This is a genomic window from Streptomyces sp. NBC_00316, assembly GCF_036158715.1.
Taxonomy (GTDB): Bacteria; Actinomycetota; Actinomycetes; order Streptomycetales; family Streptomycetaceae; genus Streptomyces.
In genome coordinates, this window is the sequence record NZ_CP108023.1 from 6,425,762 (window position 1) to 6,656,447 (window position 230,686).

210 protein-coding genes, 1 tRNA gene, 1 pseudogene and 1 riboswitch (2 of these 213 cut by a window edge) are annotated in these 230,686 nt (G+C 70.8%); of the genes and pseudogenes, 130 read left to right on the top strand and 82 right to left on the bottom strand.

The window, feature by feature from the left end; all coding sequences use genetic code 11:
* A protein-coding gene (locus OG878_RS28555; RefSeq protein ID WP_328889428.1) for a glycosyltransferase family 87 protein crosses the window boundary here: on the bottom strand, positions 1–1,232 show its 5' portion. The gene continues 67 nt to the left of window position 1, outside the view; the window shows 1,232 of its 1,299 coding nt (coding positions 1–1,232); it begins with the start codon at positions 1,230–1,232; the stop codon falls past the left edge of the window.
* Between the two features lie 100 nt (positions 1,233–1,332).
* Between OG878_RS28555 and OG878_RS28560 the strand changes: the two genes are divergently transcribed.
* Positions 1,333–2,475 carry a glycosyltransferase family 4 protein gene (locus tag OG878_RS28560; RefSeq protein WP_328889429.1) on the top strand — a complete coding sequence of 381 codons (1,143 nt, stop codon included), beginning with the start codon at positions 1,333–1,335 and terminating at the stop codon, positions 2,473–2,475.
* A gap of 81 nt (positions 2,476–2,556) precedes the next feature.
* Here the strand turns inward: OG878_RS28560 and OG878_RS28565 are convergent, their stop codons facing one another.
* Complete coding sequence (locus OG878_RS28565; protein WP_328889430.1) at positions 2,557–4,353, bottom strand: AMP-dependent synthetase/ligase; 1,797 nt, start codon at positions 4,351–4,353, stop codon at positions 2,557–2,559.
* A 279-nt stretch (positions 4,354–4,632) separates the two neighbouring features.
* Here OG878_RS28565 and OG878_RS28570 point away from each other — a divergent pair, with 279 nt between their 5' ends.
* The 6 genes from OG878_RS28570 (at position 4,633) to OG878_RS28595 (ending at position 9,649) form a co-directional block, all read left to right on the top strand.
* On the top strand, positions 4,633–5,439 hold the full coding sequence (locus OG878_RS28570) for a metallophosphoesterase family protein (RefSeq protein WP_328889431.1): 807 nt from the start codon (positions 4,633–4,635) through the stop codon (positions 5,437–5,439).
* Between the two features lie 118 nt (positions 5,440–5,557).
* Positions 5,558–6,007 carry an SRPBCC family protein gene (locus tag OG878_RS28575; RefSeq protein WP_328889432.1) on the top strand — a complete coding sequence of 150 codons (450 nt, stop codon included), beginning with the start codon at positions 5,558–5,560 and terminating at the stop codon, positions 6,005–6,007.
* Positions 6,008–6,011: 4 nt separating this feature from the next.
* Positions 6,012–7,226: an ArsA family ATPase gene (locus OG878_RS28580; RefSeq protein WP_328889433.1), complete on the top strand. Its 1,215-nt coding sequence runs from the start codon at positions 6,012–6,014 to the stop codon at positions 7,224–7,226.
* 92 nt (positions 7,227–7,318) lie between these two features.
* Positions 7,319–7,777 (top strand): DUF5304 domain-containing protein, encoded by a 459-nt coding sequence (locus OG878_RS28585; protein ID WP_328889434.1) that lies wholly within the window; start codon positions 7,319–7,321, stop codon positions 7,775–7,777.
* Positions 7,778–7,852: 75 nt separating this feature from the next.
* Positions 7,853–8,794: an ROK family glucokinase gene (locus tag OG878_RS28590; protein WP_328889435.1), complete on the top strand. Its 942-nt coding sequence runs from the start codon at positions 7,853–7,855 to the stop codon at positions 8,792–8,794.
* An 81-nt stretch (positions 8,795–8,875) separates the two neighbouring features.
* Positions 8,876–9,649 (top strand): endonuclease/exonuclease/phosphatase family protein, encoded by a 774-nt coding sequence (locus OG878_RS28595; protein WP_328889436.1) that lies wholly within the window; start codon positions 8,876–8,878, stop codon positions 9,647–9,649.
* A gap of 38 nt (positions 9,650–9,687) precedes the next feature.
* Here OG878_RS28595 and OG878_RS28600 read toward each other — a convergent pair whose 3' ends face one another.
* Both OG878_RS28600 and OG878_RS28605 read right to left on the bottom strand, forming a co-directional pair.
* A complete protein-coding gene (locus OG878_RS28600; RefSeq protein WP_328889437.1) occupies positions 9,688–10,356 on the bottom strand; it encodes a hypothetical protein in 669 nt (222 codons plus the stop codon).
* Positions 10,349–11,128 (bottom strand): alpha/beta hydrolase, encoded by a 780-nt coding sequence (locus OG878_RS28605; protein ID WP_277325755.1) that lies wholly within the window; start codon positions 11,126–11,128, stop codon positions 10,349–10,351. The genes OG878_RS28600 and OG878_RS28605 overlap by 8 nt, the downstream gene beginning before the upstream one ends.
* A gap of 194 nt (positions 11,129–11,322) precedes the next feature.
* On the opposite strand from OG878_RS28605, the gene OG878_RS28610 reads away from it, so the two are divergent.
* The 5 genes from OG878_RS28610 (at position 11,323) to OG878_RS28630 (ending at position 16,348) form a co-directional block, all read left to right on the top strand.
* Positions 11,323–12,066: a lysophospholipid acyltransferase family protein gene (locus OG878_RS28610; protein WP_328889438.1), complete on the top strand. Its 744-nt coding sequence runs from the start codon at positions 11,323–11,325 to the stop codon at positions 12,064–12,066.
* Between the two features lie 54 nt (positions 12,067–12,120).
* On the top strand, positions 12,121–13,368 hold the full coding sequence (gene macS, locus OG878_RS28615; protein WP_328889439.1) for a MacS family sensor histidine kinase: 1,248 nt from the start codon (positions 12,121–12,123) through the stop codon (positions 13,366–13,368).
* 80 nt (positions 13,369–13,448) lie between these two features.
* Positions 13,449–14,093, top strand: coding sequence for a response regulator (locus tag OG878_RS28620; protein ID WP_443049276.1), 645 nt, complete (start codon positions 13,449–13,451; stop codon positions 14,091–14,093).
* A gap of 157 nt (positions 14,094–14,250) precedes the next feature.
* Positions 14,251–15,279, top strand: coding sequence for a 6-phosphofructokinase (locus OG878_RS28625; RefSeq protein ID WP_328889440.1), 1,029 nt, complete (start codon positions 14,251–14,253; stop codon positions 15,277–15,279).
* Positions 15,280–15,346: 67 nt separating this feature from the next.
* On the top strand, positions 15,347–16,348 hold the full coding sequence (locus OG878_RS28630; RefSeq protein ID WP_328889441.1) for a 2-hydroxyacid dehydrogenase: 1,002 nt from the start codon (positions 15,347–15,349) through the stop codon (positions 16,346–16,348).
* A 37-nt stretch (positions 16,349–16,385) separates the two neighbouring features.
* Here the strand turns inward: OG878_RS28630 and OG878_RS28635 are convergent, their stop codons facing one another.
* From OG878_RS28635 to OG878_RS28640, 3 genes are all read right to left on the bottom strand, one after another.
* Positions 16,386–18,254 carry an anthranilate synthase family protein gene (locus tag OG878_RS28635; RefSeq protein WP_328889442.1) on the bottom strand — a complete coding sequence of 623 codons (1,869 nt, stop codon included), beginning with the start codon at positions 18,252–18,254 and terminating at the stop codon, positions 16,386–16,388.
* Between the two features lie 99 nt (positions 18,255–18,353).
* On the bottom strand, positions 18,354–18,410 hold the full coding sequence (locus OG878_RS42355) for a trp operon leader peptide (protein ID WP_356123226.1): 57 nt from the start codon (positions 18,408–18,410) through the stop codon (positions 18,354–18,356).
* Positions 18,411–18,499: 89 nt separating this feature from the next.
* A complete protein-coding gene (locus OG878_RS28640) occupies positions 18,500–21,286 on the bottom strand; it encodes an N-acetylmuramoyl-L-alanine amidase (protein ID WP_328889443.1) in 2,787 nt (928 codons plus the stop codon).
* Between the two features lie 198 nt (positions 21,287–21,484).
* Between OG878_RS28640 and OG878_RS28645 the strand changes: the two genes are divergently transcribed.
* Both OG878_RS28645 and OG878_RS28650 read left to right on the top strand, forming a co-directional pair.
* The gene (locus OG878_RS28645) at positions 21,485–22,831 is read left to right on the top strand and encodes a class II 3-deoxy-7-phosphoheptulonate synthase (protein ID WP_328889444.1); all 1,347 of its coding nucleotides are present in this window, start codon (positions 21,485–21,487) and stop codon (positions 22,829–22,831) included.
* Positions 22,832–23,001: 170 nt separating this feature from the next.
* The gene (locus tag OG878_RS28650) at positions 23,002–23,328 is read left to right on the top strand and encodes a (2Fe-2S)-binding protein (RefSeq protein WP_328889445.1); all 327 of its coding nucleotides are present in this window, start codon (positions 23,002–23,004) and stop codon (positions 23,326–23,328) included.
* Between the two features lie 36 nt (positions 23,329–23,364).
* Here the strand turns inward: OG878_RS28650 and bfr are convergent, their stop codons facing one another.
* Positions 23,365–23,844: a bacterioferritin gene (gene bfr, locus OG878_RS28655; protein WP_328889446.1), complete on the bottom strand. Its 480-nt coding sequence runs from the start codon at positions 23,842–23,844 to the stop codon at positions 23,365–23,367.
* Positions 23,845–23,998: 154 nt separating this feature from the next.
* Here bfr and OG878_RS28660 point away from each other — a divergent pair, with 154 nt between their 5' ends.
* Positions 23,999–24,631, top strand: coding sequence for a sulfite oxidase-like oxidoreductase (locus tag OG878_RS28660; protein WP_328889447.1), 633 nt, complete (start codon positions 23,999–24,001; stop codon positions 24,629–24,631).
* 41 nt (positions 24,632–24,672) lie between these two features.
* Here the strand turns inward: OG878_RS28660 and OG878_RS28665 are convergent, their stop codons facing one another.
* The 6 genes from OG878_RS28665 to thiO all read right to left on the bottom strand — a co-directional run bounded on the left by OG878_RS28665 (position 24,673) and on the right by thiO (position 30,436).
* On the bottom strand, positions 24,673–25,227 hold the full coding sequence (locus OG878_RS28665) for a DUF4396 domain-containing protein (RefSeq protein WP_328891413.1): 555 nt from the start codon (positions 25,225–25,227) through the stop codon (positions 24,673–24,675).
* A gap of 84 nt (positions 25,228–25,311) precedes the next feature.
* Positions 25,312–26,169, bottom strand: coding sequence for a deoxyribonuclease IV (locus tag OG878_RS28670; RefSeq protein ID WP_328889448.1), 858 nt, complete (start codon positions 26,167–26,169; stop codon positions 25,312–25,314).
* 7 nt (positions 26,170–26,176) lie between these two features.
* The gene (gene pknB, locus OG878_RS28675; RefSeq protein ID WP_328889449.1) at positions 26,177–28,093 is read right to left on the bottom strand and encodes a Stk1 family PASTA domain-containing Ser/Thr kinase; all 1,917 of its coding nucleotides are present in this window, start codon (positions 28,091–28,093) and stop codon (positions 26,177–26,179) included.
* A 110-nt stretch (positions 28,094–28,203) separates the two neighbouring features.
* Positions 28,204–28,998, bottom strand: a complete 795-nt coding sequence (locus tag OG878_RS28680) for a thiazole synthase (RefSeq protein ID WP_328889450.1) — start codon at positions 28,996–28,998, stop codon at positions 28,204–28,206.
* Positions 28,999–29,000: 2 nt separating this feature from the next.
* The gene (thiS, locus tag OG878_RS28685) at positions 29,001–29,219 is read right to left on the bottom strand and encodes a sulfur carrier protein ThiS (protein WP_328889451.1); all 219 of its coding nucleotides are present in this window, start codon (positions 29,217–29,219) and stop codon (positions 29,001–29,003) included.
* Positions 29,216–30,436, bottom strand: coding sequence for a glycine oxidase ThiO (gene thiO, locus OG878_RS28690; protein WP_328889452.1), 1,221 nt, complete (start codon positions 30,434–30,436; stop codon positions 29,216–29,218). Before thiO ends, thiS begins: the two co-directional genes overlap by 4 nt.
* Positions 30,434–30,546: riboswitch (TPP riboswitch) on the bottom strand. Its footprint overlaps the gene before it by 3 nt.
* 51 nt (positions 30,547–30,597) lie before the next feature.
* Here thiO and OG878_RS28695 point away from each other — a divergent pair.
* The 6 genes from OG878_RS28695 (at position 30,598) to OG878_RS28720 (ending at position 35,580) form a co-directional block, all read left to right on the top strand.
* Positions 30,598–30,939 carry a hypothetical protein gene (locus tag OG878_RS28695; RefSeq protein WP_328889453.1) on the top strand — a complete coding sequence of 114 codons (342 nt, stop codon included), beginning with the start codon at positions 30,598–30,600 and terminating at the stop codon, positions 30,937–30,939.
* A 97-nt stretch (positions 30,940–31,036) separates the two neighbouring features.
* Positions 31,037–32,224, top strand: a complete 1,188-nt coding sequence (locus OG878_RS28700; protein WP_443049277.1) for an NAD(P)/FAD-dependent oxidoreductase — start codon at positions 31,037–31,039, stop codon at positions 32,222–32,224.
* 104 nt (positions 32,225–32,328) lie between these two features.
* The gene (locus OG878_RS28705) at positions 32,329–32,694 is read left to right on the top strand and encodes an Rv2175c family DNA-binding protein (protein WP_093893586.1); all 366 of its coding nucleotides are present in this window, start codon (positions 32,329–32,331) and stop codon (positions 32,692–32,694) included.
* A gap of 158 nt (positions 32,695–32,852) precedes the next feature.
* Positions 32,853–33,506 carry a thiamine phosphate synthase gene (thiE, locus tag OG878_RS28710; protein ID WP_328889455.1) on the top strand — a complete coding sequence of 218 codons (654 nt, stop codon included), beginning with the start codon at positions 32,853–32,855 and terminating at the stop codon, positions 33,504–33,506.
* Positions 33,507–33,641: 135 nt separating this feature from the next.
* Positions 33,642–34,559, top strand: coding sequence for a methylenetetrahydrofolate reductase [NAD(P)H] (metF, locus tag OG878_RS28715; protein WP_328891414.1), 918 nt, complete (start codon positions 33,642–33,644; stop codon positions 34,557–34,559).
* A gap of 52 nt (positions 34,560–34,611) precedes the next feature.
* Positions 34,612–35,580: a hypothetical protein gene (locus tag OG878_RS28720; protein ID WP_328891415.1), complete on the top strand. Its 969-nt coding sequence runs from the start codon at positions 34,612–34,614 to the stop codon at positions 35,578–35,580.
* 105 nt (positions 35,581–35,685) lie between these two features.
* Here OG878_RS28720 and OG878_RS28725 read toward each other — a convergent pair whose 3' ends face one another.
* The 5 genes from OG878_RS28725 to OG878_RS28745 form a co-directional block, all read right to left on the bottom strand.
* Positions 35,686–37,206, bottom strand: coding sequence for a phytoene desaturase family protein (locus tag OG878_RS28725; protein WP_328889456.1), 1,521 nt, complete (start codon positions 37,204–37,206; stop codon positions 35,686–35,688).
* Between the two features lie 31 nt (positions 37,207–37,237).
* A complete protein-coding gene (locus OG878_RS28730; protein ID WP_328889457.1) occupies positions 37,238–37,855 on the bottom strand; it encodes a DUF4126 domain-containing protein in 618 nt (205 codons plus the stop codon).
* Between the two features lie 363 nt (positions 37,856–38,218).
* Entirely contained in the window at positions 38,219–38,830 is a 612-nt protein-coding gene (locus tag OG878_RS28735) for a TetR/AcrR family transcriptional regulator (RefSeq protein WP_277325733.1), read from the bottom strand.
* 29 nt (positions 38,831–38,859) lie between these two features.
* Complete coding sequence (locus OG878_RS28740; protein WP_328889458.1) at positions 38,860–40,947, bottom strand: YhgE/Pip domain-containing protein; 2,088 nt, start codon at positions 40,945–40,947, stop codon at positions 38,860–38,862.
* Complete coding sequence (locus tag OG878_RS28745) at positions 40,919–41,791, bottom strand: ATP-binding cassette domain-containing protein (RefSeq protein WP_328889459.1); 873 nt, start codon at positions 41,789–41,791, stop codon at positions 40,919–40,921. The genes OG878_RS28740 and OG878_RS28745 overlap by 29 nt, the downstream gene beginning before the upstream one ends.
* A gap of 163 nt (positions 41,792–41,954) precedes the next feature.
* Between OG878_RS28745 and OG878_RS28750 the strand changes: the two genes are divergently transcribed.
* The 3 genes from OG878_RS28750 to OG878_RS28760 all read left to right on the top strand — a co-directional run bounded on the left by OG878_RS28750 (position 41,955) and on the right by OG878_RS28760 (position 44,085).
* Positions 41,955–42,503, top strand: a complete 549-nt coding sequence (locus OG878_RS28750) for an SAV_6107 family HEPN domain-containing protein (RefSeq protein ID WP_328889460.1) — start codon at positions 41,955–41,957, stop codon at positions 42,501–42,503.
* 102 nt (positions 42,504–42,605) lie between these two features.
* The gene (locus tag OG878_RS28755) at positions 42,606–43,364 is read left to right on the top strand and encodes a class I SAM-dependent methyltransferase (protein ID WP_328889461.1); all 759 of its coding nucleotides are present in this window, start codon (positions 42,606–42,608) and stop codon (positions 43,362–43,364) included.
* A 328-nt stretch (positions 43,365–43,692) separates the two neighbouring features.
* The gene (locus OG878_RS28760) at positions 43,693–44,085 is read left to right on the top strand and encodes a DUF3040 domain-containing protein (protein ID WP_328889462.1); all 393 of its coding nucleotides are present in this window, start codon (positions 43,693–43,695) and stop codon (positions 44,083–44,085) included.
* A 222-nt stretch (positions 44,086–44,307) separates the two neighbouring features.
* On the opposite strand, the gene OG878_RS28765 is transcribed toward OG878_RS28760, so the two are convergent.
* The 4 genes from OG878_RS28765 to OG878_RS28780 form a co-directional block, all read right to left on the bottom strand.
* A complete protein-coding gene (locus OG878_RS28765; RefSeq protein WP_328889463.1) occupies positions 44,308–46,707 on the bottom strand; it encodes a transglutaminase TgpA family protein in 2,400 nt (799 codons plus the stop codon).
* Between the two features lie 34 nt (positions 46,708–46,741).
* Positions 46,742–48,130, bottom strand: a complete 1,389-nt coding sequence (locus OG878_RS28770; RefSeq protein WP_328889464.1) for a DUF58 domain-containing protein — start codon at positions 48,128–48,130, stop codon at positions 46,742–46,744.
* Entirely contained in the window at positions 48,130–49,185 is a 1,056-nt protein-coding gene (locus tag OG878_RS28775) for an AAA family ATPase (protein ID WP_328889465.1), read from the bottom strand. The genes OG878_RS28770 and OG878_RS28775 overlap by 1 nt, the downstream gene beginning before the upstream one ends.
* Before the next feature lie 241 nt (positions 49,186–49,426).
* Positions 49,427–49,990: a beta-class carbonic anhydrase gene (locus OG878_RS28780; RefSeq protein ID WP_328889466.1), complete on the bottom strand. Its 564-nt coding sequence runs from the start codon at positions 49,988–49,990 to the stop codon at positions 49,427–49,429.
* 381 nt (positions 49,991–50,371) lie between these two features.
* Here OG878_RS28780 and rsmH point away from each other — a divergent pair, with 381 nt between their 5' ends.
* From rsmH to OG878_RS28860, 16 genes are all read left to right on the top strand, one after another.
* A complete protein-coding gene (gene rsmH, locus OG878_RS28785; protein WP_328889467.1) occupies positions 50,372–51,337 on the top strand; it encodes a 16S rRNA (cytosine(1402)-N(4))-methyltransferase RsmH in 966 nt (321 codons plus the stop codon).
* Positions 51,338–51,386: 49 nt separating this feature from the next.
* Positions 51,387–51,929, top strand: coding sequence for an FtsB family cell division protein (locus tag OG878_RS28790; protein WP_328889468.1), 543 nt, complete (start codon positions 51,387–51,389; stop codon positions 51,927–51,929).
* Positions 51,930–51,933: 4 nt separating this feature from the next.
* A complete protein-coding gene (locus OG878_RS28795; protein ID WP_328889469.1) occupies positions 51,934–53,904 on the top strand; it encodes a peptidoglycan D,D-transpeptidase FtsI family protein in 1,971 nt (656 codons plus the stop codon).
* An 18-nt stretch (positions 53,905–53,922) separates the two neighbouring features.
* Positions 53,923–55,662, top strand: a complete 1,740-nt coding sequence (locus OG878_RS28800; RefSeq protein WP_328889470.1) for a UDP-N-acetylmuramoyl-L-alanyl-D-glutamate--2,6-diaminopimelate ligase — start codon at positions 53,923–53,925, stop codon at positions 55,660–55,662.
* 4 nt (positions 55,663–55,666) lie between these two features.
* Positions 55,667–57,073 carry a UDP-N-acetylmuramoyl-tripeptide--D-alanyl-D-alanine ligase gene (locus OG878_RS28805; protein ID WP_328889471.1) on the top strand — a complete coding sequence of 469 codons (1,407 nt, stop codon included), beginning with the start codon at positions 55,667–55,669 and terminating at the stop codon, positions 57,071–57,073.
* A complete protein-coding gene (gene mraY, locus OG878_RS28810) occupies positions 57,070–58,140 on the top strand; it encodes a phospho-N-acetylmuramoyl-pentapeptide-transferase (protein WP_328889472.1) in 1,071 nt (356 codons plus the stop codon). The genes OG878_RS28805 and mraY overlap by 4 nt, the downstream gene beginning before the upstream one ends.
* Entirely contained in the window at positions 58,137–59,564 is a 1,428-nt protein-coding gene (gene murD, locus OG878_RS28815; RefSeq protein WP_328889473.1) for a UDP-N-acetylmuramoyl-L-alanine--D-glutamate ligase, read from the top strand. Before mraY ends, murD begins: the two co-directional genes overlap by 4 nt.
* A 116-nt stretch (positions 59,565–59,680) precedes the next feature.
* Positions 59,681–61,126 (top strand): putative lipid II flippase FtsW, encoded by a 1,446-nt coding sequence (gene ftsW / locus OG878_RS28820; RefSeq protein ID WP_328889474.1) that lies wholly within the window; start codon positions 59,681–59,683, stop codon positions 61,124–61,126.
* Between the two features lie 6 nt (positions 61,127–61,132).
* A complete protein-coding gene (gene murG, locus OG878_RS28825; RefSeq protein WP_277325715.1) occupies positions 61,133–62,227 on the top strand; it encodes an undecaprenyldiphospho-muramoylpentapeptide beta-N-acetylglucosaminyltransferase in 1,095 nt (364 codons plus the stop codon).
* 49 nt (positions 62,228–62,276) lie between these two features.
* Positions 62,277–63,065 (top strand): cell division protein FtsQ/DivIB, encoded by a 789-nt coding sequence (locus OG878_RS28830; RefSeq protein ID WP_328889475.1) that lies wholly within the window; start codon positions 62,277–62,279, stop codon positions 63,063–63,065.
* Between the two features lie 276 nt (positions 63,066–63,341).
* The gene (gene ftsZ, locus OG878_RS28835) at positions 63,342–64,556 is read left to right on the top strand and encodes a cell division protein FtsZ (protein WP_328889476.1); all 1,215 of its coding nucleotides are present in this window, start codon (positions 63,342–63,344) and stop codon (positions 64,554–64,556) included.
* Positions 64,553–65,302: a peptidoglycan editing factor PgeF gene (gene pgeF, locus OG878_RS28840; RefSeq protein WP_328889477.1), complete on the top strand. Its 750-nt coding sequence runs from the start codon at positions 64,553–64,555 to the stop codon at positions 65,300–65,302. Before ftsZ ends, pgeF begins: the two co-directional genes overlap by 4 nt.
* 6 nt (positions 65,303–65,308) lie before the next feature.
* Positions 65,309–66,028 (top strand): YggS family pyridoxal phosphate-dependent enzyme, encoded by a 720-nt coding sequence (locus OG878_RS28845; RefSeq protein ID WP_328889478.1) that lies wholly within the window; start codon positions 65,309–65,311, stop codon positions 66,026–66,028.
* 126 nt (positions 66,029–66,154) lie between these two features.
* Entirely contained in the window at positions 66,155–66,772 is a 618-nt protein-coding gene (locus OG878_RS28850) for a cell division protein SepF (protein ID WP_277325710.1), read from the top strand.
* A 71-nt stretch (positions 66,773–66,843) separates the two neighbouring features.
* Positions 66,844–67,128 carry a YggT family protein gene (locus OG878_RS28855; protein ID WP_037697102.1) on the top strand — a complete coding sequence of 95 codons (285 nt, stop codon included), beginning with the start codon at positions 66,844–66,846 and terminating at the stop codon, positions 67,126–67,128.
* A 49-nt stretch (positions 67,129–67,177) separates the two neighbouring features.
* A complete protein-coding gene (locus OG878_RS28860; RefSeq protein WP_328889479.1) occupies positions 67,178–68,317 on the top strand; it encodes a DivIVA domain-containing protein in 1,140 nt (379 codons plus the stop codon).
* A gap of 426 nt (positions 68,318–68,743) precedes the next feature.
* On the opposite strand, the gene ileS is transcribed toward OG878_RS28860, so the two are convergent.
* On the bottom strand, positions 68,744–71,893 hold the full coding sequence (ileS, locus tag OG878_RS28865; RefSeq protein WP_328889480.1) for an isoleucine--tRNA ligase: 3,150 nt from the start codon (positions 71,891–71,893) through the stop codon (positions 68,744–68,746).
* Positions 71,894–72,431: 538 nt separating this feature from the next.
* Here ileS and OG878_RS28870 point away from each other — a divergent pair.
* From OG878_RS28870 to OG878_RS28890, 5 genes are all read left to right on the top strand, one after another.
* A complete protein-coding gene (locus tag OG878_RS28870) occupies positions 72,432–73,226 on the top strand; it encodes a TraR/DksA family transcriptional regulator (RefSeq protein WP_328889481.1) in 795 nt (264 codons plus the stop codon).
* 58 nt (positions 73,227–73,284) lie between these two features.
* Positions 73,285–73,872, top strand: a complete 588-nt coding sequence (gene lspA, locus OG878_RS28875) for a signal peptidase II (protein WP_328889482.1) — start codon at positions 73,285–73,287, stop codon at positions 73,870–73,872.
* Between the two features lie 23 nt (positions 73,873–73,895).
* Positions 73,896–74,837, top strand: a complete 942-nt coding sequence (locus OG878_RS28880) for an RluA family pseudouridine synthase (protein WP_328889483.1) — start codon at positions 73,896–73,898, stop codon at positions 74,835–74,837.
* Positions 74,834–75,313 carry a GNAT family N-acetyltransferase gene (locus OG878_RS28885; RefSeq protein ID WP_328889484.1) on the top strand — a complete coding sequence of 160 codons (480 nt, stop codon included), beginning with the start codon at positions 74,834–74,836 and terminating at the stop codon, positions 75,311–75,313. The genes OG878_RS28880 and OG878_RS28885 overlap by 4 nt, the downstream gene beginning before the upstream one ends.
* Before the next feature lie 129 nt (positions 75,314–75,442).
* Positions 75,443–76,021, top strand: coding sequence for a dienelactone hydrolase family protein (locus OG878_RS28890; protein ID WP_328889485.1), 579 nt, complete (start codon positions 75,443–75,445; stop codon positions 76,019–76,021).
* A 60-nt stretch (positions 76,022–76,081) separates the two neighbouring features.
* Here the strand turns inward: OG878_RS28890 and OG878_RS28895 are convergent, their stop codons facing one another.
* The 5 genes from OG878_RS28895 to OG878_RS28915 all read right to left on the bottom strand — a co-directional run bounded on the left by OG878_RS28895 (position 76,082) and on the right by OG878_RS28915 (position 82,083).
* Positions 76,082–77,062 (bottom strand): zinc metalloprotease, encoded by a 981-nt coding sequence (locus OG878_RS28895; RefSeq protein ID WP_328889486.1) that lies wholly within the window; start codon positions 77,060–77,062, stop codon positions 76,082–76,084.
* Positions 77,063–77,349: 287 nt separating this feature from the next.
* Positions 77,350–79,011: an alkaline phosphatase D family protein gene (locus OG878_RS28900; RefSeq protein WP_328889487.1), complete on the bottom strand. Its 1,662-nt coding sequence runs from the start codon at positions 79,009–79,011 to the stop codon at positions 77,350–77,352.
* Between the two features lie 85 nt (positions 79,012–79,096).
* Positions 79,097–79,912 (bottom strand): DsbA family protein, encoded by an 816-nt coding sequence (locus OG878_RS28905; protein ID WP_328889488.1) that lies wholly within the window; start codon positions 79,910–79,912, stop codon positions 79,097–79,099.
* A 50-nt stretch (positions 79,913–79,962) separates the two neighbouring features.
* Entirely contained in the window at positions 79,963–80,691 is a 729-nt protein-coding gene (locus OG878_RS28910; protein WP_328889489.1) for a hypothetical protein, read from the bottom strand.
* Between the two features lie 66 nt (positions 80,692–80,757).
* Positions 80,758–82,083: a DUF2252 domain-containing protein gene (locus OG878_RS28915; RefSeq protein WP_328889490.1), complete on the bottom strand. Its 1,326-nt coding sequence runs from the start codon at positions 82,081–82,083 to the stop codon at positions 80,758–80,760.
* Positions 82,084–82,252: 169 nt separating this feature from the next.
* On the opposite strand from OG878_RS28915, the gene dnaE reads away from it, so the two are divergent.
* Positions 82,253–85,789, top strand: a complete 3,537-nt coding sequence (dnaE, locus tag OG878_RS28920) for a DNA polymerase III subunit alpha (RefSeq protein ID WP_328889491.1) — start codon at positions 82,253–82,255, stop codon at positions 85,787–85,789.
* Positions 85,790–85,872: 83 nt separating this feature from the next.
* On the opposite strand, the gene OG878_RS28925 is transcribed toward dnaE, so the two are convergent.
* Positions 85,873–86,052 carry a hypothetical protein gene (locus OG878_RS28925; protein WP_277325695.1) on the bottom strand — a complete coding sequence of 60 codons (180 nt, stop codon included), beginning with the start codon at positions 86,050–86,052 and terminating at the stop codon, positions 85,873–85,875.
* Between the two features lie 223 nt (positions 86,053–86,275).
* Here OG878_RS28925 and OG878_RS28930 point away from each other — a divergent pair, with 223 nt between their 5' ends.
* The 4 genes from OG878_RS28930 (at position 86,276) to OG878_RS28945 (ending at position 90,308) form a co-directional block, all read left to right on the top strand.
* Positions 86,276–87,532, top strand: a complete 1,257-nt coding sequence (locus OG878_RS28930) for an NYN domain-containing protein (protein WP_328889492.1) — start codon at positions 86,276–86,278, stop codon at positions 87,530–87,532.
* 95 nt (positions 87,533–87,627) lie between these two features.
* Positions 87,628–88,602 carry an ABC transporter ATP-binding protein gene (locus tag OG878_RS28935; protein WP_328891416.1) on the top strand — a complete coding sequence of 325 codons (975 nt, stop codon included), beginning with the start codon at positions 87,628–87,630 and terminating at the stop codon, positions 88,600–88,602.
* A gap of 103 nt (positions 88,603–88,705) precedes the next feature.
* Complete coding sequence (locus tag OG878_RS28940) at positions 88,706–89,536, top strand: ABC transporter permease (RefSeq protein ID WP_443049278.1); 831 nt, start codon at positions 88,706–88,708, stop codon at positions 89,534–89,536.
* Positions 89,537–89,570: 34 nt separating this feature from the next.
* Positions 89,571–90,308, top strand: coding sequence for an ABC transporter permease (locus OG878_RS28945; RefSeq protein ID WP_328889494.1), 738 nt, complete (start codon positions 89,571–89,573; stop codon positions 90,306–90,308).
* Between the two features lie 163 nt (positions 90,309–90,471).
* On the opposite strand, the gene ybaK is transcribed toward OG878_RS28945, so the two are convergent.
* The 4 genes from ybaK to OG878_RS28965 form a co-directional block, all read right to left on the bottom strand.
* The gene (gene ybaK / locus OG878_RS28950; RefSeq protein WP_328889495.1) at positions 90,472–90,981 is read right to left on the bottom strand and encodes a Cys-tRNA(Pro) deacylase; all 510 of its coding nucleotides are present in this window, start codon (positions 90,979–90,981) and stop codon (positions 90,472–90,474) included.
* 26 nt (positions 90,982–91,007) lie between these two features.
* A complete protein-coding gene (locus OG878_RS28955) occupies positions 91,008–91,757 on the bottom strand; it encodes an LON peptidase substrate-binding domain-containing protein (RefSeq protein WP_328889496.1) in 750 nt (249 codons plus the stop codon).
* A 5-nt stretch (positions 91,758–91,762) separates the two neighbouring features.
* Positions 91,763–92,800: a hypothetical protein gene (locus tag OG878_RS28960; protein WP_328889497.1), complete on the bottom strand. Its 1,038-nt coding sequence runs from the start codon at positions 92,798–92,800 to the stop codon at positions 91,763–91,765.
* Between the two features lie 195 nt (positions 92,801–92,995).
* A complete protein-coding gene (locus tag OG878_RS28965; protein WP_328889498.1) occupies positions 92,996–94,597 on the bottom strand; it encodes an oxidoreductase in 1,602 nt (533 codons plus the stop codon).
* 167 nt (positions 94,598–94,764) lie between these two features.
* Here OG878_RS28965 and hisD point away from each other — a divergent pair, with 167 nt between their 5' ends.
* From hisD to hisF, 8 genes are read left to right on the top strand one after another with little or no spacing between them, the layout of a single operon-like run.
* Positions 94,765–96,114 (top strand): histidinol dehydrogenase, encoded by a 1,350-nt coding sequence (gene hisD, locus OG878_RS28970; protein WP_328889499.1) that lies wholly within the window; start codon positions 94,765–94,767, stop codon positions 96,112–96,114.
* Complete coding sequence (locus tag OG878_RS28975; protein ID WP_328889500.1) at positions 96,111–97,232, top strand: histidinol-phosphate transaminase; 1,122 nt, start codon at positions 96,111–96,113, stop codon at positions 97,230–97,232. Before hisD ends, OG878_RS28975 begins: the two co-directional genes overlap by 4 nt.
* Positions 97,229–97,825, top strand: coding sequence for an imidazoleglycerol-phosphate dehydratase HisB (gene hisB, locus OG878_RS28980; protein ID WP_277325685.1), 597 nt, complete (start codon positions 97,229–97,231; stop codon positions 97,823–97,825). The genes OG878_RS28975 and hisB overlap by 4 nt, the downstream gene beginning before the upstream one ends.
* A complete protein-coding gene (locus tag OG878_RS28985; protein ID WP_277325684.1) occupies positions 97,822–97,989 on the top strand; it encodes a hypothetical protein in 168 nt (55 codons plus the stop codon). The genes hisB and OG878_RS28985 overlap by 4 nt, the downstream gene beginning before the upstream one ends.
* Before the next feature lie 11 nt (positions 97,990–98,000).
* Entirely contained in the window at positions 98,001–98,642 is a 642-nt protein-coding gene (gene hisH / locus OG878_RS28990) for an imidazole glycerol phosphate synthase subunit HisH (RefSeq protein WP_328889501.1), read from the top strand.
* A complete protein-coding gene (gene priA, locus OG878_RS28995) occupies positions 98,642–99,370 on the top strand; it encodes a bifunctional 1-(5-phosphoribosyl)-5-((5-phosphoribosylamino)methylideneamino)imidazole-4-carboxamide isomerase/phosphoribosylanthranilate isomerase PriA (RefSeq protein ID WP_328889502.1) in 729 nt (242 codons plus the stop codon). The genes hisH and priA overlap by 1 nt, the downstream gene beginning before the upstream one ends.
* Positions 99,367–99,765, top strand: coding sequence for a RidA family protein (locus OG878_RS29000; protein ID WP_277325681.1), 399 nt, complete (start codon positions 99,367–99,369; stop codon positions 99,763–99,765). Before priA ends, OG878_RS29000 begins: the two co-directional genes overlap by 4 nt.
* Positions 99,762–100,517, top strand: a complete 756-nt coding sequence (hisF, locus tag OG878_RS29005) for an imidazole glycerol phosphate synthase subunit HisF (protein WP_328889503.1) — start codon at positions 99,762–99,764, stop codon at positions 100,515–100,517. Before OG878_RS29000 ends, hisF begins: the two co-directional genes overlap by 4 nt.
* A gap of 229 nt (positions 100,518–100,746) precedes the next feature.
* On the opposite strand, the gene OG878_RS29010 is transcribed toward hisF, so the two are convergent.
* Positions 100,747–101,379, bottom strand: a complete 633-nt coding sequence (locus tag OG878_RS29010) for a TIGR03085 family metal-binding protein (RefSeq protein ID WP_328889504.1) — start codon at positions 101,377–101,379, stop codon at positions 100,747–100,749.
* A gap of 85 nt (positions 101,380–101,464) precedes the next feature.
* Between OG878_RS29010 and hisI the strand changes: the two genes are divergently transcribed.
* The 11 genes from hisI (at position 101,465) to lgt (ending at position 110,412) form a co-directional block, all read left to right on the top strand.
* A complete protein-coding gene (gene hisI / locus OG878_RS29015; protein ID WP_328889505.1) occupies positions 101,465–101,845 on the top strand; it encodes a phosphoribosyl-AMP cyclohydrolase in 381 nt (126 codons plus the stop codon).
* 11 nt (positions 101,846–101,856) lie between these two features.
* The gene (locus OG878_RS29020) at positions 101,857–103,344 is read left to right on the top strand and encodes an anthranilate synthase component I (RefSeq protein WP_328889506.1); all 1,488 of its coding nucleotides are present in this window, start codon (positions 101,857–101,859) and stop codon (positions 103,342–103,344) included.
* A 14-nt stretch (positions 103,345–103,358) separates the two neighbouring features.
* Entirely contained in the window at positions 103,359–104,018 is a 660-nt protein-coding gene (locus OG878_RS29025; RefSeq protein WP_328889507.1) for a TIGR02234 family membrane protein, read from the top strand.
* Positions 104,019–104,164: 146 nt separating this feature from the next.
* Entirely contained in the window at positions 104,165–104,416 is a 252-nt protein-coding gene (locus OG878_RS29030; RefSeq protein ID WP_328891417.1) for an HGxxPAAW family protein, read from the top strand.
* A 76-nt stretch (positions 104,417–104,492) separates the two neighbouring features.
* Positions 104,493–104,999, top strand: coding sequence for a DUF2752 domain-containing protein (locus OG878_RS29035; protein ID WP_443049176.1), 507 nt, complete (start codon positions 104,493–104,495; stop codon positions 104,997–104,999).
* Between the two features lie 115 nt (positions 105,000–105,114).
* Positions 105,115–105,924 (top strand): indole-3-glycerol phosphate synthase TrpC, encoded by an 810-nt coding sequence (trpC, locus tag OG878_RS29040; RefSeq protein WP_030972813.1) that lies wholly within the window; start codon positions 105,115–105,117, stop codon positions 105,922–105,924.
* 62 nt (positions 105,925–105,986) lie between these two features.
* Positions 105,987–106,151: a tryptophan biosynthesis modulator TrpM gene (gene trpM, locus OG878_RS29045; protein WP_277329650.1), complete on the top strand. Its 165-nt coding sequence runs from the start codon at positions 105,987–105,989 to the stop codon at positions 106,149–106,151.
* Positions 106,152–106,288: 137 nt separating this feature from the next.
* Entirely contained in the window at positions 106,289–107,575 is a 1,287-nt protein-coding gene (trpB, locus tag OG878_RS29050) for a tryptophan synthase subunit beta (protein ID WP_328889509.1), read from the top strand.
* The gene (gene trpA, locus OG878_RS29055) at positions 107,572–108,384 is read left to right on the top strand and encodes a tryptophan synthase subunit alpha (RefSeq protein ID WP_328889510.1); all 813 of its coding nucleotides are present in this window, start codon (positions 107,572–107,574) and stop codon (positions 108,382–108,384) included. Before trpB ends, trpA begins: the two co-directional genes overlap by 4 nt.
* A 76-nt stretch (positions 108,385–108,460) precedes the next feature.
* Positions 108,461–109,288 (top strand): DsbA family protein, encoded by an 828-nt coding sequence (locus OG878_RS29060; RefSeq protein WP_328889511.1) that lies wholly within the window; start codon positions 108,461–108,463, stop codon positions 109,286–109,288.
* A gap of 107 nt (positions 109,289–109,395) precedes the next feature.
* Positions 109,396–110,412: a prolipoprotein diacylglyceryl transferase gene (lgt, locus tag OG878_RS29065; protein ID WP_328889512.1), complete on the top strand. Its 1,017-nt coding sequence runs from the start codon at positions 109,396–109,398 to the stop codon at positions 110,410–110,412.
* Positions 110,413–110,591: 179 nt separating this feature from the next.
* On the opposite strand, the gene OG878_RS29070 is transcribed toward lgt, so the two are convergent.
* Genes OG878_RS29070 through OG878_RS29100 form a run of 7 tightly spaced genes read right to left on the bottom strand, consistent with a single transcriptional unit; the run spans position 110,592 to position 118,510 of the window.
* Positions 110,592–111,410, bottom strand: coding sequence for an HpcH/HpaI aldolase/citrate lyase family protein (locus OG878_RS29070; RefSeq protein ID WP_328889513.1), 819 nt, complete (start codon positions 111,408–111,410; stop codon positions 110,592–110,594).
* A complete protein-coding gene (locus OG878_RS29075) occupies positions 111,407–112,606 on the bottom strand; it encodes a CaiB/BaiF CoA transferase family protein (RefSeq protein ID WP_328889514.1) in 1,200 nt (399 codons plus the stop codon). Before OG878_RS29075 ends, OG878_RS29070 begins: the two co-directional genes overlap by 4 nt.
* Complete coding sequence (gene rbsK, locus OG878_RS29080; protein WP_328889515.1) at positions 112,603–113,487, bottom strand: ribokinase; 885 nt, start codon at positions 113,485–113,487, stop codon at positions 112,603–112,605. Before rbsK ends, OG878_RS29075 begins: the two co-directional genes overlap by 4 nt.
* Entirely contained in the window at positions 113,484–114,848 is a 1,365-nt protein-coding gene (locus tag OG878_RS29085; protein WP_328889516.1) for an ADP-ribosylglycohydrolase family protein, read from the bottom strand. Before OG878_RS29085 ends, rbsK begins: the two co-directional genes overlap by 4 nt.
* Entirely contained in the window at positions 114,845–116,038 is a 1,194-nt protein-coding gene (locus OG878_RS29090) for an ADP-ribosylglycohydrolase family protein (RefSeq protein WP_328891419.1), read from the bottom strand. The genes OG878_RS29085 and OG878_RS29090 overlap by 4 nt, the downstream gene beginning before the upstream one ends.
* The gene (locus OG878_RS29095; RefSeq protein WP_277325666.1) at positions 115,974–117,254 is read right to left on the bottom strand and encodes an ADP-ribosylglycohydrolase family protein; all 1,281 of its coding nucleotides are present in this window, start codon (positions 117,252–117,254) and stop codon (positions 115,974–115,976) included. The genes OG878_RS29090 and OG878_RS29095 overlap by 65 nt, the downstream gene beginning before the upstream one ends.
* A complete protein-coding gene (locus OG878_RS29100; protein ID WP_328889517.1) occupies positions 117,251–118,510 on the bottom strand; it encodes an ADP-ribosylglycohydrolase family protein in 1,260 nt (419 codons plus the stop codon). Before OG878_RS29100 ends, OG878_RS29095 begins: the two co-directional genes overlap by 4 nt.
* 265 nt (positions 118,511–118,775) lie before the next feature.
* Between OG878_RS29100 and OG878_RS29105 the strand changes: the two genes are divergently transcribed.
* The 3 genes from OG878_RS29105 (at position 118,776) to OG878_RS29115 (ending at position 125,909) form a co-directional block, all read left to right on the top strand.
* Positions 118,776–119,510 carry a VIT1/CCC1 transporter family protein gene (locus tag OG878_RS29105; RefSeq protein WP_328889518.1) on the top strand — a complete coding sequence of 245 codons (735 nt, stop codon included), beginning with the start codon at positions 118,776–118,778 and terminating at the stop codon, positions 119,508–119,510.
* A gap of 386 nt (positions 119,511–119,896) precedes the next feature.
* Positions 119,897–124,456 carry a glutamate synthase large subunit gene (gltB, locus tag OG878_RS29110; protein ID WP_328889519.1) on the top strand — a complete coding sequence of 1,520 codons (4,560 nt, stop codon included), beginning with the start codon at positions 119,897–119,899 and terminating at the stop codon, positions 124,454–124,456.
* Entirely contained in the window at positions 124,449–125,909 is a 1,461-nt protein-coding gene (locus OG878_RS29115; protein ID WP_328889520.1) for a glutamate synthase subunit beta, read from the top strand. Before gltB ends, OG878_RS29115 begins: the two co-directional genes overlap by 8 nt.
* 155 nt (positions 125,910–126,064) lie before the next feature.
* Here the strand turns inward: OG878_RS29115 and OG878_RS29120 are convergent, their stop codons facing one another.
* Positions 126,065–127,000, bottom strand: a complete 936-nt coding sequence (locus OG878_RS29120; protein WP_328889521.1) for a rhomboid family intramembrane serine protease — start codon at positions 126,998–127,000, stop codon at positions 126,065–126,067.
* 164 nt (positions 127,001–127,164) lie between these two features.
* Between OG878_RS29120 and OG878_RS29125 the strand changes: the two genes are divergently transcribed.
* Positions 127,165–127,884 (top strand): VWA domain-containing protein, encoded by a 720-nt coding sequence (locus OG878_RS29125; RefSeq protein WP_328889522.1) that lies wholly within the window; start codon positions 127,165–127,167, stop codon positions 127,882–127,884.
* A complete protein-coding gene (locus OG878_RS29130) occupies positions 127,881–128,498 on the top strand; it encodes a HutD/Ves family protein (protein WP_328889523.1) in 618 nt (205 codons plus the stop codon). Before OG878_RS29125 ends, OG878_RS29130 begins: the two co-directional genes overlap by 4 nt.
* Here the strand turns inward: OG878_RS29130 and OG878_RS29135 are convergent.
* A complete protein-coding gene (locus tag OG878_RS29135; protein ID WP_328889524.1) occupies positions 128,477–128,764 on the bottom strand; it encodes a hypothetical protein in 288 nt (95 codons plus the stop codon). The genes OG878_RS29130 and OG878_RS29135 overlap by 22 nt on opposite strands.
* Before the next feature lie 164 nt (positions 128,765–128,928).
* On the opposite strand from OG878_RS29135, the gene OG878_RS29140 reads away from it, so the two are divergent.
* Positions 128,929–129,432: a pyridoxamine 5'-phosphate oxidase family protein gene (locus OG878_RS29140; RefSeq protein ID WP_328889525.1), complete on the top strand. Its 504-nt coding sequence runs from the start codon at positions 128,929–128,931 to the stop codon at positions 129,430–129,432.
* 56 nt (positions 129,433–129,488) lie between these two features.
* Here OG878_RS29140 and OG878_RS29145 read toward each other — a convergent pair whose 3' ends face one another.
* Entirely contained in the window at positions 129,489–129,863 is a 375-nt protein-coding gene (locus tag OG878_RS29145) for a DoxX family protein (RefSeq protein WP_328889526.1), read from the bottom strand.
* Positions 129,864–130,014: 151 nt separating this feature from the next.
* On the opposite strand from OG878_RS29145, the gene OG878_RS29150 reads away from it, so the two are divergent.
* Positions 130,015–130,500 (top strand): MarR family winged helix-turn-helix transcriptional regulator, encoded by a 486-nt coding sequence (locus OG878_RS29150; protein WP_328889527.1) that lies wholly within the window; start codon positions 130,015–130,017, stop codon positions 130,498–130,500.
* 37 nt (positions 130,501–130,537) lie between these two features.
* Here OG878_RS29150 and OG878_RS29155 read toward each other — a convergent pair whose 3' ends face one another.
* Together OG878_RS29155 and OG878_RS29160 are read right to left on the bottom strand one after the other, a co-directional pair.
* Positions 130,538–131,566: an acyl-CoA dehydrogenase family protein gene (locus OG878_RS29155; protein ID WP_328889528.1), complete on the bottom strand. Its 1,029-nt coding sequence runs from the start codon at positions 131,564–131,566 to the stop codon at positions 130,538–130,540.
* Positions 131,566–132,711, bottom strand: a complete 1,146-nt coding sequence (locus OG878_RS29160; RefSeq protein WP_328889529.1) for an acyl-CoA dehydrogenase family protein — start codon at positions 132,709–132,711, stop codon at positions 131,566–131,568. The genes OG878_RS29155 and OG878_RS29160 overlap by 1 nt, the downstream gene beginning before the upstream one ends.
* A gap of 109 nt (positions 132,712–132,820) precedes the next feature.
* Between OG878_RS29160 and OG878_RS29165 the strand changes: the two genes are divergently transcribed.
* The 5 genes from OG878_RS29165 (at position 132,821) to OG878_RS29185 (ending at position 137,728) form a co-directional block, all read left to right on the top strand.
* Positions 132,821–133,603 (top strand): SDR family oxidoreductase, encoded by a 783-nt coding sequence (locus OG878_RS29165; RefSeq protein WP_328889530.1) that lies wholly within the window; start codon positions 132,821–132,823, stop codon positions 133,601–133,603.
* Between the two features lie 66 nt (positions 133,604–133,669).
* Positions 133,670–134,281 carry a TetR/AcrR family transcriptional regulator gene (locus tag OG878_RS29170; RefSeq protein WP_328889531.1) on the top strand — a complete coding sequence of 204 codons (612 nt, stop codon included), beginning with the start codon at positions 133,670–133,672 and terminating at the stop codon, positions 134,279–134,281.
* Between the two features lie 31 nt (positions 134,282–134,312).
* Positions 134,313–135,470 carry an acetyl-CoA C-acetyltransferase gene (locus tag OG878_RS29175; RefSeq protein WP_328889532.1) on the top strand — a complete coding sequence of 386 codons (1,158 nt, stop codon included), beginning with the start codon at positions 134,313–134,315 and terminating at the stop codon, positions 135,468–135,470.
* Between the two features lie 248 nt (positions 135,471–135,718).
* Positions 135,719–135,922: a cold-shock protein gene (locus OG878_RS29180; RefSeq protein WP_003969786.1), complete on the top strand. Its 204-nt coding sequence runs from the start codon at positions 135,719–135,721 to the stop codon at positions 135,920–135,922.
* Between the two features lie 138 nt (positions 135,923–136,060).
* Positions 136,061–137,728, top strand: a complete 1,668-nt coding sequence (locus OG878_RS29185) for a DEAD/DEAH box helicase (protein WP_328889533.1) — start codon at positions 136,061–136,063, stop codon at positions 137,726–137,728.
* A gap of 69 nt (positions 137,729–137,797) precedes the next feature.
* Here OG878_RS29185 and OG878_RS29190 read toward each other — a convergent pair whose 3' ends face one another.
* From OG878_RS29190 to OG878_RS29205, 4 genes are read right to left on the bottom strand one after another with little or no spacing between them, the layout of a single operon-like run.
* On the bottom strand, positions 137,798–138,880 hold the full coding sequence (locus tag OG878_RS29190; protein ID WP_328891420.1) for an NAD(P)H-dependent flavin oxidoreductase: 1,083 nt from the start codon (positions 138,878–138,880) through the stop codon (positions 137,798–137,800).
* An 8-nt stretch (positions 138,881–138,888) separates the two neighbouring features.
* Positions 138,889–139,653, bottom strand: a complete 765-nt coding sequence (locus OG878_RS29195) for a CoA-transferase subunit beta (protein ID WP_328889534.1) — start codon at positions 139,651–139,653, stop codon at positions 138,889–138,891.
* Positions 139,650–140,504: a CoA transferase subunit A gene (locus OG878_RS29200; RefSeq protein ID WP_443049279.1), complete on the bottom strand. Its 855-nt coding sequence runs from the start codon at positions 140,502–140,504 to the stop codon at positions 139,650–139,652. The genes OG878_RS29195 and OG878_RS29200 overlap by 4 nt, the downstream gene beginning before the upstream one ends.
* Positions 140,505–140,521: 17 nt before the next feature.
* Positions 140,522–141,265, bottom strand: a complete 744-nt coding sequence (locus OG878_RS29205) for an enoyl-CoA hydratase family protein (protein ID WP_328889536.1) — start codon at positions 141,263–141,265, stop codon at positions 140,522–140,524.
* Between the two features lie 86 nt (positions 141,266–141,351).
* Here OG878_RS29205 and OG878_RS29210 point away from each other — a divergent pair, with 86 nt between their 5' ends.
* The gene (locus OG878_RS29210; protein ID WP_328889537.1) at positions 141,352–142,290 is read left to right on the top strand and encodes an SDR family oxidoreductase; all 939 of its coding nucleotides are present in this window, start codon (positions 141,352–141,354) and stop codon (positions 142,288–142,290) included.
* A gap of 148 nt (positions 142,291–142,438) precedes the next feature.
* Here OG878_RS29210 and OG878_RS29215 read toward each other — a convergent pair whose 3' ends face one another.
* Together OG878_RS29215 and OG878_RS29220 are read right to left on the bottom strand one after the other, a co-directional pair.
* Complete coding sequence (locus tag OG878_RS29215) at positions 142,439–143,332, bottom strand: hypothetical protein (protein WP_328891421.1); 894 nt, start codon at positions 143,330–143,332, stop codon at positions 142,439–142,441.
* Positions 143,333–143,355: 23 nt separating this feature from the next.
* A complete protein-coding gene (locus OG878_RS29220; protein ID WP_328889538.1) occupies positions 143,356–145,194 on the bottom strand; it encodes a glycoside hydrolase family 35 protein in 1,839 nt (612 codons plus the stop codon).
* Positions 145,195–145,389: 195 nt separating this feature from the next.
* On the opposite strand from OG878_RS29220, the gene OG878_RS29225 reads away from it, so the two are divergent.
* The 3 genes from OG878_RS29225 to OG878_RS29235 all read left to right on the top strand — a co-directional run bounded on the left by OG878_RS29225 (position 145,390) and on the right by OG878_RS29235 (position 147,301).
* Positions 145,390–146,274 (top strand): AraC family transcriptional regulator, encoded by an 885-nt coding sequence (locus OG878_RS29225; RefSeq protein WP_328889539.1) that lies wholly within the window; start codon positions 145,390–145,392, stop codon positions 146,272–146,274.
* 36 nt (positions 146,275–146,310) lie between these two features.
* A complete protein-coding gene (locus tag OG878_RS29230) occupies positions 146,311–146,619 on the top strand; it encodes a chorismate mutase (RefSeq protein WP_328889540.1) in 309 nt (102 codons plus the stop codon).
* A 97-nt stretch (positions 146,620–146,716) separates the two neighbouring features.
* Positions 146,717–147,301, top strand: coding sequence for a dihydrofolate reductase family protein (locus OG878_RS29235; RefSeq protein WP_328889541.1), 585 nt, complete (start codon positions 146,717–146,719; stop codon positions 147,299–147,301).
* 67 nt (positions 147,302–147,368) lie between these two features.
* On the opposite strand, the gene OG878_RS29240 is transcribed toward OG878_RS29235, so the two are convergent.
* A complete protein-coding gene (locus OG878_RS29240) occupies positions 147,369–148,796 on the bottom strand; it encodes an MFS transporter (RefSeq protein ID WP_328889542.1) in 1,428 nt (475 codons plus the stop codon).
* A 322-nt stretch (positions 148,797–149,118) separates the two neighbouring features.
* Between OG878_RS29240 and OG878_RS29245 the strand changes: the two genes are divergently transcribed.
* The 11 genes from OG878_RS29245 to OG878_RS29295 all read left to right on the top strand — a co-directional run bounded on the left by OG878_RS29245 (position 149,119) and on the right by OG878_RS29295 (position 159,444).
* On the top strand, positions 149,119–150,600 hold the full coding sequence (locus OG878_RS29245; RefSeq protein WP_328889543.1) for an aldehyde dehydrogenase: 1,482 nt from the start codon (positions 149,119–149,121) through the stop codon (positions 150,598–150,600).
* Between the two features lie 29 nt (positions 150,601–150,629).
* Positions 150,630–151,592, top strand: coding sequence for a VOC family protein (locus OG878_RS29250; protein WP_328889544.1), 963 nt, complete (start codon positions 150,630–150,632; stop codon positions 151,590–151,592).
* Positions 151,589–152,434, top strand: a complete 846-nt coding sequence (locus OG878_RS29255; protein ID WP_328889545.1) for an aspartate dehydrogenase domain-containing protein — start codon at positions 151,589–151,591, stop codon at positions 152,432–152,434. Before OG878_RS29250 ends, OG878_RS29255 begins: the two co-directional genes overlap by 4 nt.
* Positions 152,431–153,231 carry an alpha/beta fold hydrolase gene (locus OG878_RS29260; RefSeq protein ID WP_328889546.1) on the top strand — a complete coding sequence of 267 codons (801 nt, stop codon included), beginning with the start codon at positions 152,431–152,433 and terminating at the stop codon, positions 153,229–153,231. Before OG878_RS29255 ends, OG878_RS29260 begins: the two co-directional genes overlap by 4 nt.
* 38 nt (positions 153,232–153,269) lie before the next feature.
* Entirely contained in the window at positions 153,270–153,791 is a 522-nt protein-coding gene (locus tag OG878_RS29265) for a cupin domain-containing protein (protein WP_093771735.1), read from the top strand.
* Positions 153,791–154,567, top strand: coding sequence for an SDR family oxidoreductase (locus OG878_RS29270; RefSeq protein ID WP_328889547.1), 777 nt, complete (start codon positions 153,791–153,793; stop codon positions 154,565–154,567). Before OG878_RS29265 ends, OG878_RS29270 begins: the two co-directional genes overlap by 1 nt.
* Positions 154,568–154,664: 97 nt before the next feature.
* Positions 154,665–155,450 (top strand): SDR family oxidoreductase, encoded by a 786-nt coding sequence (locus OG878_RS29275; RefSeq protein WP_328889548.1) that lies wholly within the window; start codon positions 154,665–154,667, stop codon positions 155,448–155,450.
* Between the two features lie 45 nt (positions 155,451–155,495).
* Entirely contained in the window at positions 155,496–157,157 is a 1,662-nt protein-coding gene (locus OG878_RS29280; RefSeq protein WP_328889549.1) for a thiamine pyrophosphate-binding protein, read from the top strand.
* Positions 157,154–158,119 (top strand): PDR/VanB family oxidoreductase, encoded by a 966-nt coding sequence (locus OG878_RS29285; RefSeq protein WP_328889550.1) that lies wholly within the window; start codon positions 157,154–157,156, stop codon positions 158,117–158,119. The genes OG878_RS29280 and OG878_RS29285 overlap by 4 nt, the downstream gene beginning before the upstream one ends.
* A gap of 22 nt (positions 158,120–158,141) precedes the next feature.
* On the top strand, positions 158,142–158,363 hold the full coding sequence (locus tag OG878_RS29290) for a recombinase-like helix-turn-helix domain-containing protein (RefSeq protein WP_030919589.1): 222 nt from the start codon (positions 158,142–158,144) through the stop codon (positions 158,361–158,363).
* 7 nt (positions 158,364–158,370) lie between these two features.
* Positions 158,371–159,444, top strand: coding sequence for an aromatic ring-hydroxylating dioxygenase subunit alpha (locus OG878_RS29295; RefSeq protein ID WP_328889551.1), 1,074 nt, complete (start codon positions 158,371–158,373; stop codon positions 159,442–159,444).
* 196 nt (positions 159,445–159,640) lie between these two features.
* Here the strand turns inward: OG878_RS29295 and OG878_RS29300 are convergent, their stop codons facing one another.
* Positions 159,641–160,168, bottom strand: a complete 528-nt coding sequence (locus OG878_RS29300) for a MarR family winged helix-turn-helix transcriptional regulator (RefSeq protein WP_277325628.1) — start codon at positions 160,166–160,168, stop codon at positions 159,641–159,643.
* Between the two features lie 144 nt (positions 160,169–160,312).
* On the opposite strand from OG878_RS29300, the gene pepN reads away from it, so the two are divergent.
* The 3 genes from pepN to OG878_RS29315 all read left to right on the top strand — a co-directional run bounded on the left by pepN (position 160,313) and on the right by OG878_RS29315 (position 165,862).
* Entirely contained in the window at positions 160,313–162,817 is a 2,505-nt protein-coding gene (pepN, locus tag OG878_RS29305; RefSeq protein ID WP_328889552.1) for an aminopeptidase N, read from the top strand.
* A 226-nt stretch (positions 162,818–163,043) separates the two neighbouring features.
* Positions 163,044–164,444: a pyridoxal phosphate-dependent decarboxylase family protein gene (locus tag OG878_RS29310; protein ID WP_328889553.1), complete on the top strand. Its 1,401-nt coding sequence runs from the start codon at positions 163,044–163,046 to the stop codon at positions 164,442–164,444.
* Positions 164,441–165,862 (top strand): lysine N(6)-hydroxylase/L-ornithine N(5)-oxygenase family protein, encoded by a 1,422-nt coding sequence (locus tag OG878_RS29315; protein WP_328889554.1) that lies wholly within the window; start codon positions 164,441–164,443, stop codon positions 165,860–165,862. Before OG878_RS29310 ends, OG878_RS29315 begins: the two co-directional genes overlap by 4 nt.
* A 67-nt stretch (positions 165,863–165,929) precedes the next feature.
* On the opposite strand, the gene OG878_RS29320 is transcribed toward OG878_RS29315, so the two are convergent.
* The gene (locus OG878_RS29320; RefSeq protein ID WP_328889555.1) at positions 165,930–167,729 is read right to left on the bottom strand and encodes a bifunctional metallophosphatase/5'-nucleotidase; all 1,800 of its coding nucleotides are present in this window, start codon (positions 167,727–167,729) and stop codon (positions 165,930–165,932) included.
* A gap of 135 nt (positions 167,730–167,864) precedes the next feature.
* Here OG878_RS29320 and OG878_RS29325 point away from each other — a divergent pair, with 135 nt between their 5' ends.
* From OG878_RS29325 to OG878_RS29335, 3 genes are all read left to right on the top strand, one after another.
* The gene (locus OG878_RS29325) at positions 167,865–168,569 is read left to right on the top strand and encodes an SIMPL domain-containing protein (protein ID WP_328889556.1); all 705 of its coding nucleotides are present in this window, start codon (positions 167,865–167,867) and stop codon (positions 168,567–168,569) included.
* 125 nt (positions 168,570–168,694) lie between these two features.
* Positions 168,695–170,128: a pyruvate kinase gene (gene pyk / locus OG878_RS29330; protein ID WP_328889557.1), complete on the top strand. Its 1,434-nt coding sequence runs from the start codon at positions 168,695–168,697 to the stop codon at positions 170,126–170,128.
* Between the two features lie 1,267 nt (positions 170,129–171,395).
* Positions 171,396–171,815 (top strand): hypothetical protein, encoded by a 420-nt coding sequence (locus tag OG878_RS29335; protein ID WP_328889558.1) that lies wholly within the window; start codon positions 171,396–171,398, stop codon positions 171,813–171,815.
* Positions 171,816–172,113: 298 nt separating this feature from the next.
* Here OG878_RS29335 and OG878_RS29340 read toward each other — a convergent pair whose 3' ends face one another.
* Positions 172,114–172,902, bottom strand: a complete 789-nt coding sequence (locus OG878_RS29340; protein WP_328889559.1) for a helix-turn-helix domain-containing protein — start codon at positions 172,900–172,902, stop codon at positions 172,114–172,116.
* An 85-nt stretch (positions 172,903–172,987) separates the two neighbouring features.
* Positions 172,988–173,071: transfer RNA gene (locus OG878_RS29345), tRNA-Leu, on the bottom strand.
* 94 nt (positions 173,072–173,165) lie between these two features.
* Here OG878_RS29345 and OG878_RS29350 point away from each other — a divergent pair.
* A complete protein-coding gene (locus tag OG878_RS29350) occupies positions 173,166–173,825 on the top strand; it encodes an ANTAR domain-containing response regulator (protein ID WP_328889560.1) in 660 nt (219 codons plus the stop codon).
* Positions 173,826–173,900: 75 nt separating this feature from the next.
* On the opposite strand, the gene OG878_RS29355 is transcribed toward OG878_RS29350, so the two are convergent.
* From OG878_RS29355 to OG878_RS29390, 8 genes are all read right to left on the bottom strand, one after another.
* Positions 173,901–174,617: an ABC transporter ATP-binding protein gene (locus OG878_RS29355; protein ID WP_328889561.1), complete on the bottom strand. Its 717-nt coding sequence runs from the start codon at positions 174,615–174,617 to the stop codon at positions 173,901–173,903.
* Positions 174,614–175,507, bottom strand: coding sequence for an ABC transporter ATP-binding protein (locus OG878_RS29360; RefSeq protein ID WP_328891422.1), 894 nt, complete (start codon positions 175,505–175,507; stop codon positions 174,614–174,616). The genes OG878_RS29355 and OG878_RS29360 overlap by 4 nt, the downstream gene beginning before the upstream one ends.
* 8 nt (positions 175,508–175,515) lie before the next feature.
* A complete protein-coding gene (locus OG878_RS29365) occupies positions 175,516–177,300 on the bottom strand; it encodes a branched-chain amino acid ABC transporter permease (protein ID WP_328889562.1) in 1,785 nt (594 codons plus the stop codon).
* Positions 177,301–177,305: 5 nt separating this feature from the next.
* Positions 177,306–178,238: a branched-chain amino acid ABC transporter permease gene (locus tag OG878_RS29370; protein WP_328889563.1), complete on the bottom strand. Its 933-nt coding sequence runs from the start codon at positions 178,236–178,238 to the stop codon at positions 177,306–177,308.
* A 107-nt stretch (positions 178,239–178,345) separates the two neighbouring features.
* Positions 178,346–179,572, bottom strand: a complete 1,227-nt coding sequence (locus OG878_RS29375) for a branched-chain amino acid ABC transporter substrate-binding protein (protein ID WP_328889564.1) — start codon at positions 179,570–179,572, stop codon at positions 178,346–178,348.
* Between the two features lie 450 nt (positions 179,573–180,022).
* Complete coding sequence (locus tag OG878_RS29380; protein WP_328889565.1) at positions 180,023–180,457, bottom strand: hypothetical protein; 435 nt, start codon at positions 180,455–180,457, stop codon at positions 180,023–180,025.
* Between the two features lie 173 nt (positions 180,458–180,630).
* Positions 180,631–181,101, bottom strand: a complete 471-nt coding sequence (locus tag OG878_RS29385; RefSeq protein ID WP_277325612.1) for a PaaI family thioesterase — start codon at positions 181,099–181,101, stop codon at positions 180,631–180,633.
* An 81-nt stretch (positions 181,102–181,182) separates the two neighbouring features.
* Positions 181,183–183,510 carry an FdhF/YdeP family oxidoreductase gene (locus OG878_RS29390; RefSeq protein ID WP_328889566.1) on the bottom strand — a complete coding sequence of 776 codons (2,328 nt, stop codon included), beginning with the start codon at positions 183,508–183,510 and terminating at the stop codon, positions 181,183–181,185.
* 156 nt (positions 183,511–183,666) lie between these two features.
* Between OG878_RS29390 and polA the strand changes: the two genes are divergently transcribed.
* Positions 183,667–186,378 carry a DNA polymerase I gene (polA, locus tag OG878_RS29395; protein ID WP_328889567.1) on the top strand — a complete coding sequence of 904 codons (2,712 nt, stop codon included), beginning with the start codon at positions 183,667–183,669 and terminating at the stop codon, positions 186,376–186,378.
* 34 nt (positions 186,379–186,412) lie between these two features.
* Here polA and OG878_RS29400 read toward each other — a convergent pair whose 3' ends face one another.
* Positions 186,413–187,285 (bottom strand): DUF4184 family protein, encoded by an 873-nt coding sequence (locus tag OG878_RS29400; RefSeq protein WP_328889568.1) that lies wholly within the window; start codon positions 187,283–187,285, stop codon positions 186,413–186,415.
* Between the two features lie 197 nt (positions 187,286–187,482).
* Here OG878_RS29400 and OG878_RS29405 point away from each other — a divergent pair, with 197 nt between their 5' ends.
* The 3 genes from OG878_RS29405 to OG878_RS29415 all read left to right on the top strand — a co-directional run bounded on the left by OG878_RS29405 (position 187,483) and on the right by OG878_RS29415 (position 190,482).
* Positions 187,483–189,150 (top strand): lytic transglycosylase domain-containing protein, encoded by a 1,668-nt coding sequence (locus OG878_RS29405; RefSeq protein ID WP_328889569.1) that lies wholly within the window; start codon positions 187,483–187,485, stop codon positions 189,148–189,150.
* A gap of 171 nt (positions 189,151–189,321) precedes the next feature.
* A complete protein-coding gene (locus tag OG878_RS29410; protein ID WP_328889570.1) occupies positions 189,322–189,459 on the top strand; it encodes an SPW_0924 family protein in 138 nt (45 codons plus the stop codon).
* A gap of 12 nt (positions 189,460–189,471) precedes the next feature.
* A complete protein-coding gene (locus OG878_RS29415; protein ID WP_328889571.1) occupies positions 189,472–190,482 on the top strand; it encodes a DUF3068 domain-containing protein in 1,011 nt (336 codons plus the stop codon).
* Here OG878_RS29415 and hrpB read toward each other — a convergent pair.
* Positions 190,469–192,967, bottom strand: a complete 2,499-nt coding sequence (gene hrpB / locus OG878_RS29420) for an ATP-dependent helicase HrpB (RefSeq protein WP_328889572.1) — start codon at positions 192,965–192,967, stop codon at positions 190,469–190,471. The two genes, OG878_RS29415 and hrpB, sit on opposite strands and share 14 nt — an antisense overlap.
* An 88-nt stretch (positions 192,968–193,055) precedes the next feature.
* Positions 193,056–193,868, bottom strand: a complete 813-nt coding sequence (locus OG878_RS29425; protein ID WP_328889573.1) for a class I SAM-dependent methyltransferase — start codon at positions 193,866–193,868, stop codon at positions 193,056–193,058.
* Between the two features lie 398 nt (positions 193,869–194,266).
* Between OG878_RS29425 and rpsA the strand changes: the two genes are divergently transcribed.
* Entirely contained in the window at positions 194,267–195,775 is a 1,509-nt protein-coding gene (gene rpsA / locus OG878_RS29430; protein WP_328889574.1) for a 30S ribosomal protein S1, read from the top strand.
* 94 nt (positions 195,776–195,869) lie between these two features.
* Here rpsA and OG878_RS29435 read toward each other — a convergent pair whose 3' ends face one another.
* The gene (locus OG878_RS29435; protein WP_328889575.1) at positions 195,870–196,832 is read right to left on the bottom strand and encodes a right-handed parallel beta-helix repeat-containing protein; all 963 of its coding nucleotides are present in this window, start codon (positions 196,830–196,832) and stop codon (positions 195,870–195,872) included.
* 338 nt (positions 196,833–197,170) lie between these two features.
* Between OG878_RS29435 and OG878_RS29440 the strand changes: the two genes are divergently transcribed.
* The 4 genes from OG878_RS29440 to OG878_RS29455 all read left to right on the top strand — a co-directional run bounded on the left by OG878_RS29440 (position 197,171) and on the right by OG878_RS29455 (position 200,901).
* The gene (locus tag OG878_RS29440) at positions 197,171–198,694 is read left to right on the top strand and encodes a flavin monoamine oxidase family protein (RefSeq protein WP_328891423.1); all 1,524 of its coding nucleotides are present in this window, start codon (positions 197,171–197,173) and stop codon (positions 198,692–198,694) included.
* An 84-nt stretch (positions 198,695–198,778) separates the two neighbouring features.
* Positions 198,779–199,717 carry a PAC2 family protein gene (locus OG878_RS29445; RefSeq protein ID WP_328889576.1) on the top strand — a complete coding sequence of 313 codons (939 nt, stop codon included), beginning with the start codon at positions 198,779–198,781 and terminating at the stop codon, positions 199,715–199,717.
* A 62-nt stretch (positions 199,718–199,779) separates the two neighbouring features.
* On the top strand, positions 199,780–200,385 hold the full coding sequence (gene coaE, locus OG878_RS29450; RefSeq protein WP_328889577.1) for a dephospho-CoA kinase: 606 nt from the start codon (positions 199,780–199,782) through the stop codon (positions 200,383–200,385).
* 147 nt (positions 200,386–200,532) lie between these two features.
* Positions 200,533–200,901: a tetratricopeptide repeat protein gene (locus tag OG878_RS29455; protein ID WP_328889578.1), complete on the top strand. Its 369-nt coding sequence runs from the start codon at positions 200,533–200,535 to the stop codon at positions 200,899–200,901.
* A 26-nt stretch (positions 200,902–200,927) separates the two neighbouring features.
* On the opposite strand, the gene OG878_RS29460 is transcribed toward OG878_RS29455, so the two are convergent.
* Positions 200,928–201,206 (bottom strand): DUF6343 family protein, encoded by a 279-nt coding sequence (locus OG878_RS29460; RefSeq protein ID WP_328889579.1) that lies wholly within the window; start codon positions 201,204–201,206, stop codon positions 200,928–200,930.
* A gap of 79 nt (positions 201,207–201,285) precedes the next feature.
* Between OG878_RS29460 and OG878_RS29465 the strand changes: the two genes are divergently transcribed.
* From OG878_RS29465 to OG878_RS29475, 3 genes are all read left to right on the top strand, one after another.
* Positions 201,286–202,404 carry an ADP-ribosylglycohydrolase family protein gene (locus OG878_RS29465; RefSeq protein ID WP_328889580.1) on the top strand — a complete coding sequence of 373 codons (1,119 nt, stop codon included), beginning with the start codon at positions 201,286–201,288 and terminating at the stop codon, positions 202,402–202,404.
* A gap of 37 nt (positions 202,405–202,441) precedes the next feature.
* Positions 202,442–203,137, top strand: a complete 696-nt coding sequence (locus tag OG878_RS29470; RefSeq protein ID WP_328889581.1) for a class I SAM-dependent methyltransferase — start codon at positions 202,442–202,444, stop codon at positions 203,135–203,137.
* 111 nt (positions 203,138–203,248) lie between these two features.
* Positions 203,249–203,689 (top strand): DoxX family protein, encoded by a 441-nt coding sequence (locus tag OG878_RS29475; protein WP_328889582.1) that lies wholly within the window; start codon positions 203,249–203,251, stop codon positions 203,687–203,689.
* Between the two features lie 26 nt (positions 203,690–203,715).
* On the opposite strand, the gene OG878_RS29480 is transcribed toward OG878_RS29475, so the two are convergent.
* On the bottom strand, positions 203,716–204,063 hold the full coding sequence (locus OG878_RS29480; RefSeq protein ID WP_328889583.1) for a hypothetical protein: 348 nt from the start codon (positions 204,061–204,063) through the stop codon (positions 203,716–203,718).
* A 193-nt stretch (positions 204,064–204,256) separates the two neighbouring features.
* On the opposite strand from OG878_RS29480, the gene OG878_RS29485 reads away from it, so the two are divergent.
* From OG878_RS29485 to OG878_RS29495, 3 genes are all read left to right on the top strand, one after another.
* Positions 204,257–205,177 carry a slipin family protein gene (locus OG878_RS29485; RefSeq protein ID WP_328889584.1) on the top strand — a complete coding sequence of 307 codons (921 nt, stop codon included), beginning with the start codon at positions 204,257–204,259 and terminating at the stop codon, positions 205,175–205,177.
* A 108-nt stretch (positions 205,178–205,285) separates the two neighbouring features.
* The gene (locus tag OG878_RS29490) at positions 205,286–208,252 is read left to right on the top strand and encodes a DEAD/DEAH box helicase (protein WP_328889585.1); all 2,967 of its coding nucleotides are present in this window, start codon (positions 205,286–205,288) and stop codon (positions 208,250–208,252) included.
* Positions 208,249–209,547 carry an SWIM zinc finger family protein gene (locus OG878_RS29495; protein ID WP_328889586.1) on the top strand — a complete coding sequence of 433 codons (1,299 nt, stop codon included), beginning with the start codon at positions 208,249–208,251 and terminating at the stop codon, positions 209,545–209,547. The genes OG878_RS29490 and OG878_RS29495 overlap by 4 nt, the downstream gene beginning before the upstream one ends.
* A 122-nt stretch (positions 209,548–209,669) precedes the next feature.
* Here the strand turns inward: OG878_RS29495 and OG878_RS29500 are convergent, their stop codons facing one another.
* Entirely contained in the window at positions 209,670–210,080 is a 411-nt protein-coding gene (locus OG878_RS29500; protein ID WP_328891424.1) for a DUF3574 domain-containing protein, read from the bottom strand.
* 362 nt (positions 210,081–210,442) lie between these two features.
* Between OG878_RS29500 and OG878_RS29505 the strand changes: the two genes are divergently transcribed.
* Together OG878_RS29505 and OG878_RS29510 are read left to right on the top strand one after the other, a co-directional pair.
* Positions 210,443–211,174: a DUF7873 family protein gene (locus OG878_RS29505; protein WP_328889587.1), complete on the top strand. Its 732-nt coding sequence runs from the start codon at positions 210,443–210,445 to the stop codon at positions 211,172–211,174.
* 32 nt (positions 211,175–211,206) lie between these two features.
* Positions 211,207–211,292 (top strand): annotated as a pseudogene (locus OG878_RS29510).
* A 281-nt stretch (positions 211,293–211,573) separates the two neighbouring features.
* Here the strand turns inward: OG878_RS29510 and OG878_RS29515 are convergent.
* Entirely contained in the window at positions 211,574–212,227 is a 654-nt protein-coding gene (locus OG878_RS29515; RefSeq protein ID WP_328889588.1) for a C39 family peptidase, read from the bottom strand.
* A complete protein-coding gene (locus OG878_RS29520; RefSeq protein WP_328889589.1) occupies positions 212,224–213,435 on the bottom strand; it encodes a pyridoxal phosphate-dependent aminotransferase in 1,212 nt (403 codons plus the stop codon). The genes OG878_RS29515 and OG878_RS29520 overlap by 4 nt, the downstream gene beginning before the upstream one ends.
* Before the next feature lie 86 nt (positions 213,436–213,521).
* Here OG878_RS29520 and OG878_RS29525 point away from each other — a divergent pair, with 86 nt between their 5' ends.
* The 4 genes from OG878_RS29525 to OG878_RS29540 all read left to right on the top strand — a co-directional run bounded on the left by OG878_RS29525 (position 213,522) and on the right by OG878_RS29540 (position 216,226).
* Positions 213,522–214,190 carry a winged helix-turn-helix transcriptional regulator gene (locus OG878_RS29525; protein ID WP_328889590.1) on the top strand — a complete coding sequence of 223 codons (669 nt, stop codon included), beginning with the start codon at positions 213,522–213,524 and terminating at the stop codon, positions 214,188–214,190.
* Positions 214,191–214,383: 193 nt separating this feature from the next.
* A complete protein-coding gene (locus OG878_RS29530; protein ID WP_443049280.1) occupies positions 214,384–214,824 on the top strand; it encodes a cupin domain-containing protein in 441 nt (146 codons plus the stop codon).
* A gap of 206 nt (positions 214,825–215,030) precedes the next feature.
* A complete protein-coding gene (locus OG878_RS29535) occupies positions 215,031–215,654 on the top strand; it encodes a hypothetical protein (protein WP_328889591.1) in 624 nt (207 codons plus the stop codon).
* Positions 215,588–216,226, top strand: a complete 639-nt coding sequence (locus OG878_RS29540; protein ID WP_328889592.1) for a uridine kinase — start codon at positions 215,588–215,590, stop codon at positions 216,224–216,226. The genes OG878_RS29535 and OG878_RS29540 overlap by 67 nt, the downstream gene beginning before the upstream one ends.
* Here the strand turns inward: OG878_RS29540 and OG878_RS29545 are convergent.
* From OG878_RS29545 to OG878_RS29565, 5 genes are all read right to left on the bottom strand, one after another.
* The gene (locus tag OG878_RS29545) at positions 216,223–217,152 is read right to left on the bottom strand and encodes a carbohydrate kinase family protein (RefSeq protein ID WP_328889593.1); all 930 of its coding nucleotides are present in this window, start codon (positions 217,150–217,152) and stop codon (positions 216,223–216,225) included. The genes OG878_RS29540 and OG878_RS29545 overlap by 4 nt on opposite strands.
* Positions 217,149–218,129 (bottom strand): pseudouridine-5'-phosphate glycosidase, encoded by a 981-nt coding sequence (locus OG878_RS29550; RefSeq protein WP_328889594.1) that lies wholly within the window; start codon positions 218,127–218,129, stop codon positions 217,149–217,151. Before OG878_RS29550 ends, OG878_RS29545 begins: the two co-directional genes overlap by 4 nt.
* A 144-nt stretch (positions 218,130–218,273) precedes the next feature.
* Complete coding sequence (locus tag OG878_RS29555) at positions 218,274–219,569, bottom strand: MFS transporter (protein ID WP_328889595.1); 1,296 nt, start codon at positions 219,567–219,569, stop codon at positions 218,274–218,276.
* Positions 219,570–219,656: 87 nt separating this feature from the next.
* The gene (locus tag OG878_RS29560; RefSeq protein ID WP_328889596.1) at positions 219,657–220,223 is read right to left on the bottom strand and encodes a methylated-DNA--[protein]-cysteine S-methyltransferase; all 567 of its coding nucleotides are present in this window, start codon (positions 220,221–220,223) and stop codon (positions 219,657–219,659) included.
* Positions 220,224–220,280: 57 nt separating this feature from the next.
* Positions 220,281–221,240 (bottom strand): glycerophosphodiester phosphodiesterase, encoded by a 960-nt coding sequence (locus OG878_RS29565; protein WP_328889597.1) that lies wholly within the window; start codon positions 221,238–221,240, stop codon positions 220,281–220,283.
* 214 nt (positions 221,241–221,454) lie between these two features.
* Between OG878_RS29565 and OG878_RS29570 the strand changes: the two genes are divergently transcribed.
* The 5 genes from OG878_RS29570 (at position 221,455) to OG878_RS29590 (ending at position 228,543) form a co-directional block, all read left to right on the top strand.
* Positions 221,455–222,345 (top strand): MHYT domain-containing protein, encoded by an 891-nt coding sequence (locus OG878_RS29570; RefSeq protein ID WP_328889598.1) that lies wholly within the window; start codon positions 221,455–221,457, stop codon positions 222,343–222,345.
* Positions 222,346–222,385: 40 nt separating this feature from the next.
* A complete protein-coding gene (gene uvrB / locus OG878_RS29575) occupies positions 222,386–224,524 on the top strand; it encodes an excinuclease ABC subunit UvrB (protein ID WP_328889599.1) in 2,139 nt (712 codons plus the stop codon).
* 130 nt (positions 224,525–224,654) lie between these two features.
* The gene (locus OG878_RS29580) at positions 224,655–225,233 is read left to right on the top strand and encodes a TerD family protein (protein ID WP_328889600.1); all 579 of its coding nucleotides are present in this window, start codon (positions 224,655–224,657) and stop codon (positions 225,231–225,233) included.
* 109 nt (positions 225,234–225,342) lie between these two features.
* Entirely contained in the window at positions 225,343–227,292 is a 1,950-nt protein-coding gene (locus OG878_RS29585) for a TerD family protein (protein ID WP_328889601.1), read from the top strand.
* 249 nt (positions 227,293–227,541) lie between these two features.
* Positions 227,542–228,543, top strand: a complete 1,002-nt coding sequence (locus tag OG878_RS29590; protein WP_328889602.1) for a TerC family protein — start codon at positions 227,542–227,544, stop codon at positions 228,541–228,543.
* Between the two features lie 48 nt (positions 228,544–228,591).
* Here OG878_RS29590 and OG878_RS29595 read toward each other — a convergent pair whose 3' ends face one another.
* Positions 228,592–229,248 (bottom strand): MBL fold metallo-hydrolase, encoded by a 657-nt coding sequence (locus tag OG878_RS29595; protein ID WP_328889603.1) that lies wholly within the window; start codon positions 229,246–229,248, stop codon positions 228,592–228,594.
* A 10-nt stretch (positions 229,249–229,258) separates the two neighbouring features.
* The gene (locus OG878_RS29600) at positions 229,259–229,948 is read right to left on the bottom strand and encodes a maleylpyruvate isomerase family mycothiol-dependent enzyme (protein ID WP_328889604.1); all 690 of its coding nucleotides are present in this window, start codon (positions 229,946–229,948) and stop codon (positions 229,259–229,261) included.
* 175 nt (positions 229,949–230,123) lie between these two features.
* Here OG878_RS29600 and uvrA point away from each other — a divergent pair, with 175 nt between their 5' ends.
* Positions 230,124–230,686, top strand: partial view of an excinuclease ABC subunit UvrA gene (gene uvrA, locus OG878_RS29605; RefSeq protein ID WP_328889605.1) — the 5' end (the start) only. Its footprint extends 2,455 nt past the window's final position; 563 of the gene's 3,018 nt are visible here — the first part of the coding sequence; its start codon is at positions 230,124–230,126; its stop codon lies off the right edge, out of view.

Consider the following 230,686-nt stretch of genomic DNA (forward strand, 5'->3'; position numbering starts at 1 on the left):
GGGGCCGCGGCCGGGAGGACCGGCGTCCGCCGCTCGCGGCCACGGGGCTCGGTCACCGTCTGCCGCCACAGCCGCCCGGCCGCGACGAGGGTCGCCGCGACCAGCAGGCCATTGCGTACGAACATCAGCGTCACGCCCGTCGCGTCGCTGGTCACCACATGGACGAACCCGAGCGGGAACTCCAGCTGAGTGACCCCCGTCGCGACCAGCACCAGCCCGGCCGGCAACCCCATCCGGCCGGACCGGAAGACCAGACAGACCGCCGCCAGGCCGACCAGCCACAGCATGTACTGGGGGCTGATCACCCGGCTGGTGGTCGTGAACAGCAGCACCGCGGTGAACGCCGCGTCGGCCGTGGTGCCCGGCCCGAACGTGCGGGCCCGCAGCCGCCACACCAGCAGCCAGCCGAAGGCCACCAGACTCAGGCCGAGCGCCAGCGTGCTCACCAGCGGCACGTGCGGACCGAGGAACTCCAGCGACCCGTAGTGCAGCTCCACCCGGCCCTGCCAGCCGAACTGCCGCGCCACATGGAAGACCAGCGCACCCAGCGACTCGACCTCGGTGCCCCGGTCGCGCTGGAAGCCGAGGAAGGCCAGCGCACCCGGCATCGCCGCCGCGCACCCCACCAGCAGCCCGGCCGCCGTCACCGCGGCCGTCGTCCACGAACGGCGGGTGCGGGCGCCGGGCGCGGTGCCGGCGAGCAGCAGTACCGGCCACACCTTCAGCAGCGCACCGAACGCGGCCAGAGCCCCCAGGACCCGCGGATGTCGTACCCCCGCGAGCAGCGCCGCCACCGCCACCGCCGTCACCATCACGTCGTACCGGGCGTACGCCGTTGTGCCGAGCAGCGGCACCCCCGCCACCCACACCCAGGCGCCCGCGGTCCGCCGGCCGGTACGGCTTCCCGCGTACAGCAGCAGACCCAGCACCAGTGCGTCGCAGAGGCACACGAGAACGAAGAAGGCCGCGGTGTAGTCCAGGAACGGCAGCAGGGCGGGGGAGAGGATGGCGAGCGCCGCGACGGGCGGGTACTGCCAGGTGACGTCGGACTGCGGGTACGTGCCGCTCTTCAGCACCTCGGACCAGCCGTGGTAGATCACCGAGACGTCGCTCGTCACGTCCGGGCCCGGCACGGTGACGACCTTGAAGACGCAGAGCAGCAACACGGCCCTGGTCAGGGCCCACATCGCCATGGGTGCGAGAATTCTGCCGGTGCCGCCTGCTGCCGTCATGGCCGCGCTCATCCCCTTTGCCGGTGGCTCGAAGAGTCATGATGCACGGAGTGCCTGTGGGGGAACCATGCGGGCGGGCGGTTCGGTACTGTCGGCGGCGATGGACAAGACCCTGATCGTGACCAACGACTTTCCGCCCCGACCCGGCGGTATCCAGGCATTCCTGCACAATATGGCGCTGCGCCTGGACCCCGGACAACTCGTCGTCTACGCCTCCACCTGGAAGCGGAGCCCCGAGGGCGTGGCGGTCACCGCCGCGTTCGACGCCGAGCAGCCGTTCACCGTCGTCCGTGACCGCGCGACCATGCTGCTGCCGACGCCGCGGGTGACCCGGCGCGCGGTCGAGCTGCTGCGCGCGCACGACTGCACGTCCGTCTGGTTCGGTGCCGCCGCCCCGCTCGGGCTGATGGCTCCGGCGCTGCGGCGGGCCGGAGCCCGCCGGCTGGTCGCCACCACCCATGGGCACGAGGCGGGCTGGGCCCAACTGCCCGCTTCACGCCAGCTGTTGCGCCGGATCGGCGAGGGCACGGACACCCTCACCCACCTCGGCGAGTACACCCGTACCCGGATCGCGGCCGCGCTCACCCCGGAGGCCGCGGCCCGCATGGTCCAACTGCCGCCCGGTGTCGACGAGAAGACCTTCCACCCGGACTCGGGCGGGGACCGGATCCGGGCCCGGCTCGGGCTCACGGACCGGCCCGTCGTCGTCTGTGTGTCGCGGCTGGTGCCCCGCAAGGGCCAGGACACCCTGATCCTCGCGATGCCCGCGATCCTCGCGCGGGAACCGGACGCCGTACTGCTGATCGTCGGCGGCGGACCGTACGCCAAGGAACTGAAGAAGCTGGCCGAACAGACCGGCGTCACCGACTCCGTACGGTTCACCGGACCGGTGTCGTGGGAAGAGCTGCCCGCCCACTACGGCGCGGGCGACGTCTTCGCGATGCCGTGCCGCACCCGCCGCAACGGCCTGGACGTCGAGGGCCTCGGCATCGTCTATCTGGAAGCGTCCGCGACCGGACTGCCGGTGGTGGCGGGCGACTCGGGCGGCGCCCCCGACGCCGTACTGGACGGCGAGACCGGCTGGGTGGTGCGGGGCGGCTCCGTGGAGGAGACCGCCGACCGGATCGTCACCCTGCTCGGTGACCCGGAGCTGCGGCAGCGGATGGGGGAGCGGGGCCGGGCCTGGGTCGAGGAGACGTGGCGCTGGGACCTGCTGGCGGAGCGGCTCAGAGCCCTGCTGTGAGACGCGCCGGCACGGCATACGGGGAGGGGCCCGCACGATCCAGTCGTGCGGGCCCCTCCCCGTATCCGTACGGCCGTGGGATCAGCGCTGGTAGAGCGACTCGATCTCGTCCGCGAAGTCCTTCGCCACCACGTTCCGCTTCAACTTCAGCGACGGCGTTATGTGGCCCGCCTCCTCGGTGAACTGCGAGGCCAGGATGCGGAACTTCCGTACGGACTCCGCCTTGGACACCGCCGCGTTGCCCTCGTCCACGGCCCGCTGCACCTCGGCCAGCAGCTCCGGGTCCTCCCGCAGCGACTGCGCCGTCGAGCCTGCCGGTTTGCCGTGGTCCCCGGCCCAGTGCGCCAGGAACTCCTCGTCCAGGGTGACCAGCGCACCCACGAACGGCCGTCCGTCGCCGACCACCATGCACTCGGCGACCAGGGCGTGGCCGCGGATCCGGTCCTCGATCACCGCGGGAGCGACGTTCTTGCCGCCCGCGGTGACGATGATCTCCTTCTTGCGGCCGGTGATCGCGAGATAGCCGTCCTCGTCGAGGGTGCCGATGTCGCCCGTGTGGAACCAGCCGTCGGCCAGCGCCTCGGTCGTCGCCGCCTCATTGTTCCAGTAGCCCCGGAACAGGTGCTCGCCGTGCAGCAGCACCTCGCCGTCGTCGGCGATCCGCACGACCGAACCGGGCAGCGGCTGGCCGACCGTACCGATCTTCTGCCGGTCCCACGGGTTGAACGCCGTGGCCGCACACGTCTCCGTGAGGCCGTAGCCCTCCAGCACCGTGAAGCCGATGCCGCGGTAGAAGTGCCCGAGGCGCTCGCCCAGCGGTGCGCCGCCGGAGATCGCGTACTCGCCGCGGCCGCCGAGCACCGCCCGCAGCTTGCTGAACACCAGCCGGTCGAACACCTTGTGCTTGAACTTCAGGCCGATGGACGGGCCCTCGGCGGTGCCCAGCGCACGGCTGTACGCGATCGCCGTGTTCGCGGCCTTGTCGAAGATCTTTCCCTTGCCGTCCGCCTGGGCCTTGGCGCGTGCCGAGTTGTAGACCTTCTCGAAGACCCGCGGCACACCGAGGATCAGCGTCGGCCGGAACGCGGCCAGTTCGTCGGTGAGGTTCTTGATGTCCGGTACGCAGCCGAGTTTGATCGGCGCCATCACCGAAGCCACCTCGACCAGCCGTCCGAAGACATGGGCCGCGGGCAGGAAGAGCAGCACGGAGCACTCACCGGTACGGAAGAGGGGCCTCAGCCGCTCGACCACGTTGCCGCACTCCGCGAAGAAGCTGCGGTGCGTGAGCACACAGCCCTTGGGGCGGCCGGTGGTGCCCGAGGTGTAGACGATGGTCGCCGGGTCGTCGGCCCGGGCGCTCGCGCTGCGCAGGTCGACGGTCTCCTCCGAGACGTCCGAGCCCGCCGCGGTCAGCTCGCAGACCGCGCCCTTGTCGATCTGCCAGACGTTGCGCAGCCCGGGCAGCCGGTCGCGCACGGAGGCGACGGCCTCGGCGTGCGCATCGCTCTCGACGAGGGCCGCGACCGCGCCCGAGTCGCCGAGGATCCACTGGACCTGCTCGGCGGAACTGGTCTCGTACACCGGGACGGTGACCGCTCCGGCGCTCCAGATCGCGAAGTCGAGGAGTACCCATTCGAAACGGGTACGGGACATCAGCGCGACGCGGTCGCCGGGCTCGATGCCCGCCGCGATCAGGCCCTTGGCGGCGGCTCTGACCTCGGCAAGGAACTGGGTGGCCGTCACATCGGTCCAGACGCCTGCCACTTTGCGGCTCATCACCGCGACGTCGGGATGCTGTGCGGCGTTGCGGCGGATGAGATCGGTCAGGTTGCCGTCCGAGGGGACCTCGTACAGGGCCGGAAGGCTGAACTCGCGCAAAACAGCTGCTCCTCATCGGGCTCCGGTGCCACGGCTCTGTGTGACGCACCGGCTGCGGTCCAAGGTGGGAGGGTGCTCCGTGGGGTGAGCACGACTGGACTGCCCGGACGTTACCCACCGGTACGGGGTTCCCGATAGGGGTTTCCGGCCAGATGTTTTATGCGTCACACATATCGGTGGCCCTTGCGCGCACAGTAGTGCACGTGGCCGAGGACCAGGAAGTAACCGCAGGTCCGGCGGCTCTACCCACACCGCCGGCAGCGTCCTAGGGTGATCGTCATGCGAGCCGGACCGAACAGCCGAGAGGGCGCAACCGCCCGCCGCACCCGTATCCATGTGGTCAGTGACGTGCACGGGAACACCGAGGCGCTGGCCCGCGCGGGGGACGGGGCGGACGCGCTCATCTGCCTGGGTGACCTGGTGCTCTTCCTCGACTACGCCGACCACTCGCGCGGCATCTTCCCCGACCTCTTCGGCGTCGAGAACGCCGACCGGATCGTCGCGCTGCGCACGGCCCGCCGCTTCGAGGAGGCCCGCGCATTCGGCCGCGGACTCTGGGTGGGCATGGACCGCAACGCCGCCATCGTCGGTGCGGTGCGGAAGCAGTACGCCGAGATGTTCGCAGCCTTCCCCACCCCTACGTACGCGACCTACGGCAATGTCGACATACCCGGTCTCTGGCCCGAGTACGCCCGCCCCGGGACCACCGTCCTGGACGGTGAACGCGCCGAGATCGGCGGCCGTGTCTTCGGGTTCGTCGGCGGCGGACTGCAGACCCCGATGCGCACGCCGTACGAGATCGGCGACGAGGAGTACGCCGCCAAGGTCGAGGCGATCGGTGACGTGGACGTCCTGTGCACGCACATCCCGCCCGACGTCCCGGAACTGACGTACGACACGGTCGCGCGGCGCTTCGAACGCGGCAGCCGGGCCCTCCTCGACGCCATCCGCCGGACCCGCCCCCGGTACGCCGTATTCGGCCATGTCCACCAGCCGCTCGTCAGCCGGATGCGGATCGGCGCCACCGAATGCGTGAACGTCGGGCACTTCGCGTCGACCGGCCGGCCATGGGCGCTCGAGTGGTGACCGGCCCGGCCGCCACGGTCCGCGGGGGCCTGGGACGATGCGCTCCGCGCACGCGATAGCCTTCTGGCGGCAGGCCTCTGCCGACCGACCGGTACCCCGCACTGGAGGAGCCACAGCGATGGCTGAACACACCAGCTCGAGCATCACGATCGAGGCGGCACCGGCCGACGTCATGGGCGTGATCGCCGACTTCGACCGCTACCCGGAGTGGACCGGCGAGGTCAAGGAGGCCGAGATCCTCGCCAAGGACGACCAGGGCCGCGCCGAGAAGGTCCGCCTGGTCCTCGACGCCGGCGCGATCAAGGACGATCACACCCTCGCGTACACCTGGACCGGCGACCACGAGGTCAGCTGGACCCTGGTCAAGTCCCAGATGCTGCGCGCCATCGACGGCTCCTACGCGCTGGCCCCGCTCGGCGACGGAAGCCGCACCGAGGTCACCTACCGGCTGACCGTCGACGTCAAGATTCCGATGCTCGGCATGATCAAGCGCAAGGCCGAGAAGGTCATCATCGACCGCGCCCTGGCCGGCCTGAAGAAGCGCGTCGAGTCCGTCCCGCAGGGCTGACCCGGTGCGTACGGTCCTCGTCACCGGACCCGGCGGGGCCGGCCGTACCACCGTCGCGGCGGCGACCGCCCTGGCCGCCGCCCGGCGCGGCTGCCGCACGCTGCTGCTCTCCGCCGACGCCATACCCGGATTCCCCGACGCCACGGAGCCCACCGAGGTCGCCGAGGGGCTCCGGTTCGCCCGCATCGACTCCGGCGAGCACTTCCGCAGCGAACTCCTCGCCCTCCAGGACCGGGCGTCCACCGTGCTCGACCTGCTCGGCGGGAACCGGCTCGACAGCGACGAGCTGACCGAACTCCCCGGCAGCGACCGGCTCGCCCTGCTGCACGCCCTGCGTCGTGCGGCCGAGGGCGACTGGTCGCAGGACGGCCACGACCTCCTCGTCGTCGACCTGCCGCCGCTGCGTGACGCCCTCGCCGTCCTGGCCCTGCCCGAACAGCTGCGCCGCTACCTGCGCCGCCTGCTGCCCCCGGAACGCCAGGCCGCCCGGGCCCTGCGCCCGATGCTCGCCCAGCTGGCCGGCGTCCCGATGCCCGCCCAGTGGCTGTACGACGCCGCAGCCCGCCGGGACGCCGAGCTCGCCGCCGTCCAGGCCCTGATCGAGGACCGCACCACCACGGTCCGGCTCGTCGTCGAACCCGGACCCGCCGCCGAGGACGCGCTGCGCACCGCCCGCACCGGACTCGCCCTGTACGGGCTGCGCGTCGGCACCCTCGCCGTCAACCGGGTGCTGCCCCGCCACTCGCCGGACCCCTGGTTCGCGGCGCTCGCCGCTCAGCAGGAGAAGTGCATCGACCGCTGGTACGAGGAGTGGGCGCCGGCCGTGCCCCTGTGCGAGGTGCCCCACCTCGGCCGGGGGCCGCAGGGGCTCGACGACCTCGACGACATCAGCGGCCTCGACGGCCTCCTGGCGGACGGCGGACCGGACGGCGCACCGGCCGGGCGGGCCGAGGACCCCTGGTGGATCGAGAAACCCGGCCCCACGGACAGCCCCGACGGGGTCCTCGTCTGGTGCCTGCCGCTGCCCGGAGCCGTCAAGGAGAACCTCCAGCTGGTGCGGCGCGGGGACGAACTGTTCCTGACCGTCGGCCCGTTCCGCAGGATCGTGCAGCTGGAGTCCGGGCTGCGCCGCTGCACCGTCTCCGGCGCGGCACTCACCGACGGTGTGCTGCGGGTCCGGTTCACCCCGGACCCCGGGCTGTGGCCGCGGACCTCCTGAACGGCGTACCACCGTTCGGGTAACGTCGGTAGTACATGTCCCGTATGCGCCGCCGTACGTGACCGTCCGCAACCACGTCGCAGGAGTCCGCCATGAGCGAAGCCACCGATCGTCCCGCCGACGACGACGCGTGGGCGAAGGCCTGCGCCGAGGATCTCGAGGAGGAGAAGGCCCGCCGCCGCGCCCAGTACGGTCCGCAGCCCGGCTCCGCCGCCGAGGAACTGCGCAAACTGGTCGACGCCGTGGCCGACAAGGTCGCCTCCCTCCAGTCGCCGCTGTTCGGTGTGGCCGCCCAGGGCGCCGTGCAGCAGGTGATCAAGCAGGCGAAGTCCGTCGTCGAGCCCGTCATCGAACGCAATCCCGACGTCTTCGACCACATCGCCGCCGCAGGAAACGAGCTCCTCGCCGCGTACCGCTCCGCCGTGGAGGGGCAGGAGCGCCGCTGGACCCAGGGCGCCACCGACCCCGGCGGCGCCTCGAAGAAGGCCGGTGACCCCACCGACCCGCGCGACGGCGGCACCGGCGCGGGCGAACAGATCGACCTGGACTGACCGGCACCGATAGGGCCGGGACCGGCGCTCGGGTACGGTTGGCCCTAGCGGGGCTCGACCGAAACTGAGGGATTCATGGGACTCACCATCGGCGTCGATATCGGCGGCACGAAGATCGCGGCTGGAGTGGTCGACGAAGAGGGCCGGATCCTCTCGATGTTCAAGGTGCCCACCCCGCCGACGGCTGAAGGCATCGTGGACGCGATCGCGGCGGCGGTGGCCGGCGCGAGCGAGGGACACGAGGTCGAAGCGGTCGGCATCGGCGCTGCCGGATACGTCGACGACAAGCGCGCGACGGTGCTGTTCGCGCCGAACATCAACTGGCGGCACGAGCCGCTCAAGGACAAGGTCGAGCAGCGCGTCGGCCTCCCGGTCGTCGTCGAGAACGACGCAAACGCCGCGGCCTGGGGCGAATACCGCTTCGGCGCCGGACAGGGCCACGACGACGTCATCTGCATCACGCTCGGCACCGGTCTGGGCGGCGGCATCATCATCGGCAACAAGCTGCGCCGCGGACGCTTCGGGGTCGCGGCCGAATTCGGCCACATCCGGGTCGTCCCGGACGGGCTGCTCTGCGGCTGCGGCAGCCAGGGCTGCTGGGAGCAGTACGCATCCGGCCGGGCGCTCGTCCGGTACGCGAAGCAGCGTGCCAACGCCACCCCGGAGCACGCCGCGGTCCTCCTCGGCCTCGGCGACGGCACGGTGGACGGCATCGAGGGCAAGCACATCAGCGCGGCCGCCCGGCAGGGCGACCCGGTGGCGGTCGACTCGTTCCGCGAGCTGGCCCGCTGGGCCGGCGCCGGACTCGCCGACCTCGCCTCGCTCTTCGACCCGTCCGCGTTCATCGTCGGCGGCGGCGTCTCGGACGAGGGTGAGCTCGTGCTCGACCCGATCCGCAAGTCGTTCCGGCGCTGGCTGATCGGCGGCGAGTGGCGTCCGCACGCACAGGTGCTCGCGGCCCAACTGGGCGGCAAGGCCGGTCTGGTGGGCGCGGCGGACCTGGCCCGGCAGGGCTGAGCCACCGTCCGGTCACGGACATCGACGGACGCCCGTCGCGCCCCTGCGGGAGCGGCGGGCGTCCGTCGTATCGTGACCCGTATGGTTCTGACGCCGCTGCCCGACTCCCGTACCGAGCCGGATGGTTCGGCCGTCATCAGAGTGCTCAGCTACAACATCAGGTCGATGCGCGACGACCGCGAGGCACTGGCCCGCGTCATCCGGGCCTGCGCACCCGATCTGGTCTTCATCCAGGAGGCCCCGCGCTTCTTCCGCTGGCGCAAGCGCGCCGCCTGGCTGGCGGCCCACACCGACCTGGTGATCCTCTGCGGCGGCGCCACCGCGGCCGGACCCCTGCTGCTGTGCTCGCTGCGCGCCACCATGGAACGCACGGAGGATGTGCTGCTGCCACGCACCCCCGGACTGCACCGCAGAGGGTTCGCCACGGCGGTGGTACGGATCGCGGGCACCCGGATCGGTCTGCTGAGCTGCCATCTGAGCCTGCGTCACGACGAGCGGCTGGCCCAGGCGGACCTGCTGCTCGACCGACTGGACGCCATGCAGGTAGAGCACGCCATCGCGGCCGGCGACCTCAACGACGGGCCGGAGGGGAAGGCCTTCCGCCTGCTGTCCGGGCGGCTCCAGGACTGCCGGTCGGTCCGGCCGTGGGGCGGAGAGCAGACCTTCCCGGCGCACGATCCGCGCCTGCGCATCGACGCGATTTTCGCGACCAGCGGGATCGAGGTCCTCGGCTGCGGGGTCCCGTCGGGGCTCGACGGCATCACCGAGCCGGACCTGCGCGCGGCCACGGACCATCTGCCGGTGCTGGCCGCACTCCGGGTCCCCGCCCTGGCCTCCCGCGCCGAACGGGCCTGACCCGGGGAGCGGCGCGGGCCACTGCCCCGGGATCCGTCTCAGACGACCGCGCCGCGCCCCGGATCGTCCTCGTCCTCGTCGTCGTCATGCATCCGCGCGACCAGGGTGACGAAGCCGCCCAGGAAACCGCCGATGCAGACCGTGGTGAGCCACCACGTCATCTCCCACTGCAGCAGCACCGCGATCAGCAGCAGCACCGGCCCGCCGACGACCGCGAGCCAGGCGAACTTCGCCGTGACATCGGCCTCCGGCAGCGGCGGCGGCTCCGGCGGGACGAAATGCCCCTCCCCGCCGTCGTCCGCGTCGTCCTCGCCGGCCGCCGGCTCGGTCACCTCGTAGTCGCGCGGACCGGTGACACCGGGCGCGAAGACGACCGAGCTGCCGAGCGGCTTCTCCGGCGGCTTCGGGGGCCCCTGCTTGCCCGCACCCTTGTCCGGATCCAGGACGTTGCGCTGACCGTCGTCCAGCCGCGCAAGATCGTCGATCGACTTGAACGGCTTCGCACCCGGCGGGTCCGGCGGCTCGTCGCCGTAGCCGGCGACGATCGCCTCCCAGGCGGCCTCCTCGTCGAGCGGGACGCCCTCGCCGGCGGGCCGGGCGGGGACATCCTGCGTACCCGCGCCCCCGTCGGGCACGGCCGCTCCCTCGGTGGGGCGCGGTTCGCGCTCCTCCTCGCTGCCCGCGCGCTCCGCGTCGTGCTCAGCCACCGGATGTGCTCCCCTTCTTCCCGACGCTCGGAGCGAGGCGGCCGATGAACGAGAGGCTCTCGTCGAAGATCCGCTCCGCATCATGGTCCAACGTCGCCACGTGGTAGCTCTGTTCCAGCAGGATCTCCTCGACGTCCGTCGACGACACCCGGCTGAGGATCCGCGCCGAGTCGGCCGGCGGCACCACATGGTCCTGCGGGCTGTGCAGCAGCAGGATCGGCTGGGTGACCTGGGGCAGGTCGGCGTCGACCAGCCGGAAGAAGTTCCGCAGGGCATGCGCCGCGTGCAACGGCACCCGGTCGTAGCCGATCTCCTCGGAGCCCTCGAGCGCGATGTCGTTCGCCACACCCTTCGTGGACGGCAGCAGATGCCGGACGACCGGCAGCGCGTACGCCGCGAGGCCGTGCACCTTGTTCCCGGGATTGACGAGCACCAGACCGGTGATTGCGTCCCCGTGCTTCGCCGCCAGCCGCAGCGCCAGTGCGCCGCCCATGGACAGCCCGAAGACGAAGACCTGACGGCATCGCTCCGACAGGGCCCGCAGCTCCCTGTCCACCTCCGCATACCAGTCCTGCCAGCCGGTGACCTGCATGTCCTGCCAGCGGGTGCCGTGCCCGGGGAGCAGCGGCAGCGAGACCGTGAGCCCGTGCTCCGCCAGATGTTCGGCCCAGGGGCGCAGCGACTGCGGGGAACCGGTGAATCCGTGACAGAGGAGGACGCCGACCTCTCCGCCCTCGTGGCGGAACGGCTCGGCTCCGGGGAGGACCGGCACCTGGGTCTCCTGTTCGTGAGGCTCGAAGGGGAGCGTAAGGGGGAGTGCAAGAAGGATTACTTCACCGTACGCGACCGGACTGACACCGACCAGGGTCGTCACCTGTCCCAACCGTCTTCGTCCTTGTGCCAGGCAGGAGCGGCGGCGGTGCCACGGGTTAAGGTCTGTCCGACAGCACACAGGAGGCACCAGAGTTGATCTACGGCGCAATGAAGTTCTCCATCGGCGGGTCTCTGAAGCTCGCCTTCAGGCCGTGGGTGGAGGGCCTGGAGAACATCCCCGCGCAGGGGCCGGCGATCCTCGCGAGCAACCATCTGTCGTTCTCCGACTCGTTCTTCCTGCCGGCCGTCCTGGACCGCAAGGTCACCTTCATCGCCAAGTCCGAGTACTTCACCGCGCCCGGCGTGAAGGGCAGGCTCACCGCAGCCTTCTTCAAGGGCGTCGGGCAGGTTCCGGTGGACCGCTCCGGTGCCCGGGGCGCCGGTGAGGCGGCCATCAAGGCGGGTATCGAGGTCATCGAGAGCGGCGGGCTCTTCGGCATCTACCCGGAGGGCACCCGGTCGCCCGACGGCCGGCTCTACCGCGGCAAGCCCGGCGGGCTGGCACGGGTGGCCCTCGCCACCGGAGCGCCCGTGATCCCCGTCGCGATGATCGACACCGAGAAGATCCAGCCGCCCGGTCAGGTGATCCCCAGGCTGATGCGCCCGGGCATCAGGATCGGCAAGCCGCTCGACTTCAGCCGCTACCACGGCATGGAGGGCGATCGGTTCATCCTGCGTTCGGTCACCGACGAGGTGATGTACGAGATCATGAAGCTCTCGGGGCAGGAGTACGTCGACATCTACGCGACCGCCGCCAAGCGGCAGATCGCGGACGAGGCGAAGCGACGTGCCGAGGAAGCGAAGCACCAGGGCGGAAAGCCCGGCACGCAGGGATGACGGAACGGCGGCGCGCGACCGTGCCGCCGTTCCGTCCGGGGGGATGGGGGGGACATGGCCAAGCGTGAGCGGGTCGTGCGGATGTCGGTCGAGCAGCCGCTGTGGCGTGCGCTGACCGCGTACCGGATTCTGACGATGGTGTACGCGAGCCTGCTCGCCGTCATCGGCCGGGACGCCTACGAGCGTCCCTGGGTGGCGTTCGCCTTCCTGGTCGTCATGGCCGCCTGGACCCTCGCCACGCTCCCGAAGGTCGCGGGAGCCGCGAGCTGCACCAAACGCTTCCTCGGCGCCGACCTCACGCTCGCGCTCGCCGGCATTCTGCTGACCCCGCTCGCCGACTTCGACGCCCAGCACATCGACGGCACGACCCTGCCGTCCATCTGGACCGCGGGCTCCGTCCTGGCGTTCGCGATCAAGGGCGGCTGGCGCTGGGCGGCCTTCGCCTCCTCGTTCGTCGCCGCCGCCAACATCGTCGAGCGCGGCGAGCCCAACCGGGACACCCTCCACAACGTCCTGCTGGTCTGGGTCGCCTCCATCGCCATCGGTTACGTCGTCGAGGTCGCCCGGGCCAGTGAGCGCACCCTCGCCCGCGCCCTGGAGATCGAGGCGGCCACCCGGGAGCGGGAGCGGCTGGCCCGCGACATCCACGACAGCGTGCTGCAGGTGCTCGCGATGGTGCAGCGCCGTGGCACGCAGCTCGGCGGCGAGGCGGCGGAGCTGGGCCGGATGGCGGGGGAACAGGAGATCGCCCTGCGCACCCTGGTCTCCAGCGGGCTGGTGCCCACCACCCGGGTCTCCGAGGACGCGGCCGAGGGCGCGGTGGTCCGCACCGTCGAGGTCGACGACGAGGACGGACCGTCCGGCGCGGCCGACTGCGATCTGCGCTCGCTGCTCGCCCCGCATGCCGGTTCCCGGGTCAGCTTCGCGGAGCCGGGTGCTCCGGTACTGCTCGCGCCGGCGGCGGCGAAGGAACTCGCGGCCGCCGTTCGTGCCGCCCTGGACAATGTGCGGGTGCACGCGGGTCAGGACGCCCAGGCGTGGATCCTCGTCGAGGACTGGCCGGACGAGGTGATCGTGACGGTCCGGGACGAGGGCCCGGGCATCCCGGAGGGGCGGCTCGCGCAGGCGGAGGGGGAGGGCCGGATGGGGGTGGCCCTGTCGATCCGGGGGCGGCTGCGCGATCTGGGCGGCACGGCAGAGCTGATCTCGGTACCCGGCCAGGGCACCGAGGTCGAGCTGAAGGTTCCCAAGGTTTTCAGGAATCCGGACGATTCACGGGGGAAGGCAGGTTCCGGCCGATGAGCGAAGAGAGCACGGCGGGCATGGCGAACACGGCGGGCACGTCAGAGGCGCAGGGCGCCGGGCAGCGGGCGATCAGGGTGATGGTGGTCGACGACCACCCGATGTGGCGTGACGCCGTCGCCCGCGATCTCGCCGAGTCGGGGTTCGACGTGGTGGCGACCGCCGGTGACGGCCCGCAGGCCGTGCGCCGGGCGAGGGCCGCGACCCCCGACGTCCTGGTGCTCGACCTCAATCTGCCGGGGATGCCGGGCGTCCAGGTCTGCAAGGAACTCGTCGGCTCCCACCCCGGCCTGCGGGTCCTGGTGCTCTCCGCGAGCGGCGAGCACGCCGATGTTCTCGAGGCGGTGAAGTCCGGCGCCACCGGCTATCTGCTCAAGTCGGCCAGTACGCAGGAGCTGACCGAGGCCGTGCGGTCCACCGCGGTCGGGGACCCCGTCTTCACCCCCGGGCTCGCCGGGCTGGTGCTCGGCGAATACCGCAGGCTGGCCTCCGAGCCGGTCCCCGTGGCGTCCGACGAGCCCAAGGCGCCGCAGCTGACCGACCGGGAGACCGAGGTGCTGCGGCTGGTCGCCAAGGGACTCTCGTACAAGCAGATCGCCGAGCGGCTCGTCATTTCGCACCGCACCGTGCAGAACCACGTCCAGAACACCCTGGGCAAGCTCCAGCTGCACAACCGGGTGGAGCTCGTGCGGTACGCGATCGAACGCGGCCTCGACGACGCCTGAGATCCCTGAGGCCTGCGCCGACGACACTCGGGACCCCCGCGACCGAGATCAACAACGCCTTGTTTCAGGGGAATTGACCTTCCGACCCATCCCCGAGTGACCTGGATCACCATTAGCGTGGTCGTCAGCGAGCTCACTTCGGCGAAGGGATGCTTCCATGCGGGTCGGAGTACTGACCGGGGGCGGCGACTGCCCCGGGCTCAATGCGGTCATCCGCGCCATCGTCCGCAAGGGCGTGCAGGAGTACGGCTACGACTTCATCGGCTTCCGGGACGGCTGGCGCGGCCCACTGGAGGGGGAGCCCGTTCCGCTCTCCATCCCGGCGGTGCGCGGCATCCTGCCGCGCGGCGGCACCATCCTCGGTTCCTCGCGCACCAACCCCCTCAACGCCGAGCACGGCGTCCGCCGGATCAGGGACAACCTCGCCAAGTACGAGGTCGACGCACTCGTCACCATCGGCGGCGAGGACACACTCGGCGTGGCCGCGACCCTGTCCGACGAGTACGGCATCCCGTGCGTCGGCGTTCCCAAGACCATCGACAACGACCTCTCCGCCACCGACTACACCTTCGGTTTCGACACGGCGGTCGGCATCGCCACCGAGGCCATCGACCGTCTGCACACCACGGCCGAGTCCCATATGCGGGTCCTCGTGGTCGAGGTGATGGGCCGGCACGCGGGCTGGATCGCGCTCCACTCCGGGCTGGCGGGCGGCGCGAACGTCATCCTCATCCCCGAGCAGCGCTTCGACATCGACCAGGTCTGCGCGTGGGTGACCTCCCGCTTCCGGGCGAGCTACGCCCCGATCGTCGTCGTCGCCGAAGGCGCCATGCCTGCCGAGGGGGAGATGATCCTCAAAGACGAATCCCACGACTCCTTCGGCCATGTCCGGCTCTCCGGCGTCGGTGAATGGCTGGCCAAGCAGATCGAGCGGCGCACCGGCAAGGAGGCCAGGACCACGGTCCTCGGCCATGTCCAGCGGGGCGGCACCCCCAGCGCCTTCGACCGCTGGCTGGCCACCCGGTTCGGACTGCATGCCATCGAGGCCGTCCGCGACGGCGACTTCGGTGTGATGGTCGCCCTGCGCGGCACGGACATCGTGCGGGTGCCGATCGCCGAGGCGACCGCCCGGCTCAAGACGGTCGACCCGGCGCTCTATGCGGAGGTCGGCGTCTTCTTCGGCTGAGCACGTCAGGGATGCGGGCCGTATATTCGCCGCTATCCGGCCCGTAACCTGCCTCTCGGGAGAAAACGTGGAAATCCTGGCATTCGGCGTGCAGCCCGACGAGAAGCCGCTGATCGAGAAGGCCTTCGCCGGACAGCACGACGTCCGGTGCCTGGACGTCTTCCTCAACACGGACACCGCACCCATCGCGGCCGGCTACGAGATCGTCTCCACCAGTGTCAACGCCGATCTGGGCAGCGGCGTGCTGCAGACCCTCGCCGCGGGCGGCACGCAGATGATCGCCCAGCGCTCCACCGGCTTCAACAACATCGACCTGGACGTCGCCGAACGCCTCGCCCTGCGGGTGGCCCGGGTCTCCTCCTACTCCCCGTACTCGGTCGCGGAGTTCGCCTGGACGCTCGCCATGGCGGTCAACCGCCGGATCATCCGCGCCGCGAGCCGCACCCGTGACTTCGACTTCCGCCTCGACGGTCTCCTCGGCCGGGACATGCACGGCCGGACGGCCGGAGTGCTCGGCACGGGAAAGATCGGCGAGGCCTTCACCCGTATCGCCCACGGCTACGGGATGAAGCTGCTCGGCTGGGACGTGGCCGAGAACCCGGCCTGCACCGGCCTCGGCATGACATACGTCGAGAAGGAGCAGCTCTTCGCCGAGGCCGACCTGATCAGCCTCCATGTCCCGCTGCTGCCCGCGACCCACCACATCATCGGCAAGGCCGCCCTCTCCCTGATGAAGGACGACGCGATCCTGGTCAACTCCAGCCGCGGCGGCCTCATCGACACCACCGCCCTGGTCGCCGAGCTGCGGGCGGGCCGCTTCACCGGCGTCGGACTCGATGTGTACGAGGCGGAGGCCGGGCTCTTCTTCCTCGACAAGTCTCTCGAGGGCATCGACGACGACACCCTGGCCCGCCTCGTCACCTTCCCCAACGTCGTCGTCACCTCGCACCAGGCGTACTACACCGAGGACGCCGTGGCACAGATCATCGACGCCACCGTGCAGAACGTCAGCGACTATCTGGCCCGCCGCCACAGCGAGAACGTCCTCGTCCCCGTGCTCGGGGACTGAGCCCCGGATCTCCTCCGGGGCCCCGCCGCGTCCGCCGTCAACTGTGCACGGGCAGCCCCGTCAGCAGTTCGGCGACGATCGACGCGCCGTGCAGCGTCAGCACCGACTCGGGGTGGAACTGCACCGATGCGAACCCGTCCCCGCGCAGCGCGTGCAGCTCCCCGGTGGCCGCGTCCCGGCTGACCTCGATGGAGTGTGCCGCCAGCTCACCGACCGCCTCGTCGTCGCAGCGGGCGGTGAAGCTGTTGTAGAAGCCGACCGTCTCCGGACGCCCGAACAGGTCGATCCGGGTCTGCGCGCCCTGGTACGGCACGGTCTTGCGGACGATCTCCAGACCCAGCTCCGCCGCGATCAGCTCATGGCCGAGGCAGACACCCAGCAGCCCGTGCCGGTGGCCCCGGACCAGCTCGGCGGCCATCCCGCGCAGCAACCGCATCTTCGGATCGGCGACGTCGGCCGGATTCCCGGGTCCCGGGCCCAGCACGACCGGCCCCGGGTGCGCCCGTACCACCTCGCGCAGCCCCGGCTCGTCGTAGCGGCGCACCGACACCTCCAGGCCCGAGGCGCGCAACAGATGCGCCAGCATCGCGGTGAAGGTGTCCTCGCCGTCGATCACCAGCGCATGGCCGGACAGCTCCTGCGTGCGCTCCTGCATCCGCAGCCAGAACGGCGCGAGCCCGTCCCGCCGGGCGTCCAGTGCGGCCCGCACCCGCGGATCGTCGGCCAGCCGCGGACGCGTCCTCCCGGCGTTCGGGCGCCCCGGCCGTACCCCCAGCGCGGCCAGCACGCCGGCCGCCTTCGCATGCGTCTCGGCGACCTCGCCCGCCGGATCGGAGTGGCGTACGAGCGTCGCGCCGACCGGCACCCGCAGCCGCCCGCCGGCCGCGATGTCGGCGGTGCGGATCAGGATCGGCGAGTCGAGGGTCTGCGCCCCGTCCGGCTCCTGCCGCAGCAGGGCCAGCGCGCCCCCGTAGTAGCCGCGGCCGCCGGGTTCGTACCGCTCGATGACCCGGCAGGCGTTCTGCACGGGCGAGCCGGTGACGGTCGCCGCGAACATGGTCTCCTTCAGCACCTCGCGTACGTCCAGCGAGGAGCGCCCGCGCAGCTCGTACTCGGTGTGCGCGAGATGGGCCATCTCCTTGAGCCGCGGCCCGATCACCACCCCGCCCATGTCGCCGACGGTGCACATCATCTTCAGTTCCTCGTCGACGACCATGGAGAGCTCCTCGGTCTCCTTGCGGTCGCCGAGGAAGGCCAGCAGGCTCTCGGCGGACGGCCCCGCGTCGGGGTAACGGTACGTCCCGCTGATCGGATTCATCACGACCGTTCCGCCGGACATCCGCACATGCACCTCCGGGCTGGCGCCGACCAGCGTCCTCTCGCCGGTGTGGACGACGAACGTCCAGTACGCGCCCCGCTCACCGGCCAGCAGCCGCCGGAAGAGCGCCAGCGCGTCGGCCCGTCCGAACCCGGGGATCTCCCCCTGGAACGTCCGCCGGATGACGAAGTTCGCCCCTTCGCCCTGCCCGATCTCGTCCTCGATGACCCGCCGGACGATCCCGGCGTACTTCTCGTCGCCGACATCGAAGGCACCGGCCTCGACCCGTACGTCATGGGTGGGCAGTTGCGCGAGGGCCTCGGTGAGCGGCAGTTCGTACGTCTCCTGCGCGACCAGCACCGACAGTGGCGTCCCGTCGTCGCGGACGTCGAAGCCGCGTTCGGAGATCTGCCGGAACGGCACCAGCGCCAGCGTGGGCATCTCGCCCACCGGGAGGTCCGCGAGCCGCTCCGCCTCGTGCACCGCGCCGATCAGGACCTCGACGGTGTCGTGGTCCCGGCCCGGTGTCCGGCGGCGGAGGAGAGCGAAGGGCGGGCAGTCGTCGGCGAGGAGCTTCTCGATGAGCATGGGTGGTGTTCCTTCCCCTGGGTTCAGCTGGGAGGAACGGCCCCGGACACGAAAAAAGGCCGCCCCTCGGGCGGCCTCTGCGATGGTGCGTACGCGCAGTCAGTGGGCCGCCGGATGAGCGGTCCACCACCAGTTCTGGATCGAATGCGCGAGCATGCTCCGAACCCTAACCCACGACGGGACGGAAACGGGGCCCGTTCCACCCGGCAGGTGGAACGGGCCCCGGCAGATCCTTGACGAACGGGTCAGACCAGCAGGTTGTAGATGCTCCAGCCGCTGCCGACCTTCACGCGGGCGCCGAACGGAGCGGTGGCGCTGCCGGTGCCCTTGTAGAACCACAGGACCCCGGTGGTGTCCCGGGCGACCAGGTCCCCGATGCCGTCGCGGTCGAGGTCGCTCGGGCCGAGGAGGTTGTTGTAGACCCCCCAGCCCTTGCCGACCTGGGTGCGCGCGGCGTACGGGGCGGTGGCGCTGCCGGTGCCCTTGTACAGCCACAGCACACCCCCGGTGTCCCGGGCGACCAGGTCCGGCTTGCCGTCACCGCTCAGATCGCCGGTGGAGACCAGCGAGTTGTAGATCGACCATCCGCCGCCGACGCGTGCCTTCGTCGCGAACGGCGTCGCCGGGGTACCGGTGCCCTTGTAGAACCAGAGGACGCCGGAGGAGTCCCGGGCGATCAGGTCCGCCTTGCCGTCCGCGTCGAGGTCGCGGGCGCCCCAGAGGCCGTTGTAGACCCCCCAGCCGCCGCCCACCTTGAGCCGGCTCAGGAAGGGCTTGCTCGGGTTGGAGCCGCCCCGGTAGTACCAGAGCGTGCCGCTCTTGTCCCGGGCCACCATGTCGCCCGTGCCGTCGGCGCGCAGCGCGGTCATCGCGATGACCGCGTTGTAGTCCTGCCAGCCCGGCCCGACGCGGTAGCGGCCGTAGAAGGGTGCGGTGGCGCTGCCGGTGCCCTGGTACTGCCAGAGCACACCGGCGGAGTCACGGCCGAGGATGTTGTAGCGGTTGGTGCCCGCGTCCGGAACCGTGCTGCTCGCCTGCTGGACGTCGCTCGCCTTCACCCACGCCATGCGGTGGTTGTAGCGGATCGGGTAGAAGAGGTTGGTGCTCCCCCTCACCAGGGTGCGGTCGCCCGCGGCCGTCCCTGCGAACGTCCCCGCGAACCAGTAGTCGCCGACCTGCGCCGGACCGGCCTGAGGATAGGCCTGGCCGGCCGGAATGCTGTACTTCGTCAGCGAGGCGTTGTTGTTCGCCTGGATGGCCACACCGGTGCCCGCGTACGCCGCGTCCTCCGGGTAGGCGCGCCCGTACACCGGGATGGACGTCGCGCCCGCCTTGGCCTTCAGTACCGGCTGGGCGGTCTTGCCGACCGGGGCGGTGAACTGGCCGCTCGGGTTCTGGAACCAGGCCTTCTTGCCGCCGTACCAGATGGCGGTCCAGTTGGTCTGGGCCTCGGCGACGACATAGGTGCCGCCGGCCACGACCTTGTTGCCCCAGTTCGGGCCGTCCGTGGACGTCACATTGGGGATGTACGGGTCGGTGATCTTCGCCGCGGTCGTCGAGGGCGACGTGTACAGGTAGCCGAAGTTGGCCGGCTGCTTGGCGACCGCGGAGCCGCCGTACGTCAGCGCCGGCTCGTTGGCCGTGGTGAACGGAGGAACCACCCGGACGACCTGACCGGCCTTGAGCGGCCCGCCGGCCCCGTCGGCACCGGTGGGGGCGCCGATCAGGGACATGTAGTGGTTCCAGTCCCAGAACGGGCCCGGGTCCCAGTGCTGGGACGCCACATTGCCGTCGAGCACGCCCGGAACCTCGTCGTGCCCGATGATGTGCTCACGGTCGAGCGGGATACCGAACCGGTTCGCCAGATACTTCACGAGCGTCGCCGAGGACTCGTACTGCGGCTCGGTGTACCAGCTGCCCGACTTGATGGCGTAGCCCTCGTGCTCGATCCCGATCGAGTGCATGTTCGCGGTCTTGTTGGCCGCGTGCCATGCCTCGTTCTTGGTCTCGACCATCTGGGTGACCAGACCGTCGCTCGCCCGGATCATGTAGTGCGCACTGGCGTAGGACGCCGGGTTCTGGAACGTGGCCAGGGAGCCGGCGTAGCCGCCCTCGGTGTCATGGATGACGATCGAGCGGATGTCCTCGCCGCTGGCCGGACGGTTGGCGACGTTGTAGTTGCCGAAGTCGTCCGCGGTGGTGCTGTTCTGCTTGTACCCGGCCGGCTTGAAGTCGCAGTTCAGACCGGCGGGGCACTCCGGCGCGGGAGTCGCGGTGGTGGCGATGGTGGTCGCCGCCAGCGGCATCTTCGCCGGCTTGACCGGGGCCACCGACGGATCGGCGGGCAGCGACAGCTGCTGGCCGTCCGCCGTCAGCCGGGATTCGCCGCTGCGGACCGACTCGAAGACACGGTTCGCGAACAGTGTGGCGCCCTTGGTGTCCGGCGCCTGGCTGTAGCGGGCGACGGCCGGGTACCACTGACCGGCGTCGTCCGGCAGCGAGTCCGTGGCCTCGCGCTGGTACTGCGCGAGCAGGGCCGCGCCCGCGCGGATGCTCTGTGCGGTGTCGTCCTGCACCGCGTCGACCGGCTTGTCGATGAGCTTCGCGGCCTCGTCGAGCGTGTGCAGCTCGGGGACGCTGGTGTCCACACCGTCCGGCATGCCCTTCAGCGCCCGCGCGGCGTCGAAGTGCTTCATCACGGCGGGGTCGCCGCTCATGTTCAGATGTGCGAGCTGCTCCGCCTTCGTGGGCTTCTCGACATCGTCCTCGGTGACGCGGGTGAGCCCCATGACGTTGTACGCGCCGCTGGTGCTGGGCTCGCCGTCGTGGCTCTCCCACAGCGTCTGCCGGTACGAGACCGCCATGAGGACGCTCTGCGGGACATCGAACTCACGCGCCGCGTCCTCGAACTGCCCCTGCAGCACCGCGGTGGGTGACGCCGGCTTGCTGTCCGTGGTCACCGCGTCCTGGGAGGCCATGGCGATCGTGCCGACCGTCGCCGTCACGAGGACTGCCGCGCCGACGCCGTACATCACTCGTCTTTTATTGAGATCCCTGCGGTGATTCCGCTTCAACGCCCCACCCCTGCGGTCCCTTTGTTCGAATCGGAAAAACGTGAGGCTAGCAGGGCGCGACGTGGCGTCCGTCACCGCCCGCCACGAAACGCCGTCTCAGCCACTGAGCACGGGGAATAACACGGGACACGACCCCGTAATGTTGTGGTTGTGACCGTGAACGCCAATACCTCCGTCGCCGGTGGCCACACCTGGCGAGACCTTCCCGCGGCGCAGCAGCCCGAGTACCCCGATGCCGAGGCTCTGCGCGATGTACTCGCGGACCTCGCGTCGTATCCGCCGCTCGTCTTTGCGGGCGAGTGCGACCAGCTGCGTGCCCGTATGGGAGCCGTCGCCAAGGGCGAGGCGTTCCTGCTGCAGGGCGGCGACTGCGCCGAGGCCTTCGACGCCGTGTCCGCCGACCACATCCGGGCCAAGCTGAAGACGCTGCTCCAGATGAGCGCCGTCCTGACCTACGCGGCCTCCGTGCCCGTCGTCAAGGTGGGCCGGATCGCCGGCCAGTACTCCAAGCCGCGCTCCAAGTCGACCGAGACCCGCGACGGCGTCACTCTGCCGACGTACCGCGGCGACTCCGTCAACGGCTTCGCCTTCACCGAGGAGGCCCGGGTCCCGGACCCGGAGCGGCTGAAGCAGATGTACCACGCATCCGCTTCTACGCTGAACCTCGTCCGGGCCTTCACCACCGGCGGTTACGCCGACCTGCGCCAGGTCCACGCCTGGAACCAGGACTTCGTGAAGTCGTCCCCGTCCGGTCAGCGTTACGAGGCGCTGGCCCGGGAGATCGACAATGCGCTGAACTTCATGAAGGCGTGCGGTACGGACCCGGCCGAGTTCAAGGCGGTCGAGTTCTACTCCTCGCACGAGGGGCTCCTGCTGGACTACGAGTCGGCGCTGACCCGTACCGACTCGCGCACCGGCGAGCTGTACGACACCTCCGGCCACATGGTCTGGATCGGCGAGCGCACCCGTCAGATGGACGGCGCGCACATCGAGTTCGCCTCGAAGATCCGCAACCCCATCGGCATCAAGCTCGGCCCGACGACCACCGTCGACGAGGCGCTCGGCTACGTCGACCGCCTCGACCCGGACCGCGAGCCCGGCCGGCTGACCTTCATCGTCCGGATGGGCGCCGACAAGGTCCGCGAGAAGCTCCCCGCGCTGGTCGAGAAGGTCACCGCCTCCGGTGCGGTCGTCGCCTGGGTCACCGACCCGATGCACGGCAACACCTTCGAGGCGGCCTCCGGCCACAAGACCCGTCGCTTCGACGACGTCCTGGACGAGGTCAAGGGCTTCTTCGAGGTGCACAAGGGCCTCGGTACGCACCCGGGCGGCATCCACGTCGAGCTCACCGGTGACGATGTCACCGAGTGCGTCGGCGGCGGCCACGAGATCTTCGTGGACGACCTGCACCAGCGCTACGAGACGGCCTGCGACCCGCGCCTCAACCGCAGCCAGTCCCTCGACCTGGCGTTCCTGGTCGCCGAGATGTACCGGGACCAGTAGGGCCGTCACCGCCGGTGGCGTACGTACGACTGTGGGGCACGGATCGATGTGATCCGTGCCCCACAGTCGTACCGGGGCTTTACGGGAGTGGAGCGCCGGGTAAGGTTAGGTTAGCCTCACCGATTAATCGGGACGGCGCCAACGATCAATCCCGCCGGGAGGTGAACCGCATGTACGTCTGCTCGTGCTTCGGCATTACGGAGCAGCAGGTCAAGGAACATGCGGCAGCCGGGGCGTGCACTCCCCGTCAGATAGCCTCCGCCTGCAAGGCGGGCACGGACTGCGGCGGCTGCGTCCGCAGGATCCAGGCCATGCTCGGCCGCGGCGCGTGCGCGCCTCGCGAGCTGCTCGCCCAGCGGCTGGCGGAGCCCGGCGCTCCCGAGCAGCCCCTCTCGCCCGGCGCGGCCCCCGAGGCCGACCCGGGCATCGCCCCCGGCAGGGCTCCGGGCATCGCCCCCGGCAGGGTCCCGGGCATCCGGCTTCCCGACGCGGCCTGAACCGAGGGGCCGACCGCTTACCGGTCTCCGGGAGACTCAGCTCTCCGGCTGCTCGATCTGCTGCGAGATGTAGAGCGGTTCACCGAGCTTCTCGATCAGCTCCAGCTGGGTGTCGAGGTAGTCGATGTGATGCTCCTCGTCCTCGAGGATCGACTCAAAGATATTTGCGGATGTGATGTCGCCCTTGGCGCGCATCAACTCGACACCGCGCTTCAGCCGGTCGATCGCCTCCACCTCGACCTGGCGGTCGGCCTGGAACATCTCGGTGACGGTCTGGCCTACCCGTACATGGAACAGTCGCTGGTAGTTGGGGAGTCCGTCGAGAAAGAGAATGCGGTCCGTCAGGATCTCGGCGTGCTTCATCTCGTCGAACGACTCGGAGCGCGTGTACTTCGCCAGCTTCGTCCAGCCGAAGTTCTCCTGCATCTTTGCATGCAGGAAATACTGGTTGATGGCAGTCAATTCGGCGGTCAGCTGTTCGTTCAGGAACTCGAGGACCTCGGGGTCGCCCTGCATCGCAGAGGCTCCTTCCAACCGGTGAACTGGTCAAGTTGGCCGCATCCTCGCACCGCACCCCCTGGCCGTCCAGTAAGTACACGCTTAGTAGGTACTGTCCGAATTGCCTCTGCCCTGGTCATGACCACCCCTGCCTGTCTGTCACCATGGAGTCATGGGTCAGCCGGAAAGCCGGGAATACCGCGAATCAGAGCAGTCCGAGCTTCCGCCGGGACAGCGACTGCAGCGCGGTTGGCCAGTCACCCACTACGGGCCCGTTCCCAAGTTCAAGCCCGACCGCTGGGAGTTCCGGGTCTTCGGGGCCACCGCGGACGGCGAGAAGCACTGCTGGAACCATCAGGAGTTCTCGGCCCTGCCGTTCTCCTCGGTCGTCGCCGACCTGCACTGCGTCACCAAATTCAGCATGATCGGCGCCGAATGGGGCGGGGTCCTCGCCCGTACGATCGTCGAACTCGCGCCTCCCTCGCCCCAGGCCACCCATGTCATGGTCTGGGCCGAGTACGGATTCAGCGCCAACCTGCGGCTTGCCGACTTCACCTCGGACCGGACACTTTTCGCCACCCATCAGGGTGGTGAGCTGCTCACCGCCGAGCACGGCTTTCCGCTGCGCCTCGTCGTGCCGCATCTGTACGCCTGGAAGGGGCCCAAGTGGGTCCGGGGCGTCGAGTACATGACGGCCGACCGCCGGGGCTTCTGGGAGGAGCGGGGGTATCACAACATCGGTGACCCGTGGCGCGAGCAGCGTTACTCGTACCAGGAGGAGCCCGGGGAGGGCCCCGAGCTCTGACCTGCCGGCCGGTCCCGCCCCGTGGTGCGGCGGGCCTGCCCTCAGTGGTGGTACCGGTGCGCCACCGCGTGGCCCCTGCCGCGGCCGATCATCCACTTGTTGACCGGTGTGGTGACGACGAAGGCGATGGCCAGCGACACCGCGAGGGCTCCCCAGAACAGTGCGTCGGCGAGCTGGGCGTCCATGGCGCCCGGCCAGAGGGCGATCACGCCGTTGTCGATCAGCTCCATCACGGCGATGGAGAGGGTGTCGGCGGCGAGGGCGACCCGGAACGCCGTGCGGAAGTCCATGCCGGCTGTGAGGACGGAGCGCAGGGTCAGCGCGTAGCCGAAGGCGAAGGCCAGGGCGATCGCGAGGACCATCGTCTCCGCGTTGCCCCAGCCGAGCGCCGTTCCGACGACCATGCCGAGGATCTCGCCGATGGCGCATCCGGTGAGGCAGTGCAGTGTGGCGCGTGCGGCCGTGGGCCAGTCGGCCCGGCCGGTGTGAGTCGAGTGGCCGGCATGGCTCGCGTGGTCCGCGTGCCGGCCGTCGTGGCTCCGGTGCTCGTGCCGGCCCTGCTGCTCGTGCTGTTCGTCGCGCGCGTCGTACTGCATGGCGATCCCCCAACTGCGGTAGCGGTTCCCGTCGAGAACAGGAACCACATACCCCCCGGGGGTATTCCCCATGCCTGTGCGGACTCAGCTCCGGTCGCGGAGCTCCTTCAGCCGCGCCACGTCCGCCGCATGGCCTTCCTTGCCGCCCGGTGTCTCGATGACCAGCGGTACCCCGGCCGTCGCCGGATGGGCGAACAGCTCCCGGAACGGCTCCTCGCCGATGTGACCGGCGCCGATGTTCTCGTGCCGGTCCTTATGGGCTCCCGCCACGTCCTTGGAGTCATTGGCGTGGATCAGTTTCAGCCGGCCCTCGCCGACCGTGTCCACCAGCAGATCCAGCGTCTGCTTCATGCCCCCGGGGCCCGCCAGATCGTGGCCCGCCGCGTAGATGTGGCAGGTGTCGAGACAGACACCGAGCCTGGGGTGGGCGTCCAGCGCCTCGAAGTACGGGCCGAAGTCCCAGGTCCGCGAGCAGAGCGAGAACCCCTGTCCGGCCGTCGACTCCAGCAGCAGATACGGGTCGTCGTCGTGCGTCAGCTCGTCCAGGAGCGGCCGCATGTGGGTGCGTACCTGGGCCAGTGCCTCCGCGCGGGGCCGGCCACCGGTCGCGGAGCCGGTGTGCACCACGACGCCCAGGGCGCCGATCTCACGGGCCCGGCGCAGGGAGTGGCGCAGCGAGTCCACGGACCTCTCGACGGTGGCCTCGGTGTGCGAGCCGAAGTTGATCAGATACGGGGCGTGGACGTACGCCGGTATCGACTCGGCGGCGCACTCGGCGCGGAACCGTTCGTCCTGTGCCGGGTTCCCGTCGGGCGTGGCCCAGCCGCGCGGGTTGGCGACGAAGACCTGGACGGCCTCGGCCCCCATCTCGCGGGCGTAGGGCAGGCCGACCTTGGCGAGGCCGCCGGCCACGGGGACATGGCCGCCGACAGGGTTGCGCATACGGATCTCAGAGTCCCTTGGTCTTGATGGTGATGGTGCTGCCCTCGGGGGCCCGGTCGCCTCCGTCGACGGACTGGCTCGCGATCGTGTCGCTGAAGGAGAGGAACGGGCGGTCGACCTTGACCTCGAAGCCCGCGGCCTTCAGCAGGCTCGTGGCCTCGTCGACGTCCTTGCCGGTGACGTCCGGGACATCGAGCATCCGCGGGCCCTTGGAGACGGTGAGCGTGATGGTGTCGCCCTCGGCGGCCTGGGCGCCCCCGCCCGGCGACTGGCGGGCGATGTCGCCCCCGGCCTCGGACGAATTGACCCGGTCCGGCAGCACCTCGGCCTTCAGGCCCTCCTCCTCCAGCGCCGCGGTGGCCTCCTCGACCGACATCCCCGTCACATGGGGGACGTCGACCGGGCTGCCCTTGCTGACGACCAGGGCGACCGCGGAGTCCGGGTGGCGCTCGGTGCCCGCCGTGGGATCCGTGCGGATCACCTCGCCCTGTCCGACCTCCTCGCTGAACTCCTTGGTGACCATGCCGGGCACCAGGCCCGCGTCCTTCAGGGCGCGCCTGGCCTCGGCCGGCGAGGCGCCCGCGACGTCGGGGACCTTCACGATCTCCGGGCCGCGCGAGACGATGATCTTCACCGCGCCGTTGCCCCGGATACGGGCGCCCGACTTCGGGTCGCTGCTGATGACCTTGCCGCGGTCGACGTCGTCGCTGTAGGCCCGCTCGACGCTCTTCAGCTCGAGACCGGCGTCCGAGAGCCGCTCCCGCGCGGCCTTCTCGGTCTGGCCGAGCAGTGAGGGGACCCGGGTGAACTGTCCCGAGTTGATGTACCAGACACCGGCGCCGACCCCCAGCACCAGCAGCACGGCGACGATCGTGGCGAGCAGTCCGCGCCGCGGCCCGCCGCGCTGCCGCCCGGGACGGGCCGGCCCGGGCGGCAGCAGAGGGGGCATCTCCAGCCGGCTGGTGTGGTGAGCCGTGCCCTGGCCGACCGGGAGCACCCGGGGGATCACGCTCGTACGGTCCTCGGTGCCGTCGTGCGCCTCGGCGAGGGCCTGTGGGGGTACGGCGTCCAGCTGGGCGTCGGTGAGCCCGGCGCGCGCGGTACGCGACTCGGCGAGCAGGGCCACCGCGTCGAACGGACGGACCTCGGGGTCGCGCGCGGTGGCGCTCGCGACCAGCTCGTCCAGCTCTCCCGCGAGTCCCGGGACGACGGCCGACGGGGCCGGCACGTCCTCGTTGAGGTGCTGGTAGATCACCTGGGCGGGGGAGTCGCCGGTGTGCGGCTTGGTGCCCGTCAGCATCTCGTACAGCACGACGCCGCAGGCGTACACATCGGTGCGGGTGTCCGCCGTGCCGTGCTCGATCTGCTCGGGGGCGAGATACGAGACGGTGCCCAGGACGGTCCCGGTGGTGTTCGTGACGGCGCCCACGGCGCGCACCAGACCGAAGTCCGCGACCTTCACCCGGCCGTCGTCCCCTATGAGGACGTTCTCCGGCTTCATGTCGCGGTGCACGAACCCCGCCCGGTGCGCGGCGCCCAGTGCGGCGAGGACCGGCTCCAGGATGTCCAGCGCCGCCCGCGGCTGCAGGGCGCCACGGTCGCGCAGGACGTCGCGCAGCGTGCAGCCCGCGACGTACTCCATCGCCAGGTAGACGTACGCCCCCTGGGCGCCCTGGTCGAAGACCGCGACCACATTGGGGTGCGCCAGCCTGGCCACGGACTTGGCCTCGCGGATGAAACGCTCGACGAACGAGGCGTCGGCCGCGAGCGCCGGGTGCATCACCTTGAGGGCGAGCACCCGGTCCAGACGGGTGTCCAGGGCCCGGTAGACCGTGGCCATCCCGCCCACGGCGATGCGGGCATCGACGCGATAGCGGCCGTCGAGCAGTTGCCCGACAAGCGGGTCCTGAAGGGTCGTATCCACGCAAGCGAGTCTACGAGCCATCGCGGACATGGCCGACGGGCCGGAGCGATCCCGCGGCCGTACTGCAGCCGAGCCGTGACAGGGACATGCACGTGCGTCCCGCACGGGGGTCAGAACGCGGGCCGCTCCGGATCCAGCACCGCCCGCCCCTCCACCGGCGACGACGCCTCGGCGAAGTGGCGCCGGGGGATCCGGCCCGCGCGGTACGCCAGCCGCCCGCCGTCCACCGCATGCCGCATCGCCGCCGCCATCAGCTCGGGCTCCTGCGCCCGGGTCACCGCGGAGGCCAGCATCACGGCCGCGCACCCCAGCTCCATCGCGAGCGCCGCGTCGGAAGCCGTCCCGGCGCCGGCGTCGAGGATCACCGGCACCCGGGCGTGGTCGACGATCAGCTGGAAGTTGTGCGGGTTGCGGATGCCGAGGCCGGAGCCGATGGGGGAGCCGAGCGGCATGATCGCCGCGCACCCCACATCCTCCAGCTTCCGGGCCAGCACCGGGTCGTCGTTGGTGTAGGGAAGGACGGTGAAGCCGTCGTCGACCAGGGTCTCCGCCGCGTCCAGCAGCTCGATCGGGTCGGGCAGCAGGGTCCGCTCGTCGGCTACGACCTCCAGCTTGATCCAGTCGGTGCCCAGCGCCTCGCGGGCCAGCCGCGCGGTCAGCACGGCCTCGCCCGCGGTGAAGCAGCCCGCCGTGTTCGGCAGGACGCGGATCGAGAGCCGTTCCAGCACGGAGAGCACCGAACCCTGCACGGTCGGATCGAGGCGGCGCATCGCGACGGTGGTCAGCTCGGTGCCGGAGGCGGTGAGCGAGCGCTCCAGCACGTCGAGGCTGGGCGCCCCGCCCGTCCCCATGATCAGCCGGGAGGTGAACGCGGTGCCCCCGAGGGTGAAGAGATCGTCGGACATGGTCAGCCTCCCTGGACCGCGGTGAGGACTTCGATCCGGTCGCCGTCGGCGAGCGCGGCGGTGGCCCACCGGCTGCGCGGAACCACGGCCTCGTTGACGGCGGCCGCGATGCCGGAGTGCGCCGTGGTGAGGGTCGAGACGAGGGTTTCCAGCGTGGTGCCCGCGGCGATCGAGCGGGGATCGCCGTTGACGGACACGCAGAGCGCTACGGACTCGGTCATGCGGGCTGCTCCTGACGTGCGGAGGCGGAGGCGGACGGCGCGGCGGGCGACGGTACGGGGGCGGGCGCGAACCGCCCGGGAGCGAAGGGGCGGGCCACGCGGGGCAGCTCGCCGGTGGTCAGCAGCTCGGCCATGGCGTCGCCGGTGACGGGGGTGAGCAGCACCCCGTTGCGGTGGTGGCCGGTGGCGAGATGCAGACCGGGCAGGGCGGTGGGGCCGAGCAGCGGAGCATTGTCGGGGGAGGCGGGGCGCAGGCCGGCCCGGGTCTCGGTGAGCGGCAGTTCGGTGATCCCGGGCACCAGCTCATGGGCGTCGCGAAGCAGCTCGTACACACCGCCCGCCGTGACGGTGGTGTCCCAGCCCATCTCCTCACTGGTGGCGCCGACCACCAGCTCGCCGTTCTCGCGCGGTACGAGATAGACGTGGCTGCCGCGGACCACGGCCCGCACGGTCCGGGTGAGGAACGGTGCGTACGCGGCGGGCACGGTCAGCCGCAGCACCTGCCCCTTCACCGGCCGGACGGGCGGCGTGACCTCGTCCGGCAGCCCCGCCAGCCGCCCGCTGAGGCTGCCCGCGGCGAGCACGACCTGGTCGGCGGTGAGCTCCGTACCGCCTGCCAGCACGGCCCCGGTTGCCCGGTCCCGTTCCACCGTGAGGCGTTCCGCCCGGTCGCGGTGGACGACGACCCCGGCCCGCTCACAGGCCGTCAGCAGGGCGGCGGCCAGCCGGCGGGGGTCGACCTGGTGGTCGCCGTCGACCCGCAGACCGCCGCGTACCCCCGGCGCCAGCATCGGTTCCAGGCGGCGGCACTCACGGCCGGTGAGCCACTGCGACTCCAGCCCCGAACGGAGGTGCAGCGCATGCAGTTCCCGCAGATGGGCGCGGTCGTCGGAGTCCAGGGCGACCGCGAGGGTGCCGCAGGCCCGGAAGCCGATGTCCTGGCCGCTCGCCGCCTCCAGCTCGGCGGCGAAGGCCGGATAGCGTGCGGCGGAGGCGACATTGAGGCCGAGCAGCATCTGCTCGCCGTAGTGGAGTTCGGTGACGGCGGCGAGCATTCCGGCCGCCACCCGGGCGGCCCCGCCACCCGGGTCGGGGTCGGCGACCGTGGTGCGCAGGCCGCGCTGCGCCGCCCGCCAGGCGGTCACCAGACCGATGATCCCGCCCCCGATGACGAGGACGTCGGATCCTGGTGCTGGGGTGTTCCCGGGGGAATGCATGGGCGTCCAGCCCCTCCCTTCGCCGGCATGACCCGGATCAGGTTCGTACGGTCGGAGGCCGCCCAGCCTCCCTCTCAGCCCGGTGCGTCCGGACTCCCGCGAGTGTCTTACGGTGGCCACCCTAGACCCCGTTCCCCACGCCCGGTAAGGGAGCAGTCACCGTGGCCCGTTCGCTCGACGGACTCGTCCTCTCACCCGTCGCCGACCAGGCGCCGGGTCAGGTCGGCACCCGTACCCGCTTCACGTACCACGAGGAGGACGGCCGGATCTGGGCCGAGTACGCGGGCGGCGACGTGGTCCGGGGACATCTCGTCGGCACGCGCTCCGGCGACCGGCTCGACTTCCGGTACGTCCAGTTGAAGCAGGACGGAACGACCTCCTCCGGACACTGCGTCTCCACCGTCGTCGATCTGGCGGACGGCCGGGTGCGGCTGGACGAGCGCTGGGAATGGGAGTCGCAGGAGGGCTGCGGTGCGAGCGTGGTCGAGGAGCTGTCTGTCTGACAAACCGTCAGGTGCATAAGCTGGGCAGGTGAGCGAGCAGCAGACAGAGCAGCCGGGCCGGCGGACAGAGCGCCGCGTCGTCATCGTCGGCGCGGGCATGGCCGGCGTGCAGACCGCGGTCGCCCTGCGGGAACAGGGCTTCACCGGCCCGGTCACCCTCATCGGCGCCGAACCCCACCAGCCGTACGACCGGCCACCGCTGTCCAAGGCCGTACTGCTCGGCAACGCCGAGGGCTCCGCCTTCGACATCGACTTCGAAGCGCTGGACATCGACCTGCAACTGGGCCGCGACGTGACCGGTCTGCGGCCCGGCGCGCACGAACTGGACACCTTGGCCGGACCCGTTCCGTACGACGTCCTGGTCGTCGCCTCCGGCGCCGAGCCGGTGGTACTGCCCGGCTCCGAGGGCGTGCCCGGCGTCCATCTGCTGCGCACCCTCGACGACGCCGCACGGCTGCGGCCGGTACTCGACGAGCAGCACACCGTCGTGGTCGTCGGCGCGGGCTGGATCGGCGCGGAGTTCGCCACCGCGGCGCGCGCCGCGGGCTGCGAGGTCACCGTCGTCGAGGCCGCCGACCGGCCGCTGGCAGGCGTTCTGCCCGCCGAGGTCGCCGCCCCGATGGCCCGCTGGTACGCGCAGAGCGGTGCCGAACTCCTCACGGGCACGCCGGTGGCGCGGATCGAGCACGGCAGCGTGGTCCTCGCCGACGGGCGCACGCTCGCCGCCGGAGCGGTGGTCGTCGGGATCGGTGCCCGGCCCGCCACCGGCTGGCTGGCCGGCTCCGGCATCGCGCTCGGCCCGGACGGGTCGGTGACCGCCGACGACGCGCTGCGCACCTCGCTGCCGGATGTGTACGCGGTCGGCGACTGCGCGTCCTTCCCCTCCGCGCGGTACGGCACACGGCTTCTCGTCCACCACTGGGACAACGCCCTCCAGGGGCCGCGGACCGCCGCCGCCAACATCATCGGCGCCGGCACGGACGGGGCGCAGCCCCTGACGTACGACCCCGTGCCGTACTTCTGGTCCGAGCAGTTCGACCGGTTCGTGCAGTACGCGGGGCATCACGGGGACGCGGACACCCTGCTGTGGCGCGGCGACCCGGCGGACGCGGCCTGGACCGTGTGCTGGCTGCGGGACGGCGCGCTGGTCGCCGTCCTCGCCGTCGGGCGGCCGCGCGACCTGGCCCAGGGGCGCAGACTCATCGAGGCGGGGGCGCGGCTGGATCAGGTGCGGGCGGCCGACCCCGCCGTACCCCTGAAGTCGGCCAGGGCGGACGCCGCGTGACGGCGCTTCCCCAGGGGCTCCGGGGGCCTTGAGGGCGCTGGGGTGACCCCCGTCCGGTCGGGTCCGGGTACCGACTGTCGGTCCGGGATGGCACGCTTGTCCCCGTGACCGAGATTGACGCAAAGATCGATGCTCTCGTCCCCGCCTGGCTCCACCTCCCCGACATCGCGGAAATGCTCGATGTCGAGGTGACGCGCGTACGGCAGCTGGTCAAGGAGGGCCAGCTCATCGCCGTACGCCGTGGTGAGAACCGGGCACTCCAGGTGCCTGCTGCCTTCATCGACGGCAACAAGGTGGTCAAGGGCCTCTCCGGCACCCTGACGCTCCTGAGGGACGACGGCTACACCGACGAAGAGATGCTTGAGTGGCTCTTCACCCCCGACCCCACCCTCCCCGGTACCCCCGCGCAGGCGCTGAGCGAGAATCGCGGCACGGAGGTGAAGCGCCGCGCCCAGGCGCTCGCCGTCTGACCGGGACAACCGCACGCGGGGTACGGGCCCGGGCCGTTCCGAGCGGCCCGGCCCGTACCGCCGCATGACGACGTGGCGCTGCACCCGTGGCGGGGCTCCGGGGGCGTCGAGCCGCACCGCCGTATCCCGTATCGCCGCACCCAAGGGGGAACCTCACCATGTCCACGCCTCGCGCGCTGCTGTCCGACGCCCGGCTCTATCTGTGCACGGACGCCCGCAGGCGCCAGGGCGACCTCCCCGCGTTCCTCGACGCCGTGCTCTCCTCCGGGGTGGACGTCGTCCAACTGCGCGACAAGGGCATGGAAGCGGCCGAGGAACTCGAGCACCTGGCGGTCCTCGCCGACGCCTGCCGGCGCCACGGCAAGCTCCTCGCGGTGAACGACCGGGCCGATGTCGCCCATGCCATCGGTTCCGATGTGCTCCACCTCGGCCAGGGTGACCTGCCGGTGCCGGCCGCCCGCGCCATCCTCGGCGAGGACGTGGTGATCGGCCGCTCCACGCACGCCGAGTCCGAGGTCGACGCGGCCGTCGCCGAGCCCGGCGTGGACTACTTCTGCACCGGGCCCTGCTGGCCCACCCCGACCAAGCCCGGCCGGCACGCCCCCGGCCTCGGCCTCGTGCGGTACGCGGCCTCGCTCGCGCAGCCGCGCCCGTGGTTCGCCATCGGAGGGATCGACGCGGGCAACCTCGACGAGGTGCTGGACGCGGGAGCGCGCCGGGTCGTCGTCGTACGTGCGATCACCGAGGCCGACGATCCGGCGGCGGCCACCGCCGAGCTCGCGAAGCGGATCAGGGCGCGCGCCGACGTCTGACGGACACGTCGGGAAAATTGCAGTTCATCCGACGAACATCGGAAGACTGTCCGAGGGATGGACACCCGACCAGTCAATTCGGGCAATTGCCGCTGCTCTGGTTGGGGGAGCGGCGAGCCCTGGTTAACCTGCAGTATGGCTCTTGGCACTCCCTCTACCAGGACGGATCACGCACGCACGGTGCGTGAGCTGCTCGCGACCGGCAAAACTTCGTATTCGTTCGAGTTCTGGGCTCCCAAGACCGAGAAGGGCGAGCGCAATCTCTGGAATGCGCTGCGCCGTGTCGAGGCGGTGCGTCCGAGCTTCGTCTCCGTGACGTACGGGGCCGGTGGCTCGACGCGGGCGGGAACGGTGCGGGCCACCGAGCAGATCGCCGCCGATTCCACCCTCACCCCGGTCGCGCACCTCACGGCCGTCAATCACTCCGTCGCCGAGCTGCGCAACATGATCGGGCAGTACGCCGACGCCGGAATCAGGAACATCCTCGCCGTGCGCGGCGACCCGCCGGGCGACCCGATGGGCGAGTGGGTCAAGCACCCGCAGGGCGTGCGGTACGCCGCCGATCTCGTCCGGCTCATCAAGGAATCCGGCGATTTCTGTGTCGGCGTCGCGGCATTTCCCGAGATGCATCCGCGCTCGACCGACTGGGACGCCGACATCCGGCATTTCGTGGACAAGTGCCGCGCCGGTGCCGACTATGCGATCACGCAGATGTTCTTCGATCCTGAGGACTATTTGCGTATGCGTGACCGGATGGTTGCGGCGGGTTGCGACACGCCTGTCATCCCCGAGGTCATGCCGCTCACCAGCGTCAAGCAGTTGGAACGGTTTCCGCAGCTCAGCAACGCGACTTTGCCGTCGGCCCTGAAAGAACGCATCCTCGCCGTCAAGGACGACGCAGCCGCTGTACGCTCCATTGGCATCGAGTTCGCGACGGAGTTCTGCGCGAGGCTGCGCTCCGAGGGTGTGCCCGGACTGCACTTCATCACGCTGAACAACTCGACGGCAACGCTCGAGATCTACGAGAATCTCGGACTGCACAAGCAGTCGTGACCGGCCGTACCCGCCATCATCCCGGGCGGTGGCCGCAGAAAAGGGGGCGGGCATGGGCTGGACGGTCCTCTACATCGCGTTCGGCATCGTGGCGCTGTGGCTGCTCGGCGAGGTGCTCCTGCAGTACAAGGCGCGACTGCGGTGGCGCCTGCTCGCCTTCACCGGCTTCGCGGGTGTGGTCGTCGGTGTGCTGATGCCGTCCGTGCCGGTCATCGCCGTCGGAACGGTCGCGTTCGCCATCGGCCAGACGTACGTCACCCTCTCCTTCCGGCGCGGCTTCTCGACCGGCTGGGCGATAGGGGGCAGCCCGGGCGAGAGCCGTCGCCGACGGGGCGGTGCCGCCCGGGACACCCGTCGGGAGCCCACGCTCGAGGTGTCGGACCTCGAGGTGGAGTACGACCGGGCGGGCGAGGACGAGGCGAACAGCGCCGCGCCCGCGGCCGCCGTCTACGAACCGGAGCCGCTGCCGGACGACACCGGGCAGTACGGCATCTACACCGATCCCCAGCCGCAGCAGCAGACCCAGCACGCCCCGGGGCAGCCCCAGTACGGCGCCTACGACCCGTACGCCGACTACTCCACGTACAGCGGCGTGCCCGGCCAGAGCAGCTACGACAGCCAGGGCACGTACGCAAGCCAGGACGCGTACGCGGGCCAGGGCACGTACGCCGGCCAGGAAGCGTACGCCGCGCAGGACGGCTACACCGGGCAGTACGACTACGGCACGGGCCAGCAGCAGTACGCCGCGTACTCCGACCCGTACATCGGGACCGGCACCACGGGCGGCTCCCCGCAGTACGGCACACAGGGCACGTATGCGAGCTACGACAGCTACGGCGGCCAGCAGCAGTACGCGGCGGACGCCTACGCCCAGCAGTACTCCGCAGAGACCCCGCCGGGCGGCGTCTGGGTGCCGCAGCAGCGCGAGGGCGAGCAGTACCCGCCGGAGCAGCCCGTACAGCCGGCCCCGCACCCGAACGGCTACGACAGCGGCTACAACGATCAGCAGTACCGCTACTGACAGCTGCACTCATCGGCGTCAGGGTTCACCGGCGCCTGCCGTTGCCGGTGGCCGAGCGGCCCGGCAGCCGCACCCGCCGGCTGCCGCGCTCGCGCGCGGTCGCGTTCACTGGGAGCCGCGGAAGCCGTCGCCCTCCACGATGAGTCCGGCGACGAGTGCCCCCGACATTCCGGCGTGCGCAAGCCCGCCGCCCGGGTGCGACCAGCCACCCGCGAGGTAGAGCCCCGGCAGCCGTGTGCGGTTCCCGGGATGGAGATACGCGCCTGCGGCCCCGGCCAGCGCGGGCGCGGGCACCGAACCGCCGTCGGCTCCGGTGTCGGCGGCGGTCTCCGCGGGCGTCCGGACCTCGGCGTGGAGAAGCCGCTCACGGATACCCGGGACGGCCGCGCCGGCCGCCTCGATCACCGTGCCGGCATACCGCTCGCGCAGCGCCGCGTCCGTCCAGTCCACGGTGGTGTGCGGGGCGACCGTCGCGGTCACGGTCACGGCCTCGTGCCCGTCGTCGGGGCGGGTCGACGGATCGTCCGGGCGGATCACCGTCACCGTGGGACGTTCGGCGAGCCGTCCGCCGAACACCGCCTCCCGCTCCGCCGCGCCGTCCGCACCGTGCACCACGGTCCGGTGCACGGTGTCCGCGGGCCGGGCGCCGCGCAGCGACAGCAGGACCTGGAACCGGCCCGGCACCGGCGCCCCGCCGCCCGGCCGGGGCTGAGCCGTCACCTCGCCGTCCCGCCAGAGCTCCTGACCCGGCACCAGCCCCGGGTGCGGCCACGCCCCGAGCACCACATGGTCGGCCTCGGCCACCGTGCCTGCCGCGAGCTCGAGGCCCGCCGCCCGGCCGTCCTTCTCCACGATCCGGGCCACTTCGGCGCCGAACTCGAACTCCACTCTCCGGGCCAGGCAGCGCTCGTACACCGCCTGCGCCAGCGCCCGCATCCCCCCGGCCGCATACCAGCTGCCGAACGTCTCCTCCATGTACGGCAGCAGGGCCGCGCTCGCCGGGGCGCGCAGCGGATCGAGGCCGTACGACAGCGCGTAGCCGTCGAGGAGGGCGGCGAGCCGGGGGTCGGCCAACTCCCAGGCGCCGACCTCGGCCACCGTGCCCGCCTGCCGGGCGGCCCGCAGCAGCCGGCGCTGCCGCAGCGCCGGATACGGATCGCGGCCCAGCACCTGCCAGTCGGCGCGCAACGGCTCCTCCAGCAGCGGCCGGCGGGACCGGTCCCAGGCATCCCGGGCCCGGTCGAGGAACTCGCCCCAGCTGCCGCCCGCACCGGCCCCCAGCGCACGGTCCAGGGCGGCGACCACCCCGGCCCGGGAGGCGTTCGGCAGCGAGACCGCCGTGCCGTCGGCGAAGAGATGGCGGCTCGCCGGATCGACCTGCGTCATCGTGACGCACTGCTCCAGCGGTTCCCTGCCGGTCTTCACGAACAGATCGCGGTAGACCGCGGGCAGATGCAGCAGCGAGGGACCCGTGTCGAACGTGAAGCCGTCCCGGGAATACCGGCGGACCGAGCCGCCGTACGTCCCGGACCTCTCGTACACCGTCACCCGGTGGCCTGCCACGGCCAGCCGGGCGGCCGCCGCCATTGCGCCCATCCCGGCGCCGATCACCGCAATACGTGCCATGTCAGTGACCTTAACGGCCGCCACCGACGGCTCAGCCGGGAGGCCAGTGCGTACGGGTCCCGGCCAGACGTCTCTCCTCGCGCCGCTGGGCCCTGCGGCGCAGGAACCGGCGGATCCGGGAGGCGAGGAAGACCAGTATCACGATGCCGAGCAACAGGAGCACCGCGGCGACGACTGCGGCCGCCAGCGGATGGAATATCGCGAACGTGATGATTCCGGCGACGCCCAGATCCTCGGCCGTGCTGACCGCGACGTTGCTGAACGGCTCGGGGGACGTGTTCACCGCCATCCTGGTACCCGCCTTCACCAGATGGCTCATCAGCGCGGTGGAACCGCCGACGGCCCCGGCCGCGAGCTCCGGCAGCGAACCGCTCTCGCCGGCCAGAAGTGCCGCCACGACAGCCCCGGCGACCGGCCTGATGACCGTGTGCACCGAGTCCCAGAGCGAGTCCACGTACGGGATCTTGTCCGCGACCGCTTCGCACAGGAAGAGCACGGCGGCGGCCACGAGCACATCGGTGCGCTGCAGCGATGCGGGCACCTCGTCGCTGACACCGGTCGCGCCGAAGATGCCGAGCAGGAGGACCACCGCGTAGGCGTTGATCCCGCTCGCCCAGCCACTCGTGAACACCAGGGGGAGTACGGACACGGACGCGATCGTAACCAGTGCCGCGGTGCTGCGGGTGGGGCCGGACGCGCAGCCCTGAGTATCCGTACCTAGTGCACGAGATGAGTAGGTGCGCGGATGGGCTGCCACCTGCGCAGACGGAAGAGTGGAGACCACGGAGGGGCGCAGCGCCGGTACCGCCGACACGGGGCGGCGGAACGGACGCCGCACTCCTCCGCAACGGGGGTGCACCACGGAGAGCACGGGACCACGGGGGAACGACGGGGGTCACGGGGGAAGGCTCTCCGGCAGCACAGGAAGCGCCGGTCGGGCGAGGCTCGGGGGGATCGAGCCTCGCAGGACCGGCGCTTTCGTGCGTGCGTACCTCCCGCCGGGGGAGGGGCGTCAGTGCCCGCTGACCCGGCCGTGCAGCAACAGGGACAGCGCCGAGTGCACGTCGTCCAGGGACCGCTCGGGCTGGAACGCCTGCCAGTCCAGGGCCGCCACCAGCACCATGCCGACCAGAGCGGCCGCTGTCAGCGGGATGTCGATCTCCTCGCTGAGCTCGCCGTTCCCGACGCCCTCGCGGAGCACGTCCTCGACCACGGCGACGGCCTCCTGACGCACCACCAGGAGCGTTGCCTGCCAGGCGCGGTTGGTGCGCCACAGCTCGGCGACGTACAGCTGGGTGAAGGCCGGATAGCGGTCGATGAAGACCAGACCGGCCCTGATCATCGCGTCCAGGGCCTCGACCCGGGTGCCGCCGCGCGCCCCGGTCTCGTCGGCCGCGGACCGCAGCGACGCGGTCAGCAGGCCGACGCCGTGCCGCAGCAGCTCTTCGAAGAGTTCGGTCTTGCTCTTGAAGTTGTAGTAGACCGTGCCCTTGGCGACCCCGGCGCGTTCGGCGATCTCGTCGACCGTGGTCGCCGAGAAGCCCTTCTCGGCGATGAGGGTGACGGCCGCTTCGTAGAGCTTCTGCCGGGTGGCCTGACGACGCGTGGTGCCACTGCTTTCCATGCGGTCGATTCTCACAGGTCCCGGCGCGCTCACAGACTCAGCTCCGGATGCAGCCGGTCCAGCGTCCACACCTGCTTGCGGCGCGCGGCCACCGCGGTCAGGGCCAGCGCCCCCGCCGTGAACGCCAGGAGCACCGCACAGCCCTGCCAGACCGGGCCGAGCCCGCCGCCCGTGATCAGCCTGCGCAGCCCGTCGACGACGTAACTCATCGGCAAATAGGGGTGGATCGCGCCGAAGAACCCGGGGCTGGTCTGCACGGGGTACGTGCCCCCGGCCGAGGTCAGCTGGAGCATCAGCACGGCAAGGACGAGGATGCGTCCCGCCGCTCCGAACCGGGCGTTCAGCCACTGCACGATCGCACCGAAGCAGCAGGTCACAAGGGCGAGGAAACCGATGGTCCCGGCGGCGTGGGTCATCTGCAGCCCGAGTCCCCAGTGCAGTACGGACATGAGGGCGGCGACCTGCACCAGACCGATGGCGGCCACCGGCAGCCAGCCCGCGAAGGCGATCCGCCAGGCGGAGGCGCCGGCGGCGAGCGCCCGTCGGTTGAGCGGCTGGATCAGCATGTACGCCACCATCGCGCCGACCCAGAGGGAGAGCGGGATGAAGTACGGGGCGAACCCGGTGCCGTAGTTGGGCGCCTTGTGCAGTGACTGGGACGCGAGCTTCACCGGGTCGGCCATCACATCGGTGCGCCGGTCGCGGTCCTGCTCGTCGTAGTCGGGGATCCGGCCGACTCCGTCGTTCAGCCCCTGGGCGAGCGTCGCCGAGCCGTCGCCGAGCCGGATCAGTCCGCCGTCCAGACTCGTCGCGCCCTTCTTCAGCTCGCCGACACCGGCGTTCAGGTCGACGGACCCGGTTCGGGCGGACGTCAGACCGGTGTGCAGCTCGTCCGCACCCCTGGCGACCCGGTGGGCACCCGTATTGAGCGCATTGATCTTCGCGACGGCGGACTTCAGGTCCTCGTCGAGGTGCGGGGAGCGCTCGGCGAGGGCGTCGGCCTGCTTCTGCAGGGTGGTGAGCTGTGCGCGCAGTTTCTTCAGATCCCCGTTCTGGTTCGTGACCAGCACGTTCACATCGTCGGCGACCTGGGCGACATCGGCGGCGGCGGTCGTGGCGCGCTTCAGCGGGGGGCAGACGGTGGGGTCGGGGAGCAGCTGATCGTCGCACCGGGTGCGGTAGACGTCGGCCAGGTCGTCGGAGGCCCGGTGCGCGGCGGTCGCCGCGGTGGGCGCCGTCTTCACCAGCAGGTCGAGGTTGTCCCGTACGGTCTGCGAGGAATCGGCGACCAGCCGGGCGGTGTCGCCGATCGACTTGCCGTTGTCCTTCAGGAACGGGCGGACGTCGGCCGCCACGCCGTTGACCTTGTCGGCGAGCAGCTGTGTGCCGTCGGCGACCTGCCGGGACCCGGTTTCCAGGTCGCCCGCGCCCTTGTTCAGCCTGACGATCCCGCTCTCCAGCCGGCCACTGCTGGCCTTGGCGTCCTTGAGCCCGTCCGCGAGGTCCTTCGAGCCCTTCTTCGCCTTGCCGATCCCGCCCGTGAGGTCGTCGGCGCCCTTCGCGGCCTTCGCCGTCGCGTCGTGGAGATCGGAGAAGGAGATGAAGATCCGGTCGAGGAAGCCGCGCGAGGCGTTGGTGGATGCGGCGGTGCGGACCTCGGAGAACACCGTCCGGGAGATCTGCCCGACGATGTAGTTGTTGGCGTCGTTCGTACGTACCTGGAGTGCGCCGGTCTCCGGGGAGTCACCCGAACTGGAGGCGATCCGCTTGCTGAAGTCCGACGGCATGGTCAGCGAGAGGTAGAACGTTCCGTCCTCGACGCCCCGGCCGGCCTGGGCGGAGCTCACCTCGTGCCAGTCGAAGACCTTGGAGTCGAGCAGCTTGCGGGTGATCTCGTCACCGGCCTCGATGTGCTTCCCGACGGCGGTGGCGCCCTTGTCCTCGTTGACCAGCGCGACGGGGATCCGGTCGAGGCGGCTGTACGGGTCCCAGAAGGAGCACAGGTACAGGGCGCCGTAGAGCAGGGGCAGAAGCAGCAGGGCGACGAGTGCGGCACGGGGCAGCCTTCCCCTGCCGAAACGCTTCAGCTCAAGCGCGGCCAGTTTCGGCGATCGCATCGGCCGTCCCCTTCTCGGTCGTCGTCTTCTCGGTCGTGGTTCCGGTCGTCCTCCGGGCCGCGGGCGCCTCGGCCGCCTCCGCGGTGGCGGCGTGTGTCGTGTCTGCGGTGCCCGTGGCGTTCCCCGCGCGTGTGCCCTCCGCGCCCCCCTTGCCGTCCGTGCGCACGGTGATCGCGTCCTCGGGTGCCTGGCTGCAGACGGCGAGCACGGTCGTCCCGCCGGCGGCCACGGAGCGCAGCAGCTCCCAGGCCTCGGCGCGCTCGGTGTCGGAGAGCTTGAGGTCGGCGTCGTCCATCGCGAGCAGCCGTGGCCGGCCGACCAGGGCGAGGGCCACGGACAGCCGCAGCGCCTCCAGCCGCTCCAGATCGCGTACGGAGGTCCGCTCGGCCTTGGGCAGGTCGGCCGGGATGAGCCCGGCGGCGTCCAGTGCGGCGTCGATGCGGGCGCGGGAGGCGGCGGCGCGCTCGGCGCGGGGGCGGAGCAGCGTGCGCAGCGAGCCGTCGAAGCGGCGCTGCAGAAGCGCGCGTTCGTGCAGGTGCTCGGCGACGGTGAAGGCCGGGTCGAGCTCACTGACCCCCGGCACCGGGCCGAGGGCGCTGATCCTGCGTACGGCGGCCATGTGGCGCGGCAGGTGCAGACCACCCACCTCGGCGCGGCCCTCGGAGGGGCGCATCCGACCGGTCAGGGCGAGCAGCAGGCAGGTGCGGCCGGAACCGGACGGGCCCTCGATCGCGACCAGGGCGCCGGGTGGGGCGTCGAGCCGTACGCCCCGGAAGGCCCAGCCGCGCGGTCCCTTGAGCCCGAAGTCCTCGGCGGTGACAGCTGCCCCGTGCGGGCTGTCCACAGACCCTCCCTTTTAGACTGACTGGTCAGTACAAAAGATAGCTCGAACTCGCGAACGACACAAAAGGCCAGGTCAGGGCCTGATCGAGAGGGATTGTCAGTGGCGGGCCCCACGATGGATGCATACGGCCACGGAGCCGTCACACGACGACAGGAGGTTCGTCATGGCCAACTCGTCCGCAGCAGCCGCCTCTCGGCGCCGCGCAGGCGGCCCTGCCCCCTCACCGACCGGCCCCGCCCCGGCATCGAGCGGTCCGGCGAACGACGTCCACCCGGTGCTGCGCCGCACCACCGCGCCGCCCGCCGCCCTCGATCTGCTGGCCCAGGCCCGCGCCGGCCTCGAAGAGGCCGCCGTTCTCGCCGTGCCGAACGAGCGCTATGCCACCGCCCATCTCGCCGCGCTGCGCACCGCCGCCGCCGTGCTCGCCGCCCGCGGCCGGCCCGAAACGACCAGGCGACGCAGGGAGCGGATCCGCAGCGCCTGGGAGGTCCTCCCGGAGATCGCCCCGGAACTCACCGAATGGAGCGCCCTGTTCGCCTCGGGGGCCCGCCGCAGGGCCCGGGCGGAAGCGGGCATACCGGGGGCGGCCGGCAGCCGCGACGCCGATGATCTGCTGCGCGACGCCGCCATGTTCCTGCGCCTGGTCGAGCGGCTCCTGGCGCTCCAGCCGACGCTCCCCCAGGCCCGGAAGGAGCGGCCCGACGCGGGATGACGGCGGCAGCGGTCCGAGGCAATAGGGTGGACAGCACCCGCATCACCTGCACCGTTCACGCTCCGCCCGCAGTGGCGGCACCGTGCCGAGGAGTCAACTGCCGTGTCGGACCAGCTGCGCCCCCGTGCCTCCCTCCGTACCGCCGTGGTCTGGGAGGTCCTGAAGGACGCCCTCGACCGCCAGGTCAAGGCGACCGGCAGGGACGCCCTGGACGTCCTGGACACCGGCGGCGGCACCGGAAACTTCGCGGTGCCGGTCGCCCGGCTCGGCCACCGGGTCACCGTCGTCGACCCCAGCCCCAACGCGCTCTTCGCGCTGGAGCGCCGCGCCGCCGAGGCCGGAGTCGCCGACCGGGTCCGCGGCGTCCAGGGCGACATCCTCGGCCTGTTCGAGGTGGCCGAGCGCGGCGGTTACGACGCGGTGCTGTGCCATGGCGTCCTGGAGTACGTCGACGACCCCGCCGAGGGCGTGCGGAACGCTGTCGAGGCACTCCGCCCGGCCGGTGCGCTGAGCCTGCTCGCCGCGGGCCTCGGCGGTGCCGTCCTCGCCAGGGCGCTCGCCGGCCACTTCACCGAGGCCCGGCAGGCGCTCAGCGACCCCGCGGGCCGCTGGGGCGACGGCGACCCGATGCCCCGGCGCTACACCGCGGAGCAGCTCACCGAACTGGTCTCCGCGGCGGACGTGGAGGTCGGCGCGGTCCACGGCGTACGGGTCTTCGCCGACCTCGTTCCGGGCGTTCTGGTGGACACCGAGCCCGGAGCGATGGAGGCGCTGCTCAAGCTGGAGAGCGCGGTTGCGGAACTGCCGGCCTTCCATTCGGTCGCGACCCAGTTGCACGTTCTGGGCACGAAGCGCACCTGAGCCCGCGGCCGGGGTCCGGGCACAGCCGGGCCCCGGCACGGGCCGGCACCGGGCCGCGCCCGGCCGTAGTGCGGCTGATCAGCAACGCAGCTGCATACGGAGTACGCCCCAGGAGCCCCGATCGGGCTCCAGTCACCGTATGATCGGGGGACACCATCCGGCATGACGGATCGGAGGTTGGGGAATCAACGCCTCAGCAGCTGTGCCGTCGTGGCGGCCCGGACTGGCTGATTGGCAATGAGGGCGGGTTTCACGGGGGCGAATCCCTGCCTATCCTGGAAGGGCCGCAAACCGGCCGCCCCCCGTGGCCGACGACGAGGAGGACTCCGTGCCGCTCTCGGAGCACGAGCAGAGAATGCTCGAGCAGATGGAGCGAGCGCTGTACGCCGAAGATCCCAAGTTCGCGACAGCGCTCGAGGGAAGCGGGCTGCGTACGTACACCCGGCGACGGGTCTACCAGGCGGTCGCAGGATTCCTGGTGGGTATCGCGCTCCTCATGGCCGGAATGGTCGCCAAGCAGATCTGGATCAGCGTGGTGGGGTTCCTCGTCATGCTGGGCTGTGCGGTCCTTGCGGTCACCGGTTGGCGCAAGGCGCCCAAGCCCGGCGAGCAGCAGGCTGCCGGAGGCGGGGGCGGACGCCGACACCCCAAGCAACGCCGAACCGTGATGAACCGGATCGAGCAGCGGTGGCAGCGCCGCCGTGACGAACAGGGTCAGTAACCCCTTCTGAACGTGTGTGGGTGAGGGACGGCCGCATGACTGCGGTCGTCCCTCACCCATGTCTGCGTACCACCCGCGCCGGCTGCCTGCCGTGTGCTGCGGTGCCGCACGGTCTCCGATCCGAACCGCCCACGGCTTTCGCTCTCCGCCGTCGAACGGTCGGGGGCGGAGCCGATCCAGGACGGAGCGTGTGCAACGGGGCGCGGCCGCCGGCCGCGCCCCTCAGCCCTGCTGCCGGGACGGCCACCGCAGCAACCCGCCCCACCGTGCCGCCCACCGGCCGGTCAGCGCGGACCAGCGCTCGGAGGCCGCCCACACCGCACGTGCCGCCGAGCGCGGTGCCACGACCGCCCGGATCCGGGTGGAGCGGTCGGTGGAGGCCCGCAACCCGCTGCGTACCGTCTCCACGTCTTCCGTGAGCCCCGTGGCCGCCCGGGGCTGCGGGGCGTACAGCACCTGCTCCACCGCCCCCGCCACCCGGTGCACGGCGGCGGCCTCGTCGGGGTCCAGCTGCCCCAGCCGCACCACCCGCGCCGCCGCCTTGCGCGGCGTCTGCGAATCGTCGGGGCCGATGCCGTGGTCCCACGCCGTATCGGTGATCTCCAGCCAGGCCGCCAGCGTCCTGGCCGTCGCATCCGCCTGCGTACGCCCCGAGGACGAGTTCAGCCTCTGCGTACGCACCCGAACCCGCCAGAACATCGGCAGCAACGGCAGCGTGAGCACCAGCAGGATCGCCAGGGCACCCCAGACGATGGTGCCCGTGGGCGTCCCAGGGTCCTGCGGCTCCGCGAAGCCCGGCGCCGCAGTGGGGCCGCAATCGCCCTGCCTGCGCTGCTGCGACGAGCAGCTCACCGACGCGGAGGGCGCTGCCGACGGGGCGGCCGCGGCACTCGCCTCCGGCCCGCTCGGGGCGGTCGTGTCGCCGGTGGGCGCGTTCGGCTGCGTGTACGTGGGCACGCTGCCCCGCGACGGCGTCGGCTCGAAGCGGGTCCATCCGATGCCCTGGAAGTACAGCTCGGGCCAGGCGTGCGCGTCGCGCAGCCCCACCGACACCGAACCGTCCGACTGCACGGTGCCGGGCGTGAAGCCCACGGCGACCCGGGCCGGGATGCCCAGCGTCCGTGCCATCGCGGCCATCGTGAACGAGAAGTGGACGCAGAAGCCCCGTTTTTCCTTCAGGAACCGGGCGATCGCCGCCGAGCCGGTGCCGGAGGTCACCGAGGTGTCGTAGGTGAAGTCGCCCTCCGAGGCGAAGAAGTTCTGCAGCTTCACCGCGCGCTCGTAGTCGTTGGTGGAGCCCTTCGTCACCCGGTCCGCCGTCTCCTTGACCACCTTCGGGAGCGAGCCCGGGATCCGGGTGTACTCGTTCCGTAGCGCGGCCGGTGCCGGGACCGCCGCGGCCAGCTGATCCGCGGTCGGCTGCACCACCAGGCTGGAGACCTGGTACGTCGCCCCACGGGTCGTCTGGCCACGGTCACCGACGAGGGTGCGCCCCTCGGGCTCGTACCGCCAGCGCCCGTCGATCCTGACCTCGGCAGCCGGGTAGGGGAGCGGCAGATAGGTCTGCTGGTACGAGCGGGACGCGGAGATGTTCGTCCTGATCTCCGTGACGGCGACATCCGAAGCCAGTCCCGCCGGATCGGGAAGCCGCTTCGGTACGTCCTGCAGACTGCGCCGCGAGGGCCGCCACTCGCTTCCGGTGAACTGGTCCAGGGCCAGGATCCGCAGATAGAAGTCCTGGGGACTGGTGGAATTGGTGCGGTACGACATCACCTGCCGGTTCTCCGGCTGGTTCAGATCGTTCTGCAGCGAGACCAGCGGGTTGACCGCGGAGATCGTGCCGCCGCCTCCGCCCTTGCCCGCCCCGGTCCCCGAACCGGCCAGCAGGCCGCCGTCGAGCGCAGGCAGCGCAGCCGGTACGGCCAGGGAGATCCCCAGCGCCAGCGCACCGATCCGCCGTCCGGTGCGGACCGGGGCGTGCACCTGGCCGCCCGACGCATCCCGGCCGGCCGGTGTCCGGCCCACGCCGCCGAAGACCCGGCCCCACTGGGAGAGCCGGTCCCGTCCCTCGGCCAGCAGAAGGAGCAGATAGCCGCAGGCCGCGAGCAGGAACCACAGCCAGCCCGCACCGCCGCCGCCGGACAGTCCGGCAGCCACCGAGTAGAGCGCGAGGAGCGGCAGACCGGCCGGGGCCGCGCTGCGGAACGTCACCGCGAGGGTGTCCACGGCAAGCCCGATCAGCAATACGCCGCCGACCAGCATCAGCCGGATGCCCTCCGTCGCGGGTGCCGGAATGGCGTACCTGCCGACATCGTCCACGCCTGCCGTCAGCAGGTCCGCGAGCCGCTGGACGGCCTCGGGACCGGGCAGGAAGCCGACCATGGCCTGGCCCCGGGCGAACACCACGGTCACCAGCACCAGAGCGACGAGGAACTGCATCGCGATGGTGAGCAGCCGCGGCAACGGCGCCCGGCGGGCGAGCGCGCCCACCCCGCTCTGGACCGCCAGCAGGAACGTGGCCTGCAGGATCCAGTAGGACCGGTCGACCAACGGCAGCATCGACCCCGCCGCCAACAGCGTCGCCGCAAAGGCGCAGAGCGCCAGCCGACCGCGACCGCTCATGACCGTCCCCTCATGACCGTCCCCCGCCGAAACCTCATGACCATCCCCCGGTGAAACCCGTCGTCCCGCCCGTGGCGCCGTTCGACAGGGCGGACTGCATCACGGAGCTCTGCTGTCCCGCCAGCTGCCACAGCTCGGCGAGCTTCGCTCCGGGCTCCACCGGGACCACCGTCCAGCCCGATTCGCGCAGCAGCCGCAACCGCTCCTGCGACGCCCCGCGCGTGGCGTCCTGCGGATCGCCGTGCGCCCAGGCCTCGCTGTCCAGCACGAACGCGACGGCACCGCCGCTGCGCTGGCGCATCCTGGCCGCCACTGCGGCCTGCTCCTCGTCCAGATCGCCGAAGAAGGCGACCAGCAGCCCTTCGTTGCCGCCGCGCAGCACGTCGTACGCGCGCGACAGGCCATCCCCGTCGGAGTGGTCGACGACCGCGAGCGTGTCCATCATCAGCCCCGCGGAGTCGGCGGACTCCTGGGTCGATCCGGCGAAGCCGCCCTCGCCCTGCCCCGGCACCGAACTTCCGTCGTCGGTCAGCAGTCGCACCGCGAAGCCCCGCTCCAGCATGTGCACCAGAGCGGACGCGGCCCCCGACACCGCCCATTCGAAGGCGGAGTCGGGACCGATCCCCAGATAGGCGATCCGCCGGGTGTCGAGCAGCACCGTGCACCTGGCCCGTTGCGGCTGTTCCTCGCGGCGCACCATCAGCTCGCCGTAGCGCGCGGTGGAGCGCCAGTGGACCCGGCGCAGATCGTCGCCGTGCCGGTAGCCGCGCGGAATCACGTCGTCCTCACCGGCCAGTGCCAGTGAGCGCTGCCGCCCCTCGCCGTACCCGGAGGCCTCGCCGGCCAGCCGCATCGGCGGCAGCGGCTCGGTCCGAGGGATGACGACCAGGGTGTCGTACGCGCTGAACGAGCGGGTCAGCTCGCACATACCGAACGGATCGCTCAGCCGCAGCTGCAGCGGTCCGAGCGGATACCGCCCGCGCAGATCCGACCGGACCCGGTACGACACCTCGCGGGCACCGCCCGCCTCCACCCGGTCCAGCACGAACCGGGGCCGCGGCCCCAGAACGTACGGCACCCGGTCCTGCAGCATCAGCAGCCCGGTGGGCAGCCGCGACACGTTCTCCATCCGCAGATGGACCCGCGCCTCGGTGCCCGCCGGGACCCGGGACGGGGTGAGCCGCCGGGTGCCCGCGACCCGGTAGCGGGTGCGGAAGAGCACCGCCACACAGACCAGCGGCAGAACGGCGAGCAGCATCCCGACCCGCAGCAGATCCCCCTGGCCCAGCACGTACGCGCAGATCGCGGCCGCGATCCCGGCCGCGAGGAAGGACCGCCCGCGCGTGGTCAGCCCGCCCAGCGCGGCCCGGAGACCGCCCTTGTCGTCGCCGTCGTTCATCGCGGCGGGCCCCCCGGCGGCCATCACACCCGCCGCATGCCGGGCGGCTGCTGCCGGCCGTACACCGCGGCGCCGGGCTGGTGCGGCGACGGAGCCGGGACGGCCGTACCGCCACCGGCGGTCGGCACCGGTGTCTGCTGCAGGATCTCCAGCACGACCTGCTCAGCCGTACGCCGGTTCAACTGGGCCTGGGCGGTGGGCAGCAGCCGGTGCGCGAGGACCGCGACCGCCAGCGCCTGCACATCGTCCGGAAGGCAGTAGTCCCGCCCGCTCAGCGCAGCCGAGGCCTTCGAGGCGCGCAGCAGATGCAGCGTGGCACGCGGCGAGGCGCCGAGCCGCAGATCGGGGTGGACACGGGTGGCCCCGACCAGCTCCACCGCGTACCGCCGTACCGAATCGGCCACATGGACCGTCCGTACCGCTTCGATCAGCTTCACGATGTCGTGGGCGTGCGCCACCGGCTGCAGATCGTCGAGCGGTGAGACCCCGCCGTGGACATCGAGCATCCGCAGCTCGGCCTCCGCGCTGGGATAGCCGATCGACACCCGGGCCATGAAGCGGTCGCGCTGGGCCTCGGGCAGCGGATACGTGCCCTCCATCTCCACCGGGTTCTGGGTGGCCACCACCATGAAGGGGTCGGGCAGCTCGTAACTGTGCCCGTCGATGGTGACCTGGCGCTCCTCCATCGACTCCAGCAGCGCGGACTGCGTCTTCGGCGAGGCGCGGTTGATCTCGTCGCCGATCACGATCTGGGCGAAGATCGCACCCGGCTTGAACTCGAATTCTCGCCGCTGCTGGTCGAAGATGGACACACCCGTGATGTCCGAAGGCAGCAGATCCGGTGTGAACTGGATGCGCCGCACCGAGCAGTCGATCGACCGCGCGAGCGCCTTGGCCAGCATGGTCTTGCCCACTCCGGGGACATCCTCGATGAGGAGATGGCCCTCCGCGAGCAGCACGGTCAGCGAAAGCCGTACGACCTCAGGCTTGCCCTCGATCACAGCCTCCACCGACCCGCGCACCCGCTCCGCTGTGGTCGTCAGATCTGTGAGGCTCGCTCGATCGTCATAGGTCGTCACCCCGGCCCTCCTCGGCCCTGCCCCCTGCTCCCGAGGAGCAGGGGGGTACCCCATTCATGGGCCGATGCGCTGTCGTTGGACCGGCCACCCCGAAACACGGACACCCTTCGGACGCGTCCGGCGGGATGTCACACCCGCATTCTTGTTGCCGTTACCGCTTCGTGTCACTCGCCTGTGGACAACTGGGAGCGAAATGTCGGGGTTGCGGGAATTTTTGGTGCCCGTCGCGATGCCTCGGACGTCAGCTGGTGGGGAGGATCTCACGCAGCAAGCCGCTGGTCACGTCGAAGACGAAGCCGCGGACGTCATCGGTGTGCAGGAGGAACGGCGAGGTGCGGACGCGCTGCATCGACTGCCGCACGTCCTGATCCGCGTCCTTGTACGCCTCCACGGCCCAGACCGGCCGCTGACCGACCTCCACCTCCAGCTCCTGCCGGAACTCCTCGGTGATCGACTCGAGGCCGCAGTTGGTGTGGTGGATGAGTATGACGCTGCGGGTGCCGAGCGCCCGCTGGCTGATGGTCAGGGACCGGATCACGTCGTCGGTGACCACTCCGCCCGCGTTGCGGATGGTGTGGCAGTCGCCGAGCGCCAGGCCGAGCGCGTCGTGGAGGTCGAGCCGGGCGTCCATGCAGGCGACCACGGCGACCTTCAGCACCGGCCGCGCGTCCATGCCCGGATCGTCGAATTCGGCCGCGTAACGGATGTTCGCCTCGACCAGCCGGTCGGTGACCGTACCGCCGGTGCGGGCCTGTCCGGCAGCGGGTGCGGAGTGCTCGGTGGGGGACTGCGCGGTAGTCGACATGGATATGACGTTAGCTGTCACAAAGCGCCTTGGCGTGCTGTGGGTCGGGACAAAGAACGTCAACGAGGCTTGTTGTGAGGTAACCCACAAGCCTCACACCGGATCGCCCGGCCGGGTGAACGGCGGGTCGGGCGACGCGCTGTCCGGTTCATTGATCGGGAATCGATCGAATGGCAGGGTGGACTAAAGTGACGGGAAGTTACCGACAGCTTGCACATTTCCGAAGATTTCCCCTGTGTGCGCGGCGTACGTACGGCCCGGCCCTCTCCCGCTCGCCGGTCGGCCGACGCCACTTCCCCGGCGCCGGCTGACCTCCCCTTCCGAGCGGGCGGGGACCAGGCCGCACGTGCAGCCACACGGGACCTGAGCCTGAGAGGGCGCATGAGCCAGACCCGACACGTCCCGGTGATGCTCCAGCGATGCCTGGACCTGTTGGCCCCGGCTCTGGAGGCACCGAGCCCGCAGCAGCCCGTGGTGGTCGACTGCACCCTCGGTCTCGGCGGCCACAGCGAGGCCCTGCTCGCCGCCTTCCCGTCCGCGCGGCTGATCGCACTGGACCGGGACAAGGAGGCCCTGCGCCTGTCCGGTGAGCGGCTCGCCCCGTACGGCGACCGGGCCACGCTGGTGCACGCCGTCTACGACGAGCTGCCCGAGGTGCTCGCCCGGCTCGGTGTCCCCAAGGTCCAGGGTGTCCTGTTCGATCTCGGGGTCTCCTCCATGCAGCTGGACGAGGCCGACCGCGGATTCGCGTACGCCCAGGACGCCCCGCTCGACATGCGGATGGACCAGACGACCGGCATCGGCGCGGCCGAGGTGCTCAACACCTACCCGCCGGGCGAGCTCGTCCGGATCCTGCGCGCGTACGGCGAGGAGAAGCAGGCCAAGCGGATCGTCTCCGCGATCGTGCGCGAGCGCGAGAAGGAGCCGTTCAGCAACAGCGCCCGGCTCGTCGAGCTGATCCGTGACGCGCTGCCGCAGGCCGCCAAGCGCACCGGCGGCAATCCCGCCAAGCGCACCTTCCAGGCCTTGCGCATCGAGGTCAACGGCGAGCTCACCGTCCTGGAGCGGGCGATCCCGGCCGCCGTGGAGGCCCTCGCCGTGGGGGGCCGGATCGCCGTCCTCTCGTACCACTCGCTGGAGGACCGGCTGGTCAAGCAGGTCTTCGCGGCAGGTGCCGCCAACACGGCGCCGCCCGGACTGCCCGTGGTCCCCGAGCGCTACCAGCCCCGGCTGAAGCTCCTGACCCGCGGCGCGGAACTGCCCACCGAGGAGGAGGTCGCCGAGAACCGGCGCGCCGCCCCCGCCCGGCTGCGCGGCGCCCAGCGGATCCGCGAGGAGGAACGATGAGCACGGCCGGCCCGGCCGGCACAGCACCGGGAGAGGTCGAGGTGGCGCGGTGAGCGGACCGGCCGGACAGCTGAGAGGACGGGCCGCGCGGCTCGTGCGGCTGATGCCCTCCGGGCCCAGCAACGCGGCGCGTACCCCCTTCGTCCTGCTGATCGTGCTGCTCCTCGGCGGCGGCCTGATCACCCTTCTGCTGCTGAACTCCGCGCTCAACGAAGGATCGTTCAGGCTGAGTGAGCTGAAGAAACGGACCACCGACCTCACCGACGAGGAGCAGGCCCTCCAACGGGACGTCGACGGCCGCTCCGAGCCGGATGCCCTGGAGCGGCGCGCCCGTGAGCTCGGCATGGTGCCCGGCGGCAGCCCCGCCTTCCTCGGCCCCGACGGTACGGTCCGCGGCGTTCCCTCCCAGGTCTTCGCCCCGGCGCAGCCCCGGAAGCCCGCGGCCCCGCCGCCGGCCACCGCCTCGCCGTCGCACTCCGTGTCGCCGGCGCCCTCCGGTTCCGCCTCCGCACCGCCCGCCACGAAGCCCAGCACCTCGGCGGCGCAGCCGAGCACCCCGGCACACCAGTCCTCGACGAGCCCCGGCAGGTGATGCAGTGCCCTCCAAGGAACCACCGCGCCGCCGGGTACCCGGCCCCGCGCGCCCCCGCAGCGCCGCCCCCGGCCAGGCCCGACCCCGGCCCGCCTCCCGCCACCCGTCGTCGGCTGCCCCGCGCAGACCGTCGTCGCGCCCGCTGCGGCTGGGCAGCCCGCGTCCCCGGCTCCGCCTGGTCAGTCTGGCGCTGACGCTCGTCATGCTGGCGTTCGTCGTCCGGCTTCTCCAGGTCCAGGCCGTCGACGCCAGCGCGTATGCCGCCAAGGCCGAGAAGAACCGCTACCTCGAGTACACGATCTCCGCCGAGCGCGGCGAGATCACCGACCGCAGCGGCATCGCTCTGGCCACCAGCGTCGACGCGTACAACATCACCGCCGACCCCAAGATGTTCACGCCGGAGGAGAGCAAGGCCCCGGACGCACCGCAGCAGGCCGCCGCCCTCCTCGCCCCCATCCTCGGAGCCGACGCCGGGGAGCTGACGGAGAAGCTCTCGAAGCCGAACAGCCGGTACGCCGTCCTGGCCCGCCGGCAGACCCCGCAGGTCTGGAAGCAGATCAAGGACCTCAAGTCCGTGTTCGCCGAGAAGGCGCAGAAGGACAAGGCCGGCGGCGGTACCGGCGCCAATGTGCTGGCCGGTGTCTTCCAGGAGGCGACCACCAAGCGGGTCTACCCCAACGGCGGGCTGGCCGCCGGGATACTGGGTTACGTCAACGCCGAGGGCAAGGGTGCGGGCGGCCTCGAGTCGCAGCTGGACCAGGAGCTCGCGGGCAAGGACGGCGAGATCAAGTACGCCCAGTCCGGCGGCCGCCGGGTGCCCACCGCGGGCACCAGGGAGGTCCCGGCCGTCGCGGGTTCCGACATCGAGCTGACCATCGACCGGGACATCCAGTGGGCCGCCCAGCAGGCCATCTCGGAGCAGGTGAAGAAGTCCAAGGCGGACCGCGGCTACGTCATCGTGCAGAACACGCGGACCGGCGAGGTGCTCGCCATGGCCAACGCCCCCGGCTTCGACCCCAACGACCTCTCGCAGGCCGACGCGGCATCGCTGGGCAACGCGGCGCTGCAGGACGTGTACGAGCCCGGTTCCACCAGCAAGGTCATGTCCATGGCCGCCGTGCTGGAGGAGAAGGCCGCCACCCCCGGCACCCATGTCACCGTCCCCAACCGGCTGCACCGCGGCGACCGGCTCTTCAGGGACGACATCGACCACGCCACCTGGTACCTGACGCTCAACGGCGTACTCGCCAAGTCCAGCAACATCGGCACCATCCTGGCCACCGGGCAGCTCCGCAAGACCCAGGCCGCCGCCAACAAGGTCCTCTACTCGTACCTGCGCAAGTTCGGCATCGGAAGCCCGACCGGGCTGGACTACCCGGGGGAGACCCCCGGCATCCTCGCCGAGCCGCAGGACTGGTCGACCTCCCAGCAGTACACGATCCCGTTCGGCCAGGGCCTCTCGCTCAACGCCATGCAGGCCGCCTCGGTCTACTCGACGATCGCCAACGGCGGTGTCCGGATCCAGCCCACGCTGGTGCGCGGTACCAAGGGCGCCGACGGCCGGTTCAACCCCGCGCCCGCTCCCGGACAGAACCGGGTGGTCAGCGAGAAGACCGCGAAGTCGCTCGCACGCATGCTGGAGTCGGTGGTCGGTGACGAGGAGGGCACCGGCACCAAGGCCCGGATCCCCGGCTACCGGGTCGCGGGCAAGACCGGGACGGCCAACCGGGTCGATCCGGTCCGCGGCGGATACCACGGCTACACCGCGTCCTTCGCGGGCTTCGCACCCTCCGACGACCCGCAGATCACCGTCTACTGTGCGATCCAGAACCCGACGAAGGGCAGCTACTTCGGCGGACAGATCTGCGGTCCCATCTACAAGCAGGTCATGGAGTTCGCACTGAAGACGCTCCAGATCGCACCGTCCGGCAGCAAGCCCGCCCGGCTGCCGGTGTCCTTCCAGCCCGGCGAGTGAACTCGGGGTAACCAGCCAGTGACAACCATCGCCCCTGATCCCGGAAACCGGAACGGGAACCACCCGGGCCCGGCCCCCTCACTTCGCGAGGGGCCGGGTGCGCCCGGTACGCTCACCGCCGTGCCCCACGCTGAACAGTCCCAAACCACCCAGAAGGACGCGCCTGTGAACTACCCGGGAGCGCCCCGCCCGGACCGGCTCCGGCCGACCCCGCTCGGCGAGCTGGCAGCCCGGCTGGGAGTCGAGCCGCCGGGATCCGGTGAGGTCACCGGCATCACCCACGACTCGCGGGCGGTTCGACCCGGCGACGTGTACGCGGCGCTGCCCGGCGCCAGGTTCCACGGCGCCGACTTCGCCGCCCAGGCGGCCGGCCTCGGCGCGGCAGCGGTCCTCACCGACCCGGCGGGCGCCGAGCGCGCCGCCGCCACCGGACTGCCGGTGCTGGTCACCGAGCACCCGCGCGGCCGGATGGGCGAACTCGCCGCCGAGATCTACGGGCGGCCGGGCGCCGGCCTCCTCCAGGTCGGCATCACCGGAACGTCCGGGAAGACCACCACCGCGTACCTCGTCGAGGGCGGCTTCCGGGGCGCCGGACGCACCACCGGGCTGATCGGCACGGTCGAGATGCGGATCGGCGACGAGCGCATCAAGTCCGAGCGCACCACCCCCGAGGCCACCGATCTCCAGGCCCTGTTCGCCGTCATGCGCGAGCGCGGCGTCGACGCGGTCACCATGGAGGTCTCCAGCCACGCGCTGGTCCTCGGCCGGGTCGACGGCTGCGTCTTCGACGTCGCCGTCTTCAACAACCTCAGCCCGGAGCACATGGAGTTCCACTCCGGCATGGAGGACTACTTCCAGGCCAAGGCCCAGCTGTTCACCCCGCAGCGCAGCCGGCAGGGCGTCGTCAACCTCGATGACGCGTACGGCCGCAGGCTGGTCACGGAGGCGACCGTGCCGGTCGTCACCTTCTCCGCAGAGGGCCACCCGGATGCCGACTGGCGTGCCGAGAACGTCGAAATCGGCCCCCTGGGATCCACCTTCACCGTGGTCGGCCCCAAGGACGAGCGGATCACCGCGGGCGCTCCGCTGCCGGGCCCGTTCAACGTCGCCAACGCCCTCGCCGCGATCGTCACCCTCGCCGTCGCGGGCGTCGACCCGCAGACGGCAGCCGACGGTGTCGCCGCCGTCCCCGGCGTCCCGGGCCGGCTGGAACGCGTCGACGCCGGACAGCCTTACCTCGCGGTCGTCGACTACGCGCACAAGACCGACGCCGTCGAGTCCGTCCTGCGCTCCCTGCGCAAGGTCACCGAGGGCAAGCTGCACGTCGTGCTCGGCTGCGGAGGCGACCGCGACACCACGAAACGCGGCCCGATGGGCGCAGCCGCTGCCCGGCTCGCCGACACCGCCGTACTGACCTCGGACAACCCCCGCTCCGAGGACCCCCTGGCCATCCTGACCGCGATGCTCTCGGGCGCCGCCGAGGTGCCGTCGCACGAGCGCGGCGACGTCCTGGTCGACGCCGACCGGGCCGCCGCCATCGCCACCGCGGTCGCCCGCGCCCGGCCCGGCGACACCGTGCTGATCGCCGGCAAGGGCCACGAACAGGGCCAGGACATCCACGGAGTGGTACGCCCCTTCGACGACCGCACGGTGCTGCGCGCGGCCATCGCACGGTCCATGGGGCACACGAGCGCCGACGACGCCCCGGTGGCCGTCCCGGAGCTCGCCCACACCCACGAGAACAACAGTCAGGGATGACCAAGTGATCACCCTTACCCTCGCCGAGATCGCCGAAATCGTCGGCGGGCAGTCGTACGACATACCGGATACGGCAGCGACCGTCAGCGGGCCAGTCGTCATCGACTCCCGAGCGGTGGAGCAAGGCAGCCTGTTCGTCGCCTTCGCCGGCGAGCGGGTCGACGGCCACGACTATGCGCAGCGCGCCGTCGAGGCGGGCGCGGCAGCCGTGCTCGCCGCCCGCCCCGTCGGGGTCCCGGCCATCGTCGTCGACGACGTCATGGCCGCGCTCGGCGCCCTCGCCCGGTCCGTCGTCGAACGCCTCGGCACCACCGTCGTCGCCCTCACCGGCTCCGCGGGCAAGACCTCCACCAAGGACCTGATCGCCCAGCTCCTGGAGCACAAGGGGCCCACCGTCTTCCCGGCGGGCAATCTCAACAACGAGATCGGCCTGCCCCTCACCGCCCTGCGCGCCACCGAGAAGACCGAGCACCTCGTCCTCGAAATGGGTGCCCGCTACATCGGCGACATCCGCTACCTCACCGGCCTGGTCCCGCCGCGGATCGGCCTCGTCCTCAACGTCGGCACCGCGCACATCGGTGAGTTCGGCGGCCGGGAGCAGATCGCCATCGCCAAGGGCGAGATGGTCGAGTCTCTCCCCGAGGACGGACTCGCCGTCCTCAACGCCGACGACCCGCTCGTGCGCGCCATGACCTCCCGCACCAAGGCCCGGGTGCTGCTCTTCGGTGAAGCCGCGGAAGCGGACGTACGGGGAGAGAACGTCCGTCTCACCGACGACGGACGCCCTGCCTTCACGCTCCACACACCCACCGGGTGCAGCGATGTGACCATGCGCCTGTACGGTGAGCATCACGTGTCGAACGCGCTCGCCGCGGCCGCCGTCGCCCATGAGTTGGGCCTGTCCGCAGACGAGATCGCCGAGGCGCTCTCCGAGGCGGGCACCCTCTCCCGCTGGCGCATGGAGGTCACCGAGCGACCGGACGGCGTGACGTTCGTCAATGACGCCTACAACGCGAACCCCGAATCCATGCGAGCAGCGCTGCGCGCGCTGGTGGCCATGGGGAAGGGGCGTCGTACGTGGGCGGTGCTCGGTCCCATGGCCGAGCTCGGCGACGCCTCGCTCGCCGAGCACGACGCGGTCGGACGGCTTGCCGTCCGGCTCAACGTCAGCAAGCTCGTCGCGGTCGGGGGCAGAGAAGCCTCCTGGCTGCAACTGGGCGCATACAACGAGGGTTCGTGGGGTGAGGAGTCGGTGCACGTGTCCGACGCACAGGCGGCCGTCGACCTGTTGCGCAGTGAACTGCGCGCGGGAGACGTCGTGCTGGTGAAGGCGTCCCGGTCGGCCGGCCTGGAAAAGGTCGCCCAGGCACTGCTGGAGAACTCGACCGAGGGCGAGGTCACCGGCCGATGAGGCAGATCCTCTTCGCGGGGGCCATCGGGCTCTTCCTGACCTTGGTCGGTACCCCGCTGCTGATCAAGCTCCTGGCCCGCAAGGGATACGGGCAGTTCATCCGGGACGACGGCCCGCGCACCCACGGCAGCAAGAAGGGGACGCCCACCATGGGCGGTATCGCCTTCATCCTGGCGACGCTCATGGCGTACGTCCTGGCGAAGGTGATCACCGGCGAGCAGATGCGCTTCTCCGGCGTGCTGGTCCTGTTCCTGATGACCGGCATGGGTCTCGTCGGGTTCCTCGACGACTACATCAAGATCGTCAAGCAGCGTTCGCTGGGCCTGCGGGCCAAGGCGAAGATGGCCGGCCAGCTGATCGTCGGCATCGCGTTCGCGGTGCTGTCGCTGCAGTTCGCCGACGGCCGCGGCAACACCCCGGCCTCCACCAAGCTGTCGTTCGTCACGGACTTCGGCTGGTCGATCGGGCCGGTGCTGTTCGTCGTCTGGGCACTGTTCATGATCCTCGCCATGTCCAACGGCGTGAATCTGACGGACGGTCTGGACGGCCTGGCCACCGGCGCGTCCGTGATGGTCTTCGGTGCATACACCTTCATCGGGCTGTGGCAGTTCCAGGAGTCCTGCGCCAACGCGGTCTCCCTGACCAACCCCAACGCCTGCTTCGAGGTCCGCGACCCGCTCGACCTCGCGGTCGTCGCCTCCGCGCTGATGGGCGCCTGCTTCGGCTTCCTGTGGTGGAACACCTCGCCCGCCAAGATCTTCATGGGCGACACCGGTTCGCTGGCACTCGGCGGTGCGCTCGCGGGTCTCGCGATCTGCTCCCGCACCGAGTTCCTGATGGCCATCCTCGGCGGCCTCTTCGTGATGATCACCATGTCCGTGGTCATCCAGGTCGGCTCCTTCAAGATGACCGGCAAGCGGGTCTTCCGGATGGCGCCGCTCCAGCACCACTTCGAACTCAAGGGGTGGTCCGAAGTCCTTGTCGTGGTCCGGTTCTGGATCATCCAGGGCATGTGCGTGATCGTCGGACTCGGTCTCTTCTACGCAGGGTGGGCAGCCGCCAAGTGAGCAATCAGGACTGGCAGGGCAAGCACGTGACCGTCGCCGGGCTCGGTGTCAGCGGTATCCCCGCCGCCCGTGTCCTGCACGGCCTCGGTGCCGTCGTCACGGTGGTCAACGACGGGGACGACGAGCGTTCCCGTACGCAGGCCGCGGAGCTGGAGGCGCAGGGCATCACCGTGCGCCTCGGCGACGGGGCGACCCTGCCCGAGTCCACCGAGCTCATCGTCACCACCCCGGGCTGGAAACCCGACAAGCCGCTCTTCGCAGCAGCCGCCGAGGCGGGCGTCCCGGTCTGGGGCGATGTTGAACTCGCCTGGCGGCTGCGCGGCTTGAACGGCCGGGAGCCGGCACCCTGGCTCGCCGTCACCGGCACCAACGGCAAGACCACGACCGTACGGATGCTCGCCTCGATCCTGGAGGCGGCCGGGCTGCGCACGGCGGCCGTCGGGAACATCGGGGTCTCCCTGCTGGACGCGGTGCTCGGTGACGAGACGTACGACGTACTCGCCGTCGAGCTCTCCAGCTACCAGCTGCACTGGGCGCCCTCGCTGCGCGCCCACTCCGCGGTCGTCCTCAACCTGGCCCCCGACCATCTCGACTGGCACGGCTCCATGGAGGCGTACATCGCGGACAAGGGCCGGATCTACGAAGGCAACCGGATCGCCTGCGTCTACAACGCGGCCGACAAGGCCACCGAGGACCTGGTCCGGGAGGCGGACGTCGAGGAGGGCTGCCGCGCCATCGGCTTCACCCTCGGAACGCCCGGCCCGTCCCAGCTGGGCGTCGTCGACGGCATCCTCGTCGACCGGGCGTTCGTGACCAACCGGCAGAAGCAGGCCCAGGAGCTCGCCGAGGTCGGGGACGTCAACCCGCCCGCCCCGCACAACATCGCCAACGCCCTGGCGGCCGCGGCACTGGCCCGCGCGTTCGGCGTCGAGCCGCGGGCGGTACGGGACGGGCTGCGGGCCTTCCGCCCCGACGCGCACCGCATCGAACATGTCGCGGACGTCGCCGGAGTCGCCTACATCGATGACTCCAAGGCCACCAACACCCATGCCGCGGAGGCCTCCCTCGCGGCGTACGACCCGATCGTCTGGATCGCCGGCGGCCTCGCCAAGGGCGCCACATTCGACGAACTGGTGACCGGGGCCGCGAAGCGGCTGCGCGGCGTCGTACTCCTGGGCCGCGACCGGGCGTTCATCCGCGAAGCCCTCGCGCGACACGCCCCCGAGGTCCCGGTCGTCGACCTCGACCGGACCGACACTGGGGCGATGTCCGAGGCGGTCCGCGAGGCGGCACGGCTCGCCCGGCCGGGAGACACCGTACTGATGGCCCCGGCCTGCGCCTCCATGGACATGTTCGTCAATTACAACAAGCGGGGCGAGGCCTTTGCGGACGCGGTTCGCGCACTCGCCGACGAGAGCGCCTGACGAGCTCGGCCGCCGCGCCGTACTGTCCCGGACGACCGGGTACGGCGGGCGGCTCCGCCGCACGCCCTGGCCCTCGGCAGCAGCCCCGGGCACGAGCAGTGGAGGGGACAGCGACAATGCCGGCCGACGAGAGCTCCGCCGCGCGTAGCCCAGACCGTTCACGGGTGCCCGCGGCGATGAGCGGGGTGCTCGCCCCACCGCTGCCGGCCGGGCCCCCTCGGCCCGCCGGTTTCGCCCTGCGCGGCAGACTGGCGGCGGGCGCCCGGCAGCCCGCGGCGGTACCGCGCTCCCGGGGCCGCGACGGCTCCGGCCCGCGCACCCCCCGCGGCGGCGGTGTGCGACGGATCTACGAGCAGGCACGCCGGGCCTGGGACCGCCCACTGACCGCGTACTACCTGATCCTCGGCGCCGGACTGCTGATCACCGTGCTCGGCCTGGTGATGGTCTACTCCGCCTCGATGATCAAGGCCCTGGAGCTCTCGAAGCCCGGCACCTACTTCTTCCGCAAGCAGTTCCTCGCGGCCGTCATCGGCTCCGTACTGCTGGTGACCGCCTCCCGGATGCCCGTCAAACTCCACCGGGCGCTCGCCTACCCGCTGCTCATGGGCACGGTCTTCCTGATGGTGCTGGTCCAGGTGCCGGGGATAGGGATGTCGGTCAACGGCAACCAGAACTGGCTCTACCTGGGCGGCCCCTTCCAGCTCCAGCCCAGTGAGTTCGGCAAACTGGCCCTGATCCTGTGGGGGGCCGATCTGCTCGCCCGCAAGCAGGACAGACGGCTGCTGGTGCAGTGGAAGCACATGCTGGTTCCCCTCGTCCCGGTCGCCTTCATGCTCCTCGGGCTGATCATGCTCGGAGGAGACATGGGAACTGCGATCATTCTCACCGCGATCCTCTTCGGCCTGCTCTGGCTGGCCGGGGCACCCACCCGGCTCTTCGCCGGGGTGCTCGCCGTCGCGGGCGTCCTGGTCTTCCTGCTGATCAAGACCAGTCCGAACCGGATGTCCCGGCTCAGCTGCATGGGGGTCAGCGAACCCGGCCCCGACGGCTCGTGCTGGCAGGCCGTACACGGCATCTATGCTCTGGCGTCCGGCGGATTGTTCGGATCGGGACTCGGTGCAAGTGTGGAAAAATGGGGCCAACTGCCTGAACCTCACACCGACTTCATCTTCGCCATCACCGGGGAGGAACTGGGGTTGGCGGGGACACTGTCGGTGCTCGCCCTCTTCGCGGCTCTAGGCTATGCGGGTATCCGCGTGGCCGGACGCACGGAGGACCCCTTCGTGAGGTACGCCGCGGGAGGTGTGACCACCTGGATCACGGTTCAGGCCGTGATCAATATCGGTGCGGTGCTCGGCCTGCTGCCGATCGCCGGGGTCCCGCTCCCGCTGTTCTCCTACGGAGGATCGGCCCTGTTGCCGACCATGTTCGCTGTAGGGCTGCTGATCGCGTTCGCGCGGGAGGAGCCCGCCGCGAAGGCGGCCCTGGCCATGCGGAGGCCCGGGGTGAGATGGAAGACGATGAGACGGCGCGTCAAGAAGCGTCCGTCCGGAGAGCGGTGAATTTCGGTGCATGTCGTACTCGCCGGTGGGGGGACCGCCGGCCACATCGAGCCGGCGCTCGCCCTCGCGGACGCCCTGCGCAGGCAGGACCCGAGCGTGGGAATCACTGCCCTGGGCACGGAGCGCGGACTCGAGACCAGGCTCGTACCCGAGCGGGGGTACGAACTGGCGCTGATCCCGGCCGTGCCGCTGCCGCGCAAGCCCACCCCCGAACTGATCACCGTCCCGGGAAGGCTGCGCGGCACCATCAAGGCCGCCGAGCAGATCCTGGAGCGCACCAAGGCGGACTGCGTGGTCGGCTTCGGCGGCTATGTCGCCCTGCCCGGCTATCTCGCCGCCAAGCGGGTCGGGGTGCCGATCGTCGTCCATGAGGCCAACGCCCGGCCGGGTCTGGCCAACAAGATCGGTTCGCGGTACGCGCACGGGGTCGCCGTCTCCACCCCGGATAGCAAACTGCGCGGTGCCCGCTACATCGGCATCCCGCTGCGCCGCACCATCGCCACCCTGGACCGGGCCCGGGTCCGCCCGGAGGCGCGCGCCGCGTTCGGCCTCGACCCCAACCTGCCGACGCTGCTGGTCTCCGGCGGCTCGCAGGGCGCACGCCACCTCAACGAGGTGATCCAGCGGGTCGCTCCGCTGCTGCAGCGCTCCGGGATCCAGATCCTGCACGTGGTCGGCCCGAAGAACGAATTGCCGCGTATCGACAACATGCCCGGGATGCCGCCCTACATCCCGGTACCGTACGTGGACCGGATGGATCTCGCGTACGCCGCAGCCGACATGATGCTCTGCCGCGCGGGCGCGATGACCGTCGCCGAACTCTCCGCCGTCGGGCTTCCCGCCGCCTACGTCCCGTTGCCGATCGGCAACGGCGAACAGCGGCTCAACGCCCAGCCGGTGGTCAACGCCGGCGGCGGCCTGCTGGTGGACGACGCGGCACTGACCCCCGAGTGGGTGCAGGGCAACGTCCTTCCGGTGCTCGCGGATCCGCACCGGCTGTACGAAATGTCCCGCGCCGCCGCCGAGTTCGGCCGCCGGGACGCCGACGACCTGCTCGTCGGCATGGTGTACGAGGCGATTGCCGCACGCCGCAACGCGTGAGGCGGGCGAGTCCGGGGGCGGCGCCCCCGGACCCGGTGAAGGAGCGAGCGTGGCCGGACCGACGACCGCCCGGCGCGGTACAGGGCGTCAGGAGGACAAGGCGGCCCGCCCGCCGCGCCCCACCGGGCCCAGTGTGCGCAGCCGCCGACGGCTGATCGTGATCGTCCTGGCCGTCGTGCTGCTCGCCTCGGGCTCCGTCTGGGCGCTCTACAGCTCGTCGTGGTTCCGGGCCGAACACGTCAGGACCACCGGTGTCGACGTGCTGACCCCGGCCGAGGTGGAGGCCGCCGCGGCGGTGCCGATCGGGGCCCCGCTGATCTCCGTGGACACGGATGCCATCGCGGACAGGTTGCGCCAGAAGTTGCCTCGTATCGACTCGGTGGATGTCGTGCGGTCATGGCCGCACGACATCGGACTTAAAGTGATCGAGCGCAAGCCGGTCCTGTTGGTGAAAAAGGGCGCAAAGCTCATTGAAGTGGACGCAAAAGGCGTCCATTTCGCCACGGTGGACAGTGCGCCCAAGCGCGTACCGCTCCTGGAACTGACGCCCGAACGGGCAGCGAGCCTGCGCCGCTTCAGCAGCGGCCGGCTCGTGCGGGAAGCAGTCCGGGTTGCGGGTGAACTCCCCGCCGCGGTCGCCAAGGACACCCGGGTCGTGCGGATCACCTCGTACGATTCGATCACCTTGGAACTGACCGGGGGCCGCACGGTGGTCTGGGGCAGCAGCGAAGAGGGGCCGGTGAAGGCAAGAGTCCTCACCGCTCTCATGAAAGCGGCTCCCAAAGCGGGACACTTCGACGTGAGTGCACCCACTGCTCCCGCGGTGTCCGGCAGTTGACGGACATTTGACCTGGCCAGCACCCTGGTTGGTCAGCGCTACGGGTGATCACATAGGGTGAAAAGAAAAACGGGAGGTTCGGCGTGTTCGTTGAACGTGCGCCACGTGTCGACTTAGTGTCCTGTTCGGAAGAGTCCAAGAAGCAGACACACTGGTAACCCTAAACTTCAACGTTAGGGTTTGGGTCGGCGTTCGGACCGTCCCCATCGGCATCAGTCGTCGCAGCGGGAGACCCGCGAAGCGACGACACGTAACTCGAGGCGAGAGGCCTTCGACGTGGCAGCACCGCAGAACTACCTCGCAGTCATCAAGGTCATCGGTGTCGGCGGCGGTGGTGTCAATGCCATCAACCGAATGATCGAGGTCGGTCTCAAGGGCGTCGAGTTCATCGCGATCAACACTGATGCGCAAGCCCTGTTGATGAGCGACGCCGACGTCAAGCTCGACGTCGGCCGCGAACTCACCCGCGGCCTCGGCGCCGGGGCCAACCCGGCCGTCGGTCGTAAGGCGGCAGAGGACCACCGTGAGGAGATCGAGGAGGTCCTCAAGGGGGCCGACATGGTCTTCGTCACCGCCGGAGAAGGCGGCGGCACCGGCACCGGCGGCGCACCCGTCGTCGCCAACATCGCTCGCTCGCTCGGTGCCCTCACGATCGGTGTGGTCACCCGCCCGTTCACCTTCGAGGGCCGGCGTCGCGCGAACCAGGCGGAGGACGGCATCGCCGAGCTCCGCGAAGAGGTCGACACCCTCATCGTCATCCCCAACGACCGGCTCCTGTCCATCTCGGACCGCCAGGTCAGCGTGCTCGACGCGTTCAAGTCGGCCGACCAGGTGCTGCTCTCGGGTGTCCAGGGCATCACCGACCTCATCACCACCCCGGGTCTGATCAACCTCGACTTCGCCGACGTCAAGTCGGTCATGTCCGAGGCCGGATCGGCACTCATGGGCATCGGCTCGGCCCGCGGCGACGACCGCGCGGTGGCCGCTGCGGAGATGGCGATCTCCTCGCCGCTCCTGGAGGCGTCCATCGACGGCGCCCGTGGTGTCCTGCTCTCCATCTCCGGCGGCAGCGACCTCGGTCTCTTCGAGATCAACGAGGCCGCCCAGCTGGTGAGCGAGGCGGCCCACCCCGAGGCGAACATCATCTTCGGCGCGGTCATCGACGACGCGCTGGGCGACGAGGTGCGGGTCACCGTGATCGCCGCGGGCTTCGACGGCGGGCAGCCGCCGGCCCGTCGGGAGAACGTCCTCGGTGCGGGCGCCGGCAAGCGCGAGGAGACGGTGCCGCCGGTCCGGGCCGCCGAGCCGGTGCGTCAGTCCGGCGGGCTCGGTTCCGTGCCGGTGCGCGAGGAGATCCCGGCCCCGGCCGAGTCCGTACCGGCGGCGAACGAGACCCCGATGTCGCCGGTCTCCCCGCCGCATGTCCCGCCGGCCCGTCCCTACCAGGACTCCCAGGCCGAAGAGCTGGACGTTCCGGACTTCTTGAAGTGATAGGTCAGCACCACGCAGTGACTGCAGTGTCCTCGGCAGGCGGCGCTCGCTTCGCCTTCACCGACAGGTGGGGTGGGGTGAGCGCCGCTCCGTACGAGGAGCTCAACCTCGGCGGCGCGGTCGGGGACGACTCCGGCGCCGTGCTCGCCAACCGCGAGCGCGCAGCCCGGACCCTCGGTCTCGACCCGGCGCGCGTCGTCTGGATGAATCAGGTGCACGGGCGGGACGTGGCCGTGGTCGACGGTCCCTGGGGAGACGCTTCCGAGATTCCCGCGGTGGACGCGGTGGTCACCGCACGACGCGGACTCGCGCTCGCCGTGCTCACCGCCGACTGCACCCCCGTACTGCTTGCCGACCCGGTCGCCCGGATCGCGGCGGCGGCCCACGCCGGCCGCCCCGGTCTGGTCGCCGGAGTCGTCCCCGCCGTGGTCGAGGCCATGGTGAAGCTCGGCGCGGAACCCTCCCGGATCACCGCGCACACCGGACCCGCCGTCTGCGGACGGTGTTACGAAGTCCCGGCGGCGATGCGGTCCGAGGTCGCCGAGGCGGTTCCCGAATCGTGGTCCGAGACCAGCTGGGGGACTCCGGCCGTGGATGTCACCGCCGGAGTTCACGCCCAGCTCGAAGCCCTCGGGGTGCGCGACCGGCACAAGTCGCCCGCCTGCACCCTGGAGTCGGGCGATCATTTCTCGTACCGCCGTGACCGCACGACCGGGCGGCTCGCCGGATATGTCTGGTTGGCCTGATAGGGCATGACGGACCGTAGAACTCAACTCGCCGAAAATCTGGCACAGGTGGAGGAACGTATCGCTTCCGCTTGTGCTGCCGCCGGTCGCAAAAGGGAAGAAGTGACCCTCATTGTGGTCACGAAGACCTACCCTGCGAGCGATGTGCGGATCCTGCACGAACTCGGTGTGCGCCACGTCGCAGAGAATCGCGACCAGGACGCGGCGCCCAAGGCGGCTGCTTGTGCGGATCTTTCGCTCACATGGCACTTTGTCGGACAACTGCAGACGAATAAGGTTCGTTCTGTGGCGAGTTATGCCGATGTCGTGCAGTCGGTGGACCGGACGAAGCTGGTCACGGCCCTGTCGGCCGCGGCTGTGCGCGGCGGGCGTGAACTGGGGTGTCTCATCCAGGTCGCACTCGACGCCGAGAGCGGCGCGCGCGGTGACCGGGGCGGCGTCGCGCCGGACGGGATCGAGGAGTTGGCCGCCGCGGTGGACACCGCGGCGGGGCTCCGGCTCGACGGTCTGATGACCGTGGCGCCGCTCGCCGGACCGTACGCGGGACGGCAACGCGCGGCATTCGACCGGCTGATGGAATTCTCATCCCGCCTGCGCGGGAACCATCCGGCTGCGAACATGGTCTCTGCGGGGATGAGCGCGGACCTCGAGGAAGCCGTTGCGGCCGGAGCGACACATGTGCGCGTCGGTACTGCGGTACTCGGAGTCCGACCCGGGCTCGGGTAACGTCGCCAAGCAGGTCGGACCACAGCAGAAAATATGGTCATTCCCGCTGATGGCGGGCAGGGCCTCAGTGGATCGCGGGCACTTGGTGACAGATGCCGATCCACCACAGAGCGGAGGACTCGGAGCATGGCCGGCGCGATGCGCAAGATGGCGGTCTACCTCGGCCTCGTGGAGGACGATGGGTACGACGGTCCGGGGTTCGACCCCGACGACGAATTCGAACCCGAGCCGGAGCCGGAGCGCGACCGGCGGCGGCACCAGCCCGCGCATCAGGTGGAGCGGGACCGCGAACGGGACGAACCGGTGCGAGCGGTGCAGCCGCCTGCGCAGCGGGAGCCCGTCCAGATTTCGGCGGAGAGCGTGCGACCCGCCCGAATCGCACCCGTGGCATCCATCACACCTGAACGCCCGAACATGGAGAAGAACGCACCGGTGATCATGCCCAAGGTCGTGTCCGAGCGGGAGCCCTACCGCATCACCACGCTGCACCCCCGGACCTACAACGAGGCCCGTACCATCGGGGAACACTTCCGTGAGGGCACTCCGGTGATCATGAATCTCACGGAGATGGACGATACGGACGCGAAGCGACTTGTCGACTTTGCCGCAGGACTCGTCTTCGGTCTCCATGGCAGCATTGAACGGGTGACGCAGAAGGTGTTCCTGTTGTCGCCTGCTAACGTCGATGTCACGGCGGAGGACAAGGCCCGCATCGCTGAGGGCGGATTCTTCAACCAGAGCTGAGAACACGACACCGGGAACAACCCCGGCCGCAAGGCCGGAGCTACGAGAGCCAGGGGAGAGGGAAGCGCGAAATGGGCGTCGCACTGCAGGTTGTCTATATCGCGCTGATGTGTTTCCTCATCGTGCTGATCTTCCGGCTGGTCATGGACTACGTCTTCCAGTTCGCACGTTCATGGCAGCCAGGCAAGCCGATGGTGGTGCTTCTCGAGGCCACCTACACTGTCACCGATCCACCGCTCAAGCTTCTGCGGCGGTTCATTCCGCCGCTGCGTCTCGGGGGCGTGGCACTCGACCTGTCCTTCTTCGTTCTGATGATCATCGTTTACATCCTGATCTCGATCGTGACCAGGCTGTGAGCGATACGGTCTTGCCGACTGCCGACGACTACGTAGAGGTGAAGAAGAGATGCCGCTGACCCCCGAGGACGTGCGGAACAAGCAGTTCACGACCGTCCGTCTCCGAGAAGGCTATGACGAGGACGAGGTCGATGCCTTCCTGGACGAGGTCGAGTCCGAGCTGACCCGCCTGCTCCGTGAGAACGAGGACCTGCGCGCCAAGCTGGCAGCTGCCACGCGTGCCGCTGCGCAGAACCAGCAGCAGGGCATGCGGAAGCCGGAGCAGCAGGACCGGCCCGGGGCACCTGTGCCCGCCGCCATATCGGGTCCGCCGGTCCAGCAGCAGCCCCCGCAGATGGGTCCGCCCCAGCTGCCCGGTGGTGCTCCGCAGCTGCCCGCCGGTCCCAGCGGTCACGGCCCTCAGGGTCAGCACGGCCCGGGTCAGCACGGTCCCGGTCAGCACGGCCCCGGCCCCATGCAGGGCGGTCCTATGGGTGGCCCCATGGGCGGTCCCATGGGCCACGCGCCGCAGATGCAGCAGATGCAGCAGATGCAGCCGCCGCAGATGCAGCAGCCCGGTCAGGGACCCGGTGGCGACAGCGCCGCCCGTGTCCTCTCGCTCGCGCAGCAGACCGCCGACCAGGCGATCGCGGAGGCCCGTTCCGAGGCCAACAAGATCGTCGGCGAGGCACGCAGCCGCGCCGAGGGTCTGGAGCGCGACGCGCGTGCCAAGGCGGACGCGCTGGAGCGGGACGCGCAGGAGAAGCACCGCGTGGCGATGGGCTCGCTGGAGTCGGCCCGCGCGACGCTGGAGCGCAAGGTCGAGGACCTGCGTGGCTTCGAGCGCGAGTACCGGACCAGGCTGAAGTCCTACCTGGAGAGCCAGCTGCGCCAGCTGGAGACCCAGGCGGACGACTCGCTGGCCCCGCCGCGGACCCCGGCTGCCGCTTCGCTGCCGCCGTCGCCCTCGCTGGCTCCGGCCGGTGCGGGTGCCATGGGGCACACCATGGGCGGTAACCACGGTGGTCACGGTGGCCCGCAGATGGGCGGCAACCCGGGCATGGGCGGTGGACCGTCGTACGGTGGCCAGCAGCAGATGTCGCCGGCCATGACGCAGCCGATGGCACCGGTGCGGCCGCAGGCGCCGCAGCCGATGCAGCAGGCGCCGTCGCCGATGCGTGGCTTTCTGATCGACGAGGACGACAACTGATCGGGGCGCGCGCGATGTGCGCGTAGCCGTCGGCAGGCTGAGGGCCGGGCCCCGGGGATTTCCCCGGGGCCCGGCCCTTTTGCCGTGGGCGGGACGGGGGTGGCGCCCGTGTGCGGTGGTGCGGGGCGCCTGCGGCGGGGCTTGTTCCGCGCCCCGCCCCTTCCCGCGACCGGGGGCGCTGTCCCCGAAAGCCGGCTTCTCAGTCGCCGGAGGGGCGGACGGCGGTCGTGGGTGCGCTGCCCGCGGATGCCCGCTCCTCAGTCGGTGGAGGGGCTTGGACGGCGGTCTTGGGGGCCGTGCCCGCGGATCCCTGCTCCTCGGCGGTGGAGGGCCCGCGCAGGCGGCTTCGGCGGCGCTTGGGGCGGGGGCGGGCGAACACGCCGAGGGCCCGGCCGGAGCACTCCGGCCGGGCCCTCGGGGCAGGTGTTACTGCTTTGTCTTGCGGAGGCGGAACGTCAGCGACAGGCCGTCGTCCGTGAACGGCTCGCCGTACGAGCCGTCTGCCTCGCCCTGTGCATAGTCCACAGCCAGGACCTCGTCCGCGATCAGCGGTGCGTGCTCGGTCAGCGCCTCCGCCGTCGCCGGCGCCGTGGACGTCCAGCGGACGGCGATGCGGTCGGCTACGTCCAGGCCGCTGTTCTTGCGGGCCTCCTGGATCAGCCGGATCGCGTCACGGGCCAGCCCCGCGCGGCGCAGCTCCGGGGTGATCTCCAGGTCCAGCGCGACCGTCGCGCCCGAGTCGGACGCCACCGACCAGCCCTCGCGCGGCGTCTCGGTGATGATCACCTCGTCGGGGGAGAGGGTGACCGTCTCACCGTCCACCTCCACCGACGCCGTGCCCTCACGCAGGGCCAGGGACAGTGCTGCCGCGTCGGCGTTCGCGACCGCCTTCGCGACCGCCTGGACGCCCTTGCCGAACCGCTTGCCCAGCGCCCGGAAGTTCGCCTTCGCCGTCGTGTCGACCAGCGAGCCGCCGACCTCCGAGAGGGAGGCCAGCGAGGAGACGTTCAGCTCCTCCGTGATCTGGGCGTGCAGGTCGGGGGAGAGCGTGTCGAAGCCCGACGCCGCGACCAGGGCCCGGGACAGCGGCTGGCGGGTCTTGACGCCCGACTCCGCGCGCGTGGCGCGACCGAGCTCGACCAGGCGGCGGACCAGCGCCATCTGGCTGGAGAGCGCCGGGTCGATGGCCGTGAGGTCCGCCTTCGGCCAGGTGGAGAGGTGGACCGACTCGGGGGCGTCCACGGCGACCGGGACGACCAGGTCCTGCCAGACCCGCTCGGTGAGGAACGGGGTCAGCGGGGCCATCAGCCGGGTGACCGTCTCGACGACCTCGTGCAGGGTGCGCAGCGCCGCCTTGTCGCCCTGCCAGAAGCGGCGGCGGGATCGGCGTACGTACCAGTTGGACAGGTCGTCCACGAACGCGGAGAGCAGCTTGCCGGCGCGCTGGGTGTCGTAACTCTCCAGCGACTGCGTGACCTGGTCCACCAGGGCGTTCAGCTCGCTGAGCAGCCAGCGGTCCAGGACCGTGCGGTCCGCGGGGGCCGGGTCGGCCTCGGACGGCGCCCAGTTCGACGTACGGGCGTACAGGGCCTGGAAGGCGACCGTGTTCCAGTACGTGAGGAGGGTCTTGCGCACGACCTCCTGGATCGTGCCGTGGCCCACGCGCCGCGCCGCCCACGGGGAGCCGCCGGCCGCCATGAACCAGCGGACCGCGTCGGCGCCGTGCTGATCCATCAGCGGGATCGGCTGGAGGATGTTGCCCAGGTGCTTGGACATCTTCCGGCCGTCCTCGGCGAGGATGTGGCCCAGGCAGACCACGTTCTCGTACGACGACTTGTCGAAGACCAGCGTGCCGACGGCCATCAGCGTGTAGAACCAGCCGCGGGTCTGGTCGATCGCCTCGGAGATGAACTGCGCCGGGTACCGGCTCTCGAACAGCTCCTTGTTCTTGTACGGGTAGCCCCACTGCGCGAACGGCATCGAGCCCGAGTCGTACCAGGCGTCGATGACCTCCGGGACGCGGTACGCCTCCAGCTGGCAGTTCTCGTGCGTGCAGGTGAACGTGATCGCGTCGATGAACGGACGATGCGGGTCCAGGTCCGACTGGTCGGCGCCGGTGAGCTCGGTGAGCTCGGCGCGCGAGCCCACGCAGGTGAGGTGGTTGTCCTCGCAGCGCCAGATCGGCAGCGGGGTGCCCCAGTAGCGGTTCCGGGACAGCGCCCAGTCGACGTTGTTGTTCAGCCAGTCACCGAAGCGGCCGTTCTTGACCGAGTCCGGGAACCAGTTGGTCTTCTCGTTCTCTTCGAGGAGCCGGTTCTTGATGGCGGTCGTACGGATGTACCAGGACGGCTGCGCGTAGTAGAGCAGCGCCGTGTGGCAGCGCCAGCAGTGCGGGTAGCTGTGCTCGTACGGGACGTGGCGGAAGAGCCTGCCGCGGGCGGCCAGGTCCTCGGTGAGCGCCTCGTCGGCCTTCTTGAAGAAGACGCCGCCGACCAGCGGCAGCTTCTCCTCGAAGGTGCCGTCGGGGCGGACCGGGTTCACGACCGGCAGGCCGTACGCGCGGCAGACCTTGAGGTCGTCCTCACCGAACGCGGGGGACTGGTGGACCAGACCCGTACCGTCCTCGGTCGTCACGTACTCGGCGTTGACGACGTAGTGCGCGGGGGCCGGGAAGTCGACCAGGGCGAAGGGGCGCTCGTACTCCCAGCGCTCCATCTCGCGGCCGGTGAAGGACTGGCCGGTGAGCTCCCAGCCCTCGCCGAGTGCCTTCTCCAGGAGGGGCCGGGCGACGACGAGCTTCTCCTGGCCGTCGGTTGCGACGACGTACGTGACGTCGGGGTGCGCGGCGACGGCGGTGTTGGAGACCAGGGTCCAGGGGGTGGTCGTCCAGACCAGCAGCGCGGCCTCGCCGGCCAGCGGGCCGGAGGTGAGCGGGAAGCGTACGAAGACCGAGGGGTCGACGACCGTCTCGTATCCCTGCGCCAGCTCGTGGTCCGAGAGGCCGGTGCCGCAGCGCGGGCACCACGGGGCGACGCGGTGGTCCTGGACCAGCAGGTCCTTGTTGAAGATCTCCTTCAGGGACCACCAGACGGAGTCCACGTACGACGGGTCCATCGTGCGGTACGCGTCGTCCAGGTCGACCCAGTAGCCCATCCGGGTGGTGAGCTCGGTGAACGCGTCGGTGTGACGCGTCACGGACTCGCGGCACTTGGCGTTGAACTCGGCGATGCCGTACGCCTCGATGTCCTTCTTGCCGTTGAAGCCCAGCTCCTTCTCGACCGCGAGCTCGACCGGCAGCCCGTGGCAGTCCCAGCCGGCCTTGCGGCCGACGTGGTAGCCCTGCATGGTGCGGAAGCGGGGGAAGACGTCCTTGAAGACACGGGCCTCGATGTGGTGGGCACCGGGCATGCCGTTGGCGGTCGGCGGGCCCTCGTAGAAGACCCACTCGGGGCGGCCCTCGGACTGTTCGAGGCTCTTGGCGAAGACCTTGCTCTCGCGCCAGAAGTCGAGCACGGCGTGCTCCAGCGCGGGCAGGTCGACCTGGGCGGGTACCTGGCGGTACTGCGGCGATGTCATGGGCAGGAATCCTCCGGCGGACGTTTTCCACTTCCGTCGGAGGGACGAGAACCGAGCCGGCTCCCGCGGTACCACCCTCCTTGGCCGCGGGTGTGCGCCCGTGGCCCCCTCATTGGGGTCGCGATGCCGGTTCTACTTGCCTTGCGGCGTTCTTCCGACGGCTCCGGGTGATATTCACGACGCGCTCGCCCCCGGGCTCTCACCGTCCCCGGGTCGCTCCTGGCTGCGTACGACGCTACTCGTCCCATCCACGCCTCTCGCTGGGGCCAGTGTACGGGCCCGTACGGGCGGCGGCCGACCGGTTTGTCGAGCGGCCGCGGGCATGACCCGAATGGGCAGACGGGGCGCGCGGAGTCCCGACGGGCGCCGGGAGGCGGATTACGGGGCGGGGAGCTGGGCACAACGGATTCAGACGTGTGGTGATCCGGCATGGGGAGGGGCGGTTCGGCGGCGTGCCCCGTTGCCGCGGGGCTGGGGTCGATTTATCGTCCCAGCACGATTCGCGTGCAAGATCACAATATGTGAAGGGGCCGCGGCCATGGTGGCGAAGAAGACCGCCGTAAAGAAAACGGCGTCAGCGAGATCCACGGGCGCGGCGGCCGAGGAGACGACCGGAGAGGCGGGCCCGGAGACCGCCGCGGAGCCCGGCCAGGAGAAGGCCGCGGCGAAGCGGACGGCGGCGAAGAAGGCCACTGCGAAGAAGGCTGTGGCGAAGAAGCCCGCGGCCGGGAAAGCCCCGGCCAAGAAGGCCACGGCGAAGAAGAGCGCGGTCAAGAAGGCTTCGAAGAAGGCCGCTGCGGCGGCCACGGGGGCGGCCGAGGCCGCCGAGCAGACAGGAGCCCACACGGTGGTAGCCAAGAAGAGCGCAGCCCGGACCCGCACGGCCGCCCAGGACATGGCGCCGGTGCCGCCCGCACGGGCTGCCGCGACAGCGCCCGGGGAACTGGCCGTACGGCCCGGCGAGGACCCCTGGACGCCGGAGGAGGTCGCGGAGGCCCGGGCCGAGCTGACCAGCGAGATCATGCGGCTGCGCAGCGAGCTGGAGGCCTCGGGGGTCGCGCTCGCCGGCCTGATGAGGGACTCCGGCAACGGGGCCGGTGACGACGAGGCGGACACCGGCACGAAGAACATCACCCGCGAGCACGAGATGGCGCTCGCCGCCAATGCCACGGAGATGCTGGAACAGACCGAGCGGGCGCTGGCCCGGCTCGACGCGGGGACGTACGGACTGTGCGAGATCTGCGGCAAGCCGATCGGCAAGGCGCGGATGCAGGCATTCCCCCGCGCCACGCTCTGTGTCGAGGACAAACAGAAGCAGGAGCGCCGCGGCTGATCCACACAGGTGTGTCGTACCCTCGTCATCGGTCAGGAACCTAGGTTGAGGGACTCACGTGGCAGAGGCGGAGCGCATCATCAGTACGCCGGACATCCCTGAAGCCGAGGGGGCCGAGGGAAAGAGCGAGGACACGGTCCCCGGCGAGGTCCGGGGCAAGGGCAAACGGAAGATCGTGGTGCTCTTCGCCGTGGCCGTCTTCGCCTATCTGCTCGACCTGATCAGCAAGATGATCGTGGTCGCGAAGCTGGAGCACCACGAGCCCATCGAGATCCTCGGCGACTGGCTCCGGTTCGACGCGATCCGGAACGCGGGCGCCGCCTTCGGTATCGGTGAGGCGTTCACGGTGATCTTCACGGTCATCGCGGCGACTGTGATCGTCGTCATCGCCCGGCTGGCCCGCAAGCTCTACAGCCTGCCCTGGGCCATCGCGCTCGGTCTGCTGCTCGGCGGGGCGCTCGGCAACCTCACCGACCGGATCTTCCGCTCGCCCGGCATCTTCAAGGGCGCGGTCGTGGACTTCATCGCCCCCGCCCACTTCGCCGTCTTCAACCTCGCGGACTCCGCCATCGTCTGCGGCGGCATCCTGATCGTGATCCTTTCCTTCAGAGGCCTGGACCCCGACGGCACCGTGCACAAGGACTAGCGGGGGCAAGGCATACTCGACTGGTGAGTACGTATCCCGAGGTCCGAACCCTGCCCGTGCCCGACGGTCTGGAGGGCGAGCGTGTCGACGCCGTCATCTCCCGGATGTTCGGGTTCTCCCGCACCAAGGCCGCCGAGCTGGCCGTCGCCGGAAAGGTGCAGGTGGACGGTGCGGTGGTCGGGAAGTCCGAGCGGGTGCAGGGCGGCGCCTGGCTGGAAGTGGAGATGCCGCAGGCACCCGCTCCCGTGCAGATCGTCGCCGAGCCCGTCGAGGGCATGGAGATCGTGCACGACGACGACGACATCGTCGTGATCGTGAAGCCGGTCGGGGTGGCCGCCCACCCGAGCCCCGGCTGGACCGGTACCACCGTCATCGGCGGTCTCGCCGCGGCCGGGTACCGGATCTCGACGTCGGGCGCCGCCGAGCGCCAGGGCATCGTGCACCGTCTCGACGTCGGCACCTCCGGTCTGATGGTCGTCGCCAAGTCCGAGCGGGCCTACACACTGCTGAAGGGCCAGTTCCGCGACCGGGTCGTCGAGAAGAAGTACCACGCGCTGGTCCAGGGCCACCCGGACCCGATGAGCGGCACGATCGATGCCCCCATCGGGCGTCACCCCAACCTCGACTACAAGTGGGCCGTCACCGCCGAGGGCAAGCCCTCCGTGACGCACTACGACCTCATCGAGGCCTACCGGGCCGCCAGCCTCCTCGACATCAAGCTGGAGACCGGCCGCACCCACCAGATCCGCGTGCACATGTCCGCCCATCGTCACCCCTGCGTCGGCGACCTGACCTACGGCGCCGACCCGACGATGGCCAAGCGTCTCGGGCTGACGAGGCAGTGGCTGCACGCCGTCCGGCTCGGCTTCGAGCACCCGGCGGACGGCAGCTGGGTGGAGTTCGCCAGCAGCTACCCGGACGACCTGCAGCACGCGCTGGACACGATCGCGGCGGAGAGCGAATGACCACCGGTACCCCGGCCCCGTACACCACCCGCACAGCCGTCGACGAGAGCGACCGCGCGGCCTGTTTCCAGGTCCGCAAGGAGGTCTTCGTCGGCGAGCAGAACGTGCCCGAGGAGATCGAGTACGACGCCTACGACGCGGACGCGGTGCATGTCATCGCGCTCGCGGCGGACGGCTCGACGCTCGGCACGGGACGGCTGCTGCACGGCGCGGGGGTGGCCGCCAAGACCGGTGGTGACCTCACCGTCGGCTCGCTCGGCCGGCTCGCGGTGACCAAGCGGGCGCGCGGCCTCGGGGTCGGCGTGGCGCTGGTGCGGGCCATCGAGGACGCGGCCCGCGAGCTGGGGCTCGCCGTCGTGGACCTGCATGCACAGACCCATGCGCTCGGTTTCTACGAGCGGCTCGGGTACGTGGCGTACGGCCCCGAATTCCCGGACGCGGGAATCGCCCACCGGGCGATGCGCCGCACTCTCTGACCGCCTGCGTCGCGCCGGCCGCACCGAGCGGGGCGGCGCCCCCGGCACGCCCGCGCCGGCCGGGTACGGAGCCTGCGCCGACGGCGGGACCGCCCGCCGTTCAGCGTGCTGTCGCGCACAACTGGCACCATGGCTCCCATGGACATCATGCTTTTCCACTCGACGTACGGCCTGCGCCCCGCGGTGCACGCGGCCGCCGCCCGGCTGCGCGCCGCCGGCCACGAGGTGCACGTGCCCGACCTCTTCGGCGGGCGCACGTTCGACACCGTCGAGGAAGGCATGGCCTTCAAGGACGAGGTGGGCAAGGACGAACTGCTCAGGCGCGCCGTGCTGGCCGCCGCACCCTACTCCGAGCGCGGGCTGGTCTACGCGGGCTTCTCCTTCGGCGCGTCCACCGCCCAGACCCTGGCGCTCGGTGACGAGAAGGCGCGCGGACTGCTGCTGTTCCACGGCACGTCGGACATCGCGGAGAACGCATCGGTCGAGGAGCTGCCCGTACAGCTGCACGTCGCCGACCCGGATCCGTTCGAGACGCACGACTGGCTGAACTCCTGGTACCTGCAGATGCAGCGGACCGGCGCAGACGTCGAGGTCTACCGCTACCCCGGCGCCGGCCACCTCTTCACGGACCCGGAACTGCCGGACTTCGACGCGGCGTCGGCCGACCTGACCTGGAAGGTCTCGCTCGGCTTCCTCGCGACCCTGTAGACGCGTGGAGGGCTCCGCATCCGGGAGGGCATGCGGAGCCCTGTCGTACGAGGCCGGGGATCAGGCGCGGTACGCGGTCCAGCTGTCGCTCATCCGCTGCACCTGGCCCGCGGTGAACTGGTACATGCAGGAGTCGTAGGTGTAGTCCATGAAGTTGTGGATCGGGTCGGCCCCGGTCTTGTTGGGGCAGGTGTCACGTCCGGTCGGGCACTCGAACGCGGCGCTCTTCTCGGAGGGCGTGTCGGCGACGTAGTCACCGTTGCCGTTACAGCCGCCCTGGAAGGTGTGGTACAGCCCCATCCAGTGGCCGACCTCGTGGGTGGCGGTGTCGCCCTCGTCGTAGTTGGTGGCCGAGCCGCCCGGCAGTGAGGCGTCGAGGATCACCACGCCGTCCATGCTCGGGCTGGAGTTGTACGAGCTGGGGAAGGTCGCCCAGCCGAGCAGCCCGCCGCCGAGGTTGGCGGTGTAGATGTTGAGCGCGTTCTTGCCGCCCTTGCGCAGCGCCTGCTTCATCGCCTTCTCGGCGGACGAGCCCGAGGAGAGGTTGTACCAGGACGCGTTGTCCGTGTAGTCGGTGCCTGCCAGGGAGAACTGGAAGCCGGTGTCGGTGTTTCCGGTGCCCTGGCCGCTGTAGGCCGCGTTCAGCACGTTCATCTGGCTGCTGATGTCGCCGGCGGTGAGGTTGCCGGCAGCGCCGGAGTGGATGACGTGGAAGTAGACCGGGACGGTGGCTCCGGCGGCGGCCAGTGTGGTGCCGCTGAGCCGGCGGTCCGCGAGTCTCTCCTTGAGCTGTGTGTCCATGGCCTTGGCCTGGGTCGTGGTGAGCTCGTTGGGCTCAGCGCCGTGGTCGGGGCCCGAGGGGCGGGCCTGGCGCGCCGTGGCGTCGGTGCTCGCGCACTTTTCGGCGGAGGCGGCGGACACCTTGGTGGCGGCCGAGCCGGAGGGCGCGGAGAGCGGTGCCAGGGCCAGGGTTCCGGCCAGGATGACGGTGCCGATCGCCCGGTTACGTATACGCGGCGATATGCGGGCAAGAGTGTGCACAGGTACTCCTCGCGGATGTGTGGGGGAGGCATTTCCTCACCCGCCAAGCCGGGAGATTACGTGTGCATGTCATTCCTGGTCGAGAATCGATCGAGCCCAATCAATCGTGGGGCAAACCGGGGAAACGGGAAGAAATATTTCTGCGGGCTCCGGAGTTTGAGACGCGGACGTAACGTCGCGCGTCACCCCGGCGGGCAGTGTGTCCCCATTGAGGCCGGGGAACACGCCACCCGCCGTAGCGATGTAATGCGCCGTCAACATGTGCCGTCGTGGCCGAAAGTCGATGCTCAGCGCACCGGGCGGTCCACCCGCTCGACCTTCTGGGTGCCGCTGAGCGTTCGGTACGAACGCGTCCAGGCGGCGGTGGCGTCCTGCTTCGTCTTGTCGGAGACCACGTAGTAGTCCATCTGCGAGCGCTCGGCGGTCACATCGAGGACGCCGTAGCCGTGAGAGTCCATGTCCACCCACTTCACATGGCGGTTGGCGGCCTTGACCGCCGCCGCGGCGAGCACGGAGACCGTCTGCGGCGCGACATGCAGGATGTCGTCGAGGTTGTCCGACGTCACCGACGTCACCACGAACTCCGTGGCGGCCGACGCCGAGAGCGGATACGTCGCGGCCTTCACCGGCACGTCGTTGGCCCACGCCATGTGGATGTCGCCGGTCAGGAAGACCGTGTTGGTGATCGACCGGTCCCGCAGATGCGCGATCAGTTCCTTGCGGTCGTCCGTGTACCCGTCCCACTGGTCGACATTGACGGCGAGCCCCTCCGTGGGCAGGCCCAGCAAGCCGGCCAGCGGCTCCAGCAGATGAGCAGGCAGGGAACCGAACGCGACCGGCGAGATCATCACCGATGTGCCGACCAGCTTCCAGGTGGCGTCCGAACCGGCCAGGCCCGACTTCAGCCAGTCCAGCTGCGCCCGGCCGGTGATCGTGCGGTCCGGGTCGTCGACCGAGCCGTTGCCGATCGTCGACTGCTGGGAGCGGAAGGTGCGCAGATCCAGGAGGTGGAGATCGGCCAGGTTGCCGAAGCGCAGCCGCCGGTAGACGGTGCCCTCGGTGGAGGCGCGGACCGGCATCCACTCGAAGTACGCCTGCTTGGCGCCGGCCGCCCGGTCGGCCCAGGAGCCCTCGGTGCCCGGCGTGTGGTTCTCGGCCCCGCCCGACCAGGCGTCGTTGGCGAACTCGTGGTCGTCCCAGATCGCGATCACCGGGTGCGTGGCGTGCAGGGTCTGCAGATCGGCGTCCGTCTTGTAGTGGCCGTGCCGGGTCCGGTAGTCGGCGAGGGTGAGGATCTCGTTCCTGGGCTCGTGCGGTCGTACGACGTACTTCGCGTCCGGGTAACTGCCCGACGCGTACTCGTATATGTAGTCACCGAGGTGGAGGACCGCGTCGAGGTCGGCGCGGGCGGCGAGGTGACGGTACGGGGAGAAGTAGCCGGACTCCCAGTTGGCGCACGACACCACGCCGAAGCGCACCCCCGGGGTGGCCGCGCCGGCCGCCGGAGCCGTGCGGGTACGGCCGGCCGGGCTCCGTACCGCCGCGCCGTCGCCCGCCGAGAAGCGGAACCAGTACGCGGTCGCCGGGGCCAGTCCCCGGACGTCGGCCTTGACGGTGTGGTCGGATGCGGCCCTCGCCACGGTGGAGCCCTGGGCGACGATCCGGGTGAACTCCTTGTCCTCGGCGACCTCCCACCGCACCGCCGTGTCGGCGCCGCGGCCGGAGCCGGGCACCGCGTCGGGGGTGGGGGTGACGCGGGTCCACAGGAGGATGCCGTCGGGCAGCGGATCGCCGGAGGCGACGCCGTGCAGAAAGGCGGGCCCGTCGGCGGCGCGGGCGCTGGTGGCGGCGCCGAGCACGGGGGCCACGACGGCGGTGGCGGCAGCGGCCTTCACCAGGGTGCGGCGGCTGGGAGCGGAAAGGGACGGAGAAACGTGTCGACTGGTCACGGGGCAGCACCCTACTGACCAGTAAGGCGAACGGGCAGGCGAACAAAGGAAGTTCGCCTGCCTGTCGGGAAACCGTCGCCCGGAATCAGCCCTTCAGCGCCTTGGTGATCGCGGTGTTGAAGTCGGCGACGGTCATCGGAGCGTTCTTGGAGCCCTCGCCGGTGACCGTCTTGCCGTCCATCTTCAGCGTCGGGGTGCCCTGGACGCCGCTCTTGTCGAACGTCTCGGACATCTTCATGGCCCAGTTGTCGTACGTACCGTCGTTGACGTCCTTCTGGAACGCCTTGTTGTCCTTCAGCGCGTCCACCGTGTTCGCGACCTCGATGAGGTACGAGTCCTTGGCGAACTTGTCGTCGGTCTCCTCCGGGTGGTACTTCGCGGAGTAGAGCGCGTACTTGTAGTCGAGGAACGCCTGGGGGCTGACGTTCAGCGCCGCACCCAGGGCGCTCAGCGCGTTCTTGGAGCCCTCGCCGCTGTCGCTGTTGTCGATGAACGTCGCACCGATGTACTTGACCTTGTACTTGCCGGCGTCGACGTCCTTGTGGACGGTCTCGCCGACGGTCTGCTCGAACTGGGCGCAGATCGGGCAGCGCGAGTCCTCGTACAGTTCGAGGGTCTTCTTCGCGGTCGACTTGCCGACGACGACGGTCGTGCCGTTGGTGCCGGACGTGTTCTTCGGCGCGGTGACGTTCTTCGCGTCGGCCGCCGCCTCCCAGTGGCCGGGCTTGTTCAGCTGCATCACGCCGTAGCTGGCGACACCGGCCACCGCGAGCACGCCGACCACCGAGACGGCGACGACGACCTGCTTGCGGACCTTGTCCTTCTTGGCCTGGCGCTCGCGCTCGGCGCGCAGCCGCTCGCGGGCGGCTGCCTTGTTGGCCTGGCTGTTGCGGTTGCTCATGGCTGATTCTCCGTGGGGTATGTGGTGTACATCGTCAGGGACGTGCGTGCTCAGGCGGTGGCGCAGGCCGAGCGCGGCGGTCCCCTCCGTCCCACGGAGTGCACGAGGAGACGGGCGTGCGCGACCAGGTGCGGGCCGAACGGGGCGGGCCGGGCGGCGCGGCGCACGCAGGTGCGAGCCGTGCCCACGACGGCGGCCGCGATCAGCAGCGGCCGGAACGCCGTGGCGGCGGCCGCCCGCAGCAGACCCGCGAGCGCGGACTCGCCGTGCCGCAGCCACGCCGCGGCCAGCAGGCCGACCGTCACATGGGCGGCCAGCAGCAGCCACGGCACCGCGGGGCCCGGGGAGGCCAGCAGGGCGGCAGCGCCGTGCCCGTCGCCGGTCACCGAGGCCAGTGGGGTGCCCACCGCGCCTACGTGGCCGAGCCGCGCGGTCCCGGCACCGACCTCGCCGCCGCACAGGACGTCGACCCCCACCGAACGCAGCGGGCCTGCGATCGGGCCGCCCGCGGCGCCGTAACAGAGGTGCTGGCCGGTGGTGAAGACGGTGTCGGCGGCCAGCTCCAACGGCACCAGCAGTCCGGCGATCGCACCGAAGCCGCGCTCCCGGCCGGCCAGCGCGTACGCCACGGCGAAGACGAGACCGGCCAGTGCGCCGACCACCGTCAGAGGCAGCGGGACCCGGGAGAGCAGCACATGGGACGCAGCCGAGAGCGTCACGACGAGCGCTGTGAAAAGCGCCGCGCGAACGACTCTGAGCTGCGTCCCTGATATGTCCATCGCCCGAGAGTGTGCCATGTGAACCTGTAAGCGATCGCTAAAGAGGGCGCTCGGGTGTGGGCGGGGTCACAACCCCGGGATGCGGCCGTTGCGGAAGAGGTCCACGAAGATCTGGTGGTCGGCGCGCGCCCGGGCCCCGTAGGTGTGCGCGAAGTCCACCAGCAGCCCGGCGAAGCCCTCCTCGTCCGCCGCGATCGCCGCGTCGATCGCCCGCTCGGTGGAGAACGGCACCAGGGAGTGCCCGCTCTCGTCGTCCGCCGCGGAGTGCATCGTCGCCGTCGCCCGGCCGAGATCGGCGACGACCGCGGCGATCTCCTCCGGTTCGTCGATGTCGGACCAGTCCAGATCGACCGCGTACGGCGAGACCTCGGCGACCAGCTGCCCCGAGCCGTCCAGCTCGGTCCAGCCGAGCCACGGGTCGGCGTGCGCCTGCAGGGCACGCTGCGAGATGACCGTGCGGTGCCCCTCGTGCTGGAAGTAGTCGCGCACGGCCGCGTCGGTGATGTGCCGGGAGACCGCCGGGGTCTGCGCCTGCTTGATGTAGATCACGACGTCGTTCTCCAGGGCGTCGCTGTTGCCCTCCAGCAGGATGTTGTACGAGGGCAGCCCGGCCGAGCCGATGCCGATGCCACGCCGGCCGACGACGTCCTTCACCCGGTACGAGTCGGGGCGGGTCAGGCTCGACTCGGGCAGCGTCTCCAGGTAGCCGTCGAACGCGGCCAGGACCTTGTAGCGCGTCGCCGCGTCCAGATCGATCGCGCCGCCGCCCGCCGCGAACCGGCGCTCGAAGTCCCGGATCTCCGTCATCGAGTCGAGCAGCGAGAACCGGGTCAGCGACCGGGCGTCGCGCAGCGCGCCCAGCAGCGGCCCCTCGGCGGTGTCCAGCGTGAAGGGGGGCACCTCGTCGTTCTTCGCGCCCGTCGCGAGGGCGTGGATCCGCTCGCGGTAGGCCGCGGCGTAGACCCGGACGAGCTCGCTGATCTGGTCGTCGCTCAGCGCCTTCGCGTACCCGATCAGGGCGACGGAGGCGGCGAACCGCTTGAGGTCCCAGGTGAACGGGCCGACGTACGCCTCGTCGAAGTCGTTCACATTGAAGATCAGCCGGCCGTTGGCGTCCATGTACGTGCCGAAGTTCTCCGCGTGCAGATCGCCGTGGATCCACACCCGGCCGGTCCGGTCGTCCAGGTACGGGCCGCCGTGCCGCTCCCGCTCCAGGTCGTTGTAGAACAGGCACGCCGTGCCCCGGTAGAAGGCGAACGCCGAGCCCGCCATCTTCCGGAACTTCACCCGGAAGGCCGCCGGATCGGCGGCCAGCAGCTCGCCGAAGGCGGTGTCGAAAACCTCGAGAATCTGCTCCCCGCGCTGCGCTGCGCCGGTCTGCGCTTCCGACATCTGTGGGTGCCTCCTGGTACCTGGCGTTCATGACAAATGGGACGGGTGTCTCCGTCCCTCCAACGCGCGACGGTACCCGGGAGTGCCCCTCGACCGTCAGTCCGGAGACGTAGACTTCCACGCTGTCCCCCCAGTCCGTCATTGCTTGTTTCCCCGGAGGCCCGACGCCGTGACCAAGCCGCCTTTCACGCACCTTCACGTCCACACCCAGTACTCGCTGCTGGACGGTGCCGCGCGGCTCAAGGACATGTTCGCCGCCTGCAACGAGATGGGCATGTCGCACATCGCGATGACGGACCACGGCAACCTGCACGGTGCGTACGACTTCTTCCACTCGGCGACCAAGGCCGGGGTGACGCCCATCATCGGCATCGAGGCGTACGTCGCCCCCGAGTCGCGCAAGCACAAGCGGAAGATCCAGTGGGGTCAGCCGCACCAGAAGCGCGACGACGTCTCGGGTTCGGGTGGTTACACCCACAAGACGATCTGGGCGTCGAACAGGACGGGTCTGCACAACCTCTTCCGGCTCTCCTCGGACGCGTATGCCGAGGGCTGGCTGCAGAAGTGGCCGCGCATGGACAAGGAGACCATCTCCCAGTGGTCCGAGGGCCTGATCGCGTCCACCGGCTGCCCGTCCGGCGAGGTGCAGACGCGGCTGCGGCTCGGCCAGTTCGACGAGGCGGTCCAGGCGGCCTCCGACTACAAGGACATCTTCGGCGAGGGCAGGTACTTCCTGGAGCTGATGGACCACGGCATCGAGATCGAGCGCCGGGTCCGTGACGGGCTCCTCGAAATCGGCAAGAAGCTGAACATCCCGCCGCTCGTGACGAACGACTCGCACTACACGTACGCCAGCGAGGCCGCCGCGCACGATGCGCTGCTGTGCATCCAGACCGGCAAGAACCTCTCCGACCCGGACCGCTTCCGGTTCGACGGCACGGGCTACTACCTGAAGACGACGGACGAGATGTACGCCGTCGACTCCTCCGACGCCTGGCAGCAGGGGTGCGCGAACACCCTGCTGGTCGCCGAGCAGATCGACACCACCGGGATGTTCGAGAAGCGCGACCTGATGCCGAAGTTCGACATCCCGGACGGCTTCACCGAGATCACCTGGTTCCAGGAGGAGGTCCGGGTCGGCATGAACCGCCGCTACCCGGGCGGCGTCCCCGAGGACCGGCAGAAGCAGGCCGAGTACGAGATGGACGTCATCATCCAGATGGGGTTCCCGGGGTACTTCCTCGTCGTCGCCGACTTCATCATGTGGGCCAAGAACAACGGCATCGCGGTGGGCCCCGGGCGTGGCTCCGCGGCCGGTTCGATCGTCGCGTACGCGATGGGGATCACCGACCTCGACCCGATCGAGCACGGGCTGATCTTCGAGCGGTTCCTCAACCCCGAGCGTGTCTCCATGCCCGATGTCGACATCGACTTCGACGAGCGCAGGCGCGTCGAGGTGATCCGGTACGTGACGGAGAAGTACGGCGCCGACAAGGTCGCCATGATCGGTACGTACGGCAAGATCAAGGCCAAGAACGCGATCAAGGACTCGGCCCGTGTCCTCGGCTATCCGTACGCGATGGGCGACCGGCTCACCAAGGCCATGCCCGCCGACGTCCTCGGCAAGGGCATCGACCTCTCCGGGATCACCGACCCCAAGCACCCGCGCTACAGCGAGGCGGGCGAGATCCGGGGGATGTACGAGAGCGAGCCGGACGTCAAGAAGGTCATCGACACCGCCAAGGGTGTCGAGGGGCTGGTCCGGCAGATGGGCGTGCACGCCGCAGGCGTCATCATGTCCAGCGAGCCCATCGTCGACCACGCCCCGGTCTGGGTCCGGCACACCGACGGCGTCACCATCACGCAGTGGGACTACCCGCAGTGCGAGTCGCTCGGCCTGCTGAAGATGGACTTCCTCGGCCTGCGCAACCTCACCATCATGGACGACGCCGTCAAGATGGTGGAGGCCAACAAGGGCATCAAGCTGGAGCTGCTCTCCGTCCCGCTGGACGACCCCAAGACGTACGAGCTGCTGTGCCGCGGTGACACGCTGGGCGTCTTCCAGTTCGACGGCGGCCCGATGCGCTCCCTGCTGCGCCAGATGCAGCCCGACAACTTCGAGGACATCTCCGCCGTCTCGGCCCTGTACCGGCCGGGCCCGATGGGCATGAACTCGCACACGAACTACGCCGAGCGCAAGAACGGCCGCCAGGAGATCACCCCGATCCACCCGGAGCTGGAGGAGCCGCTCAAGGAGACGCTGGGCCTGACCTACGGCCTGATCGTCTACCAGGAGCAGGTGCAGAAGGCCGCCCAGATCATCGCCGGGTACTCGCTCGGCGAGGCCGACATCCTGCGCCGGGTGATGGGCAAGAAGAAGGCCGACGAGCTGGCGAAGAACTTCGTGCTCTTCCAGGCGGGCGCCAAGAAGAACGGCTTCTCCGACGCGGCGATCCAGGCCCTGTGGGACGTGCTGGTCCCGTTCGCCGGGTACGCGTTCAACAAGGCGCACTCCTCCGCGTACGGCCTGGTCACCTACTGGACGGCGTACCTCAAGGCGAACTACCCCGCCGAGTACATGGCGGCGCTGCTGACCTCGGTCAAGGACGACAAGGACAAGTCCGCGGTCTACCTCAACGAGTGCCGCCGCATGGGCATCAAGGTGCTCCCGCCGAACGTCAACGAGTCCGAGTCGAACTTCGCCGCCCAGGGTGACGACGTCATCCTCTTCGGGCTGACGGCCATCCGTAACGTCGGGCAGAACGTCGTCGACTCGATCATCCGATGCCGCAAGGCGAAGGGGAAGTACAGCACCTTCCCCGACTTCCTCGACAAGGTCGAAGCGGTCGTCTGCAACAAGCGGACCGTCGAATCACTGATCAAGGCCGGCGCCTTCGACGAGATGGGCCACACCCGCAAGGGCCTCGTCGCCCACCACGAGCCGATGATCGACAACGTGGTTCAGGTCAAGCGCAAGGAGGCCGAGGGGCAGTTCGACCTCTTCGGCGGCGGCGAGGAGGACAGCGACGAGCCGGGCTTCGGGCTCGACGTCGAGTTCTCCGACATCGAGTGGGAGAAGTCGTACCTGCTGGCCCAGGAGCGCGAGATGCTCGGGCTGTACGTCTCCGACCACCCGCTCTTCGGCATCGAGCACGTCCTGTCGGACAAGTCCGACGCGGCGATCTCGCAGCTCACCGGCGGTGAGCACGCCGACGGTGCGATCGTCACCATCGGCGGCATCATCTCCGGCCTCCAGCGCAAGATGACCAAGCAGGGCAACGCCTGGGCCATCGCCACCGTGGAGGACCTGGCCGGTTCCATCGAGTGCATGTTCTTCCCCGCCACGTACCAGCTGGTCTCCACGCAGCTCGTCGAGGACACCGTCGTCTTCGTCAAGGGGCGGCTCGACAAGCGCGAGGACATTCCGCGGCTGGTCGCCATGGAGATGCAGGTCCCCGACCTCTCGTCGGCCGGGACCAACGCACCCGTGGTGCTCACCATCCCCACGGTCAAGATCACGCCGCCGATGGTCGCCCGCCTCGGCGAGGTGCTCAGCAACCACCGTGGCAACACCGAGGTACGGATCAAGCTCCAGGGCCCCCGGAAGACCACCGTCCTGCGGCTCGACCGGCACCGGGTCCAGCCCGATCCGGCGCTCTTCGGCGACCTGAAGGTGCTGCTCGGCCCGTCCTGCCTGGCCGGCTGAGCCGTACACCCGCGCACATACGAGAGGGGCGCCCCGCGAAAGCGGGTGCGCCCCTCTCGGTTACCGGCCCGGGGCCGGACCGGTCAGTTGTGGCCGAAGCGCCGCTGGTGCTTACGAGCAACATCAGCAGGGCTGCCCTGGGCCTGCGACTGAGGCTGTATCTGCGACTCGTAAGCCGTCGACTTCGCCTCCTCCGCACCACGCTCCGATGCGGCCGCGCGGCTCGGCTGGCTGCTCTGCTTGCGGTTCTTGTTCTTGGCCATGGTGTTCCTCCTGTGCGGAATCTCGGGGCCAGGACCGCTGTCAGACTCACATATCAGGATATAGCCCGCATGTTGGATCATTACCGTGTGTAGTAAGCGGGTATCATGCGCCGATTTACCGATTCGCCACGCCGATGATCGAGTTCCGGCCGTCAACCCTCCTGCTGTCGGGCAGACTCGAAGGAAACCCTGAGCAGAACCCATTCCCGAGGTCAGGAAGAGGGTGGAACGCGTGGACCGTTGTGTCGTCCTGGTGGACGCCGGCTATCTGCTGGGCGCAGCCGCGAGTCTGCTGGCCGGAGAGCCCGCCCGTTCCCGTATCACCGTCGACCATGCGGCGCTGATCCAGGGCCTGCGCGAGCGCGCCGAAGCGGATACGGCGCAGCCGCTGCTGCGGATCTACTGGTTCGACGGCGCCCCCGACCGGGTACCGCAGCCCGAGCACCGCAGGCTGCGCGTCATGCCGCGGGTGACCGTCAGACTCGGGGCGCTCACTCGCAGTGACGGGCGGTGGGCGCAGAAGGGCGTCGACGCCGCCATGCATGCCGAACTGACCGAACTGGCCAGAAATCGCGCCTGCTCCGATGTGGTCCTGGTGACCGGCGACGGCGATCTGCTGCCCGGTCTGATGTCCGCCAAGGAACACGGTGTCGCCGTCCATCTGTGGGCCGTCCAGGCCGCCGACGGCGACTACAACCAGTCCGAGGACCTGGTCGCCGAGGCCGACGAGCGCCGGGTGCTCGACCGGGCCTGGATCACCCAGGCCGTGCGGGCCAAGGACAACGGCGGCAGTTGTGCGCCGCCGCCCGCCCCCCGCCCCGAGATCGCCGCGATCCTCTCCGCGCCGCTGCCCGAGGCTGCCCTCGCCGCCTCCGCCGAACGGGCCTCGGAGGCGCAGGCGGCCGCCGCCCGCAACGGAACGGCGGAACCGGCCGGCGACGAGGCCGTGCACGCCCCGGCCGCGCATGCGGGCAGAGGCGTCCCCACCCCCAAGGACCTGGCGGGCAGCCTCCGCGGCCCCGGCGTTCCGGTCGGCCAGACCACCCAGCCCCCGGCGAGCGCCACGCTGCGCTGGTCGTCCGACAAGGGCTGGATGGAGCGCAGCGGCGCGCTCGGTGAGCCCGCGGAGACCGCGTCGCTGCCCACGCTCGCCCAGCTCACCTCCGCCGAGCAGCGCTGGGCGGACCGCGAGGAGGACATCACCACCGTCGGCGGCGACCCCTTCGAGGTCGGCCAGGTCTTCGCCCGGCGCTGGATGGAGCGGCTGCCGGAGACCGTCCATCTGCAGAAACTGTCGACCATGTACCCGCGCATTCCGCACCGTATCGACGGCGAGCTGCTGCGGTACGCGGCACGGTTCGGCCTGCTCGCCCACAAGGACGACCAGATCGACGAACACGACCGGTACGCGATCCGGGCGGGCTTCTGGCGCGAGATCGACGTACGGGCGGCGGCCGAACACGCCCCCGCTGCGGAGTAGTCCGGCGGCCCCGGGCGCAATCCGGGGCATCCGACCCCGTACCCTCGTACCTCGTGAGTACGGGCACAGCACAGGCGCAGACGGCGACCGGGACCGTGTGCGCGGTGCGTGATCTGGTCAAGACCTATCCCGCCGCCCGCGGCCGCCGCGGTGCACCGGCGACCCCCGAGGTGCGCGCCACCGACGGGATCAGCCTCGACGTCCGGCGCGGCGAGATCTTCGGGCTGCTCGGGCCCAACGGAGCCGGCAAGTCCACCCTCGTGCGGCAGCTCACCGGACTGATGCGGCCGGACTCCGGCAGTGTCGAGATGCTCGGCCACGACCTCGTACGCCACCCCGAGCGGGCCTCCCGGCTGATCGGTTACCTCGGGCAGGAGTCCACCGCCCTCGACGAGCTGACGGTGTCGCTCGCTGCCGAGACCACCGGGCGGCTGCGCGGACTCGCGGTACGCGAGGCCCGCGCCGCGCGCGACGCCGTACTCGACGAACTCGGCCTCACCGACATTGCCGCCCGCCCGCTGAAGAAGCTCTCCGGCGGGCAGCGGCGGCTGGCCTGCTTCGCGGCCGCGCTGGTCGGGGAGCGGCCGGTGCTGGTCCTGGACGAGCCGACGACCGGGATGGACCCCGTCGCACGCCGCGCCGTCTGGGCCGCGGTCGACCGGCGGCGCGCCGAGCACGGCGCGACCGTGCTGCTGGTCACCCACAACGTGATCGAGGCGGAGACCGTCCTCGACCGGGTCGCCGTCATCGAGCGCGGCAAGGTCATCGCCTGCGACACCCCGGCCGGGCTCAAGCAGCGCGTGGCGGGCGACGTCCGGGTCGAGCTCGTGTGGCGCGAACGCGCACCCCTGGACGTACCCGAAGTGGCGGCTCTGCGCCCCCTGGCCCAGGAGTCCGGGCGCCGCTGGGTGCTGCGGCTCGGGCCGGACGAGGCGCGTGCGGCGGTCGCTGCGGTGACCGGCGGGGCGGCGTTCGCCGCACTGGACGACTTCACGCTGGCGACGCCGAGCCTGGAGGATGTCTATCTGGCGCTCGGCGGCCATGCGGCGCAGGGGCTGGTGAAGGCGTGACCGGGGCGATCGGCGTGATCGGTGTGTGCCACGTGCTCGAAGCGATCCGGTACGGATCCGGGGCCCGGCAGGAACGGAACAGGAGCGCCGTCAGGTGACGAGCATGGTTCGTGCGGAGGTGTCCGGCGCCGAGCCGGCGACCGGAAGCCTTCCCCCGGCCGGGGACACGGCCGCAGTCGTCGCGCCGCTCGCGCCGCGGGCCCGGCTGTTCCCCGCGCTCGCCGCCGTCTACCGCGCCCAGCTGTCCCGGGCCAGGGTCGCCCGGATCCCGCTGCTCTTCGTGGCGACCTTCCAGTCCGTCGGGATCATGGTCCTGATGCGCGGAGTCGTCGAGGGCGGGGCGGAGGCGCGCGCCGTCGTCGCCGGATCCAGCGTGCTCGTCGTCGCCTTCGTCGCGCTCAATCTGCTCGCCCAGTACTTCGGGCAGCTGCGGGCCGGCGGCGGGCTCGACCACTACGCCACCCTGCCGGTGCCCCCCGCCGCGGTGGTGCTCGGTGCGGCGGGGGCGTACGCCTCCTTCACCGTGCCCGGCACGATCGTCACCGCGGTCACCGGGAGCGTGCTCTTCCAGCTGCCGATGACCCACCTGTGGGTGCTCGTCGCCGTCATTCCGCTCGCCGGGGCCGCACTCTCCGGACTCGGTGCCGCACTCGGACTGCTCGCACCCCGGCAGGAGCTGGCCACGCTGCTCGGACAGCTGGGCATGTCGGCGGCGCTGCTGCTCGGGGTGCTGCCGGCCGACCGGATGCCCGGGCCGATCGGATGGGCCCGGGATCTGCTGCCCTCGACGTACGGGGTCGAGGCCCTGTCCCGGTCGTTCGGCAGCCACCCCGACTGGGCGGTCATCGCCCTCGATCTCGCGGTCTGCGCCGTCGTCGGCGTCCTCTCGCTGGCCGTGGCGACCTGGGCATACCGCAGGGCAGCGGTCCGGTGAGGCGCGGCGCGGGGACGCCTGGCACGATGGCACGGTGACCGCACCTCTGACGCCGCCTCACCAGCCCTCGTCCAACGATCCCTGGCAGATTCCGCCGGGCGGGATGCCGCCCAAGGGCGGTGGCTCCTACCCCGGGGTTCCCATGGGGCCCCAGGAGTCCCCGGGCGAGGACGATCCCCAGGCGGATCTGCGGCGGGCTGCCGTGATCACGGTGTTGCTGACCGTGGCGGGCGTCGCGCTCGGAGTGCTGTGGCTGTGGCTGGCGCCGCGGGTCCCGCTGGTCTCCGACAACCAGGCGGTCTTCCTCAAGGACAGCGAGGGCGAGGAGGCGATCGGGGCCGACGGCACGTTCGTGCTGCTGGCGCTCGCCTTCGGTGCGGTCACTGCGGCGCTGGTCTTCTGGATCCACCGGCGGGGCGGGATCCCGCTCGTGGCAGGCCTCGCCCTCGGCGGGCTGCTGGGGTCGCTGGTGGCCTGGGGGGTCGGCGTCTGGTTCGGACCGGAGCGGGATGTGGTCGCCCACGCGCGCGAGGTCGGCAAGGGGGTGGTGTTCGACGCACCGCTCGAGCTGCACGCGAAGGGGGCGCTGCTGGCGTGGTCGGTGGCGGCGATGGTCGTTCACCTGGCGCTCACGGCGCTGTTCGGGCCGAGGGATCCCGAGCCGGAGTGGGGAGGCTGGGGCGCGGGGGCACCTGGGGCACCCGGTGCACCTGGGGCACCCGGGGTACCGGGGGCGCCTGGGGCGGCGCCGGGGTCTCCGCCGCAGCCGTAGGGACGTGGAGTGAGCGGGGCGGACCGCTGCGCGAGGCCGTCTCCCCGCCCGCCACTTCCCGAGAGCGGGGCACTGTGCCCCGCACCCCGGTCCTCGATCGCCGGACGGAGCGGGCGGTGCCCTCGACCGCCCCGCGGGCCCGGAGGGCGGGCTCGCGGGCGGGCTACGGGCGGCCGATCGCTGCGAAGAGTGCCCCGGTCAGCACGGCCAGATCCTTCGGGGACAGTTCCACCTCCAGGCCTCGGCGGCCGGCCGAGACACAGATGGTCTCGTGGGCCTGCGCCGACGCGTCCAGCACCGTCGGCAGGCGCTTTCGCTGACCCAGCGGGGAGATGCCGCCCCGTACGTAGCCCGTCGTGCGTTCCGCCGCGGCCGGATCCGCCATCGCTGCCCGTTTGCCGCCGACCGCCGAGGCCAGGGCCTTCAGGTCCAGGGAGCCTGCCACCGGGACGACCGCCACGGTCAGGTTGCCGTCCACGTCGGCCACCAGGGTCTTGAACACGCGGTCCGGCGAGACGCCCAGCGCCTCCGCCGCCTCCTCACCGTAGGAGGGGGAGGCCGGGTCGTGCTCGTACGCGTGCGTCGTGAACGGCGTGCCCGCCGCGGTCAGGGCGACCGTCGCCGGGGTACCGCCGGCGCCGGACTGCTGCTGCTTCTTCGACTTCTTCGCCACGGGGCAGGGTCCTCGGGTGGTGGAGGTCAGTTGGGATGGGTGGGGGCCCTGGTCAGGTCCACCGCGGGCAGCGACGGCAGATGGCGGATGACCGCCGTCTCGGAGCGCAGCAGCGTCAGCTCCTCGCGCAGCCGCGTCGCCGTGTCCGGGGCCTGCAGAAGCCGCTGCTTGGTGGGGATGTCGAGGACCGCGGCGGCGGCCACCAGATAGGAGACGACCGACGGGTCGTCGGGCAGGTCCGCGCCCGTCGTCAGCGAGCGTTCGCTCGCTCCGGCCAGCCGCTTCTGGTAGCTGCGGAACGCCCGCAGCACGCCCTCGGCGAGCGCGCCGGCCTCGTCGCCGGGGTCCTCGTCGAGCTCTTCGAATTCGGCCGTCAGATACGGGCCGCTCGCGTCGACCGAGAGCAGCCTGACCCGGGTGGTGCCGGTCGCCAGGACCTCGTAGCTGCCGTCCGCCCGCTCCCGGATCTTCGCCGCGTCCGCGACACAGCCGACCCGGTGGAAGGTCTGGACGGGGTCGGGCCCGAAACCGTCGGCGGGGCCGCGGTCGGCCGCGTCGGGCGTCGCGGTGGCGTCGGGCATTCCGACGGCCGTCGGGGCGGTCTCGCGGCCGTCGCGGATGGCTACCACGGCGAAGCGGCGCGGTTCGTCCTCATCGGTCTTCAGCAGCTCGCGCATCATGGCGCGATAGCGCTCCTCGAAGACGTTGAGCGGCAGCACGAGGCCGGGGAACAGCACCGCATTCAGCGGGAAGAGGGGCAGACGAGCGGTGGTCACAACGGTCAAGCGTAATGGCCCTGCGACCGGCCGTGGTCGGCCCGGTTCCACAAAGGTGTCGCGGAGGCCACCTCGAGCCGCGCACCGTCCCGGGCATCCAGGAACTGGCCCAGCGGGTCGTCGGACACCAGCGACCACGGGAACGACGTCGCATACGGCCCGATCAGCCGGAACTGTTCCAGGGCCTCCTTCCACCGGCCGCGCACGACCAGCACGTACGCCAGCAGGTTGCGGACCTCGGCCGGCCAGGGGTCGCCCGGCTCGAACGCGGCGGAGAGCGAGATCGCCAGATCCGCGGCCGCGTCGATCCGCTCCTCGAGCACGGAGGTCGTCTTCACATCCGGACCGGCGATCAGCAGCGCGAACGCGGCCCGCACCGGCAGGGCCTGCACCAGGGAACTGGGCAGCGAGTCCTCGGCGGCCTGCTCGGCGAAGTCGAAGCACTCGCGGTGCGAGCCGTACCAGGCGGCTGAGAGGTACTGAAGCGCCGCGACATGGCATCCGTAGTGGTGCGAGGAGCGCTGGATCGCCTGCTCCCACAGGGCCTCGAAGGTGGTGTGCGAGGCGTGCGTGCCGCGCGCGTGGTCCAGGGCGAGCCGCCACGGCACCGGGTCGCGCGGATCGCTGTCGACGGCCGCGGTGATCAGCGGCCCCACGTCGCGCAGCCGTTCCGTCCGGGCGGGCGACTCCCAGGCCCGGCGGACCGCCAGCTCGGCCTTGACCAGCAGGGCGTCCGGGTCGTGCGGGGCGGCGGCGAGCCAGTCGTTCAGCCAGCCGTCGCGGTTGTGGGCGAAGGTGACGAGACGGCTGAGGTAGCGGTCCCGGTTCTCCCATTCGGCGGAGTCCCGGGTGGTGGCGAGGAGCTTGGCGGCCGGCTCGTACTCACCGAGGGCGGCGGCGACGAGGGCGGGAGAGAGCCGTTCGTCGGGGGCGTCGAGCAGCACCGCATCGTCCGCCGGCAGTCCCGTGGACAGCTGCGGAGAGTGCCGGATCATGCGCGCGGTTCCGAGCAGAGCGCGAAGGAATGCCATGGTGCAGACCATTCAAAAGCGCTGGTCGGAGCAGCGCCAGAGGGGCACTGTGAAGCTTTGGTGCCGAGTGCATGGGTTGCCCCGAAGGCGGTCAACAAAGCGTAAAGGAATCGCCGGAATCTGGCTTGATCATTTCGCTTCGGCCTGCCGCTGCACGGCCGGCCGGTGGGGTGGACCGGTGTGCTGCGCGGGCCCGGGCGCCGTCGGTCACCCCCGGCGCAGCAGCCGGGACGCGCCCGCGGCCACGGTGGTGGCCAGTATCCATCCCAGCAGCACCAGGGCGGCCGCCGCCCACTGCCAGTCGCCCTCCATCCGCCAGTACCCGTCCTGCCCGAGGTTGATCACGGGCACCAGCAGGTCCAGTGCGTACAGCGCCGCGTTCCACTCGGGGTGCTCGTCCCGCTTGATCGGCGCCGGGTCGTACTGCGAGAAGGCCACCGCCCCCGCAGCCCACAGCACCGCCATCCACACCGCCGCCCGGCCCGGGCGGTAGCCGTAGGCCACCGTCCAGTCCTGCAGGAATCCCCACAGCTTCGCGGCGGGCGGCAGCGTCTCGCGGCGCCGCCGCTGCTTGGCGAGCAGCACCTCCCGGGCGTCCGCGTCCTCCCCGCAGTTGCGCAGCACGGCCGCCAGCCGTTCGTACGGTTCCGGCACGTACTCCGGGGTCGCCGCCACCACCCACTCCAGGCGCCGGGAGAGGGGGAAGTGCCCGTACGGGACGAGGTTCTCGTACACGAAGCCGCCCATCGCGAGGCCGCCCGGCCCGGGCCAGCTGGTCGACACGTCGATCAGCGTGATGACCTTCGCCCCGTTCAGCACGACCCTGCCCTCCTCCGGGCGCTCCGCGTTGAACCGCAGCTCCGGGGTGACGATCCGGCGCAGCGACAGCTCCTCGTGGGGTGCCAGTACGAATCGTGCCTTGTGCAGGTCGACCGCGTCACCGAACCGGCCGTCGTCGAGCCGCACCCCGCCGCGGCACTCGAAGACCTGTGAACGGGTGCCGTGCGCCGGGGTCGGCGCCATGACGATGCCGTACGGGGGAGTGGTGCCCTGGTTGCCGGTGTCGACGCTCACCCACGCCTCCGTCATGTACAGCGTGCGCTCCACGGTCAGCTGCGGGGCGTTCAGCGCCCGCCGCCCCGGCCCGGCCTTCAGACGGCTGCCGCGCAGGCTCATCGAACCGCCGACCTTCGCCCCGCGCAGACTCAGTTCGCCGCGTGTCTCCACCATCTCGGCCTGCAGGTCCTGGGCGACCGTGAGCCCGTCCCCGGCGAGGGCGCGGCCCTGCCGGTCGGGCCCGAGCTCGATCTGGTTGAGCAGCAGATCCGTGCCGATGTGGGCGTCCGTGAGCCGGATCCCGCGCTCGATCCGGCAGCGCGGCAGATGCAGATCGCCCTCGGTGCGCAGCCGCGCAGCCTCCAGCCGGGGCGCCGCGCAGCCGGCCATCCGCAACGTCGTGAAGTGGCACTCGGGCAGCAGCACCTCGTTCTCCAGGCGGCACCCGGTCAGTTCCACGTACGGTGCGACGCGACCACCCGCAAGATCCAGCGTCCCGGTGATCCGTACCCCCCGGAGCTTCAGCGCGGCGACACGCCCGGGCCTGGCCGGCGGTCCGCTCAGCAGCAGCCGGGCGACCACCCGCGCGTCCACACTGCGCTCCGCGCCCCAGATCGTCGGTGCGAACGGATCGTCCCGGACCGTGTCACGGGTGCGCAGATCGTAGGTGCTGCCGTTCCGGAAGGCCTGCCACATCCCCAGCTCGGCCGCGCTGAGACCGTCCGGGATGTCATCGCTGTGCGGTTCGGTCACCGTGGTCCCTCCCGCTTGCAGTTGTTATGCCACTGTGTTCCCTCTGTGTGACGCCGTGAACGCCGGTGGTCAGCTGTGGCCGGGAGTGGTCGTCGGTGACGGCCGGACATGTATCACCCAGTGATACGGGCGAACTGCTGCCGGAAGCGGTCTGAGAGAATTGCGGTGTGATCTCTCGAATCGATCTGCGCGGCGGTGCCCTCCCCGAGGGCGGCGACCTGCGCGACCTGCTGCCCCGAGCCGAGTTCGACGTGGAGGCCGCACTGGAGACGGTGCGCCCCATCTGCGAGGACGTACGCCATCGTGGCTCAGCGGCAGTGATCGATTGGGGGGCGAAGTTCGACGGTGTACGGCTCGACTCGATCCGGGTCCCGGCATCGGCGATCGCCGATGCGCTGGAGCGGCTGGATCCCGCCGTGCGGGCCGCCCTCGAGGAGTCGATCCGCCGCGCCCGTCTCGTCCACCACGAGCAGCGCCGCGCCACGCACACCACCCAGGTCGTTCCCGGCGGCACGGTCACCGAGAAGTGGGTGCCCGTCGAGCGCGTCGGCCTGTATGTGCCGGGCGGACGCTCGGTCTACCCGTCGTCCGTGGTCATGAACGTCGTACCGGCCCAGGAGGCGGGCGTCGAGGGCATCGCCGTCGCCTCCCCGCCGCAGAAGGAGTTCGGCGGCCTGCCGCACCCCACCATCCTCGCCGCCTGCGCCCTGCTCGGTGTCGACGAGGTGTACGCGGCCGGTGGCGCCCAGGCCATCGCGATGTTTGCGTACGGAACGGCCGAATGTCTTCCGGTGAACCTCGTCACCGGCCCCGGCAACATCTATGTCGCCGCCGCCAAGCGTCTCCTCAAGGGCCGCATCGGCATCGACGCCGAGGCCGGACCCACCGAGATCGCGATCCTCGCCGACTCCACCGCCGACCCGGTGCACGTCGCCGCCGACCTGATCAGCCAGGCCGAGCACGACCCGATGGCCGCCGCGGTCCTGGTCACCGACTCCGAGGAGCTGGCCGCCGCCACCGAGGCCGAACTGAAGCCGCAGGTCGCCGCGACCAAGCACGTCACCGACCGGATCGAGCCCGCGCTGGCCGGCCGTCAGTCCGCGATCGTCCTGGTCAACGACCTGGAGGACGGCCTCAAGGTCGTCGACGCGTACGCCGCCGAGCACCTGGAGATCCAGACGGCCGACGCCGCCGCGGTCGCCGGCCGGGTCCGCAACGCCGGAGCGATCTTCGTCGGCCCGTGGGCCCCGGTCTCGCTCGGCGACTACTGCGCGGGCTCCAACCACGTCCTGCCGACCGGCGGCTGCGCCTGCCACTCCTCGGGTCTGTCCGTGCAGTCCTTCCTGCGCGGCATCCACATCGTCGACTACACCCGCGATGCGCTCGCCGAGGTCGCGCACCACGTGGTCACCCTTGCCGAGGCGGAGGACCTCCCCGCCCACGGCGCCGCAATCAAGGCTCGTTTCGTCGGAGGCGAACCGGACGAGCACAGTGGCTGGAAGGTCCCGCAGCAGTGACGAACAGCAGCACCACCCGTATCGACGACCTGCCGATCCGGGACGAGCTCCGCGGGCAGTCCCCGTACGGAGCGCCCCAGCTCGACGTGGCCGTTCGGCTGAACACCAACGAGAACCCGTACCCGCTCCCGGATGCGCTCGTCGACCGGATCGCCGAGCGTGTCCGCGAGGCCGCCCGCGAACTCAACCGCTACCCCGACCGGGACGCCGTCGAGCTCCGTACCGAGCTGGCCCGCTACCTCACCCGCACCGCCGGGCACGAGGTCGCTCTCGCCAACGTCTGGGCGGCCAACGGCTCCAACGAGGTGCTGCAGCAGCTGCTGCAGACCTTCGGCGGTCCCGGACGCACCGCGATCGGTTTCGAGCCCTCGTACTCGATGCACGCCCTCATCGCCCGCGGCACCGGCACCGGATGGATCTCCGGTCCGCGCAAGGACGACTTCACCATCGATGTCGCGGGGGCGTGCGAGGCCATCGCCGGACAGCGGCCGGACGTCGTCTTCATCACCTCGCCCAACAACCCCACGGGCACCGCCGTCGACGCCGACACCGTCCGCGCGCTGTACGACGCCGCCCAGGCCGCCAGGCCGTCGATGGTCGTGGTCGACGAGGCGTACGGCGAATTCAGCCACCACCCCTCGCTGCTCCCGCTGATCGAGGGCAGGCCGAACCTGGTGCTCTCACGCACCATGTCGAAGGCGTTCGGCGCCGCCGGCCTGCGGCTCGGCTACCTCGCCGCGGACCCGGCGGTCGTGGACGCCGTCCAGCTGGTGCGGCTGCCGTACCACCTGTCGTCCATCACCCAGGCCACCGCGCTCGCCGCCCTCGAACACACCGATACGCTCCTCGGGTACGTCGCCCAGCTCAAGAGCGAGCGCGACCGGATCGTCACGGAGCTGCGCGCACTCGGCTTCGAGGTGACCGACTCGGACGCCAACTTCGTCCAGTTCGGCCGCTTCGCCGACAGCCACACCGCCTGGCAGCAGATCCTCGACCGGGGCGTCCTGGTCCGGGACAACGGCGTACCGGGATGGCTGCGGGTCTCCGCAGGGACCCCGGCAGAGAACGACGCGTTCCTCGATGCGGTGCGCGAACTCAAGAAGGAGCACGACGGATGAGCCCCCGCGTAGGCCGCGTGGAACGCACCACCAAGGAGACGTCCGTGCTCGTCGAGGTCAACCTCGACGGCACCGGCAAGGTCGATGTGTCGACCGGGGTCGGCTTCTACGACCACATGCTCGACCAGCTCGGCCGCCACGGCCTCTTCGACCTCACCGTGAAGACCGACGGCGACCTGCACATCGACACGCACCACACCATCGAGGACACCGCCCTCGCCCTCGGCGCCGCCTTCAAGCAGGCGCTCGGCGACAAGGTCGGCATCTACCGCTTCGGCAACTGCACCGTCCCGCTGGACGAGTCGCTCGCCCAGGTCACCGTCGACCTCTCCGGCCGCCCCTACCTGGTGCACACCGAGCCGGAGAACATCGCGCCGATGATCGGCTCGTACGACACGACGATGACCCGGCACATCCTGGAGTCGTTCGTCGCTCAGGCGCAGATCGCCCTGCACGTCCACGTCCCGTACGGCCGCAACGCCCATCACATCGTGGAGTGCCAGTTCAAGGCGCTGGCCCGAGCCCTGCGCTACGCCTGTGAGCACGACCCGCGCGCTGCCGGAATCCTCCCTTCCACGAAGGGCGCGCTGTGACCGGCCTCAACACCGTACTGATCGTCCTCGGCCTCTTCCTGGCCGGCGGCGTCTACTCCTTCTCGAAGCAGAAGATGCCCAAGGGCCTCATCGTGCTGCTCGGGATCGCGTCCGTGATGTGCCTGGTCGCAGGCGCCTTGCGGATCCAGGGACTCTGGGACTGAGGGAGCGACCTGTGAGTGACCAGAAGAAGGTCGTCGTCTTCGACTACGGCTTCGGCAACGTCCGTTCCGCCGAGCGCGCCCTCGCCCACGTCGGCGCGGACGTCGAGATCACCCGCGACTACGACAGGGCGATGAACGCCGACGGGCTGCTGGTGCCCGGCGTCGGCGCGTTCTCCGCCTGCATGGACGGGCTGAAGAAGGCCCGCGGCGAATGGATCATCGGCCGCAGGCTCTCCGGCGGCCGGCCCGTGATGGGCATCTGCGTCGGCATGCAGATCCTCTTCGAGCGCGGCATCGAGCACGGCGTGGAGACGGAGGGCCTCGACGAATGGCCCGGCACCGTCGCCCCGCTGAAGGCCCCGATCGTCCCGCACATGGGCTGGAACACCGTGCGAGCCCCGGAGGACTCCGAACTCTTCGCCGGACTCGACGCCGAGGCCCGCTTCTACTTCGTGCACTCCTACGCCGTGCACGACTGGGGCCTCGAAGTCACCAACCCCAAGATCCGTGCCCCCCGGGTCACCTGGGCCACCCACGGCGAGCCGTTCGTCGCCGCCGTGGAGAACGGCGCCCTGTGGGCCACCCAGTTCCACCCCGAGAAGTCCGGCGATGCCGGCGCCCAGCTGCTGACCAACTGGATCGGAACACTCTGATGCCCACCACGCTTGAGCTCCTTCCCGCCGTCGACGTCCGCGACGGCCAGGCCGTCCGCCTCGTGCACGGCGAGTCCGGCTCCGAGACCTCGTACGGCGACCCCCTGCAGGCCGCCCTCACCTGGCAGCGGGCGGGCGCGGAATGGCTGCACCTCGTCGACCTGGACGCGGCGTTCGGCACCGGTGACAACCGGGCGCAGATCGCCGAGGTCGCCCGCTCCATGGACATCAAGGTCGAACTGTCCGGCGGCATCCGTGACGACGCCTCGCTCGCCGCGGCCCTCGCCACCGGCTGCACCCGGGTCAACCTCGGCACCGCCGCTCTGGAGACCCCGGAGTGGGTCGCCAAGGTCATCGCCGAGCACGGCGACAAGATCGCCGTCGGCCTCGACGTCCGCGGTACGACGCTGCGCGGGCGCGGCTGGACCCGCGACGGCGGCGACCTCTACGAGACGCTCGCCCGTCTCGACTCCGAGGGCTGCGCCCGCTACGTCGTCACCGACATCGCCAAGGACGGCACGCTGCAGGGCCCCAACCTGGAGCTCCTGAAGAACGTCTGCGCGGCCACCGACAAGCCCGTCGTCGCCTCCGGCGGCGTCTCCTCGCTGGACGACCTGCGCGCGATCTCCTCGCTCGTGCCGGACGGCGTCGAGGGCGCGATCGTCGGCAAGGCGCTGTACGCGAAGGCGTTCACCCTCGAAGAAGCGCTCCGGGCGGTCTCCGCATGACCGACCCCGTACGCCGTGTCTTCACGGGCGCGCCCTGGGAGGAGAAGTTCGGCTACGCCCGCGCGGTGGAGCTGTCCAACGGGCTCGTCCTGGTGGCCGGCTGCACGTCGGTGGTGGGCGGGCAGATCTCCGCGGGCGGGCCGTACGAGCAGGCCGTCACCTCCTTCAACGTCGCCTTCGACGCGCTGAAGCAGGTGGGACTCGGCCGCGAGGACGTCGTCCGTACCCGGATGTACCTCACACACGCCCGGGACGTGGACGAGGTCGGCCGTGCTCACAAGGAGCTGTTCGACGATGTCCGCCCCGCCGCTTCCATGATCATCGTGTCCGGTTTCGTCGACCCCAGCCTGGTCGTCGAGGTCGAGATCGAGGCCTACAGGGCAGGTGCGCAATGAGTCTCGCGGTACGAGTCATCCCGTGCCTGGACGTCGACAACGGCCGGGTCGTCAAGGGTGTCAACTTCCAGAACCTGCGCGATGCGGGCGACCCCGTCGAGATGGCGAAGCTGTACGACGCGGAGGGCGCCGACGAGCTGACCTTCCTGGACATCACCGCGTCCAGCGGTGACCGGGAGACCACCTACGACGTGGTGCGCCGCACCGCCGAGCAGGTCTTCATCCCGCTCACCGTCGGCGGCGGCGTCCGTACGGCCGACGACGTCGACAAGCTGCTGCGGGCCGGTGCCGACAAGGTCGGCGTCAACACCGCGGCCATCGCCCGTCCCGAGCTCATCCGGGAGATCGCCGAGCGGTTCGGGCGTCAGGTGCTGGTGCTCTCCGTGGACGCCCGGCGCACCCCCGAGGGCACCTTCGAGGTCACCACGCACGGCGGCCGCAGGGGCACCGGCATCGACGCCGTCGAATGGGCGCACCGGGCCGCCGAGCTGGGTGCGGGCGAGATCCTGCTCAACTCGATGGATGCGGACGGCACGAAGGACGGCTACGACACCGAGATGATCGCGGCGGTCCGCGCGCATGTGACGGTCCCCGTCATCGCCTCCGGCGGCGCGGGCCGGCTCGCGGACTTCGCGCCGGCGATTGCGGCGGGGGCGGACGCGGTGCTTGCCGCGTCCGTCTTCCACTTCGGTGATCTGCGGATCTCCGAAGTCAAGGGCGCGCTGCGGGAGGCCGGGCACCCGGTTCGCTGAGGGTGCGGCAGGAGGAGGTGTTTCCCGTTCCCCCACCGCCGCTTCCCGGGACCGGGGCGCTGCCCCGGTCCCGAACGCCGGACGCGCTGACGGACGTCCTCGACCGCCGGACGGGGGAGAGGCACCCGCAGGCGTCGGCGGGGCCGGCGAGGCGCTGGGCGGCAGCCGGCCCGGTCGTCAGCAGGCTGCGCCGGGGCGGAACTTCCGCGCCGGCCCGGCCCCGTACGCCCTACATGCCCAGCTGGGCCTTGCTCACCCGGGTCACCGCCTCCTTGTCGCCCTCCAGCTCCACCCGCGCCGCGTCCTGGCGCCCCGACGCGAACAGCAGCAGCTCGCCCGGCTCCCCGGTCACCGTCACCACCGGAGTCCCCTTGTGGGCCACGGCGGTCTGTCCGTCCGGGCGGCGCAGCACCAGCCCCACCGGGGCCTTGCGCCCCATCAGCCGCGCAGCCTTCTCCATGCGCGACCACAGGGCGTCGGCGAAGACCGGGTCGAGCTCGCGCTGCGACCAGTCGGACTGCGCCCGGCGCACGTCCTCGGCGTGGATGTAGAACTCCACCGTGTTGGCCGCCTCGTCCACCTGCTTCAGCCCGAACGGTGACATCCGGGGCGGGCCCGTACGGATGAGCTGGATCAGCTCCTCGTACGGTTTCTCGGCGAACTCGGCCTGCACCCGGTCGAGCCGGCTCCTCAGCGGGCTCAGCAGCACCCCGGCCGCCGCGTCCGGGCGGCGCTCGCGTACCACCACATGCGCGGCGAGGTCGCGAGTCGTCCATCCTTCGCACAGGGTCGGGGCTTCGGGGCCCGCCGCCTCCAACAGGTCGGCGAGCAGAAGTCGTTCACGCTTTGCATGGGTCGACATGACCGCCAGCGTACGACCGGTGCACGCAGTCCGCCCAGTGGACGGCCCGCCGAAAGGCTCGCGCGGCCACGGCACAATGGGGCACATGACCAGCACGCCCACGCCCAGCACCCCGCCCACCAGCAGCCTGGACCCCGCCATCGCCGCCCGCCTCAAGCGCGGCGCCGACGGACTCGTTCCGGCCATTGCCCAGCAGTACGACACCGGTGAGGTGCTGATGCTCGGCTGGATGGACGACGAGGCCCTGCACCGCACCCTCACCACCGGCCGCTGCACCTACTGGTCCCGCAGCCGCCAGGAGTACTGGGTCAAGGGCGACACCTCCGGTCACATCCAGCTGGTCAAGTCCGTCGCCCTCGACTGCGACGCGGACACCGTCCTCGTCAAGGTCGACCAGACGGGAGCGGCCTGTCACACCGGCGACCGCACCTGCTTCGACGCCGACGTCCTCCCGCTCGCCCAGTAGGGTCAGCCGTCATGGATCTCGAGACCTTCCGCAAGCTGGCCGCCGACCGGCGTGTCATCCCCGTCAGCCGCCGGCTTCTCGCGGACGGCGACACTCCGGTCGCGCTGTACCGCAAGCTTGCGGGCGAGCGCACCGGCACGTTTCTCCTCGAATCCGCGGAGAACGGCCGCACCTGGTCGCGCTACTCCTTCATCGGGGTACGCAGCGCCGCCACCCTCACCGCCCGCGACGGCCGGGCCCACTGGCTGGGCACCCCGCCCGTCGGCGTGCCCGTCGACGGTGACCCGCTCGACGCCCTGCGCGCCACCATCGACGCCCTGCACACCCCGCGGGACCTGCACTCCGGCATGCCGCCGTTCACCGGCGGCATGGTCGGCTACCTCGGGTACGACATCGTGCGGCGGCTGGAGAGGATCGGCGAGCACGGCGGGGACGACCTGAAGCTCCCCGAGCTGACCATGCTGCTCACCTCGGACCTCGCCGTCCTCGACCACTGGGACGGCAGCGTCCTGCTGATCGCCAACGCGATCAACCACAACGACCTGGAGACCGGGGTGGACGAGGCGTACGCCGACGCCGTCGCCCGCCTCGACGCCATGGAGGCGGACCTCTCGCGTCCGGTCGAGAGCGCCCCCGCCACCCTCCCCGCGTCCGAACTCCCGCCGTACACCGCACTGTGGGGCGGGCCGGCCTTCCAGGACGCCGTCGAGGACGTGAAGGAGCGCATCCGGGCCGGCGAAGCCTTCCAGGTCGTCCCTTCCCAGCGCTTCGAAACCCCGTGCACGGCAAGCGCGTTGGATGTCTACCGGGTGCTGCGCGCCACCAACCCGTCGCCGTACATGTACCTCTTCCGGTTCGAGGACTTCGACGTCGCGGGCTCCAGCCCGGAGGCCCTCGTCAAGGTCGAGGACGGGCGCGCCATGGTTCACCCGATCGCCGGTACCCGGCCCCGCGGCGCCACCCCGCAGGAGGACCAGGCCCTCGCCGACGAACTCCTCGCGGACCCGAAGGAACGCGCCGAGCACCTGATGCTCGTCGACCTCGGCCGCAACGACCTGGGCCGGGTCTGCGTGCCCGGCAGCGTCGAGGTCGTCGACTTCATGTCGATCGAGCGGTACTCGCACGTGATGCACATCGTCTCGACCGTGACCGGCCGCGTCGCCGAGGGCCGTACCGCCTTCGACGTCCTCACCGCCTGCTTCCCGGCCGGTACCCTCTCCGGCGCCCCCAAGCCCCGTGCCATGCAGATCATCGAGGAGCTCGAACCCACCCGCCGCGGACTGTACGGAGGCTGCGTCGGCTATCTGGACTTCGCCGGCGACTCCGACACCGCCATCGCCATCCGTACGGCGCTGCTGCGCGACGGCACCGCGTACGTCCAGGCCGGAGCGGGCATCGTGGCCGACTCCGACCCGGTGGCGGAGGACACCGAGTGCCGCAACAAGGCCGCCGCGGTCCTCCGCGCCGTCCATACCGCCAACCGCCTCCACACGAACTGACCCGGTAAGGGATAGTGGGGTACGTGAGTGCTGTTCCCGTACCCCAGCCCCGTACCCAAGCCGCCGTCGCGCCCGACGCCGCGGGAAGCCGCCGCAGCCTGGCCGTCGGCCTGCTTCTCGGGGCGCTCGGCGCCACCGTGGTTCTCCTCGCCTCCGGCCAGACCTGGGCCGAGGGCAAGGCCGCCGTCGGTGGCGTCGCACTGCCGCTGACCGTCGACGGCCAGGACGTCACCGGTCTCCCCGCCGCCCTCGCCATCGTCGGCCTGGCCGCCCTCGTCGCCGTCTTCGCCGTCCGCAGCGCCGGCCGGCTGCTCGTCGCCGGGCTGCTCGCCCTCAGCGGACTGGGCGCCGGAGTCAGCGCCTATCTCGGCGCCGCCGACAGTGCCGCCCTCGACGAGAAGGCGGCGCAGACGACCGGCGACGCCTCCGCCACCATCGACGCACTGAGCCACACCGCGTGGCCGTACGTCACCGCCGCCGGCGGCCTGCTGATCCTCCTCGCCGGGCTGCTCGCCCTGCGGTACGGGAAGCTCTGGCCGACGATGTCGGGACGGTACGAACGTGACGGCACCCCACGCCCGCGCAGGACCGCCCGCACCGCCCCGGACCCGGACCGGCCCGAGGACCTGTGGAAGGCCCTGGACCGCGGCGAGGACCCGACGCGCGAGGCATGACCCCCAAGCTCATGTCGCACCCGCACGTACGGGACAATGACCGTGAGCCCTCTGCACAGCAGCAGCCTTTTCTGCACAGCGCACCGCAGCGGCACCAGCTTTGCGTACAGCGATATCACCAGCGCAACACCAACGAGGAGCAACTCATGGCGGGCAGCAGCCACGGACACACCCCGGCCGCCTGGACCGGTGTCATCATCGCCTTCATCGGCTTCTGCATCGCAGGCCTGTTCATGGTCGCGGCCAACCCGCTCGGCTTCTGGGCCGGCATGGCGGTCATCCTCATCGGCGGGATCGTCGGTCTGGCGATGAAGGCCGCGGGCCTCGGCATGCCGAAGGAGTCGGCCGAGCTGGCCGCGGCCAGGGCGCGTGCCGGACGGGCCCAGGTCTCCTCCTGACCCCGGTCGGACCCGTCGTGAAAGGCGCAGCCCGGTTCGGGCTGCGCCTTTCCGCGTGACCGGGGACAATCACCGCGTGGACGCCTCGCCCTCTCCCGCCGCCGCATCAGGCCCGCCCGGCCACCGGCCCGCGCCGGTCCTTCCGCCCGGGCCCCCGCCCTGCTTCCCGCCCGCGCCGGTGCCCAGGTCGGCCGTCCGGCGGCTCGCCACCCCTGTCGGGGTCATGGCCGCCGTCGTCGCGGCTTTCGGCTACGTGGGCGCCGTCGATCCCAACCAGCCGGGCCACTATCCGGTCTGCCCGATGCTCCGCTTCACCGGCCTGTACTGCCCCGGCTGCGGGGGGCTGCGCAGCGCCCACGCCGTCGCGCACGGCGATATCGCGGCCGCCCTCGGCTCCAATGCCCTCGCGGTCGTCGGCTACGCGGTCTTCGCCGTCCTCTGGCTGGTCTGGATGGTCCGCGCGAGCAGGGGAAGGCCCGTACGGATCGCTCTGGCGCCGGTCTGGATGTGGGGGCTCGGGGCTGTGCTGCTGATCTTCACCGTCGTCCGGAATCTGCCGTTCGGATCGATGCTGGCGCCGTGATTGCCCAGGTAGTGGGACATCCGTCGGCCGGATGTGAACCCGGGGCCTTCCTGCGGATACCATCGAGATGGCTGATCCTGTTCCCTCATCACCGTCCCGGAAGGGGGCCGCTCGCGTGAGTGTGCTCGACGAGATCATCGATGGCGTACGCGCCGACCTCGCAGAGCGGCAGGCGCGCGTCAGCCTCGACGAGCTCAAGGAGCGCGCGGCGCGCGCTCCGGCGGCCAAGGACGGAGTCGCCGCCCTGCGCGGCGAGGGCGTGACCGTCATCTGCGAGGTCAAGCGCTCCAGCCCCTCCAAGGGGGCCCTGGCCGCGATCGCCGACCCTGCCGCGCTCGCCGCGGACTACGAGGCCGGTGGCGCGTCCGTCATCTCCGTCCTCACCGAGGAGCGCCGTTTCGGCGGTTCGCTCGCGGACCTGGAAGCCGTGCGCGCCAAGGTCGACATCCCGATCCTGCGCAAGGACTTCATCGTCACCTCGTACCAGCTCTGGGAGGCCCGCGCCTACGGCGCCGACCTCGCCCTGCTGATCGTCGCCGCCCTCGACCAGGAGGCCCTCGTCTCCCTGATCGAGCGCGCCGAGTCCATCGGCCTGACGCCGCTGGTCGAGGCGCACGACGAGGAGGAGGCGGAGCGTGCCGTGGCCGCCGGAGCGAAGATCATCGGTGTCAACGCGCGCAACCTGAAGGACCTCAAGGTCGACCGTTCGACATTCGAGCGCGTCGCCCCGGAGATCCCGGCGGGCATCGTCAAGGTCGCCGAGTCCGGCGTCCGCGGCCCGCACGACCTCATCGCCTACGCCAACGCCGGCGCCGACGCCGTGCTCGTCGGCGAGTCCCTGGTCACCGGCCGCGACCCGCGCGCCGCCGTCGCCGACCTGGTCGCCGCGGGCGCCCACCCGGCCCTGCGGCACGGACGGAGCTGACCCGCACCGTGTCCGCCGACCGTCCCGCGCCCCGCACCCGTCGGGGCCCGCGCCTCGCCGGGGTGACGGCTGCCCGGGATCCGCACGCGCCGCTGGCGCGCGGCTGCCGCCCCCGCGGCTGCCGCGCCCCCGCGCGCCGCGTGCACGGCCGGCGGGTGCGGTACGTGATCGGCGACGAGCCCGGCCAGGTCAACGGCATGCGATGGCGCACGGGGACCGCGCCGTAGCGAGCCCCGGCCGACGTACCCGTACCTCTCCTTTCGTACGTACGACCTGCACCGCCCGACCACTCCCGGTCGCGGCGGCGCTCCGCTCGCGGCGCATACGGTGAACCCACCCGTTGCCATGACGAGGAGCACGTCGGATGTCATCTGACTTCTTCATTCCGGACCCCGAGGGTCTGATCCCCAGCGCCGAGGGCTACTTCGGTGCGTTCGGCGGCAAGTTCATCCCGGAGGCGCTCGTCGCCGCCGTGGACGAGGTCGCCGTCGAGTACGACAAGGCCAAGGCCGACCCGGCCTTCGCCGCCGAGCTCAACGAGCTCATGGTCAACTACACCGGCCGGCCCAGCGCACTGACCGAGGTGCCGCGCTTCGCCGAGCACGCGGGCGGTGCCCGGATCTTCCTCAAGCGCGAGGACCTCAACCACACCGGCTCACACAAGATCAACAACGTGCTGGGCCAGGCGCTGCTCACCAAGCGCATGGGCAAGACCCGTGTCATCGCCGAGACCGGTGCCGGCCAGCACGGTGTCGCCACCGCGACCGCCTGCGCCCTCTTCGGCCTCGAATGCACCATCTACATGGGTGAGATCGACACCGAGCGGCAGGCGCTGAACGTGGCGCGGATGCGGATGCTCGGCGCCGAGGTCATCGCCGTGAAGTCCGGCTCCCGCACGCTCAAGGACGCCATCAACGAGGCGTTCCGCGACTGGGTCGCCAACGTCGACCGCACGCACTACCTCTTCGGCACGGTCGCGGGCCCGCACCCCTTCCCGGCGATGGTCCGCGACTTCCACCGCGTCATCGGCGTCGAGGCCCGCCGGCAGATCCTGGAGCGGACCGGACGGCTGCCGGACGCCGCGATCGCCTGTGTCGGCGGCGGTTCCAACGCCATCGGGCTCTTCCACACCTTCATCCCCGACGCGGGCGTCCGGCTGATCGGCTGCGAGCCCGCCGGACACGGGGTGGAGACCGGTGAGCACGCGGCGACCCTGACCGCGGGCGAGCCCGGCATCCTGCACGGTTCGCGCAGCTACGTCCTCCAGGACGACGAGGGCCAGATCACCGAGCCGTACTCCATCTCGGCGGGACTGGACTACCCGGGCATCGGCCCGGAGCACTCGTACCTCAAGGACATCGGCCGCGGCGAGTACCGCGCGGTCACCGACGACGACGCCATGCAGGCGCTGCGGCTGCTGTCCCGCACCGAGGGGATCATCCCGGCCATCGAGAGCGCCCATGCGCTGGCCGGCGCCCTGGAGGTCGGCAGGGAACTCGGCCAGGACGCGCTGCTCCTGGTCAACCTGTCCGGGCGCGGCGACAAGGACATGGACACGGCGGCCCGTTACTTCGGGCTGTACGACACGGACGCGACCGTCGAGGCGGACGCGGACAACGGCGACGCCGAGATCGAGGGAGACGTCCAGTGAGCGGCAACATCGAGCTGCTGAGCTCCACCCTCGCCGCGGCCCGGGCCGAGGACCGTGCCGCGCTCATCGCCTACCTGCCGGCCGGGTTCCCGACGGTCGACGGCGGCATCGAGGCCGTCAAGGCGGTCGTCGCCGGTGGCGCCGACGTCGTCGAGGTGGGCCTGCCGCACAGCGACCCGGTGCTCGACGGACCGGTCATCCAGACCGCCGACGACATCGCCCTGCGCGGTGGTGTGAAGGTCGCCGACGTCATGCGTACGGTCCGCGAGGCCTACGAGGCGACCGGCGCCCCGATCCTCGTCATGACGTACTGGAACCCCATCGACCGGTACGGCATCGAGCGCTTCACCGCCGAACTCGCCGAGGCGGGCGGCGCCGGGTGCATCCTGCCCGACCTGCCGGTCCAGGAGTCCTCGGTGTGGCGCGAGCACGCCGACAAGCACGGCCTCGCGACCGTCTTCGTCGTCGCGCCGAGCAGCAAGGACGAACGCCTCGCCACCATCACCGCGGCCGGCTCCGGCTTCGTCTACGCGGCCTCGCTGATGGGTGTCACCGGCACCCGCGAATCGGTCGGCGAGCAGGCCCAGGAACTGGTGCGGCGCACCCGCGCCACCACCACGCTCCCGGTCTGCGTCGGCCTCGGCGTCTCCAATGCCCGGCAGGCCGCCGAGGTCGCGGCCTTCGCCGACGGAGTGATCGTCGGCTCCGCCTTCGTCAAGCGGATGCTGGACGCCTCCGACGAGACGTCCGGCCTGGCCGCCGTCCGCTCGCTGGCGGGCGAACTCGCCGAAGGTGTTCGAAAGCGCTGACATCGGGCCTCACCCGAACGGGTGGACCTGGGACCGGGGAGGCACGCAGGTGCCTCCCCGGTTCGTTGCTGCGGGTGTGAGCGAGAACAACCAAGAGGGAAAAAGGGCCGCGCGCGACCGGCTCATCCAGCAGCGTGAGCAGGAGAAGGCGCGTGAGCGCCGCCGGCGCACGCTGATCGTCTCCGCCGCGCTGGTGGGTGTGCTGGCGCTCGCCGCCGTCGTCGGCGTGATCGCCGCGAATTCCGGCGGCAAGGGCGACAAGGCGAGCGGGTCCGGTCCCGTCGTCACGCCGTCCGGGGCGACCGGCAAGGACAACCTGGCCATCCCGGTGGGCGCGGACGATGCCCCGTCCACGCTCACCGTCTGGGAGGACTTCCGCTGCCCCGTCTGCGCCCAGTTCGAGAACGCGTTCCGGGACACGATCCACGAGCTGGAACGCAGCGGTCAGCTGAAGGTCGAATACCACCTGGCCACGATCATCGACGGCAACCTCGGCGGCAGCGGCTCGCTGGACGCGGCCAATGCGGCGGCCTGCGCGCAGAACGTCGGCAAGTTCTCCGCCTACCACGACGTCCTCTACCGCAACCAGCCGGAGGAGACCGACGACGCCTTCGGCAAGAGCAGCAAGCTGATCGAGCTGGCGGGCAAGGTCGGCGGCCTCGACACCCCCGCCTTCCGCAGCTGCGTCGAGGACGGCACGCACGACACCTGGGTCAAGAAGTCCAACACCGCGTTCCAGAACGGCGGCTTCCGGGGCACGCCCACCGCGCTGCTCAACGGTGAATCGATCTTCCCGAAGAAGGGGAACGAGCCGATCACGGTGGCGAACCTGAAAAAGTGGGTCGCCGAGGCCAACAAGGGGAAGAAGCCGGGGAAGGTCACGCCGACGCCGTCGGCCTCCTGACCTCGGCCTGCTTCCGCCGTCGGGGGGATGTGACGACAGCTCGTTACCCAGAAGTTGTCGGGCGGGTTGCCGCAGGTCCCGCCCGGCAGGGTAGCGTCGACCCTGTCATGGACCTTGCCTACATTCCCAGCCCGTCGACCGGCGTGATCGAGCTCGGCCCGATCCCGCTCCGCGGCTACGCGTTCTGCATCATCATCGGTGTGTTTGTCGCCGTCTGGTTCGGCAACAAGCGCTGGATCGCCCGGGGCGGCACAGCCGGCACGGTGGCCGACATCGCCGTCTGGGCGGTGCCCTTCGGCCTCGTCGGCGGTCGGCTCTACCACGTCATCACCGACTACCAGCTGTACTTCAGCAAGGGTGAGGACTGGGTCGACGCCTTCAAGATCTGGCAGGGCGGCCTCGGCATCTGGGGCGCGATCGCGCTCGGTGCCGTCGGCGCCTGGATCGGCTGCCGCCGCCGTGGGATCCCGCTGCCGGCCTGGGCCGACGCGCTCGCCCCCGGCATCGCCTTCGCTCAGGCGATCGGCCGCTGGGGCAACTGGTTCAACCAGGAGCTCTACGGCAAGGCGACGGATCTGCCGTGGGCCCTGAAGATCAGCGAAGGCCCCAACCGGGTCGCCGGTACGTACCACCCCACGTTCCTGTACGAGTCGCTGTGGTGCGTGGGCGTCGCGCTGCTGGTGATCTGGGCGGACCGCCGCTTCAAGCTCGGGCACGGGCGGGCGTTCGCGCTGTACGTCGCGGCGTACTGCACGGGGCGGGCGTGGATCGAGTACATGCGGGTCGACGAGGCCCACCACATTCTGGGCCTGCGCCTGAACGTGTGGACCGCGCTGATCGTGTTCGTGCTGGCGGTGACGTACATCGTGATCTCGGCGAAGGTGCGGCCGGGGCGCGAGGAGGTCGTCGAGCCGGGGGCCGTCGAGGCGGCCGAGGGCGTGGAAGCGGCCGAGGGCGAGCAGGACACGGGCGTGGCTTCGACTCCGGACGCGGATGCGGCTTCCGAAACGGACGCGGACGCGGGTTCGGCACCGGACCCGGATGCCGATGAGGACACCGAGCGTGACGGTGAGGCTCGGGCGACGGAGAAGAACGGCGCCGCGGAGGCAGCCAAGAACGGCTGACACCGGCCAGATGTACGAGGGGCCCCGGACCACATGGTCCGGGGCCCCTCGCGTTTCTCTCCGTCCCTTCCCGAGGTTTCCCTCCGTTCCTCCGAACCGGGGCTCCACCCCCGGACCCCACCCGCGCTCCTCGATCGCCGGAGGGGCTGGAGTGTCTACCCGTCTTTCACGCGTGCGGGTCACCCCACCCGTTCCGCCAGCGCCAGCGTCCGGCGGGCCGCTGCCACCACCGCCGCGTCCACGAACCGTCCGTCCGGCAGCGCCAGAGCCCCCGCCTCCGCGAGTGCCGCCTCCACGATCTCCTGGGCCGAGTCGATCTCCTCCCGTGTGGGCCGGAACGCCCGTTCGATGACCGGTAGCTGCCGCGGGTGGATCGCGGCCCGGCCGACGAAGCCCAGCGCGCGGCCGTGTGCACAGGAGTGCCGCAGCCCGTCCAGGTCCCGGACGTCCGGAAACACCGACTGGGTCGGTGGGGCGAGGCCGGCTGCGCGGGCAGCGACCACCACCCGGCTGCGCGACCAGTCGAGGCCCCGGTCGTCCCGTACCCCCAGATCGGCCCGGAGATCGGTCTCGCCCAGGGCGATGGAGCGGACCTGCGGGTGGGAGGCCGCGATGGTGTACGCGTGTTCGATACCGAGTGCCGACTCCAGCAGCGGACAGAGCGCGACACCGGGGGCCAGCGCCGCGATGTGGTGGACGGTCGCGGCGTGCGTGATCTTCGGCAGGCGCAGTTCGGCGAGGCCCGGCAGTCCGGCCAGGGTCAGCACGTCGGCCTCGGTGGCGACCCGGACATGCACCGGCGCGGCCGTGTCGGCGGCCGGTTCGGCGAGGAGTTCGGCGGTGGCGGACCGTGCATACTCCTTGCGGTCCGGTGCGACCGCGTCCTCCAGGTCGACGATCACCACGTCCGCGCCCGAGTCTCGCGCCTTGCGCACCACGTCGGGCCGGTCCCCGGGGACGTACAGCCAGGTCAGATGGGTTTCTTCGGGCGATGTCACAGGGCGCTCTCTGCTCGCAGTGCGGCGATGTCCGTGGCCGACAGGCCGAGCCCGGTCAGGATCTCGTCGGTGTCCGCACCGTGCGGGCGACCGGTCCAGCGGATGGCGCCGGGGGTCCGGGACAGCCGGAAGAGGACGTTCTGCATCCGCAGCGGGCCGAGATCGGGGTCGACGATCTCGGTGATGGAGTCCAGGGCCCGGTACTGCGGGTCCTGCATCACGTCGCGGATGTCGTGGATGGGCGCGATGGCCGCCTCCGCCTTCTCGAACGCGGAGATCGCGTCGTCGCGGGTGTGCCGGGCGATCCAGTTGCCGACCGCCTCGTCGAGTTCGTCGGAGTGCTCGGCGCGGGTGGTGCCGGAGGCGAACCACGGCTCGTCGATCAGTTCCGGCCGCCCGACCAGATGCATCACGCGTTCGGCGATGGACTGGGCGGAGGTGGAGACGGCGACCCACTGATCGTCGGACGTGCGGTACGTGTTGCGCGGGGCGTTGTTGCGCGAGCGGTTGCCGGTGCGTTCCTGGACGTATCCGAGCTGGTCGTACCAGAGCGGCTGCGGGCCGAGGACGGTCAGGATCGGCTCGATGATTGCCATGTCGACGACCTGGCCCTCCCCGGTACGGTCCCGGCCCGCCAGCGCCGCCATCACGGCGTACGCGGTGGCGAGCGCAGCGATCGAGTCGGCGAGCCCGAACGGCGGCAGGGTGGGCGGCCCGTCCGGCTCCCCGGTGATCGCGGCGAAGCCGCTCATCGCCTCGGCGAGCGTGCCGAAGCCGGGGCGATGAGCGTACGGGCCGAACTGGCCGAAGCCGGTGACCCGGGTCAGTACCAGCCGCGGGTTGACGGCGTGCAGCTCCTCCCAGCCGATGCCCCAGCGTTCCAGCGTCCCCGGCCGGAAGTTCTCGATGATCACATCGGTGGAGACGGCCAGCCGGAGCAGGACGTCGCGGCCGCCCGGGCTGGCGAGGTCGAGGGTGAGATTGCGCTTGTTGCGGCCGAGCAGCTTCCACCAGAGGCCGATGCCGTCCTTCGCAGGCCCGTGACCCCGTGACGGATCGGGTTTGCGCGGATGCTCGACCTTGATCACCTCGGCGCCGAAGTCGCCGAGCATGGTGGCCGCGAGGGGGCCCGCGAAGAGCGTGGCGAGGTCGAGGACCCGCAGACCGGTGAGGGGTGCTTCCGTGGGCGCGGTCATGCGGCGTCGATCTCGGCGCGGTACGGCATGGACATCGAGGCGCCGGGTTTCTGTACGCAGAGCGCTGCGGCGGACGATGCCCACGCCAGTGCCTCCGCCATGGGCCGTCCCTCGCCGAGCGCCACGGCGAGCGTCCCGACGAAGGTGTCCCCGGCGCCGGTGGTGTCGACGGCGGTCACCTCGGGGGCGGGGACGTGGACCGGTTGACCGCCCCGGGCCGCGTACAGGCAGCCCTTCCCACCGAGGGTGATGACGACCTCGGGGACCTTCCGGAGCAGGATCTCGGCGGCCGCGTGGGGTTCGGAGTTCCCGGAGAGGGCGCACGCCTCGTGCTCATTGGGGATCAGCAGGTCGACGAATTCGAGGAGTTCGTCCGGAAGGGTCTGGACGGGGGAGGGGGTGAGGATCGTCCGTACGTCCTGCGCATGGGCCATCCGCGCCCCTTCGACCACGGCCGACAGGGGCAGTTCCAGCTGGAGGAGCAGCAGATCGGCTTCGGCGATGGCGGCCATCTCACCGGGGCCGAGCGTGTGGATGGTGCCGTTGGCGCCGGGGATCACCACGATGGCGTTGCCGCCCCTGTCGTCGACGACGATGTGCGCGGTGCCGCTGGGGCCCTCGGCGGTGTGCAGCAGATCGGTCTCGACGCCCGCGTGCTCCAGTTCGGCCCGGAGCCGCGTGCCGTACGCGTCGTCGCCGACCGCGCCGATCATCAGCACTTCTCCGCCCGCGCGGGCGGCGGCGATGGCCTGGTTGGCGCCCTTGCCGCCCGGGATGGTGCGGAACTCCCTTCCGGTGACGGTCTCCCCGCGCTCCGGGGCCCGTGCGACGTACGCGACAAGGTCCATATTGGTGCTGCCGAGCACCGCGATGGCGGTCATGGGCGAAGTGCCTCCTGGTAGGTCAGTTCAGCGAGTGCGTCGAAGCCGATGGAGTCGAAACCGGGGACCGACGTGGCGAGGCGGTTCTTGAGGGGAGCGGTCCACCGTTCGGGCAGCGCGTCGGGCCGGCCGGCCAGCAGACCGGCCAGCGATCCCGCCGTCGCGCCGTTCGAGTCGGTGTCCCAACCGCCGGACACCGCACGGCAGATGGAGCCGGAGAAGTCGCCGTCGGCATGGGTGAGGGCGGCGGCGAGCAGCGCGGCGTTGGGCAGCACGTGGACCCAGTGGTACGCGCCGAACGCGGCGTGCAGCCGGTCGGCGACCGTGTCGAAGTCCCGCTCCTCGCGAGCCGCCCCGATCCCGGTGCGGACCGCGTGCGCGAATCGCGAGCGCGGCGGCACGACGCGCAGCCCGGCCGCCAGGGCGCCGTGCACATCGGCCTCGCCGCCGGCCGCCTCGGCGAGTGCGGCGGCAGTGAACATCGCCCCGTACACCCCGTTGCCGGTGTGCGTGAGGAGCGCGTCCCGGTGCGCCTGCTCGGCGGCGGCCGCCGGGTCGCCGGGGTGTGTCCAGCCGTGCACATCGGCGCGGATCTGGGCGCCGATCCACTCCCGGAACGGGTTGCGGTACCGGGCGGTGTCCGGTGGTTCGATGCCGTCGAGCAGATTGCGGTACGCCACCCGCTCGGCGGTGAACGTCCGGCCCGCGGGGAGTTCGTCGAGCCAGAGCCGGGCGAGATCGGCCGTGCTGAAGGACCGTCCGTACCGCTGGGTCAGCAGCAGGGTCAGGAGCGGGTGGTTGAGGTCGTCGTCCTCCGGCATCCCGTCGATGTTCTCCGCGAGCGAGGTGGATGCGGAGCGGCGGTTCCAGGGGTAGGCCGCGGCCAGTCCGGCGGGCAGGCCCCTGGCGGTGAACCAGGTGGTGAGCGGCCAGTTCCCGGTGGCGCGGGCCAGCGCGCGGATCCCGGCGAGGGGCAGCTTCTCGACGGGTTTGCCGAGCAGGCAGCCGGCGGCCCGGCCCAGCCAGGCCGCCTCCAGCCGGGCCGCACCGACCGGGGGAGGGTCCCTGCGGGACGTGGGCCAGTGCGGGCAGGCCGCCCGGATCGCGGCCAGATCCGTGGGCTCGTCGACGGCCAACGGCGAAGCGGACAGCGCGAGTTCGTCGAGCAGCCGGCCGGCGAGCGCGCGCAGGGCACGGGGTGCGGGGGGCTTGGACGCGCCCGCACGCTCCGGGGCGGGGGCGCCGCCCGCCGCGTACCACCGGTGCTCGATCTCCCGCGCGTCCCGGCCGTCCTCGGCCGCCTGGCGCAGTTCGTGCCCGATCAGGTCCTCGGGCTGCACCCAGGTGACCCGTACGGTCATGTCGTGCCCGCCAGCGTGGCGAACGCCGCCTCATGCGCACGCCGCCGGGAGGTGTCCCGGACGAACACCTCACGGGCGACGTCCGCCAGGGTCCGCGCCGGTGCGTGCAGATCGAGACGGCTGGCCTCGGCGACCGATTTCACCCAGGCGGCGGGGATCGCCGTCTCGCCGTGCAGCGCGCCCGCGAGCGCACCGCTCATCGTGGCGATCGAGTCGCAGTCCCGGCCGTAGTTGACCGAGCCGAGCACCGCGTGCCGGTAGTCCCCGTCCGCGACCAGCAGCATGCCGAGAGCGATCGGCAGCTCCTCGATGGAGTGCAGCCGGGACGGGCGGCGGGCACCCAGCGACGGTGTGCGGTAGTCGGGTCCGACGGTGTCGAAGGGGGCGACGGCGCTCCGCAACGGCGCCAGTGCCGTCTCGAAGTCCCGGTGCCGGGCCGCTGCTTCGCACACCGCCTCGATGGCGGCCCGGGTCCCGTCCTTGGCGAGCGACAGACAGGTGTCGACGACGGTGGCGGGCGTCGCGTCCGGGGCGCAGGCGGCGGCGACGGCCGCCGCGAAGACTCCGGCGGCCTCCCTGCCGTACGACGACTGATGGGCGCCCGCGACATCCAGTGCCTCGGCGTACGCGGCCTGCGGGTGGGCGGCGTTGACCAGGCCCACCGGTGCCATGTACATCGCCGCCCCGCAGTTCACGATGTTCCCGTTGCCGGCCTCGCGCGGATCGACGTGGCCGTAGTGCAGCCGTGCGACGATCCACTTCTCGGCGAGGAAGATCCGCTGCAGCGGCAGCGCCTCGGCCTCCAGCTCAGGGATCCAGCGCGGGGACGAGATCAGCTCGGGTACGAGATGGTCGGCGACGCCGTACGCGTCGAGATGGTCCCGTACGGTGCCGTACACCCGTACCAGCGCATGGGTCATCAAGGTGTCGTCGGTGACGTGGCCGTCGCCCTTGTGGTACGGGGCGATGGGGCGCGCGGTGCGCCACTCGTCGCCGTCCCACGGGCCGACGATGCCGGTGATCCGGCCGCCGTGGCGCTCGACGATCTGCTCGGGGGGCCGGCCCTCGACCGGACCGCCGAGGGCGTCGCCGACGGCTGCGCCGACCAGGGCGCCGGTGATCCGGTCATCGAGGCCGAGCGCCGTGGGTGTTCTGTTCGGCGTGTACATCGTGGGGGACATGGGCGTCATGCGAGTCATGTCGGAATTGTCCACCCGGAGGGGTCGGTTCCGTGTCTGTCAGCAGCCCGGCGAGTTCGATGAGATCGGTGCCCGCGAGACGGGGCAGTGCGCACCCCGCGAGGGTGCGGCAGGCCTCGCGCCAGCCGTCCGGGACGGTGGCGACGCCGCCGAGTGCACCGGTCAGCGCACCGGCCAGGGCGGGCGCCGAGTCCGCGACCCGCGACAGGCAGGCCGCGGCGGGAATGGCCTGGGCGATCTCGCCGCGGGCGGCGGTGGTCAGGGCGAGGGCGACCGGCACGGTCTCGGCGGCGGCGATCCCGTAGCTGTAGACGTGGTCGACGATCTGATGCTCCAGCACCGGTACGAGCGCGAAGGCGCCGGCCGCCTCGCCGACGAAGTCACGGGCGATCCGCACGGCGTGGGCGGCGTTGCGGGCGATCTCGGTGCCGTCGGGGAGCTGTGCGAGCGCGGCGTTCACCGCGGTGTCGACGTCGGCTCCGCCCAGCGCCTCGGCGATCGCGGCGGCCATCGCACGGGCGCCGTGCACGCCGTCGCCGTCCTGGGTGTACCGGGCGTCGAACTCGGCGAGTTCGGCGGCGGACCCGGGCCGGCCGGGGTGCACGATCGCCAGGACGGCGGCCCTGACGCAGGCCGCGTCGTCGAAGTAGTGCGGGTTGTCGTGGCCCGTGGCGGGTGGCCGCAGCCCGGCGGCGAGATTGCCGAGACCGGCCCGGACCGAGATCCGGGCACGCAGCGGGAGGACGGCCGACTCGACCTCGGGCGCCCGCGCGGCGGCCGCGGCGACCTCCGCCGCCAGCGCGTTCCAGGCGACATCGATGGCGGCCCGCATCCGGCGGTCGGGGGAGAGGCCGTGCAGCGGACCGGCCGCCGACGCGAGCACGGTGCCCGCGGCGAACGCGGCCCACTCGGCGTCGTCGGAGGGTCCGAGGCGCAGCGGCTCGGGCGGCTGATTGAGGGCGATGGGCACGGGCAAGGTGGTCGTGGCGTTCTGCTCGGCGAAGGTGTCGAGCTCCCGGGTGAGCCGCCGGGTCCATTCGGGCATCCGGGCCGCGCGGTGGCGCGCCGCGGGCCAGCCGGCGGCGTCCCCGGAGGCCAACCCGAGCAGCAGCCCCTCGATCCGGGCCCGGCGCCCGGGCAGGGACCGGGTGCGGGATGGGGCGGGACGGTCGTCCGGGTGGGGATGGGCACCGTGTGCGGTGGTCATGACGCCGCTCCCGCGCGGCCGGCCCCGGCGGACGGAGGCGGCGGTGGGGGCGGAGGCGACGCCGGCCCGTCGGAACGGGCGGCGGCGGCCCCGGCCGTACGCCCCGGGGCACGGGTGCCGCCGGCTCCGGCAGGCCCCTTCGTGCCGCCGGTTCCGTCGCGTCCCGTGGTCCGGGCCTCGTCCGTCTCGTCCGGTGTGAGCAACTCCGCGATGTCCAGGACGTGGTAGCCCCGCATCGACGGCAGGCAGCTGCCCCGGACCGGGCCGATCGCCTCCCCCCAGGTCCGGGGGATCGCGGACTCCCCGCCCAGGGCCCCGGCCAGCGCTCCCGCCACCGCGGCCGTCGTGTCCGCGTCGCGGCCCATGTTGACCGCGGTCAGCACCGCCGTACGGAAGTCGCCGCGGGCCGCCGCGAACGCGCCGAACGCCAGGCCCACAGCCTCCGGCGCCAGGTCCGTCCACGGATAGCCGCCGACCACCACCGCGGAGCGCACCGCACGTTCCCTGGTGAGGCGGTCGGGGTGCGCGTGCTGCGCGGCCGTCACCGCCCGCCGCAGCGAGCGTGCCGTCCAGGAGTCCATCGGTACGACGGACAGCGCGGCCGCGATCACGGACGTGACCCCCGCGCCCACCATGGCCGCGGCCACCCCGGCCGCCACTGCCTGGCCGCCGTAGATGCCCTCGCCGTCGTGGCTGACCTGCCCGTCGATCGCGACCAGGCGCGCGGCCTCCGCGGGACGGCCCGCCGCGAAGACACCGAACGGGGCCGCCCGCATCGCGAGCCCGTCGCTCCAGGCGTGCCGGTGCTGGGCGGAGATCGGGGCGGCCAGGCCCCGGCGCAGGTTCTCCAGGGTGCCGCGCTCGCTGAACCCGGCGCCGCGGAACGGCCCCTCGTCCAGGTCGGCGATCCACAGATGCCAGGCCCGCTCGACCTGGGTGACGGTCAGCGCCGAACCGTGCCGGGCGAGCAGCAGGCCGGAGAAGATCGCGTACTCCGTGTCGTCGGTGCCGGCCGGATCGTCGCTGACGAAGCCCTCGATCCGGCCCCAGCGGTGGCGGATCTCGGACGGCCGCAGGTTCTCCGCGGGTGCACCCAGCGCGTCGCCCACGGCGAGTCCCAGGAGCGCGCCCCTGGCCCGCGCGGCTCGGTCGGGGCCGGCGGTCTGCTGCGCGTCGGGCCGGTCCGCGTCGTCCCGTACCGCCTCCGCCGTACCGCCCGTGCGCGGTTCTGCCGGATTGCCTGCAATCAACTCCATCGCGTCGACCCTTCGACCGTACCGAGCCAGTTCTCGTACCTGTCCGGATCTGTGCCACGCGGAGCCCCGACAGAGGCCGATAATCGCAACAAAAGGGCCACTCGGATGACGGGATCGCCTCCGTAAGCCAGGCCGTACTTACCTGGTCAGAGGGCAGGTAAGTACGGCCTGGCTTGCTGGCGGGGGAATCTTTTCGTGCGTACTTTCGATGGTGTTGAGCGGGGGTGGAGCGCGTAGAACCCGCTGCCGGAGAATGGGGAGAACTGTGGCCATCATCGAGACCGACGCCGTCCTGCACGAGGCGCACCGCGACAACCACACCCACCGTGACGTGAACGGCGGCTGGCTGCGTCCCGCGGTCTTCGGCGCGATGGACGGACTGGTCTCGAACCTGGCGCTGATGACCGGCGTCGCGGGTGGTTCGGTCTCCCAGCAGACCCTTGTCATCACCGGTCTGGCGGGGCTGGCCGCCGGCGCGTTCTCCATGGCGGCCGGCGAGTACACCTCCGTGGCCGCGCAGCGCGAGCTCGTCGAGGCCGAACTGGACGTCGAGCGCCGTGAGTTGCGCAAGCATCCGGTGAGTGAGATGGAGGAGCTCGCCGCGCTCTACGAGTCCCGCGGCGTCGACCCCGCTCTCGCCCGCGAGGTCGCCCGGCAGCTGTCCCGCGACCCCGAGCAGGCCCTGGAGATACACGCCCGCGAGGAGCTCGGCATCGCCCCCGGCGACCTGCCGTCGCCGCTCGTCGCCGCCCTCTCGTCGTTCGGCGCGTTCGCGCTGGGCGCGCTGCTGCCCGTGCTGCCGTATCTGCTCGGTGCGAGCGCGATGTGGCCCGCGGTGCTGCTCGCCCTGATCGGTCTCTTCGCCTGCGGTGCGGTGGTGGCCAGGGTGACGGCCCGCAGCTGGTGGTTCAGCGGGCTGCGGCAGCTGCTGCTCGGCGGGGCGGCTGCGGCGATCACCTATGGTCTGGGCACGTTGTTCGGTGTGGCCGTCGGCGGCTGACCAGGCACGGGCGGTGCTTTCGCCGCAAACCGCCCGCCATCCGTGTGACGTACGTCTTGGGCTCCGCCACTGGGCGGAACCCTCCGTCGGCCGTAAGGTGAGTCCCTATGCAGGGCTGCACATAAGTAGCCGTTACCCGGCGGTTTCGTTTTCTTTGCCACCGGGCATGAGCCGTAGACACCGCAGGCAACGACGCCTGCTCTCTGCAGTCCCCCGGGCGCCGATCCTCCGACTGCGACCCGCCCGCCGCACACGTGGTGTCCGCATGTTGGAACGGGCTATCCGCTTCTTGAGAAGCGGCCCATTATGTAACCTGCATGAAATTTCGCAGAGGGCCAACGTCGTCCCTCGGCACTGCATATGCCACGACGACGACGGGAGAGCCAATGCGTTCCGACGCCTGGTCGCCCATGGACGGTCGCCCCGCCCAGCAGGGGATGTACGACCCCCGTAACGAGCACGACGCCTGCGGTGTCGGGTTCGTGGCCACTCTTACCGGTGTGGCCAGCCATGAGCTGGTCGAGCAGGCGCTGACCGTACTGCGCAACCTCGAGCACCGCGGCGCCACCGGATCCGAGCCGGACTCGGGCGACGGCGCCGGAATCCTGCTCCAGGTGCCGGATGCCTTCCTCCGCGAGCAGGTCTCCTTCGACCTCCCCGGGGCCGGTGCCTACGCCGTCGGAATCGCCTTCCTGCCCGCCGACGACTCCACCGAGGCCGTCCGGCAGCTCGAGAAGATCGCCGCCGAGGAGGGCCTGAAGGTCCTCGGCTGGCGCGAGGTCCCGGTCAGCCCCGACCTCCTCGGCAGCGGCGCCCGCGCCACGATGCCCGAGTTCCGTCAGCTGTTCGTCGCCGACGGTGCGAGCACCGGCATCGTGCTCGACCGCAAGGCTTTCGTGCTGCGCAAGCGCGCCGAGCGTGAGGCCGGGGTGTACTTCCCCTCGCTCTCCGCCCGCACGATCGTCTACAAGGGCATGCTCACCACCGGGCAGCTGGAGCCGTTCTTCCCGGACCTCTCCGACGGCCGCTTCGCCACCGCGGTCGCGCTGGTCCACTCGCGCTTCTCCACGAACACGTTCCCGAGCTGGCCGCTCGCCCACCCGTACCGCTTCGTCGCGCACAACGGCGAGATCAACACGGTCAAGGGCAACCGCAACTGGATGAAGGCCCGTGAGTCCCAGCTCGCGTCGGACCTCTTCGGCACGGAGCAGCTGGACCGGATCTTCCCCGTCTGCACGCCGGACGCCTCCGACTCCGCCTCCTTCGACGAGGTCCTGGAGCTGCTCCACCTCGGCGGCCGTTCGCTGCCGCACTCGGTGCTGATGATGGTTCCCGAGGCGTGGGAGAACCACGTCTCGATGGACCCGGCACGGCGTGCCTTCTACCAGTACCACTCCACGATGATGGAGCCCTGGGACGGTCCGGCCTGCGTCACCTTCACCGACGGCACCCAGGTCGGCGCGGTCCTCGACCGCAACGGTCTGCGCCCCGGCCGCTACTGGGTCACCGACGACGGCCTCGTCGTCCTCTCCTCCGAGGTCGGTGTCCTGGACATCGCCCCCGCGAAGGTCGTCCGCAAGGGCCGCCTCCAGCCCGGCAAGATGTTCCTCGTCGACACGGCCGAGGGCCGCATCATCGAGGACGACGAGATCAAGGCGGGCCTCGCCGCCGAGCATCCGTATCAGGAGTGGCTGGAGACCGGTGAGATCGAGCTGGAGGATCTCCCCGAGCGCGAGCACATCGTGCACACGCACGCCTCCGTCACCCGCCGCCAGCAGACCTTCGGCTACACCGAGGAAGAGCTGCGCGTCATCCTCGCGCCGATGGCCCGCACCGGCGGCGAGCCGCTCGGCTCCATGGGCACGGACTCGCCGATCGCCGCGCTGTCCGAGCGCCCCCGGCTGCTCTTCGACTACTTCACCCAGCTGTTCGCGCAGGTCACCAACCCGCCGCTGGATGCCATCCGCGAGGAGCTCGTCACCTCGCTGCGCTCCTCGCTCGGCCCCGCGGGCAACCTGCTGGAGCCGACCGCCGCGTCGTGCCGCAGCGTCACGCTGCCGTTCCCGGTGATCGACAACGACGAGCTGGCCAAGCTGATACACATCAATGCCGACGGCGACATGCCGGGCATGAAGGCCGCCACGCTCTCCGGTCTCTACCGGGTCAGCGGCGCCGGCGAGGCCCTCGCCGCCCGGATCGAGCAGATCTGCACCGAGACCGACGCCGCCATCGAGGACGGCGCCCGCCTGATCGTCCTGTCCGACCGGCACTCCGACGCCGAGCACGCGCCGATCCCGTCGCTGCTGCTCACCTCGGCCGTCCACCACCACCTCATCCGTACCAAGCAGCGCACCCAGGTGGGTCTGCTGGTCGAGGCCGGGGACGTCCGCGAGGTCCACCACGTCGCGCTGCTGATCGGTTACGGAGCCGCAGCGGTCAACCCGTACCTGGCGATGGAGTCCGTCGAGGACCTGGTCCGGGCAGGCACGTTCATCGAGGGCATCGAGCCCGAGCAGGCCATCCGGAACCTGATCTACGCGCTCGGCAAGGGCGTCCTGAAGGTCATGTCCAAGATGGGCATCTCGACGGTCGCCTCCTACCGCGGCGCCCAGGTCTTCGAGGCCGTCGGCCTGGACGAGGCCTTCGTCGCGAAGTACTTCCACGGCACCGCCACCAAGATCGGCGGCGCCGGACTCGACGTCGTCGCCAAGGAGGTCGCCGCCCGGCACACCAAGGGCTACCCCGCCTCCGGCATCTCCGCCTCGCACCGCGCCCTGGAGATCGGCGGCGAGTACCAGTGGCGTCGTGAGGGCGAGCCGCACCTGTTCGACCCGGAGACGGTCTTCCGCCTCCAGCACGCCACCCGCAACCGCCGGTACGACATCTTCAAGCAGTACACGGACCGGGTGAACGAGCAGTCCGAGCGCCTGATGACGCTCCGCGGCCTGTTCGGTTTCAAGTCGGACCGCGAGGCGATCCCGGTCGACGAGGTCGAGTCCGTCTCCGACATCGTCAAGCGCTTCTCCACCGGCGCCATGTCGTACGGCTCGATCTCCCGCGAGGCGCACGAAACCCTCGCCATCGCCATGAACCAGCTGGGCGGCAAGTCCAACACCGGTGAGGGCGGCGAGGACGCCGACCGGCTCTACGACCCGGCGCGCCGCTCGTCCATCAAGCAGGTCGCCTCCGGCCGCTTCGGTGTGACCAGCGAGTACCTGGTCAACGCGGACGACATCCAGATCAAGATGGCGCAGGGCGCCAAGCCCGGCGAGGGCGGCCAGCTGCCCGGCCACAAGGTCTACCCCTGGGTCGCGAAGACCCGGCACTCCACCCCGGGTGTCGGTCTGATCTCCCCGCCGCCGCACCACGACATCTACTCCATCGAGGACCTGGCTCAGCTGATCCACGACCTCAAGAACGCCAACCCCGCGGCCCGCATCCATGTGAAGCTGGTCTCCGAGGTCGGTGTCGGCACGGTCGCCGCAGGTGTCTCCAAGGCGCACGCGGACGTCGTCCTGATCTCCGGCCACGACGGCGGAACGGGCGCCTCCCCACTCACCTCGCTGAAGCACGCGGGCGGTCCCTGGGAGCTCGGCCTCGCCGAGACCCAGCAGACCCTGCTGCTCAACGGCCTGCGCGACCGCATCGTGGTGCAGACCGACGGCCAGCTGAAGACCGGCCGCGACGTCGTCATCGCCGCGCTGCTCGGCGCCGAGGAGTTCGGTTTCGCGACCGCGCCGCTCGTCGTCTCCGGCTGCGTCATGATGCGTGTCTGCCACCTCGACACCTGCCCGGTCGGTATCGCCACCCAGAACCCGGTCCTGCGCGACCGGTTCTCCGGCAAGGCCGAGTACGTCGTCAACTTCTTCGAGTTCATCGCCCAGGAGGTCCGCGAACTCCTCGCCGAGCTCGGCTTCCGCACGATCGAAGAGGCCGTGGGCCACGCCGAACTGCTGGACACCGACCGTGCGGTCACGCACTGGAAGGCGCAGGGCCTCGACCTGGAGCCGCTGTTCTACGTCCCCGAGCTGCCCGAGGGTGCGGTCCGCCACCAGCTCGTCGAGCAGGACCACGGTCTCGCCAAGGCCCTGGACAACGAGCTGATCAGGCTCGCTGCCGACGCCCTGAACGCGGAGAGCGCCGAGGCCGCCCAGCCGGTCCGGGCCCAGCTCACGATCCGGAACATCAACCGGACCGTCGGCACCATGCTCGGCCACGAGGTGACGAAGAAGTTCGGCGGCGCGGGTCTGCCGCAGGACACCATCGACCTCACCTTCACCGGCTCCGCCGGCCAGTCGTTCGGCGCGTTCGTGCCGAGCGGAGTGACGCTGCGCCTGGAGGGCGACGCCAACGACTACGTCGGCAAGGGCCTCTCCGGCGGCCGGGTCATCGTCCGCCCGGACCGTGGCGCCGACCACCTTGCCGAGTACTCCACCATCGCGGGCAACACCATCGCGTACGGTGCGACCGGTGGCGAGCTGTTCCTGCGCGGCCGTACCGGTGAGCGGTTCTGCGTCCGCAACTCCGGTGCGACCGTCGTCTCGGAAGGCGTGGGCGACCACGGCTGCGAGTACATGACCGGTGGCCACGCCGTCGTCCTCGGCGAGACCGGACGCAACTTCGCCGCGGGCATGTCGGGCGGTGTCGCGTACGTCGTCGACCTGGACCGCGACAACGTCAACGTCGGGAACCTCGACGCGATCGAGGCCCTCTCCGACACCGACAGGCAGTGGCTGCACGATGTCGTGCGCCGCCACCACGAGGAGACGGGCTCCACCGTCGCCGAGAAGCTGCTGGCCGAGTGGGACACCGCGGTGGACCGCTTCAGCAAGATCATCCCGTCCACCTACAAGGCAGTGCTCGCCGCCAAGGACGCCGCTGAGCTCGCCGGTCTCTCCGAGCAGGAGACCACCGAGAAGATGATGGAGGCGGCGACCCATGGCTGACCCCAAGGGCTTCCTGACCACCGGGCGCGAGGTCGCCAAGACCCGCCCCGCCGGCGAGCGCGTCAAGGACTGGAACGAGGTCTACGTTCGGGGCTCGCTGCTCCCGATCATCAGCAAGCAGGCCGGCCGCTGCATGGACTGCGGCATCCCGTTCTGCCACAACGGCTGCCCGCTGGGGAACCTCATCCCCGAGTGGAACGACTACGCCTACCGCGAGGACTGGACGGCCGCGTCCGAGCGTCTGCACGCCACGAACAACTTCCCGGAGTTCACGGGCCGGCTGTGCCCCGCTCCGTGCGAGTCGGCGTGTGTTCTCGGCATCAACCAGCCGGCCGTCACCATCAAGAACGTCGAAGTCTCGATCATCGACAAGGCGTGGGACAGCGGCGACGTCACCCCGCAGCCGCCCGAGCGCCTCTCCGGCAAGACCGTCGCGGTCATCGGCTCGGGCCCGGCGGGTCTCGCCGCAGCCCAGCAGCTGACCCGGGCCGGTCACACCGTCGCCGTCTTCGAGCGCGCGGACCGCATCGGAGGCCTTCTCCGGTACGGCATCCCCGAGTTCAAGATGGAGAAGTCGCACATCAACCGCCGCATCGAGCAGATGCGCGCGGAGGGCACCAAGTTCCGCACGGAGGTGGAGATCGGCAAGGACATCGACGCCGCCACGCTCCGCCGCCGGTACGACGCGGTCGTCATCGCCGCGGGTGCCACCGTCTCCCGCGATCTGCCCGTCCCGGGCCGTGAGCTGAACGGCGTGCACTTCGCGATGGAGTACCTGCCGCTCGCCAACAAGGTGCAGGAGGGCGACCTGACGGTCTCCCCGATCTCCGCCGAGGGCAAGCACGTCGTCGTCATCGGCGGTGGCGACACCGGTGCCGACTGCGTCGGCACCGCGCACCGTCAGGGCGCGGCCTCCGTCACCCAGCTGGAGATCATGCCGAAGCCGGGCGAGGACCGGAACGCCAACCAGCCCTGGCCGACGTTCCCCATGCTCTACAAGGTCACCTCGGCGCACGAGGAGGGCGGCGAGCGGGTCTACTCCGTCTCCACCACCCACTTCGAGGGCGACGAGGACGGCAACGTCCAGGCGCTGCACCTCGTCGAGGTGGAGTTCAAGGACGGAAAGCTGGAGCAGAAGCCCGGCACCGAGCGGCGGATCCCGGCGCAGCTGGTCACGCTGGCCATGGGCTTCACCGGCACCGACCAGTCCAACGGTCTCGTCCAGCAGTTCGGCCTGGAGCTCGACGGGCGCGGCAATGTCGCGCGCGACGCGGACTACGCCACCAACGTAGGCGGAGTCTTCGTCGCCGGCGACGCGGGCCGCGGCCAGTCCCTCATCGTGTGGGCCATCGCCGAAGGCCGCTCCGCGGCGCGCGGTGTGGACCGCTTCCTGACCGGAGCCAGCGCCCTGCCGGCCCCGATCCGCCCGACGGACCGTTCCCTGATGGTCTGATCACCAGCGGTACCGAAAGCACCACCGGCACCACCAACAGACGTCCCGTACAAAGGCGTACGGAACTGAACGCGGCGCCTGCCCGTCCCCGACCGGACGATTCGGCAGGCGCCGTGGCGCGTCCGGGGACGCCCCGTACCGGCGAACGGGACGGGTCAGGCCACCGCACCGCCGGTCAGCTGCGACGTCTTGAGGACCACCAGCGCGACCAGCAGCAGGAAGAGCGCCGCGCACCCGGCGATCTGCACGGCGGTACGGCGCTTCGCCGGCGCGTACGCGAGCACGGCCGTGACGACGCCGCCCGTCAGGAGCCCGCCCAGGTGCCCCTGCCACGAGGTGAACCCCGCGGAGATCAGCATCCAGACCAGGAAGCCGGCCAGGAACCGGTTGACCGCCTGCATGTCCCGGCCCAGCCGCCGGTTGATGACGTAGAACGCCGCCGCCAGCCCGAAGATCGCCCCCGAGGCACCCACCGTGAGGGCGTCCGGTGCGACCAGGTACACCATCACCGAACCACCCAGCGCGGACAGCAGATACAGGGCGAGATACCGGCCGCGGCCCAGCTGCTCCTCGACGACCCGGCCCAGGTTCCACAGCCCGTACATGTTGAAGAGGATGTGCAGCACCCCGAACGGCACGGAGCCCAAGGTCGATGCGTCCGGCGGCAGATGAAGGAAGGATCCGGTCAGCAGCCGGTACCACTCGCCGTCGATCACTCCGGCCGTGTCGAACCCGGGGAAGTCCCCGCGCGCGTAGACGTACTGGCTGCCGTCGGGACTGGTCAGACCCGCGCCGAGCATCCCGAACCGGTCGACGATCTCCGGACGGACCAGCTCTCCCAGATAGGCCAGGATGTTCAGGCCCATCAGTACGTACGTCACGACGGGCACCGCCGTCCTCGGCACCGCGCCGCCGAAGACCGTGCGCGCCCGGCGGATCGAGCGCTGTCCCTCCTTCACGCACTCCACGCAGTGGTGGCCGACCGCGGCCTCACGCATGCAGTCGGGACAGATGTAGCGGTCGCAGCGGGTGCAGCGCACATGCGTCTCGTACGACGGATGGCGGTAGCACGTGGTGACGGCGGCCTCCATGGCCGGCTCCTTCACTGGTCGGCGGTCACATGGGGCCGGTGGGGCGGCGGCGCTCAAGATAGCGAACACCGCGAAGGGCGCCGCGGCCGGGTGCGCGAGCGGACCGGGGCGGGCCGGCCCCGTGACGTAACCTCATGACTCCCGTATCAGGAACGGAGTCCCGTATGGCAGCCATCAGCCTGCGCAAGGTCGAGGAGACGGCGCCCGCGCTGGTCGGCCTCTACAGGAGCGCCGGGGTCTCGCTGCAGAAGTACGGGCTGAGCGGGGAGCGTGCGGCCGTCTATCTCGTCCTCGACTACTCGGGCTCCATGAAGGAGTACTACAAGGACGGCAGCGTCCAGGCGCTCGCCGACCGGGTGCTCGGTCTGTCGGCCCACTTCGACGACGACGGCCGGGTGCCCGTCGTCCTCTTCTCCACGGACATCGACGCGGTCTCCGAGATAGCCCTGGACAACCACCGCGGGCGGGTCGACGAGATCGTGGCGGACCTCGGGCACATGGGGAAGACGAGCTATCACCTGGCCATGGACGCGGTCATCGACCACTACATCGACAGCGGCTCGACCGCGCCCGCGCTCGTCGTCTTCCAGACCGACGGGGGCCCGATCAACAAGAGGGCGGCCGAGCGCTATCTGTGCAAGGCGGCGAAATTGCCGATGTTCTGGCAGTTCATCGGCTTCGGCAACAAGCGCAGTTCGCAGTTCGACTTCCTGCACAAGCTCGACGAACTGGCCGTTCCGGCACAGCGACCCGTCGACAACGCAGGCTTCTTCCACGCCGGACCCGACCCGCGGCAGGTCCCGGACGACGAGCTGTACGACCGGCTCGTCGCCGAGTTCCCGCTCTGGCTGGCCGCGGCCCGGGCAGAGAGGATCGTCACGTGACACTGCGCGTGCTGAGGGCGGCCGACCGCGCGGCCGTGCCCTGGAAGAACGGCGGGGGAGTGACCCGGGAGATCGCCGCGTCCCCCGAGGGCGCTCCGCTGGACGGTTTCGACTGGCGGGTCAGTCTCGCCGATGTGTCCGCGGACGGGCCGTTCTCCTCGTTCCCGGGCGTCGACCGCACGCTGACGGTGGTCGAGGGTGCCGGGATGGATCTGATGGTGGGCGGCGAGCACCACATCGTGGACGAGCTGTACTGGCCGCACGACTTCCCCGGGGACCTGGAGACGGACGGCCGGCTGCTCGGCGGCCCCGTCGTGAACCTCAATGTGATGTACCGCCGGGGGCGTACGGCCGCGGAGGTCGCGGTCGTACGCGGCACCGTCCGGCTGCTGGCGCCGGAGGGCGGTACGGCCCTGGCCGTCGCACTGGAGGACGGCGCGGTGCTCGACGGCCGGGACATCGAACTCGGCTGCTACGACGCGGTGGCGGCGGACAGTGCGTCCCCCGCGGTGCTCCGGACCGGGGGCTGGGCGCTGCTGGTCACCCTGTCGGCCGGGTGGCCCGGGTCTCTCCCGGGACCGGGCGGGCTGCGTCACACGCCGGGAACCAGGTAGGTGTGTACCTCCCACTTCTCCGGCGGTCCGGACGACATCGGCACGCCCAGCATCTCGGCGACCGGCAGCATCACGGCGCCGAAGTTCTCCACGGCCTCGGCGGACTCCCACAGGTCGAAGAGCTCCACGCCCGAATCGGTCGCGATGCACACATGCGACAGGCAGCCGGCGAAGGGGTCGCCGGGCAGTGCCTGAAGTTCCTTGTCGAGAGCGTCGTACTGGTCGGCCGTGACGCCCGACAGAGTGGCGTGCACGAAAATTGCCATCGTCTATCACCTCGGGTCCGCGGGATCAGTCCCTCCCCCCGCCGCCACGATGACGGCCATGTGCCCGATACAGCACACCACGATCATGGCGGGACGGCATCCGAACGAGTGGCGGCCCGTAAATCCAGACAGAAGGTGTCGGGATTCAAGGGTTCCATGGACCCATGACATCGACCTCCTGGGCAGCGTTCCAGTCGGCGGAGCCGGACTTCGCCGCGACCGTTCAGGCCCGTTTCGGGCTGTACAGGCACCACGTCCTGGCCACCCTTCGCAAGGACGGCTCGCCGCGGGTGACCGGCCTGGAAGTGGACTTCCGCTTCGGTGAGCTGTGGCTCGGCATGATGCCGAATTCGCGCAAGGCGCTGGACCTGCGGCGCGATCCGCGGTTCGCGGTGCAGGCCAACCCGGGGCCGGACGAAACGATGGCCGACGCCGACGTCCGGGTCTCCGGGCGCGCGGTCGAGGTGAGCGACCCGGATGTGCTGGCCCGCTTCATCGAGGAGGCGAAGCCGCCGGAGCCGTTCCATCTGTTCCGCACGGAACTGACGGAGGTGGTCCGCACCGCACTGGACGGCGAGGAGCTGATCGTCCAGGCCTGGCGCCCGGGGAGGCCCCTGCGCACGCTCCGCCGCGGAAACGACGACAGCCCCCCGTACGCGACGGGGTGACGGGACCGGGCCCTCAGCCGGGGCCCCACCGCACCGGGGCCCCGGCTGAGCTCCTCTCAGAAGGCGCAGGGGCCGAAGCGGCCCCAGGCCACGACGACGGCCAGGGCGAGCAGCACCAGGCCGGGCAGGGCCATCCGGTACTCGTTGCGGCGTACGTGGACGACGACCGCGCCCAGCATGGTCACCGCGAGCCCCACCGCCGCCCAGGGGACCAGTGCCGGAGCCACGTCCAGGGCGGCGGGCAGCACCAGCCCGAGCGCGCCCAGGACCTCGACGGCTCCGATGGCCTTCACGGCACCGGCGGAGAAGTCCTCGGCCCATCCCATGTTGGAGGCCATGAGCTTCTCGCGAGGCTGGGCGGCCTTCATCAGGCCGGAGGCGAAGAACGCGACAGCGAGCACGCTCGCGATGATCCACAGGGTGATGTTCATCAGTACTTCTCTGCTCGATGAGTTGAAGATTCAAGTGGAAGGTAGCCCTGTGGCAGTTGAAGCGTCAAGTGATTGACGGGCCTCTCCGGTCGGCGCCCCCTTGCCGACGGCTGCTCCTGCGGACTTGAGACGTCAAGTTATGGTGAGCGATATGGGCACACAGGAACCACGCTGGCTGAACGACGGGGAGCACGAGTCCTGGCTTGCGCTGGGCAGCATGCTGATCCGTCTTCCGGCCGCGCTGGACCGGCAGCTGCAGCGGGATGCGGGCATCAGCCACTTCGAGTACCAGGTCCTGGCCGGCCTCTCCATGGCATCGGCGCGCACCCTGCGGATGAGTGAGCTCGCCGTACTCGCGGACGGCTCGCTCTCCCGGCTGTCGCACGTGGTCAAGCGCCTGGAGAAGCAGGACTGGGTGCGCCGCACCCCGGACCCCGCCGACGGCCGCTACACCCTGGCGATCCTCACGGACGCCGGCTGGGACAAGGTCGTGGCGACCGCCCCGGGCCATGTCGAGGAGGTGCGGCGGCTGGTGTTCGACCCGCTCACGAAGGCGCAGCAGAAGCAGCTGCGCGAGATCGGCCGCCGGGTGGGCGACGCGATCGGCCCCGACGACTGTCCTTCCCGGCAGGCCTGATCCCGGCCGCGCCGACGGCTCCCGGTCGGCGCCGCGCTCACCGGTCGCCGCCGGCGGCCGTCCCGTTGTCCCCGGGGGCCGCATCCGTCCCCACGACCCGCGCCCGGAGGACCCCCGGTGCCCCCCACGCGGTCCGCAACGGCCCCGCCTTCCTCAGCCACACCGACAGGTCCAGCTCGTCCGTGTACCCCACCGCCCCGTGCAACTGCAGCGCCGCCCGCGACGCCGCATACGCCGCCTCACCCGCCGCGACCTTCGCCGCCGCCACATCCGCCCCGGCGCGCGGTGCCCCCTCGGCGAGCGCGACCGCCGCCCCGTACAGCAGCGGACGGGCGAACTCCAGGCCGATCAGCGTGTCCGCCAGCCGGTGCTTGACCGCCTGGAACGATCCGATCGCCACCCCGAACTGGGTGCGCTGCTTCACGTACCCGACCGTGGCCCGCAGCAGCGCCTCGCCCGTACCGAGCGCCTGCGCCGCCGTCACGAACGCCGCCCAGTCCGCCGCCGCGCCCGCCGCCTCTGCCACCCGCGGCCCGGAGGCGAGCAGCTGCCCGCCCGGCCCGACCCGGAACAGCCGCCGCGCCGGATCGGACGACGCGCGCAGCGGACCGTGCCCGGACGCGAGCCGCAGTTCGTCACGCGACACGGCGAACACCGCGTCCGCGGCGTCCGCGTCCAGCGCATACGCCCCGTCGGCCGGCCGGAGCGTCACCGTCACCGCCCCCGAGGCCATCCGGGGCAGCCACTCCTTCGCCGCCGGCCCTCCCACCCCGTCGAGCAGCACCGCCGCCGCCACCGTCTCCACCACCGGCCCCGGTATCGCATGGCGTCCCAACTCCACGAAGGACGCAGCGAGTTCCACCGGGAGCGGGCCCACACCCCCGTACGCCTCCGGTATCGCGAGCGCGAACACCCCCGCCTCGGCGAGACGCGCCCACAGGGCCCGCCCCGGACCGTGGTCCCCGGCGCCCCACGCCCGTACGGCCGCGGGCGTGTCCGCGGCCGACAGCATCGCGTCCAGGGTGCGGGTGAACTCCCGCTGCTCGTCGTCCAGGAGGAAGCGCATCAGCGCCGTCCCTTCGGCAGGCCGAGCAGCCGCTCGGCGATGATGTCCCGCTGGATCTCGTTCGTACCGGCGTAGATCGGGCCCGCGAGGGAGAAGACATGGCCCTGCGCCCATTCGCCTTCCGCCAGTTCGCCGTCCGGGCCGAGCAGGTCGAGCGCCGTCTCGTGCAGCGCGATGTCGTACTCCGACCAGAACACCTTGTTCAGACTGGACTCGGCGCCGATGCCCGTCCCCGCGGCGAAGCGCGAAGCGTGGGCGTAGGTGAACAGCTGGTACGCGCGCGCCCCGATCACCGCGTCCGCGACCCGGTCCCGCACCGCCGTGTCCGACGGGTCCCCGTGCGTGCGCCACAGCTCGGCCAGCCGGTCCGCGGCGGCCAGGAAGCGGCCGGGGGAGCGCAGCGTCAGCCCGCGCTCGTTGCCCGTGGCCGACATGGCGATGCGCCAGCCCTGCCCCGGCTCCCCGATGATGTCCTCGTCGGGCACGAACACCTCGTCCAGGAAGAGTTCGGCGAACGCCGGCTTGCCGTCGAGCCGGCCGATCGGCCGGACGGTGACCCCGGGCGCCGACAGGTCGAACATCAGATACGTCAGCCCGTGGTGCGGCTTCGCGGCCTCCGGGTCCGTACGGAAGATGCCGAACGCCCGGTCCGCGAACGCGGCCCGTGACGACCAGGTCTTCTGCCCCGACAGCAGCCAGCCGCCGTCCGTGCGCACCGCGCGCGACCGCAGCGACGCCAGGTCCGAGCCCGCCTCCGGTTCGGACCAGGCCTGCGCCCAGATCACCTCGCCGCTCGCCATCGGCGGCAGGATCCGGGCCCGCTGCTCGTCCGTCGCGTGGTCGAAGAGGGTCGGAGCGAGGAGGTTGATGCCGTTCTGCGAAACCCGGCCGGGGCCGCCCGCCGCGTAGTACTCCTCCTCGAAGACCAGCCACGCAAAGATGTCGACGCCCCGGCCGCCGTACTCCGCCGGCCAGGAGACGACGGACCAGCGGTCCGCGTACAGCCGCGCCTCCCACGCGCGGTGCGCGGCGAAGCCCTCCGACGTCTCCAGGGACGGCAGCGGTTCGGCGGGCACGTGGGCGCGGAGCCACCGCCTGGCCTCGGCCCGGAACGCCTCCTCATCGGGAGTGAAGCTCAGATCCATCGGGCGCCCGCCCTCCGTGTCGTCGTCGACCTTCCCTAACAAGTGTTTGGTAGGTTAACGTGCGGGTGCGAGGCCCGTCGAGGCACCGGGCACCCGAGGAGGTACGGGCGTGAACGCACCGCAGTACATACCGGGACACGGGCTGCTGGCCGGCCGCACCGCCGTCATCACTGCGGCCGCCGGCGCCGGGATCGGCGGCGCCACCGCCCGCAGGTTCCTGGAGGAAGGCGCCCGCATCGCCATCGGCGACGCGCACGCACGCCGGCTGAAGGAGACCGAGCAGACGCTCGCCGGCGAGTTCGGCGCCGCGAACGTCACCTCACTGCCCTGCGACGTCACCGACGAGACGCAGGTCCAGGCCCTCTTCTCGCACGCCGGACAGGCCCACGGCGGCCTCGACATCGTCGTCAACAACGCCGGACTCGGCGGCACCGCCGAACTCACCGAGATGACCGACGCACAGTGGTCCACGGTCCTCGATGTCACCCTGAACGGCACCTTCCGCTGTACCCGCGCCGCCCTGCGCTCCCTGAAGTCCGCGGGCCGCGGAGGCGTCGTCGTCAACAACGCCTCCGTCGTCGGCTGGCGCGCCCAGACCGGTCAGGCCCACTACGCGGCCGCGAAGGCGGGCGTCATGGCGCTCACCCGGTGCGCCGCCGTCGAGGCCGCCGCGTACGGCGTACGGGTCAACGCCGTCGCCCCCAGCCTCGCCATGCACCCCCACCTGGTGAAGGTCACCTCCGCCGGACTCCTCGACGAACTGACCCGCAAGGAGGCCTTCGGCAGGTACGCGGAACCCTGGGAGATCGCCAACGTCATCGTCTTCCTGGCCAGCGGCTACTCCTCGTACATGACGGGCGAGGTCGTCCCCGTCAGCAGTCAGCATGCGTGACCGGGGACCGTGCGGGGCGTATGCAGGGGCGTCCGCGCGGCCGTCCCGCGGGCGGAGAATGGGCGGGTGCCTACCAAGAAGAAGCCCCAGGTGACCCCCTCGCCCGAGCGGCGCCGCGAACTCCTCGACACCGCCGCCGAGGTCTTCGCCGCACAGGGATACAACGCCACCACCGTCCGCAGGATCGCGGACGAGGCCGGGATGCTCGCGGGCAGCCTCTATTACCACTTCGATTCCAAGGAATCGATCATCGACGAGATCCTCTCCACCTTCCTGACCGAACTCTGGGAGGGCTACGACGCGGTGCTCGCCGCCGGACTCGGCCCCCGCGAGACCATCGAGGCCCTCGTCACCGAGTCCTTCCGGGAGATCGACCGGCACCGCGCAGCCGTCGCCATCTACCAGAAGGAGTCCAGGCACCTCGCCACCCAGCCGCGCTTCGCCTATCTCGTCGACTCCCAGCAGAAGTTCGAGAAGGCATGGCTCGGCACGCTGGAACGCGGCGTGGCCGACCGGGTCTTCCGCGCCGACCTCGACGTCCGGCTCACGTACCGGTTCGTCCGCGACACCGTCTGGGTCGCGGCCTCCTGGTACCGGCCGGGCGGACAGCACAGCCCCGAGGAGATCGCCCGCCAGTACCTCTCGATGGTCCTGGACGGCATCGCCCTCGGCACCTGACCCCACCCGCGCTCACCCACGAGGAGCAGACATGGCCGAGGCCTACATCGTCGAAGCGGTACGCACCCCGGTCGGCCGGCGCAAAGGAGGCCTCGGCGCCGCCCACCCCGCCGACCTCGGCGCCCATGTCCTGCGGGCCCTCGTCGAGCGCACCGGCATCGACCCGGCGGCCGTCGAGGACGTCGTCTTCGGCTGCCTCGACACCGTCGGACCGCAGGCCGGTGACATCGCCCGCACCTGCTGGCTGGCGGCCGGACTGCCCGAAGAGGTCCCCGGCGTCACCGTCGACCGCCAGTGCGGCTCCTCGCAGCAGGCCGTCCACTTCGCCGCCCAGGGCGTCCTCTCCGGCACCCAGGACCTCGTCGTCGCGGGCGGCACCCAGAACATGACGCAGATCCCGATCGCCTTCGCCTCCCGTCAGGCCGCCGAACCCCTCGGTCTCACCGAAGGCCCTTACGCGGGCAGTGAGGGCTGGCGCGCCCGGTACGGGAACCAGCCGGTCAACCAGTTCCACGGCGCCCAGCTGATCGCCGAGAAGTGGGGCATCAGCCGCCGCGACATGGAGGAGTTCGCGCTCCGCTCCCACCGGCGGGCGGTCCGCGCCATCGACGAGGGCCGCTTCGCCCGCGAGACCGTCGCCTACGGGGACGTCACCGTCGACGAGGGGCCGCGCCGCGACACCACCCTGGAGAAGATGGCCGCGCTCCCGCCGGTCCTGGACGGCGGCACGATCACCGCAGCCTGCTCCTCCCAGGTCTCCGACGGGGCCGCCGCGATGCTCATCGCCTCCGACCACGCCGTCGCCGAGCACGGCCTCGCCCCGCGCGCCCGCATCCACCACCTCTCGGTACGGGGCGAGGACCCGATCCGGATGCTGTCGGCGCCGATCCCGGCCACCGTGTACGCGCTGAAGAAGGCCGGCATGACGATCGACGACATCGACCTGGTCGAGATCAACGAGGCGTTCGCACCGGTGGTGCTGGCGTGGCTGAAGGAGACGGGCGCCGACCCGGACAAGGTCAACGTCAACGGTGGCGCGATCGCGCTCGGCCACCCTCTCGGGGCAACGGGCACCAAGCTGATGACGACGCTGCTGCACGAACTGGAACGCACGGGCGGCCGCTACGGCCTGCAGACCATGTGCGAGGGCGGCGGACAGGCGAACGTGACGATCATCGAACGGCTCTGAGCCGGGCGCGCCAAGGCTCTCGGGCGACCCCGCCACGCGGGGGTGCGGCGGATCACACCGCGGATCTGCAGAACGTGCTACGGTTGCCGAGTTGCAGTTTTGGTACCCATGAACTTTATGTGCGCCTGACGGGAATGCTTCCTCAGGCGCATTATTGTTTTCCGGCTTTCTCCGGATGGGGCTCAATGCGGCGACTTGGAATTCGTAAAGTGCGGATTTCCGGCACTGCACCTCTTTAGGAGAATGACATGGCTACTGGAACCGTGAAGTGGTTCAACTCGGAAAAGGGCTTCGGCTTCATCGAGCAGGACGGCGGCGGCGCCGACGTCTTCGCCCACTACTCCAACATCGCCACCTCGGGCTTCCGTGAGCTCCAGGAGGGCCAGAAGGTCTCCTTCGACGTCACGCAGGGCCAGAAGGGCCCGCAGGCGGAGAACATCGTCCCGGCCTAATTGCCGCGACGCGTACCTCGCAGCCGGGGCCCGCACCGTGAAGGTGCGGGTCCCGGCTTGTGCTGTCCCGGGGAGTGCACCGCAAGTCCCGAGCAGTCCCCACGTAGTTCCCAGGAATCCCCAGGAGGGCAATTCCGTATGACCCGCTCCGAACGCCAGGACCGACCCGCCCGCACTCGTCCGTCGAGGGGGCGTGGCACGGCCCAGGCACAGGCAACCGCCAAGGGTTCCGGCAAGGGATCCGGCAAGGCGTCGCCCCGTCGCAGGGCCACGCCGCCGCAGGGTGAATTCGCCCTGCCCGAAACCATGACCCCCGCACTGCCCGCCGTCGAGGCGTTCGCCGAGCTGGACATGCCCGCCGCCCTGCTGAAAACCCTTGCCGCGCAGGGCGTCACCGACCCGTTCCCGATCCAGGGCGCCACCCTGCCGAACTCGCTGGCCGGCCGGGACATCCTCGGCCGCGGCCGCACCGGCTCCGGCAAGACCCTGGCCTTCGGCCTCGCGCTCCTCGCCCGCACCGCCGGGCGGCGCTCCGAGCCGCGCGCCCCGCTGGCGCTCGTCCTCGTCCCGACCCGCGAGCTCGCCCAGCAGGTCACCGACGCGCTGACGCCGTACGCGACGTCCGTGAACCTGCGGCTCGCCACCGTCGTCGGCGGCATGTCGATCACCAAGCAGTCCGCCACGCTGCGCCGCGGAGCCGAGGTGCTCGTCGCCACGCCGGGCCGGCTCAAGGACCTCATCGAGCGCGGCGACTGCCGGCTCGACCAGGTCTCCATCACGGTCCTCGACGAGGCCGACCAGATGGCCGACATGGGCTTCATGCCGCAGGTCGTCGCGCTGCTCAAGCAGGTCGAGCCGGACGGCCAGCGGATGCTGTTCTCCGCGACCCTCGACAAGAACATCGACCGGCTGGTCAAGATGTTCCTGACCGACCCGGTCGTGCACTCGGTCGACCCGTCCGCGGGCGCCGTGACCACCATGGAGCACCATGTGCTGCATGTGGCAGACGAGACCGACAAGAAGGCCGTCGCCACCAGGATCGCCGCCCGCGAGGGCCGGGTGATCATGTTCGTCGACACCAAGCGTGCCGCCGACCGCTTCGCCAAGCGGCTGCTCGCCAGCGGTGTACGGGCTGCCGCCCTGCACGGCGGGCGGTCCCAGCCGCAGCGCAACCGGACGCTCGACCAGTTCAAGAACGGCCAGGTCACCGCGCTCGTGGCGACCAACGTCGCGGCCCGCGGCATCCACGTCGACGACCTCGACCTGGTCGTGAACGTCGACCCGCCGACGGACCACAAGGACTACCTCCACCGCGGTGGGCGCACGGCGCGCGCCGGGGAGTCAGGCAGCGTCGTCACGCTGGTGCTGCCGGAGGAGAAGCGGGACATGACCCGGCTGATGGCCGACGCGGGCATTGCTCCGCGGACCACCCGGATCACGTCGAGCGACGAGGAACTCACCCGGATCACCGGGGCCCGTGAGCCGTCCGGCATCGCGGTCGTCGTCGAGGTCCCCCAGCCGACGCAGCCGAAGCCGCGCACGCGGCAGGGCGGTGCGGGCGGCGGCGCCGGCGGTACGTTCCGCGCGGGCAGCCGTGGCCGGGGGCGCCGCAGCGGCTCCGGTGCCGGCGCGGCCTCCGCGCAGGGCGGCGGCGAGGTGCGGTCGGGCGGCGCGGCGCGATCGGGCGGTGCGGCGCGGACCGGTGGTGCGGGCCGTGGCAACGGTTCGGGCGCAGGTGCGGGGCGCGCGGCCGGCTCCGGGCGCAGCAACGGCAGCGCCGCCGCGCGGGGCCGCAGGGCGGCGTAGCCGCGTACCTGGTGCGGTGACCCGGCCGACCGGGCCACCGCACCGGGGCTCCGCCCCGGACCCGGATGGTCATGTGCCGGACAGGCCGGGCCCACCCGCCTGTCCGGCCATCGAGGTCAGTGCCTCCAGCGCCCGCTGTGCCTCCGCCATCACCCGGTTCACCAGCTCCGCGCAGCTCGGCAGGTCCTCGATGACGCCGGCCACCTGACCCGACGCCATCACCCCCAGATCCGTCCGGCCGTCGACCATGGACGCCTTCAGCAGCATCGGGGTGTTGGCAGCCAGCAGCACCTGGCTCCAGGACAGGTCCTTGCCGTGCCTCATCGCGAGGCCGTCCCGCACCATCCGGGACCAACTGAGCCCCGAGATCCGCTTGAGGCCCGCCGCCCGGCGCACCGCCTGGACCAGGGCCCTGGTGCGGCCGGCGTGCTCCAGCGCGGCGACCATCTCCGTGCGCAGCATCCGGTGCGGCAGTCCGTCCACCGCCGTGGTGACCGTGACGTCCCTGACGCCCGCCGCCAGGTACCGGGCCTTCACCGCGTCCGGGACCGTCGAGTCCGACGTCAGCAGGAACCGCGTGCCCATCGCGATGCCCGCCGCCCCGTACGCCAGCGCCGCCACCAGGCCGCGGCCGTCGTGGAAGCCGCCCGCCGCGATCACCGGGATGTCCACCGCGTCCACCACCTGCGGCAGCAGCACCGACGTCGCCACCTCACCGGTGTGACCGCCGCCCTCGCCGCCCTGCACGATCACCGCGTCCGCACCCCACGCCGCGACCTTCTCCGCATGGCGCCGGGCGCCGACCGACGGAACGACGACCACCCCCGCGTCCTTCAGCTCCGCGATCAGCTCCTTCGACGGGGCCAGCGCGAACGACGCGACCTTCACGCCCTCGTCGACGACGATCCGTACGCGTTCGCGCGCATCACCGGCGTCGGCGCGCAGATTGACCCCGAACGGCGCCCGTGTACGGGACTTGACCTCCCGTACCGCCGCGCGCAGCTGCTCCACGGTCATCGTCGCGGAAGCCAGGATGCCCAGCGCACCGGCCTCGGCGGTGGCGGAGACCAGCCGGGGCCCGGCGACCCAGCCCATCCCGGTCTGCACGATCGGGTACCGGATCCCGGCCAGCTCGGTGAGGGGCGTGCGCATCGGATCCATCAGGTCCCGACCTCGCGGTGACGGGTGCCCTCCGGGTCGATGACCTCGCGGATCAGCCGGAGTTCGACGGCGGTGGGCTCGCGGGTGTACGGGACGTCGTCCGCGATCGTCAGCGTGAAGCCGGTCGCCTCGCGGACCTGACCGGCGGTGACGCCCGGGTGCAGCGAGGCGAGGCGCATCGAGCGGTCCGGGGTCGCGAAGTCGAGGACGCCGAGGTCGGTGACGACGCGCGGGATGCGGTGGTATCGGGTCGCCGACGGGCCGGCGGCCGCCGCACTGTCGTGACCGACCCCGCTGATCATGTCGACGCGTTCGACGAACACTCGCGGCGAATGCCTCGGGATCCAGTAACTGACCGGGTTGTTCAGGGTGTTGACGGGTGCGCCGCGCACGCCGAGCAGCTGGCGGGCGGGCTGTGCCCAGTCGCCGATGCAGGAGATGTTCTGGTTGCCGAACCGGTCGATCTGACTGGCGCCCATCATCACGTGGCGCCTGCCGCCGGTGACCATGGCGAGGTGCTGGCGGTACGGCAGCCAGCCCTCGGGCGTGCCGTCGAGACCGACGATCATCGCCTCGCCGTCGGTCAGCAGCAGATCGGGCGAGAAGGTGCGTTTGGCGAGGCGGGCGCCGACGGACGGGATCAGGCCCATCGGGCTGGCGAGCACCTCGCCGTTGTCGCGCCAGGCATCGGCGCAGGCGATCACGCAGTATTCGGCGCGGGTGGTGGTCCGGGGCCCGGGGGGCGTGGTCTCAGGGGTCGTCACTTCTGCTCCTCGTGCCAGGTCCGGACGGCCGACCGGTAGCTCTTCTCGCTGCCGTCCGCGGGCAGGAACCGGTCGGTGAACGCCGCCCAGGCGGCCGGGTCGGCGGCTGCGGTGGCGTACGCCTTCTGGAACGCCTCGTCGCGCGCGTAGTCGGGGGCGCAGGAGGTGAAGTGCGCGCCGTTCGGGGTCTCGACGACGCCGGTGACCGCGTGCCGTTTGACGAGCAGGGTCTGCGGGGCGGCCCGCGCGGTCAGTTCCGCGGTCTCGACGAGCCGTTCGCAGGAGACGTAGGCGGTGTCGGCGGCCTCGCAGAACAGGTCGTCGAAGTACGGGTCGGGTCCGAGGTACTGGCCGTTGCCCGACCGGTCGGCGCGGTTCACGTGGACCAGCGCCGCGTCCATCCGCAGGGCCGGCATCGCGACGAACTCCTCGCCGTCCTCGTACGGTGAACGCACCGTGCGCAGACCGGGGTTGACCCGCATGACGTCCGATCCGAGGCCGGCCCGGACGGGCAGGAACGGCAGCCGGTTCGCGGCGGCGTGCAGTCCCCACATGAACATCGCCTCGTCGACCTCCGTCAGCTCGAAGCCGCCGCGCTGGCGGGCTGCCCTGAAGTGCGGTTCGAGCGGGATCGAGTCGAGGGTGGCGAAGGCCGCGACCAGCTTGCGGATCCGGCCGGCGGCGGCGAGCAGGCCGACGTCGGGGCCGCCGTACGAGACCACGGTGAGATCGGTGACCGGGGACCGGAGCAGCGCACGCACCAGCGCCATCGGCTTGCGGCGCGAGCCCCAGCCGCCGATGCCGATCGTCATGCCGCTGCTGAGCCGGGAGACCACCTCTTCGGCCGTCATGGTCTTGTCGGTCACCGTCATGCCTCCTTGCCGAAGGTGTCACGGACGCGGCCGGCGGCTCCGCCGAGGTTGGCCTCGAAGGTGAAGCCCTGCTCGAAGCGGTAGCTGCGGCGGACGTCCACCGGGTCGATGCCGTTGATGGCGGCCTTGGCGAGCCGGATCAGATACCCGTCCTTGCGGGCGATCTCGCCCGCCAGCTCCAGTGCCGCGTCCCGCAGTCCGGCGCGTGGGACGACTTTCCAGACCGAGCCGTGGGCGTGCAGCTCGGCGGCCGTGGCGGTGCGCGAGGTGTAGTACAGCGCGCGCATCAGATGCTGCGGGACGAGCCGGGCGAGATGCGTCGCGGCGCCGAGCGCGCCCCGGTCCAGCTCGGGCAGGCCGAACGTGGCGTCGTCGCTCGCCACGATCGCATCGGCGTTGCCGGCCAGGCCGATGCCGCCGCCGAGACAGAAGCCGTGCACCGCGGCGACGACCGGCACCTCGCACTCGTACACCGCGGCGAACGCCTCGGCGCAGCCGCGGTTGGCGCCGATCAGCGCGGTGTGCCCGGTGTCGCGCTGCATCTCCTTGATGTCGACGCCCGCGTTGAACCCCCGCCCGGCGGCGGCCAGGACGACGCAGCGGACCTCGGGGTCGCGGCCCGCCGTGCGTAACGCGTCGGCGAGGTCGTACCAGCCCTGCACGGGCAGCGCGTTGACGGGCGGATGGTCGACGGTGACGACGCGGACGCCCTCGGCCGGGCTTGTGGTGGAGACACCCATGAGAGGATCAGCTACCTTTCCACCAAACGTTTGTTAGGTGTGGAAGGTAGCAGCCTGCCCCCGCATGGCCAACAAGGAGATGTGAGATGAGCGCAAGCAGCGACGGACCCGGCCCGGGGATCTGCGAGGGCCGTGTGGTGATCGTGACGGGGGCCGGGCGGGGGCTCGGCCGGGCCCACGCCCTCGCGTTCGCCGCCGAGGGGGCGAAGGTCGTGGTCAACGACCTCGGCGTAGGACTCGACGGGGCGGGCGGGGCGTCCCCCGGACCGGCCCGGCAGGTGGTCGACGAGATCGGGGCGGCGGGCGGTGAGGCGGTGGCCCACGGCGGGGACATCGCGACCGGGGCGGGCGCGGCCTCGCTGATCGGGGCCGCGCTGGACACCTACGGGCGGGTGGACACGCTGGTCAACAACGCGGGCTTCCTGCGCGACCGGGTGCTCGTCGGCCTGGACGAGGACGACTGGGACGCGGTCGTGCGGGTCCACCTCAAGGGTCACTTCCTCACGCTGAAGCATGCGGCGGCGCACTGGCGGGCCGAGGCCAAGGCGGGCCGCGCCCCCGTCGCCCGGGTGATCAACACCAGTTCCGGGGCAGGGCTGCTCGGCAGCGTCGGCCAGGGCAACTACTCCGCCGCGAAGGCCGGAATCGTCGGCCTGACGCTGGTCGCCGCGGCGGAGCTCGGCCGGTACGGGGTGCAGGTCAACGCGATCGCCCCGGCGGCCCGGACCCGGATGACCGAGCAGACGTTCGCGGAGACGATGGCGGCGCCGGGGGAGGGGGCGTTCGACGCGATGGCTCCCGGGAACGTGTCGCCGCTGGTGGTGTGGCTGGGTTCGGCCGCGAGCGACGGGGTGACCGGCCGGGTCTTCGAGGCGGAGGCGGGCCGGATCACGGTGATGGAGGGCTGGCGCCCGGGCCCCTCCGTGGACCGGGGAGCGCGGTGGCCGCCGGCCGAGGCGGGGGAGGCGGCACGGAAGCTGTTGGCTCGGGCGGGGGAGGGGCGGCCGGTGTACGGGGCGCGGTGAGGGGAGGACCCGGCCCCTGCGGCGATCGAGGAGCGGGGGTTCGGGGACATCGCCCCCGCCGCTCGACGGAGCCGCACGTCGGCCGGGCGGGAACGGGCGGACAGGGGGACACCGGCCGCCGCAGCCGCACCGGCCCCACCGCCCACGCTCACGTGTTGCAGTCCAGCACCGTGCGGCACAGCCCGCACCGCGCCCGTACCCGGCCCCGCACCGGGACCCGGATGCGCTGGTGACAGGTCGGGCAGGGGAAGGAGACCCGCAGCCCGTCCGTGCCGCCCTCGAAGGTGTACGGAACACCGGGGGCCGCGGGCGCGCCCGGATGGTCCTGGGCGTGCCGCCGGTCCTTCGCGTAACGGTGGCGGCCCGCCCAGCCGGCCGCCGTGAGCGGCGGCTGCCGGCTGTCCTGCAGCGCCCGTTCCCGCCCCGCCGTGAACGCCGTGTACGCCTGCGGGCTGGTGAACCACGGCGAGGGGTCCTCGTCGAAGGCGAACGCCCGCTTGGCCAGCACGTATCCGAACTCCTCCGGGGTGAGATAGCCGAGCTTCTGGCTGGCGGTGGCGTCCTCCCTGAAGGCGTCGAGCAGCAGCCAGCCCGCCCCCAGATACGCCGTCGCGGTGTCGGTGAGGATCTCGTTGTCGCGCGTACCGGGAAACTCGAGGCCGAGCCGGTGCAGCAGTACGTGCATGACCTCGTGCGAGAGCGCGGCGCCGATGTCCCTGCGGTGCGTGCGGAAGCGGTCGTTGAGCTCGATGAAGTACTCGGGACCTGCCGCGAGTTCGACGCTTCCCGCATGCTCCATCGCCCGGAACGCGACGAGCATCCGGGCGTCCGGCAGATGCAGATGCCGGACCATCGCCCGTGCCACCCGCTGCGCACCGAGATGGAGATCGTCCTGGTCGGAGAAGGCGGCGTCGGCGGGCACCAGGCTCGGCGCATAGCGGTGGACACCGTCGTACGACAGCCTGCGGTACAGCGCGGTGATCGCGGACCGGACGGTGTCGAGATGGGGAAAGCCGTGCACCACCGGGCTGCCGTTCGCCACGTCCGCACCCCTCTCGGTGACGCTCAACCGGCCTCCACTGTAAGCGGATACGCGCCGTTCGGCGTCTGAACATCGCGGGGGGTGCCCGTCCGGACCGGCGCCCCCGGGCCCAGCTCCGCATACGGGGCCCCCGCGCCCTCCAGCTCAAGCACCCACACCTCGTTGGCGCCCTCGCGGAGCACCGGGCCCGGCACGTACAGCGTCCGCTGCGGACCCGCTGACCAGTAGCGGCCCAGGCAGAAGCCGTTCACCCAGACGAACCCGCGGGTCCAGCCCGGCAGTTCGACCCCCGCATGATTCGCCCGGCCCGGTTCCGTCAGCTCGAACGATCCCCGGTACAGCCCGGTGCGCCCCTCCACGACCTCCCCGAACGGCACCCCGGCCACCGCTCCCGGTTCCTCGAACGCGGCCAGCCGCAACGCCCTGGCCCGTACCCCGTGCAGGTACTGCCGCTCGTGCAGGATCCCGCCCGTGATGCCCTTCGGTTCGCCCAGCCGGGGCCCGTAGTTGACCCGGCCCAGCGACTCCACCCACAGCTCGACGGACGCGGGTCCGGCCACCGGCTCGTCGAGCGTCGCGCTCTCCTCGCTCAGAACGCCTTCCCGGACGCCGTTCACGTACACCACCGCCCGGTCCCGGAGCCCCACCACCTCCAGCGCGTACGGCTGCCGCGGTCCCGGAACGTCCACCTGGTAGCGGACCAGGCCCCGGTCGACGCCCAACTCCTCGAACGTCGGCGGGACACCGGACTCCGGCGGCTCCGGGTCGCCCAGCGACTCCAGCACGCCGGACAGCGGTGCCCATCCGGTCAGCTCCGCCCGCACCGGCGTCGCGAGCCCGGCCGGCTCCGGCGGCAGAGCGGGAAGCGGACCGTCCGCGAACGCGCCGAGCACGTCCCGGAACAGCCAGAACTTCTCCGACGGCCGCCCGTACTCGTCGATCGGCGCGTCGTAGTCGTACGACGTCACCGTCGGCCGGAGATCCCGGTCCTGCAGCGGGCCGGACCGGTTGGCCCCCGCCCAGCCCGCGAAGTTGGTTCCCCCGTGTGCCATGTAGATGTTCACGGACGCCCCGCACTCCAGGATCTCCCGCAGTGCGCCGGCGGCCTGTGCCGGTTCCCGTACGACCGGCGGGGCACCCCAGTGCTCGAACCAGCCGCACCAGAACTCCATGCACATCAGCGGCCCCTTCGGCTGATGCCGCCGCAGCACCTCGAACGCCTCGCGCGCCCCCGAGCCGAAGTTCGCCGTGGCGAGCAGACCGGGCACGGAGCCGCCCGTCAGCATGTGGTCCTCCGGCCCGTCGGAGGTGAACAGAGGCACGCTCACCCCGTGCTCGCCCAGCAGGTCCGCAAGCCGCCGCAGATGGACCCGGTCGCTGCCGTAGCTCCCGTACTCGTTCTCCACCTGGACCATGAGCACCGGGCCGCCGCGGTCGATCTGCCGCTCCACCACCTGCGGCAGGAGCTGGGCGAACCACCGCTCGACCGCCGCCGTATAACCGGCGTCACGGGTCCGCACCCGCCGCCCGAACCGGCCCGTCACCCACGCGGGCAGCCCGCCGTTCTCCCACTCGGCGCAGATGTACGGGCCCGGGCGGACGATCGCCCACAGCCCGGCCCGGTGCGCCGCGTCCAGGAACCTGCCGAGCGCCGCCACGTCCCGGTACACCCCGGGCCGCGGCTCATGGAGGTTCCACGGGACGTACGTCTCGACGCAGTTGAGGCCCATCGCGCGGAGCATCGCGAGCCGGTGGTCCCACTGCTCCTCGTGCACCCGGAAGTAGTGCAGCGCCCCCGACAGCAGGCGTACGGGCTTCCCGTCGAGCCGGAAGTGGTCGTCGCCCACGGTGAAGTCAGCCATCGTGCTCGTACTCTCCTGTTGCGCCGGTCCCGCCCGTGGACCCGGGAGGAAATCTGCGTCCAACCTCGCCCCCTGGCGTGCGGCCGGTCCATGGACAAAGATCACTGCTGTTTGGACACAACGTGCAGATCACCGACGTGAACCGGAGCACCACCGAACCCGGCGGGGCCCGGGCCGAGCGGAGGAAGGAACCCGATGTCGACGTACCACACCTGGATGCGCTTCTTCACGCCCAGTCCGCTCCACCACCGGCTGGGTCTCGTCTGCCTGGGAGTCGGTCTGCAGCACGGCGCTCTGCCGACGGTCGGCCCACGGACCCTGGACCACCATGTGGCCGTGATCGTCAACTCCGGCAGCGGCTGGTTCGGCGGGCCCGACGGCCGCCGGACACCCGTCACCGCCCCCAGCCTGATCTGGCTGACTCCCGGTACCCCGCACCACTACGGCGCCGACCCGGGCACCGGCTGGGACGAGAGCTTCGTCGACTTCACCGGCCCCGCCACCGCCACGTACACCGAACTCGGCTTCATCGAGCCGGACCGCCCCCTCGTCCCCCTCGCCGACACGGCGGGCCCGCGCGCCGCGGTGAGCCGGATCGTCCGGGCCGCCAGGCGCGGCAACCCGCTCCTCGAGGTCGAGACCGGCGCCGCCGTCCATGAACTCCTCGTCGCCCTGCGCCGGGCCCGCGCCGACGTCAGCCCCGACGGCGACCCGGTCCTGCAGGCCCTCGCCCGCGACGCGTTCCAGCCGCTCTCGGTCGCCGAGCACGCCGCCCGGCACAAGATGACCCCCGCCGAACTGCGCACCGCGGTACGGCGCGGTGCCGGCTGCAGCCCCAAGGACTACCTCCTCGGCATCCGGCTCGGCCGCGCCAAGGAGCTCCTGGCCGCGACCGACCTGCCTGTCGCCGCGGTCGCCCGCCGCGTCGGCTACGACGACCCCGCCTATTTCTCCCGCCTGTTCGCCCGCCGCGTCGGCACCGCCCCGGTCCGCTTCCGTGAACAGCAGGGCCGCGCCGTACCGGGCGGGTGGAGCGATACGGTCCCCGACCCGGACCACCCACCGACGATCAGCCCGTAGCGGAGCCCTGCGTCCGGCCGTCTAAGCTCGTCGACCATGACCACGAGCGACACCGACGAGTCCGTCCGCGCGGAACTGAACCGGCTCCGCGAAAGCATCGACAACATCGACGCCGCTGTTGTCCACATGCTCGCCGAGCGCTTCAAGTGCACCCAGCAGGTCGGCCATCTGAAGGCGAACCACAAACTGCCCCCGGCCGACCCCACCCGCGAAGCCGAACAGATCGCCCGCCTGCGCCGCCTCGCGGAGAACGCGAAACTGGATCCGGCGTTCGCCGAGAAGCTGCTCAACTTCATCATCGCCGAAGTGATCAGGCACCACGAGACGATCGCCAACTCGTCCTGACACGGGCCCCGGCGCGCACGGCGTATCGTCCGAACGGTGACCGGCCGTCCGGCGCCGGCCCGATACCGAGCCCCCGACGGCGTTGGCGAGGACCGTGATGAGGAAGATCATCCTGATGATGTCGGTGTCCCTCGACGGATTCATCGAGGGACCCGGCCGGACCATCGACTGGCACCGTGTCGACGACGAACTGCACCAGCACTTCAATGACGAGCTCAGGGCGATGGGCGGCTTTCTGAGCGGTCGCGTCACCCATGAGCTGATGGCCGGATTCTGGCCGACGGCCGACGCGGACCCCTCCCACGCCGGGCCGGTGGCGGAGTTCGCCGGTATCTGGCGGGACATGCCCAAGTTGGTGTTCTCCAGGACCCTGGAGCGGGCCGACTGGAACACCACCGTCGTGCGGGACGTCGTCCCCGGGGAGATCATGGCGCTCAAGGCGCAGCCGGGCGGCGACCTGTCCCTCGGTGGCGCCGAGCTCGCCGTGGCCTTCCGGAAGCACGACCTGATCGACGAGTACCGCGTCTACGTCCATCCGGTCCTCATCGGCCGGGGCAAGCCCCTGTTCCTGCCGGCGGACGCGAAGAGCGATCTGCGACTCGCCGGCACCCGGAGCTTCGGCAACGGCGTCGTCCTTCTCCGGTACCTGCGCGCCGACGCGTCCTCCGCGGCAGAGCGTTGAGGGCCGGGCCGCACGGACGCCGGTGCGGCGTCGCCCGGCCCGTCACCCCCGCCCCGGTGCGGGGCGGTCAGGGAGAGATCTCCTCCAGCGGCCGGTTCGCCGTCTCCTCGGCGAACGCGCCCGCCACCACCGCGCCCATCAGCGCCACCGCACCCAGCATCACGAAGACCCCGGCGATGTCGTTGCCGGCGCCGTAGACGACACCCACCAGGATCGGGCCGAGGATCACGCCGAGGCGGTTGACCGCGCCGCCCACACTGCAGCCCAGGGCGCGCATCCGGGTCGGGTACAGCTCCGGCGTGTACAGGTACAGGCAGATGTTGGCGCCGAAGAAGCCGACGGCCGACAGCGAGGTCCAGATCAGGACCTGGACGGGCGTATCGGCGCCGAGTGCCGCGAGGGTCAGCAGAAGGGCGGCCGCGCCGCCCAGGAAGACCGCGAGGATCCTGCGACGGCCCAGGACGTCCACCGTCAGGGCGACCAGCAGGCAGCCGAGCAGCCCGGCGACCGAGGTGACCGTGGAGCAGAGCAGGGCGTCGGAGAGCGTGAGGCCGTAGGCGTCCTTGTAGATGCTGGGCAGCCAGGACGTCACGCCGTAGTTGACGAAGTAGCCGGTGAACCAGATCGCACCCACCACCAGGGTACGGCGGCGGTAGCGGCCGGTGAACAGGGAGCGCAGACCGGTGGCGGTGCGCTCCGCGTCGGTGGCGGCCGTCGCCGCGCCGGGTGCGGGGGAGCGGTGCACCGGCGCCGGCAGGGGTTCGCCCGTCGCCGCCGACACCTTGGTCTCGATCTCGGCCATGACCGCCTCGGCCTCCGCGGTGCGTCCCCGGTCCGCCAGCCAGCGCGGCGATTCGGGAACCGTGCGCTGGACGAGGAACGCGAGCAGCCCGGGCACGGCCGCGACGGCGAACATCACGCGCCAGCCCGCCGCGGGTACCAGCCATGCCGCGGCCAGGGCGCCGACGGTCAGTCCCGCGGGGAAGACGAGTTCGTACAGCAGGACGAAGCGGCCCCGCTTGAAGCTCCGGGTGATCTCGCTGATGAACGCCGCGGCCACCGGCACTTCGCCGCCGATCGCGAGCCCCTGGACGAAGCGCAGGGCCAGGAAGGGGGTGAGCGACGTGCAGGCGACGAGGGCGAGACCGGCGAGCCCCGAGGCGGCCACGCAGTACGCGATGACCTTGACCCGGCCGTATCTGTCGGCCAGCCGGCCGGACAGCAGCGCGCCGATGAGCATGCCGACCGAGCCGACGGTGAGCACCGACGTGGCTTCGCCGGTGGTCAGGTGCCACTCCTGCCGCAGCTCGGGCAGTGCGTACGCGATCAGCAGCTGGTCGAACGCCTCGAAGAAGGTGACCACCCCGACGACGAGGCGGACGACGACATGCCAGCGGGAGGCCGGCAGCCGTTCGAAACGGGCGGCGATGGCGTCACGGGTGGTGGGGGCGTCAGGGGCGGCCGGGGCGTCACGGGCGGCGGTGTGCCGGGTCATCCAGGGTTCCTCCTGCTCCGCGTGGGGGCGGAGCGGTTGGGGAGCCAGGTGTGCGGGAGGGCAGAGGTGTACGGGAGTGAGCCGAGCGTACGGGGGCGGGGCGGCGGCACGGGGCGCGTGAGCCTGTGAGACCGACCACTGCCGCCCGGCTGCTCTCTGCAAGCACCTAGCTTCTTAGGGCTTAAGTTTTACCGGCCCGGGGGTGGCGGCCGTCAAGACCTCCAGGGCAAAAGAGTTTTTACGGAGGGGTCTTGCAACAAATTACTTAAGCGCTTAGATTTTTAGCTCTGAGGTAACCGATTCGACTGCAGGAGGCCAACTGATGCTTGCCGACGAGGTGTTGGTCGCCGGGCAGTGGCGGCAGGGCCGTGGCGCCCCCATCAAGACCGTCGACCCCGCCACCGGCCAGGTCATCGCCACCGTGCACGCCGCATCCCTCGACGACGTCGAGGACGCCGTGACCGCCGCCGTCCACGCGGCCCAGGACCCGGCCTGGCGCGAGCTCCCCGCCCACCTGCGGGCCCGGCTGCTGCACCGCATCGCCGACCTCGTCGAGCGCGACGCCGACCGGCTCTCCGCCCTGCAGACCGCCGACACCGGCAAGTGCCGCACCGAGACCCGCGCCCTCGTGCTGAGCGCCGCCGGAACGTTCCGCTACACCGCCGCCGCACTGGAGACCGCCGAGGACGCGATCACCCCGTCCCGCGGCCCGTACGTCACGATGAGCGTCCACGAACCGATCGGCGTCGTCGGCGCGATCACCCCGTGGAACTCGCCCATCGCCAGCGACGCCCAGAAGCTCGCCCCCGCACTCGCCGCGGGCAACGCCGTCGTGCTCAAGCCCGCCGAGTGGACCCCGCTCGTCGCCCTCGCTCTCGGCCGGCTCGTCCACCAGGCACTGTCCGAGGCCGCACTGCCCACCGCCCTGCTCTCCGTGCTGCCCGGCCGCGGCAGCGTCATCGGTGACGCCATCGTCCGCCACCCGGCCGTCGGGAAGATCACCTTCACCGGCGGTACGAGCACCGGCCGCACGCTCGCCCATGCCGCCGCCGACAAGCTCATCCCCGTGTCGCTGGAGCTCGGCGGCAAGTCACCGACGATCGTCTTCGACGACGCCGACCTCGAACAGGCCCTGGCCGGCGTCATGTACGGCGTCTTCTCCTCCAGCGGACAGAGCTGCATCGCGGGATCCCGGCTCTTCGTCGCCCGCTCCCGGTACGAGGAGTTCGTCGGCGAACTCGTCGCCCGCACCCGGAAGCTGCGCGTCGGACCCGGCACCGACCCGGACACCCAGGTCGCCCCCCTCGTCCACCACAAGCACCGCGACAGCGTCGCCGCCTACGTCGACCTGGCCCGCGCGGAAGGCGCCACCGTCCGGTGCGGGGGAGCGGCCCCCGAAGGCGACCTCTACCGCGACGGCGCCTACTACCTCCCCACCGTCCTCGACGGCCTCCCCAACACCGCCCGGGTCTGCCAGGAGGAGATCTTCGGACCCGTCCTCGTCGCCCTGCCCTTCGACGACGAGGACGACCTCGTCGCCCAGGCCAACGACAGCGTGTACGGCCTCGCCTGCGGACTGTGGACCGGCGACCACGCCAAGGCCTGGCGGGTCGCCCGCCGGATCGACGCCGGCACGGTGTGGATCAACACGTACAAGCAGTTCAGCATCTCCACCCCGTTCGGCGGGCTCAAGGACAGCGGCATCGGCACCGAGAAGGGCCGCGACCTGATCCGCGGCTACCAGCGGCAGAAATCCCTCTACTGGGGCACCGGCACCACCCCGCTGCCCTGGGCCGCCCACTGAAGCCGAGCGAGAAGAAGCCGGAGAACCCCATGCCCCACGAGAACCTGCACACCCGCCGCCCGCCGCACGAACCCGTCGCCCGGCTGCGCGCCCTGCGCTCCGTCGAGCTGCACACCCCCGCCTTCACCGAGTCCACCGACTTCTACACCGAGGTCTGGGGCCTGGAACCCGTCGAGCGGGACCGCGACGCCGCCTGGCTGCGCGGCACCGGCGAAGAGCACCACGTCCTCGCCCTCACCCGCGGCGAACGCAACGGCCTCGGCCGCATCACCTTCGCCGTCGCCACCCCCGCGGAGATCGACGAGGCCGCCCGCCGCCTCCTCGCCAGGGGCATCGTCCCCGTCGCCGGACCCGGCCCGCAGGACCAGGTCGGCGGCGGCTACGGCCTCCGCTTCACCGACCCCGAGGGCCGGCTGATCGAGCTCAGCGCCCAGACGCACGCCGTCACCCCGCGCGGCCGGGACGCCGCCGTCCCCGTCGGCGTCACCCACACCGTCCTCAACACCACCGACATCGACGCCGCCGTCGCCTTCTACACCTCGGTCCTCGGACTGCGCGTCTCCGACTGGTCCGAGCACCAGATGGCGTTCCTGCGCTGCAACGCGGACCACCACTGCATCGCCTTCAACCAGGCCGCATGGACGTCGCTGAACCACGTCGCGTACGAGATGACCTCGGTGGACCACTTCATGCGCGGCCTCGGCCGGCTCCGCCACCACGGCATCAACCCGCAGTGGGGCCCCGGCCGGCACGGCCCCGGCAACAACACCTTCTCGTACTTCACCGACCCCGCCGGACTCGTCTGCGAGTACACCTCCGAGGTCGCGCAGATCGTCGAGGACACCTGGATCGCCAAGGTCTGGCGGCGCACCCCCGACCTCTCCGACCTGTGGGGGACCGCAGGTCCGCCGTCCCAGAAGATCCGCTGCCACATGGCAGGCGAACCCGACGCCGGGCCCCTGGCCCCAGCAACCGACGAGGTGTCCGCATGACCACCACCACCGACCGACCCACCTCCGTCGACCGCACCACGCCCCCCACGCGTCCCGTGCGCCGCATCGGACTCGTCGGCTGGGGCGCCATCGGCCGCGTCGTCGGCACCGCCCTCACCGAAGGCCACATCCCCGGCGCCGAGCTGACCTGCATCATCGACAACCGGCCCCTCGTCGATGCCCCCGCACCCCAGCTGTCCTTCGAGGACGCCCTCGCCGTCTGCGACCTCATCGTCGAAGCCGCCGGCCAGGCCGTGGTGCGGGAGTGGGCCGAGCGTGTTCTCGACAGCGGGACCGACCTGCTGATCGCCTCCACCGGAGCCCTCGTCGACCCCGAACTCGTCGACCGGCTGCGCGCGGCAGGCCCGGGACGCGTCTACTTCACCGGCGGCGCCGTCGGCGGACTCGACCTCCTCCAGGCCGTACGGGGACTGGGCGCCCTCACCTCCGTACGCCTGACCACCACGAAGCTGCCCGCCACCCTCCACCAGCCGTGGATGGACGCCGAACTCACCGAACGGCTGCGGACCGCCACCGGACCCGTCGAGGTGATGCGCGGCACCGCCCGCGACGTCCCGGTGAAGTTCCCCAAGTCCACCAACGTCGCCGCATCCGTCGCCCTGGCGACCGGCGACCCGGACCTCGTCGAGGTCGTCGTCGTCGCCGACCCGGCCGCCACCCTCACCCGGCACATCATCGAAGCAGTCGGCCCGCACGGCACGTACCGCTTCGAGGTCGCCCACCGGCCCGACGCCACCAACCCGGCCACCAGCCAGGTCGTGCCGCACGCCGTGCTGCGCAGCCTGGGCGCCGTCGTCGGCCGGGCAGGACTGATCCTGTGACCGCCACCCTCACCGCCGGCGGCGTCCACACCCAGGAGGCCGGGAACCCCGACGCACCACTGCTGCTCTGCCTGCACGGCATCGGCTCCTCGTCCGCCGCCTTCGCCCCGCAGCTCGCCGGACTCTCCGACCAGGTACGGGTCGTCGCCTGGGACGCCCCCGGATACGCGGCCTCCGCCGACCCCGACCGGGCCCCCGGCCTCGACGGCTACGCCGACGCCGCGGCCGCACTGATCCGCGACCGCGGCGGCCGCGCCCACGTCCTCGGCGTCTCCTGGGGCGGCGTCATCGCCCTGCGCCTCGCCGCCCGCCACCCCGGCCTCGTCGCGTCCCTGATCGTCGCCGACTCCAGCCGCGGCTCCGGCACCGACCCGGACAAGGCGGCCGCCATGCGCGCCCGTCCGCAGCGGCTCGCCGCCGAAGGACCCGACGCCTTCGCCGCGGTCCGCGGCCCGCGCCTGGTCTCCGCCGACGCCCCCGCCGAACTCGTCGAACGCGTCGTGGCGACCATGGCCGCCTCGATCCGAACCCCCGGATACGGGTACGCCGCCGAGTCGATGGCCGGGACCGACCTCACCGACGACCTGCCCGCCATCACCGCACCGGCCCTCGTCCTCTGCGGCGAGCAGGACACCGTCACCGGACCGAAGGAGTCCCAAGCCATCGCGGGCGGCCTCACCAAGTCCGTGTACGTGACCCTTTCCGGCGCCGGACACCTCTCCAACCAGGAACGGCCCGAGGCCTTCAACGCCTGGGTCCGCGCCCACCTCCACGTCGTCGCCCGCATCCCCGCGTGACGACACAGCCACCACCGCACCGAACCGAGGAGCAAACCGTGCCCATCGACAACACCCCCTACGAGACCGACGGCGACCTCGCGAAGTACACCGACTCCCTCATCGCCACGAAGGACTCCCGCGAGCCCGACTGGAACACCCTCTCCTTCCAGGCGAAGGCCGGCGACCAGTACAAGCGCGCACAGATCCGCTACGTCGGCTCCGGCGCCACCGGCAACCACGAGAACGACAACCGCATCATCCCGTCCGGCGGCTTCACCTTCTCCAACATGCTGCTGCCGCCCGGCGCCGAGGGCCCCGAGCACACCCACCACGACGTCGAAGAAGCCTTCTTCGTCCTGGAGGGCCAGGTCAGGGTCGGCATCCACCGCGGCGCCGACGAGGCCGAGTACCGCACCCTCGGCTACCGCGACATGATCGTCGTGCCCGCCGGAGTGGCCCGCTCGCTGAAGAACGAGGGCGACACCGACGCCCTGTTCTGCGTCATCATCGGCACCCAGAAGCCGCAGGTCCCGACGTACCCCGAGCACTCCCCGATGCACGGCATCACCCGCGACTGATGGCCACCGACGACACCCCCCGTACGGCGGACGGCTCCCGCACGGTCGTCGTCACCGGCGCCGGCCGCGGCCTTGGACTGGCCGCGGCCCGCCGGATCGGCCGTGACGGCTACCGCGTCGTCATCGCCGAACTCGACGAACGGACCGGCAGACAGGCCGCCGACGACCTGCGCGCCGACGGCATCACCGCCGACTTCCACCCGCTCGACGTCGCCGACCCGGACTCCGTCACCGCACTCGCCACCACCCTCGCCGGCGACGGCACCAGGCTCCACGGCCTGGTCAACAACGCCGGTCTGGCCAACGCGGTCGGCGGCAAGGCGTTCCACGAGATCGACGTGGAGACGTGGGACCGCATCATGACGGTCAACGCCCGCGGTCCCTGGCTCGTCGCCCGCGCCCTCCTCCCGCTCATGAAGACGGGCGGCGGCGGCCGGATCGTCAACCTCGCCTCGGACGCGGCACTGTACGGGTCACCCCGCCTCGCCCACTACATCGCCTCCAAGGGCGCCGTCATCTCCCTGACCAGGGCCATGGCCCGCGAGACCGGAGACCTCGGCATCACCGTCAACGCGGTCGCCCCCGGACTGACCGAGGGGGAGTCCTCCGTCGACATCCCCGCCGAACGTCACGAGCTGTACCGGCTGAACCGGGCGATCTCCCGGCCCCAGCAACCGGCGGACCTGGTCGGCCTGATCGCCTTCCTCGTCGGCGACGAGTCCGGCTACATCACCGGCCAGACCTTCGCCGTCAACGGCGGCTTCACCATGCACTGACCCCGCGGGCACCCCGCCGCACCGGACCCCGATCACCCGCGACCGGGACCGGTGCGGCACCGCCCCCGGGCACCCCCCTCACACCAAGGAGTACGAGATGGACCTCGGCCTCGCCGACCGCAGCATCCTCGTCACCGGCGGCAGCTCCGGCGTCGGCCTCGCCACGGTCCGCATGCTGCTCGCCGAAGGCGCCCGCGTCGCCACCTGCGGCCGCCGCGCCGACGCCCTCGCCACCGCGCTCCACGGACTCGCCGGACCCGACAGGCTCCACTACGCGCCCTGCGACGTACGCGACGAAGCAGCGGTCAGAGCCTTCACCGAGGAAGCCTCCGACCGCCTCGGCGGCCTCGACGGACTCGTCAACAACGCAGGCGCCTCCCGGATGAAGCCCTTCGCCGAGACCACCGCCGACGACTGGCGCGACGAACTCGAACTCAAATTCTTCGGCGTCCTCAACCCCCTCCACGCCGCCCTGCCCCACCTGCGCGCGTCCGGCAACGCCTCCGTCGTCAACATCAACGCCGTACTCGCCAAACAGCCCGAGACCCGGCTCATGACCACCAGCGCCGCCCGCGCCGGCATCCTCAACCTCTCGACCTCCCTGTCGAAGGAACTCGCCCCCGACGGAATCCGCGTCAACTCCGTCTGCCTCGGCCTCGTCGACACCGGACAGTGGGAACGCCGCTACGCAGCATCCGGCAGCCCCCTCGACTACACCGCCTGGCAGGCCGAACTCGCCGCCGACCGGGGCATCGCACTCGGCCGCCTCGGCAACGCCGACGAAGTCGCGTACGCCGTCACCACCCTCCTCTCACCCCGGGCGTCGTACATCACCGGCACCACCGTCGACGTCTGCGGCGGCGTCAACCGATCCGTCGCATAACACCCACCCCCCACCCCCGTTCACGTACCTCAGGAGCGCAACGACATGACCCAACCCAACGGCGGCGACCTGCTCGTCGAGACGCTGCGCGGACTCGGCGTCGACACGGTGTTCGGCATCGTCAGCGTGCACAACCTGCCGCTCGTCGAAGCCGTGGACCGCGACCTGCGCTTCGTCCCCGTGCGCCACGAAGCCGCCGCGGTCAACGCGGCCGACGGCTACGCCCGCGCCACCGGACGCCTCGGCTGCGCCCTCACCAGCACCGGCACCGGAGCGGGCAACGCGGCAGGCTCCCTCATCGAGTCCCTCAGCTCCGGTACCCCCGTCCTGCACATCACCGGGCAGATCGACAGCGAGTACCTCGGCTCCGGACGCGGCTTCATCCACGAGACCAAGGACCAGCTCGGCATGCTCCGCGCGGTCTCCACCCACGCCGTCACCGTGACCGACGCCGCCGGCGCGGGCGACATCCTCCGCGACGCCGCCGCCCGCGCCCTCACCGCCCCGCACGGACCCGTCAGCGTCGAATGGCCCATCGACCTGCAGTTCGCCCCCCAGCAGCTGACCGGCACCCCCGTACCCGCCGGCGCACCCCCGGCCCTGCCCGACCCGGCACTCCTCGACGAGGCCGCAGCCCTCCTCGCCTCCGCACAGCGCCCCCTCGTCTGGGCCGGCGGCGGAGCCAACAGCGCCCGACCGGAACTGGCCGCACTCCTCGACGCGCTGAACGCCGGACTCGTCACCTCCAACTCCGGCCGCGGCTCCGTCCCCGAGTCCGACGAACGTGTCCTCGGCAACTACGCCACCGCCCCCGCCGGACGCGCCCTCCTCGCCGAAGCAGACGTGCTGCTCTCCATCGGCACCCACTTCCGCTCCAACGAGACCGCCGACTACAGCCTCGAACTGCCCGCCGTACACATCCAGCTGGACCTCGACCCGGCCGCCCCCGGCCGCGTCTACCCGGCCACCTGCGCCCTGCACGGCGACGCGGCCGCCGTCCTCACGGCCCTCCTTGAACGCATCAGCGGCAGCGGTACGGAGACGGACTGGCCGGCCCGCGTACGCAAGGCCCGTAACGACGCCCGCAGCGCACAACGCCACGCGATCGGCCCGCAGGCCGCAGTCAACGACGCGATCCGCGACGCCTGCCCGCCCGCATCCGTCATCGCCCGTGACGTCACCATCCCCTCCTCCACCTGGGGAAACCGGCTGCTGGAGATCACCGACCCGGCGACCAACGTCTTCCCCCGCGGCGGAGGCATCGGCCAAGGCCTCGCCATGGGCATCGGCGCCGCACTCGGCCGTCCCGACACCCCCACCGTCGTCATCGCAGGCGACGGCGGCCTCGCCGTCCACCTCGGCGAACTCCTCACCCTCGCCCAGGAGCGGCCCCGGCTCACCCTCCTCGTCTTCAACGACGGAGGCTACGGCGTCCTGCGCAACATGCAGGACACCCACTTCCCCCGCCGCTCCGGAGTCGACCTCACCACCCCCGACTTCGCCGCGCTCGCCGCCGCCGTCGGACTGCCGTACGCCCGGATCGCCACCGAAGCGGACGCGGGCCCCGTCATCAAGGAAGCCACCGCCTCCGACGGTCCCACCCTCGTCGAGATCGACCTCGCCGCACTCGGCCCGATGAACACGCCGTTCACCCCGCCCGTCAAGCTCCCCTCGACCGCCACCGGACAAGGAGGCGACCCGCGATGACCACCAACGGACAAGAACCCCAGCTCGACCTGCTCGTCCACCGCATGACCTGGGAAGCCGACGGCGTCCTCGGCATCGAACTCACCCACCCGGACGGCACCCCCCTCCCCGCCTGGGCCCCCGGCGCACACATCGACGTACACACCGGCGGCCACATCCGCCAGTACTCCCTGTGCTCCGACCCCGCCGACCCCACCCGCTGGCGCATCGGCATCCTCAAGGAACCCGCATCCCGCGGCGGCTCCGCCCACATCCACACCCAGCTGCGGCCCGGCCAGACCCTCCGCGTCCAAGGCCCCCGCAACCACTTCGAACTCGACGCCGAAGGCAACGCCGGCAGCTTCCTCTTCATCGCAGGCGGCATCGGCATCACCCCGATCCTCGCCATGGCCCGCGAAGCGGCCCGCCGCGCCATCCCATGGCGCCTCGTCCACGGCGGCCGCACCCGCACCTCCATGGCCTTCGGAGCCGAACTCGCCGCACTCGCCGAACTCCCCGGCGGATCGGTCGAGTTCGTCCCCCAGGACGAGCAGGGCCACATCGACCTCGACACCCTCCTCGGCGACCTCCCCGCAGACACCCAGGTCTACTGCTGCGGACCGGAACCCCTCCTCGCCGCCGTCGAGGAACGCTGCCCCACCGCCCGCACGGAACGCTTCGCCGCCCCGACGGCAGCCCCCCGCGACGGAGAGGACACCGGCTTCGACGTCGTCTGCTCCCGCACCGGAACCACCGTCCAGGTCGGCCCCGACACCTCGGTCCTGGACGCACTCGAAGGCGCAGGAATCTCCGTGCCCTCCTCCTGCCGCGACGGCATCTGCGGCACCTGCGAGACCAAGGTCCTCGAAGGCACCCCCGACCACCGGGACTTCCTGCTCTCCGACACCGAGAAGGCCGCCGGCGCCTCGATGATGCTCTGCGTCTCCCGCGCCTGCACCCCGCGCCTCGTCCTCGACCTCTGAACCACCCCCGAAGGGAGCCGACATGACCACCCCGCAGTACCTCAACCCCCACCAGGCACGCACCGCCGACCCCACCCCGTACGAGAAGAAACTCGCCGCGGTGATCGAGGACGTCTTCGGCACCGGCGCCCACGACCTGCCCGGCCTCGTCGCCGGACTCAACGCCCGCGACCTGCCCGCCCCCGACGGCAACCCGTGGACCGAGGACACCTTCCGCACCGAGATGCGACGACTGGGAGCGTGAAACGACCATGACCACCGACACCGCAACACACACCGGCGAGACCACCCGGCCCTCCGAAGTCGCGCGCCCCGGCAACCGCACCGCCGACCGCCTCTTCACCACCGGCATACGCAATCAGTGGTACGCCGTCTGCCCCTCCGACTCCGTCCCCGCCGGCGGCATGAAGCGCCTCACCCTCCTCGGCGAGGAATGGCTCCTGTTCCGCCGCGCCGACGGCACCCTCCACATGCTCGAGGACCGCTGCCCCCACCGCGGCGCCCGGCTCTCCCTCGGCAAACACCTCGGCGACCGGATCGCCTGCTGGTACCACGGCGTCCAGGTCGACGGCACCGGCACCGTCGCCGCCGTACCCGGCCTGCCCGGCTGCAACCTCGAAGGCAAACAGCTCGTCGCCGCACCCCACGTCATCGAGACCGGCGGCGCGATCCTCGCCTACTTCGGGGACGACGAACACCCCGAACCGGCCCCCCTCGTCCTGCCGGAACAGCTCACCGACCCCGATGTCTCGGCCTTCCTCTGCTACGCGGAGTGGAACGTCAACTGGCGTTACGCCGTCGAGAACCTCCTCGACCCCATGCACGGGTCGTTCCTGCACCGCGACTCGCACAGCATGTCCGAAGGGCAGACCACCGCCCGCTTCCGGATCCGCGAGACCGAACGCGGCTTCTTCTTCGAGAAGACCGACCAGAGCGGCGTGAACTTCGACTGGGTCGAACTCTGCCGCACCGGCATCGACTGGGTCGACCTGACCATCCCGTACCCGCCCACCGCCGGCCCCGGCGGCCCGTTCGGCATCGTCGGCATGGCCACCCCGATCGACGAGGAGCGCTGCGCCGTCTTCTTCTGGCGCTACCGCCGCGTCACGGACTGGCAGCGCGACACCTGGCGCTTCCTCTACAAGACCGTGCTGGAGGACCGCCACTGGGACGTCCTCGAACAGGACCGGATCATGCTCGAAGAACTCCGCAGCGACGCCGACCAGGCGGAGAACCTGTACCAGCACGACCTGGGCGTCGTGCGAGTCCGCCGCATGTACCGCACGGAAGCAGAGACCCAGGCCCGGGCCGGCGCCACCGGCTGAGCCCGCCTCGCACACCACGACGTCCCCGGCCGCCGGGCAGGCTCGAGAACAAGCCCGCCCGGCGGCCGGGGTTCACGCACGGTCCGGCCCGTGCGGCGCATCAGCCCGCCCGGCGATCGACGACCGCACACGGACCGGCAGCGCCGTCAAGCCCGTCCGGCGACCGAGAACAAGGACGGCCACCGCACGCCGTCGGTCACTCCTCCTCCGCCGCCAGCACGGACCGCTCCAACTTCCCCAACAACCGCGCCAACTCCCGGCACTCCGCAGGAGTGAGCCCCGCCAGCATCCGCCGCTCGTTCTCCAGGTGCTCCGAGAACAGCTCGTCGATCGTCGACAGCCCCTCCTGCGTCAGCCGCGAATGCACCACCCGACGGTCCTCCGGGTCCCGCTCGCGAAGAATCAGCCCGTCCTTCTCCAACCGGTCGATCCGCAGCGTCACCCCCGCCGAACTGATCAGCCCCGAATCGGCCAGCTCACCCGCCGTACGACGAAACGGCGCACCCGCCCTGCGCAACGCGGTCAGCACATCGAACCCCGCCATCGACAGACCCTTGCGCTCCACCGGACGGGAGATCGCCGCGCTGTACCGCAGGAACGCCCGATGCAGCCGGCCGAACACCTCCAACGGCGCCGTGTCCAGATCCGGCCGCTCCCGCCGCCAGTCCTCGACGATCGACGCCACCGCATCCTGCCGCGTCGCGGAAGCCGTCTTCTTCGCCATCCCGGGCACCCTCCGTGCAGGAACACAATGGGCAAGAATCTTAGCCCTCAAAGGCCACACGGCCCGCGGCCACCCACCCGCATGCGCTCAGCCCTGCGAGAACTCCACCTGCGCACCCCTCACCCCATACGGCAGCATGGATCCATGTCCGTACTGACGCGCAACGAAGCGCAGACCCGAGCCCAGTTCCTCGACGTACAGCGGTACACCATCGACCTCGACCTGACCACCGGCGAGGACACCTTCGACTCCCGCACCGTCATCCAGTTCACCGCACGCGCCGCCGGGAACACCTTCGTCGAGCTCAAGCCCGCCACCCTGCGCTCCATCAGCCTCGACGGACACCCCCTCGACCCGGCCGACCTCACCGAGAACCGGTTCCCGCTCACCGCACTCACCGCAGGCCCCCACGAACTGCGCATCGACGCCGCCATGCACTACTCGCGCACCGGCGAAGGCATGCACCGCTTCACCGACCCCGCCGACGACGAAACCTACGTCTACACGCAGCTCTTCATGGAAGACGTCCAACGCGTCTTCGCCGCATTCGACCAACCCGACCTCAAATCCGTCTTCGCCCTCACCGTCACCGCCCCCGAAGGCTGGACCGTCCTCGGCAACGGCATCGCCACCCATCACACCGACGGCCGCTGGACCATCGCCGACACCCCCCTGCTCTCCACCTACCTCGTCGCCGTCGCCGCAGGCCCCTGGCACTCCCTCACCACCGAGCACGCCGGCCTGCCCTTCGGCCTCCACTGCCGCCGCTCCCTCGCCCCCCACCTCGACGCAGACGCCGACGAAATCCTCGACATCACCCGCGCCTGCTTCGACCGCTACCACGAGAAGTTCGACGAGCCCTACCCCTTCGACTCCTACGACCAGGCGTTCGTCCCCGAATTCAACGCCGGCGCCATGGAGAACCCCGGCCTCGTCACCTTCCGCGACGAATTCATCTACCGCTCCGCCGTCACCGACACCGAACGCCAGACCCGCGCCATGGTCATCGCCCACGAAATGGCCCACATGTGGTTCGGCGACCTCGTCACCCTCGCCTGGTGGGACGACATCTGGCTCAACGAGTCCTTCGCCGAATACATGGGCTACCAGACCCTCACCGAAGCCACCCGCTTCACCGACACCTGGATCGACTTCGGCGTGGCCCGCAAGGGCTGGGGATACGACGCCGACCAACGCCCCTCCACCCACCCCGTCGCCCCCGACCCCGCCGCCGTCCCCGACACCGCATCCGCGATGCTCAACTTCGACGGCATCTCCTACGCCAAGGGCGCATCAGCGCTGCGGCAACTCGTCACCTGGCTCGGCGAAAAGGACTTCCTCACCGGCATCAACACCCACTTCGCCCGCCACAGGTTCGCCAACGCCACCCTCGCCGACTTCATCGACAACCTCGCCTCCGCCACCGACCGCGACGTCCACGCCTGGGCCGAACAATGGCTCCGCACCACCGGAGTCGACACCCTCACCCCCCAGGTCAGCGAATCCGACGGCGCCTGGTCCGTCACCATCGACCGCAGCGGCAGCCGCCCCCACCGCATCGCCGTCGGCGCCTACGACCTCGCACTCGACACCCAGCCGGGACCCGACCGCCTCACCCTGCGCGACCGCTTCGAACTCGACGTCCCCCACGGCAACACCGCCAAGATCCACCCCGGACGCCGCCCCGTCCTCATCGTCCCCAACGACAACGACCTCACCTACGCCAAGGTCCGCCTCGACCCCGAATCCTGGAACACCGCCCTCCACACCCTCTCCGGCATCCCCGACGCCCTCACCCGAGCCGTCATCTGGAACACCGCCCGCGACATGGTCCGCGACGGCGAACTCCCCCCCACCACCTACCTCCAGGCAGCCCGCACCCACCTCCCGCACGAAACCGACCTCGCCCTCGTCCAAGGCGTCCTCGCCTTCGCCGACACCCAGATCACCCGCCGCTACACCACCCCCGACCAGCGCCCCACCGCCCTCGCCACCCTCACCGACCTCTGCCGCGACCTCATCCGCCGCACCGAGGACGGCACCAACCCCGGCCTGCGCCTCACCGCCGTACGCCACCTCATCGACGCCGCCACCCACCCCGACGCCCTCCTCGACTGGCTCACCGACGGCAGCGTCCCCGGCGGCCCCGAACTCGACCCCGAACTCCGCTGGCGCATCCTCACCCGCCTCTGCGTCCTCGGCGCCGCCGACGAACCCGCCATCGCCGCCGAACTCGCCCGCGACCCCAGCGCCACCGGACAGGAAGGCGCCGCCCGCTGCCGCGCCGCCCTCCCCACCCCGGAAGCCAAAGCCGCCGCCTGGCACGCCCTGTTCAACGACGACACCCTCTCCAACTACCTCTTCACCGCCACCGCCCAAGGCTTCTGGCAACCCGAACAGGCCGACCTCCTCCACACATACGTCCCCCGCTACTACCCCGAAGCGACCGCACTCGCCGCCCGCCGCGGCCCCGCCATCGCCGAAGCCGCAGGCAACAGCGCCTTCCCCCGGTACGCCATCGACACCGACAACCTCCACCTCGGCGAACAGGCCCTCGACGACCCCACCCTCACCCCCGCACTCCACCGCAAACTCACCGACCAGATCGACGACCTGCGCCGCGCTCTCGCCGTACGCAACGCCCACTGACCCACCCCACCCACGCCCCACACACCGCACCACCCGTGCCCGGCGCCACCCCACCACCACAGGGGAGACGCCGGGCACACCCATACCACCGGCACCACCACCAACCCCCCACTGCCCACCCCCCGTCCCCCTTTCGAGTTCAGATCACCACGCTCACCGGCTGCGCCACCAGAAACCCGGACAAGCTGGCATGTCCACCCGCGCGCACCCGAAGGGCCCACCACCCATGCCGACCCCACCCCTCGCCGGATCCACCACCGGACCCGACGCGCTGCGCCCCCTCCTCGACACCGTCCTCACCGCACTCCACGACGGAGCCCACCAACGAAACGGCCCCCTCCCCGCCGGCGGACCCTCCGCCACCACCCGCCGCATACGCGCCGCCACCCACCCCGTCATCCCCGACCACGGCACCGGTCCCCACCACGCCCTGCGCACCCTCGTCACCGCGCTCGCCCAAGGCTCCGCAGACCCCGCACACCCCCACTGCGCAGCCCACCTCCACACCCCACCCCTCGCCCTGGCCACCGCAGCCGACCTCGCCGCCTCCGCCCTCAACCCCTCCATGGACTCCTGGGACCAGGCACCCGCCGCCTCAACCCTCGAAGCCGACACCACCGCCGCACTCGCCGCCGAGATCTACCCCCACCACCCCACCCCCGACGCCCTCATCACCACCGGCGGCACCGAAGCCAACCAACTCGCCCTCCTCCTCGCCCGCGAACGCCACGGCCCCGTACAAACCATCTGCGCCACCAACGCTCACCACAGCATCAACCGCGCCACCTGGCTCCTCGGACTTCCCGAACCCCTCACCATCCCCGCCCCCACCGGCGTCATGGACCTCACCGCACTCGAAGAAACCCTCACCCGACACCACCACCGCCCCCTCCTCGTCACCGCCACCGCAGGCACCACCGACACCGGCCAGATCGACCCCCTGAACGACATCGCCGACCTCTGCACCACCCACGGCGCCGAGCTCCATATCGACGCCGCTTACGGCGGCCCCCTCCTCTTCAGCCCCACCCACCGCACCGAACTCCACGGCCTCGACCGCGCCCACAGCGTCACCCTCGACCTGCACAAACTCGGCTGGCAGCCGGCACCCGCCGGCATCCTCGCCGTCCCCGACCACCACCACCTCCACCCCCTCACCCACCAGGCCCCCTACCTCAACGCCCACGACGACACCGAAGCCGGCCTCCCCGACCTCCTCGGCCGCTCACTGCGCACCACCCGCCGGCCCGACGCCCTCAAAATCGCCGTCACCCTCCAAGCCCTCGGCCGCACCGGACTCGCCGACCTCATCGACCGCACCATCACCACCGCCCACCAACTCGCCGACCTGATCACCCACACCCCCACCCTCGACCTCTACGCCCGCCCCACCATCACCACCGTCCTCTTCCGCCCCACCGACACCGACGACCACACCGTCGCCACCATCCGCCGCACCCTCCTCACCCACGGCCGAGCCGTCCTCGGCCGCGCCCACGCCCACAACCGCCTCTGGCTCAAAGCCACCCTCCTGAACCCACACACCACCCCCCACGACCTCCAAACCCTCCTCGACCACGTCACCCACCTCGCCCACCAGCTCAAGAAAGGCAACACACCCCGATGACCGACCGACCCACCCCCGCACCCGACCAGCCACACGACCTCGTCGGCATCGGCATCGGCCCCTTCAACCTCTCCCTCGCCGCCCTCGCCCACGGCATCCCCGCCAACCCCCACCCCCTCACCGCGACCTTCTACGAACAACGCCCCGCCTTCCACTGGCACCCCGGCCTCCTCATCGACGGCGCCAGCCTCCAAGTCCCCTTCCTCGCAGACCTCGTCACCCTCGCCGACCCCGCAAGCCCCTGGACCTTCCTCAACTACCTACGCAGCCGCGACCGCCTCTTCCCCTTCTACTTCGCCGAGCGCTTCCACATCCAACGCGCCGAATACGACGCCTACTGCCGCTGGGTCACCGACCAACTCCCCGGACTCCACTTCAGCCACCAGGTCGACGCCATCCGCTGGAACCCCGAACGCAACCTCTTCGAAGTCGACTTCACCCAGCTCGACACCCACGGCGAAGCCGAAGCCCTCGGCCGCACCTACACCCGCCACATCGCCCTCGGCATCGGCACCGAACCCTTCATCCCCGCCCCCCTCAAACCCCTCGCCGACGCCGACTCCGTCCCCGTCATCCACTCCGCCGACTACCTCCACCACCGCGAGCAACTCCTCCAGGCCGAACACATCACCGTCATCGGCTCCGGCCAGTCAGGCGCCGAGATCTTCCTCGACCTCCTCCGCGCACGCCCCGCCGGACACGAAAAACTCCACTGGCTCGCCCGCACCCACGCCTTCGCCCCCATGGAGTACTCCAAACTCGGCCTCGAACACTTCACCCCCGACTACAGCCGCTACTTCCACGCACTCCCCGAACACGTACGCGACGAACTCGTCCCCCACCAATGGCAACTCCACAAAGGCATCGACGCCGACACCATCGCCGCCATCCACGACGAGCTCTACCGCCGCACCCTCCACGGCGGCTGGCCCGACACCACCCTCACCCCCGGCGTCCACGTACGCACCGCAGGCCGACTCGCCAACGCCCGCGTCGAACTCCACCTCGAACACACCCAACAAGGCACCCGCACCCGCCTCACCACCGACGCGGTCATCCTCGCCACCGGCTACCGCGAACGCTCCCTCGACCGCATCCTCACCGGCCTCCACCCCCACATCCGCCGTGACACCAGCGGCCGCCCCCGCATCGACGACCAGTTCCGCCTCGAACTCGACCCCACCGTCACCGGCAACATCTACGTCCAGAACGCCGAACGGCACACCCACGGCGTCGGCGCCCCCGACCTCGGACTCGCCGCCTGGCGCAGCGCCACCATCCTCAACAACCTCACCCGCACCGACGCCTACCCCCTCCCACATCGCACCGCCTTCACCACCTTCGGCCTCACCCCCCAGAACACCCCCAAGATCCCCCACCAGCACCCCGGACTCATCCCGCTCGTGCAAGGCAACTGACCACCCCCGTACACACAGAAGCGGCCGCCTCCCACGTAAGGGAGACGGCCGCCCGAAGAACGAACCGTTAGAACACCGGCACGCCGTCCCGCGTCAGACGCCAGTCCACCGAAGCGAACTGCGAACCATCCACCGAACCCTTCGCCTGCACCCACGCAATGATCGTGTTGCGGATCTCCTCCGAATTCGCCCAGAGCTGCTTCGCAGCCGGCACATGCGGGAAGTTACCGCCACCGCTCGCCCGATAGTTGTTCACCGCCAGCACGAACTGAGCCGCCGGATCGATCGCCTTGCCCTCGAACGACAGATTCACGATCCGCGAACCGTTCGGCTTCGCAATATCGATGTCGTACGTCAGACCCGACACCGCGTCATAGTTGTAGTCTGGCGTGTTGTCCGCATTCGTCAGCTTCGCCGTGTCCACCGGGGCGCCGGCCGCCGTCTGCACGTAATACCGCGCCGAGAACTCCAGATAATCCTTGATCTGCGCACCCGTCAACAGGCGTGCCTCGAGCGTGTTCTCGAACGGATACAGCCCCGCCGCATCCTTGATCGTCACATCGCCGGCAGGGATCTGCGCCGTACGCGAGAAACACGACGCCTGCGACAGCACCGGAAGCGACGCATACGCGCCACCGGCCAGAGCGGCCTTCACCGTCTCCGCCTGAACCACATTGATCAGATCAATGATCGGCTCGTCCTTCCACGCCGCCTCCGCCGTCGTCATCGCGGCCGTCGACGTACCGATCACCTGATTGACGTACGCCACAACCTTCTTGTGCTCGTCCGCCAGCAACCCCGTGATCTTCGGGTCCTCCGCCACCGTGTTCGAGTTCAACACCTGCGAACCCGCACGCTCCACCACCCAGCGGCCCTTCTCCCACACCAGATCGAAGTCGAACAGCGTCAGCCGCTGCCCCCACTTCAACGGCTCGGAGAGCACCACCTGCTTGCCCGTCTCCTTGTTCTCCACGAAGTACTCGGGGATCTCCAGATGGGCATGACCGACAAGAATCGCATCGATACCCGGCACCTGCTCCGCCACCAGAGCCGCCGCATTCTCCACATACGGAACCTGATCACCGTACGACGACGTCCCACTCGTCCCCGAGTGCGCCGACACGATCACGACATCCGCACCCATGGACCGAAGCCGCGGCACGAACTTCGCCGCCTGCTCCTCCAGCCCCGGGAACACCATCTTCCCGCTGACATTCACCTTGTCCCAGATCGCGATCCCCGGGTTCGTCAGACCCAGAATCGCCACCTTCACATCCGGACCGTGCGGCGTACGTATCCGCTTGATCACGTACGGAGCGAACGCCGGCTGCAGCGTCTTCGCATCCAGCGCATTCGCACCCAGCAGCGGAAAATCACACTGCTCCTCGAACTTCCGCAGCACCGGAATGCCGTAGTTGAACTCATGGTTGCCCAGCGCCGCCGCGTCATACCCGATCGCGTTCATCGCCTGCGCCATCGGATGCACCGGACCACGCTTCGCCGTGATCGGATCGATCTTCGCGTAGTAGTACGACAACTGCGTGCCCTGGATCGTGTCACCCGCATCGATCATCAGGGTGTTGTGCCGGCCCTTCTCCGCACGGACCTGCTCCACAAGCGTCGAGATCTTCGCCAGACCCACATCGTTGTGCGCCTTGTCGTCGAACTCCTTGTCCGTGAAGTAGTCCCAGTTGAAGACATTCCCATGCAGATCGGTCGTCCCCATCACCGTGAACGAGTACCGCTTCGGCGGACGACCGTTCCCGCGGCCGTGGGCCTCTGCAGGCACAGCCGCACCCCCAGCCATCGCCACGCCGGCCCCGGCCGCAGCCGATGTGCCCAGGAACGTCCTTCGGTTCAGCGGCATCTCTACTCCCACAGATCAGATCTCGTACTACACAACGCGCGTAGATAATGACCCACCGGCCACCCCCGGCAACACCCCCCGCAGGTTTCTATCTGATGACCACGCCGGTCACACCCCCGATGCGACAGTGGACCCGTGACCCACACACCAGCCCCCTACGGCACCCCTGACCACCCCCGCGTCGCCGTACGCGGCGAAGCCCACCTCGACGTCGACCCCGAAACCGCCCACATCACCATCACCGTCACCACCCGCGGCAAAGACCGCCGCACAACCCTGGAAGACCTCACCCGACGCAACACCGACGTCCTCGAACTCGCACGCACCTACGGACAGGCCGTCGAAAAACTCGAAACCGGCGCCCTCTCCATCACCCCCGAACTCACCGCACGCGGACGCGACGAAAAAATCCGCGCCTACCACGGCCGCGTCCACATCACCGCCGTCCTCAACGACTTCACCGCACTCGGCGAACTCACCACCCGCATCGCCGACCTCGACATGACCCGCATCAACGGCCCCTGGTGGGCCCTGCGCCCCGACTCACCCGCCCACGGCGAAGCCCGCCGTCAAGCCGTACGAGAAGCCGTCCAGCGCGCCCGCGAATACGCCGAAGCCCTCGGCACCCACCTCACCGCCCTCCTCGAGCTCGCCGACCTCGGCGCCGAGAACACCGCCCCCATCCCACCCATGCCCACCGCACCCGGCAGCCTCCGCGCCCGCGCCGCATACGGCGGAGCAGAACCCGAAACACCCCCCGCCCTCGACCTCGAACCCCAACGACAGACCGTCCACGCCCAGGTGAACGCCCGCTTCACCATGGCACCCCCAAAACTCTGAACAGAATGCTCATCAGAGCGCCCCCATGCACAATTCAACACTTGTCAATAACCCTTCACCCAAAGGTTGTTGAGTCGACACGCAGACCCAAATCGCTACCCGTAGGTAAGGTCTAGGCTCAAACCATGCGCCGAGCAAAAATTGTCTGCACCCTGGGCCCAGCCACCGACACATACGACCAGATCAAGGCACTCGTCGAAGCCGGAATGGACATCGCCCGCTTCAACCTCAGCCACGGCACCTACGCCGAACACGAACAGCGCTACCGCCACGTACGCAAAGCCTCCGACGAAACCGGCCACAGCGTCGGCATCCTCGCCGACCTTCAAGGCCCGAAGATCCGCCTCGGCCGCTTCCGCGAAGGCCCCGTACTCCTTGAACGCGGCGACACCTTCACCATCACCACCGAACCCATCGAAGGCGACCGCAACACCTGCGGCACCACCTACGACGGCCTCAACACCGACGTCACCCCCGGCGAACGCATCCTCGTCGACGACGGCCGCGTCACCCTCCAAGTCACCGACATCGACGGCCCCCGCGTCCACACCACCGTCATCGAAGGAGGCATGGTCTCCGACAACAAAGGCCTCAACCTCCCCGGCGTCGCCGTCTCCGTCCCCGCCCTCTCCGACAAGGACATCGAAGACCTCCGCTGGGCCCTGCGCACCGGCGCCGACATCATCGCCCTCTCCTTCGTACGCAGCGGACGCGACATCGACGACGTCCACCGCATCATGGACGAAGAAGGCCGCCGCCTCCCCGTCATCGCCAAAGTCGAAAAACCCCAGGCCGTCGAAAACATCGACGACATCGTCGCCGCATTCGACGGCATCATGGTCGCCCGCGGCGACCTCGGCGTCGAAATGCCCCTCGAACAAGTCCCCATCGTCCAGAAGCGCGCCATCAAACTCGCCAAGCGCAACGCCAAACCGGTCATCGTCGCCACCCAGATGCTCGACTCGATGATCGACAATTCCCGGCCTACCCGCGCCGAAGCATCCGACGTCGCCAACGCCGTCATCGACGGCACCGACGCGGTCATGCTCTCCGGCGAAACCAGCGTCGGCAAATACCCCATCGAAACGGTCCGCACGATGTCCCGCATCGTCGAAGCCGCCGAGGAAGACATCCTCGCCAAGGGCCTGCCCCCGCTCACCGACCGCAACAAGCCCCGCACCCAGGGCGGCGCGGTCGCCCGCGCAGCAGCCGAGATGGGCGACTTCCTCGGCGCGAAATTCCTCGTCGCCTTCACCCAGAGCGGCGACACGGTCAAGCGGCTCTCCCGCTACCGCTCACCCATCCCGCTCCTTGCCTTCACCCCGGACCCGGCCACCCGCTCCCAGCTGAACCTCACCTGGGGCGTCGAGACCTTCCTCGGCCCGCACGTCGACTCCACAGACGCGATGGTCGCCCAGGTCGATGAGGAGCTCCTGCGGATCGGCCGCTGCGAGAAGGGCGACATCGTGGTCATCACGGCCGGCTCCCCGCCCGGAGTCCCGGGCTCGACGAACCTGGTCCGCGTGCACCACATCGGCGAGGACGACAGCCCCAAGTAGCACCGACCGGCACAGGGGGCGTCACGGCGTCCGGCACGCACATCTGCGGCGCCGTCGTCCATTCCCATGGCTCCTTCACCCGCCCCATGTGCCAGGTCGGCGCATATCGGTCGTCGGTGCCTCGGCCGACACTCCGGGAGGACGCCTGCCCCGAGTTCGGCCCGCCCCCGGCCTTCGATGCCAAGATCCAAGGTGATCTGCACGGCGAGCGCCATCGAACCGTCAACGCCCCCATCCGCACGGCCGTGCGGGCTCGCGGGCGCTGCCGGACGAAGCAGTGCCCTCACGTGCGTCCGTATGGCGATCACGAGCCCGGGACCCGGCCGGCAAGGGTCGCCGAAAGGCGGACCATGCGCCGCAAGGCCCCTTTTAACGCCTTGTCGATCGCCTTCGTGGGCCGCCGCCCTGCCCGGCAACCACCAAGACCTCAACAACGCCTGTCAGTCATCGTGTTGACCACCCGTCCGGCCTCGCCGGCATCCCGGGGTGACACTCCGACGACACAAGTCCGTCTCGTGCCTCGATGAGGACCGCGAGTCCGACACGGGGCGGGCAGGCGCTCGGTCGTGACCCTCCGCCGGACGTCCACGCCTGCCGCGAAAGGGTCCACGAACATGCGTCGGCCCCGTCCACGGCCCGCCTTCCCAGCCTCCGCTCCTCATGGGCCCTGACCCGCTTCCGCACGTGCCCTTCTCGGACAACTGCGGGGTCGAGGCCAAGGTGCAGAACTACGTCCGCAACGCGGGCAACGGGATCATGACCTCAGGCGCCTACCCAGGAAGGATGCAGCGAGGCAGACCATCTGACCCAGGCCGCGATGCGGTCCACCCGCCAAACGGCCCAGATCCTGCAGGCCATGAGGAACAACCCTGGACTCGCGCGAGCGAGAGCCAGCAGGGCCATGATGTTCGCAGGCAAGGGGCTGCTGGTGGGCGGCATCGACTTGACCGCCTGTTCCAACCACCAGTCCACTGACGGTGACATCCCCCTGACAGCCACAGAAACCGCAGTCGATACCGTCGCGGTCATGGCCGCGACAAAAGAAGGCGCCACTCTCGGGGCGGCGATCTGCACCGCCATCGCACCCGGCGTAGGAACCGTCATCGGTAGAGCCACCGGCGCCGGAGCGTCACCGGCATCCTGGCGACAGGCACCCTCAACAACGTCATATCGAACGGCTGGAAAAGCGTGAAGGGCTCGTTCAGCTGACCGCCGGACCGAAACAGGGCGCCGGGTGGGCCCGAGCAACACATGGAGAGATCACGCAATGCCGTACTTCATCGGACTCTTCTTCGTGGCCGGGTCCACATACATGACCTGGAAGGCAACCCAGCTCTGGCGCCACGCCGACCTGGTCGACTTCTTCATACAGACCCTCTCCTTCATGCCGTTCGGCAAGGAGGTCAAACGAGGAGAGATACGTTCCCTCGGCCTCACCGCCGTCTCGCTCTGGGGCGTCACGACCCTTCTCCTCATGGGCCTCCTGGACGTTGAGATGACCGGCCCGACCACCGTTCTGTTCGCCATCACGACGGTGATCGTTCTTCTCTGCCTCCTGTGCGAAATCAGCGTCATCCTGTTCAACGCTCCGAAAATCGTCGTACCACCCCACATGCGTTCCGACCCGGGCCTCCTGGCCGCGCGCAAAGCAAGCCGGTCGACCGGACCGAAACGGCTCAAGCCCTGAGACGACGGTCCCCGCGGCCACGCCTTGCGCACGGCACGCGAGCGCCGTGGTCGCCCCCTGACCCCCTCCAGCGGATCCCCATCGGCACCGACGGGGGCCCCACGTCAGCGTGGCCGCGCGCGCCGTCCTGAACCTGGTGCCGCGCGGGCACCTCATGACCCACACCGTGATCAGTCCACCGTCCGCGCGATACAGATACCCGCCCGGCACCACGCCCGATCCGGCTTGCTTCGTGCCTTCGCCACCGTCGCCGACCTCATGGTCCGAGCATCTCGTGGGACTTTCACGAAATCGGTCGTCAGTGCTTCGGCCCGACGTGAGCGTCCATGAGGGCGACGGACGCCCGTCGGGCGACGGAGATGTTGTATTTCTTGCCTGCGCGCGTGCAGTGCTTCCACTCGACGCCCAGCTTGTCGAGGGTGTCGGTGTAGAGCCTCCGGATGTCGTCCGAGACGTTGGTGAACCAGTACCTCGGGTACTCGTAGCGCTTTCGCTCGCCACCCACGATGCGGGTTGTCCAGTTCGTGATCCGGCAGCCATCGGAGTGGATGAGCCCCCGGATGAATGCCCAGGGGTTCGCATCGACGATCCTCTGCTGCCAGGGCTCCAGCGCGATCTCGCGTTCGTGCTTCTTACCGCGCCCGTGCTGTGGGAAGAGGCAGAGAAGGTGCTTCGAGTAGACCTTGATGTTGTGGCAACCCGTCTTACGGACCCGGCAGGTGGCATTGGCCGGGAACACCTTGCGCATCGCGGCCTCGGCCTCGTCCTGAATGCCGGGCCAGGAGTCGTCGAGAGTGATCATGAGGTTGGGCACTCGATGCTGCGAATGCTGGCTTACATGGCCGTCACCCAGGTACAGGCCCAGGAGGTACGAATAGGCGATTGTGTCGAGATCGACGCCGTCGCACCGATGACACTTCGGGTTGTGTGACCCCGGACACTCGCCCCGCTTGGAGCGATCAACGTGGAGCCAGTACGAGACGGTGCCGCGAGGCACATTCAGCTGACGTGCGACGTCCGCGCTCTTTGCGCCGGACCGGAGGAGGTTGAGCGCCTTCTGGCGCACCTCTATGCCGTGGAAGTTCACATGACCACCTTGTGTGACGAGTGGTGGCCATGAGTAGCAAAGAGCGGATGTTCACGAGAACGTGAACATCCGCATTGTGGAGTAGTGCCGGGTATGGGATTCGAACCCACATGTCCTTTCGGACAGAGGTGTTTGAGACCTCCGCGTCAGCCAGTTGCGCCAACCCGGCTTAGTAGCCGGTCAGAAGTGTACCTGGTGACAGAAGCGCGCAGCAGGTAGGTAGGCTGCTTTCGCAGCAGCACTGCCCTTATACGAGGAGCCCCGTGACCACGCCCGAGTCGCCCCAGCCCGTCGCCGACGACGACAAGTCGCACGTCCCGCCGCTGACGACCCGCGTCGTCATCGCCGAGGACGAGGCGCTCATCCGCCTCGACCTCAAAGAGATGCTCGAAGAAGAGGGCTACGCGGTCGTCGGCGAGGCCGGTGACGGCGAGAGGGCGGTCGAGCTGGCCCGGGAGCACCGGCCGGACCTCGTCATCCTCGATGTGAAGATGCCGATCCTCGACGGCATCTCCGCTGCGGAGAAGATCTCCGAGGAGTCCATCGCGCCCGTTCTCATGCTGACGGCGTTCTCGCAGCGTGATCTCGTGGAGCGGGCCCGGGACGCCGGTGCGATGGCGTATCTCGTGAAGCCGTTCAGCAAGAGCGATGTGGTGCCGGCGATCGAGATGGCGGTGTCGCGGTTCGCGGAGCTGAAGGCGCTGGAGTCCGAGGTTGCGGATCTTGCGCAGCGGCTGGAGACGCGGAAGCTGGTGGATCGGGCGAAGAGCATTCTGCAGACGGATTACGGGTTGTCGGAGCCGGCGGCGTTCCGGTGGATTCAGAAGACGTCGATGGATCGTCGGTTGTCGATGCAGCAGCTTGCCGAGGCGTTGATCGAGGATGCCGAGGAGAAGAAGCGGGCGGCGAGGGACGGCGCGTAGTCGCTGGGTTTGTACGGATGAGGCCCGCGCCCCGGATGGATCGGGGTGCGGGCCTCATCCGTGTGGTGCGGTGGGTCAGTCCTCGCCGAGGTAGGCCTTGCGGACGGATTCGTCGTGGAGGAGGTCTGCGCCGGTGCCGGAGAGGACGATGTTGCCGACCTCCATGACGTGGCCCTGGTCCGCGAGGGAGAGGGCTGCTTGGGCGTTCTGCTCGACGAGCAGGATCGTGGTGCCCGCCGCCTTGAGTTCGACGATGGTCTCCATGATCTTCTGCATCATGATCGGCGAGAGGCCCATGGAGGGCTCGTCGAGCATGAGCAGTTTGGGCTGGGACATGAGTGCGCGTCCCATGGCGAGCATCTGCTGCTCGCCGCCGGAGAGGGTGCCTGCGGCCTGCTTCCTGCGTTCCCCGAGGATGGGGAAGAGGTCGTAGGAGCGCTGGATGTCCTTTTGGATGCCTGCCTTGTCGGAGCGCAGGAATGCTCCGAGTTGGAGGTTTTCGGCGATCGTCAGCCGGGGGAAGATGTGGCGTCCCTCGGGGGAGTGGGCGAGGCCCAGGGCGACGATTTTGTGGGCGGGGATGTTGGTGAGTGGTTTGCCCTCGAAGAGGATTTGGCCGCCGGTGGGCTTGAGGAGGCCGGAGAGGGTGCGCAGGGTGGTGGTTTTGCCCGCGCCGTTGGTGCCGATGAGGGTGACGACCTGGCCGGCTTCGACGGTGAAGGAGATGCCTTTGACGGCTTCGATCTTGCCGTAGGCGACCTTGAGGTCTTCGACCTCGAGCAGTGCGGTCACTGGGCGTTTCCTTCCGTGCTGGTGTTGCTCTGTGCTCCGGAGGCTTCGGCGGCCTCGACTTCGGCGACTTCTTCGGCGCCGGGGGCGCCTTCGAAGGGGGTGCCGAGGTAGGCGGCGATGACGCGGTCGTCGCTCTGGACGACTTCCGAGGTTCCTTCGACGAGCTTTTCGCCTTGGACGAGACAGGCGACGCGGTCGCACAGGTTGAAGATGAAGCGCATGTCGTGCTCGATGACGAGGACGGCGATGCCTTGGTCGCGGATGGCGAAGATGAGTTCTTCGGTGACGCGGGTTTCTTGGGGGTTCATGCCGGCGGTGGGCTCGTCGAGGAGGAGGAGTCCGGGGTCGCTGGCGAGGGCGCGGGCGATTTCCAGCTTGCGCTGGTCTCCGTAGGGGAGGTTGCGCGCGAGGTGGTCTGCTTTGTCCTGGAGGCCGATGAACTCGAGGAGTTCCATGGCGCGGGCGTGGGATGCGGCTTCGGCTTTTTTGAAGCCGGGGCCGCGCAGGAGGGCCGACCAGAGGCCTTCCTTGGTGCGGGTGTGGCGGCCGACGAGGACGTTTTCCAGGACGGTCATGTTGGCGAAGAGCCGGATGTTCTGGAAGGTGCGTGCCACGCCGGCTTTGGTGACGAGGTGTGGTTTGGGCGGGAGTACGGAGCCCTTGTAGCTGACGGTGCCTTCGGTGGGGACGTAGAGCCCGGTGAGGCAGTTGAAGAAGGTGGTCTTGCCGGCGCCGTTGGGGCCGATGAGGCCGACGATTTCGCCTGCGTTGACGGTGAAGTCGACGTTGCGTACGGCGGTGAGTCCGCCGAATCGCATGGTGACTCCGGTGGCCTCAAGGACGGGGGTGCCGGTCTTGGGGGTGCCTTCGGTGATGGTGTCGGTGGTCATTTCGGCTGTCACGCCCCCGCCTTGGCGATGCCGGCGCCGGTTTCTTCGGACTGCCGTGGTTCTGGTACGTCGATGGGGTCGTTCTCGTGGTATTCGAGTTGCTGTCGCTTGTTGGCGACGACTCCTTCGGGGCGGAAGCGCATCAGGAGGATGAGCGCGAGGCCGAAGAAGAGCAGCTGGTAGTCGTTGAGGAACTGCAGTTTGGTCGGGATGACGTACAGCAGTGTGGCGCCGAGCAGGGGTCCGGTGATGGTTCCCATGCCGCCGAGGATGACGGCGGCGAGGAGGAACGCGGAGCTGGGCGGTACGGGTCCGGCGAAGACGTACATCTCGGGGACGACGGTGTGCTGTACGTGGGCTTGTACGGTGCCGGCGAGGCCGGCGAGGGTGGCGCCGAGTGCGAAGGCGATGAGTTTGACGCGGAAGCCGTTGATGCCCATGGCGGTGGCGGCTGTTTCGTCTTCGCGGATGGCGACCCAGGCGCGGCCGATGCGGGAGTTGCCTGCGCGGGCGAAGATCGTGACGACGAGTGCCGTGCAGAGCAGCATCAGCCAGAAGTAGTTGGCGTAGGAGCCGAGGGTGAAGCCGCCGATGGTGTGTTCTGCCCCGAAGTCGTATCCGAAGAATTTGAGGTCGGGGATGTTGGGGACGCCGTTGGGGCCGTTGGTGACGCTGGGGCCGGAGGTGCCGTCGAGGTTGCCCATGGTGATTCGGAAGATTTCTCCGAAGCCGAGGGTGACGATGGCGAGGTAGTCGCCGCGCAGTCGCAGGGTGGGGGCGCCGATGAGGACGCCGAAGATCAGCGATGCGGCGGCGCCGGTGAGGGCGGCGGCCCAGAACGGGAGGTGGACGCCGAAGGTTGAGGCGGTCGATCCGGAGACGAGGGCGGCGGTGTAGGCGCCTACGCCGAGGAAGGCGACGTATCCGAGGTCGAGCAGTCCGGCGAGGCCGACGACGACGTTGAGGCCGAGGGCGACGGTCGCGAAGATCAGGATGCTGACGGCGAGGAGGGTGAACTGGTCGGTGTTCTGGGTGAACGGGAAGACCGCGGCTGCCGCGAAGGCGGCGATGACGGTGACCTTGCGGTGTTCGGTGGTGAGTGCCTTGAGGCGGGCGCTCAGTCCGGAGCGGGAGAGCGTGGCGACGCCGAAGGCGGCGAGGATCAGGAAGCCGACGAATTGTTCGCTTTCGGCCTGGAGTCCGTAGGAGGCGACGAACAGGCCGATGGCGAATGCGGCGGCGATGACGAGGATTTGGGCCCAGGAGGGGAGTGCTTTGGGCCGGGCGAGTTTGGTGCTGCCGATGCCGAAGACTGCGGCGAGCGCCTTCTTGAGGCCGCCGGCGGTGGGGTCGGTGTCGCGGTGGAGCGGCAGTCCGAGTGCGGCGAGCAGGGTGATGAGGGAGGCTGCCGCGGCGACGAATCCGCCGGGTTCCAGGTTGGCGATGCCGCCGAGTTCCTGGGCGATGGCGATGACGGTGTACCAGGTGGTGCCGAAGGTGCCGAGTGCGATGAGTAGCAGGGCGTTGTTGCTGCCTGCGGGGTTGAGCCAGCAGAGGCCGCGTGCGCCGTGGCCTGCGAGGGCGAACAGCAGGGTGAGGGCGGCGCCGACGAGGGTGATGACCTGGAGGCCGCCGGGGTAGCCGGTGACGGTGAGGTCGCCGGGGAATTCGTCGGTCCAGGTCCAGGCGAGGAAGGTGCTCGCGAGGGTGGCGATGGCTCCGATGGTGGTGGCGAGTCGTGCGCCGGCCTCGGGGAGCGGGATGACGGGGGTGGTCTCGTGAGTGTTTGTCATGGGTATCACGCCCTGTCCGCGACACGTTCGCCGAGCAGGCCTTGTGGCCTGACCAGGAGGACGACGATGAGCAGGACGAACGCCCAGACGTTGGCCCAGGCTCCGCCGCCGAGCTTGTCCATCCCGGGGATGTCCTGGATGTACTGGATGGAGAGGGCTTCGGCGAGGCCGAGTACGACGCCGCCGAGCATGGCGCCGTAGATGTTGCCGATGCCGCCGAGGACGGCTGCGGTGAAGGCCTTGAGGCCGGCGATGAAGCCCATCTCGTAGTTGATCTGGCCGTACTTGAGGCCGGAGGAGACCGCTGCGACCGCGGCGAAGGCGGCGCCGATGGCGAAGGCCATCACGATGATGCGGTTGGTGTTGATGCCCATGAGCTGGGCGGTGTCGGGGTCCTGTGCGGTGGCCTGCATGGCGCGGCCGGAGCGGCTCTTGGCGACGAAGACGCCGAGGGCGAGCATGCACAGAGGTGCGGCGACGAGGAGGAAGAGGTCTGCGCGCTGGATCTGCAGGTTGTCGGTGATCTTGAAGGCGTCGCCGGTGAATTCGGGGAAGCTGCGGGCCTTCTTGGCGTCGGGGTAGAAGCCCCAGACGATCTGCTGCAGTGCGATGGAGAGACCGATTGCGGTGATCAGCGGGGCCAGGCGGGGCGCGGTGCGCAGTGGCCGGTAGGCGAATCTTTCGGCGGCGGTGGCGATGGCCACCGAGGCTATGACGCCGCCGATGAGCATGAGCGGGATGGCCATCCACAGGGCTGTTCCGCTGGGGAGCCAGAGGTAGATGGTGAGGGCGCCGAAGCCCCCGATCATGAAGATCTCGCCGTGGGCGAAGTTGATGAGCTGGACGATCCCGTACACCATGGTGTAGCCGATGGCGATGAGGCCATAGAGGGCACCGAGGGTCAGGCCGTTGGCCAGCGTTTGCGGCAGTTCGTGCACCGCAGGCCTCCGATGAGCGTGTCGGATATGACACCGCGCGAGGGCGCTGTTTGCGCCCTCGCGCGGTCTGGTTCAAGTCGTGCGGGTCGTGCGGGGTGTTGCGGTGGTCAGTCCTTGAAGGTCTCGCTCTTCACGGACTCCCACTTGCCGCCCTTGACCTCGTACACGGTGAGCTGCTTGTTGGTGGTGTCGCCGTACTCGTCGAAGGCGACCTTGCCGGTCACGCCGTCGAAGGAGACCTTGGCCATGGCCTCGGTGATCTTGGCGCGGGCGTCGTCGGGCAGCTTGCCGTCGTTTTCGGCGACGACGGCCTTGACGGCCTGGATGATGGACCAGGCGGCGTCGTAGGAGTAGCCGCCGTAGGCCGCGTAGGGGTCCTTGTAGCCGCCTGCGGAGTAGTCGGCGATGAACTTCTTGGCGGTGTCGAGCTGCTCGACCGGGTAGCCGACCGAGGTGGCGAGGTCACCGTCGTTGGCGACGCCGGACGCCGAGATGAAGGCGGGGTCGTAGATGCCGTCGCCACCCATGGCGGGGATCTTCGCTCCGGCCTTCTTGATCTGGTCGGAGAGGAGGCCGCCCTCGGGGTACTGGCCGCCGAAGTAGACGGAGTCGGCGCCGGAGTTCTTGACCTTGTCGGCGGTGCTGGAGAAGTCGGTCTCCTTCACCGTGACGTGGTCGGTGCCGACGACCTTGCCGCCCAGGCGCTCGAACTCCTTGGAGAAGATGGCTGCGAGGCCGGCGCCGTAGGTCTGCTTGTCGTCGACGACGTAGACCTTCCGCTTCTTCGCGTCGTTGTAGTAGTACTGCGCGGCGAAGCGGCCCTGGATGACGTCCGTGGTGGCCGTACGGAAGTAGGTGTCGAAGGGGCGCTTGAGGTCGCCGCTGCCCCAGTTGTCGCCCTGGCTGAGCGCCGGGTTGGTGTTGGCCGGCGAGACCTGGGTGAGGTGGGCCTTGGCGAAGTCGCTCTGCATCGACTGCGACACACCGGAGTTCAGCGGGCCGACGACGCCGAGGACGTCCTTGTTGGCGACGAGCGTCACGGCGTTCTGGTGGCCGGTGGCCGGTACGGCCTGGTCGTCCATTTCCTGGATCTTGAAGGTGACGCCGGGGACTTCTTTGTTCTTGTTCGCCGTCTTGGCGGCGAGGTCCACGGAGTTCTTGATGCCCTGGCCGAGGGCGGAGAGCGAGCCCGTGAGCGGGGCGTCCACGCCGATGATCACGGTGGTGTTCTTGTCGCCGCTGCTCTTGTTGTCGTCGCGCGAACCGCAAGCGGTCAAGGTAAGAGCACCGGTGGTCATCACAGCGGTGAGAATGAGCAAGGAACGGTGTCGCACGGTGAATCCTTTCCCAGGCGCGGCCCCCTCTGCTGAGGTGCCGTTGCACTCGCCGGGCCGTGCTGGTGCGTGGAAGCGTCGCGATCTCAGTCGCGCCCGGCGGCGCGGTGACTGGCCGTGACTCTAAGCGGAGGTGGAGGGGTACGGGACCAGGGAACGGAAGGATGTGACTGTCTTGTTATGCCATGGGTGAGTCCGAGGGGGTGATGTGCGGCTTTTCGTAGGGGCGCCGATGACCACATGCTGAGAACGCGCAGTTCGGTTAAGGGGCTTGGAGCGATCATGGTGCTGTCACAGGGTGGTGCGCCGGGCGGGTCGGGACGGGGTCTTCGGCATGCATGGGTTGGGTTGCGCCACCTTGATTCCCTATTGCGCCCTTGTTACGGAGTGTTATGTGCGGGGAAAGGGGTTCGGCTTCGGGTGGTGCGGGGGTGAGTGGTCCGGTTCGCGTCAAGAGCTGGGATGCGGAGGTTGTGGGCTCCTGCGGCGGAGGTCCGGTGTGGCTCGGGTTGGCGGACGCCAGTTCTCGGAGCTTCCGGTGGCGCCGTGCTGGGCGGTGCACCGCTCGCGCGTCTGGCGTTCGATCAGTTTCTGTGCGGCGGCTGTGCCATGGCGTTTTTGCTCGATTCGGGCGGCTGTGACCACGTTCTCGTGAAGGGCGTACTGCTCGTTGGAGAGACCTTTTTGCTCCCAGTCGATGCCGGACTGTGAACTGCCCTTGAGGGTTTCGAGAGCCCAATAGGTGACCAGGCGGGTGCAGATGTCGGCGGGGGTGCTGGGCTGTGCGGCCGGATCGCGAGGGGGGTCGGAGCAGCCGGAGAGGGCCGCGGCGGTGAGGAGCGCGGCGAGGGTGAGCACGGCCGGACGGTGCGACGCGTGGCGCATGCAGGCAATTTAGGTCGTCACGGGCAGTCACGCAACGGGTCGTGCGCGGCTGGTGGGCCCATGCGCAGGGAGGGCCTGGACGCGCCACTGCCCGGCCGGTGCGCGGGGTGTGCGCCGGCCGGGCAGTGAGGTGGTGGTGCGGTGGTGCGGGTGCCGTCGGGTTGCGTGGTGGGTCAGGCGGCGGCCGGCTTGGGGGCGTCGCGGAGCAGGCAGGTGAGGCGGGCGGTGCAGACCCGCTTGTCCTGTTCGTCGGTGATGACGATCTCGTACGTGGCGGTGGAGCGGCCGCGGTGTACGGGGGTGGCGACGCCGGTGACGAGTCCGTTCCGTACCCCTCGGTGATGGGTGCAGTTCAGGTCGACGCCCACGGCGAGCTTGGTGGCGCCGCCGTGGAGCATGCTGCCGACGGAGCCGAGGGTCTCGGCGAGGACGGCGGATGCGCCGCCGTGCAGCAGGCCGTAGGGCTGGGTGTTGCCTTCGACGGGCATGGTGCCGACGACGCGGTCCGCGGAGGCTTCGACGATCTGGACGCCCATGCGTTCGCCGAGGTGGCCCGCGGAGAAGAGGGCGGGCAGGTCGACGCCGAGGGCGGCGTACTCGTCGATGATCTCCTGGGGGAACTTGGGTGCGGTGTGCTCGCCCATGGGGTCCGGCTCCGATCGTCTGCGGTGGTTCATGGCTCTACTGCTGTGTGCACTGTTCTTATCAGACGACTGAGCGAACGCTTAGCGGGTCGTGGGTGCCGGTTCTTCCTGGATGTCCTGTTCCGGGATGTTCCGGCTCCGGGTGCTCTCGAAGCGGATGACGACGGACTTGCTGGCGGGGGTGTTGCTGGTATCGGCGGTGGAGTCGAGGGGGATCAGCACATTGGTCTCGGGGTAGTAGGCGGCGGCGCAGCCCCGGGCGGTGGGGTAGTGGACGATGCGGAAGCCGGGGGCGCGGCGTTCGGTGCCGTCCTTCCATTCGCTGACGAGGTCGCTGTAGGCGCCGTCGGCGAGGCCGAGGGTGCGGGCGTCGTCGGGGTTGACCATGACGATGCGGCGGCCGCCCTTGATGCCGCGGTAGCGGTCGTCGAGGCCGTAGATCGTGGTGTTGTACTGGTCGTGGGAGCGCAGGGTCTGCAGCAGCAGCCGGCCTTCGGGGAGTTCGGGGTATTCGACGGGCGCCGCGGTGAAGTTGGCCCTGCCGGTGGCGGTGGGGAAGCGGCGGGAGTCGCGGGGGGCGTGCGGGAGGGTGAAGCCGTCCGGGTGGGCGACGCGGGCGTTGAAGTTCTCGAAGCCGGGCACGACGCGGGAGATGCGGTCGCGGATCGTGGCGTAGTCCTTCTCGAACTCTTCCCATTCGGTGGTGGATCCGGGGCCGAGGACGGCGCGGGCGAGGCGGGCGACGATGGCGGGTTCGGAGAGCAGGTGGGGGCTTGCGGGGGTGAGGTTGCCGCGGGAGGCGTGGACCTTGCTCATGGAGTCCTCGACGGTGACGAACTGCTTGCCGCCGGCCTGGATGTCCTTGTCGGTGCGGCCGAGGGTGGGCAGGATCAGTGCGCGGCGGCCGGTGACGGCGTGCGACCGGTTGAGCTTGGTCGACACGTGGACGGTGAGGCGGGCGCGGCGCATGGCTGCTTCGGTGACGGCCGTGTCGGGGGTGGCGGCGACGAAGTTGCCGCCCATCGCGAAGAAGACCTTGGCGTCGCCGTCGCGCAGGGCCTGGATGGAGCGGACGACGTCGTAGCCGTGGTGGCGCGGTGAGGTGATGTGGAATTCCCTGTCGAGGGCGTCGAGGAATTCGGGTGCGGGCCGTTCGAAGATGCCCATGGTGCGGTCGCCCTGGACGTTGGAGTGGCCGCGGACGGGGCAGACTCCGGCGCCGGGACGGCCGATGTTGCCGCGCAGCAGAAGGAAGTTGACGACTTCGCGGATGGTCGCGACGGAGTGTTTGTGCTGGGTGAGGCCCATGGCCCAGCACACGATGGTGCGCTTCGAGGCGAGGATCATGGTGAGGGCCTGCTCGATGGCGGCGCGGTCGAGGCCGGTGGCGGTGAGGGTCTCGTCCCAGTCGGCGGCGCGGGCGGCGGCCGCGAACTCCTCGAACCCGTGGGTGTGTTCGGTGACAAATGCGCCGTCGACGGCGCCTTCGGTCTCCAGGATCATCTTGTTGAGGAGCCGGAAGAGGGCCTGGTCGCCGCCGATGCGGATCTGCAGGAACAGGTCGTTGAGGGCGGTGCCCTTGATCATGCCGTGGGGGGTCTGGGGGTTCTTGAACCGTTCCAGCCCGGCTTCGGGCAGCGGGTTGACCGAGATGATCCTGGCGCCTGCGGCTTTGGCCTTCTCCAGGGCGGAGAGCATCCGGGGGTGGTTGGTGCCGGGGTTCTGTCCGGCGACGATGATCAGGTCGGCGTGGTGGAGGTCCTCGAGGGAGACGCTGCCCTTGCCGACGCCGATGGTCTCCATGAGTGCGGAGCCGGAGGACTCATGGCACATGTTGGAGCAGTCCGGCAGGTTGTTGGTGCCGAATTCGCGGGCGAAGAGCTGGAGCAGGAACGCGGCCTCGTTGCTGGTGCGGCCGGAGGTGTAGAAGAGCGCCTCGTCGGGGGAGCCGAGGGCGCGCAGTTCCCCGGCGATGATCTCGAAGGCGCGTTCCCAGGTCACCGCTTCGTACCGGTCGGCGCCCTCGGGCAGGTACATCGGCTGGGTGATGCGGCCCTGCTGGCCGAGCCAGTACCCGCTGCGGGTGGCCAGGTCGGCGACGGGGTGCGCGGCGAAGAAGTCGGGGGTGACGCGGCGCAGGGTGGCTTCTTCGGCGACGGCCTTGGCGCCGTTCTCGCAGAATTCGGCGGTGTGCCGTTTGTCGCCCTCGGGCCAGGCGCAGCCGGGGCAGTCGAAGCCGTCCTTCTGGTTGACCTTCAGGAGGGTCCGGGCGGCGCGGCGCACGCCCATCTGCTGCTGGGCTATGCGCAGGCTGTGGGCAACGGCGGGAATCCCGGCGGCGGCGTGCTGGGCCGGCGCGACGTGCGGTGCGTCCTGGACCGGGTCACCGGTGGGCGGCTTGGTGGCCATTGTGCTCCTCTTCGAGCCAGCTGCGAACCTGCGCGGTGTCGCTGCGTGTGTGCGTGTCCTTGGTTCCTGTTCCAAATCGTGTCACGCGCGGCGGGGCGTGTGCTCGGCGACCGTGTGCGGTCCGGATTGTCAGTGGGCCGTGGCAGGATCGGGGGCGTGGCTGAGACGGCATCGAAGAAGACGGCAGACAACCGACCGCGCCTGCTCCTGATGGACGGGCACTCCCTGGCGTACCGGGCGTTCTTTGCGCTGCCTGCGGAGAATTTCACGACGGGGGCGGGGCAGCCGACGAATGCGGTGTACGGCTTCGCGTCGATGCTGGCGAACACGCTGCGCGACGAGGCGCCCACGCATTTCGCGGTGGCCTTCGACGTCTCGCGCAAGACCTGGCGGTCGCAGGAGTTCCCGGAGTACAAGGCGACCCGTTCGAAGACGCCGGACGAGTTCAAGGGACAGGTCGAGCTCATCGGCGAGCTGCTGGACGCCATGCACGCCGATCGTTTCGCGGTCGACGGTTTCGAGGCGGACGATGTGATCGCCACGCTGGCGACGCAGGCCGAGGCGGCCGGCTTCGAGGTGCTGATCGTCACCGGTGACCGGGATTCGTTCCAGCTGATCACGGACAACGTCACGGTGCTGTACCCGACGAAGGGCGTCTCGGAGCTGACGCGCTTCACCCCGGAGAAGGTCGAGGAGAAGTACGGGCTGACCCCGCAGCAGTACCCGGACTTCGCGGCGCTGCGCGGGGACCCGTCGGACAACCTGCCGGGGATTCCGGGCGTCGGGGAGAAGACGGCGGCGAAGTGGATCAACCAGTTCGGTTCGTTCGACGACCTCGTCGCGCGTGCCGAGGAGGTCAAGGGGAAGGCCGGGCAGAATTTCCGGGACCATCTGGAGTCGGTGAAGCTGAACCGCCGGCTGACCGAGATGGTCCGCGACGTGGAGCTGCCGAAGACCCCGCAGGACCTGGAGCGTGCGCCGTACGACCGCTCGGCGGTCACGGGTGTGCTCGATGTTCTGGAGATCCGTAACCCGAGCCTGCGTGAACGGCTGCTCGCCGTGGACCCGGGGGCCGAGGAGGCCGAGGCCCCGGCGCCGGCCGCGGGCATCGAGCTGGACGGTGCGGTGCTGGGTGCGGGCGAGCTCGCGCCGTGGCTGGCCGAGCACGGCGGGCAGCCGCTCGGTGTCGCCACGGTCGACACCTGGGCGCTGGGCACCGGCAGTGTCATGGAGGTCGCACTGGCCGCCGGCGGCGGGGCGGCGGCGTGGTTCGACCCGGCGCGGCTCGACGCGTCGGACGAGCAGGCGTTCGCCGCGTGGATCGCGGACGCCGGGCGGCCGAAGGTCATGCACAACGCGAAGAGCGCGATGCGGGTCTTCCCCGAGCACGGCTGGCAGGTCGGCGGCGTCGCGATGGACACGGCGCTGGCCGCGTACCTCGTCAAGCCCGGCCGCCGTTCCTTCGCGCTGGACGCGCTGTCGGTGGAGTACCTGGGCCGCGAGCTGGCCCCGGCGGCTGCGTCGGACGGGCAGCTGGCGTTCGGGGCGGACGACCAAGCCGAGGCCGAGGCGCTGATGGCGCAGGCCCGCGCGATCCTCGACCTCGGGGAGGCGTTCACCGCCCGGCTGGAGGAGGTCGGTGCGGCCGGGCTGCTCCACGACATGGAGCTGCCGACGTCCGCGCTGCTGGCCCGCCTGGAGCGGCACGGCATCGCGGCCGACCGGGAGCATCTCGAGTCCATGGAGCAGCAGTTCGCCGGCGCCGTGCAGCAGGCGGTGAAGGAGGCGCACGGGGCGGTGGGCCGCGAGTTCAACCTGGGCTCGCCCAAGCAGCTCCAGGAGGTCCTCTTCGGCGAGCTGGGTCTGCCCAGGACGAAGAAGACGAAGACGGGTTACACGACGGACGCGGACGCGCTGGCGTGGCTGGCCGTGCAGACGGAGCACGAGCTGCCGCTGATCATGCTGCGCCACCGCGAGCAGGCGAAGCTGCGGGTGACGGTCGAGGGCCTGGTCAAGACGATCGCGGCCGACGGGCGCATCCACACAACGTTCAACCAGACGGTGGCGGCGACCGGCCGGCTCTCGTCGACCGACCCCAATCTGCAGAACATTCCGGTCCGCACGGACGAGGGCCGGGCGATCCGGCGCGGCTTCGTCGTCGGCGGGGGGTTCGAGACGCTGATGACGGCGGACTACAGCCAGATCGAACTGCGGGTGATGGCCCACCTGTCGGAGGACGCGGGCCTGATCGAGGCGTTCACGTCCGGCGAGGACCTGCACACCACGGTCGCCTCGCAGGTCTTCGGCGTCGACAAGTCCGCGGTCGACCCGGAGATGCGCCGCAAGATCAAGGCCATGAGCTACGGGCTCGCGTACGGGCTCTCCGCGTTCGGTCTCTCGCAGCAGCTGAACATCGAGGCGGGCGAGGCGCGCGGACTGATGGACACGTACTTCGAGCGGTTCGGCGGAGTCCGTGACTATCTGCACCGGGTGGTGGAGGAGGCCCGGGCCACCGGCTACACGGAGACGGTCTTCGGCCGCCGCCGCTACCTCCCGGACCTGAACAGCGACAACCGGCAGCGCCGCGAGACCGCTGAGCGGATGGCGCTGAACGCACCGATCCAGGGCACGGCGGCGGACATCGTCAAGGTCGCCATGCTCCACGTCGACCGGGCGCTCACCGAGGCGCAGTTGGCGTCGCGGATGCTGCTCCAGGTCCACGACGAAATCGTGCTGGAGATCGCCAACGGCGAGCGCAAGCAGGTGGAGGAGATCGTCCGCCACGAGATGTCGACGGCGGTGCAGCTGCGCGCCCCGCTCGATGTGTCGGTCGGTGTCGGCGCGGACTGGGAGTCCGCCGCGCACTGACGCGAGCGGGACGGTTGCGGCAGTCGTACGGTCCTCAGCGGCCGGGCGGGCTCGACACCAGGTCCGTCCGGCGCCCGGGCTCCCCGGTCCCGGCGGCGGGCGGCCGGTTCTGCTTGCGTACGCGGAGCCGTATCCACGTCCCGTACAGCACCAGTCCGGCCGCGAGCCCGGCCCCGGCACCGAAGCAGGCGGTCGGGATGATGTCCAGCGGTGTGTCGATGTGCCCGAAGTACGCGTACCAGCGGGCGCACCGGTGGACGGTGCCGAGCAGGACGCAGGCGCCCAGCAGGGCGCCCGCGCACCACCGCGCCCTGCGGTCGAGGACCGGTACGGACACCGGGGCCGGACGCGCCCCGGTCCGCCGCAGCCCGGACACGGTGAACCAGGCGAGCACGGTCAGCGCCACCGCCGAACTGCCGTACTGCACCCACTGGAACACCGGAAAACCGCCGGCGCTCTCGCCCAGCACCGGCACCAGCCGGGTGCCCCACCGGTCGTGATGGGTGAACGCGTCCCACACGACATGGGTGCCCGCCCCGACGACCGCCGACAGCACGAACCACGCACCGTCGCGCACCCCCCACGGGCCGCGCCGCTCGCCGCGTACGAAGGTGTGCACACGCCCCTGCCAGGGCTGCGGCAGCAGTGCCACCAGTGGTTCGCGCAGCAGCAGCCACAGGGCCACCACGGCCGCGGTGATCAGGACATCCACCGTGAACACGCCCCATACCGCATGGGTGACCGTCCCGAACTCCATCGCGCCCGGGATCGCCGTATCCGCGTAGTACGTCATGTCGGGGGCGAACGAACCGGCGACGAGCGCCGAAGCGAAGAACGGCCCGCGCGCGGTGCCGCTGCGGCGGACGGCCGGCAGGACGGCTGCGGCATGGCTGAGGGTGAACGGCATGGTCGCAGTATGCGCGAGCACACCCGTACAGATCCGGCGCACGTCCGACGCCTGTCGGACAACTTGCAGTCCGGAACATGAAATACCGGCAACAATCGGCCGGACCCCTGTGTTCGGGCGGCGCAAGTTGCCGTAGGGTCGCCTGAGTCCTTGCGCTGGGGAGCGCAGGCAGCCGTCGATGGGGAGGGACCATACGTATGGCAGCGCAATTCGGCCGCCGACTGCGCCGAGGGGCGACCACCACTGCGGTGGCCGCGCTTGCCGTGGCTGCGCTTTCCGCCTCTCAGGGCCCCGGCGCCGTGCTGGCGTCGGACGGCGGAGGCGAGGGCCGCACGTCCGGATCGGCACCGTCCGACGACTCCGCTGCCACGGGCAACTCGCCGTACTACACGGACCTGCCCCCGCTGGTCACCCCCAACAAGCCCGGTACGTCGACCAATCTGCCGCTCACCGGCACCGCGGAGTCCGGCATACCGGCCTCGGTCCTGGCCGCGTACAAGAAGGCCCAGCAGTCCATAGCGAGCAGCGACGCGGCCTGCCGTCTGCCGTGGCAGCTCCTTGCCGCGATCGGCAAGGTCGAGTCGGGTCAGGCCCGCGGCGGCCGCGTCGACGCGAACGGCACCACGTTCTCCCCGATCCTCGGCCCGGTCCTCGACGGCCGGGGCTTCGCGATGATCAAGGACACCGACAACGGGGCGTACGACGGGGACGCGACGCACGACCGTGCGGTCGGCCCGATGCAGTTCATCCCGTCGACCTGGGAGACCTGGGGCCAGGACGGCAACGACGACGGCCGCAAGGACCCCAACAACATCTATGACGCGGCGCTGGCCGCCGGTCGCTATCTCTGCGCCGGCTCCCGCGACCTGGCGGTCGCGGCCGATCTGGACCGGGCGGTCCTCAGTTACAACCACTCGAGCGAGTACCTCCGCACGGTCCGCTCCTGGTTCGACTACTACAGGCGCGGCACGCACGAGATCCCCGACGGCACCGGTGTCGTCCCGCCGCCCCTCGACGGCGGTTCGGATCCGATCCCGGACACCGGCGGTTCGCCGTCCCCGACGCCGACGCCGCCCGCGAGTTCGAAGCCGAGCACCGAGCCGTCGAAGCCGGGCGGCGGTTCCACCGGCCCGACGCCCAAGCCCCCGACCATCACGCCTGCGCCCTCGCCCTCCGAGACCCTCGCCGGTGTGGAGAACGCGGGGACCGGTGCGCTGACCGCCACCGCGGGCGACGCGTTCGCCGAGCGGATCACGGTGCGGGCGAAGAACAGGCTCGGCGGCCCGCTCGCCAAGGTGTCCGTGACGTTCACCGTCGTCGGTGACACGGACGCCGCCTTCGCGGGCGGGAAGACCGCGGTCACCCTGGTCACCGGCGCCGACGGCACGGTGACGGCCCCGGTGCTGCAAGCGGGCGGGACGACGGGTGAGTTCACGGTCCGGGCGGCCGCCACCGGCCGCTCGCTGCCCGGCGCCACGTACACGGCGACCGTCACCGCCCGGCAGGCCGACGCGATCGCCAGGACCGACGACAAGGCGCTGACCGCCGCCCCCGGCGCGGAGTTCGCCGATGCGGTCGCGGTCAAGGCCACCTACAAGGGCGCCGTGGCGTCCGGTGTCGCCGTGACCGCCACGATGATCACCGACGCGGACGAGCCGGCCGAGAACGACAAGGGCCCGTACTTCAAGGACGCGGAGGGCAACACCGTCCGCACCCTGACGGGTCTGACGACCGATGCCGACGGTTCGCTGGTGCTCCCGAAGATCTACGCCGACGACACCGCAGGCACGTACAAGCTCCGCCTGACCACCGAGGGCGGCGCGACGGTCGTCATCGAGCTCACGGTCGAGGCCCCCGCCGCCTGACCGCAGCCCCCGGGGACACACGGACCCGCGGGTCCGCACGGCCTCACCGAACAGCCCCTGTGCCACCACCCGGCACAGGGGCTGTTCCACGTGTTCTCATCTCGCGCCCGCGTTGCTACGGTGCCCCAATCCTGACGCTCCATCAGATCTGTGCTTTCCGGGAGGCCGAGCATGCGTGCCGTCATCGCCGCCGCCATCGGGCTGGCCGCGGCCCTCGCCCTCGTGCTCACCGTCAGCGCGATCGGCGCACCTCCCGGCGAGACCTCGCCCAAACCCCTGCTGACCACCGTCCCCGGCCCCAAGAAGTAGAGGGAGGGCGCCATGCGCCGCCGCGCCGGCCTCGTACTCCTGGCCTTCGCCGTGTTCTTCGCCGCCCTGTCGCCCCTGCTGCGCTGGTACGCCTTCCCGAGGCTGGCGAAGATCCCGCCGAGCCAGTACCAGGAGATGGTGCTGGAGGCGAAGCCCGCCACCCTCCTCGACTACAACGACGGCATGAAGGTCAAGCAGGTCCCCAAGGTGACCATCGTGCAGACCCTCAAGGGCAACGTGGAGGAGTCCGAGAAGATCGGGCGCACCGCCGGCCGCGATGTCGTCGTCTGGGACGGCCTCAGCTACGTCGTCGACCCGAACGGCAAGATGGTCTCGGAGATCCCCGAGCGGTACATCTTCGACGCGCACAGCCAGGCGCCGGTCCACGCCACCGGCGAAATGGTCGACGGCGATCCCGTCACGCGCGAGGGCATCGAGTTCAAATGGCCGTTCCTCACCGAGAAGCGCGACTACGAGTACTTCGACGCCCAGAGCCGCACCACCTCGCCCATCCACTACAAGGGCACCCGCACCTTCCGCGGCATGGACGTCTACTACTTCGAGCAGACCATCCCGTGGACCAAGGTCCCCATGCCGAAGAAGATGCCGATCAAGGGCGTCACCGCCGAGCAGGTCGCCCGTACGGGCATGACCCGCTGGTACACCACCAAGCGGATGTTCTGGGTCGACCCGGTGACCGGTGCACCCGTCAACGGCGAGGAGATCCACAAGGAGGAGCTGCGCAACGCGAAGGCGATGGGTATGTCCCAGGACACGGTCACCGCGTTCGCCGGGCACGTGAAGATGCGCGAGGACTACATCGAGTACACCGTCGCCCTGGTGAAGTCCCAGCGGGTGCTGATCCTGCTGCTCACCTCGTACCTGCCGTGGGGCTTCCTGCTGCTCGCGGCCCTTCTGCTCGCCCTCGCGCTCTGGCTGGAGGCGCGGTCCCGGCGGCCCGGGGGCCATGCTCCGGAGCCCGCGGCCGCACCTGCCCCGGATCCGGCACCTACTCCCGTTTGAGCCGTGCCGAGGTGTGGCGCGTCGCCGCGACCGTCGTCGGGTCCTCCGGCCACGGGTGCTTCGGGTAGCGGCCGCGCAGCTCCGCCCGCACCGCCCGGTATCCGTCCCGCCAGAACGACGCCAGATCCGCGGTGACCGCCGCCGGGCGGCCCGCGGGGGAGAGCAGATGGACGAGGACGGGCACCCCGGCCACCTCCGGCGTCTCGGTGAGGCCGAACAGCTCCTGGAGCTTCACCGCCAGCACGGGCTGCTCGCCGCCGTACTCCACCCGGATCCGCGACCCGCTCGGCACCTCGATCCGTTCCGGCGCCAGCTCGTCGAGGCGGGCCGCCTCACCGGTCGCCCACGGCAGGAGCCGCCGCAGTGCCTGCCCGGCGTCGATGCGCGCCAGGTCGGAGCGGCGCCGGGCCCGGGACAGTTCCGGCTCCAGCCACTCCTCGGTACGGGCCAGCAGCGCCCCGTCCGACACATCCGGCCAGGGGGCGCCCAGCTTCCGGTGCAGAAAGGCCAGCCGCTCCCGCAGCTGTCCGGTCTCCCGGGACCAGCGCAGCAGCCCGAGTCCCTCGACCCCGAGCCCGTCCACCAGCGCCGCCCGCACCAGATCGGGCTCGGGCTGCTTCAGTGCCCGCACCGACAGCTCGACCGCGCCCAGCCGCTCCACCGCGCGCGCCACCACATCGCCGTCCGCCCAGCGGACCTCCTCACCCAGGAACCGCAGGTGTCCGGCGGCCAGCCGCGCGGTGTCCTCGTCGATGACGGCGGCGAGCCGCACCCGGGCGGACGCCGCGTGCGCCGGGCGGTCCGCGACGGCGACCGCCAGCCAGGGTGCACTGCGCAGCCGCGAACCGTCCCGCAGCCCCGCGCCCGTCCCCGAAGCCATCAGGAACGTTCCTTCGCCACGGGCCCGTGCCACCCGCTCGGGGAACGCCAGCGCGGCCACCAGGCCGGCGGCGGCATCGTCCGTACCGGACCCCTCGCGGCTGCCCTCCAGGGACGACGACAGGCGCCGCACCTCCTGCCGCCAGCGCGCCGCATAGCCGTCCCCGCCCCGACGGGCGGTGCGCAGTGCGGCCGCCAGGTCGTCCCCGTACTCCCGCGGCGGCTCCTCGCTCAGCAGCGCCACCACCTCCGCCGCCCGGCGCCCGCCGACCTCCGGCGCACCGTCCAGCAGCGCGCGGGCGAGCCGCGGATGCAGGCCGAGTCGCGACATCCGTACGCCCCGGTCGGTCACCCGGCCGTCCGCGTCCACCGCGCCGACCGCCGCCAGCACCTCGCGGGCCGCACCCATCGCCCCGGCCGGCGGCGGATCCAGCAGCGCCAGCCCCGAAGCATCCGGATCGCCCCAGCACGCCGCCTGCAGCGCGAACGCCGCCAGATCGGCCACCTTGATCTCCGGCGAGGGGAACCGGGCCAGCCGCGCGTCCTCCGCCTGCTCCCAGCACCGGTACACCGCCCCCGGCGCCTCACGCCCCGCCCGGCCCGCCCGCTGCCTTCCCGCCGCCTGCGAGGCCCGTACGGTCGTCAGCGCGCTCAGCCCGCGGGCGTGATCGGTGCGGGGCTCCCTGGCCAGACCGGAGTCGACGACGATCCGCACCCCCGGGACCGTCAGCGACGACTCCGCGACGGAGGTGGCCAGGACCACCCGGCGCCCCTCCGACGAGCCCGCCAGCACGGCGTCCTGCACCGCCGCCGGAGCCCGCCCGTGCACCTGCAGCACCTCGGCGGGCACCCCCGCCAGCTGCCCCGCGACCCGGCCGATCTCACCGACACCCGGCAGGAAGCACAGCACGTCGCCGTCCCGCTCGGCCAGCGCCCGGCGCACCACCGCGGCAACATGCGTCAGCAGCGCCGGATCGACGCGCATCCCGTGCGGTGGCCGCACCGGCCGCACCGGCGGCGCCCACACCACGTCGACCGGGTGCGACACGCCCTGCGCCTCGACCACCGGCGCATCGCCGAGCAGCCGGGCCCAGCCCTCCGCGTCCGTGGTCGCCGACGCGGCGACCAGCCGCAGATCGGGCCGGATCGCCTCGCGCACGTCGAGGAGGAACGCGGCGACGGTGTCCGCGTCCAGATGACGTTCATGGCACTCGTCGATGATCACCGCATCGACCCCGGCGAGCTCCTGGTCGCGCTGGAGCCGTTGCAGGAGCACGCCGGTGGTCACGACCTCCACCACCGTGTCGCGCCCCACGACACGCTCCCCGCGCACCGTGAACCCGACGCGCTGCCCGGCCTGCTCACCCAGCAGCCAGGCCATCCGCCGGGCCGCCGCGCGGGCAGCGATCCGGCGCGGCTCGGCGACCACCACGCGCCGTGCGGGGCCACCGCCGACCAGGCCCGCGAGGACCAGCGGGACGAGCGTCGTCTTGCCGGTGCCGGGCGGTGCGCAGAGCACCGCGACACCCCGGTCGTCGAGCGCCCGCCGGAGCGCGGGGACGGCGGTTCGGACGGGCAGCCGGTCGAGGGCGTCGGTACGGATCACGCCCCCAGTCTCGTACGACGGGTGCCCGGTCCCGTACGGAGGGAGCCCCGGTCGCGTACGGCCGGGGCTCAGCCGCGCCGGCCGGGGCTCAGTCCCGTACGCAGACGAAGATTGCGGTGCCCGGGATCAGGTTTCCGCGCAGCGGGGACCAGCCGCCCCACTCCTGGTGGTTCCAGTCGGGCCACTCCGGTTCGACCAGATCGATCAGCCGGAACCCGCCGGCCACCACGTCCCGAACCCGGTCGCCCACCGTCCGGTGGTGCTCGACGTACACGGCGTTGCCCTGCTCGTCCTGTTCGACGTACGGAGTGCGGTCGAAGTACGAGGCGGCGACCGACAGGCCCTCGGGCCCCGGCTCGTCCGGGAACGCCCAGCGGATCGGGTGCGTCACGGAGAAGACCCAGCGGCCGCCCGGCCGCAGCACCCGGTGCACCTCGCGGAAGACCTGGACGGGGTCGGCGACGAACGGGACCGCACCGTAGGCGGAGCAGGCGAGGTCGAAGGAGCCGTCCCGGAACGGCAGCCTCCCGGCGTCGGCCTCCACCAGCGGAACCTCGTCGCCGATCCGCAGCGCGTGCTGGAGCTGGCGGTGCGAGAGGTCGAGGGCGACGGGGCGGGCGCCGCGGGCGGCCAGCCAGCGCGAGCACTGCGCCGCGCCGGCGCCGATCTCCAGGATGTCCAGGCCGCTCAGCGACCCGGCCGGGCCGAGCAGTCCCGCGTCGGCCTCGTCGAGACCCTCCGGACCCCAGATGAAGCGGTCGTCGCCGAGGAAGGCGCCGTGGTCGCTCTGGTACTCGTCGGCGTTCCGGTCCCACCAGCCGCGACTGGCCCGGCTGCTCTCCGCTTCCCCGGCGCTGCGGCGAGTCGCTTCCGGTTCGGTGGCGTAGATCTCTTGGCTCATCGTGTCCGTCGTTGTAGTTTGCCTTCACCCCGTTGCGCGCGGTACGTACCTGGGGGGCACCAGTGGGTACGGAACCGTGCTCACGCAACACGGCCGGGGCCGATGTGGCCTCGGGGAACATGAATTGTGTCGGGTTTGGGGCCATCTGCCCCGGGTGTGCGCCTTCGCGCATTGACCATGCCCGGCTGCCCCCGTATGCTACAAGTTGCGCTGCGAGCCTGCGCGCCTCAGACCTAGCAGGCCGCGCTTGCGTCTGTTGCATGTCCCCTCGGTTCACGAGGCGCCTCCCGCTCGCCGGGTCGGGCGCTTCCTCGGCTGTCCGGCTTCTGCAGAGGCGATACGGGCTCTCGGCGTAGCAGTACCTACGACTCACTGTCCGTACCGGAGCCCTTTCCCACATGACGAGCAGCACCGAGACCACCGCCACCACTCCGCAGGTTGCGGTCAACGACATCGGCGACGCGGACGCGTTCCTCGCGGCGATCGACGAGACGATCAAGTACTTCAACGACGGCGACATCGTTGACGGTGTCATCGTCAAGGTTGACCGGGACGAGGTTCTCCTCGACATCGGTTACAAGACCGAAGGCGTCATCCCGAGCCGCGAGCTCTCGATCAAGCACGACGTCGACCCGAACGAGGTCGTCAAGGTCGGCGACGAGATCGAGGCCCTGGTTCTCCAGAAGGAGGACAAGGAAGGCCGCCTGATCCTCTCGAAGAAGCGCGCTCAGTACGAGCGTGCCTGGGGCACCATCGAGAAGATCAAGGAAGAAGACGGCATCGTCACCGGTACCGTCATCGAGGTCGTCAAGGGTGGTCTCATCCTCGACATCGGCCTCCGCGGCTTCCTCCCGGCGTCGCTCGTCGAGATGCGTCGTGTCCGCGACCTTCAGCCCTACGTGGGCAAGGAGCTCGAGGCGAAGATCATCGAGCTGGACAAGAACCGCAACAACGTGGTCCTGTCCCGCCGTGCCTGGCTCGAGCAGACCCAGAGCGAGGTCCGTCAGACCTTCCTCACGACCCTGCAGAAGGGCCAGGTCCGCTCCGGCGTCGTCTCCTCGATCGTCAACTTCGGTGCGTTCGTGGACCTCGGTGGCGTCGACGGTCTCGTGCACGTCTCCGAGCTCTCCTGGAAGCACATCGACCACCCCTCCGAGGTTGTCGAGGTCGGCCAGGAAGTCACCGTCGAGGTTCTCGACGTCGACATGGACCGCGAGCGCGTCTCGCTGTCGCTCAAGGCGACGCAGGAAGACCCGTGGCAGCAGTTCGCCCGTACGCACCAGATCGGGCAGGTCGTTCCCGGTAAGGTCACGAAGCTCGTTCCGTTCGGTGCGTTCGTGCGCGTCGACGAGGGCATCGAGGGTCTGGTCCACATCTCCGAGCTGGCCGAGCGCCACGTGGAGATCCCGGAGCAGGTCGTCCAGGTCAACGACGAGATCTTCGTCAAGGTCATCGACATCGATCTCGAGCGCCGTCGCATCAGCCTCTCGCTGAAGCAGGCCAACGAGGCCTTCGGTGCCGACGCCGCCTCGGTCGAGTTCGACCCGACCCTGTACGGCATGGCCGCGTCCTACGACGACCAGGGCAACTACATCTACCCCGAGGGCTTCGACCCCGAGACCAACGACTGGCTCGAGGGCTACGAGACCCAGCGCGAGGTGTGGGAGACGCAGTACGCCGAGGCGCAGGAGCGCTTCGAGCAGCACCGCGCCCAGGTCATCAAGTCCCGCGAGGCCGACGAGGCCGCTGCTGCCGAGGGCGCTGCCGCCCCGGCCGGTGGCACCCCGGCTGCCTCCGGTGCCGGCGGCGGTTCGTACTCCTCGGAGTCCGCGGACACGTCCGGCGCGCTGGCGTCGGACGAGGCCCTGGCTGCCCTGCGCGAGAAGCTGGCGGGCGGCCAGAGCTGACGCTCTGACCCTCCGGCCGGTCATCGGCTGCAGTAGCTGACAGTGAGGCCCGCTCCCTTCGGGGAGCGGGCCTCACTCGTTTCCGTAGCCGGGGTCAGGGCGTGACGGCGATGTTGGTCAGGCCCTTGCCGCCGGTGACCGTGTTGCTGCTGTGGACGGTGGCCGGGCAGCTCGCGCCGAAGTTGGTGATGTTGAAGGCGATCTGCTTGTCGCCGGTGGCGCCGGACAGGTCCGAGGTGTTGTTGCGGAAGACGGTGCCGCAGCCCCAGCCGCTCTGCTGGGTGTGGGTCTCGTAGCCGTTGTTGGTCGTCCGGGAGCCCGTATTGCCGTCGACCAGGACGTCGTTGCCCTTCACATCGACCCAGGAGTCGTCGAAGTTGGCGCCGGTCAGCCCGCTGCCGTCGAAGGTGTTGCCGATGATGCTCGCTCCGGTGGTGCCTTCCTTGATGTCGACGTTCTCGCCGCCGACGCCCGGCCCGATCGTGTTGTTGATGATCTGCACCCGGTCGCTCCGGTCGGTGAGGTCACCGGCCGTGCCGACGTAGACGCCCTCGCCCATGCCGCGGCCGTCGTGCCCCGTGTCGTGGATCCGCGAGTTCCTGATGACGCCGTCCGCGCTCGACCTGCGGAAGTGCACGCCCTCCATGTCCAGGTCGTGCACGGTCACCGAGTCGATGACGACGCCGTTCGCTGCGTCGGCCACGATGCCCTTCTGGCCGCCGGTGACGGTCACGCCCTGGACGGTCCAGTACGACGCCCCATTGAGGTACAGCCCGTAGCCTCCATTCGCCGTGAGGACCGCCCCCGACGAGCCGATGAGGGTGATCCGGGCGGAGGGGGTGCCGGGCACGGTCGCCTTGAAGTTGCCGGTGTACGTGCCGTCGGCGAGCCGGACGGTGTCACCGGGGACCACGGCGGCCAAGGCCGCCTTGAGCTCGGCGGCGGTGCTCACGTCGACGACCGTGGCGGCGCCGGCCGTGGTGGCGGAGGTGAGGTCCGGACCGCTGGTGGCCAGCACCGTGGCCAGCAGGGCGGGGAGCAGTGTGCGGGTGCGCATGGGGGTGCCTTCCCGTCGAAGGAGTGCGAGCCGTTCTGCTACGTGAATGTGGGGCGTGTCTCTGAATATGCTGCCCGGTGACGGTAGGGACGGGGTGTGTCCCTGTCAAGGTCTGGACCATTGGTCGCCGATGGCCGGAGCGCGGTGAACGGAGAGAAACATGTGGGATACACGAGTAGCTGACGAGCCGTAACATCTGCTTGCCAGGATCCGGGCAACCTCAAGATCCGAAGAGGAGCCGGGACATGACCCACACTTCGCACAACCCGCCCGCCGCGCCGGGCGCGAGCCGTCGCAGCTTTCTGCGCCAGGTAGGGATCACCGGTGGGGCGGGCGCGATGTTCGCGACCATGGGGGCCCTCGGCCTCGCCCCCACCGCCCAGGCCGCACAGCGCGAACCCGCCTTTCACGCCCCCAGTCGGAGCGACTTCGCGCTGAAGGGGAAGGGTGCGGCCAAGGTCGTCATCGTCGGGGGCGGAATCGCCGGCCTCGCCGCCGCCTACGAACTGGGCAAAGCCGGTTACGACTGCACGGTCCTGGAGGCCAGGAGCCGTACCGGTGGCCGCAACTTCACCGTGCGCGGCGGCGATTCCACCACCGACATCCACGGAAACCGGCAGACGGCCCGGTTCACCGAGGGTCAGTACATGAACGCCGGACCCGCCCGGATTCCGCAGTGGATGGTCACCCTCGACTACTGTCGCGAACTCGGTGTCCCCATCGAGATGTTCACCAACGTGAACGCTAACGCCTACATCTTCAACGAGAAGGCCGGTATGAAGGCCCCGGTGCGCTATCGCACCGCCAAGGCTGATGTGTACGGCTATGTGGCCGAACTCCTCTCCAAGGCCACGGACAAGGGCGCCCTCGACCGTCGGATCACCGCCGAGGACCAGGAGCGACTCCTCGAATTCCTCAAGGAGTTCGGCGACATCGGCGACACGCTCGACTACACCGGCAGCCCCCGCCGCGGCTACCGCATCGACCCCGCGGCCGCCGGAACCCCCGGCGAGGAACTCGGCTCCGTGCCGTCCGCCTCCGAGGTCTTCGCCAGCGGCGTCGGACGCTACTTCTCCTTCGAGTTCGAGTACGACCAGGCCATGCTGATGTTCCAGCCGGTCGGCGGCATGGACCGGATACCCGCGGCGCTCACCCGGGCGATAGGTGAGCGCAGGATCCGTACCGGCGCCGCCGTCAGCAAGATCACCGACACGGCCCATGGTGTGACCGTCACGTACACCCAGGGCGGACGTACCCGCACCGTCGACGCGGACTACTGCATCGCCGCCCTGCCGCCCAACATCCTCGCCAAGACCGCCCACAACCTCGGTCCGGCGGTCCAGAGCGCCCTGGAGGCCTGCAAGCCGTCCTCGGCCGGCAAAATCGGGCTGGAGTACAGGAGCCGCTGGTGGGAGACCGACCACCAGATCTACGGCGGCATCACCGAGACCGACATGGACCTCTCCCACATCTGGTACCCGTCCTACGGCCACCAGGGCCGGCGCGGCACCATCATCGGCTACTACAACACCGGCTCCAACGCCGATGCGTACGCCGCTCTCACCCCGCCCGAGAGGGAGGCACGGGCTATCGCCCAGGGCGTGAAGATCCACGGCGACAAGTACCGTACGGAACTCGCCACGTCGTTCTCCCACCACTGGCGGCAGACCCCGTACCTGGAGGCCTCCTGGCACTCCCTGTCGGGAGGGCCCGACGCGCCTGCCTTCGCACCGCTCAACCAGGCCGCCGGACGCGTCTACTTCGCCGGTGACTACCTGAGCTACGCGGATGCCTGGCAGCACGGCGCCTTCACCTCCGCACGGAAGGCGGTCACCGCACTGCACACGCGGGTTCTGGCGTAACCACCCCTGTGAAGGGGCACAGGCAGGGAATGCCTGTGCCCCGGCGGGCGTTCTTCTCAAGGAATACGAGGAGGAGCGGTAACCGTGCCTGATCCGCAGAGTTTGTACGAATGGGAGCCGAAGGGGCTGGCCGTCGTCGACATGGCGCTCGCCCAGGAGTCGGCGGGCCTGGTCATGCTCTACCACTTCGAGGGGTACATCGACGCGGGTGAGACGGGGGAGCAGATCGTGGACGGTCTGCTGGAGTCGTTGCCGCACCAGGTCGTGGCCCGTTTCGACCACGACCGCCTCGTCGACTACCGCGCACGGCGCCCGCTGCTGACGTTCAAGCGCGACCGCTATGCAGGCTACGAGACCCCGACGCTGGATGTCCGGGTGGTCCAGGACGCCACCGGGGCGCCCTTCCTGCTGCTGTCCGGGCCCGAGCCGGACGTCGAGTGGGAGAGGTTCGCCGCCGCCGTCGAGCAGATCGTCGAGCGGCTCGGCGTCCGCCTCGCCGTCAGCTTCCACGGCATTCCGATGGGCGTCCCGCACACCCGCCCGGTCGGCATCACCCCGCACGGCAATCGCACGGATCTGATGCCGGGCCACCGCAGCCCGTTCGACGAGGCGCAGGTCCCCGGCTCCGCCGAGGCACTCGTCGAGTACCGGCTGATGCAGGCCGGACACGACGTCCTCGGTGTCGCCGCCCATGTGCCGCACTACATCGCCCGCTCCGCCTACCCGGATGCCGCGCTCACCGCGCTCGAGGCGATCACGGCCGCCACCGGGCTGGTCCTGCCGAGCATCGCGCACTCGCTGCGCACGGAGGCGCACCGCACGCAGACCGAGATCGACCGCCAGATCGACCAGGGCGACGACGAGCTCGTCTCGCTCGTCGAGGGTCTTGAGCACCAGTACGACGCGATCGCAGGCTCCGAGACGCGCGGCAATCTGGTCGCCGAACCGGTCGACCTGCCGTCCGCCGACGAGATCGGCCTCGAATTCGAACGGTTCCTTGCCGAGCGGGAGGGCGACATCTGACCGGCCGGCGCAGCCCGTGACCGGGCCATGACGGTCCGGGGGCCGCGCATTAGGCTGCGGCCATGCTGAAAGTGGGCCTGACCGGCGGCATCGGCGCCGGCAAGAGCGAAGTGTCACGGCTGCTGGTCTCGTACGGGGCCGTGCTGATCGACGCCGACAGGATCGCGCGCGAGGTCGTCGAGCCCGGGACCCCGGGACTGGCGGCCGTCGTCGACGCGTTCGGTGCCGGCATCCTCGCCGCCGACGGCACCCTCGACCGGCCCCGGCTCGGCTCGATCGTCTTCTCGGACGCCGACCGGCTGGCCACCCTGAACGCGATCGTCCACCCGCTGGTCGGAGCCCGCTCCGCCGAACTGGAGCGGGCGGCGGGCCCCGACTCCGTCGTCGTCCACGACGTCCCCCTCCTCACCGAGAACGGTCTCGCCCCCCTCTACGACCTGGTCGTCGTCGTCGACGCGGCCCCCGAGACGCAGCTCGACCGCCTTGTGCGGCTGCGTGGAATGACGGAGTCCGAGGCCCGCGCACGCATGGCCGCCCAGGCCACCCGCGAGCAGCGGCGGGCCGTCGCCGATCTGATCGTGGACAACGACGGCCCGCTGGACGAGCTGGAGCCGCAGGTCCGCAAGGTCTGGGCGGAGCTGACACAGCGGGCGGCCGCCCAGGGCTGACGCACCGGGCAGTCGCACCGGATGACACGACGCAGCCCCGTCCGACGCGGCGGGTGGTCGCCGGTGACCCGGTGACCCGCAGCAGGACCGGAATACCGGCACCCGGCCGGACGTTGAAATGCCGTTGTCGAAGGGAAGGATGCGAGCGTGCCCGAGAGGACCCCGGAAACCCACGTCATCGACTTCCGCGCGGCCGAACGCCTGCTGGCGGCGCGCGACCCGCGGGGCGCGGTCAAGCTGCTGGACTCGGTGATCGCGGCCCACCCGGAGAACACGGCTGCCCGGCTGCTGAGGGCCCGCGCATTCTTCGCCGCCGCCCAACTTCGCCCTGCCGAGCTCGAATTCGAACTCGTCCTGGAGCGCGAACCGGACAACGCGTTCGCGCACTTCGCCCTGGCCCGCACTTTCCAGCGGTCCGGACGCTCGGAGCAGGCCGTGCGCCACTTCCGGCTGGCCGCGGCGCTCGACCCGAACCCGGAGTACCTGCGGGCTGCCCGCTTCGACACAAGCGCCTGACCCTCCCGGCCCGCCGGACCGTTGGGTCAGTGGCCGTACCGGCTGCGTTGGCCGTGGTCGGGTTCGTACGGGGGGATGTTGCGGCCCGGCTGCCAGTGCGGGCCCTGGTGCATGTGGTGGACGATCACGGCAAGATCCACCACCGTCAGCACAAGCAGCAGACCGCAGGCCGCGGCCCAGCCCGGCCGGTCGACCAGGGTGAAGGCCGTCAGGCCGAAGACGGCCCAGGCCATGCCCCATAGACTCAGGCAGAGCCGCAGTCGCAGGGGACTGCGTGCAGTCATCGGTTCATTTCCGGTACGCATGGCGATCGCCTCTCCTTCCAGGATGGACCCGCGGCAGCGATTCCGAGGCACGCCGAGACAGAGTGTGGGGAGACCGTCGGTGAACGGCACAGCATGGGGGAACGACGTCGCGCGCAGGGCCCGGGTCCGGGGGTCGCTGCTGGGCGGTGCGATCGGGGACGCGCTGGGGAACCCGGTGGAGTTCCTGTCGCTGTCCGGTATCCGCAGGGCACACGGGGAAGACGGCGTCCGCGGGCTCGTCGCGGACGGGGACGGTGCCGTCGGCCGCGTCACCGACGACACGCAGATGACCCTGTTCACCGCCGAAGGGCTGATCAGGGCGCATTCCCGGGCGATGTCGAAGGGGATCGGCGGCGCCGAGACCGCGGTCGTGCGCAACGCCTACCTGCGCTGGCTCGACACACAGAACCATCCCGCTCCACCTGCCCGGGGCGGAGACGACCTCATACGCACCGGCTGGCTGCGGCAGCAGCGCTTCCTGTACGCCCGCCGCGCCCCCGGCAACGCCTGCCTGACCGGGCTCGCGGCCGGCCACATCCCCGACCCGGCCGGCACGCTCGGCCGGCCGGGGCCGGTCAACACCGGATCCAAGGGGTGCGGCACGGTGATGCGGTCCGCGCCCTTCGGCCTGATCGGCGCCGGTGCGACGGCCGGCTTCGGACTGGCTGCCCGGTGCGCGCAGATCACCCACGGGCACCCGACGGGCGCGTACGCGGCCGGGGCGTTCGCCGCGATCATCGCCCACCTGCTGGAAGGCGATTCGATGGCGGGCGCCGTGCTGCGGGCGATGGAGCTGCTCGCACGCCACCCGGGCCACGAGGAGACGACGGCGGCGCTGCGCGCGGCCGTCGACCTGTCCGCGCAGGGCGCGCCGACCGCCGAGAAGGTGGAGCTGCTGGGCGAGGGCTGGGTGGCCGAGGAGGCTCTCGCCATCGCCGTGTACTGCGCCCTGGTGCTGCCGGGCGGCGACGAGGTGGCCCAGGCACTGCTGCTCTCGGTCAACCACTCGGGCGACAGCGACTCCACCGGGGCGGTCTGCGGCAACCTGCTCGGTGCCCGTCACGGCGACGTCAGGCTCCCGCCGTCCTGGCTGGCGCTGACGGAAGGCCGGTCGGTGATCGCCGAGCTGGCCGACGATCTGTGCCTGGAGTTCGAGCAGGCGGTGGACTGGCCGCAGGAGCGCTATCCGGCGTGCTGAGGGGAACGGTGGCCATCGGCCGTTCGTTCGCCCTTGCATGAGCGGACCACTGGTACGTGAGGGGTATTCAGGGACGGGACCCGGCTCGATCACGCCGGACGGCTGCGCGGTCGAGCTGTACAGACGGCTGTCGGTCGGCACCGAGCCGGACGTGATCGCGGCGGCGGTGCCCGCCGGGGCGAGCATTCTGGAACTCGGTTGCGGGGTGGGCCGGATGACCCGTCCACTGCTCACGCGCGGCTTCGAGGTCACGGCCGTGGACGAGTCGGCGCAGATGCTGGAACACGTACGGGGCGCGCGCACCGTGCGGAGTCCCATCGAGTCCCTGGAGCTCGGCCACGAGACATTCGACGTGGTGCTGCTGGCATCGTTCCTGGTGCACGCGGGCGAACACCGGGTGCGCGACGGAATGCTGCGGACCTGCCGGAGATACGTCAAGGACGGCGGCGTCGTGCTCCTTCAGCGCGAGGGCGCCGACTACCGCACCGATCTGCCGAGGGAACGGGTCGATCCGGCCGGATACACGGTGCGGATCGTCTCGGCGGACCCCGTCGGCGACGGGGTGGACTCGGTGCACGCGGAGTACATCTTCGACGATGCGCGGTGGACCCAGACGTTTCGGTCGCGGGAGCTGACGAAGGAACGGTTCGAGGGGTATCTGGAGGCGGCGGGCCTGACCGTCGACCGCTATCTGACGGACGACGGGGTGTGGGTGCGGGCCGTGCCCAGGTAGTCGCCGGGCGACGGGAACCGAGGAGATCGGTGGTCCGGGATGCGATGAGTTCCGGACCGCCACGGGGTCTTTCCTTGCGTACGCACCACGACGCTTCCCGAGGAGAACCCGATGTCCGAGACCACGACGCCGACGCACACGACGGACACCGCCACCCCGACGGCCGCGGTACGCAGCCGAGGGGCGGTCGCGCTCACCGTCGCACGGGTCGCGCTCGCCCTGTTCTTCGCCTTCAGTGCGTTCGCCAAGCTGATCGCCCATGAGTCGGCGATCGAGACCTTCGACCGGATGGGCTGGAGCCATGGCGCGATGTACCTCATCGGAGCCCTGGAGATGGCAGGCGCCGTCGCGCTGCTGGTGCCCCTGCTGTCCGGGGTGGCGGCGATGGCCTTCGTCGGGCTGCTGGCCGGGGCGTCCATCGTCCAGCTCACCCTGCTCGACCCGGTGAACGCGATCATGCCGGCGCTGCTCATCGTGCTGGTCGTCCTGATCGCCCGGGACCGGCGGGACAGAACGGCGCAGCTGATCGGGCTCGTGCGCCGGCGTGCGTAGGAGGGGACGGCCGTGCACCGCGCCGGTCAGTGGACGGTGCTGAAGCTGCGCCAGGGCAGGGCGCTCGGCGGGTTCATGTCGCTCAAGGTCGTGGCGACATAGGTCGACCCCGGACCCGTGCAGTTGCGCGTGCGGTACAGGATGATGTCGATCAGGGTTCCGTTGATCACTTCTTTGGCGCCCGCCGGGTCGAGCTGGTGGCAGCCCCTCACGGAGGGGCTGTTCACGTTGATCACGGCATCCCGCTGGGTGACGTAGGTGACCGGCCCGACCGCGGTGCGGCCGAGGCCGGAGCAGCCCGCGACGCTGAGGGTCAGGAGCGCGGTCCCGGCTGCGATGCCGAGACGGCGGCGTCGGTGATCGATCACGGGCATGGGCGGGTCCTCGTCTGTCTCGTCCGGCTCATGTGTATCGCTGGTCACCTTGCCCGCTTCCGGGCGGCCCGGCATCCGGTGCGCGGCCTGCCGGGTGACCGCGGTTCGGGCCCATGTTCGCCCGGTGTTCGTATGGGGCATAACGTGGTAATAGCGTTATGAATCGGATGTATCCGGCTGGCAGGGGGCCGTCATGGTCCAAGAACTGGTGGTCGTCGCCGTGGCGGCGGCGTCCGCGGGCGCGGTGTACGTGGCGATGGCCGCGAAGATCGTCAAGCAGTACGAGCGGGGCATCGTGCTGAGGCTCGGCAGGCTCCGCAACGAAGTGCGCGGGCCCGGATTCACCATGGTGGTTCCCGGGATCGACCGGCTGCGCAAGGTCAACATGCAGATCGTGACGATGCCGGTGCCCGCGCAGGACGGCATCACGCGGGACAACGTGACGGTGCGCGTGGACGCGGTCATCTACTTCAAGGTGGTCGATCCGGCGAGCGCGATCGTGCAGGTGGAAGACTACCGGTTCGCGGTGTCGCAGATGGCGCAGACCTCCTTGCGGTCGATCATCGGCAAGAGCGACCTGGACGATCTGCTGTCCAACCGGGAGAAGCTCAACCAGGGTCTGGAGCTCATGATCGACAGCCCGGCCGTGGGGTGGGGCGTCCAGATCGACCGGGTGGAGATCAAGGACGTGTCGCTGCCCGAGACGATGAAACGCTCCATGGCCCGTCAGGCCGAGGCCGACCGGGAGCGGCGCGCTCGGGTCATCAACGCCGACGCGGAACTCCAGGCGTCGAAGAAACTGGCCGAGGCGGCGGCGGAGATGTCCGCCCAGCCGGCCGCGCTCCAGCTGCGACTGCTGCAGACCGTGGTCGCGGTCGCGGCGGAGAAGAACTCCACGCTGGTGCTGCCGTTCCCGGTCGAGCTTCTCCGCTTCCTGGAGCGCGCGCAGCAGCCGGCACCGGCGCAGCAGGAGGTCCGGTCCGGGCCCTCGCAACAGCCCCCGCAGAAGTCCTCGCCCCCGCAACAACAGCCTCAGGAGCAACAGCCGTCGCCTGCGCCGCCCCCCTCCGGGCCCGCGCGTGTCATGCGGCCCAAGCCGCTGGCCAGGCACTGACCTGCGCGCATGCCGGTGCGAGACCGGTTGTCGGACCCCCCGCCTAGACTCGCAGACACAGAGAGACCGAGAGGACCGGACGATCGCGGGCGGGACGGGAGGGGAGCGATGACCTCGGCAGTGCACGGAGAGTACGCACAGCACCAGACGCAGGACGCGGCCACCGCCCGCCTCCTGCGTTGCGCCGCCGTCTTCCTGCCCGCGCCGCTGCCGAGAGACGGGCAGGTCGCCTTCTGGGCCCCCGACGGCAGCCCGCTCCCGGCGATCGGCGACATCCGCGAGCAGACCTCCGCCGAGGCCGGCGAGATCACGGTGGTCCGACGCCACGGGCAGCAGGGCGAGGTCCGGCGTCGCACGGTGCCCGCGGTCCGGCTGCCCGTCGCCGATGCCCTGCCCCTGCTGGCCCGCGCCCGCCACCAGCAGTCCGCCCACCCGGCCGCCCGCTGCTGGGGTGCGGCCGCACTCCATGCGCTCGGCCTGGTGGCCCGCGGCAGGCTGGTTCCCGGCCTCACGGCCGACGACCACGACGCCTGGCGGGCCGGGCCGCGCGACGCCGAGGACGTCGCCCATCTGCGGGCGGTCGCCGCCGCCATGCCGCCCGAGGCGTACGCCGTCCCGCTCCCGGAGCGCACACCGCTCCAGCTCCCCGACCCCGAGTCGCTGCTCGGCGCCTTCCTCGACGCGGTCGCCGACACCCTGCCCCGGACGCCCGCCGCGGCGCACGCGATGGGCGCCCCCTTCGCTTCCCGCGAGGCCCAGCACCTGCCCCGGGCCCGTGACTGGTCCGTCGAGGTCGCCGCCGGTCTGGACGCGGGGGTACGGGTGTCGCTCCGCCTCGACCTGTCGGCGTACGACCTCTTCGACACGGCCGACACCTACGGCACCCCCGATCCCGACGACACCGATACCGGCACCGACGGGACCCGGACCGCCGGCAATGCCGCGGATGTCCACGGGGGCGGCGCCAGGCACGCCGCCGCGGCGATCACGCAGGTGCACAGCCTGGCCGACCCGACGTACGTCATCGACGCCGCCGCTCTGTGGAACGGCGGCGGAGGCGAGCCCTTCGGGCCCCGGGCCAGGATCGACGCCGTGCTCGCGCTGCGCCGTGCCGCCCGTGTCTGGGCACCGCTGGAGCGGCTGCTGGACCTGCCCGTCCCCGATGTGCTCGCCCTGACCGAGGACGAACTGTACGAGCTGCTGAGCGACGCCGGGGCAAGGCTCGCGGCGGCCGGGGTGAGCGTCCACTGGCCGCGCGAACTCGTCCGCTCGCTGACCGCCTCCGCCGTGGTCCGGCCCGCACCCGGCTCGGCCACCGACGGCACCTCGTTCTTCGACGCCGGGCGGCTCTTCGCCTTCGACTGGCAGCTGTCCCTGGGCGACGAGCAGCTCACCGAGCGGGAGATGGACATCCTCGCGGAGGCCCACCGGCCCGTGGTGCGCCTGCGGGACCAGTGGGTCGTCGTCGACCCCGCGCTCGTGCGCAAGGCACGCAAGCGCGAGCTCGGGCTGCTCGACCCGGTGGACGCCCTGGCCGTGGCGCTGACCGGCAGCGCGGAGGTGGACGGCGAGCAGGTCGAGGCGGTGCCGGCCGGTGCCCTCGCCGAGCTCCGCACCCGCATCCTCGCCGACGACACGGCTCTCGCGCCGCCGCCGGGACTCGACGCCACGCTCCGCGACTACCAACTGCGCGGCCTGGCCTGGCTGGACCGGATGACCTCACTGGGCCTCGGCGGGTGCCTCGCCGACGACATGGGGCTCGGCAAGACCATCACCGTCATCGCCCTCCATCTGCACCGCGCGCACCCCGCACCCACCCTGGTGGTCTGCCCCGCCTCCCTCCTCGGCAACTGGCACCGGGAGATCAACCGCTTCGCCCCCGGTGTCCCCGTGCGCCGTTTCCACGGCACCGACCGCACACTCGACGACCCCGACGGCGGCTTCGTTCTCACCACGTACGGCACGATGCGCTCCAGCGCGGCCCGACTCGCCGCCCACAGCTGGGGACTTGTCGTCGCCGACGAGGCACAGCATGTGAAGAACCCGCACTCCTCCACGGCGAAGGCGCTGCGCACCATCCCGGCCCCCGCCAGGATCGCGCTCACCGGTACCCCCGTGGAGAACAACCTCTCCGAGCTCTGGGCCCTGCTCGACTGGACCACCCCCGGACTGCTCGGCCCCCTGAAGGCGTTCCGGGCCCGGCACGCCCGGATCGTCGAGAACACCGGCACCGCGGCAGGACTCGGCAACGACGAGGCGGTCGAGCGCCTCTCCCGGCTGGTCAGGCCGTTCCTCCTGCGCCGCAAGAAATCCGACCCGGGCATCGCCCCGGAGCTGCCGCCCAAGACGGAGACCGACCACCCCGTCTTCCTCACCCGCGAGCAGGCCACGCTCTACGAGGCGGCGGTGCGCGAGACCATGGCGCTCATCGAAGCCTCCGAAGGCATCGCCCGCCGCGGTCTGATCATGAAGCTGCTGGGCTCGCTCAAGCAGATCTGCAACCACCCCGCGCAGTATCTGAAGGAGGAGCCGACCCGCCTCGTCGGCCGCTCCGGCAAGCTCGCCCTGCTCGACGAGCTGCTCGACACGATCGTCGCCGAGGACGGTTCCGTGCTGGTCTTCACCCAGTACGTGTCGATGGCCCGGATCCTCTCCGCGCACCTCACCTCGCGCGCCGTCCCCTCCCAACTCCTGCACGGCGGTTCTCCGGTGGCCGAGCGGGAACGCATGGTGGACCGCTTCCAGTCCGGCGAGGTTCCCGTCTTCCTGCTCTCCCTCAAGGCGGCGGGCACCGGGCTGAACCTCACCCGTGCCGCCCATGTGATCCACTACGACCGCTGGTGGAACCCGGCCGTCGAGGAGCAGGCCACGGACCGTGCGTACCGCATCGGCCAGACGCAGCCCGTCCAGGTGCACCGGCTGATCGCCGAAGGCACCGTCGAGGACCGGATCGGGGAGATGCTGGTGGCCAAACAGGCCTTGGCCGACGCGGTGCTCGGCTCCGGGGAGACCGCGCTGACCGAGCTCAGCGACCGGGACCTCGCCGATCTTGTCTCGCTGCGGAGGCCGTCATGAGCCCCCGCACCCGGCCCGCGCCCCCCTCGTACGTCAGGGCCCGCCCCGGCCCCGACGATCTGCGGCGTACCTTCGAGGCGGTGCCGCCCCGCGCGTCCCACGGCGACGAGCCGTTCGCGGACAGCTGGTGGGGGCGGTCCTGGGTGGCGGCGCTGGAGTCCCTGTCGATGGACGAGGGCCGGCTCGCCCGCGGCCGTAAGTACGCCGACAGCGGCCATGTCGCAGCGATCACCGTCACCCCCGGCCGCGTCGTCGCCTACGTCCAGGGCAGCCGCCCCCGTCCGTACCGCTCCGAACTGCGGCTGCGCGTCCTCACCGACACCGGCTGGGAGGCCTTCCTCGACGCCGTCGCGGCCCGGCCCGGCCATCTTGCCGCGCTGCTCGCCAAGGAGATGCCGCACACCCTCGTCGACACGGCGGCCGAGGCGGGCACCGGGCTGCTGCCCGCCGCGAACGACCTCGACCCGAGCTGCTCCTGCCCCGACCACGGCTGGCCGTGCAAGCACGTCGCCGCTCTCTGCTACCAGATGGCCCGCCTGCTGGACACCGACCCGTTCGTCCTCCTGCTGCTGCGCGGCCGCGGCGAGCGCGAACTCGTCGAGGAGCTGGGCCGGCGCAACGCCGCGCACTCCGTCCGCGAACGCCCCACGGTCCCCACCACCCCCTCCGTACCGGCGCGAGAGGCCCTGGCCGACCGCTTCCTCCCACCGCTGCCCGCCCCGCTCCCCGTGCCGTCGCAGCCCGGCCAGCCACCCTCGTACCCGCAACTGCCCGGGGCCCGCGACCCGCTCTCCCTCGACCACCTCGCCACGGATGCGGCGGGCCGCGCGCACATCCTCCTCACCACCGGCCAGGACCCCGTCTGCGGACTCACCCCCTGGCAGGACGCCGTCCGGCTCGCCGCGGCCCGCCCCACCGCGGGACTCACCGCCACCACCCGTGCGCTCTATCGCGAACTGGCCTTCGCCACCGGCCACAACACCACCGACCTGGCCCGCGCCGTCGCCGCCTGGCGCCAGGGTGGTGCCGAGGGCCTGGCGGTCCTGGAAACCCCCTGGGACCCGCCGGCCGGCCCCTTCGACCGGGCCCGTCCCGCCCTGGCCGCCGCCGATTTCCCCCGTTTCCAGCCCTGGCGCAACCACCTCACCCATCCCGACGGCACGGTCCAGCTCCGCTTCGGCCGGGACGGCCGCTGGTACGGCTACGAATCGGACAGGGGCAAGGACGACTGGTGGCCCCGCGCCGAACCGGACTCCGACCCGGTGGGCACACTCATGGCACTGCTCGGCCGCTGACCACCGGCTGCGGCCGCCCAGCCGATTCCGGGCCGCGGCACAGTACTCGATCAGGCGTCACGTGCACGCGGGCGTAGGTCCCCCCTGCGGCTGCCCTCACGCTTCGCAGGGGGCGGCGGTACTCAGAAGTCGGCGGTCGTGCGCTCTTCCAGCCGGGCCACCGAGTCCTGGGCGTACGCGTTCTCGTACGCGTTGCGGATCCGCTCGATCTGCGGGTCGCGCAGGCGTGCCTCGGTCGCCGGGTACAGCAGGATCAGTTCATAACTGCGCTCCCGCTCGATCACTCCGTGGGAGTCCCGCCACTGACCGCGGCCGTCCTGGACGGTCAGGCCACGCGGAAAGCGCGGGGTGACCTCCTCGTCGACGAATGCCAGGAACTGGCGGTCGGTCACATCGGGTCCGCCGTCCGGGCGTTCGGTACCGAAGAAGAGCCGGGTCTCGATGTAGGCCTTGCCGCGTACGGCGACGGTCGACGCAGCGGGCCGAGCACCGGCCGGTGCGTCGCTGCCGAGCGTGGCGTAGGCGACGGGCATGCCCACGGCCAGCACGGCGAGAGCGGCGGCCGCCGCGGTGAGTACGGTGTGCTGCCTGGGACCGTACCGACGGTCGTTGCTGTGAGGCCCGGTCGAAGAAGGAGAGAGCGGCACAAGAGGGGCTTTCGTTCGGAGGGCGAGGGCGAGGGCGAGGGCGAGGGCGAGGGCGAGGGCGAGGGCGCGGGGCTTGCGCGCGGCCCACTGTGGCAAGCGGCCTCCGCCGGAGAAGCGCAGGACATGGCTGTCCTCTGGAAACCACCCGTACCGGTGACGGCAGGAGTGCGGCAGGCGGGATCCCATGCTGAAGGCCGTCGCCAAAAACCCTTCGTTGCAGGTGGGTTGCCGGTGCTAGCTTCCTCCACGTGGCGAAACTCAATCAGATCATCGCAGTGGAGAAAGGCGTCAAGTCCAAGGCTCACCAGGACCTGACGGCGGCGCATCACGGCCTCCAGAAGGCCGGGCTGCTGGCCGGAATCTCCCGGACCTACCAGCCGAAGGACGAGGAGGGCGAGCAGCTTCCGCCCGAATCGACGCTGGTGCAGATCAAGGCCGAGGACGTGCTGCGGAACACCGCGATGACGCTGACCCGGCTGTTCGACGTAACCGCCACGAAGGACTGGGCGAACTGTGCGGCCCACGCGGATGTGAAGGTCGACGGCCGGGTGCTCGTGGCCGATGTTCCGGTGTCGTACCTGCTGTTCCTGGAGAAGCAGCTGACCGACATCAACACGTTCGTGCGCAAGCTGCCGGTGCTCGACGCCGCCGAGGCGTGGACGCAGGACCCGTCGACGGACTCCTGGAAGACCGAGCCGGTCCGGACGCTCCGTACGAAGAAGGTGCCCCGTGACCATGTGAAGGCGGAGGCCACCGAGAAGCACCCGGCGCAGGTCGAGGTGTACTACGAGGACGTTCCGATCGGTTACTGGACGACCGTGAAGTTCTCCGGGGCGCTTCCCGCGCGGCGCATCAATGAACTCCTGGACCGGGTGGAGAAGCTCCAGCAGGCCGTGAAGTTCGCCCGCGAGGAAGCCAATGGCGTGGAGGTCACCGACCAGCGGGTGGGTGATGCGGTATTCGGTTACCTCTTCGGGTAGCCGACCATGGATTCCCCGGCCGCATGGTTGCGGCCGGGGTGCGCGAGGAGCGCAAGCTGAAACTGAAGCTTGTCGTGACGACGCGGTTCCAGTGGAGGTTCGAGTCCTCCCCCCGGCATTTGCGCACTTTCCCCGTACGCGAACGGGCCGGGGTGGCCCAAACGGCAGAGGCAGACCGCGATCAATCTCAGACTCTTGCTCCAGACTCAGCATTCGCCGCCGATCGCCGGATCGAATGGGCTCGGGCCCATGCGCGTCGAGATGTTGGTTCGACTCCAACCCGCGGAGCTTCGGTCTGCGGTCGTCTAAAGGAAGGACGCGGCGACATTACGACTGACCCGGGCTCTTAAAAGTGCCGGCGTGCCGAACGGGCGGCAACACTCAGGGCCCGGGGGCCGGCTACGCCCCCGGGTCCGCTCCCGTTTCGGGCCCCTGTCGCACGCCGTCGGCGAGCGACACCCCGCGCCCGGCGAAGAAGCGCCCGAAGTCCGTCAGGGGCAGTTCCGCGGCCCGGGTCATGGCCGTCGTGCCCGACGGGTTGTGGAAGTGCACCCCGCTGCCGTCCGGCGTACGGGACGTCAGCAGCACCAGGTGACCGCCCCGCCCCGGAGCGGGCTGGTGCGGATGCCGGATCGCGTAGTGCACCGACGCCATCACCGCCCGCCCCTCGTCCAGCAGAGCCACGATCTCGTCCGTCGACAGGTGCCGGTGGACGACCGCGTCGAGGCCGTGCACCTCACGTGCGTACTCCGCGAACGGGGCGTAGATCAGGCCCCGGATCGTCCCCTCGGCATCCTCGGTGTACGCGCCGTACTTGAGCGCCCCGTCACGCAGGGCGAACAACGACGGGGCACCGGTGCCCAGCGCCATGCGCAGACAGGTCATACCGCACAGATGACCTGCCCAGCGCGCGTACTCGGCGGGCGATTCCGCGCCCGAGTCCGCCCATCGCGGATCGGCGGCCGGATCGAGTCCGCCCTCCACGATCGGACCGACGAGTTCGGGCGAGGCGAACTGCGTATGGACGAGAACGCCGCAGGCGGGACAGGTCACTGACGGTATCCGTTCAGGAAGCGGCCGATGCGGCTGATCGCCGCGTCGAGATCGTCGGCGTACGGCAGGGTCAGGATCCGGAAGTGGTCGGGACGCGGCCAGTTGAAGCCGGTGCCCTGCACCACCTGGATCTTCTCACGCAGGAGCAGGTCGAGGACGAGCTTCTCGTCGTCGACGATGTGGTGCACCTTCGGGTCGATGCGCGGGAACGCGTACAGCGCACCTTTCGGCTTCACGCACGACACCCCGGGGATCTCGTTCAGCTTCTCCCAGGCCCGGTTGCGCTGCTCGTACAGCCTGCCGCCCGGCGCCACCAGCTCCCGGATGGACTGCCGGCCGCCGAGCGCGGCCTGAATGGCGTACTGGGCGGGCGCGTTCGGGCACAGCCGCATGGAGGCGAGCATCGTCAGGCCCTCCAGATAGTTGCTCGCGTGCTGCTGCGGGCCCGACACCACCATCCAGCCCGATCGGAACCCCGCCACCCGGTACGTCTTCGACAGGCCGCTGAAGGTGAGGCAGACCAGGTCGGGGGCGAGGACCGCGACACTGTGGTGCTCGGCGTCGTCGTACAGGATCTGGTCGTAGATCTCGTCGGCGAGGACCAGCAGACCGTGCCTGCGCGCCAGGTCGAGGATGCCTTCGAGGATCTCGCGGGGATAGACGGCACCGGTCGGGTTGTTCGGGTTGATGATCACGACGGCCTTGGTGCGGTCGGTGATCTTCGACGCCAGGTCGCCGAGGTCCGGATTCCAGTCCGACGCCTCGTCGCAGGTGTAGTGCACGGCCTTGCCGCCCGCGAGGGTGACGACGGCGGTCCACAGCGGGTAGTCGGGCGACGGGATCAGCACCTCGTCGCCGTCCTCCAGCAGCGCCTGCACGGACATCGAGATCAGCTCGGACACACCGTTGCCGAGGAAGATGTCGTCCACCCCGACGTCGGTCAGCCCCATCGCCTGGTAGCGCTGCGCCACCGCGCGGCGGGCGGAGAGGATGCCGCGCGAATCGCTGTAGCCGTGGGCCTGGGGGAGCATCCGGATCATGTCCTGGACGATCTCCTCCGGCGCCTCGAAACCGAAGAGCGCGGGGTTGCCGGTGTTGAGGCGGAGCACGCTGTGGCCCGCCTCCTCCAGGGCGTTGGCGTGCTCGATGACCGGGCCCCGGATCTCGTAACAGACCTCGTTGAGCTTGCTGGACTGCCGGAACTCCATGCGGTGGCCTCCCCGATCCGATTGCGATACTTGGTTTTACCAAGCCTGAGCTTGGAAAGTCCAACAACATGTCTAGACTGCGTCGCATGCCACGTCAGCAGCAGCCATCCGCACGCACCGCGCGCCGCCGGAGTTACGACCAGTTCTGTGCCACCGCCCGGGCCCTCGACTCCGTCGGTGACCGGTGGACGCTGCTGATCGTCCGTGAACTGCTGGCGGGGCCACGCCGCTACACCGATCTGCACGCGGACCTTCCCGGCGTCAGCACGGACGTCCTCGCGTCCCGGCTCAGGGATATGGAGCAGGGCGGCCTGGTCACCCGCCGCCGCCTGCCGCCGCCCGCCGCTGCCTCGGTGTACGAACTGGCCGGACGCGGCCATGGGTTGCTGCCGGTCCTGACTGCTCTCGCCGAGTGGGGGGCGCCCGCGATCGGTGAACGGCGGCCGACGGATGCGGTGCGGGCGCACTGGTTCGCGCTCCCGCTGCGGCGGGCGCTGGCCGGCCTGACCCATGAAGGGGTCCTCGAAGTCCACCTCGACGAGGGGGAGTTCCACATCAGAGTGGGTGGACCGGATGCCGGCGCGGAGGTGTACGGGGACGGGCCCGCCGCTCACGCCGACGCCCGGATCGCGCTCGATGCCGAGCTCTGTCTCGCGCTCGGGCGGGGTGAGTGCACGCTCGCCGAGGCGGTGAAGGACGGACGGATCGCGGTCGTGGGCGAGGGCCCGCTGGCCGGAGAACTTCGGGGCGAATGACCGTCAGTGACTGCCGTACGGCCGTCGTGCCCGGATGATTCCGCGTATCAACTCCTGGGTAGCTTTGGGGCATTTGAGATCTCCTGGATGCCGAGGCGGAGGAGTTCGCGTGAGAATAGGCAGACAACAGGAACGGCGAGAGCGGCAGGAACGGCAGGAGCAGTACGGGCAGCAGCTTCGACTCGGCACGGCCTTGGCCGGCGGCGGGTGTGTGGCCGCGCTCGAATTCGTCCCGTCGGCGGCCCTGGCCGCGCCCGGCAGCGGGGTGAGCGGCACCGTGGTCGCGAAGGGCACGTCGACCGGGAAGCTGAACGTCAGGACGCCGAACGGCCGTACGGATGTGACCTTCCGGACGATCACCGTGGAGCCCGGCGGCTCCACGGGCTGGCACACCCACAGCGGTCAGGTGATCGCGGTCGTCAAGTCGGGGACTCTGACGCGCACGCTGGACGACTGCTCGGTGGAGGTGATGTCCGCGGGCACGTCGTTCATCGAGCTGTCAGGCGCCGACCGCCCCCACATCGGGCACAACCTGGGCACCGAGCCGGTCGTGCTCTGGGTGGCCTATCTGCTGCCCGAGGGCAGTGCACTCTCCGACGACGCCGATGCGGTGGACTGCGGCGCGCAGAAGTGACATGGCGCGAGACGCCCGCCCGCCGCCGCCGTCGCCGGCCGTCGGTCGACGAGCGTCTCCCCGCACGCCCCGAAACCGGTGATCCGAACAGGGGGGACGAGACAGGAGCCGTACGGCCATGAACGGGGATGATCCGCAGGACGCGGAGCGTGCGGACGACCCCATCGACCCGGCGCGCCGTGCCGTGTTCGCTCAGGAGCTGCTGCGTGTGCTCGGCACCCATCGCTCCGGATCCCGCGCGGACTTCGAGGATTCCTCGCCCGGGGAACAGCGGACCGTACAGCGACATCGACCTCGCGTGGACCGTGCCCGACGACCGCTTCACCGCCTGCGTCGCCGCCGCTCCGGAGATCCTCGGCGCCGCACGGCCCGTCGACTCCCTCCGCGTCGACCTCGATCTGCAGAACTCCCGCAAACGGCGGCTCCTCTTCGTCGCCTTCCGTGGTCTGCCCCTTGTCTGGCGCCCACCTTGCCCGGGCTACGACCAGGACAATCCCGTGGCGCGCGGTGACGACTGGTCGCGGCCCGCGAGTGCGCCGGCCCACGCGGTCGCCGCGACCGAGGCCGTACTCCGCGGGCAGCCGCAGACCGCCCAGGGGCTGCCGGAGCGGGGCTTCCGGCGTATCGGGGCACCCGACACCGTCACGGGGTCATGGCCCGAGGACATCGGCCGCGTCGTCGAAGCAGCCGCCGCCCGCGAACCGGGCCTGCGGACCCTTGCCGGACGCGCTGACGCACGGGCGGGAGAGGCGATGATGGACGGGTGCGACTTGAACCGATCACCTGGGAAAGGCTGGCCGAAGCGTTTGCCGCGCACGCCGGAGGGCTGAAGCCGGCCGACGGCGGGCCCTGGCTCAAGGTCGCCGTGGACGGCGCTCCGGCCGCGCGCACCGGGGAACTGGCGGAGCGCGTCGCAGAGGCGCTGCGGATCCGTGGCCGCGCGGTGCTCGTCGTGTCCACCGAGGGGTTCCTGCGCCCGGCCAGCCTGCGCTACGAGTACGGCAAGGAGGACCCCGACTCGTACTTCGACAGCTGGTTCGACACGGGTGGACTCTGGCGTGAGGTCTTCGGACCGCTGGAGGCGGGCGGCACCGGGCGCGTGCTGCCCGATCTCTGGGACCCGGCGACGGACCGGGCCACCCGCAGCCCGTACCGGCAGCTCCCGGAGGGCGGTGTGCTGGTGGTGCACGGTCCGCTGCTGCTCGGGCACTGGTTCCCGTTCGACGCGAGCGTCCATCTGCGGCTCTCGCCCGGTGCGCTGCGGCGGCGTACCGAGGAGAGCGAGCGGTGGACCCTGCCCGCCTTCGGGCGGTACGAGGACGAGGTGGCGCCCGCCGGGCGCGCGGACGTGGTCGTCCGGGCCGACGATCCGCTCCACCCGGCCTGGACCGGTCTGCCCTAGGCGCCGTCCCGTCGGGAGAAGGCTTCCCCCTCGGGGACCGGGCGGCCGCCCACCGTCGTGACCGCCTCGGCCCCCGACCGGCAGCCCGCCGCAGCGGCCGTCGTGTCGTCCGCGCCCGCCAGCCGCGCCGCGAGGAAACCGCCGGTGAAGGCGTCGCCCGCCCCCGTCGAGTCCACCGCTCCACGCACCGGGACGGCCGGCACGCGCCCGGTGACCGTCCCTCCGATGGCCAGCAGTGCTCCCTCCTCGCCCAGGGTGACGACGACCTGCGGAACCACCAGGCTCAACTTGGCTGCGGCGTCGGCCGGTTCGGGAAGGCCGGTGAGGAGCCGGGCCTCGTCCGCGTTCGGCAGGAGCAACTGCGTCCCCTCCACGGCCGCCAGGAACGGACCGGCGCCGAGCTCGGCGAGGAAGCCCGCGGAGGCGGGGTCCACGCTCGCCGGGATCGACCGCCGCCGGGCCTCCCGCAGGGCGAGCAGGGCCGTGGCGCGACTGGTCGCGGCGAACAGGAGGTAGCCGGAGACGTGGAGGTGCGCGATGCCGTCGAGCATCGACGGCGACCAGTCGTCGGGGGCGAGCCGCAGCACGGCACCGCTGTCGGTGAGGAAGGTGCGCTCGGCGGCGGCGTCGACGAGAGCGACGACGGTGGCGGTCGGCGCCTCGCCGTCCACGGCCAGCAGCGGACGTACCTCCGCCCGTCGCAGCGCATCCTCGTGCCAGGCCGCGGAGTCGGCACCCACCCGGGCCAGCAGCCGCACGTCGCGGCAGCCCGAACGAGCCGCCCAGCAGGCGACATTGGCACCCGCCCCGCCCGGCAGCGTGCTGATCCGGGCCGCCGTGTCCGTCCCGTGGACGAGAGCCGCCCCGTGCCGGGCCACCACATCCGTGACCACGTCCCCGACGACGAGAAGTCCGCCCTCGGTCATGGTCCGGCCGCCCCCTTCGGCCCGGCCGTTCCGCGTTCCGCGGTGGCCCAGGCGAGGGCGATCCGTGCGGCGAGCGCCACGTTTCCGCGCACGGCCGCCAGGTTGGCCTCCAGCGAAGCGCCGCCGGTGTGCTGCATCAGCTGGTCCAGCAGGAACGGTGTGACGGCCTGCCCCACGATGCCGCGCTCCCGGCACGCGTCCAGCGCCTGGGCCAGCACCCGGTCGTGCAGGGCGGGATCCAGCTGATCCTTGAGCGGTACGGGGTTGGCGACGATCAGCGCCGCGGCGGGGCCGCCCAGAGCGTCCCCGGCCTGCATCACCTGTGCGACCTGCGCCGGCGTACGCACCGTCCAGTCGACGGGCTCACCCGAACTGCTCAGATAGAACCCGGGGAAGTGCTCCGTGCCGTAGCCGAGCACGCCGACCCCGAGCGTCTCCAGGCGCTGCAGCGTGGCCGGGACGTCCAGGATCGACTTCACGCCCGCGCACACCACGGTGATGCCGGTGCGGGCGAGCAGCCGGAGATCCGCGGACTCGTCCTGGGTCGCGGTCCAGTCCCGGTGTACGCCACCGAGGCCGCCGGTCGCGAAGACGCGCAGGCCCGCGCGCGCCGCGAGGAACGCCGTTGCGGACACGGTCGTCGCCCCGCTCGCTCCCGCCGCCAGCGCCGGGGCGAGGTCCCGGTGTCCCAGCTTCCGCACGGCCGGATCCTCGGCGATCCGTTCCAACCGGGCCTTGTCCAGGCCGATATGGGCGCGTCCGTCCAGTACGGCGATGGTGGCGGGGACGGCGCCCGCGGAGCGCACAAGCTCCTCCAGTTCCTTCGCGACCTGCAGATTCCGGGGGCGCGGCAGGCCGTGCGCGATGATCGTCGATTCCAGGGCCACGACGGGGCGGTGCGCGGCCAGGGCCTCCCGCACCTCGTCGGAGAGGGCCGGTGCGTACGGGTGGGCGCTGTGCGGGGCATTCGGTGACATGTCCACATCCCTGTCGCAGCGGGGCCGACCTCAAACGTGCGCCGCGGCCCGGACGACCGCCCCTCGAATCGCTCCTGGGGGGCAGGACGTCGGTCCGGGGCTGCCCTGCCCGTCCCGCCCTCCCTTCCTGCAGGCTCGGCCCGGTCATGCCGCGGCGGCGGGCCGGGTCAGTGCACGGCGCAGCGCCAGTGCCGCCATCGGCAGCAACAGGCACGCGGCGGTCGCGTTCAGCGTGCCGTAGCCCGCCTGGGAGACGATCAGTCCGGCGACCGCACCGCCGATGCCGGCCGCCGTGTTCATGGTCAGATCCGACAGTCCCTGTACGGCGGCGCGGGCGGGCTGCGGTACGGAGTCGGTGAGGAGCGCGGAACCGGCGACCATCCCCGCCGACCAGCCGAGCCCGAGCACGAACAGGCCCGCGGCCGTCCGTCCGTGGCTGGCGCCCGCGGTGCCGGCCAGCAGCGCGGCGCAGGACAGCAGCCCGACCGCCAGACCGATCACAGCAAGCCGTCCGAAGCGGTCGGAGAGCCAGCCCATCACCGGCGAGAACGCGTACATGCCCGCGATGTGACCGCTGATGACCAGGCCGATCAACTGGAGGTCCGCGCCGTGGTGACCCAGGGCGACCGGGGTCATCACCATGATCGAGACCATCGCGGTGTGCGACAGGGCCACCGTCACCAGCGCCAGCCGGGCCATCGGCGAGGCACGTACCGCCGCCAGGCCCGCACGCAGCGAACGGCCGCCCGTGGACCGGTCGTCCTGCGGGGCGAGCGCACGGGCGGTGAGCAGCGGGTCGGGCCGCAGCAGCCCCCCGATCACCACCGCGGCGATCAGGAAGACGGCGGCCGCCAGGAGGAACGGTCCGGCCGTCTCGGATATGGATGTGCCCCGGAAGAGACGGCCCGCCGGAGCCGCGATGTTGGGCCCGAGGACCGAACCGATCGTGGTGGCCCAGATGACAGTCGAGATCGCCCGGCCGCGACGGTCCGGCTCGGCCAGATCGGCGGCGGCGAACCGGGCCTGCAGATTGGCCGACGAACCGGCACCGAACCCGGCCATACCGAGCAGCAGCAACGGGAAGCTGCCCACGAGGGTCGACAGGACCACCAGCCCCGCGCCCAGCGCACCGATCAGATACGCCAGCACGAGGCCGGGGCGCCGGCCCCGCGAGGTCATGAGCGCGGCCAGTGGCAGCGACAGCAGCGCCGTGCCGGTCACGGACGCGGTCGGCGCGAGACCGGACAGCGACTCGGAGCCGCTCACCTGCGTCGCGAGGACGGGGGCCAGCGCGATGCCGGTGGGTACGCCGAGGCCGCCGAGAATCTGGCCGGCGACGAGCACGGCCGATGTCCGGCGCCGCAGGGCGGGCAGCTGCGCCGCGGTGACGGGACGGCCCGGCCCGGTGGGGGTGTCAGGTGCGTCGAGGGTGTTGGTCACTTACGGAGTGTGCCAGCTCGCACGCAGGTGTGAAAACGGCTCCCGCCAGGCAGGCGGCGGCGTGCGGTCCCCGAGCGGAGTGCGGCCTCAGAACAGCGGCTGCGGCAGTACGCCTTCCAGTGCCAGCAGCCGGCGCTTGGTCTCCAGACCGCCGCCGAACCCGCCGAGCCCACCGTCGCTCTCCACCACACGGTGGCACGGCACCACGACCGGCAGCGGGTTGGACCCCATGGCCGCCCCGACGGCCTGGGCCGCCCCCGGCTGCCCCACCCGCCCGGCGAGATCGCCGTATCCGACGACCGTCCCGTACGGCACGCCCGCCGCGAGCTCGCGAAGCACCTGACGGTTGAAGCCGGACGTCAGCGACCAGTCCAGCGCGAGGGAGAACTCCCGCAGCGAACCCGCGAAGTACGCCGCGAGCTGACGTATCGGCTCGGTGAGGCGGGCGGAGCCCGGTGACTCCACCGGCTCCGCACCGAGCCGGGCCCGCAGCTGTCCGAGCGCCTTGTCCCGCACCGGCGGGCCGGCGTGGAACACGACGCTCACCAGCCCGGCACCGGTCGCGGCAAGGAGCAGCGGCCCGATGTCGCTCCCGACGACGGCCCACTCGACGGTCCCGCCGACGCTCCTGTCGGCACCCCGGTCGCTGTTCATGGGAACCACCGTACGACCGGCCACTGACAACGGGGGAGGAGATGATCCGGGCGGCCGTCAGCCGGTGGCGCCGCGCACCACGTCAGGGGCGTTGGTGATGATCCCGTCGACGTGGAGGCGGTTCGCCTTCACCGCGGCCGCCGCGTCGTCGACCGTCCATGTGTTGACCCGGAGCCTCCTGCCGTGCGGCCCCTTCAGCGCGTGCACGGCCGCCACGTAGCGGGCGCTGATGGATGCGTACGACGGGTTGATCTGGTCGGTGAACGCCGCGTACGCCTTCAGATCTGCGCCCTTGGGGGTGCCGAGGAAGCCGGTGGTGACGTCCGGACGCTGCTGGTGCACCTTCTTGATGCTGCCCGCGCCGAAGCTCTGGATCACCAGCCTGTTCCTGACGTGAGCCGGGTCCAGCCACCCCTTCCGGCTCAGCACCTGCAGCGTCTCCCGCTCGATGCCCGGGTACATCTGCGGACTCTTGATCTCCAGCAGCAGGTTCTGGTGGTTGTGCTCGATCCGGTCCAGGTACTGCTTGAGCGTGGGGACCCGGGTCCCGGTGTACCGGACACCGAACCAGCTGCCCGCGTCCAGCCGGGCGATCTCCGCGGCCGTGAAGTCCTTGACCGCCCACGGTGCACGCTTCGGGAAGACCTTCTCGACGTCGGTGGTCCGCTTCAGGTCGGTGTCGTGGATGACGACCAGTACCCCGTCCCTGGTGCGCTGGACGTCGTTCTCCACCCACGTGAAGCCGAGGCGGCCGGCCCGGTCGACGGCGGCCAGGGTGTTTTCCGGCGCGTACGCGGACGCGCCCCGGTGGGCGAAGACGGTCGGGGCGACGGGTGGCTGCACGGCCCGTTTGCTCACGGCGGTCCGGAGGATGTTCCCTGCGCTCGTGTCCATGCGCGCACCCGCACCTGTGTCCGTGCCGGAGTCCGTGGCCTGCGTCTGGGGGATCAGCAGCAGCGCGCCGGCACCCAGCAGGGCGACGGCGGCGAGGGAGACGGTGGCGGTGCGTGCGTACACGTGTACTCCTTGCATCAGTGTGACGTTCGGGCCGAGGGTGACAGCCGTCCCCGAACGACGGGCCGGCGAAGGATGGCCACCACATGAAGGGAAGAGCCGGGACCGGCTCTGCGGCCGGTTGGCCTGCCGATAAAATGCAGCTCTTCTGTTTGTCTGCCGGGCATCGCGCCTTAGGGTCACCCCGAACCCGGGCTTCCTCGAAGGGCGTACGAGCATGCAGGGCACAATCGACGGTTTCGGCTATGGGATGGTGACGCCCGCCGCGGCCTTCCTCATGGCGTGCCTCGGCGCGGCCCTGGGCCTCCGCTGCACGACGCGGTCGCTGCGGACCGAGCGCTCGTTCAAGGCGGGATGGCTCGCTCTCGGGGCGACGTCCATAGGCTCCGGCATCTGGACGATGCACTTCATCGCGATGACGGGGTTCAGCGTCGAAGACGTGCCGATCCGCTACGACACCCCGGTCAGCTTCGCCAGCCTGGCCGTCGCGATCATCATGGTCGGCATCGGCATCTTCATCGTCGGCTACCGCGGCGCGACGCTCATGGCACTCGTCACCGGCGGCACCATCACCGGCCTCGGCGTCGCCACCATGCACTACCTCGGCATGGCAGGCATGCGGCTCCAGGGGCAGTTCGAGTACGACACACTCACCGTCTCGCTCTCCGTCGTCATCGCCGTGGTCGCCTCGACGGTCGCGCTCTGGGCGGCCGTCTCCGTCCGCGGTTTCCTGCCCAGCCTCGGTGCCAGCGTGGTGATGGGCATCGCGGTGAGCGGGATGCACTACACGGGCATGGCCGCGCTCAGCGTCCATCTGCACCCCGTCGTCCCCGGCACCGCTTCCGGCAGCGGGCCGACGGCGCCCCTGGTCCCGCTGCTGATCGGCCCGGGCTGCTTCCTCCTGCTCGCCGCGGTGGTCGTGATGTTCGACCCCCTGATGGTGATGGGCGACCAGGACTGGGACGACCCGTCGGGCCGCGGTGCCCACGGGGCCGGACGGCCCCCCGGCATCCCCGTCCAGCGTCAGGTCCCGCGGTTCGGAACCTACGCCGACCCGGCGTCCTTCCATTCGCAGCACCACGAGGCCCCGCCGTCGCGGGACCGGTGACCGGACCCCGGTTGTCAGTGGGGGGTCGTACGGTGGTTCCATGCGGCCCGTTTCGAAGATCGAACGTTCGGTGGCGCCTTTCGAGGTCGTCAGTCCCTATCAGCCCAGCGGCGACCAGCCGACGGCCATCGCCGAGCTGGAGCGGCGCATCCGGGCAGGTGAGAAGGACGTCGTGCTGCTCGGCGCGACCGGCACCGGCAAATCGGCGACCACCGCCTGGATGATCGAGAAACTGCAGCGCCCCACGCTGGTGATGGCGCCGAACAAGACCCTCGCGGCCCAGCTGGCGAACGAGTTCCGCGAACTGCTCCCCAACAACGCCGTCGAGTACTTCGTCTCGTACTACGACTATTACCAGCCAGAGGCGTACATTCCGCAGTCGGACACGTACATCGAGAAGGATTCGTCGATCAACGACGAGGTCGAGCGGCTGCGCCACTCCGCGACGAATTCCCTGCTCACCCGCCGTGACGTGGTCGTGGTCGCTTCGGTCTCCTGCATCTATGGCCTCGGTACGCCACAGGAGTACGTGGACCGCATGGTCCCGCTCAAGGTGGGCGAAGAGATCGACCGCGACCAGCTGCTGCGCCGCTTCGTCGAGATCCAGTACACGCGCAACGACATCGCGTTCACCCGGGGCACCTTCCGGGTCCGCGGGGACACCATCGAGATCTTCCCGGTCTACGAGGAGCTCGCCGTCCGCATCGAGATGTTCGGCGACGAGATCGAGGCGCTGTCCACCCTCCATCCGCTCACCGGTGAGGTCATCAGCGAGGACAACGAGCTCTACGTCTTCCCCGCCAGCCACTACGTGGCGGGACCCGAGCGCATGGAGAAGGCGGTCAACGGCATCGAGCAGGAGCTGGAGCAGCGCCTCGCCGAGCTGGAGAAGCAGGGCAAGCTGCTGGAGGCCCAGCGGCTTCGGATGCGCACCACGTACGACATCGAGATGATGCGCCAGATCGGCACCTGCTCCGGTATCGAGAACTACTCGATGCACATGGACGGCCGTGAGCCCGGCACCGCCCCCAACACCCTCCTCGACTACTTCCCCGAGGACTTCCTGCTCGTCATCGACGAGTCGCATGTCACCGTGCCGCAGATCGGCGCGATGTACGAGGGGGACGCCTCCCGCAAGCGCAGCCTCGTCGACCACGGCTTCCGGCTGCCGTCCGCCCTCGACAACCGCCCCCTGAGGTGGGAGGAGTTCGTGGAGCGGATCGGCCAGACGGTCTATCTCTCCGCCACCCCGGGCAAGTACGAGCTGTCCCGCGGCGACGGGTTCGTGGAGCAGATCATCCGCCCCACCGGCCTCGTCGACCCGGAGGTCGTCGTCAAACCCACCGAGGGCCAGATCGACGACCTGGTGCACGAGATCCGCAAGCGCACCGAGAAGGACGAGCGGGTCCTGGTCACCACCCTCACGAAGAAGATGTCCGAGGACCTCACGGACTACTTCCTGGAGCTGGGCATCCAGGTCCGCTATCTGCACAGTGACGTCGACACCCTGCGCCGCATCGAGCTGCTGCGCGAACTGCGCGCCGGTGAGTACGACGTCCTGGTCGGGATCAACCTCCTGCGTGAGGGCCTCGACCTGCCCGAGGTCTCCCTGGTGGCCATCCTCGATGCCGACAAGGAGGGCTTCCTGCGGTCCGGGACGTCCCTCATCCAGACCATCGGCCGTGCGGCCCGCAACGTCTCCGGCCAGGTCCACATGTACGCGGACAAGATCACCCCGGCGATGGAGAAGGCCATCGACGAGACCAACCGCCGCCGGGAGAAGCAGATCGCGTACAACACCGAGCGCGGGATCGATCCGCAGCCGCTGCGCAAGAAGATCAACGACATCGTCGCGACGATCGCCCGCGAGGAGGTCGACACCGAGGAGCTGCTCGGCACCGGATACCGCCAGGGGAAGGGCGCCAAGGCCCCGGTCCCCGCGCTCGCCGGCAAGGCTGGCAAGGCGGGAAAGGCGGGCAGGGCGGCCGGATCCGCGAAGGCCGGCGCCATCGTCACGGACCGGCCGGCGACCGAGCTCGCCGGGATCATCGAGGAGATGACCGACCGGATGCGGGCCGCCGCCGCGGACCTGCAGTTCGAGGTGGCCGCCCGGCTGCGCGACGAGGTCGGAGAACTGAAGAAGGAGCTGCGGCAGATGCGTGAGGCGGGCCTCGCCTGACCCGCCGCTCCGGTGTGTTGCAAGACCGACACAAAAACGGTCCAAACCTGCTGCGCCTTACGCGTGACTGCGTAGGGTGCGGGGAAACCGCGCAGGACGGTTGCGGGGCAAGCAGGAGAGGGGACAGCGCGTGACGGTCAACATGACCAAGGGTCAGGCCATCAGCCTGCAGAAGAGCGACGGGGGGACCCTGACCGCGGTACGGATGGGGCTCGGCTGGCAGGCGGCGCCGCGCCGCGGTCTGTTCGGCTCACGCACCCGGGAGATCGACCTGGACGCGTCGGCGGTGCTGTTCGCCGACAAGCAGCCGGTCGACGTGGTCTTCTTCCGCCATCTCGTCAGTGACGACGGGTCGGTCAAGCACACCGGGGACAACCTGGTCGGCGGCGCCGGATCGGGCGGCGACGACGAGGCGATCCTCGTCGATCTGCAGCGGGTGCCGGTCCACATCGACCAGATCGTCTTCACGGTGAACTCTTTCACCGGCCAGACGTTCCAGGAGGTGCAGAACGCCTTCTGCCGCATCGTCGACGAGACCAACGGCCAGGAGCTCGCCCGCTACACGCTCGACGGCGGCGGCCAGTACACCGCCCAGATCATGGCCAAGGTGCACCGCGTGGGCGCCGGGTGGCAGATGACCGCCCTCGGCAATCCCGCCAACGGCCGTACGTTCCAGGACCTGATGCCGACGATCCTGCCGCATCTGTAGGCACGGCCGGACCGATCGGGTCCGTATCGGTACGCGCAGCTCCCGGTGGCATCGGCCGCCGGGAGCTGCACCACATGGCGCTGCGTCAATTCGTCGAGGGGACAGGGCAATGACGGCCGAGCTGGTCCGGGGGCAGAACCACACCTTGCCCCAGACCCGTCTGGAGATCCGGGTGTCGGCCGGTACGCCCGTCGTGGCCGGTGCCACGCTCGGCGACGAGCGCGGCACGGTGCACGGCGTCGAGTGGATCGCCCACCCCGGCTCGCCCCAACTGCCCGGACTCGAAGTGTCCAAGCAGGCCGCCGCCGACCACCGGCTGGCCGTGGACCTCGATGCCGTGCCCGCTGCGGTGCACCGCGTCACGGTACTGCTGGCCCTGCCCATGGAGGCCGGCGGCCCGGTCAGATTCGGAGCGGTCGCCGCGCCCTTCGTCGCCGTCACCGGTCTCGACGGCACCGAGATCGCCACCTTCACCCTCACCGGCCTGGACGCCGAATCCGCGGTGGCCGCCCTGGAGCTCTACCGCCGCCAGGGTGCCTGGAAGGTCCGTGCGGTCGGCCAGGGCTATGCGGGCGGCCTTGCCGCGATGCTCGCCGACCAGGGGGTGACCGCCGCGGCCGAGCTGGCCCGGTCGATCCACGAGGCGGTCGCCCGGGGCCTGGCCCGCTCGGTGGCACCGCCCCCGCCCCGTAGGCCGGAGGGCGACCGGGTCCGCCAGAGTGCACCGGCCGGCGACCCGGCCCCGGCCGCCACCCCGCAGGCCGACCCCGAGCCGTCCCGCCCCGCCGCGGTCACGGGGCCCACCACCGCCCCCGGCTCGTCCTCCGCCACAGGTCCCATCAACTACGCGCACCCCCGCCGCCAGGCCGCCGCACCCCCGCCGCCCCCGCCCACCGCAGCGCCCGCCGAGCCGGGCCGGCCCGCCCGGCCCGTCGCTGGGGACGCGACCGGCTGGTCCATGGAGGAGCGCCTCTACAACCAGGTCTGGGGCATGTTCGAGGACCTGGCCCGCACCACCGCCGCGTACCGCAGCGCCGTCGACTTCGCCGAGTCCCGCATGGACCAGGAGCTCGACCGTGCCCTGTCCGACCCGCGCAACAGGATCGGCGGGGCGGGCGACCGTGCCCGCGAGGCGGCCCGTGCCAAGCGCGACGAGCTGACCGCCCGGGCCCGTGAGGCGCTCGACCGCGATCTCGCCCAGCTCGCCGCCGAGTCCGCCGTCGTCGAACCCGCGCTCCCCGCCGCGTTCGCGGGCTGGGACAACCCCGTCTGGCATGCCTATCGCGTCCCCATGGAGCTCCCCATGGCGCTGCGGATCGGCGACCTTCATCTGCCCGAGAGCACCGGTCTGCGTATCCCGCTGCTCGTACGGCTGCCGCTGGAACGCGGCATCTGGGTCGACAGCGGGCGTACGGCCTCCGAAGCCGCTGCTTCGACCGATACGGACCGGCTCCGTCGCCTCGCCATGGAGAACGCGGTGGCGCATGCGGCCCGGCTGCTCGCCGTCCATCCGGCGCACGAGTTCTCCGTCCATGTCATCGACCCCGCGGGTTCGGCTGTCGCGGCCCTCGCGCCGCTGGTGGACACCGGTGTGCTCGCCGGCCCGCCCGCCGCAGGCGCCGGGGGCGTGGCCTCGGTCCTCGCCCGTCTCACCCGACGGGTCGATCTGGTCCAGATGGCGATCCGGGCAGGCGCCACGGATTCGCTTCCACCGGACCTGGACACCGCCGAGCAGTTGCTGATCGTCAACGACTTCCCGCACGGCTTCGACGACCGGGCCGTCACCCAGTTGCGCTATCTGGCCGACGAGGGACCTTCGGTCGGCGTCCATCTGCTGATGGTCGCGGACCGGGAGGACGCGAGCGCCTACGGGCCCGTGCTCGATCCGCTGTGGCGGTCCCTGCTGCGGATCACCCCGGTCGCCGATGACCACCTGGCCGACCCCTGGGTCGGCCATGCCTGGACGTACGAGCCGCTGAGGACGCCGCCCGGCAGCCGGGTGCTCGAGCAGGTCCTCGCCCAGGTCGCCGCCGCCCGGCGCACCGGCCGTCGCCCCTAGGGCACCTCCTCGGAGCGCAGCCGACCTGGCCTTTTGAGGGATCTTTACCCTGCGCTTTACCTTTTCTTGGTGTTCCCTGTACTGTTCCTGGGACGGAGGGGAGTACTCCCTACGCGGCGTGCCCGTCAGTACGGACTGTGACCGGTCCCGGGGCGTCGGCCCGTGGTGCGCATCCCGTGCGCCCGGGTGGAAGAGACCTCCGGCAGCGACGACGCTGATCAGTAGCCGTAGCGAACTGCCGGAGGCGCAGTGGACGTTTCAGGAACCATCTGGGTGCTGACCATTCTCGGTCTGTCAGCCCTTGTTGCCATCGACTTCTTCATCGGGCGCAAACCCCATGACGTGACGACGAAGGAAGCCGGAATCTGGACGGTCGTCTGGATCGTGCTGGCCGCGCTCTTCGGGCTCGGCCTGCTGGTCTCCGGCGAGAGTCAGGCGTCGGGCGAGTTCTTCGCCGGCTACATCACCGAGAAGTCGCTCAGTGTGGACAACCTCTTCGTGTTCGTCCTGATCATGGCGAAGTTCTCGGTGCCGTCCCACCTCCAGCAGCGCGTGCTGCTCGTCGGTGTGCTGATCGCCCTGGTCCTGCGAGCGATCTTCATCGCCGCGGGCGCCGCGGTCATCGCCAACTTCTCGTGGATCTTCTACATCTTCGGCGCGTTCCTGATCTACACCGCCTGGAAGCTCATCCAGGAGGCGCGGGCCGACGAGGAGGAGGACGAGTTCGAGGAGAACCGTCTCCTCAAGTCGATCGAGCGCCGCTTCGGTGTCGCCGACAGGTACCACGGCACCAAGCTCTTCATCAGGAACAACGGCAAGCGCGTCATGACGCCGCTGATGGTCGTCATGCTCGCCATCGGCACCACCGATGTGCTGTTCGCGCTGGATTCGATCCCGGCGATCTTCGGCCTGACCCAGGACCCGTACATCGTCTTCACCGCCAACGCCTTCGCCCTGATGGGGCTGCGGCAGCTGTACTTCCTGATCGGCGGTCTGCTGAAGAAGCTGGTGCACCTCAGCTACGGGCTCTCGGTCATCCTCGGCTTCATCGGCGTCAAGCTGGTGCTGCACGCCCTGCACGAGTCCGGGGTGCATGTCCCCGAGATCTCGATCCCCTTCTCGCTCGGCTTCATCTGCGCGGTGCTGGTGATCACCACGATCACCAGCCTCATCGCCAACAAGAAGCAGGAGGCGGCCGAGGCCGCCGAGGCCGACCGGGCGGCGGAGAAGAGTTCCAGCATCGACGCCTGATCCGGGCGGGGGTACCAAGGGCGGGCGGCAGAGCCGCCCGCCCTTTCCTCACCAGCCGCGTGCGCGCCACTCCGGCAGCTGCGGCCGCTCGTCCCCGAGCGTCGTGTCGTGACCGTGGCCCGGGTAGACCCAGGTCTCGTCGGGCAGCTGGTCGAAGAGCTTGGTCTCCACGTCGTGGAGCAGGCTCGCGAACGCCTCGGGGTCCTTGTGCGTATTGCCGACCCCGCCGGGGAAGAGGCAGTCCCCGGTGAACAGATGCGGGGCGCCGTGCGGGTCGTCGTAGATCAGCGCGATCGAGCCCGGGGTGTGGCCGACCAGGTGGCGGGCGGTCAGCGTGACCTGACCCACCCGGATCGTGCCGTTGTCGTCGACGAGGACGTCGGTCGGGACCGGGATGCCCTCGGCGTCGTACCGTCCGGCGTAGGTACGCGCGCCGGTGGCCGCCACCACCTCGCCCAGCGCCTGCCAGTGGTCGCCGTGCCGATGGGTGGTGACGACGGACGCGATGGAGTCGTCACCGATCAGCTGCAACAGGGTCCCGGCCTCGTTGGCCGCGTCGATCAGGAGCTGCTCGCCGGTGGCCCGGCAGCGCAGCAGATAGGCGTTGTTGTTCATCGGGCCGACGGCGACCTTGGAGATCATCAGATCCGTCAACTCGTGTACATCCGCACGTCCGCCGACCTTGACCGCTCCGCTGTACGTCATACGCCTCAGCCTATAGCGGGGGCAGTGCGGGGAGGTGGCCACCGTCCACGGTCAGCGCGGACCCGTCGCGGCGCCCGGAGAGCCAGCCCAGCAGCGCCGGCGCCGTGCCGCGGACCACGACGGGGCCGCCTTCCGCGCCGCCGCCCGTGGTCCAGAGCCGGCCGTCGTCGGCGGCCACGCTCGTGGACACGACCGCAGGATGGCCGTCGAACCGCTCCGCGAGGAAATCGATCTCGCGGGCCACGAACTCGTCCGGCAGATCCTCCAGCTCGTACCCGATCCCCAGGTCCACGTGGTGCAGCTCGACCTCGATCCGGCGGCGGAAGGGGACGCGGGACGCCGAGTCGGTCACACCGTTGCGCATCGTGATCGTGCGTGACCAGTCGGCCGGCTCGGCGGCCGCGGCCAGGAAGAGGTCCGCGCTCTCGCGCACATCCGCCAGCTGTTCGGCGAGCGGCCGGGGTGCGTCGCGCTCGATGTCGCGCTCGCGGGTTTCGCTGTCTGCGTACATCGGACGGCCCTGGAGAACATTTACGAGCGCGTCGGCGTTACGAGAGAGGTGCGCAAGGACGTGGCCCCGGCTCCAGCCGGGCAGCCGGGACGGCTCGGCGACCGTGGTGTCGTCAAGTTTGCCCGTTGCGCTGAGGAGCCGATCGGTTGCTTCACGTACGGCTTCCAGGTCGTGCGCATGATCAGTCATGGGGCCGAGCCTAGCCTCGCCACTCAATCGGGTGAAGGAGTCATCGGGCGTCCGTAAATCGAATGCGCGTGCTATACGCTCGGAATCGAAAGCTTCGTACATCGCTGTGGCGCCCCCCATACCCTGGGACGGGGGCTCAGTTCCCCCACTTCTCTCCAGAAAGGTGCGGACCGGCGTGGTCGACCGTCTCATCGTCCGTGGCGCTCGCGAGCACAACCTCAAGAACGTCTCGCTCGACCTTCCCCGCGACTCCCTCATCGTCTTCACCGGGCTCTCCGGGTCGGGCAAGTCGTCCCTCGCGTTCGACACGATCTTCGCCGAGGGCCAGCGGCGGTACGTCGAGTCGCTCTCCTCGTACGCCCGGCAGTTCCTCGGCCAGATGGACAAGCCGGACGTCGACTTCATCGAGGGCCTCTCGCCCGCCGTCTCCATCGATCAGAAGTCGACCTCGCGCAACCCGCGCTCGACGGTCGGCACGATCACCGAGGTCTACGACTACCTCCGGCTGCTCTTCGCCCGGATCGGCAAGCCGCACTGCCCCGAGTGCGGCCGGCCGATCTCCCGCCAGTCGCCGCAGGCCATCGTCGACAAGGTGCTCGGCCTGCCCGAGGGCAGCCGTTTCCAGGTGCTGTCACCGCTGGTGCGCGAGCGCAAGGGCGAGTTCGTCGACCTCTTCGCCGATCTGCAGACCAAGGGCTACAGCAGGGCCCGGGTCGACGGCACGACCATCCAGCTCTC

Coding starts and splice junctions, on each gene's coding strand:
- metF (WP_328891414.1), top strand. CDS start 33,642: ATGGCTCTTGGCACTCCCTCTACCAGGACGGATCACGCACGCACGGTG.
- OG878_RS29480 (WP_328889583.1), bottom strand. CDS start 204,063: ATGCCCGTGATCGATCACCGACGCCGCCGTCTCGGCATCGCAGCCGGG.
- OG878_RS29320 (WP_328889555.1), bottom strand. CDS start 167,729: ATGCCGCTGAACCGAAGGACGTTCCTGGGCACATCGGCTGCGGCCGGG.
- OG878_RS28665 (WP_328891413.1), bottom strand. CDS start 25,227: ATGCAGTACGACGCGCGCGACGAACAGCACGAGCAGCAGGGCCGGCAC.
- OG878_RS29085 (WP_328889516.1), bottom strand. CDS start 114,848: ATGACCGTACGGGTCACCTGGGTGCAGCCCGAGGACCTGATCGGGCAC.
- thiO (WP_328889452.1), bottom strand. CDS start 30,436: ATGCATTCCCCCGGGAACACCCCAGCACCAGGATCCGACGTCCTCGTC.
- OG878_RS29000 (WP_277325681.1), top strand. CDS start 99,367: ATGACCGACCCCGTACGCCGTGTCTTCACGGGCGCGCCCTGGGAGGAG.
- OG878_RS28940 (WP_443049278.1), top strand. CDS start 88,706: ATGGTTCGTGCGGAGGTGTCCGGCGCCGAGCCGGCGACCGGAAGCCTT.
- pepN (WP_328889552.1), top strand. CDS start 160,313: ATGTCCGTACTGACGCGCAACGAAGCGCAGACCCGAGCCCAGTTCCTC.
- OG878_RS29295 (WP_328889551.1), top strand. CDS start 158,371: ATGACCACCGACACCGCAACACACACCGGCGAGACCACCCGGCCCTCC.
- OG878_RS29415 (WP_328889571.1), top strand. CDS start 189,472: ATGCGCCGCCGCGCCGGCCTCGTACTCCTGGCCTTCGCCGTGTTCTTC.
- OG878_RS29245 (WP_328889543.1), top strand. CDS start 149,119: ATGCTTGCCGACGAGGTGTTGGTCGCCGGGCAGTGGCGGCAGGGCCGT.
- OG878_RS29405 (WP_328889569.1), top strand. CDS start 187,483: ATGGCAGCGCAATTCGGCCGCCGACTGCGCCGAGGGGCGACCACCACT.
- OG878_RS28890 (WP_328889485.1), top strand. CDS start 75,443: ATGGCTCCCATGGACATCATGCTTTTCCACTCGACGTACGGCCTGCGC.
- OG878_RS29460 (WP_328889579.1), bottom strand. CDS start 201,206: ATGCGTACCGGAAATGAACCGATGACTGCACGCAGTCCCCTGCGACTG.
- OG878_RS29180 (WP_003969786.1), top strand. CDS start 135,719: ATGGCTACTGGAACCGTGAAGTGGTTCAACTCGGAAAAGGGCTTCGGC.
- OG878_RS29385 (WP_277325612.1), bottom strand. CDS start 181,101: ATGGGCGAGCACACCGCACCCAAGTTCCCCCAGGAGATCATCGACGAG.
- OG878_RS29365 (WP_328889562.1), bottom strand. CDS start 177,300: ATGACAAACACTCACGAGACCACCCCCGTCATCCCGCTCCCCGAGGCC.
- OG878_RS28770 (WP_328889464.1), bottom strand. CDS start 48,130: ATGGCCGCCGGGGGGCCCGCCGCGATGAACGACGGCGACGACAAGGGC.
- OG878_RS29285 (WP_328889550.1), top strand. CDS start 157,154: ATGACCACCAACGGACAAGAACCCCAGCTCGACCTGCTCGTCCACCGC.
- OG878_RS28740 (WP_328889458.1), bottom strand. CDS start 40,947: ATGCGATCGCCGAAACTGGCCGCGCTTGAGCTGAAGCGTTTCGGCAGG.
- OG878_RS29030 (WP_328891417.1), top strand. CDS start 104,165: ATGGCGGGCAGCAGCCACGGACACACCCCGGCCGCCTGGACCGGTGTC.
- OG878_RS28595 (WP_328889436.1), top strand. CDS start 8,876: ATGGTTCTGACGCCGCTGCCCGACTCCCGTACCGAGCCGGATGGTTCG.
- OG878_RS29335 (WP_328889558.1), top strand. CDS start 171,396: ATGCCGTACTTCATCGGACTCTTCTTCGTGGCCGGGTCCACATACATG.
- ftsW (WP_328889474.1), top strand. CDS start 59,681: ATGCCGGCCGACGAGAGCTCCGCCGCGCGTAGCCCAGACCGTTCACGG.
- trpB (WP_328889509.1), top strand. CDS start 106,289: ATGTCATCTGACTTCTTCATTCCGGACCCCGAGGGTCTGATCCCCAGC.
- OG878_RS29020 (WP_328889506.1), top strand. CDS start 101,857: ATGGATCTCGAGACCTTCCGCAAGCTGGCCGCCGACCGGCGTGTCATC.
- OG878_RS28850 (WP_277325710.1), top strand. CDS start 66,155: ATGGCCGGCGCGATGCGCAAGATGGCGGTCTACCTCGGCCTCGTGGAG.
- OG878_RS29495 (WP_328889586.1), top strand. CDS start 208,249: ATGAGCCCCCGCACCCGGCCCGCGCCCCCCTCGTACGTCAGGGCCCGC.
- OG878_RS29230 (WP_328889540.1), top strand. CDS start 146,311: ATGACCACGAGCGACACCGACGAGTCCGTCCGCGCGGAACTGAACCGG.
- OG878_RS29075 (WP_328889514.1), bottom strand. CDS start 112,606: ATGACCGCGCCCACGGAAGCACCCCTCACCGGTCTGCGGGTCCTCGAC.
- OG878_RS29520 (WP_328889589.1), bottom strand. CDS start 213,435: ATGGAGTTCCGGCAGTCCAGCAAGCTCAACGAGGTCTGTTACGAGATC.
- OG878_RS28735 (WP_277325733.1), bottom strand. CDS start 38,830: ATGGAAAGCAGTGGCACCACGCGTCGTCAGGCCACCCGGCAGAAGCTC.
- OG878_RS29290 (WP_030919589.1), top strand. CDS start 158,142: ATGACCACCCCGCAGTACCTCAACCCCCACCAGGCACGCACCGCCGAC.
- OG878_RS28885 (WP_328889484.1), top strand. CDS start 74,834: ATGACCACCGGTACCCCGGCCCCGTACACCACCCGCACAGCCGTCGAC.
- OG878_RS28625 (WP_328889440.1), top strand. CDS start 14,251: ATGCGGGTCGGAGTACTGACCGGGGGCGGCGACTGCCCCGGGCTCAAT.
- OG878_RS28855 (WP_037697102.1), top strand. CDS start 66,844: ATGGGCGTCGCACTGCAGGTTGTCTATATCGCGCTGATGTGTTTCCTC.
- OG878_RS29490 (WP_328889585.1), top strand. CDS start 205,286: ATGACCTCGGCAGTGCACGGAGAGTACGCACAGCACCAGACGCAGGAC.
- OG878_RS29220 (WP_328889538.1), bottom strand. CDS start 145,194: ATGGCTGACTTCACCGTGGGCGACGACCACTTCCGGCTCGACGGGAAG.
- OG878_RS29310 (WP_328889553.1), top strand. CDS start 163,044: ATGCCGACCCCACCCCTCGCCGGATCCACCACCGGACCCGACGCGCTG.
- OG878_RS29360 (WP_328891422.1), bottom strand. CDS start 175,507: ATGACCACCGACACCATCACCGAAGGCACCCCCAAGACCGGCACCCCC.
- thiE (WP_328889455.1), top strand. CDS start 32,853: ATGTCCACGCCTCGCGCGCTGCTGTCCGACGCCCGGCTCTATCTGTGC.
- OG878_RS28860 (WP_328889479.1), top strand. CDS start 67,178: ATGCCGCTGACCCCCGAGGACGTGCGGAACAAGCAGTTCACGACCGTC.
- OG878_RS29145 (WP_328889526.1), bottom strand. CDS start 129,863: ATGAACATCACCCTGTGGATCATCGCGAGCGTGCTCGCTGTCGCGTTC.
- OG878_RS29190 (WP_328891420.1), bottom strand. CDS start 138,880: ATGCGCACGCCCCTCACCGAGCTGGCCGGGATCCGGTACCCGATCGTG.
- OG878_RS29090 (WP_328891419.1), bottom strand. CDS start 116,038: ATGACGCCCATGTCCCCCACGATGTACACGCCGAACAGAACACCCACG.
- OG878_RS28700 (WP_443049277.1), top strand. CDS start 31,037: ATGGCCGGCGTGCAGACCGCGGTCGCCCTGCGGGAACAGGGCTTCACC.
- OG878_RS29280 (WP_328889549.1), top strand. CDS start 155,496: ATGACCCAACCCAACGGCGGCGACCTGCTCGTCGAGACGCTGCGCGGA.
- OG878_RS29235 (WP_328889541.1), top strand. CDS start 146,717: ATGAGGAAGATCATCCTGATGATGTCGGTGTCCCTCGACGGATTCATC.
- OG878_RS28905 (WP_328889488.1), bottom strand. CDS start 79,912: ATGAGCAACCGCAACAGCCAGGCCAACAAGGCAGCCGCCCGCGAGCGG.
- OG878_RS29470 (WP_328889581.1), top strand. CDS start 202,442: ATGAGCGGACCACTGGTACGTGAGGGGTATTCAGGGACGGGACCCGGC.
- OG878_RS29545 (WP_328889593.1), bottom strand. CDS start 217,152: ATGACCGAGGGCGGACTTCTCGTCGTCGGGGACGTGGTCACGGATGTG.
- OG878_RS28750 (WP_328889460.1), top strand. CDS start 41,955: ATGGCCAACTCGTCCGCAGCAGCCGCCTCTCGGCGCCGCGCAGGCGGC.
- OG878_RS29585 (WP_328889601.1), top strand. CDS start 225,343: ATGACGGCCGAGCTGGTCCGGGGGCAGAACCACACCTTGCCCCAGACC.
- OG878_RS29270 (WP_328889547.1), top strand. CDS start 153,791: ATGGCCACCGACGACACCCCCCGTACGGCGGACGGCTCCCGCACGGTC.
- OG878_RS29200 (WP_443049279.1), bottom strand. CDS start 140,504: ATGACGGCCGAAGAGGTGGTCTCCCGGCTCAGCAGCGGCATGACGATC.
- OG878_RS29440 (WP_328891423.1), top strand. CDS start 197,171: ATGTTCGCGACCATGGGGGCCCTCGGCCTCGCCCCCACCGCCCAGGCC.
- OG878_RS29255 (WP_328889545.1), top strand. CDS start 151,589: ATGACCACCACCACCGACCGACCCACCTCCGTCGACCGCACCACGCCC.
- OG878_RS29560 (WP_328889596.1), bottom strand. CDS start 220,223: ATGAACAGCGACCGGGGTGCCGACAGGAGCGTCGGCGGGACCGTCGAG.
- hisI (WP_328889505.1), top strand. CDS start 101,465: ATGACCAGCACGCCCACGCCCAGCACCCCGCCCACCAGCAGCCTGGAC.
- OG878_RS28635 (WP_328889442.1), bottom strand. CDS start 18,254: ATGCTCATCGAGAAGCTCCTCGCCGACGACTGCCCGCCCTTCGCTCTC.
- OG878_RS28670 (WP_328889448.1), bottom strand. CDS start 26,169: ATGCGCAACCCTGTCGGCGGCCATGTCCCCGTGGCCGGCGGCCTCGCC.
- lgt (WP_328889512.1), top strand. CDS start 109,396: ATGGACCTTGCCTACATTCCCAGCCCGTCGACCGGCGTGATCGAGCTC.
- OG878_RS28725 (WP_328889456.1), bottom strand. CDS start 37,206: ATGGCACGTATTGCGGTGATCGGCGCCGGGATGGGCGCAATGGCGGCG.
- bfr (WP_328889446.1), bottom strand. CDS start 23,844: ATGCAGGGCGACCCCGAGGTCCTCGAGTTCCTGAACGAACAGCTGACC.
- coaE (WP_328889577.1), top strand. CDS start 199,780: ATGCTGAAAGTGGGCCTGACCGGCGGCATCGGCGCCGGCAAGAGCGAA.
- OG878_RS29225 (WP_328889539.1), top strand. CDS start 145,390: ATGTCGACGTACCACACCTGGATGCGCTTCTTCACGCCCAGTCCGCTC.
- pyk (WP_328889557.1), top strand. CDS start 168,695: ATGCGCCGAGCAAAAATTGTCTGCACCCTGGGCCCAGCCACCGACACA.
- OG878_RS29155 (WP_328889528.1), bottom strand. CDS start 131,566: ATGCGCTTCCTCCTGGACGACGAGCAGCGGGAGTTCACCCGCACCCTG.
- OG878_RS29140 (WP_328889525.1), top strand. CDS start 128,929: ATGACATCGACCTCCTGGGCAGCGTTCCAGTCGGCGGAGCCGGACTTC.
- OG878_RS29185 (WP_328889533.1), top strand. CDS start 136,061: ATGACCCGCTCCGAACGCCAGGACCGACCCGCCCGCACTCGTCCGTCG.
- macS (WP_328889439.1), top strand. CDS start 12,121: ATGGCCAAGCGTGAGCGGGTCGTGCGGATGTCGGTCGAGCAGCCGCTG.
- OG878_RS29010 (WP_328889504.1), bottom strand. CDS start 101,379: ATGTCGACCCATGCAAAGCGTGAACGACTTCTGCTCGCCGACCTGTTG.
- OG878_RS29600 (WP_328889604.1), bottom strand. CDS start 229,948: ATGACTGATCATGCGCACGACCTGGAAGCCGTACGTGAAGCAACCGAT.
- OG878_RS28765 (WP_328889463.1), bottom strand. CDS start 46,707: ATGAGCGGTCGCGGTCGGCTGGCGCTCTGCGCCTTTGCGGCGACGCTG.
- OG878_RS29115 (WP_328889520.1), top strand. CDS start 124,449: ATGGCTGACCCCAAGGGCTTCCTGACCACCGGGCGCGAGGTCGCCAAG.
- OG878_RS28640 (WP_328889443.1), bottom strand. CDS start 21,286: ATGTACGGCGTCGGCGCGGCAGTCCTCGTGACGGCGACGGTCGGCACG.
- mraY (WP_328889472.1), top strand. CDS start 57,070: ATGAGGCAGATCCTCTTCGCGGGGGCCATCGGGCTCTTCCTGACCTTG.
- rpsA (WP_328889574.1), top strand. CDS start 194,267: ATGACGAGCAGCACCGAGACCACCGCCACCACTCCGCAGGTTGCGGTC.
- OG878_RS28870 (WP_328889481.1), top strand. CDS start 72,432: ATGGTGGCGAAGAAGACCGCCGTAAAGAAAACGGCGTCAGCGAGATCC.
- OG878_RS28910 (WP_328889489.1), bottom strand. CDS start 80,691: ATGGACATATCAGGGACGCAGCTCAGAGTCGTTCGCGCGGCGCTTTTC.
- OG878_RS28585 (WP_328889434.1), top strand. CDS start 7,319: ATGAGCGAAGCCACCGATCGTCCCGCCGACGACGACGCGTGGGCGAAG.
- OG878_RS29120 (WP_328889521.1), bottom strand. CDS start 127,000: ATGGAGGCCGCCGTCACCACGTGCTACCGCCATCCGTCGTACGAGACG.
- OG878_RS28780 (WP_328889466.1), bottom strand. CDS start 49,990: ATGTCGACTACCGCGCAGTCCCCCACCGAGCACTCCGCACCCGCTGCC.
- hisF (WP_328889503.1), top strand. CDS start 99,762: ATGAGTCTCGCGGTACGAGTCATCCCGTGCCTGGACGTCGACAACGGC.
- OG878_RS29135 (WP_328889524.1), bottom strand. CDS start 128,764: ATGGCAATTTTCGTGCACGCCACTCTGTCGGGCGTCACGGCCGACCAG.
- OG878_RS29240 (WP_328889542.1), bottom strand. CDS start 148,796: ATGACCCGGCACACCGCCGCCCGTGACGCCCCGGCCGCCCCTGACGCC.
- OG878_RS29175 (WP_328889532.1), top strand. CDS start 134,313: ATGGCCGAGGCCTACATCGTCGAAGCGGTACGCACCCCGGTCGGCCGG.
- OG878_RS28960 (WP_328889497.1), bottom strand. CDS start 92,800: ATGGTCTGCACCATGGCATTCCTTCGCGCTCTGCTCGGAACCGCGCGC.
- priA (WP_328889502.1), top strand. CDS start 98,642: ATGCCCACCACGCTTGAGCTCCTTCCCGCCGTCGACGTCCGCGACGGC.
- thiS (WP_328889451.1), bottom strand. CDS start 29,219: ATGACCGAGTCCGTAGCGCTCTGCGTGTCCGTCAACGGCGATCCCCGC.
- OG878_RS29595 (WP_328889603.1), bottom strand. CDS start 229,248: ATGACGTACAGCGGAGCGGTCAAGGTCGGCGGACGTGCGGATGTACAC.
- OG878_RS29410 (WP_328889570.1), top strand. CDS start 189,322: ATGCGTGCCGTCATCGCCGCCGCCATCGGGCTGGCCGCGGCCCTCGCC.
- OG878_RS29125 (WP_328889522.1), top strand. CDS start 127,165: ATGGCAGCCATCAGCCTGCGCAAGGTCGAGGAGACGGCGCCCGCGCTG.
- uvrB (WP_328889599.1), top strand. CDS start 222,386: ATGCGGCCCGTTTCGAAGATCGAACGTTCGGTGGCGCCTTTCGAGGTC.
- rsmH (WP_328889467.1), top strand. CDS start 50,372: ATGAGCCAGACCCGACACGTCCCGGTGATGCTCCAGCGATGCCTGGAC.
- OG878_RS29390 (WP_328889566.1), bottom strand. CDS start 183,510: ATGGCCACCAAGCCGCCCACCGGTGACCCGGTCCAGGACGCACCGCAC.
- OG878_RS28845 (WP_328889478.1), top strand. CDS start 65,309: ATGACGGACCGTAGAACTCAACTCGCCGAAAATCTGGCACAGGTGGAG.
- gltB (WP_328889519.1), top strand. CDS start 119,897: ATGCGTTCCGACGCCTGGTCGCCCATGGACGGTCGCCCCGCCCAGCAG.
- OG878_RS29100 (WP_328889517.1), bottom strand. CDS start 118,510: ATGGAGTTGATTGCAGGCAATCCGGCAGAACCGCGCACGGGCGGTACG.
- OG878_RS28575 (WP_328889432.1), top strand. CDS start 5,558: ATGGCTGAACACACCAGCTCGAGCATCACGATCGAGGCGGCACCGGCC.
- OG878_RS29500 (WP_328891424.1), bottom strand. CDS start 210,080: ATGCCCGTCGCCTACGCCACGCTCGGCAGCGACGCACCGGCCGGTGCT.
- OG878_RS29210 (WP_328889537.1), top strand. CDS start 141,352: ATGAGCGCAAGCAGCGACGGACCCGGCCCGGGGATCTGCGAGGGCCGT.
- OG878_RS29425 (WP_328889573.1), bottom strand. CDS start 193,868: ATGAGCCAAGAGATCTACGCCACCGAACCGGAAGCGACTCGCCGCAGC.
- OG878_RS28620 (WP_443049276.1), top strand. CDS start 13,449: ATGGTGGTCGACGACCACCCGATGTGGCGTGACGCCGTCGCCCGCGAT.
- OG878_RS29400 (WP_328889568.1), bottom strand. CDS start 187,285: ATGCCGTTCACCCTCAGCCATGCCGCAGCCGTCCTGCCGGCCGTCCGC.
- OG878_RS29435 (WP_328889575.1), bottom strand. CDS start 196,832: ATGCGCACCCGCACACTGCTCCCCGCCCTGCTGGCCACGGTGCTGGCC.
- OG878_RS29205 (WP_328889536.1), bottom strand. CDS start 141,265: ATGGGTGTCTCCACCACAAGCCCGGCCGAGGGCGTCCGCGTCGTCACC.
- OG878_RS28720 (WP_328891415.1), top strand. CDS start 34,612: ATGGGCTGGACGGTCCTCTACATCGCGTTCGGCATCGTGGCGCTGTGG.
- OG878_RS29485 (WP_328889584.1), top strand. CDS start 204,257: ATGGTCCAAGAACTGGTGGTCGTCGCCGTGGCGGCGGCGTCCGCGGGC.
- OG878_RS28570 (WP_328889431.1), top strand. CDS start 4,633: ATGCGAGCCGGACCGAACAGCCGAGAGGGCGCAACCGCCCGCCGCACC.
- OG878_RS28915 (WP_328889490.1), bottom strand. CDS start 82,083: ATGTCGGAAGCGCAGACCGGCGCAGCGCAGCGCGGGGAGCAGATTCTC.
- OG878_RS29315 (WP_328889554.1), top strand. CDS start 164,441: ATGACCGACCGACCCACCCCCGCACCCGACCAGCCACACGACCTCGTC.
- OG878_RS29570 (WP_328889598.1), top strand. CDS start 221,455: ATGCAGGGCACAATCGACGGTTTCGGCTATGGGATGGTGACGCCCGCC.
- OG878_RS29095 (WP_277325666.1), bottom strand. CDS start 117,254: ATGACCACCGCACACGGTGCCCATCCCCACCCGGACGACCGTCCCGCC.
- OG878_RS29525 (WP_328889590.1), top strand. CDS start 213,522: ATGCCACGTCAGCAGCAGCCATCCGCACGCACCGCGCGCCGCCGGAGT.
- OG878_RS28680 (WP_328889450.1), bottom strand. CDS start 28,998: ATGTCCGACGATCTCTTCACCCTCGGGGGCACCGCGTTCACCTCCCGG.
- ileS (WP_328889480.1), bottom strand. CDS start 71,893: ATGACATCGCCGCAGTACCGCCAGGTACCCGCCCAGGTCGACCTGCCC.
- OG878_RS28590 (WP_328889435.1), top strand. CDS start 7,853: ATGGGACTCACCATCGGCGTCGATATCGGCGGCACGAAGATCGCGGCT.
- OG878_RS29550 (WP_328889594.1), bottom strand. CDS start 218,129: ATGTCACCGAATGCCCCGCACAGCGCCCACCCGTACGCACCGGCCCTC.
- OG878_RS29300 (WP_277325628.1), bottom strand. CDS start 160,168: ATGGCGAAGAAGACGGCTTCCGCGACGCGGCAGGATGCGGTGGCGTCG.
- rbsK (WP_328889515.1), bottom strand. CDS start 113,487: ATGACCGCCATCGCGGTGCTCGGCAGCACCAATATGGACCTTGTCGCG.
- OG878_RS29150 (WP_328889527.1), top strand. CDS start 130,015: ATGGGCACACAGGAACCACGCTGGCTGAACGACGGGGAGCACGAGTCC.
- hisB (WP_277325685.1), top strand. CDS start 97,229: ATGAGCCCCCGCGTAGGCCGCGTGGAACGCACCACCAAGGAGACGTCC.
- OG878_RS28925 (WP_277325695.1), bottom strand. CDS start 86,052: ATGGCCAAGAACAAGAACCGCAAGCAGAGCAGCCAGCCGAGCCGCGCG.
- OG878_RS28660 (WP_328889447.1), top strand. CDS start 23,999: ATGGGTCAGCCGGAAAGCCGGGAATACCGCGAATCAGAGCAGTCCGAG.
- OG878_RS28560 (WP_328889429.1), top strand. CDS start 1,333: ATGGACAAGACCCTGATCGTGACCAACGACTTTCCGCCCCGACCCGGC.
- OG878_RS29250 (WP_328889544.1), top strand. CDS start 150,630: ATGCCCCACGAGAACCTGCACACCCGCCGCCCGCCGCACGAACCCGTC.
- OG878_RS29160 (WP_328889529.1), bottom strand. CDS start 132,711: ATGGATCTGAGCTTCACTCCCGATGAGGAGGCGTTCCGGGCCGAGGCC.
- OG878_RS29380 (WP_328889565.1), bottom strand. CDS start 180,457: ATGCGCCACGCGTCGCACCGTCCGGCCGTGCTCACCCTCGCCGCGCTC.
- OG878_RS29475 (WP_328889582.1), top strand. CDS start 203,249: ATGTCCGAGACCACGACGCCGACGCACACGACGGACACCGCCACCCCG.
- OG878_RS28650 (WP_328889445.1), top strand. CDS start 23,002: ATGTACGTCTGCTCGTGCTTCGGCATTACGGAGCAGCAGGTCAAGGAA.
- OG878_RS29275 (WP_328889548.1), top strand. CDS start 154,665: ATGGACCTCGGCCTCGCCGACCGCAGCATCCTCGTCACCGGCGGCAGC.